Here is a 226,432-nt window from a genome sequence, read left to right as displayed (position 1 = left end):
GGGCCTCAGCCGAGACGCTCGCCGAGACCGTCGCCGCCCCCTGGAGCAGGAGATCAACGGCGTCGAAGGCATGCTCTACATGACCTCGTCGTCTTCCAACGGCACAGTCCAGCTGACGGTGACCTTTGAACCAGGGACGGATCTCGATTCGGCCCAGGTGCTCGTTCAGAATCGCGTGGCGCTCGCCGAGCCCCGTCTGCCCGCCCAGGTCCGCCAGATCGGCGTCACCGTGAACAAGCAGCAGACCGGCTTCCTGATGCTGATCGCACTGACCTCCAAGGATCCGGCCGTGGATGTCGATTTCGTCGGCAACTACGCCAACTCCACCTTGCGCGACCGGCTGCTGCGGGTGCCCGGCGTTGGCGGCGTGCAGCTGTTCGGCGGCGGCTTCTACTCCATGCGGATCTGGATCGACCCGCAGAAAGCCGCCGCCCGCAATTTGACCTCGCAGGAGATCGTCGCCGCGCTGCAGGCGCAGAACGTCCAGGCTTCGGGCGGAGCGCTCGGTCAGGCCCCGGCCGATCGCGGCGTGGCCACCCAGCTCCCGGTGGAGGTCCAGGGCCGCCTCGGCACGCCCGAGGAGTTCGCGAACGTGGTCATCCGCACCGACGCCGAGGGCCGCGTCATCCGCGTCCGCGACGTCGCCCGTGTTGAGCTGGGCTCGCAGGACTACAGCGTCCGCGGCTATTTCGGCGGCGAGCGCGGCATCGGCGTCGCGGTCATCCAGCAGCCCGGCTCCAACGCACTTTCCACCGCCGCCGGCGTGTTGAACGCGGTTGAAGCGGCCAAGGCCGACTTCCCGCCCGGCGTCGCCTATACGATCCCCTACAATCCCACGGAGTACGTCCAGGCGTCTGTCGAGGCGGTGCAGCATACCCTGCTCGAGGCGGTCATCCTCGTGGTTCTGGTGATCGTGGTCTTTTTGCAGACCTGGCGGGCGGCGATCATCCCCATCCTCGCGATCCCTGTCGCGTTGGTCGGCACCTTCGCCGTGCAGCTCGCGCTCGGCTACGCGATCAACTCGCTGTCTCTGTTTGCGCTCGTGCTCGCCGTCGGAATCGTCGTCGACGACGCCATCGTCGTCGTGGAGAATGTGGAGCGGAACATGCGCGAGGGCCTCTCCCCTCGCGAGGCCGCGTACCGCACCATGGACGAGGTGAGCGGCGCCGTTGTCGCCATTGGCCTCGTGCTGCTGGCGGTCTTCGTGCCCACTGCCTTCGTGCCCGGCATTCCGGGCGAGTTCTACCGCCAGTTCGCGGTGACGATCGCCGCGGCGGCGACCATTTCGCTGCTGATTTCGCTGACGCTGTCCCCGGCCCTCGCCGCACTGCTGCTGAAGCCGCACCGCGAAGGGCACCACGGTCCGCGCTGGCTGCGCCCCCTGCAGCGCGCCGGGGATTGGTTCAACCAGTCCTTCGACGCGCTCTCCGAACGGTACGGTCGCATGACCGCCCGCCTGCTTCGCGCCAGTGTGATCGTGCTGGTCGTCTACGGCGGCCTGCTGACCGTCACCGGCTGGCGTCTCATCGCCACGCCCACGGGGTTCATCCCGCAGCAGGACCAGGGCGTGCTGATCGGCGTCGTCCAGCTGCCGCCGGGCGCCTCCCTGGAGCGCACCGACGCTATTGTTCGGCAGGCTGCCGCCGAGGTCGCCCAGATGCCTGGCGTCGAGACGGTCGCCGCCATGGCCGGCCTGGACGGGGCGAGCTTCTCCAACGCGTCGAACGCCGCAACCATGTTCATCCGCCTGAAGGACTGGCAAGAGCGTGGCTCCGCGCTGGGAGCCGACGCCGTCGCGGGCGCGATCATGGGCAAGCTGGGCGCCGTCGAGGAGGCCAACATCTTCGTCCTGTCCCCCCCGCCCGTGCAGGGCCTGGGCAACGGCGGCGGCTTCAAGCTGATGGTCCAAGACCGCTCGGGGCTGGGTTACCGGGAGCTCGAACAGGCGGCCAATGGCTTGATGGGCGCCGCTTCCGGCACGCCGGAGGTCCAGGGGGTGTTCAACCAGTTCAACACTGGCGCGCCGCGCGTCTCCGCCGATGTGGACCGCGACCGGGCGCTGATGATGGGCGTCCAGCCGCAGGCCATATTCGACACCCTCGGAACCTACCTGGGCTCGACCTACGTCAACGACTTCACCCTCGGTGGCCGCACCTTCCGGGTGACCGCCCAGGCCGAGCCCTCCGGCCGGGACGAGAAGGCAGATATCGCCGACTTGCGGGTCCGCTCCGCCGGCGGCGAGATGGTCCCCGTCGGATCGGTGGCGCAGCTTCTGGACGACACTGGCCCCACTCGTGTGGTCCGCTTCAACCTCTTCCCTGCAGCGGAGGTGATCGGTTCGGCCGCCTCCGGCGTCTCCTCGGGGGAAGCCCTCGGAACCATGGAGCAGCTTGCCGACCGAACCCTGCCCCAGGGCATGGGCTACGAGTGGACCGAACTGGCCTTCCAGGAGAAGGCCGCCGGCAACTCCGGCGCCCTCGTGTTCGTCATGGCCGTGGTTCTGGTGTTCCTGGTGCTGGCCGCCCAGTACGAGGCCTTCACCCTGCCGCTGGCAGTGATCCTGATCGTGCCCATGTGCATCCTGGCGGCGCTCGTGGGCGTAAGCCTCCGGGGCATGGACAACAACATCCTGACCCAGGTCGGCATGGTGGTGCTCGTGGCGCTGGCCGCGAAGAACGCCATCCTCATCGTCGAGTTCGCCAAACAGGCCGAGGAGCGGGACAGACAGAACCGTTTCCAGGCGGCGGTCACCGCCGCCCGGACGCGCCTGCGGCCGATCCTGATGACCTCCTTCGCCTTCATCCTGGGCGTCGTGCCGCTGATGCTGGCCACCGGCCCAGGCCAGGAGATGCGCCAGGCGCTCGGCACGTCCGTGTTCTTCGGGATGCTGGGCGTGACATTCTTCGGGCTGGCCTTCACCCCCGTCTTCTACGTGGTCTGCCGCAAGCTCGCCGAAAGGCTTCCGAAGCGGGCGCCCAAGGCAGCTGCGCCGCAAGCCGCAATTAAAGGGAGCCGCCCGTGAGCGCCCGCAATCTCTCGACCGCGGCCGCTGCGGCCGTCCTCCTCACTGCCTGCGCCACCGGGCCTGACTACAAGGCGCCGGTCGCCCCGCCCGGAACCGGCGGCGGCTTCGTCAGCACCGCGGTCGCTCCGGTGAGCGCCGACCAGCCGCCCGCCGACTGGTGGCGCCTGTACCAGGATCCCGCGCTGGACGGCCTGATCGCCGAGGCCCTCGACAACAATCGCGATGTGGCCGTCGCCGCCGCCAACCTCGCCCAGGTCCGCGCCTCGCTCTCGGAGGCCCGGGCCGGCCGGCTCCCCGGCACGACGATGAGCGCCGCCGCCGCCCGCAGCCGCCAGCCCGACGCCACCGGCCGGATGGTCGAGGCGGACACCCTCTCCACCGGCCTGGACGTATCCTACGAGGTGGACTTCTTCGGCCGCGTCGGCCGCTCGATCGAGGCCGCCCGCGCCGAGCGCGACGCCGCCCGGGCCGCCCTCGACGTGGTCCGTGTCTCCGTCGCCGCTGAGACGGCCCGGGCGTACGCCGACGCCTGCGCTGCCGGCGCCCAGTTGGCCGTGGCCCAGCGCACCCTCGCGCTGTCCGATGAGACGGCCGGCCTGACCCGTCGTCAGATGGAAGCTGGCCGCGGCACTGGCCTTGACCTTTCCCGCGCCCAGGCCCAGGCCGAAACCGCGCGGGCCGCCATCCCGCCGCTGCAGGCCCAGCGCGACGCCGCCCTTTTCCGCCTGTCGGTGCTGGTGGGTCGTCCGCCGGCCCAGGTGTCGCCGGAGGCCGCCGCGTGCCAGGCGATCCCGCAGATCACCGCCGCGCTTCCGGTCGGCGACGGCGCCGCCCTCCTGGCTCGCCGCCCCGACGTGCGTCAGGCCGAACGCCGGCTCGCCGCGGCGACGGCGCGGATCGGCGTAGCTGCCGCGGCGCTCTATCCACAGGTCACCCTCGGCGGGTCCGTCGGCAGCGTCGGAGGCGGCGGGCGGGGCTTCGGCGACCAGGTGTCGTTCAGCGTGGGTCCGCTGATCAGTTGGAGCTTCCCCAACATCGCTGTGGCCCGCGCCCGCATAGCTCAGGCCGACGCCGCGACTCAGGCCGCGCTCGCCACGTTCGAGCAGACCACGCTCACCGCGCTCCAAGAGGCGGAGACGGCGCTCAGCGCCTACGGCCGCGAGCTCGATCGCCGAACTGCCCTGCGCAGGGCGCGGGACCAGAGCGCCGAGGCCGTCCGCCTGGCCCGCTTGCGACATGCGGCCGGTCTCGACAGCTTTCTCACCGTGCTCGATGCGGAACGCACATTGGCCGGCCTGGAAGCCCAGCTCGCCCTGTCGGAAGCGGCTGTGACGTCCAACCAGATCAGGCTCTTCAAGGCGCTCGGCGGGGGTTGGGAGCGTAGGGCTCTGTAGGCGTCGGGAGAGTCCGCCGCTCCCCCGCCTTGTGCGCGGCGGCTCGCAGGGGCCCGCGGCCCGAAGCCCGGGCGGAAGAGCGGCGAGGTGGCATCAGCCGCCGTTGAGTTCACCAGGCAGCGCGGCCTCTAAGTCATATCCATGGCGAACGTTTGGACGAAGCTCGGCCTCTCTCCGACCGCGCTGCATAACCTGCGTCGCGGCCACCCTTTGAACAGCGATGTTGGATCAAGGCCTCGAGGCGCAACCGGGACGCCCGGGAACTCGCCGCAACGCAGAAAGTGCCGGCGCAGGTCGGACGCGCATGTGGGCTGATGCCCTAACGCCATGGTGGCGGCTCGACATGCCGGCTCCTGAAGTTCCGGCGGCCAACGCCGCACTGGCGGCCGTCTACGCCGCCCTGGAAGAAGGCAGCTTGGATGCGCCACCCGGCGCGCGCCGTGATGACGGTGCGGAATCAGGTGGAAGGCGCCCTTCGCGCCGCATTGCTCGCGCGGGGGCGGTCCCACTTGCAGTTTGTCCGCGGCGCTCTTGACACCGCAAGCCCCCGGGGCGGCCCTGACGGCGGACCTGCGACCGCTCCATTTCATCACCGAGACAGGCTTCCATGAGCACAGCGCCGACGGCGATTGGGTGGTGTCCCCGGACGTGGTGTAGCTGGGCGGTAGCGAAGCCGCTCGCGGAGCGCGCCCCTACAAGGCGCCGTAGGGAGCGAGCGGCGTAGCGGGGTGGTCATCCGCGATCTTCGGTTAGGGTCGGGTTTGCAGACACAAACCCCAAACCAGGAGACCGAAGATGACCGACGACATGATCGCCTTTCGCGGGCTGATGGAGAAGAGCGCCGACGCCGATTTGCTGCGCGAGATGATCGGCTTCACCGCCCAGCGGCTGATGGAGCTGGAGGTGGGCCAGCTCACCGGCGCGGGCCATGGTGAGAAGAGCGCTGAGCGGCTGGTCCAGCGCAACGGCTATCGCGATCGGGATTGGGAGACCCGGGCGGGCACGGTGGAGCTGCGGATCCCGAAACTTCGGAAGGGCAGCTACTTCCCGTTCTTTCTCGAGCCGCGGCGGCTGGCCGAGAAGGCGCTGACCGCAGTGATCCAGGAGGCCTACATCCAGGGCGTCTCCACCCGCTCGGTGGACGACCTGGTCCGGGCCTTGGACATGAGCGGCATCTCCAAGAGCCAGGTCAGCCGGCTGTGCGAGGAGATCGACGAGCGGGTGCAGGCCTTCCTGGAGCGGCCGATCGAAGGCGAGTGGCCCTACCTGTGGATCGACGCCACCTACGTGAAGGTGCGCCAAGCCGGCCGTGTCGTCTCGATGGCGGTCACCGTCGCCGTCGGCGTCAACACCGACGGCCGGAGAGAGGTGCTCGGCATGGGCATCGGCCCGTCCGAGGCGGAGACCTTCTGGACGGAGTTCCTGCGCAAGCTGGCCCGCCGCGGCCTGCGCGGCGTCAAGCTGGTGATCTCCGACGCGCACGAGGGCCTGAAGGCGGCCGCCGCGCGGGTGCTGAGCGCCACTCATCAGCGCTGCCGCGTGCACTTCGCCCGGAATGCGCTGGCCCACGCCGGCAAGAACGGCCGGCGGGTGGTCTCGGCGCTGATGGCCACCGCCTTCGCGCAGGACGACGCCGAGGCCGCAAAGGCCCAGTGGCGCAGGGTCCCCGACCAATTGCGCCTCAAGCTGTCGAAGCTCGCCGAGCTGATGGAGCGGGCCGAGGACGACGTGCTGGCCTACATGAGCTTCCCCGCCGCCCACCGGGTGAAGATCCACTCGGTCAATCCCATCGAGCGGGTGAACCGGGAGATCAAGCGCCGCACCGAGGTGGTCGGCATCTTTCCGAACGAGGCCGCGCTCGCCCGCCTGGTCGGCGCCATCCTGCTCGAGCAGTCCGACGAATGGGCCGTCCAGCGCTCCCGCTACATGCCGCTGGAAAGCTTCGCACTGCTCAGCGATGATGCCCTCGTCAGCCTGCCCGCCGTGGCCGCCTGACAAGTCCGGCCCAGCTGGAGAGCGCGGTGATCACACCGCCGAAGCTACACCACGGCTTGGGACACGATCGGCGATTGGCAAGCGCGGTTGGAGTGGCTCAGGCCGCCGATGATGAACCGGATCATTTTTCCGATCTCTCGCACTCGCTCACCAGATCAATTCCTGAGCGGTGGATGGGGTCGGGCGCGGCGGCCAGCCTTGCGTTATGTGATCGATCCGATCATCCCCGTCCCATGGCGCCCTTGACCTTTTCTCCCAGCGACTATCGCCGTCTTGCGACCGTGCTCCGCACCCTCGCTCGGACCGGTGCTCGACCTGTCTTGGTGCGGTTAGGTCTGCTTCGCGGCGCAGCCCCAGACGAGGTCGCCGAGGGCGCGGCATACGAAGGCTTAGTCGCGGCCCTCGAGGAGCTCGGCCCCACGTTCGTGAAGCTTGGCCAAATCCTGGCGACGCGGTCGGATCTGCTTCCGCCGGCGCTGACGGACCGGCTGAGCCGGCTTCACGCAGACGTCTCGCCCGCGCCCTTCGAGTGGATTCGCGAACAGCTGGCGATCGATCTGGGCGGCTCACCGGACGAAATCTTCGCGGAATTCTCCTCGACGCCGATCGCTGCGGCCTCGATCGCGCAGGTCTATGCCGCGCGGCTTAGGTCCGGTGAAGAGGTCGTCGTGAAAGTCCGCAGGCCTGGGATCGAGGCGATCATGCGCGCCGATCTGCGGCTGCTCGTGGCGGCCGCGCGTGTGGTCGAGCGCCGCGCGCCCGCGCTGCGCCGCCACCAGCCCGTGCGCGTCGTGACGGAACTCAGCGAGGCGCTTCTGGAGGAGATCGATTTGCGGATCGAGGCCCGCAATCAGTCGGAGATCCGCGAGCGGCGAACCGCGTTCCACGTGCCTCCTGTTCATGAGCGATTCACTACGGAAAGGACCATGGTCAGCACGCGCGTCCGTGGTCGCAGCCCGAACGGCGCCTTCCGCAAGGACGAGCCCGCCTTGGCGCGCGCTCTGGCGCCCGAAGCAGCCCGGGGGCTGCTGAGCATGATCCTGCTGGAGGGCGTGTTCCACGCAGATCCGCATCCCGGGAATGTTCTGGTTACGCCAGATGGCAGACTTGCTCTGCTGGACTTCGGATCGGTCGGAAGGCTCTCGGCGAAGCGGCGAGAGCAGGTCCTCGTCGTTCTCGGCTCACTGGTCGACGCGGATGTCCGGGGGGTGTCCGATGTGCTGATGGACTGGTCTGGGCGCTCGGGCGCCCCGCCGCCTGGGCTCGAGCAAGCTGTCGACAGGTTCTTCCTGCGCTATGCCGCTGACTCAGGCCGGCCGATCCGGCTTGCGGAGGCGATCTCCGAATTCATCACGATCGCCCGCGAAAACGCGCTGACGCTGCCGTCGGACCTGCTGCTCTTGCTGCGCGCCCTGGGCATCGCCGAAGGCCTTGCGAGAACGCTCGATCCAGACCTAGATGTTATCGCCGCGATCGCGCCCGTGGTCGTCAGGGCGTTCGCCGCCCGGTTTGAACCGAAGGCGCTGGCCGCCCGCGCGTTCCGCACCTTCAAGGAACTGGACCAGGTCCTGGCGATGGCGCCCGAAGCGCTCCGGCGTGGAATCGGACGGGTCAGCCGCGACGGCCTTGTCGTGCAAGTGTCGAGCTCCGACTTGACCGACTTGCCGCGCGCCGTGAGACGCGCCGGCGACAGCATCGCGCTTGGGATCGTTGTCGCCGCCCTGCTTGTCGCGGTCGCGATAGTCACGGTCGCGCAAGACGACCAACTCGCAGCGGTCGGGCGCGTCGCAATTCTACTCCTTGGGGGCGCCGGCCTGATCGCCTTCTTGCGCCGTCTGTACCGGGACTGACGCTTGGCGCACGGGGGCGCGCTTGGCGTCGCCGCGCGTCCAAGCGGCCTTGGTCATTTCCACCACCACCACGCCATTCTCAAGTGTCGCCTTCACCTGATCAGCATCGACGGCTTCCGGCAGATTGACGGTGCAGTCAAAGGGAGCTCCGATGCCACCGGAGCGGCGTGGACGACCGACCGCCTGCAATCGCAAACGCTGCGGTCCCACGTCCAGGATCAGGCCCTCTCTGCCATGGCCCGGGACGTCGAATTCTACGGTGACGGCCTCCACGGTCTGGCTGACGTTGAAGGGCGGACGCAAGTTCGCAGGGGAACTCACTCCCGCCTTGAGCCGGCGCCGAACGCCTTCGAGGCCCCGGCCGATGAGGCTGACGTATTCCAGCCGGGCTGAAGACACCCGCCGGCCCAACGTAAGGGACACATCACCGATCATCGCCAGCTCCTGGAAACATTTCGCTAGCTCAAGACCATGGCTGCAATGGCGGCGGATTCAAGGCGGCTCACCGCCTGACCTCGGACCACAGCTCAATGAGTTCTGCGGCGCAGAAGCCAACCACCGCGGGCACAACGGAGAGGGCCGAGTTCAAAGTGGCCATAGTCTCGGCCGCGCGCCCATACGAGGACGCCTCAGCAGGTTCCATCCCGTCTTGTGATTGAGATGTGGCCGCTACCGCCTGGAGCGCGTCGCCCGGCTCAACTATCGGCGGCCGAAGGTGGACCTGGTGCGCGATGCGCAGTGTCCCGCCCGCATCGCCGTGGGCGCCCTGCGCAACGCCGCCGGCACCCCCGCCTGCCAGACCTCAGGTTACCGGATTATGGGCTGCGCCGCGTGTGGCTATGATGTAGGATCAGGCATCGTCAGTTCGAGGCCCGGCCGCGGGCGGCTGAGAAATCCTTCGCGCTCCCGCCCCGCTCCGTCTGGTTTGGCGCAATGTCTTCAGCCGTCGTCGAAACCCTTGAGGCCCTGGCGCGCGCCACGGCCACGGCGATGGAGCAGGTCCGCCTCGTGGCGGCGTTGTCGAAAGCTCTGGAGGAGGCGGAACTCGCCCGAGACGAACTGCGCCATCGGGTGAAGAACGCCTACACCGCCACTCAGGCGCTCGCGAGCCTGACCCTGCCGCCGGACCAGGCCCGCGCGCTCTCGGCGCGCATCGCCGCCCTCGCCCGGGCGCACGACCTGTTGGACCGCAAGCTAGCGCGCCAGGACCGCATCACCCTGCAGGAGCTGATCGACGCCGAACTCGAACCCTACGGCGTCGAGCTGCCTGGACGGATCAAGGTTTCGGGCCCGGCGGTCACCTTGCGAGGCGAGCGCGCTCTGGCGCTCGGCCTCGCGCTCAACGAGCTCGCCACGAACGCACTGAAGTACGGCGCACTGTCGGTGCCGACCGGCCGCCTGGACGTGAGTTGGCGAATCCAGCGGGGCCATGTCGTGCTGGAGTGGCGGGAGTCGGACGGACCCGCGGTGCAGGGGGCCGGGATAGAGAGTTTCGGCTCCAGGCTCCTGCGTCGCCTGATCGAAGGGCAACTTGCCGGCTCGCTGCGTCGCCACCTCCACAATTCGGGCGTGACCTGCACGATCGAACTCCCCGCCCAGGAGTTGATCGGCTCGACCGTTTCCAGCGAGCCCTAGCCGCAGCGACCGGCGCAGTCTCCGCAGAAGAAGTAGAGTTCGTGCGCTCGGGCGGGGCCGCCGCCCGCTCGCGTTAGCGCCGCAGGCTTGGCAGGCGCGTTCCAGCGCACGGGCGTCGAAGGCTGCCATAAGGTCGCGGGAACGCCGGCAAGACGACGGTCGGGCTGGTGCGAAGCACCCAGAGCACAAAGTCCGGAGCCCTCAGTAGGAGGGTTTCGGCCGTGCGTCCGTCGTTGCGGCCATCTGAAGGCGCATCCCGGACGGTGATCCCCGCGCCTTGCGCAGACAAGCCTCGCAAGGGAAGGCCGCCTCGAGTGCGGCGCTTCGTCGATGGCCTCGCCGCGCGCTCGGCTTGCCGGACGGACCGGTCCCTCGCGTCGCGGCGCCCGATACTCCGCCGATCAGCGGCGATTGAGACCATGGAGGCCGAAGAGAACCAGATCCGAACGATCCGCTCCCCGCCCCTTCAGCGGGCGGCGCCTCAGAGCTGATGGAGGCGAAGGTGCTCAGTCAGAACTGTGCGCCCCCTTTGCCAGACGCGCCGGCGCGAGTTCTGCGGATACCCGCCTGCTGTTCGAGGCCACTCACGATATGGTCTAGGTGCGAAATCGCCTTCTTAAGCGCTTCTAGCTCTCCGGTCGACAAGCTGCCGAAGGTCTGACCGACGACCTCGTCGTAGAGCGGCAGCCCCTGCTCCAGCATCTTCCTACCGGCGTCAGTTATCTGAACCATCTTCGCTCTACGGTCTCCTTCGACCGGAGAGCGGCTGGCCAGGCCGTTCTGCTCCAGCCAATCGATCGCCTGGGTCACCGTTCGAGGCGCCTGATCGAAAAAGCCCGCGATATCGGTCGAGCGGCGCGGCTCTTCTGCAAGGAACGCGAGCAGCTTCAGGCGCGCCATCGACGCGCCATGGGCGGAGAGGTGCGTGTCGATTAGCCGTCGCATCCTGTACCACGCCCATCCAAACCTCGTCGCGACCGTGCGCAGCTCCTCTTTATTCGGTTCCATATGTTATGCGATTGCCACTTCTGGCGATGTGTGGCAAGGGCCGCGCCTTTCAACCAATGGGTGGCCAGGGATGGCGGATCATTCAGCGGGCGCCGTGGAGAATGGTGAAAGGACGGAGGGGCGTCGGGGTTCCCCGCTCAAGTCCGGGCGGGTTCGGCTTGCGTTGCTCCTTGGCGCAATTGCCGTCCTGATTTCTGGAGCCCTCTGGTATTCGGATTACCAGAGACGAGGCAGATACTTGCAAAGCACCGACAACGCCTATGTGTCGGCAGACTCGGTTGTCGTGGCGCCAAAGATCGCTGGATATGTCGAGCGCGTGTTCGTTACGGAAAACCAGGCGGTCAGGAAGGGCCAGCCGCTCGCGGAGCTCGATCCGCGCGAATACCGCGCCCAGGCCGAGCAGATTACCAGCCAGATCGATGCGGCGGCCGCCGCGGCGGAAACTGCGCGGTCCCAGATTGCTGAGCAGCAGGCGGCGATTGCGCAGGCGCAGGCGCAGCTAGGCGCCGCGCGTGCTGAGGCCGCGTTCGCCGGGCAGCAGGTCGCGCGCTACCAGCCGCTCGCCGCGTCCGGCGCAGAGCCTCGCGAGCGGCTGGCGCAGTTCGAGACCCAGGCGCACCAGGCGCGGGAACGGGTCGATGCCGCGCAGGCGGCGCTTCTGGCGGCGCAACGCCGTGTCAATACCCTCCGCGCTCAGGTGCGCCAGGCCCAGTCGCAGGCCGCGGCCGCACGCGCGCAACTCGCGGCGGCCCGCGTCACCGTCGAGTCGACCTCACTTAGGGCGGCGATTGACGGGCGGGTCGGTGATCTTGCGGTCAGGGTCGGCGAATTCGTGCAGCCCGGCACGCGGCTGATGACCCTGGTTCCGGTGGACCGGTTGTTCATCGAGGCGAATTTCAAGGAGACGCAGCTCGGGCTCATGCGGGTCGGTCAGCCGGTGAGCATCGAAGTCGATGCGCTGCCGGGCGTCGAGCTGACGGGACGGGTCGCCAGCTTTGCTCCCGGGACAGGCGCGCAATTCTCCGTGCTGCCGCCGCAGAACGCGACCGGCAACTTCACCAAGATCGTCCAGCGCGTGCCTGTTCGGATCGCGATCGAGGCGCGGCCGGAGGTGCGGCGGCTCCTGGTCCCCGGGATGTCGGTCGAAGTCATCGTCGACACACGCTCGGCGAAGGGCGAACTGGAGCGGATTCGGCAGGCTGCGAGCCGGGAGCGCTAAACCATGGCGACGGCCGCCGCCCCTGCAGGTGCAGTTCGCCCAGAACGGGCCGACGCGACCGCTTGGATCGCCGTCGCCGCCGGTGCGCTGGGGGCGCTGCTCGCGACGCTCGACATCTCGATCGTCAACTCCGCGCTTCCCACCATCCAGGGCGAGATTGGCGCCACAGCCACGGAGGGGACCTGGATCGCCACGGCCTTTCTCGTCGCCGAGATCATCATCATCCCGTTGAGCGCATGGCTCGAGCGGCTGTTGGGGCTGAGGACGCTGCTTCTCATCGCCGTCGTCGGCTTTACCGGCTTCTCGATCCTGTGCGGGGTGGCCACCGACTTGACAACCATGATCATCGGTCGCACCGGCCAGGGGTTCCTGGGCGGGGCACTCATTCCGACCGCGATGACGATCGTCGCCAAGCGCCTTCCGCCCCAGCAGCAGCCTATAGGCATGGCGCTCTTCGGAATGACGGTGATCCTTGGACCGGTGCTGGGGCCGTTGCTCGGCGGCTGGCTCACCGAAAACCTGAGCTGGCACTACGCCTTCTTCGTCAATGTGCCGGTTTGCGCCCTCCTGCTCATCCTCCTGCTGCTGGGCCTGCCGCACGAACGGACGAACTGGGTCTACCTTCGCGAGGCGGACTGGTTCGGAATCCTCGGGATGATCCTCGGCCTGGGAGGGCTGACCGTCGTTCTCGAGGAAGGGCACCGCGAGGAATGGTTTGAATCGTCCCTCATCGTCCAGCTGACGATCATGACCGTCATCGGCTTCGTGATGTTGGGAATCGGCCAGATCCGGGCGGCGAAGCCTGTCTTGAAGCTGCGGATCGTTCTCAACCGGCAGTTCGGCAGCGTGGTGGTCATGGCGCTGGCGCTCGGGATGGTGATGTACGGCTCGATGTTCGTGATCCCCCAGTTCCTCGCACTGATCGCCGACTACAACGCGCTGCAGACCGGCCAGGTCATCTTTCTCATGGGCGTGCCCGCCTTCGTCTTGATGCCCATCGTGCCGTTCCTGATCCGGGTGGTCGACATCAGGGTCGCTGTCGGCGCAGGCCTGGCCATCATGGCGATCAGCTGTTTCGCAAGCACCAGTCTTACGGCGGAGTCCGCGGGCGAAGCCTTCACTGCCGGACAGCTGCTGCGCGGGGTGGGAATGATCCTGACCATGCTTTTTCTCAACCAGGCGACCATCGCCTCGGTCAGCAGCGAGGACGCCGGCGACGCCTCGGGCATCTTCAATGCGGCGCGGAACCTGGGCGGCTCATTCGCGCTCGCGGCGCTTGCCTCCTTCCAGGACCAGCGGATGTGGCTCCACAGCCGACGGATGGAGGAGACTCTTTGGGCCAGTGACTCCCGTCTGCAGGAATATCTCGCGGGGATGGCACACGTCCTCGGAAGCACGGACGCGGCGTTCCAGTCGCTCGCCGGAACCATTCAGCGGCAGGCGTTCGTCATGACCTACAATGACATATTCTGGGCGATGGCCGTTGCGACGCTGGCGACCCTGCCGCTCGTGCTCTTCCTCCGTCCCCTGCCCAAGGGGCTGTCGCTAGCGATGCACTGAGACTTCGATGAGCAGGTTCAGACATTTCATCCTTGCCCCGCTGCTGCTTGGCGGATGCGTCGTCGGCCCGGACTATTCTGGACCGCCGGAGCTCGGCCGCGCGACCCCACGCCCCACGTTCGTTCGCCAAACGGCAGGCGTGAGTTCACAAGAGCCCACCGTGGCCGCCTGGTGGACCGCGCTGCAGGACCCGGTGCTCAACGAGCTTGAGCGGCGCGCGCTTGCGTCGAACCCGTCGATCGAGGCGGCGCAGGCGAGAATCCGGCAGGCTCGCGCATCGGTCCGCCAGGAGCGCGCCGCCCTGTTCCCCACCGCAGGGGCTCAGGCGACGGCTGTGATCGCAGATCTGCCGGGCTTGGATCTACAGTCGGGCCGGGCAAACGGCGCCCCCCTCGCCTGCTACCGGGCCGTCGTCCGAGCAAGGTGGGGACACCTCGCTCGAGTTCTACAATTTCGGGCTGAACGCCAATTGGGAGATCGACCTTGCCGGCGGACAGGTCCGTCGGATCGAAGCGGCCAAAGCCCTCGTGGCGGCGGCGGCCTACAACGCTGCGGACGCGCAGGTCCAGCTGACCAGCCAGATCGCGGATGCCTATACGAATCTTCGCGACCGGCAGCAGCGCGCCGCCGCCCTGGGGCGGGCGCTCGACCTGCAGCGTCAGCAACTCGACCTTGCCCAGCAGCGCTTCCGGCAGGGCACGGCGCCGGCGTTCGCCGTGGGCCAGGCGAACCGAGCGATGCAGGCGACAACCAACGATCTTGCAGTGGCGGAAGCCGAGATCGAGATCTACCTCAATGCGCTGGCTGTGCTCGCGGGCGAGGCGCCGGGATCGCTCGACGCGCTTCTGGCTGAGCCGCGTGACGTCCCCTTACCCCCGCAAAGCGTGGCGATCGGCGATCCCGCCTCGCTGCTGCGCCGGCGGCCGGACATCCGCGCCGCCGAGCGTAACCTTGCGGCCGCGACGGCGCGCATCGGAGGCGCGGAGGCGGCCCGGTTCCCCAGGATCAGCTTCATGGGCATCCTCGGGATCGGTGGCACGTCGCTGGACGATCTCGTGGCCGGCGGCGACGTTTCCAAAATCGCCGTGCCTCAGCTTCAATGGGGCGTGCTGGACTTTGGACGAACCTCGGCGGCGGTCGCGCAGGCGCGCGCCGGTCGCGATGAAGCCGAGGCGCAGTATCGGCAGGTGGTGCTCAGCGCGTTGCGGGACGCCGAAACCGCGCTCGCGCGCTTTGCGCAGCAAAGGCGGACCGTCGCCGCATTGGCCGAGATCAAGCGGGCGGCCGACGAATCGGCGGTGCTGATGCGACAGCGCCACGAGCATGGCGTCGTCTCACTGGGCGACAGCCTGGAGGCCGAGCGCCAGCGGGTGCTGGCGGAGGCGAACCTGCGCAGCGCCGTCGCGGCGCTGACCGGTAGCTACGTGGCCATCCAAAAATCACTTGGCCTCGGGTGGACATATCCTGCGGAAACCACCAGCACCCGCCTGTCATCTTGAGCGGCCGCCTAGCACTGCCTTGGCAGATTCCGTGTGGGCCGTGCTCTGCAATGCGGACATCGTCGCGAGTCTGCCAGGAAGAGTTGATCGATGAGGGCCTGTCGGCTCGCCGGCAGGCTCGGCTGAGATGGCGGGCCGAAGGTTCGTTTTCCCCACCCGCCCGAGTCAGGCGGCGGCTTTGCAAGAAAGCGTAGGCGATCATTGTCATCAGCGCGTGCCGGTGCAGCCCTGTCCATGACCGCCCCTCGAATGGTCGAGGCCAGTTGTTCCTTGAGCTGCTGGTGGGCTTGCTCGCACGCCCAGCGCGCCTTGACCGCCGCGGCCAAGGTCTTCAGCGTGCTGTCTGTCAAACGGCGCGCAAAAATGGCTCTGACTCACTTTTGATAAAATCCGGCCGCCGGCTGGCGTTGGTTCGCAAAAGGAGTCAACGCCATGGGGCAGTCCCTCCGACCATCTTCCCTCGTCCCGCGCGGCTTTGTAGTCGACGCCGCTATCAACGAGGGCGAGGCGACGTTGATCACGGTTCGGCCCTCGTACACTTCGAGCTCCTGTCCAGGCTGCGGAACGAGATCGGAGCGGATTCACAGCCGATATCGGCGACGGCTGGCGGATTTGCCGATTGCGGGTAAGCCTGTCCACCTCGTCGTCGTGGCGCGACGCTTTCACTGCGCCGCCGTGCTGTGTGGCCGGCGGATATTCGCCGAGCGCTTCGACAAGGACGTTCTGGCGCCATGGGCACGTCGAACTGCCCGCCTGGATCATATTGTCCACCATCTCGGGCTTGCCCTGGGCGGGCGACCGGCCGCGAGTTTCGCCCGCAGGCTGATGTTGCCAGTGAGCAACGACACGTTGTTGCGCGTCGTGCGACGTCGCGGCAGCCCGCGTTTCATTCCGCCGACGGTGATCGGGATCGATGACTGGGCGTGGCGGCGCAACCAGCGCTATGGGACCATCATTTGCGACCTGGAGCGGCGCAAGACCATCGCCCTGCTGCCAGACCGGGAGCCGGCGACAGCCCAGGCCTGGCTATCAGACCAACCTCAGATCGATATCGTCGCCCGTGACCGCGGCGGCGGCTACGCCTTGGCGGCGGCAAAAGCGTTACCAAGGGCGACCCAGGTGGCGGACCGGTGGCATTTGATGGAAAACGCCAGCCACGCCTTCCTCGATGCCGTGCGTAAATCCATGCGCCAAATTCGAACCGCCATCGGAGCCGCCACGATCAATCCCGACCTGCTCACCGCTGCCGAGCGGATCCAGTACGAGGGATATCTTCGCCGGGAAGACACCAACGCCGCCATTCTCGGGCTGGCAAAGGGCGGGGCGACCATCAAAGAGATTGTTCGTCGGACCGGGTACAGCCGCGGCTTTGTTCGCCGTGTGCTGCGCGGTCAACGCTCGGATGTCTTCCGCGTCCGGGAGAGTTCGCTTGAACTGTACCTGCCCTGGCTTGACGCTCAGTGGGCAGCCGGACAACGGAATGGCGCCGAGCTATGGCGACAGCTCAAGAGCCAAGGGTTTCGCGGCTGTCGTAGGGTCGTCACCGAGTGGGCTACGCGACGGCGTAAGGCTGAGAAGATGGATGGCGACGCCTTGAGCCGAGCCCCCTCGGCCCGGACCATTGCGCGGCTCATGACCATCGGTCGCGACGATCTTTCCAAGTCCGAGAGCGTCGCAGTCGCGGCGATCGAGGGTGGCGTGCCTCTGTTGGTCGAGGCGCGGGAAACCATCGCCGCCTTCCAGGCCATGATCCGCAAGAAGTCTCTCGCCGATCTCGAGCCCTGGCTGGAGCGAGCCCGATCGAGCTTGGTCGCTTCCTTCGCCAACGGCGTCGTCAGAGACCGGGCGGCCGTCAGCGCGGCGATCGCCTCGCCATGGTCCAACGGCCAGACCGAGGGGCAGATCACCAAACTCAAGCTGGTGAAACGCCAGATGTACGGCCGTGGAAAGCTCGATCTGCTGCAGGCTCGCGTCATCGGCGCCGGATAAGCTCCCTCACCACCAAGATTGCGTCAGAGCCAATTTTCCACGCCGATTCACAATCCTTGTCCAGGCCGGCGAGGTCTTCAGCCAGCCGGTCGAGCTCACGGACATGCCGCTCTATCGCGACCCGCTCATCGTGGGGGACTGGCTGCCGCTCAAGCCAGGTCCGACCGACGCCGCTGAACAAATCGGCATGGGATCAGGTGCGCGTGCAGGATGGCGTGCACTTCGTTCTTGAGCCGGGTGCGGTGCCGAACGACCTGGTAGCGGCGAGCCGTCAGGCGTCGCCTCCGCTCGGTCTCGGCGTCCGGCGTCCAGATCTCGGGCAGGTAGCCGGCCGCGCGCAGGCTCGCCAGCGTGCCGGCGTCGATCTTGTCGGTCTTCACGCGGGCATGAGCGATCGCCTTCACCTGGAGGGGTTGGCGATAATCACCCTCCCGACGAACGGCGAAAGGACCCGCGACACGGCCATGGCGTTGCCGGTCGCCTCGATCACCACCTCGTCGGTCTTGAGTAGGCTGCGGCCGAAGCCCTCCAGCGCGGGTCGGGTCATGTCCACTCGCCCCGCGCGCGTGAGCTTGCCTTCTTCCCAGATCACCACCTCGCCGAAGGTCCGGTGGATGTCTATTCCAACAACACGTCGCATTGCCTCCTCCTGTCGGGTTGGATGACGGGAGCGGCGGGCGACACGATAACTACGGATCCGCGCTCACAGCGCAACCGGGCGAGTCGCAGAGGCGGCCAGCTACTAACTCGAGCTCACGGCTCATCATGTGCATCGGCCTGCCCGCACCTTCGTGCTCCCGGCGCCTCTGTCCCGGATGGTCGCACGATAAGCCGCAGCTGCGACAGCCACAGCGGGACTTCGGCGCCGCCATCCTCATACCGGTTACGAATACGCTGGAGCGGCTGAACAAGGAGGTGAAGCGCCGGGCCGACGTCGTCGGCATCTTCCCCAACGAGGCCTCGATCATCCGCCTCGTCGGCGCCGTGCTCATGGAGCAGAACGACGAATGGCAGCTGCAGCACCGCTACCTCAGCCTGGAGCCGCTCGCCGATCTCGGCCAGCCCCCCGACGAGGATCAGATCCTACTTGTTCCACCCGCCGCAGCGCCCATACTTACACCGCGCTCGGCCTGAGACGTCACACCGCTAGGCCAGCCCAATTTCCACCACTCAGGGACGTGACCTGGGCGGATTCTGAAGGGCATCGGCTACGCGCGATTGTCGGCCCGGGCCACATGCTCTTTGTCCCTCGCGCCGCTTCAGTCGACGGGTCTCGCCGGCTGAATCTCCTCGCTACGCCGCCTGCAGCTGAGGCTGCTTGTACACGCCGCCCGAGCGAAGAAGTGCCCAGACCGCCCGCGGGGCCGCGGCTGGCGCCTCATAGACCGCCGCCAGCACAAGCAGTCGTCGGACCTGCCAGGCGTCGTTGTTGGCCCGTGCAAGCGCGCGAAGCTGAGCGGCGTCATAATCCTGGCGAAGCGCGATAGCTGGCATGGCGAACCCCTCCGGCTCGACCATCGAACCCTCTTCTCCGCTCAAGGGAATCCCCACAGAGTCAGACGCAGCGCCGGTCGGTATATCATTGAACCTGGATCACCTCTCGGGGGCAGGCCACAGGCAGGCGCCCCACCAATCAGCGCCGTGGCGTGAGAATAGCGCTTGCATCTCAGAGGCACCTCGACGAGCTTCTCCCGTGGGCTTATACTCCCTTCTGCTGCGGCGTGATCGCCTCACCCGACTCGCATGGTCGCAGCGCCACCCTAGTAGATTCTCGCCAGCGGCACAGAGCAATCTGGACGTACGTTTCCGTTCCGGCCGGCAGATCAAGCGGTCGTCTCGCGGTTCAGCGTTGGCTCTGCGGCATGCGTGCGACGAGGCCGTTCAGGGCGTCGGTCACTTTGATCTGACAGGAGAGGCGGCTGTTCTCCTCAACCTCCTCGGCGAAGTCCAACATCGCGACCTCCGTGGCCGAGCGCCAACCGGCCACGTCGAGCCAGGCTTCGTCCACATAGACGTGGCAGGTCGCGCAGGCGCAGGCGCCGCCGCAGTCGGCGTCGATGCCCGGGATGTTGTTCTTCACCGCGCCTTCCATGACGGAGAGGCCGGACTTCACGTCGATCACGTGCTCGGTGCCGTCGTGTTCGATGTAGGTGATCTTGGCCATGGCGCTCCCCGTGAGCCGCGCGTTTAAGCGGCGACCTCTTTCATGGAAATCGTGGGATCGGCAAGCCGCGTCTTGTCGACGGGCTTGCGGTTGAGGATGAGCTGCTTGCCCATCATGAACTCGGGCGGGGCGTTGATCGCCTCCACCGCCTGCAGCTGGTCGCCCTTCAGATGGAAGACCGCGAACTTCGCCGTCGCGGGATCTCCGCGCAGCACGATCTGGTCGGCGTCGAACGGATAGCCGGCGATCTGGAGCTTCAGGTCGTACTGGTCGGACCACTGCCAGGGGCACTCGCCCGCCGGTCGCGGACGGCCGGTGATGGCGGCGGCGGCCTGCTTGGCCTGCTCCAGGGCGTTGGGCACGCTCTCCATCCGGAACATGCGCTCGTAGATCGGCATCGGCCGGTGGGCCACGTCGCCGATGGCGAAGATGGCCGCGTCCGAGGTGCGGGCGTCGAGGTCGACCACGATCCCGCGGGCGGTCTCGAGGCCAGCGTCGGCGGCGATCTCGTCGTTGGGCGCAGCGCCCACGCCGACCACGACGGCGTCGCAGGCGATGACTTGGCCGCTGGCGAGGCGGACGCCGGTCACACGCCCCTCGCCCTCGAAGGCCACCACGGAACAGCCCAGCTCGAAGCTGACCCCGTGGGCCTCGTGATAGCTGCGGAAGAAGTCCGACAGCGCGTTGCGGGCCACCCGGGCCAGGAGGCGCTCTTCGCGCTCCAGCACCACGACCTCTGCGCCCAGGGCGCGCCCGGAGGCGGCGACCTCCAGCCCGATATAGCCGCCGCCCACCACGGCCAGGGTCTTGCCCGGACCGACGGCGGCCTTCAGCTGCTCGGCGTCGGCGGCGGTGCGCAGGGCCATGACCCCGGGGAGGTCCGCGCCGGGGATCGGCAGGGCGATGGCGCGGGCGCCCGTGGCGATGATCAGGATGTCGTAGGAGAGCGCCCCGCCGTCCGAAAGGAGGACGACCTTGTCGCTGCGCTTCAGCTGGACGGCGCGGACGCCCGGCCGGAAGTCGATCCCGTGCTCGGCGTAGAATTCCAGCGGCTTCAGGGCCAGGGAGTCGGCGTCGGCCTCGCCCTTCAGCCAAGCCTTGCTGAGCGGCGGGCGCTGGTAGGGCGGGATCGGCTCCTCGCCGACCAGGGTGATCGGCCCCGCATGGCCGTACTGCCGCAGCAGGGCCGCGGCCGTGCCGCCGGCATGGCCGGCGCCCAGGATCAGCACCTTCATCATGTTGTTGGAACAGGCGGCGCGGGGTGAAGCACGGATCGGAACTCCTAAACTGTCGGTCTGAACGGCATCAGCTGATTATTGAGGCCTTCAGCTTTCCAGCTGCGCATAGACCAACCAGCTGGCGACAACGCCACAGAGCAGAGAGCGACCAGCGCCCAATGAGCCAGGCCCGCCGCGCCGAGCCCAAAAGGACCGGCGAGCAAGTCGCTCAGCTCGCCGGCGGAGACCGGACCGCCGGCCGGCGCGCTTTGGAGAAGGCCGCCGCCAGAGTCACCCAGCACATTGGGCAGCTGCACCCCGTCAGTCACGCAGACGAGGGCCACCTTCGCACTGTGGCCAACCTGGTCCACCGAGCCGGCGAGGCTGGCGCCGGCCCCGACAATGGATAGTGGGGCCTCCGGACACGCGCCGAAGTCGATCGGCGCATAGCCGGCTCCCTGCAGGTCCAGCGCCAATCGCGCGGCCAGCTCCACCAGGCTGACGGAGCCCCCACCAAGGTCGGCGGCCATGGTCAAGGCGCTGTTTCCCTAAGGACGTGACCGACGAGCGTCTTGACCTCCTGGGCCTTGTCCCATTGATCCCATTGGCGGGATTTGCCGAAGACATGCAAACGCACCTCCGGTAGGAACTTCAGGAGCAGGGAGGCGTGATCGAGGGTGACCGTCCGGTCATCACGCCCCCAGATCAGCAGTGTGTTTTGCGCGACCAACGGCGATAGCGCCTCGCCGGAAGGCAGAAGGCTGCGACTGAACGGCGGGTTAGCCGCATCGCCCGGATCATGGCTGGCATCAAAGCCTGGCATGAAAGCGGCATTCGACTAACTCGTCCGTGAGTTCGAGGGGGTCACGAACCCTGACATCCGCGAAACTGCCAGGCCTCTCGCGAGACGATACGGGGCGCTCGTAGGAGGCGAGAAGATGTTTGACACCGTCGCCTAGCATCGGCGCAGCGATTTCTCGTACTTTTATAGATCGCTTCGAAATCTCCCTATCTATAACCACCTTCATACACCACATTGTAGTTCACCACTTTAGACTCTAAGGAGATTCAGTTCCAGCCCCTGCCTGGGAGGCGAGATCGAGGGCGACATCGACGATCATGTCCTCCTGTCCGCCGACCATGCCTCGGCGTCCGAGTTCCAGGAGGATGCTGCGGACATCGACGCCGTAGGTGTCCGCCGCACGCTCTGAATGCCGCAGGAAGCTTGAGTAGACGCCGGCATATCCGAGGGTCAGGGTCTCACGATCCACGCGAACGGGGCGGTCCTGCAGAGGGCGAACAAGTTCGTCCGCCGCGTCCATGAGCGTGAAAAGGTCGGCGCCGTGTGGCCAGCCGTACAGATCCGCCACTGCGATGAAGACCTCCAGCGGGGCGTTCCCCGCCCCCGCGCCCATACCCGCCAAACTGGCGTCCACGCGGGTCGCGCCAGCCTGGACCGCCGCGACAGAATTAGCGACGCCGAGGGAAAGGTTGTGATGGGCGTGGATGCCACGTTCCGTCTCTGGCCTGAGGACCCGGTCGTAGGCCTCGAGCCGCGCCGTGACGCCGTCCATGGTAAGCGCGCCGCCCGAATCCGTGACGTACACGCAATTCGCGCCATAGCTCTCCATGAGGAGCGCCTGCTGCGCCAGCTCTTCCGGACAAGCTCTATGGCTCATCATCAGGAAGCCGGCGACGTCCATGCCGAGGTCGCGCGCGAACCCGATGTGTTGTCTGGAAATATCGGCTTCCGTGCAATGCGTCGCGATACGAACCGACCGCACCCCCGCGTGGAATGCGCGCTTCAAGTCATGAACCGTTCCGATGCCGGGCAGAAGGAGGGTCGTAAGTGTCGCGTGGGTCAACTGTTCAGCAGCGGCGGAAATCCACTCCCAATCCGAATGGCGACCAAACCCATAGTTCAGCGAAGATCCGGCAAGACCGTCACCGTGCGCGATCTCGATGGCGTCCACCTTGGCCGCGTCCAGCGCCTTAGCGATCTTGATGATGGCGTCTAGACCGTACTGGTGGCCTATCGCGTGCATGCCGTCACGCAGGGTGACGTCCTGGATATAGAGCTTCCTCGGCTGTGCAATTCGGGTCACGCGCGCACCGCCTTAGTCCGGGCCGCCGCCACGCGCTCTGCAGTGTTGAGGGCGGCTGACGTCATTATGTCCAGATTTCCGGCATAGGGCGGAAGATAGTCCCCGGCACCTTCGACCTCCAAAAACGTCGTAACCTTATACCCGGTAAAGTTTTCGCTCGTATCTGGAATGTAGATCGGCTGATTATCTCCAATCCGCTCGATCTGCACTTCTTGCTTGAGCCGATAACCCGGAACGTAGGCCTGAACGCTTTCGACCATCTTTTCTATAGCCGCCTTGATCGCCGCAGGCTCCCCCCTTCAGCCAGACAGTACACTGTGTCGCGCATAACCAGCGGGGGCTCGGCCGGGTTGAGAATGATGATTGCCTTGCCGTGATCAGAGCCTCCTACTGCAGCGATGGCCCGGGAGGTTGTTTCGGTGAATTCATCGATGTTCGCTCGGGTCCCTGGCCCAGCCGACTTCGAGGCGATGGACGCCACGATTTCCGCATAGCGGACGCGCGCCACTGAACTTACCGCGGCGACGATGGGGATGGTGGCCTGGCCGCCGCACGTGACCATGTTGAGGTTCTGTGCGTTGAGGTGAGCGTCTCCGTTCACCACGGGGACGACATATGGGCCGACCGCCGCAGGCGTCAGGTCGATCATGACCTTGCCGTCCGCGAGACAGATCTCCTGATGCCGCGCGTGGGCTGCGGCCGAGGTTGCGTCAAAAACGATTTGAACCTCGGGCCAGCAATCAAGTTCGCGCAGACCGTCAATGCCGCGGTCGGTTGTGGCGACTCCCAGGCGCTTGGCTCGCGCTAAACCCTCTGAGGCGGGGTCCACGCCCGCGAGGGCCCCCAGCGCGAGGTGGCGAGATCTGTAAAGGATCTTAAACATCAGATCCGTACCAATGTTGCCGGACCCGATGATCGCGACCTTCGTCTGTAAGCTCACGCTGCTACTCCGTACTTGAACCCGCGATCGCCGAGCCGGCCGATGGAAACCGTGACTGAAGCCCCCGGTGCGACCGACACCGCCGGCCCAAGCGCGCCCGTCAAAATCAGATCGCCCGCCCACAACGGCTCGCCCCTCGCCGCGAGCGTGCGCGCCAGCCATGCGGCGGCGGTGAGCGGACTGCCAAGGCGAGCGGCGCCAACCCCCATCGAGGCAGCGCGCCATTGACCTCGAGGATCATTCCGCACCCGTCGGCGATCTCCATGTCAGAAAATAACGCGCCGAAGTCAGGTTGATTGAACCCGAGTTGCTTTTGTACGGCTTCGGACATCAGGCCTATCTTCTTGCCGATGATCCTTCGGCCGCCCTCTACCCAGTAGCGGGTATTGATGCTCAGGACGGCACAAGCGCCCTCCATGCCCGACAGATCAAGGCCGTCTCGCAGGGGCGTAAGAGGCCCCCGATCGTGGGCCTGCCGCAGATGCGCGGCCAAGTTATCAAGTTTCTCAGACGCCACTTAGGGCGACTCCCGATTTTGTGTTGTTGTTGGCGTAAGCGTAGAGCTCCGACGTGTCGACCAGCAATGGGTGCGTAATGGAGAGTCCCACATCGTGAGAAGACCAGGCGACACTCCTAATCTCGTGACCTGCCCCCCCGCCGGTCCCTCGATCATTATGAGAGTCCTGGGGGGTTGGTAGCTGATCTCCAGCGTCGGCGGTAGCGGCCGGCCGGTGGAGCTGATCAAGTTGCGCAGCCGGCCGGCCGCGGGGTTCAGCCGCACGGCTTCGGGGGTAAGCCCGCCATGCGCCGAGTGCGGGCGCACGTGGTTGTAGTCGAGCCGCCAGCGCTCGATCACGGCGCGGGCCTCAGCCAGGTTGGCGAAGACCTCCTCGTTCAGACACTCGTCGCGCAGCTTGCCGTTGAAGCTCTCGACGAGAGCCGTTCTGCTGCGGCTCGCCCGGTGCGATGTAATGCCAGTCAACGCCGGTGCGGTTGGTCCATTCCAGCATGGCCCGGCTGGTCATCTCGGTCCCGTTGTCGCTGACGATGGTGGCTGGCTTGCCCCGCCGGGCGATCAGACCGTCCAGCTCGCGGGCCATGCGACGGCCGCCGATCGAGGTGTCCACGACCAGCGCCAGGGCTTCGCGGGTGAAGTCGTCGACGATGCACAGGATCCGGAACCGCCGGCCCCAGCTCAGCGCATCGGCCACGAAGTCCAGGCTCCAGCGCTGGTTGGGACCATCCGGCAGCGCCATGGGCGCGCGCGTGCCGGTCGCGCGCTTGCGGCCACGGCGCCTGCGCACCGCCAGGCCCTCCTCGCGGTAGAGCCGGAAGAGCTTCTTCTTGTTCATGCTGACGCCTTCACGCTCGAGCAAGATGCCCAGCCGCCGGTAGCCGAAGCGGCGACGCTCCGCCGCCAGGCTCCGCAGCCGCTCACGCACGTCCGCATCGCCCGCCTGAGCCACGCGACGCACCGTCTTGGGATCGATCTGGACCAGCCCGAAGGCGCGCCTCTGGGAGAGGCCGCGCTCCGTCACCAGACGATGCACGGCCGCCCTGCGCGCTGCAGGCCCGATCAGTTTTTTCCTAGAAGGTCCTTCAGGGCCGAGACGTCCAACATGGACTGGTGGTGTCCCCGGACGTGGTGTAGCTGGGCGGTAGCGAAGCCGCTCGCGGAGCGCGCCCCTACAAGGCGCCGTAGGGAGCGAGCGGCGTAGCGGGGTGGTCATCCGCGATCTTCGGTTAGGGTCGGGTTTGCAGACACAAACCCCAAACCAGGAGACCGAAGATGACCGACGACATGATCGCCTTTCGCGGGCTGATGGAGAAGAGCGCCGACGCCGATTTGCTGCGCGAGATGATCGGCTTCACCGCCCAGCGGCTGATGGAGCTGGAGGTGGGCCAGCTCACCGGCGCGGGCCATGGTGAGAAGAGCGCTGAGCGGCTGGTCCAGCGCAACGGCTATCGCGATCGGGATTGGGAGACCCGGGCGGGCACGGTGGAGCTGCGGATCCCGAAACTTCGGAAGGGCAGCTACTTCCCGTTCTTTCTCGAGCCGCGGCGGCTGGCCGAGAAGGCGCTGACCGCAGTGATCCAGGAGGCCTACATCCAGGGCGTCTCCACCCGCTCGGTGGACGACCTGGTCCGGGCCTTGGACATGAGCGGCATCTCCAAGAGCCAGGTCAGCCGGCTGTGCGAGGAGATCGACGAGCGGGTGCAGGCCTTCCTGGAGCGGCCGATCGAAGGCGAGTGGCCCTACCTGTGGATCGACGCCACCTACGTGAAGGTGCGCCAAGCCGGCCGTGTCGTCTCGATGGCGGTCACCGTCGCCGTCGGCGTCAACACCGACGGCCGGAGAGAGGTGCTCGGCATGGGCATCGGCCCGTCCGAGGCGGAGACCTTCTGGACGGAGTTCCTGCGCAAGCTGGCCCGCCGCGGCCTGCGCGGCGTCAAGCTGGTGATCTCCGACGCGCACGAGGGCCTGAAGGCGGCCGCCGCGCGGGTGCTGAGCGCCACTCATCAGCGCTGCCGCGTGCACTTCGCCCGGAATGCGCTGGCCCACGCCGGCAAGAACGGCCGGCGGGTGGTCTCGGCGCTGATGGCCACCGCCTTCGCGCAGGACGACGCCGAGGCCGCAAAGGCCCAGTGGCGCAGGGTCCCCGACCAATTGCGCCTCAAGCTGCCGAAGCTCGCCGAGCTGATGGAGCGGGCCGAGGACGACGTGCTGGCCTACATGAGCTTCCCCGCCGCCCACCGGGTGAAGATCCACTCGGTCAATCCCATCGAGCGGGTGAACCGGGAGATCAAGCGCCGCACCGAGGTGGTCGGCATCTTTCCGAACGAGGCCGCGCTCGCCCGCCTGGTCGGCGCCATCCTGCTCGAGCAGTCCGACGAATGGGCCGTCCAGCGCTCCCGCTACATGCCGCTGGAAAGCTTCGCACTGCTCAGCGATGATGCCCTCGTCAGCCTGCCCGCCGTGGCCGCCTGACAAGTCCGGCCCAGCTGGAGAGCGCGGTGATCACACCGCCGAAGCTACACCACGGCTTGGGACACGATCCATGGACTCCGCCAGCAGCTTCTTCAGCCGCCGGTTCTCGTCCTCCAGGGTCTTCAGATTCGTGGCGTCCGAAACGCTCATGCCGCTGTACTTGGCCTTCCAGCGGTAGAAGGTCTGCTCGCTGATCCCGTGCCGACGGCGAACCTCCGCCGTCGGGCTCCCGGCCTCCTGCTCCCGCAGCACGCCGATGATCCGTAAGCGGCGCTCCGAGGGCACCTTCCAGGTCTGAATTGAAGCGATGACAATAGCGATCTCGATCGGAGACGAGATCCGCAGATGTCTGGTTTTGACCCTACGCACGACCTTACGTGCGAGCCGAAGCCGATTGTGGTGCGTCGGCTGGAGGTGATCACCGGTGTCGGCGGGCGGCGGACGTGGTCGGCGGACGCCAAAGCCGAGATCATGCTGGAGGCGCTGGCGCCTGGCGCGACGGTGTCGGAGGTGGCGCGTCGCCACGACCTGCGGCCGCAGCAGGTGTTCGGCTGGCTGCGCGAGGCGCGCAAGGCGGCAGAGCCGGCGCCGGCGTTCGTGCCCGTGGTGGTCGAGCCGGCCGAACCGCCGAGGACCGTGGCGGCGAAGAGACGGCGCAAGCCGCGGGTCGGCGGCGACATCGAAATCGAGATCGACGGCGTGTTGGTGCGGATCGGCCGCGGCGCTGAGGCCAAGACGGTGGCGACGGTGATCCAGGCGCTGAAGGCTGGCCAGTGATCCCAGGATCGGGGCCGCCGGCGGGCGTGAGGGTGCTGGTGGCGACCAGGCCGGTGGACTTCCGCCGGGGCATGATGGCCTGGCCCGGGCGGTGAAGGAGGATCTGAAAGCCGATCCATACTCGGGCGTGATCTACGTCTTCCGAGCGAAGCGGGCCGACCGGATAAAGCTGCTGTACTGGGACGGATCCGGCCTGGTGCTCTACGCCAAGCGCCTGGAACAAGGCGGCTTCCGTTGGCCGCAGATCACCGACGGCGTCATGCGGCTGAGCGCGGTGCACCTGGTCGCCGGATTGGAGTGGACGCGGGTGATGACCCCGCGGCGGACGCGGGCCCCGCAGGAGGTGTCCTGAACCCTGCGGCGAGTTGACTCAGGAGGCGCGCGAGGGCGCCTCAAAGCGGCCGCGCCGTGATCTACTTCGCTCGTGGAACTGCCGCGTGACATCGACGCCGGGACGCTCTGGGAACTGCTCCAGGCCGAGCGCGCGCGCCATGCCGCAGAGCTCGATGAGCGCGATCGGAAGATCGCCGCTCACGAGGACGCCCGGGCCGCGGACCACGAGGAGATCGCGCGGCTGACGCGGATCATCCGCGATCTCCAGCGAACTACCTTTGGCGCCGCTCGGAGAAGCTGGAGCCCGATCAGCTCGCGCTGGCGCTGGAGGATCTCGAGCAGGAGCTGGCCAGCGCTGAGCTGCGCCTGTCGACGCCGGCCGAGAGGCCGCCACGGCGGCGAAGCGGCGGGCCAACCGCGGATCCCTGCCGGCCCATCTGCAGCGCGTCGAACGCGTGATCGACATCGACGACAAGACCTGCCCCTGCTGCGCGGGCGCCCTGCACCGGATCGGCGAAGACGTCGCCGAGCGGCTGGACGTCATCCCGGCGACCTTCCGGGCGCTGGTGATCCGCCGGCCCAAGTACGGCTGCCGCGCCTGCGAGGAAGTGGTGGTGCAGGCCCCGGCGCCGACGCGCCTGATCGAGGGCGGCCTGCCGACAGAGGCCACCGTCGCCCACGTCGTGGTCGCCAAGTACGCGGACCACACGCCGCTGTATCGTCAGGCGCAGATGTACGCTCGCCGCGGCGTCGTGCTCGACCGCTCGACCCTGACGCACTGGACCGGGACCGCGGCGGAGCTGCTGAAGCCGCTGCACGCCCGGCTGCTCGAGAAGCTAAAGGCCTCGGGAAAGCTCTTCGCCGACGAGACCCGGGCGCCGGTGCTGGACCCCGGGCGCGGCCGAACCAAGCTCGGACAGCTATGGGCTTAGGCGCGTGACGACCGAGCCTGGGGCGGCCCCGCGCCGCCGGGCGTGGCCTTCGTCTATGCGGGGGATCGAGCGACCTCGTCGCCGGCGCAGCATCTGGCCGGCTACCGCGGCGTGCTGCAGACCGACGGCTATGGCGCCTACAAGGCCTTGGCCAAGGGCGGCGCTGTCGAGCTCGCCTTCTGCTGGACCCATACGCGCCGCTACTTCCACAAGCTGCTGGACGAGAAGAACCCGGCGAAGACGCCCATCTCCGCCGAGGCGATCGCCCGCATCCAACAGCTCTACGCCGTCGAGGACGAGATCCGCGGCCGATCGGCGGACGACCGGCGGGCCGTGCGTCAGGCAAAGAGCGCGCCGCTGCTGGCCGATCTGAAGCCGTGGCTGAGCGCCCGCCTCGAGCTGATCAGCCAGAAGGGCGACCTGGCCAAGGCGATCCGCTACGTCCTGAACCACTGGGAAGGCCTCACCCGATTGCGCATTCCAGTGATCGTGGGCACGGATTCCACGCGATGGTGGGCGCCTGTTCCACGTGATCGTGGGCGGCTCGGTCGGCCGACGTGGGCATGGAGTCATGTGTGGATGGCCCCACCCCGGCATGTGTGGATGGCCCCACCCCGGCAACCGATTTCCGCGCAAGAGCCCTCGCGCCAGCGAGGGCTACCCTTCCCTGGAGGGCATGGCAGCCCCACAGACGGCTGGTGAAGAGCGGTCAAGGAGCGCGCGGGACGCGCGCCCGGCGAAGCCGGCTTGTCCTTGACGGCTCGAAGCCAGCCGGCTCCCCTCGCTGCCGGCCTCCACCGGAGCGATCAGACACATCAACGAAGGTGAGTGGCGGTGGCTCGGCGCGCGGTCATGTGTCCGGCCTGTCGGTGCAGTCATCTTCGGCTGCTGGCCCTGATGGAGTGCGCGGGGCTCGGGTCCCGATCAAGGGTACGCGCTCGAGGCGCTACGACTCGCATGGTTTGCCCGAGCCCAGGTGTCGACCCGTCGCCATCACCTCCGTCGTCGCCGACGCACACACCGCCCGCCGCGAGATGCAGCGGGCAAGCTCCTAAGCCGCCGCTTCGCGATAGACGCCGCCCTTCGCCAGCAATGCCCAGACGATCCGCGCATGCTTGTTCGCGAGCGCTACGGCTGCCAGCAACAGCGGCTTCCGCGCGAGCAGGCGGCCAAGCCAGCTGTCGCTAAAGCCGGGTCGCCGGCGCGCGGCCAACAGCACCGCCACGGCGCCCGAGACCAGCAGTCGTCTCAGGGTCCTGTCGCCCATCTTGCTGATCCGGCCCAGCCGCGCCTGGCCGCCTGTGGAGTGCTGTCGGGGTACGAGCCCCAGCCAGGCTGCGAAGTGTCGGCCACATTTGAAGCGGGCCGGATCCGGCACGGTCGCCAGGAGAGCGCTCGCGGTGAGCGGTCCTATGCCCGGGATTGTCATCAGGCGTCGGGCGTCTGGATCGGCGCGGCAGCGGCGCGCGATCACGACGTCGAGCTTGCCGATGCGGTCGCTGCAGTCCTCGATCTGGTCGATCAGCAGTTGCAGGCTCTCCCGTGCGTAGTCCGGGGCCTCCGTCGTCGCGTCTAATCGCTCCAGCAGCGTCGGCAGGTTGTGCAGCCCGACGCCGGCCGTGATGCCGAACTCCGCCAAGTGCCCACGCAAGGCGTTGACCGCCATGGTGCGCTGTCGGACCAAGAGTTCCCGGGTGCGGAGCGCCGCCTGGGCAGCCTGCTGGTCGGTCGTCTTCACCGGCACGAACCGCATCGACGGCCGGCTGATCGCTTCGTAGATCGCCGCAGCGTCCGCCGCATCGTTCTTCTGGCGCTGGACGAAAGGCTTCACGTAGATCGGCGGCACAAGCCGAACCTCGTGGCCCATGCCTGCGAGAAGCCGGCCCCAATAGTGAGCGCCGGAGCACGTCTCCATGCCCACGATGACCGGGCTCAGCTTCTCGAAGAAGGGCAACACCTCTGACCGACGGAGCTGGCGCCGCAGCACCACGTTGCCGGCCGCGTCGACGCCGTGAACCTGGAACACGCGCTTGGCCAAGTCGACGGCCACTGTGGTAATCTCACCCATGGATGGTCTCCTCCGCGCAATGGCAAGATGACGACCACCATGACGCTTCGGCGTCGGTCTGAGGGGGCCATCCACCCCATCAAGGGGTTGGCCTGAGCGTCAAGCTCGCGGTGGCCGGAGAGCCTGCGCAGGCTGTCGCCGGCGAGGGTCAGGCGGTGGGCGTTGTGGACCAGCCGGTCGAGGATGGCGTCGGCCAGGGTGGGGTCGCCGATGACGTCGTGCCATTGGTCGACGGGGATCTGGCTGGTGACGATGGTGGAGCCGCGGCCCTGCCGGTCTTCGACGATCTCCAGGAGGTCGATGCGCTGGTTGGGCGTGAGCCCGGCGAGGCCCCAGTCGTCGAGGATCAGGAGGTCGACGCGCCCCAGCGTCTTGAGCAGGCGGGCGTGGCGGCCGTCGCCGCGGGCGAGCGCCAGGGCCTCGAAGAGGCGCGGGACGCGCTGGTAGAAGACGGAGCGGCCGTCGCGGCGGCCTTGTGGCCGAGCGCGCAGGCGATCCAGCTCTTGCCGACGCCGCAGGGGCCGGTGATCAGGCAGTTCTGATGGCGGCCGATCCAGTCGCCGGCGACGAGGCGGGCGAGCAGCGCGCGGTCCAGCCCGCGCGGCGTACGCAGGTCGATGTCCTCGACGCAGGCGTCCTGGCGGAGCGCGGCAAACTTCAGCCGCGCGGTCAGCCGCTTGCTGTCGCGCTCGGCCGCCTCGCGGTCGGCCATGATGCCGATGCGCTCCTCGAAGCTGAGCGCGGCGAGATCGGGCGCGGCGCGCTGCTCCTCGAAGGCCTTGGCCATGCCGGGCAGGCCGAGCGCGATCAGGCGCTCATAGGTGGGGTGGGCGAGCATCGGGTCTCCTTGGGTTTGAGGGTCAGTGGAAGTAGTTGCGGCCGCGGATGTTGCCGTGGCGCAGGGGCTGGTCATCGGGCTCGGGCTCCAGGAAGGCGCGGTCGAGGCCGGTCTGCAGGATCGAGCGGGCCCTGATCTGGGCGGCGCGCTGGCAGGCCGCCTCCAGACGGGCGCGGCCGTAGCGCTTCTCCAGGGCCAGGATGCCCATGCAGCTGCGGAAGCCCTGCTCCGGATGCGGCCGCTCGGCCATGATGGCCGAGACCAGCGCCGCCGCCGGGCCGATCTTCTGCGCGCCGGCCATCAGCCGCGCCGGCGTCCACTCGGCGTGCCGGCGGTGCGAGCTGGGCATGTGCTCGGGGATCGTCGTGTGGTCGCGGCGGCCTAAGGACCGGGCGTGGCTGGCGAGGCGCTGGCCCTTGTGGAAGACCTCCACCGTGCGTTCGCTCATCCGCACATCGACCTGCTCGGGGATCAGCCGGTAGGAGACGGAGTACCAGGAGCCGTCGATCTCGACGTGGTAGTCGAGCCCCGCCCGGCAGACCTTCCACTCGGCGAAGGCGTAGGGCGCCGCCGGCAGCGGCTTCAGCGCCGGGGCGTCCACCTGGGCGAAGAGCTCGGCGCGGCTCATGCCGTAGGCGCGCATCACCCGCCCGTTGAGCTCCGCCGTCAGCTCGGCGATGGCGGCGTTGAGCTCCGCCAGCCCGAAGACGCGCCGGTTGCGCAGCCGCGCCAGGATCCAGCGCTCGGCCAGCAGCACCGCCTGCTCGACCTTGGCCTTGTCGCGCGGCTTGTAGGGCCGGGCCGGGATCACCGCGGTCCCGTAGTGCCGCGCCAGGTCCTGGTAGGTCCGGTTGATCTGCGGCTCGTAGCGGTCGCCGCGCGCCACCCCCGCCTTGAGGTTGTCGCAGACGATCGTCGCCGGGACCCCGCCGAGGGCGGCGAAGAGCCCGACATGGCAGCCGATCCAGTCCGCCAGGCCCTCGCTCGGCCGGGCCTCGGCGTAGACGTAGCTCGACGCCCCCATGGCGGCCACGAAGAGCTTCATCGGCCGGACCGCGCCGGTCTCGGGATCGATCACCTCGAGGGTGTCGCCGGCGTAGTCGACGAAGACCTTCTCGCCGCCCCGATGCCGCTGGCGCATGGTCGGCGCCTGCCGCGCCTTCCAGGCGTCGTAGTGCTGGCAGAACCAGGCGTAGCCGTAGCCGTCGGGATGCTCCGCCCGGTACTCCTGCCACAAGAGCGAGCGGGTCACGCCCTTGCGCCGCAGCTCCCGGTCCACCGCCGCCCAGTCCGGCTCGGCCCGCGGCGCCTTGCTCGGCGGCTGGCCGGGAAACAGCCGCCGCTCCAGCGCGGTGTCGTCCAGCGCCTCGGGCAACGGCCAGCCCAGCCCCGCCACCTGGGCGCGCTGCAGGTAGTCGCTCACCGCGCCCTTGCTGATCCCCAGCGAGCTCGCGATCAGCCGGGTGCTCAGGCCGACCTCGAACCTCAGGCGCAACAACTCTCGTATCCGGCGCATCGACAATCTCTCGCTCGGCATCGGGTCCCCCCCTGCTCACACAGAGGGGCTCCTTAGCCCTCAGATTGTCGGCCGAACCGTGCTCACCCCTTCAGATCAGGGGCGCCCACCATCCCGTGGAATGGCTGCCCACCTTCGCGCGGAATCCGCGCCCACCTTGCCGTGGAATCCGTGCCCACGATCGCGTGGAACACGCAACCCGATTCCTCGACGACGGCCGCGTCGAGCTCGACACCAACACCGTCGAGCGCGCCATCCGGCCGCTGGCTCTGACGCGGAAAAACAGCCTCTTCGCCGGCAGCGAAGGCGGGGCGGAACACTGGGCGGTGCTGGCCTCGCTCATCGCCACCTGCAAGCTCAATGGCGTCGAGCCCCAGGCCTACATCGAGGACGTCATCACAAAGCTGATCAACGGCCATCTCCAGAGCCGCCTCGACGAACTCCTGCCCTGGGCCTACGCCCCGACCTCCGCCGCAATCGCGGCCTGATCTACATCCCGACCGCCGACTGCAGCGTGCCCGCCCGCGGCCCCGCAGCGCCGCTTACGATGATCCGCACCTCGTTGAACCTGCTCTTCTTCACATCCGTCTCCTCTAGGTGACGGACTCTCACTCAAACCGAGGGATCAGGAAGGCGGCAGGTCACCGGCCGACGTTCTCTGATGCGACGAGCCATGCCCAGGATCTGCGCCGCCAACGCATCACGGACCCGGCGCCGTGGATGAGCAGTCGCCTGAGATAGCTGTCCCCGCGCTTGCTAATCCCGCCGAGCTTGTCGACGCCGCCGGTTGAATGCTGGCGTGGGACCAAACCTAGCCAGGCAGCAAAGTGCCGCCCGGACTTGAAGTCGGCCGGGTCCCTGACAGAGGAAATGAGGGCTGCGGCGGTGATCACACCCACCTCCCCCCTACCAGGGCAATCAGGTCGAAGTCTGCGGGAAGCCGAGGCCGAAAAAGCGCAGCGCATTCCCGCGAAGAATCTGCCGTTTTTCGCTTTCGGAAAGTCCCAGTCGATCGATGCGCTGATTGGCCTCGCGGTCCATGATGAGGAACGGATAATCCGTCCCAACCATGAGTTGAGATATACCGAATTTTTCGATCAAATAGCGTAGTGCTGCCTCATCGTAAACCAGCGTGTCGTAGAAGAACTTGCGGGCGACTTCGTTGGGCGAGAGTGTGAGCTTCTCTTGAAGCTCCGGGGCCATGCTCCAAGAAAATTGTAGCCGCGGCAACACTTGTCCGAATGCTCCACCGCCATGGCTGAAAGCGATGCGCAGGTCGGGGTGCGCCTGCATGATTCCGCCGGTAACGAAGGAGGCGGCGGCAAATGCCGTCTCACAGGGGAATGCAATCACTTGTTCGAGCATTGCCCCGCCCACGAGGCGTTCTACACCCACCGGCCTCAGGGCATGCACAAAAACGGGAAGCGAAAGTTCATTCACTACCGCAAAGAAGGCCGCAAAATCGGGATGCCCGATCGGCTTTCCGTTGATGTTTGTACCAAGCTCGATCCCGTGGAGACACTCGTTCTCCGCAATATAGTGCAGCTCCCTGATGGCGAGATCGATCGATTGCAAGGGCACCATGCCGAGGCCCAAGAAACGGGCCCTATCAGCCGATACCATCTGCGCGATTTCATCGTTCGTATGCCGGGCCAGAATTGCCGCGTCGTCGGGCTGCAGCCAATACGACAGAAGCTCCGGCATCGGCGAAAGTGCCTGCCGTGCGATGCCACTGGCTTCCATTTCTTCCGACCTAAGGCGCGGGTTCCAGGAATTTGCCGTGATCGCCCGAAATGGCTTCTCGCCGGTATAAACGCAGGCATGGCCGCAGTCCTGGTGCACGACAGAGGGCCAAGCCACATCCTTCCTAATTCCCCTGTACGCAGGGAAGCTGGACGGAACCACGTGGGTGTGAATGTCTATCGTGCCAGTCATTGCCGCCTCAAGCGAGTCATTGGGGATTGAGCGCTAGTCGCCAAGGTCAAGCGGCGGACACGATTCTCCACTCGAGCAGGTGGTCTCTCGGCGCGCTACTGCCACTACTTTTATGAGCCAGCGCGAGAGAACGGCAAAACCAACTTCCCCGCGTCCGTTTAGAGCATCGTGCTTCCGCCATTCACGCTAATGACTTGGCCGGTGACGAAAGCCGCCTCCTCAGATGCGAGATAACGAACCATGGAGGCGACCTCGGCAGTCTGGGCCGGGCGGCCCTTCGGAACTACACCAATGGCATCTTCAAGCAGTGGGATGGTGTGCTGCTTCCGCATTTCGACCACGATTGGCGTATCTACAATGCAAGGCGCAACGGTGTTGAACGTAATGTCGTCAGCGGCAAACTCCCGTGCGAGACCCGTCGTTAGTCCGTGTACGCCGCCTTTGGCGGCGTTGTAGCCTGCGTGCTGCCAAAGGCCATTTCGGACCGAGTCCGCGCCGATAAAGATTACGCGTCCAAACTTCTTCGTGAGCATGTGCGGCAAAACTGTGCGTGTGCACCAAAGGGCCGTCCACAAATTTCGGTCCAGGGTTTCGCGCAGGGTCTCCGGAGTGTGGTCAAGGAATGGCCGGATCACACCACCCCCGGCGTTGTTGACTAGGATATCGATAGTGCCGAATCGGGCCAACGCCGCGCCAACTAACCTATTTGCCCCCTCTTCCTTTGAAAGATCTGAGCAGACGGTTTCGATCTGCCCTGGCAGCCGCCCCGCCAAATCCTTCAACGTGTCCTCGGCTGTATCGCCAAGCACGAGATTGACACCGACTTCGGCCAATTTTTCGCAGATGGCCTGTCCGATACCGCTCGCTGCACCGGTGACGATTGCGACTTTGTTCTTGAAAGACATCGGCGTTAAGTCGCTTGGCTTTGAAGTGACTGAAACATTCCACTATTGCCGAAGCCCGGCTGCGGCAAGCCCCCCCAAAAATCCACCGATTCGAGTTTCGCTTCGAGAAGGCGTGGATTACGAGGCCCGATCTCCGGGAACTCCTCCATTCCGAAACTGTATTCAACCGTGATCCCATCCGGGTCCAGAAAATAGAGGAAAATCGACTCAGATGGCGGGTGGCGGCCGGGACCATAAACGATCTTCACGTCGTTGGCCTTCATCCGATTCATTGCCCTTCCGATGTCGTCGATCTCGGTCACCATGAAATTCACGTGGTTCAACCTCTGTGCTTGGCCAGCACTCAAGCCCAGGCTGTGGTGGAACGGATTGGGGAAGCACCGCATGAAGGTGACCATACCATCGACGCGATCCGACGCACGAAAGTTCATTTGGTTCAGCAGAAAATCTTCCACCTCCCTGTGATGCGGAGTATTTAGCACCACGTGGCCCAAACGGGCGATCTTCGTGTGCGTCGGAGTGAATGCCGGCGCCGCCTTGTTCATTGCGGAATAATACTCAAAGACCGCACCCAGCTTATCGTAGACTGTGCGGAAGCCAAAGTCGATGCCCAAGCGCGCGGCTTCATCGTCAGGCACTTCAACTATTGGCAAGCCCAAAGACTGAAAATGGAACCGCGCAATATCCACTGTTTCGGGAGACTCCAATTCCCACCCAACCCGCTTGAGGCCGTGATCGTTTCCGTCCTGGCACAACATAAGATCATGGTGCCGGTCGCTACACCGGAAAAAAACCACATCTTCTGTTGAGTCTGCCGACGCGGTCAGGCCTACTATTGCGCCGTAGAAGGCTTCGCTGGCCTTGATATCGCTAACATTAAGCGCCACATAGCCGAGTCTCGTATGTCGAATATCCTTGGCCGCCATAACTGTGTCGCCTCCGTAAAATTGATTAGACTGGGACAAGCGCATGATTTGAGTGCGCATCCAGCATCTTGTGAATGCCCTGAGAGCTTCGGACCGCATCACAAGATGATGCTGACCTTACCCTGCTCTCGTATATGGTCGAGATCCAATTGAGATCTCTTGTTTCGGATCCGCAACCCGGCCTTCGCCAGCCTGAGCTCATAGGTGTGATGACCGAGATAAGTTTCCAAGATTCCGTTCTTGGAGCGGTAGGTGACGAATTTCGATTCCACATCAAATGAGTCGTCGTCTCCACCCAGTAAACGCACATTCGAAATAAGACGACAGCATTTGGAGTGCGGGTATTCGACGTGAGCCGTGTTTTTTGAAGCCGCCGAACCCGCTGGACCAACCGCGGGTAGTCGTCGGCGATATAGAAGAGCGAGGACGCGGCACTCACATCGTCATCGGACCCGGCAGGGGGAACTAAGTAGCTCGCACCCTCTTCGAACAGAGCGAGCCAATCGTCGAGCAGCCATCTGTCCAACAGGGCGGCCTCATCATACAGAAACGTCTCGACGTCCCGAACCGTCACCGAAAGCCCCGCGGCGGGCTTTTTCGCTACAGATCCCGTCATTATCCAACCTCCCCTTCCATGCGCCGGCTCCACTCGCGCCAGAAACACCGCATCTGTTCTTCATCTTGACTGGTAGGACGATCCGAGAGCGCACCTTTCGAAATATCGTTCCAGCCGATGCCATCGATATCGGAGTTCTCGTACCCTCTTTGGCAAGCCTCCAACGCTTCCGCATCGTCGGGTGTAGCGAAGCCACCCGGGCCCAAGAACTCCAAGAAATTAAAGAGGCGGCGCTCACGCATCGCAGGGCTCTCTTCCATCGGAGCGAGCGCCCAGGCATTAACCTTCAGACGGCCTGGCGCAACCGGATAGAAGGTCCGGATCGTGATCGCCATGATGTCGTTGATGACCAGATTGGGAAAAATGAGCGTGTTGCGGTTGTTGTAGGCAATCCGTTCGGCAACGTCGCGGCCCACCCGCCTCTCCAGGCGCGCGAAGACTTCCTCGGTATCGCGCTTGCCGTCTTCGCCCCAGGATGGAACCGCCTGCGCGACGGGACGGCCCCATGGTGCGCCGTATTCGATGGTCGCGTGTCCGTTGCCGAGATCGATCGCGCGGCTTAGCTGGCTCTTTGCGTCGCCAAAACTACCATGGGTACTGAGCAAGTAATCGAAGTAGCTCGCATGCGTCGGTTGCCCGTGATATCCATCAATGCTGTTTTCGCAGAGAAGTTTCCAGTTGGCGCCAAAGCCGTATTCCTGGCAACCCCCAACGATCTCCATTCCGACATCTGTCTGATCCGAAATGAAGTCAAGGATGATCTTGGCGCCGGCAAGATACTCTTCGAGGCCAACCGCGTTTGGATCCAGATTCATGAAACAGAAGCCGCGATAGGATGCGAAGTGCGCCGGTTCCGGCAGGCTGTACATTTTCGGATCCCGGCAGGCGTCAGAATAATCCTCTTCGCCGGGTCGGGCGACGAGCTTGCCCGACGTATCGAAAGCCCAGGAGTGATAGAAGCATCGAAACAGCTTGGTTGAGCCCTGCGGCTCACGGCAGACCTGCGCTCCCCGGTGCGGGCAAGTATTGAAATAGGCCCGGGGGCGATTGTCTCGGTCGCGAGTGAAAATCATTCGCCTACCGACGACTTCTCGGGTTACGAAGTCACCGGGTTGGCGAATTTCAGATTCATGGCCAACATAAATCCAACATTTGTCGAACAGGCGCTCTTGTTCGAGCCGCATGATCTGCGGGTCACCGAATGCTCGACGCGAAACCCGGAACGTTCCGGAGCTTCTGTCCTCCAGAACCATTCGCCCGGAGGTGGGCAGCTTCGATACAGTCGCGCTAGAGGGCATCGACATGGCCGTAATCTCCCAGAATCTAGAGGAGCCCACTTTGGACGTAAAAAGGTTAGCTTCGCGGTAAGTTATCTTACGTTATTCTTGGATGAGCGGCAAGGCTTCTAAGAGGTCCACTCGAAGACCCATGTGGAATCTAGCATGCCAAGCACACGCCTTCGGTTCGAAAACAGTCGTTGCGCTCTGAGCAGCAGCTGTTGCTGTATTCGTAATATTGAAATGTGCTCCATGCTAGCGGCCGGAGTGGCCCGGAACGCGCAGCCGATAGTACAGCAAGCTGTCTAAGATTTACTGGCTGCGGAAAAGAACCCTGCCGTAGTCCGATTGAACTCGTCGGCGTGCTCCCATTGAGCCCAGTGCCCGCATTGTGGTAAGACGAAAAGGCGTGCCTTCGGGATGAGCCTTAGAAGCGGCAGGGCCATATCCAGGGGCAAAACCTTGTCCTCGCGTCCCCAAATGATCATCGTTTCGTGGGGAAGCATCGTCAGTCGCGGATCGGACCAGAGCGGCTCGATCGCGGCATTCGGATCTGGCCGCATCGGCGGCGTGTCCACGATGTGGGGACTCAGCGCAACACGCATACGCTGCTCCAATAGCTCATCAGTGAGCTGGGACGGGTCGTACACGAACTCTTTCACGAAGCTCATGAGCTTCTCTTTGGTGGGTCCTTCACCTTCGTAGAAGGCGAATAGCGTCATGAGCGCCGGGCTCGGAAACTGGCTGAACAGTGGCATGCTCCCACCGGGGCCCATCAGGACCATCCGGTCAATCTTTTCGGGCCTGTCCATGGCTAACCGGGTGGTCACCAGTCCGCCGAGCGAATTTCCGACGAAGTGCGCCTTGTCGATGTCGAGCGCATCCAAGAACTGTCCGATTTTCGTGGCGTACCAACCTGGCATGGGACTGCCTTTAGGTTTCACGTCCGACTTGCCAAACCCGGGCAGATCCGGTGTAAGAACCCGGAAATGTTTCGAAAGCGGACCGATATTCCGGCTGTAGTTCGACCACCCCGTTGCCCCCGGTCCTCCGCCGTGGATCATCACTAGCGGCGGCCCAGACCCCGCCTCGTTATAGTGGATACGTACCCCGTCCACGACAACCGACTTGCTGGTCGATTCTTCCGTCATCGACTCCAACCGCGACATGACTTTCCTCCTTAGAAACCAAAAATCGTATCAGTGCTCTAGCTGGCGTTCGGGAATCTGCGCGAACCGCTATCGCAGCGGAAAATGACCTTCTGCGCAATATTCGCCATAACGCACTCGCGCCACCTGCGCGACTTAACTTAGCGGGGCGATCCGCAGATCGATCTCCGGTCTTCTGCGTTGCATGCGTTAAACTGTCAGTGCTCAAGGAAATCAAGAACCAGCCTTGAACGGCTCTGCATGCTCCCATTGCGCCCACCGTTCTAATTCAGCAGCAGGTCCGGGCGCACAGTAAACCGAATCCAATATTCGCGCCCGCGGTTGGTGGAGCCGAATACGTCCGGCTTGCCTCCGGGGCGCGACGTGCCGGTAAGCTGGGGATTGCCCGTTAGAGGCACGCCTGCACCGGATGTCGGCTGATATTCCTCAGTGAGGTTGCGACCGAGGAAACCGATTTCCCAACTTCCGTTAGCCGGACCGAAGGACACGAATGCATCGATCTTCGTCACTCCGTCCTGAAAAGACTCGGGCTGAAGCTGCTGCATGTAGGAATAGCGGCCTGTGTAGGTCGCACTCGAACCGACGGTCAGTAGAAAATCGTTCATCAGCGGCTTCTCATAGGTGAAGCCGAGGCTTGACGCCCATTTCGGAGCACGTGGCAACGTGCGGCCCGTCAAATCTTGCTTGTCGAAGCGACCATTCGAATCTGTATCGGCCGCGCTACAGCCTTCCGCGATGGTCTGCCCAGTGTAACAGTCGCCCAAGAAATCTTTATAGAACGACTCGTTGAAAGCTACGGCGCCAGTGATCGCGAGGCCCCGAATCTGGTACGGCTTGTAGTTGAAATCAAGCTCCACCCCCCGCACGACCGATCCGGTCACATTTGCGATAGTCGTCGAAGCGGACTGCGCCTCAAAACTGCTCAACTGCAGATCTTCATAGGCATACCGATAGACCGCCATATTGATCATCAGGGATCGATCCAATAGGGCTGTCTTCAGGCCGAGCTCCCCGCCGGTTACCGTCTCTTCGTCGAACGAATTGTCGAATGGACCGCGGAGCGCCGGTCCTGCGTCGAGCATGCCCACCTGGAAACCGCCTGACTTATATCCGGTCTTGTAGGACCCGAAGATCGTCAATGCGGACGATGGGCGCCACGTGAGCGTGGCTTCCGGAGATAGATTGTGAAACTTACGTTGGTCGGGAAGGTTCGCGGTGAGCTGAGCCTGAATCGATGGGACGACTGAAGCAATGTCCTGCTTCCTTTTTTCGTAGGTGTACCGCGCACCGGCCGATAGTTCGAGAGTATCGGTCAAGTCGAACGTGGCCTGGGCGAATCCCGAAACTGTCGTCGAGTCGATGCTAAAGGATGTCGTCGGCAATACCAGAACTGGGGCCGCCGCGCGGCCGATGACTGTCGTCCCCACGGTGGAAAATTCGTCAAGCTGGAAAAATCCACCAAACATCCAGTTGAAACGTCCGGAGTTCTCGGAAAACACCCGAATCTCCTCGGACCAGGTGGACTTCTCGATCAGACTTGCGGATGACAGTAACGGAAGGCCGAAAGAAGCCGCATCCACGAGTTCGTAGCGCAGGTCGTAATACCCCGTGACAGAATTAATGCTGATCGCATCGGTGAGATTGTAATTGATGTCGAGCGTGCCAAGGATCTGCTCGATATCCTCGAACGGAACCCCGTCGCCAAAGCGCGGATCTAAGGCTGCCAAAGTCGGGTCGAGGTCGCTGCGCTCGACGCGATCGTCAGCCGAACAATCCTGAGCGCCCGGAATGGCGCCCGGAGGTGCTGGAATACCGTACGGGCAGGCAATTCTCTGCAACTGCATGTAGGCGGCGTTGTCCCGGCTCATTGTATAGCCAAGCTTGAATTCGGCGCTGAAGACGTCATTGGGCTCAAATCGCAAGGTTCCCCTGGCGGCGATCTCTTCCGTACCGGGTCCGAATTTATTGGCCGGGCCGAAGGTTCCTGGCGTGCCGACAGGGATGATATTTTCGATGTAGCCTTCCTGATCGGTATACCTAACAGCTAGCCGCGCGCCGAGGACCTCATTGATCGGACCAGCGACATAGGCTTCGCCGACAATTTCCTCGGCTCCGAACTCATAGGAGACCTTCGCGCGAGATTCGAATTCCTTCGTCGGGCCCGCCGACCTGAGCGAAATGATGCCGCCCGAAGCATTCTTGCCAAAGAACAGAGCCTGTGGGCCTTTGAGAACTTCAATCTGCTGGACGTCGAAGAAGCCCATCCGGACGACGCCGCCATAACTGACCGGAACGCCGTCGAGATTCAGCGACACCGCTTGATCGATCGCGACGCTCGAGGTTGGGCTGGAAACGCCGCGGAGCGTGATGCTGCCGCCGAAGCCGCTGCCATTGGTCTGAATTTGAAGCTGCGGCACCATTTGCGGCAACTCAGTGAGATTGTCGATGCCCTGCTTTTCCAGGTTTTCGCCGGTCACCGCAGTGACCACGACCGGCGTGGAAATCGCTGTTTCATCGCGTTTGCGCGCGAAAACCACAATTTCCTCCACATTCTGAACAGCGTCCTGCGCCTGGGCTGCAGTCGGCAGTCCCATTGGCGCCACAAGCAGGGCGGCAAAGGCGGTTGCCCTCACCAAAACAACCTTTGAGCAGTCTTCTCGATCGCGCGATGCGGGCTCGGCTCTCCCGCTGGCGACGCACAGCATTTCTTGTTGATGATCTCGTGGCATACATCCCTCCCTGTCTAGCAATGCATTATTTATTGTTTGGCTTGTTGGCTGGCGCCGGTCGCGCGTTCGGCATTTTTTTGTCCGAACGTTGAGACCGCCTCGGCGGCAGGGTGGCCAGATTGATTTCCTTAGGATCTTAAACATCAGATCCGTACCAATGTTGCCGGACCCGATGATCGCGACCTTCGTCTGTACGCTCACGCCGCTACTCCGTACTTGAACCCGCAATCGCCGAGGCCGCCGATGGAGACCCCGACTGAATCCCCCGGCGCGAGCGACACCATCGGCCCAAGCGCGCCCGTCAACACCAGGTCGCCCGCGCGCAACGGCTCGCCCCTGGTCGCGAGCGTGCGCGCCAGCCATGCGGCGGCGTTGAGCGGACTGCCAAGGCAAGCGGCGCCAACCCCCATCGAGGCCACCGCGCCATTGACCTCGAGGATCATTCCGCAAGTCCGAAGATCGAGATCTCGTAGGGGGATACGTTGCCGGCCCAAGACGAAGAATGCTGAAGACCCGTTGTCTGCCACGGTGTCGGCGAACGTTATCTTCCAATCCTCGATACGACTGTCGACTATTTCGATGGCAGGTGAAATGTGATCAACGGCCGCGACAATATCGCCAATGCTTATGTCTAACCCGTCCAGATCCCTGCCCAAAACAATGGCGATCTCCGCTTCCGCTTTCGGCTGAAGAACCTTCTTCGGGTCTAATTCTCCGCCATCGATGATTTCCATGTCAGAAAACAAAGCCCCGAAGTCAGGTTGGTTGACGCCGAGTTGCTTTTGCACAGCTTCGGATGTCAGACCTATCTTCTTGCCGATGATCCGGCGGCCGGCCTCTACCCAGTAGCGGGTATTGAGGCTCTGGACGGCATAGGCGCCTTCCATGTCCGACGGAGCAAGGCCGTCTCGCAGGGGCGGAACAGGCCCCCGATCGTAGGCCTGCCGCAGACGCGCGGCCAAGTTGCCAAATGTCTCAGACGCCATTTGGGCGTCCCTCCCGATTTTGTGTTTTGTTGGGGCAAGCGTAGAGCTCACAGGCATGGACCAGCAATGAGTGCGGAACAGGGAGTCCCACATCGTGAGAACGCCAAGCGAGGCCCCATGGTCTCAGGATCACACGAGCGGCGCCGCAGCTCTGGCGAAAGCGCTGGATCTGTGGCTGCGCCTTACGGCCGAGCCCGACCGATCTCTCCGCGAGGTCGCGGCGGATCTGCGGATTCCAGCTTCGACCGCCTATCGATTGATTTCCGTCTTCGAGAGCCGAGGCCTTCTTGCGAGGATTGGTTCGGGGAAATACGCGGCCGGCGGAGCGGTGGCACAGGTCGCGGGGCTGACGGATTTCAACAGCCTAGTAGCGGCGATGAGCCGACCGATCCTGCGCAAGTTGGCGTCTCAATTAGCTCGCACCATCCATCTTGGCGTACTTGAGGAGGATATGGTGACATACCTGGTCAAGGAGGGCGTGCATTCAGAACTCCTGTTCACACGGGAAGGTATGCAACTCGAAGCGTATTGCTCTGGTATTGGAAAGATCCTCCTGGCCGATCTACATGAGCAACGCTTATCCCAGTATCTGGGTAGTGGAGAATTTGTGGCTTTAACCAAGCATACGATAACATCGCCTGATCAGATACGTGAAGAACTTGAGACGGTTCGCGCATTGGGCTATGCCTTTGACAATGCCGAAGTGGACGAGGATTTGTACTGCGCCGCCGTGCCCGTGCGAGATGGCAATGGGCGTGTCGTAGCGGCAATCTCGGCTTCCGGTAAGAACACGCGCTGTGATGATCTTGGTTTGATCGAGGCGCTTAAGCAGAGCGCCGGAGAAGTGTCGGCGCGCCTGTTGGCGCTAGGCGCGGTTTTTTCACGACACATCGACGATCGAAATGGTTCTGTGGCCGCTGAGTGAACTGATAGATTCCCGCGAGGACCCCGACCGTTGGTCCCGTCTCTTGAGCCCTTGCATGGCTCGTTGAGGGTGAAGATGCGTCGCCGGTCCACCCAGTAGTCCGCGAGCGTCAACGAGGTGATCGCCCACCTACATTCCATGTGTGTCGCACTCATCGGCTACATGCTTCCAAGGCCCCTTGGCTGCCAATCGGCGCGGCGATCCGGCGAAGCCCGACCGTTGCCGCCCGACGGGTGGACGCAGCCAGCGCACATAGATCGTGGCCGTGGCTCAACGCGTCCGGCAGGTGAACCACCAGTTGAAGACTGCCAGCCGCAAGCTGCCACCCTCGTGAAACAGCTTGGCCGACCCGAAGCGATGCCGTCCCAGCAGCATCACGCGGGCGATGCCGTGCCTGGAGATGTGTGTCATGCCTGTTGGCGCCATGTGCCATCGACCGGCTATCCCTGGTCCCGCCTCGCCGTGCACCTCCACACGCACGCCAACTTCGCCTGGGGGCAGGCGATCGGCGTCCGGGCTCAGCGGCCCGGTGGGATAGACCTGAACTAGGGGCAGCTTCACAGTGAATCGCGCCGCCGCCTCGAAAAACGCCCGCTGAACGGAACACCGGAAGCAGGAGCGCCGCTCGCCAGGGAGCGACGCCCCTGCGGATCGAAGCCCTAGAATGTCTTTCTGATGCCGACCTCGACCACACGGCCAAGCGGGTTTCCCGAGGTGTAGTCGTAGTTGTACTGGCTCGGAACGTACGGCGGGTCCTTGTCGAAGACGTTCTGGATGCTCGCCGTCACCACCGAGTCCCACGGCGCTTCCCAGCGCACGATCAGGTCGTGCTGCCAGAAGGCCTTTGACTTGCCGACGGGCAGGAGGTCGCGCCCAGCGCACGACGTGGAAGCGCCCGCGCAGGCCGCCGCGCCCGTTGTCGCGGCCGAATTTGGGACGGTGACGAACAGCGGCGATCCGAAGGCAGGCGATGTGCCTTCCGAGAACCGCGTCTGCCAGCGCACCGAAAGCGGCCCCTTCACGAACGCCGCGAAGGCGTTGGCCTTGAGCTCGGGGTAGGAGAAGAAGTCGTTGATCAGGTCGGACAGACCTGCGCGGTCCTCCTCAGGCGAGATAGGGATGTCTGCGCCGAGCATGGTCACTTCGCCGCGCTTATATTCGATCAGGTAGGTGGCCTCGCCTCCAACTGCCCAATGGCCATCGAACCAGCCGTCCCAGTCGTACTGCGCGCGGAACTCCACCCCGGAAGTATCCGTCGTCGGGCCGTTGACCACAAAGCTGCGGAGGCGGGCCACGTTCGCCGCGCCGCAAGCGCCGGCGAACGTAAAGCGGGCTTGCAGCGCTGCGAAGGCCGGATTTCCGCAGTTCACGTTGGACGCGCCCGGGAACATTGCGGCGTACAGGCGAGCGCCACTTTCCTCGATGATCTCGTCCTTGAACTTGAAATTAAAGTAATCGACGGTGGCGGAGAAGCCGCCGAGATCCAGGATGGCGCCGACATTGAAGGTGTCGGCCTTCTCGGGCTTCAGGTCGGGATTGCCACAGCTCTGGAAGGCGCGGTAGGCGCTTCCGAGCACGCGCACGCCATTATTGCAGTTGTTGCCAACCAGGCCCGGCCCGGGCGCCCGGAAGGTGGTGCTAGCCGTGCCGCGCAGCGCAAGCCAGTCGACCACCTGCCATTTCAGGGCCACCTTGGGGTTGGTGGTGGAGCCGACGGCGCCTTGGTAGTCCTCGTGGCGGATCGCGAAGTTGACGTTGATGGCGGCCGTGACGGGGAACTGCAACTCAGCGAAGATCGCCTTCACATTCGCGTCGTCGTCGCGGTCGGAATCGGACCCGAAGAACTGTAGGGGCCCACTTTCATCGGCGCACGCCGGGCGGTCCGGGCATGGCGTCTCCGCCGAATTGAAGAGGGCGCCGTACTTCCGAATCTCCTGGGTGTAGCGGTATTGCGCGCCGGCCGCCCAGGCCACGGGGCCGCCGGGAAGCTCGATGCCGCTTTCGCCCGAGAAGACGACGTCGGCCACGAGCAGCCGGTTCGTCAAGACATTGGTGTAGTTTCCGTACAGCCAGGCGACCACCTGCGGGTCGTTCGCCACCGACGGGTTGAAGAACGGATTGGCCGCGCCATTCACCACGCTTGTGGCGACGCCGTTGGTGAACGGATTGAAGTAGTAGCACCCCAACGCGGCGTTGCCGGCGCCGGTCGTGAAGTTGGCGGTCTCGGCCGCGCTACAGCCGCCCGGATCGTCTGCCTTGGCCCCGAAGCCGCGCAGGGCCAGCTGGATATTGCGGACCAGGAGGTCGTTCGTGTTCGAGGTGTTCTTCTGCTCCATATAGGTGAGCGCCGTGTCGTAGTTGACGCTTCCGAACACCTTGCCCTGGAAGCCGCCCGAGACGCGGAAGCCGTCGTTCTGGATCGACTGGTGGTCGGCCTTGTCGGGGTTGAGCGGATGGCCGGCGAAGGCGATCGCGCGCCAGCCGAGCTGAACGATATCCACCCCCGGGCGCCCAGGGGCGCGCCAGGCTGGGCGCCGACGCTGCTGTTGGCGGTGGCGCGGATCGCCGCGCATTGCGCGGCGGTCAACGGCGCGGCGCAGCTGTTCAGCAAGGCCACGAGGCCCGGGTGGTTGGCTGGAATGTTGTACGGAACTGAGAAGTTAGGGCCGTTGGGAGCTGTCGGCGAGAATGACGTGCCGCCCGCCGAAACTGGCGACGGATATTGGGCAGTCAGGTTCGCAGGCGAAATCCGCTGGACCGGCGTGTCGTTCTTCGTCCAGGCGACTTCCCCGTGGAAGGACATCGTCTCCGAAAGATCGAAGTTCACCTCACCGTAGAGTTGGTAGTGGTCCTCCTCATTGACCAGGTCGTTGAAGTTGGAGAACTGGAACCGGCACGTGGAACTGAATGTCGCTGGATTCTGCGGCCCCGTCGGCACCGCGACCGTGGCTGTGGCGCCCTGTCCTAGCGTGCCGTTCAGCGGATTCTGGTAGGTCACGTTGTTGGTGAGGACGCCGCCCAACTCCTCGCAGCCGTTATCGCGGAAGAGGTTCGCTCCGGCGAGGAACAGGCCGGGGTTCGACGCCCCGGTCCAGCCCCCTGCGCCTGCATAGCCGCCGAAATCAAACGACCGGAGCGCCCAGTCGCGGTCATGGATGTCAAGCCGCGAACGGTGGCGGTACCCGCCAGTGAGCAAGACGTTGCCGTTGTCGAACTGCTTGCCCCACGCCGCGTCGAGCCGGTAGTCGCCGTCCGAGCCGTCGATGAAGGCGTATTCGGCGCTGACCTCGAGGTTGTCGAGATCCTTGCGGGTGATGAAATTCACCACGCCCCCGATGGCGTCGGAGCCATAGGTGGCCGCCGCCCCGTCCTTGAGGATCTCGATCCGCCCGACGGCGGCGGTCGGGATGAAGTTGAGGTTGGCGCCGCCGCCTTGGAAGGCGGCTACGGGGCTGTCAGCGAGCCGACGGCCATTCATCAGGGTCAGCGTCCGTGCCGCACCGAAGCCCCGCAGGTTGATCGTCGCCGTCCCCGCGCCGCCGTTGTAGCGGTTGCTCTCGCCCAGCGCCGATTGCGACGAGGTCACGTTCTTGACGAGCTGGACGACCGTCGGCGAGCCCTGCTCCTCCAGGTCCTCTGCGCTGAGCACGTCGACGGGCAGGGCCGCGTCCTCGGGCGTGCCGGCGATAAAGGAGCCGGTCACGACGACTTCCTCCACTTCGGCCGGTTGGCTGGTCTGGGCCTGGGCGTCCGCCAAGCCCGCGCCCCCCGAAGGAGATGGCGATGGAAAGTATCGAACCACCGAATAGGTGACTACGCCTGGTCAAGATAGACTCCTCCCTGTTTTTCTCACTTCTTTGATTGTGTCTTCTGAGACCGTGCGGCATGGAAGCCGCCGAAATACGAACTGAGTACGATGAAAGGCCGGAGGCTGCGCATTGCAGCGCCCCGAAGGTCCGTGTCCGAAGCCAAGGTACGCGCGAAACGCTCGACACCTTCGCGTCCTCCAGTCGCGACGATGCTGCATCTTCGGCGCAGCAGACGGGACATGTAATCTTCGTTGCTTTAGCTTCGCCGCACTTTCCGGGTCACGCAATGAGAAAAGCGGGGCTGTGAGCTGCGCCGTCGGTGCGGCGGCGAAAAGCGCCCGCGACCAAGGGAGACACGAAGGGGACCTGCGCCGCCAAGGCCGATCTTCCGCGGGCCGAGTTTGCGCTGTATGTTACAATCGTATTTGGCGGTCTGAGCTGCAGCGTTGGAAATGGGGGGATACAGGGTGAGGTTTCTGAAAGCATCTGTCGGAGGGCTCCTGGCGACGCTCGCAATCGTTGCAGCCGGCCAGGCCGCTGAGCCGGTCGTGGCGCAGCTTGAAACCGCGCTCAACGAGCCCTTAAAGATCGTCGCTGGCGGCGCTGTGTTCAATTGTCAGGACGCCCGCTGCGTGGCTCGGGCTCGGACCAACCAGACACTGAGCGTAAGCGCCTGCAAGCAACTCGCGAAGCGGGTCGGGGTGATCACTGCGTTCGGCGACTCTCGCGACAAGCTTCCCCCAGAGAAGCTGGCCGCCTGCAGACCCAACCGCTAGCCAAGGCGTCAGAACTCACTCGGGCGCTGACGGCTGCTATCCTCTGCCGGCGCTCAGCTCGGCTAAACGCTCATCGGTCGCCCACGAACTGCGGATGGTGCAGCCGGGCGACCGCCGGTCATCTGCCGGAGCCGCCCGGGCGGCGGCGGGTGCGCTGGCCTTTGGGTCACGCTATTCGCCCGTGAGATAGACGCCGCGGCCGCTGGCGTATAGGTCACCGCCAGCGCTTCGCACCATGCTTTCGGCCACTGACAGCCGCCGCCCAACCTTCACGATCCTTGAGGATGTGAGAATGGGCCCAGCGGTCGCCGGACGGTGATAGTCCACCGAGAGTGTAGCGGTCGCGGTGACCCGATGGCCGTGAACCAGCAGGACGTAGAACCCGGCGAGATCGATCAACGAGGCCAGAACGCCCCCATGGACGGAACCGATGCGGGGGTTGGAGACAATCTCGTCCCGCCAGGGCATCGCGAGTTCGAGGCCGTCGTCCGAGAGTGCCACGATGTCCAGGTCCAGCCAGTTGTGAAAGGGGGCGGCCCGCAATGCCGCCTGCCAGGCCTTGACAGGGGCAGCGCCAGGCAGCTCAGCGTCATCGGTCACCGCACGTCTCCCCAGCCCATCGCCCACTCAACAGAACTGACCGGCTCGCGTGAGGCTCTCCTCCGCGCTCCTGACGAGATCCTCCAGCACTTCACGCGCCGGACGTATCTGCCGGATCAAGCCGAGCCCCTGGCCAGCAAAGCCAGGCGCGATATCCTTGCGTTCCGCCTGGGTGGCGGCTGCGAGAACCGGTCCGGAGATCATCGACTGATAGGGCATCGGGAGGGGCTCCTTGCCGGCGTCGACCCAGGCCTGCGCCCACTTGTTCCGCACAAGCCTCGCGGGCTTGCCGGTCACGGACTTCGACACCACGGTGTCCGTGTCGCCGGATTCCACAAGGGCTTCCTTCTGGAACTGATGGATGCCGGCTTCCTCGGTCGCGAGAAAGGCCGTTCCAATCCAGGCGCCTTCGGCGCCAAGCATCAGCGCAGCGGCGACCCCCGCCCGTCGGCGATACCGCCCGCACCAAGGACCGGCACGCGGCCCGCGAGCGCATCCACGACCTGCGGGATGAGCGCCATGGTGCCGACCGGGGAGTTATGGCCGCCGCCGTCATGACCTTGTGCGACAACCACATCCACCGCGGAAGCCGCCACCTGCAGAGCGTGCTTCACTGAACCGATGACCGCCATGACCTTGGTGCCGTTCTCGCGCATCCGCTCCATCCACGGGCCCGGATTGCCAAGCCCGGCGGCATAGACGGGGACCCTCTCCTCGACGACCACCTCCATCTGCTCCTCGAAGAATTCCTTCGAGAAGAACATCGGCCCGCCTTGCCCGTCGGCGTTGGACCGCCGTGGCGGCCGCGCCACTTTCGTCAAGCCCTCCTGGCGCATGAACTCGTCCGCGAAGGATTGGTATTCGCTCGCGAGGTCCAGGGGCGACGGCTTCCCCGGCCCCGCGGTGTCCCTCCCATCGCGCCGCACCGACGCCGGCAGAAGGGTGTCGACACCGAATGGCTTATCGGTGAGGGATCGAACCTCGCGGATCCACTCGCGCAGTTCCTCGCGCGAGCAGGCCGCCGCGCCCAGCACGCCAAGCCCGCCTGCATTCGAAACCGCCGCCGCCAGCCGCGGGACGCTGGCGCCGCCCATCCCGGCGAGCACGATCGGATACTGAATGCCGAAGATATCGCAGATGCGGCTATGAAGGGGCATGGGTGACTCCTGTCTGCGAGGGGGCAGTCGACGAACCCTGCGTTCGCCGATCCAACCGGGTCATGTCCGCACCACCCGCCTTGAGGCGCGGTCCGCCGATCCCGAGAGACGGAACCCGCGGTATCCGTCCGCCGCCACGGTGTTGCAGATCTGTCGGTAGTGGCCGCCGACGTAGGGCATGAAGACCCGCGGCTTTCCGGGGATGTTCGCCCCGATGTACCAGCTGTTGGCCTTCGGGAAGAGGGTCTGGTCGGCGGCCTCGTTGACCTTGCGGACCCAGTCCTCTTGGGCCTGCGGGTCGGCCGCGATGGCATCGACTCCGTTGGCGTCCAGCCACGCCAAGCAATCGGTGATCCATTCGACGTGCTGCTCGCAGCTGCTGATCATGTTGGACAGCACCGAGGGGCTGCCCGGACCGGTGATGGTGAAGAAGTTGGGGGAAGCCGGCGACTTGCAGTCCCAGGTATGTCTTGGGCCCGTCCCGCCACGCCTCGGCCAGGCTGACACCGCCCTCCCCGACGATGTCGATGTTCAGCAGCGCCCCCGTCATGGCGTCGAAGCCGGTGGCGTAGACGATGGCGTCGACCGAATACTCCTGGGCCGTCGTCCGCACACCCTGCGGCGTAATCGACGCGATCGGGGCCTGGCGCAGGTTCACCAGGGTGACGTTCTCCTGGTTGAAGATCTCGTAATAGCCGGTGTCGACGCAGATCCGCTTGGCGCCGATCGGATGGTCGTCGGGCGAGAGAGCCTCTGCGACTGCGGGATCCTTCACGGTTTCGCGGATCTTCTCGCGCACGAAGTCGGCCGCCGCGGCGTTGGCCACCGGGTTGGTCAGCAGGTCCGCCAGGGCGCCGAGGTAGCCGGCGCCGCCGATGTTCCACAGCTCTTCGAACCTGGCGCGCTGCTGTTCGGCCGTGAGGCTGCGGAAGGGGCTGCCGCCGGCGATCCCCGCCGCGCCCTCCAGCACCATCTGCCGGTAGGCCGGGTACTGCTCCCAGAACGCGGCGTAGTCCTGCTCGGTTAGCGGCCTGTTCCGGGCCGGGACGCTGAAGTTCGGCGTGCGCTGCAAGACGTAGACGTGGGACGCCGTCCGCGCGATCTCGGTGATCGACTGGATGGCGGACGAGCCGGTGCCGATCACCGCCACCTTCTGCCCCTCGAAGCTGACCGGTTCGTGCGGCCACGTGCCGGTGTGGAGGGTCCGGCCCCCCGAAGCTGTCCTGGCCGGGGATGTCGGGCGCGCGAGGCGCCGACAGGCAACCCGTCGCCATGATGCAGAAGCGGGCGGAGACGCGATCACCGCGATCCGTGGTCACCGTCCAGCGGCGGACGGCCTCGTCCCAGACCGCCGACCTCACCTTGGACTCGAAGGCGAAGACCCGCTTCAGGTCGTACTTCTCCGCCACGAACTCGGCGTAGGCCAGGATTTCCGGCTGGGCGGCGTACATCTCGCTCCAGCGCCATTCCCGCTGGACCTCGGGCGACCAGGTGTAAGAGTAGAAGAGGCTCGGGATGTCGCAGCGCGCGCCGGGGTAGCGGTTCCAGTACCAGGTGCCGCCGACGCCGCCCGCCGCATCGAAGCCCTGGACCGTCATGCCGAGCTGCCGCAGCCGATGGACCATGTAGAGGCCGCCGAAGCCAGCTCCAACCACCACCGCGTCCACCGCGTCAGTGCTCACAGGCCTTCCTCCCCCGGCCCTGGCGCGCGCACGGGCAAGGTTTTGGCGCCCACGCCCGCGAGAACGACCTCGACCATGGAGTCGATGAAGGCCTCGATCTTCGCCAGCATCGCCTGACGAAGACGGCGTGGCGTCGTCCGGACGTGGTTGGTGACGGCCCCGACCACCAGATCCATGATCAGACCCGGGTTGACTGATGCGGCGAGCTCGCCTCTGGCGATCGCTCGCCGGATGATGTGCCGTCCCTGCGCGATGGTGGCCTCCGCGTAGGGACGCAGGAACGCCAGGAGCTCGGGATGTTCGGCCAAGTCCAGGCTGATCCGTGGATGCGCACCGCTGAACGGACCCGTGAGGGTTTGGGCCACCATGCGAGCGAGGGCCCGCAGATCTCCCTGCAGGTTTCCGGTGTCGATTTTCGTGACGGCGAGCCAGCGCGCCTCGAAGGTCTGCCTCAACAGTTCGCCACGGCCAGGCCACCGGCGGTAAAGGGACGCCTTGCCCACCCCCCGAGCGACGGGCCACCGCCTCGAACGAGAAGGCGGCCCAGCCGCCCTCGGCATAGACGGCCATCGCCGCGTCGAAGACCCGCGCCTCAATCGAGACGTCTCTTGGCCGTCCGCGGGCGGGCGACTCTGCACTCGACGCCAAAAGGCTCAAACGTCCGCTCCGGATCGCCCATTTTCTGTTTTAGACGAGAACCGTCCGATAATCTCGGCGCCCACGTCAATGCGCCCCTCCAATGGCGTCGCGAAGTCGCGGCGCAAAGGCGCAGCGGAGGACATCAAGCTTGCTGAGCAGCCCTCCATGCTATTTTGTGACGACCGTCGTCTATTAATCGGGCATGAGCTATGCCGGCTTTGACCATCGAGGAACGCTCGGCCCTGAGGGCGGCCATCGGCAGGCTCCTGGCTGACAGGAGCACGCTCTCGGACGTTGGGCGGGTCATGGACAGCCGCGAGGGCTATGATGCCGCTCTCTGGCGTGAGCTGGCCGCTATCGGCCTGCTCGGGCTGGTGATCGACGAGGAATTCGGCGGCGCGGGCGCGGGACCCGTGGAACTCGAGCTCGTCATGGAGGACGCCGGCGCGGCGCTTCTTTGCGCGCCTTTCTTGTCAAGCGCGGTCTTGTCCGCGGAGCTCGTCCGCCGACTGGACGACGCCGACGCGGCCGGAAGAATTCTCCCCGGCCTTGCGGCGGGCTCTCTCATCGCGGCCGCCGCCCTGACGGGCCCGCGCGGGTGCTGGACGCCTGACGGGGTGGCGGCGACCGCCAGCGGTGAGGGCGAAAGCTGGCGGCTAGATGGTGAGGCAGCGTTTGCCATCCACGGACACGTCGCAGACGTGCTGCTCGTGGCCGCCCGATCTGCGGACGGAATTGACGTCTTCGAAGTGGATTCCGGTGCGAAGGGGGGTCAGCCGGGCGTTGCTTGCCACCTTCGACAGGACGCTGCGGCTCGCGAACCTGCGGTTTGATGGCGCCGCGGCCAGGCGGATAGGCAAGGCCGGCCGCGGCTGGCAGGCCATCGAGGCGGCGCTCGATCTTGCCCGCGTGGCGCTTGCGGGCGAACAGGCCGGCGCCGGTCAGCACGTGCTTTCCTTCACCGTGGATTATGCGAGGACCCGCATCCAGTTCGGACGGCCGATCGGAAGCTTCCAGGCGATCAAACACATGGCTGCCGATCTTTTCCTGGAATCGGAAAGCGCCATCTCGGCGGCGCGCTACGCCGCTGCCCAGCTTGCGGCAGCGGCGCCGACGCCAAGGCGGCCGTGGAGCTGGCGGCCTTCGCCTGTTCGGATGCCTTCGTGAAGATCTGCGCCGACGCGATCCAGATGTACGGCGGCATCGCCTTCACCTGGGATCACCCGGCCCACCTCTACCTGCGCCGGGCCCGGGCCGACGCGCAACTATTCGGCGCGCCGGCCTTCCACCGCGACCGCTACCTGCGTGAACTGGAGACCGCCCATGGCTGACGACTCCGCCCGCTCGGCGGCCGAAGAGAGCCTGCGCGACGAAGTCCGCGCCTGGTTGGCGGCCACCTGGACAGGTCCGCTGCAAAGCGAGGCGGACCGCAAGACCTGGTTGGCCAAGGTCGTCGAGGCCCGCTGGGCCGTCCCCCCGCTGGCCGGCGGAATGGATGGGCCGAAACCTGAAGGACGCCGAGGCGCGAGTGGTCGAGCGGGAGTTCGCCGCGATCGGCGCGCCCGGCACGGGTCAGGACCGCACCAACCTATGGGCCAACACCCTGCTCGCCGGGGGGACGCAGGCGCTCAAGGAGGAAGCTGATCGTCCCGCTGCTGCGCGGCGAGGTCGGCATGTGCCTGCTCTATTCCGAGCCCGGCGCGGGCTCGGACCTGGCGGGGGTCCGCACCCGCGCCGACCGGCAGGGCGACCAATTCGTGATCAACGGCCAGAAGGTCTGGACCAGCTACGCCGCCAGCGCCGACTACGGCATGCTGATCGCTCGCACGAACTGGGAGGTGCCCAAGCACCGCGGGATCAGCTTCTTCTTCCTGCCCATGAAGCAGCCGGGCGTCGAGGTGCGACCGCTCCGGCAGATCACCGGGGAGAGCCAGTTCAACGAAGTCTTCTTCACCGACGCCCACTGTCCTGAGGAAAACCTGCTCGGCGAACTCGGCGAGGGCTGGGGCGTGCTGCAAACTGCCCTCGCCTACGAGCGTTCAGCGATGGGCGAAGCCGCGCGCGGCCCTCGCAGCGGCGTGCCCGAAGGCTCAGGCGAGCCGCTTATCGCGCTGGCGCGGGAGGCGGGCATGCTCGGTGATCCGCTGATCCGTCAGGAGATCGCCAGGGTGATCGGCCTCAAAAAACTCAACGCGCTCAACGCCGCCCGCGCCAAGGCGGACTTGAAGCAGGGCACATCCTCTCCGCTCATGAGTCTCGGGAAGCTGGCGATGAGCCGCATCCTCCACGAGGAGGCGCGTGTCCGGACGCTGATTCTCGGCGCCGGCAGCCTCCTGGAGGGGCCCGAGCACCCAAGGGCCGACGACGCCAACTTCCTGACGCTGAACGCCTACTTCACGTCCATCGGCGGCGGCACGGACCAGATCCAGCGCAACATCATCGGCGAGCGGGTCCTCGGCCTGCCGAAGGAGCCGGAGGTCGATCGGCATATTCCGTTCCGCGAGGTTCGCACGAGCTAGAGCCGCCAAGCCCCGGCGGTGACAAAGACACTGGGAGAAGAGAGCGTGGGTTGGAATTTCGGCGACATTCTCGAAGCCGTCGAGCCGGTTTTGCCGGTGGACGCACCAGCCTTCGTTCACGGCGAGCGAACCATCCCCTGGAGCGAGGCAAGCCGGCTCTCCAACAATCTGGCCCGCGCCCTGATCGCCCGCGGCGCGACTCCAGGCGACAAGATCGCCGTCTACATGCGCAACCGGCCGGAATACATGCTGACGGTCGCGGCGGGCTTCAAAGCGCGTCTGACCCACGTCAACGTCAACTACCGCTACACGCCCGACGAGGTCTGGTACATTTTCGACAACTCCGACGCCCAGACCGTGGTCTACGCGCCCGAGTTCCGCGAGGCGGTCGCCCAGATCCGCGAGCGCCTGCCCAAGGTGAAGACCTGGGTCGAGGTCGCGACGAGCGGGCAGACCGCACCCTTCGCCGAAAGCTTCGACGCACTTGCCGGCGAAGGCGAAGGCTCGCCCCTGAACATCGAGCGCTCCGGGGACGATCTGTTCTTCATCTACACCGGCGGCACCACCGGCATGCCCAAGGGCGTGATGTGGCCGCACCACGACCTGCGCGAAATCACCCTCGGCGCCGCTCGCAAGATGGGCCCCGTGCCCGAGACGCTGGAAGCGCTCGCCGAGCACACCCGCAAGGTAGGCCCCGGCGGGCGGGCGCTGATTGCTCCGCCTCTGATGCACGGCACGGGCCTGCTTACCGCCATGGGCGCGCACCTGTCCGGCGGCTGCGTAATCACCCTGACGGGCGAGAGCTTCGATGCGGTCGAGACGCTGGAGGCCATCGACCGCCAGCGCCCACAATCGCTGACCATCGTCGGCGACAGCTTCGCCCGCCCTCTCCTGAACGCCCTCAACGCCAACCCAGGCCGCTGGGACGTCTCCAGCCTGGCGACCGTGGTCTCGTCGGGAGTGATGTGGAGCCTCGAGGTCAAGCGCGGCCTATTAGAGCACATGCCACAGGCGACGCTCAGCGACGCCTTCTCCTCGTCCGAGGCGCTCGGCATGGGCAGCTCGATCATGACCAAAGCCGGCGAGGTGCAGACCGCCAAGTTCATGATCAGCGAGCGCTGCCGCGTGTTCGACGAGAATGACCAGCCGGTGACGCCAGGATCGGGCGTACGTGGACTCGTGGCGCTCGGGCCGCCCAACCCGGTCGGCTACTACAAGGACGAGGAGAAGACGGCGCGCACATTCCGGGTGATCGACGGCGTCCGCTATTCCATGCCCGGCGACTGGTGCATCGTCGAGCCCGATGGCGCGCTTACTCTGCTGGGCCGCGGCAACGCCTGCATCAACACGGCTGGCGAAAAGGTCTTCCCGGAGGAGGTCGAGGAGGTCCTGAAGACCCATCCCAGCATCGAGGACGCCCTGGTGGTGGGCTTGCCTGATGAAAAGTGGGGTCAGGCGGTCACCGCTGTCGTCGACCTCGCCCCTGGCCAGGCGCTGGACGAGGCCGCCCTGAAGGCGCACGTGCGAAGGTCGCTGGCAGGCTACAAGACGCCAAAGCGAATTTTCGTCGCCGACCGATCCCTCCGCGTCAGCAACGGCAAGGCCGACTACGGAGCGGCCAAGGTCTGCGCCGAAGCCGGAGCCCGCGAGGCGGTGAGCGCATGAGCGAAGCCGTCCTCGTCGAGCGTCGTGAAAAGGTGATGATCGTCACCCTCAACCGGCCCGAGGCCCGTAACGCCGTAAACCGCGCAGTCACCGTCGGGGTAGGTGAGGCGCTGGAGGAGGCCCGCCGCAACCCGGAGATCTGGGCGGTGATCATCACGGGCGCCGGGGGATCAGTCCTTCTGCGCCGGCGCCGACCTCAAGGCCCTGGCCAACCGAGAGCCGTTCGCCGTGGGCGAGCGCGAGCGGGCCTGGGGCTTCGCCGGCTATGTAGAGCACCACATCTCCAAGCCGACCATCGCGGCGGTGAACGGGACCGCGCTCGGCGGAGGCACCGAGCTGACCCTGGCTAGCGATCTGGCCGTCGCCTCGGAGACCGCCACCTTTGGTCTGCCAGAGGTCAAGCGCGGCATCCTCGCGGCCGCCGGCGGCGCCTTCCGCCTGGGCCAGCAGCTGCCGCGCAAGATCGCCATGGAGATGATGCTGACCGGCGAGCCGATCTCGGCCCCACGGGCGCTGGAGCTCGGCCTGGTCAACGCCGTCGTGCCGCAGGCGCAAGTGATGGACGCAGCCCTGAAGATGGCGGCGCGGATCACCGCCAACGCGCCGCTGGCGGTGCAGGCCTCGAAGCGGATCGCGCTCGGAATCCAGCACGGCGAGATCGCCTCCGAGGCGGCCGCCTGGGCGCAGACCCGCGCCGAGATCGGGACCGTGATGCGCTCCGAAGACGGTCGCGAGGGCCCGCGCGCTTTCGCCGAGAAGCGCGCGCCGGTTTGGCAGGGCCGCTGAGAATTCAGTTCGAGGTGAGGGACGCAAGATGAGGGACGACGCCGCGCGCATTCCGGTGATCGTGGGGGTGGGCCAGCTCAACGACCGGCCAACGGACCCGCGGCAGGGCCTGGACCCCATCGGCCTGATGGAGGCGGCTCTGCGCGAGGCCGACCGCGACGCCGGGACCGGGTGGATCGCCCGGCTGGACTCCCTGGCCGTTGTCGACCAGCTGTCTTTCCGCGAGCTTGGCGACGTCTCGAGCCCACTCGCGGCCAAGCTCGGGGCGAAGCCGAGGCTCTGCTACAAGAGCTCCTACCCCGGCGGCGACACGCCCATTCTAATGCTCAATGAGGCGGCACGCCGGATCGCCGAAGGCGAGATCCAGGTCGCCGCCGTGGCCGGCGGCGAGGCGCTGCGCACCGCCGCCCAGCTGGCCGCTCTCAGGACCGGAGATGATCCCTCTGCCCACAATCCGCTACGCCAGGCGACCAGCGGCGCCGGCCAGCCCTCCCTGCGCCAGCGTTACGGTCTGACGGCGCCGGTGGACGTCTATCCACTCTACGAGAACGCCGGCCGCGCCGCCTACGGCCAGACCTTCGCGGAAGCCCAGGCCGAGAGCGGCGCGATCTGGTCGCGGTTCTCCGAGGTCGCCGCGGAGAATCCCGGCGCCTGGATCCGCAAGCCGACAACGCCGGAGGCGATCGTGACCCCCTCCGCGGAGAACCGGCCCATCGCCTTCCCCTACAACAAGCTGATGGTCGCCAACTCCTCGGTGAACCAGGGCGCCGGCTTCATCGTCGCCAGCCTGGCCGCCGCCCGCCAAGCGGGCATTCCGGAGGACCGGCTAGTGTACGTCGGCGCAGGCGCAGCAGCCCACGAACCGGGGGATTACCTGAAGCGCGACCGCTACGATCGGTCGGTCAGCATGGCCGTCTCGCTCAGCCGGGCGCTGGACCTGAACGGCGTCACCCCCTCGGACCTGGACCTGGTCGAGCTCTACAGCTGCTTCCCGTGCGTGCCGAAGATGGCGAGGCGGGTGATCGGCTGGCCGGTGGAGAAGCCGGCCACCGTCGTCGGCGGCCTGACCTTCGGCGGCGGGCCGATCGGCAACTACATGAGCCACGCCGTCGTCAGCATGGTGCTGAAGCTGCGTGAGAGGGGCGGCAACGGCCTCCTCTTCGCCAACGGCGGGTACGCGACGAACAATCACACTATCGTCTTGGGGAGAGAGCCCTTCCCGCTCGACGTCGTCCGCCGGGACTTCGACTTTCAAGCGGAGGCCGACGCCGCCCGCGGATCGGTCCCCGAGCTCGACGAGACTTACGCCGGTCCCGGGATCATCGAGACCTACACCGTTCTCTATGAACGCGACGGCCGGCCCAAGTTCGGCGTCGTCGTCGGGCGGGGGCCGGAGGAACAGCGGTTCTTGGCGAAGGTCCCGCCCTCGGACGAGGCGGGCATCGCCTTCCTCACAGACGGCAAGTTCGAGCCGGTGGGATCCCAGGGCGATGCGGCTCTCGAGCCGGACGGCGACTGCATCTGGAGCATCAGAGGCGCGGCGACTGGGCTTGGCGCTCCGCCCGCGGCCGCGTCGGGAACCCAAGCATGAACGCTCGCCCCCCGGATCCCAGTCAACGACTGATCGACCTCCCCGGCCGGGGCGGGGCCATGGGCGCCCTCGATTTTGGCGACCCGAACCGTCCGGTCGACGTGGTCTTCTCCCACGCCAATGGATTCAACGCCCGCACGTATCGCACCATCCTTGCGCCACTGGCGCTCCGCCACCGGGTTTTGGCGCTGGATTTGCGTGGGCACGGCCGCAGCACGCTTGCGACGCATGCGGAGGGGCGCTCGACTTGGACCGACATCGCCGAGGATCTGCTCGCACTTACGGAGGCCATCGACGCCCGCAACATCGTGCTTTCGGGGCATTCGATGGGGGGGGACGGCCAGCCTCCTGGCCACCCACATGGCGTCTGAGCGAATCCGGGCTCTCGTGCTCTTCGAACCCGTCATCCTGTCCCGCGAAGCCGCCGAGCTGGCCCGCAAGGGCCCCGTCAACTCGCCGCTTGCGGACGGCGCGCGCCGACGACGAGCGACATTCGCCTCCCGGCAAGAGGCGCTCGAGGCCTACCGCGGACGGGGAGCGTTCAAGTCGCTCAACGAGGCACAGCTGGAGGATTACGTGGCCGACGCCTTCCGCGACCGGCCGGCTGGTGGTGTTGAGCTCGCCTGTTCGCCGGAATGGGAGGTGAGCAACTTCGTCTCCCACGGGCATGACGCCTGGTCGGCCCTGCTCGCTCCGGGGCCTCCGGTGCGCATCCTGCGGGCCGAGCACGGATCGACCTGCGCGTCACTCGCGGCGGCTGACACAGAGCTGAGCGCGGCCGGCAGAATTTCGATGGACCAGGTGAATGGCGCCACTCACCTGCTTCCCATGGAACATCCCGAGCTTGTTCGGTTCGAGCTCGAACGGGCTGTCGAGACCAGGTGAGCGGCGACAAGCCGCCGACCACTGAAGGGAGGCGCCGACCAGTATCGGCGCAGGGGAGATTCGATCTATGGAAACAACCACCGTCCTGAAGCCAAGACGCTTCGACTTCGAGCTCGGAGCGGGGGTCACCCTCGCAGCTGATGTGTTCGGCGCGGATCGGCTCGGCGTGGTCATTCTTGCGCACGGCGGAGGCCAGACCCGCCATTCGTGGGCCGGCGCTGCGCAGAAGCTCGCGGCAGAGGGCTGGGAAGTCATCGCGCTCGATCTCCGCGGTCACGGCGACAGCAGTTGGGCGCCAGGTGGCGACTACGGCATCGAACGGTTCGCCGCCGATCTTGTCGAGGTGGCGAGGCGTCAAAGGAGGGGAGCCCACCTGGTCGGAGCCTCGCTCGGAGGACTTGCCGGACTGGTGGCCGAGACGCAGGTCGCCCCCGGCGTCTTCCGCTCCCTGACGCTGGTCGACATCGTGCCCCGCATGGAGCCCACCGGCGTGGCCAGGATCATGGGGTTCATGGCCGCCAACTTGGAGCAGGGATTCGAGAGCCTCGAGGCCGCGGCTGAGGCCATCGCCGCCTATGTTCCACACAGGCCGCGCCCTACCGACCTTTCCGGTCTGCGCAAGAACCTGCGCCTCGGCGATGACGGCCGATATCGATGGCACTGGGACCCGAGCTTCGCCAGCGGGGTTCGGCGTGATCGGACAGAGGACGGAATGGCTGCGCTCGAGGAGCGTGCCGCTCGGATCCAGATTCCGGTGCATCTCATCCGGGGCAGGTTGAGCGAGCTGGTGTCCAGCGAGGCTGCCAGAGCGTTTATCGAGCGCATTCCCGGAGGCGTTCTCACCGACGTGGCCGGCGCTGCGCATATGATCGCGGGGGATCGTAACGACCGCTTCACCGACGCTGTGCTGAGCTTTCTCAGCAGCGTGGCGGAGCTCGCCGAGTGAGCCATAGCTCAATGGCGCCGAACGGACACGGGGCGCCGCCAGCGCGCCCCCGGACAATCGAGGAAGCGCTGCATCAGGCTTCCGCGGCGCTGCTGGAGGGGCGCTTCGAACCGGCCGAACGCCTGGCGGCCGCGGTCGTCCGATCGGCGCCGGGAAACGGGACCGCCGTCCGCCTGCTCGCCCACGCGCTTCTGCTGCAAGGGCGCTACGCTGACGCCATTCCCGCCCTGCAACGCGCGACCCGGCGCAATCCTGACCCGGAGCTCGAGGCGCTGCTGGCGCGGGCGTTCAACGGCGTCGGCCGGGAGGATGAAGCGCTGACCCAACTGCAGCGCGCCGTCACCCGACGCCCTCCGTTCCCGCTGGCGTTCCTGCAACTGGGTGAGATGCTTGGCGAACGAGGTCGCTTCACCGAGGCGATCGCGGCTTTCGAGGCCGGGCTTGCCGCGATGCCCGGCGAGCCGAGCCTCAGGGTGGGTCTAGCCTACCTCCACCTCAGACGTCAGGACCACGCTGGGGCACGTGCGATCCTCGAAGATCTGCTGGCCGAAACGCCAGACCGACACGACGTCCACCTCGCTCTTGCCCGAACCCTCGCGCTCGAAGGCGACCAAGCCGCCGCGAGCGATCTCTACGAGCGGGCCCTGACCATTGGGCCCGACGATCCCCTCACCCGCCTCGCCTTGGCCAAAAGCCTGCTCGAACAAGGCAGGCGCGCGGCAGGCGAGGCTCATCTCCGTGCGGTCGTTCGAGCCGCGCCCCAGCTGTTGGGCGCTGCGATCACGACTCTATCCAGCGCGCCGCACGGGCGACTCTTCCTGAACGCCAGCACGGCAGCGGCCTTCTTGACGAGCAGGGGCTGATCTCAGGCCCGGAAGCGGCGGCGATAGACCCCGCGCGCGCGCCGAATTGCATCGAGGGTGGCTTGAGCATCCTGGCTTTGCGCCTCGTCCAACGTCGCCATTTCCACATCCCAGCTCTCTCGTTTGACCGGAATGCAGTGCGCGATCGGCGTCCCCTTGGGCAGAACGCCCTTGAACTTCGGGTCACGCCAAAGGGCGGGAAAATGAGTCCCCAGGTTCGAAAAGCGATCGCAGTCCACCAACCCGGTGAGCGTCACGAACGGGAGATCGTGGCGGTTCAGCGGGTGGGTGAACAGCACGGAGTAGCCGGCCGGGACTTCGATGGCCCAGGGGTTGTGGAACTTCACGATGAACTGGTCTTGTTCCGCAAAGGGGGCCCCGGAGATCTGGACAGGGTCGTGGAACAACATCGGCGAGCGCGGGAACTCGACGCTCCGGCCCGCGGGAAGCTCCATATCCCAGGTGAACTCTCCGTCCTCCACCCGCACGTCACACATCAGTGGCATCAGGAACCCCGTGGTCATCGCATCGAGGAGCGGGGGACATCGCTTCGCCGTGTCTTCGTTCCTTCCGAGAAGGGCGCTGAACGCCTCGGCCGGCATCGACTTCAACCAACCGGGAAGACCCTCCGCGGCCGGCACGGGCAACGGGAGCAGATCCTTGAGCTCGCTTGGGCACCGGAAGATCAACCGCACGCACTCAAGTCCTTGCATCTGGGCGCGCCAAGCGCGCGGCGATATCAGCCCAACCCAGTCTGCCCCGCGACGGCGCCTCTCTCAAGGTTTGGATGATGAATGATCCGGGGCTGCGTCGTTGGGACGGACGCTACGGCCAGCAGGGCTACCTGTTCGTGGAGCAGTCCAACGCCTTTCTCGCGCGCCAAAGGCATCGGCTGGCGTCCCGCGTCCGCGCTCTGGCGGTGGCGGACGGAGAGGGTCGGAATGGCGTGTGGCTGGCGGAGCAAGGTCTTGAGGTGGTCTTTATCGACGGATGGCGCGCTGCGCAGGAGAAGGCGCGACGGCTCGCCGAGCGTCGCGGTGTCGAGATCACCTGCAAACTTGCCGACCTGACCAGGTGGACTTGGCCGGGCGCGGCGTGCGACGTCGTCGCCGGGATCTTCATCCAGTTCTCCGGCCGAGCTGCGCAGTCGGATGTTCAAGGGCATGGAGCGAGCGCTGCGGCCGGGTGGGCTGCTCCTGCTGAGGGTTACCGGGGCGGAGCAGCTCGCCTACGGCACGGGCGGCCCTTCTGCCGTCGAGAACCTATTCACAGAGGGGATGCTCCGTGAGACCTTCGCGGACATGCAGATCCTCGAGCTTGCATCCTACGACGCCCTCCTTTCAGAGGGATCAGGGCACGAGGGAATGTCGGCCCTCATCGACCTCGTGGCGCGCCGTCAGGGATGAATTGAGTGGCCAGCCGACCACCCTGGCCCGCGAAAGCGGCAGGCGGCTTCAGGGTCATTCGGCCCCGCCGGCGGCGGCTGCCGCTCTCCACCCCACCGAACCCAAGGCGACGAATACCTGCGCATCCTATGGCGACGTGGCGAGCTGCGCACGCTGCGCTTCCAGGGCGGCGGCATAGTGGCGCGCGATCTCAACAACCTGGACGCGGCGCCGGCATGATGCGTGAGGATTATGCGCTAGGTACATGAACCGACTAGCCAATTCCCCTCTACATCAAGGTGCGTAGGCCTGGGGTCACGCCTTCCCGCCTCTGCTCTGTCCTCTCAGCCGCCCGTGCTATCACCCGAACGCTTCGCGCGGGTGAAGGCGCGATCCGTATTCATGAACCTGGCCAGCATCGGCACGATCAGCTTCGCGGGTTCAAGGGGCCGACCGCCTTGCGCCGCCAGCGCCTCACTGTAGGCGACCAGGTCGCGGTGCACGGCTCCAGGCAATTCGACGGTGAGCTTCACAGGCGTGTCGTCCTGCAGCTCGGCGAGTTTCAACTTGGCCATTGCACACTTCTCAGCCTCTGTAGGGTTCAAGAACGAGGTCGCGGGTGACCATCACCCGCACTGGAGCGCCCGGTCGGATCGTCAGGGTCGGCGGAATGTTCAGGCTGCGCCCGACCGTCTGCTGTCCAACTTGGTTGAAGGAGCCGGCCGCCCCGTGGCGGAGCGCGCGAAGGATGTCGTTCTCGTCGTCGCCCTCCCCGAGCTCCGCGCCTATGCCGAGGATCGTCGAAAGCGCGGCGGCGCCGAATAGCGCGCCCCAGTGGCGGTCAACGCGATCCTGCAGGCCTGCGTAGCCTTGGGCGTCACCGGCCGGCAGCTTCTCCAACACGAGCGAGCGTCCGTTTGGAAGGATCAGTCGGGTCCAGGCCAGCAGCACGCGGCTCTGCCCGAAGGCGACCTGGGTGTCATAGGCGCCGATCAGCTTCGATCCCTGCGGGATCAACAGGAAGCGGCCGCTTACGCTGTCGTAGACGTTCTCCGTCACCTGGCCGACGATCTGCCCTGGCAAGTCCGATCGCACGCCCGTGAGGAGCGCGGCGGGGATCATCGCGCCGGCTTGGAGCACGAAGGGCGAAGGTGGCGACGCGAGCCGGTCTGGGCTCGTCGTCCGTCGTTCAACCGGCCCATCGAGGATCGTGCGCCGTCCCGCCGGAGCAGACGCGGCGGCTTCGATGAGGCTCGTGGCGCCTTCGGCGAACGAGCCAGCCTGGCCTTGCGCCTCGGTGGAGAAGAGGCGGCTGGTTCGCGCCGCATCGCGCTCTTGCATCAGCCGCTGCCGCCGCGCTTGCACCTCCTGCTGGGCCGCATCGGATGGCCCGATCGGCGCCATTGGGGGCGGCGCGACCTCGGCCTCCAGCATCGGACGCCCGAGATCTCCAGGCAGTGGCGGTCCCAGCCGAGGAGCGGCGCCGTAGTCCCGCGGTAGTGCATTGAGCCGCTCGGGAGGCTGGCCTCCGACGTTGTAGACCTCTGCGGGCGCCGAGCCGCCCGCGTGGGTGGTCATGGCGTAGGCGACGGCGCCCACAACCACGACCGACGAGGTCGCAGTCAGGGCGATCAGCACCCTGCGCGAGAGGCGGGCCACTCGCGGCCGCGCGGAGCGAAGCCGGAGTTCCTCCGCAGGCTCGCGGGCCGCAGGCTGAGAGGCCGTGGACATGGTCATCCTCCCGCACCGCGCTCGATGCGCACGCGCTTTTGGCCGCGACGGTCGCCGAGCCGCAGCTCGGCGCGAGCGAACAGGCGATCGACCACCATCCGCTGGCCGTTCACACGGTAGTTCACAAGGTCAGCCGCTTTCCCGTCGGCGCCGCCGACGAACAGCGGCGGCAGCTCGCCTTGCGTCACCGACGGGGCGAATTCGATGAAGGTCTGCCGGCCGTCATCGAAGACACGCACCGGACGCCAGGAGGGACGATCGCCGGAGATCTTGTAGTTGAAGTTGAGCTGCTCGATCGCCACCGTGGGCGCGGCGTACCGCTCGACGCTCGCGGCGGCCGCCAAGGCCTCATCGGCCGGGTAGCGCCAAGCCACCGAGGCCATGTAGGTCGCCGGCGTCGCGCGCAGTTCCAGGTGATAGGTCCTGCGATTGGTGTTGATCACCAGATTGGTCTGCAGATTAGCCTGGGTCGGCTTGATCAGGATGTGCACCCGCCGACTGGCTCCTGATCCGCTTTCCGTATCGCCGATGATCCAGCGCACGGTGTCGCCGGCAGCCACAGGCCCGGTTCCGGAAAGGGTCTCGCCCTCTTCGAGCGTGATGTCAGTGATCCGGCCAGGCGCCGTGTAGACCTGAAACAGAGCGCCCTCGGCGTAGGGGTAGATCTGCGCGGCGTTCGCATAGGCCGATCCGGTCGGCTGGACCCTGGCGGCGGCATTGGCCCTGGCCACACGCGCCGCGGGATCACCAGCCTCGGGCGCACGCCGGACAGGGCCTGCGGCAGGCTTTCGTGCGGGACGCTCTGGCGGATTCGGAACTGGGGTGGAAGCCACGACAATCGGGTGACGCGGGATGGGCGCTGATGTGAGCGCCGGGGCTGCGGCGGCGACGGCCGACGCGGACACCGCCTTGGATTGTTGGGCTTCCATCGTCGCGCAGCCGCTGAGGGTCGTCCCGGCCAGCATCAGGAAGATGATCGAGCCGCGCATCAGCCGAGCTCCCGAGACCAATTCAGAGCATGGACGAAGACTCCCAAGGGGTTCTTCCGGAGCTGTTCGGTTGTGCGTGGCGGCTGCAGGACCACGGTGAGAATGGCGGTCCAGCGCTCGGTTGACGCCAAAGCCCCGTCCACGTAGCGGCGCTCGACCCAGGCGACACGGAAGCTGTCCGGCGAGGCGCGGATCACGCTCGAGACGTCGACGGCGACCTGAGTGTGGCCCACCTTGCTGAAGGGGTCGTTGGCGCGGGCGTATTCGTTGAGGGCCAGGGCGCCGCGGTCCGTGGCGTAGTCATACGCCCGCAGCCAGTTCTGCCGGACGACGACGGGATCCGACGGGATCGAACGAACCTCCTCGATGAACCGCGCCAGATGCCAGGCGATCTGCGGGTCGCTCGGCTTGTACCCGGCCACCGCGGGCGCAACCGCCTGGGTTTGGCCCAGCCGATCCACCTCCACCACCCAAGGCGTCACGGAGCCGCGGGCGCCCTGCCAAACGAGGGCTCCGGAAAGTCCGGCTGACAGCAGCAAGCTGCCGAAGGCCATCAGCCGCCAGTTCCGGGCTTGCACGCGAGCTGAGCCGATCCGGTCGTCCCAAGCTTGCGCCGCGCGCTGGTAAGGCGTTTCGAGGGCGGGGGTCGCGCCATATCGCACCCCCGGTCGAGTGAAGACGTTCATGACCGATCCTCTGCGAGCGAGACGGAGGTTCCGCCGCCGGGATGGTCGCCGGAACGAAGAGCGTGCGCGGCGGTCGCGGCCCCATGGGCCGCTTCCTGACGGCGCTGGTATTGGCGTGCCCACGCCGGCGCGCCGCCGCCGCTAGGCCCGCCACCCCCAGGACCGCCCTGTCCTGAGGGGGGATTGGGCCGCAAGCCGCTGTCGCCGGAGCCTGAGGGGCCCGAGCGGAAGCCACGCGCGGCAGCTGTGGCGCCTCGCGCGCCGCCGACGCCGGCGCCGATCGCGGCGCGCGCGCCCATTGCGCCAGCAGCCGCGAGACCACCGGCTGCGAGGCCCGTCCCGACAGCGGCCCCTGCCCCGAGCTGCGGCGCGCCCGACACCAGGCCGTTGGCGATGGCAGGCCCGAAGATGCCGAGGCCGAGCAGGCAGAGCGACGCCAGCGCCAGGGAGAGCACCTCCTCGAGCGACGGTTGCTGTCCGCCGAAGTCCTGGATGAACTCGCCGAACAAGGTGGAGCCGATCCCGACGATCACCGCCAGGACCAGCACCTTCACGCCAGAGGCGACCACGTTTCCGAGCACACGCTCGGCCAGAAAGGCGGTCCGTCCGAACAGGCCGAAGGGCACCAGAATAAAGCCGGCCAGTGTCGTCAGCTTGAATTCGATCAGGGTGACGAAGAGCTGCACCGCGAGCACGAAGAAGGCGACCAGCACGATGAGCCAGGCCACCATGATGACGATGATCTGAGCAAAGTTGTCGAAGAAGCCCGGAAAGCCGGACATTTCGTGCGCTGCCTGTAGGAGAGGCTTCCCTGCATCGATGCCTGCCTGGGCAAGTTTCCCTGGCCGCAAGAAGTCGGCGGCGGACATGCCGCTGCCGGCGGCCTTGAGGCCCAGGCCGGAGAAGGACTGGAAGACGATCTTCGCCAGTCCGTTGAAGTTCGACAGCAGGAAGGCGAAGAAGCCGACGTACAGCGTCTTCTTGATAAGTCGGGCGATTACGTCGTCGCCGGCCGACCAGGACCAGAACAACGCCGCCAGAGTGACATCGATCACCACTAGGGTGCTGGCCAGGAAGGCAACTTCTCCGCCGAGCAGGCCGAAGCCGGAGTCGATGTAGCGGGAGAAGACGTCCAGGAAGCGGTCGGCCACGCCAGGGTTCATCTCTTGCCGTCCTCTCCTAGGAACCTGTCGAAGTTCTCGTCCCGGACAGCGCGGCAGGTCGGGTCTTTCGCCGCCTCCGCTCCACCGCGGGCGCATCGTTGCGTTTCGACCGATAGCTGAGCCCCCCGACATGCTCTTGGTCTCGGGAGCTGGCGGAGTCCGGTCACAGCCAGCCGCGAGCAGCACGGCGACGGTCGAAGCAGCGGACAGGATCAGGCGGGTCATCGGTACATCTCCACGGGAGGGGCCTGATAACCCTGGCGCCGATCGACGAACCGGCGAAACTGCTCTTGCGCCTGAGCCCGGCTCGCGGCCCGCTCCGCCTGCTCGAGCGCCGCCGCGCGGCCCTGGGCCGCCATCATCGCGGTGAGGTCCGTCAGCTGTTGGCTTTGCAGGGCCAGCAACTGGTTTCCCGCCTGCGTCGCCTGAAGGATGCCGGCCGCGCCCTGGCTGGCGCCGACAAGGTTGGAGAGTTCCGTGCGCGCGCCGGGCAGTCCGGCCACCACCCCGGCCTGTACCTGCAGCGAATGCTGAAACGCCGCGGCGGAATTCAGCCAGCGCGCATTGGCCGAAGCGATCAGGTCCGCGTCCCGGCTCCCAGCGCCGACCGTGTAGTTCTTCCCGAACTCCCGCTGGATCGCCTGAACGTCGTAGGCGACGCGCTGCGCCTGCTGCATCAGCCCGCTGATGCGGCCAAGATTGCCCTGCACGGTCTGGAGCGAGGAGTACGGCAGCTGGGCCAGATTCCGGGCCTGGTTCGTCAGGCTCAGAGCTTGGTTCTGAAGGCTGCGCACTTGATTGTTGATCTGCTCCAAGGCCCGCGCCGCCTGCATGACGTTCGAGGCGTAGTTCGTCGGGTCATAGACGGTGAGCTGCGCGCCGGCCGGGGTGGGCAAGGCCAGGACGAGACTGGTCGAGCACACGAGCGCCGCCAGCCACGGGGTGCGGGTCTTCATCGGACGGTCTCCAGTTGAGGTGGCCCTTTGGCCTGCAGGCGGATCAGGTCCGCCGCCCATGGGAGGCTGCGGTGTTCAAGCCACGCCGCCGCGAACCCGCTGGGGCCGTGACGTTCGAGCAGCTCCGCGATCACCAGCTGGTCGGGCTTGGCGGACGCGGCGCAGAAGGCGAGCGCCACCGGCCCTAGGCCGAGTTCGAAGAGCCGGTTCCCGCGCCGGGACTGGCAGTAGTAGTCGCGCTTCGGGATCGCCCGACCGAGGATCTCGATCTGCCGCTCGTTGAGCCCGAACCGGGCATAGGCGGCTGCGATCTGCGGCTCCTGCGCGCGGTCATTGGGCAGGAAGATGCGAGTGGGGCAGCTCTCGATGATCGAGGCTGCGATTGCGCTCGTCTCGATGTCGGCGAGCGATTGGGTGGCGAACACCACGGAGGCGTTCTTCTTGCGCAGCGTCTTCAGCCATTCCCGGAGCTGGGCTCCGAAGGTGGCGTCGTCGAGGGCGAGCCAGCCTTCGTCGACCACAACCAGGGTCGGGCGGCCGTCGAGGCGGGATTGGATGCGATGGAATAGGTAGGCGAGGACGGCCGGCGCGGCCGCCGAGCCCACTAGCCCCTCGGTCTCGAAGGCCTGCACGGAGGCCGCGCCCAGGCGCTCGCTCTCCGCGTCGAGGAGCCGACCCCACGGACCCGCCACGGTGTAGGGCTGAAGGGCGCGCTTCAGCGCGTTGGACTGCAGCAGGACCGACAGGCCGGTGAGGGTCCGCTCCGCCTCGGGGGCCGAGGCCAGCGATCCGAGCGCGGTCCAGAGATGCTCCTTCACCTCAGGCGTAACCGCGACACCTTCTCGGGCCAGCACGCCGGCCAGCCACTCCGCAGCCCACCCGCGTTCAGCCAGATCTTGGATGCGGCCCAGCGGCTGCAGGGCGACCGGCGGAGTCTCATCGTCCGCGAGCGCGCCGCCGAGATCGTGGAAGTCGCCGCCCATCGCCAGCGCCGCGGCTCGGATCGAGCCGCCGAAGTCGAAGGCGAAGACCTGGGCGGCGGGGTAGCGGCGGAACTGCAGGGCCATGAGCGCCAACAGCACGCTCTTCCCTGCCCCGGTCGGCCCCACCACCATGCTGTGGCCGACGTCGCCGACATGGGTCGAGAACCTGAAGGGTGTCGACCCTTCCGTCTGGGCGAAGAACAGCGGCGGCCCGTTCAGGTGCGCGTTCCGCTGAGGTCCCGCCCACACCGCCGAAACCGGGATCATGTGCGCCAGGTTCAGGGTCGAGATCGGCGGCTGGCGCACATTGGCGTAGGCGTGGCCCGGGAGGCTGCCGAGCCAGGCTTCCACCGCGTTGATGGTCTCAACCATGCAGGTGAAGTCGCGGGCCTGGATCGCCTTCTCGACCAGTCGCAGCTTGGCGTCCGCGCGGCCCGCGTCCTCGTCCCAGACGCACACGGTGGCGGTCACGAAGGCATGGCCCACCACGTCGGCGCCGAGGTCCTGCAAGGCCTCGTCGGCGTCGAGCGCCTTGTTCTGAGCATCGGTGTCGACCAGCGCCGCAGCCTCGTTGGTCAGCACCTCCTTGAGGATCGCCATGATCGACTTGCGCTTGGCGAACCATTGGTGGCGGATCCGGCCCAGCAGCTTGGCCGCGTCCACCTTGTCCAGGCAGATTGCGCGGGTGGACCAGCGGTAAGGAAACGCCAGCCGATTGAGGTCGTCGAGCAGCCCCGGCCAAGTGGCGGCCGGGAAGCCGCTGATGGTCAGCACCCGCAGGTGCGCCGTTCCCAGCCGAGGTTCGAGGCCGCCGGTGAGCGGCTGATCAGCCAGCAGCACATCCAGATGCATGGGTGTGTCCGGAACGCCGACGCGGTGGCGGTGGGTCGATACCGTCGAATGCAGGTAGGTCAGGGTCTCAGCGTCGGAGAGCCACGCCGCTTCGGGCACAAAGCCTTCAAGCAAGGCCAGCACGCGATCTGTCCGGTCGACGAAGCCGGCCAGCGCCTCGCGCCAATCGACGCCGCGGCGCTCCCGCCCCTCATAGAGCCAGGACTCGGCGCGGGCGGTGTTCTCGGCGGGCGGCAGGAAGACGAAGGTCAGATAATAGACGCTGTCGAAGTGTGCCCCGTGTTCCTCGAACTGAGCCCGGCGCTCCTCGTCCACCAGCGCCGACACAGGATCGGGAAAGTCGCTGAGCGGGTAGATGTCGGCTGCATTGCGTTGCGCCTCCACGAACACGGCCCAGCCGGACCCGAGGCGACGCAGCGCATTGTTCAGGCGTCCCGCGGCGGAGACGAGCTCGGACGCCGTCGCCGAGTCCAGGTCCGGCCCGCGGAAGCGCGCGGTGCGCTGAAACCCGCCGTCCTTGTTGAGGACCACGCCCTGCTCGACCAGAGCCGCCCACGGCAGGAAGTCGGGCAGTTGGGCCGCACGTCGGCGGTATTCGCGGAGGTCGAACATCGCCTCAGATCCCCAGGTAAGGCGGGATGCGGACGTGCCGCCGCACCACCTCGACGAAGTGCGGGTCGCGCTTAGCGGCCCAGACGGCGAAGGCGTGGCCGATCAGCCAAAGCGCCAGGCCGGCGATCCACAGCCGCAGGCCCAGCCCGATGGCGGCCGCCAGGGTGCCGTTGACGATGGCGAAGGCGCGCGGCGCGCCGGCCAACAGCACCGGCTCGGTGAGGGCGCGGTGAACCGGGGCTTCGAAGCCAGGAGGCGTGGGCGTCTGCTGCATCAGACCAGCGCCCCGCCGCCGAACGAGAAGAAGGACAGGAAGAAGCTGGAGGCGGCGAAGGCGATCGAGAGGCCGAAGACGATCTGGATCAGCCGGCGAAAGCCCCCGAGGTGTCGCCAAAGGCCAGGGTCAGGCCTGTGGTGATGATGATGATCACCGCGATGATCTTGGCCACGGGGCCCTCGATCGATTGCAGGATTTTCTGCAGCGGGGCTTCCCAGGGCATGGAGGAGCCGGCGGCGTAGGCCGGCCCGGCGAGCAGCCAGACGGTAGCGAGGGCGCTCGCACTCGCGAGCCGCTCGTGGATGCGGCGGATCATGGAAGCTCTCCTTGGGAAGCCGCGCTCACGTCGGCGATGCGGTACTCGCCGTCGGCGGCGAGGTCCGTCACGGCGCAGAGTTCGGTGAGGCGGCGATCCGCACCTCGCCCGTTCAGGACGCCGATCAGGTCGATGGTTTCGGCGATCAGGGCGCGGGGGACGACCGGCACCGCCTCCTGGACCAGCTGCTCGAGCCGCCGCAGCGCGCCCCGCGCCGTGCCGGCGTGGATGGTGCCGATGCCGCCCGGATGGCCGGTCCCCCACGCCTTGAGCAGGTCGAGCGCTTCCGCGCCACGCACCTCTCCGATTGGGATGCGGTCGGGGCGCAGCCGCAGGGACGACCGGACGAGGTCCGCCAGCGAGGCAACGCCATCCTTCGTCCGAAGCGCCACCAGGTTCGGCGCGGCGCACTGAAGCTCCCGAGTGTCTTCGATGAGCACCACGCGGTCGCTGGTCTTGGCGACCTCGGCCAACAGCGCGTTGGCCAGCGTGGTTTTCCCCGTGGAGGTCCCGCCGGCGACCAGGATGTTCCGCCGCTCGGCGACCGCGCGGCGGAGGACATCCGCCGCAGCCGCGCCCATGACGCCGGCGTCGACGTAGTCCTGCAGCGTGAACACCGCGACGGCCGGCTTGCGGATCGCGAACGTGGGGGCCGCCACGACCGGCGGGAGCAGTCCCTCGAACCGCTCGCCACTCTCCGGCAGCTCGGCGGAAACCCGCGGGGCGCCCGCATGCACTTCGGCGCCCACGTGATGGGCCACCAGGCGTACGATCCGCTCGCCGTCTTCGGGGGTCAGCTCGCAACCCGTGCGCTGGAGGCCGGCGCCCAGCCGGTCCAGCCAAAGCTGGCCGTCCGGATTGAGCATCACTTCGACGACTTCGGCGTCATCGAGCCAGCCAGCAATGCGCGGGCCGAGGGCTGTGCGCAGCATCCTGGCGCTGCGCACGAAGACCTCATTGCGGATCGGGGTGATCGACACCGGACGCTCCCGTTTTCGGCCGGCTGGCCGTAGAAAACGGGGTCACTAATGAGCGCCGGAGTGACCGGTCTTCAACAAGGGTTCTATCGTAGTAGGGCTACAGCGCGTGATTGCTGACGGGCGGCGATCACGCCGCCCGATCAGGACAACAGGCTGCGCTCGTCGACCTCCGGAGGGGCCTGCAAAGCCGCTTCGATGAGCGCGGCAAGTGACGGCAGTTCGTCGAGGTGCGCGCGCAGTTCGGCATTGGTCATCACCATGCCCTCGTCACGCCCGCGCTTCGGCACGCGGCCGACCATGGGCGTACCGAACAACGCGTCGTCGGACTGCCGCATCCAGATCCAATGAGCCACACGGTTCCGGAACGGCTTCAACGCTTCGAGGCGCTTGCGGATCAGCGCGACTTTGGCGACGGCCTCGGAAGGCAGGGCCCGCCCTCCGTACCGTTGCTCATGCATCTCAGCGAGCGCCTGGAGGGCTGCGTTGCGGGCGTCGGCGCCGAGCCGTTTGGTGATGGCGAGCATCGGAAAATCCGGCGCACGGACGAGCCGGGCGAGCAAGGACTCCACCAAGAGGTCGATGATGGACCAGTCGACCACCGCCTCGCCCAGGAGGGCGTATTGCGTCGGCGTTGGTCGAGCGTACTCGGTCTCGCGAAACAGCATCTCGAATCACCTCCGAGCACAGCATCGCTTGATCTTCAGTCGGGCGCAGTCCGCTCCTCGGAGATCTCGCGGGTGAAGCTGACGCCTCGCGCGAGCCGGCGGCCCAGCGCCTCGACAAATCCCTCGTAGCGCTCCTTGCCCTTGGCCTGGGCCGCGGCCTGCGCCGCCTCCGGTACGGCGGGCGTGGTGGTGAGCCAGAAACGCACGAACAGCGCCATCATCTCGATCGAGATGCCGAGATTGCGTTCGAGCCGCTCCGTGGCCCGGTTCTGCTGGTCGAGCCGCCGCGTGATCGCCGCTTCCTGGCGCTCCGACGCATCCGGAGAGACGAAGGAAGCGATGGCCGCCTCCGCGACCAGCGACTTGGACTTACCTCGTCGGTCGGCGAGCGCTTCCAAGGCCTTCAAGGTGTCAGGCTCCAGATAGACCGACAGTCTCGCCTTCTGCATCGTCAGAGCTCCAGTCCATCGTCCGGATCGAGGGCGGCCTGGCGCGCGACTCGGCGAAAGCGGGTCTGCAAGGCCGCCTGCTCCGCGCCCTCGCCGTCATCGTCCGGCTCGTCTTCGAAGAAGCCGAACTCGCGCACGGGCGGCGGCGGCTCTGCGGCATCCTCGAACATCGGCTCGGGCTCGCGGCGGAGACCGCCCTCCTCCGCATCCCCTTCGCTAAAGGCGGACGGGGACCGGACCGGCGCGGCAGGCGCCGCGATCGTCTTGAGAGACGACCAGTCGTCCGGCGGCGATGCCGCCGGGCTGGACGTTGCGGCCTGGCCAACCCGCCGTCGCAAGCGGGCGTCCTCGAAGTAGCGAACCTTGTTGGCGCGGACCGGCGGCGATCCCGAGACCAGGACCAGCTCGTCGTCCGGCGGCAGCTGCATCACCTCGCCGGGGGTGAGCAGCGGCCGGGCCGTCTCCTGGCGGGGAGACCATCAGGTGACCCAGCCAGGGCGAGAGCCGATGTCCGGCGTAGTTCTTCATCGCCCGCAGTTCGGTCGCGGTGCCCAGCGCATCCGACACCCGCTTGGCGGTCCGCTCGTCATTGGTCGCGAAGCAGACGCGGACGTGGCAGTTGTCGAGGATGGCGTTGTTCGGTCCGTAGGCCTTCTCGATCTGGTTCAGGGACTGGGCGATCAGGAAGGCCTTCAGGCCGTAGCCGGCCATGAAGGCGAGCGCGCTCTCGAAGAAGTCCAGCCGTCCAAGCGCCGGGAACTCGTCGAGCATCAGCAGCACGCGGTGCCGCGACGCCTTCGCGCTCAACTCCTCTGTGAGACGTCGGCCGATCTGGTTGAGGATCAGGCGCACCAAGGGCTTGGTTCGGCTGATGTCGGACGGCGGCACGACGAGGTAGAGGCTGACGGGCCGTGCGCCGTCGACCAAGTCAGCGATGCGCCAATCGCAGCGGCTGGTCACCTTGGCCACCACGGGATCCCGGTAGAGGCCGAGGAACGACATGGCGGTGGAGAGCACGCCGGAGCGCTCGTTCTCGCTCTTGTTCAGCAGCTCCCGGGCGGCGGACGCGACGACCGGATGCGGCCGGTCGCCCAGGTGCGGGGTCGCCATCATCGCCCGAAGCGTCGCCTCGATCGGCCGGCGCGGGTCGGACAGGAACTCGGCGACACCCGCCAGGGTCTTGTCGGGACCGGCGTAGAGCACGTGCAGGATCGCCCCGACCAGCAGGCTGTGGCTGGTCTTCTCCCAGTGGGAGCGCCGCTCCAGCGCCCCTTCCGGGTCCACCAGGATGTCGGCGACGTTCTGAACATCGCGAACCTCGGCGTCGCCGCGCCGGACCTCCAGCAGCGGATTGTAGGCGGCGCTCTCGGGGTTCGTGGGATCGAACAGCAGCACCCGCCCGACCCGCCCGCGGCAGGCCGAGGTCAGCTGCCAGTTCTCGCCCTTGATGTCGTGGACGATCACCGACCCTGGCCAAGTGAGCAGCGAAGGGACCACCAGGCCCACGCCCTTGCCGCTGCGGGTTGGCGCGAAGCAGAGCACGTGCTCTGGACCGTCGTGGCGCAGGTAGGCGCCGTCGAGCTGGCCCAGGACCACGCCGTCCTCGCCGAGCAAACCCGCGGCCGCCACCTCGCGAGGCTTGGCCCAGCGGGCGGAGCCGTAGGTGGTCACCGAACGTGACTCCCGCGCCCGCCAGATGGACAGGGCTAGGGCGACGACAATGGCGGCCCCGCCGCCGGTCACCGCAATCATCGCGCCTTCGAGGAAGATCTTCGGGGCGTAGGCGTCGAAGGCGAACCACCACCAGAAGAAGGCCGGCGGCGGATAGACCGGCCAACCGACAAGCTCGAACCAGGGCCGTCCGAGCTCCGGCTGAAACGCCAGCCGCCAGGCCGTCCATTGCGTCGCCGCCCAGACGCCGGCCAACGCAATGGCGAACACCGCCGCAAGCTGGCCCCACATCACCTTCGTGCCGTTCATGGCCGCGTCCTCCTCATCGGCCGAGCCCGCGCTTGGGGCTGAAGGACCAGGCGACGCCGGCGCCTGGCGTAAGCACGCCCTCGACGTGGCGCCCGAGGTGGCGTTCGAGATCGGGCCGCCAGGGCACGAGGGTGAAGCCCAGCCCGTTGTCGATCATCGCAAACCGGCCGGAGGCCAGGGTCAGGCGCTGCCGGTAGGTCCCCGCCACCGCGCCGTCGGCCCCGACCGCCTGCGCTTCCAGGCCGGTCTGGCCGGAGAGCCGCCGCGATGCCGCCGCAAGCTCCCGCTGGCGCAGCGTTTCGATGAGATCGCGGGCGAACACGGCGCGCCGTCCGCGCCGCTGCGCCAGCCCCTGCTGCGCCAAGTGGTCCGTGCGGGCATTCAGCGCCGCCCGCACCTCGTCCGCGAAGCCACCTTCGCCGAGCCCGGCCGCATTGCGCCCGACCAGTTGCCGGTCGAGCCAGGTGGCGCCCTCGGCGCGGATCTGCTCGGCCAAGCCCAGGTCGGAGCGGACCTGCAGGACCAACCGGCTGCGCCGGCCTTCCCACGCCCGGCGGCGCACTTCGACAAGGCTGCCCAAGGCGGCGTCGCTGGCGTCATCCAGGTCGGCCAGCCGGACGTGGTGGGTGCGGCCGTCGAGACCTTCCAGGATCGCGTAGCCGCTGCCGCGCAGTTCATCGTCCAGGCCGCGCCCGGCGAGCCGCCCGAGCAACCCCTCCGGCGGTCCGCCATCGACCACGAACCGCGCCGGGTCCCGCTCCACGGCCTGATCGGCGAGCGCCCGGTGCATGCGGGCGATCACATCTTGCCGCTGACCCAACGCGCGCAGGGCCGCTTCGGCATCCGGCGCCAGGCGCCAGCGCCCCGGCGACAGTTCATCGGCGACACCGAGTCCCTTGAGCTTGCGCAACCGCGCGACGCGGGCCTGATGGAGGTCGTCCGGACGCGCGCCGGCGCCCCGGCGCAGGTCCACGACGCCCTGTTCGTCGGCCAGCCGGGCGAAGCCCCGGTCCAGGCTCGTCCAGCGATCCGCGCCGATCTGAAGGTCCATGCGCCGGCGCAGCTCCGCGTCCGTGCGCGGCCCGAGCTCCAAGGTGACCAGATGACCGGCGCGGGCCCGCAACCCCTCGCGGATGTAGTCGGGTGAAATCACCAGGTCCGCGCCCTCGTCGGTGCGGCCGCGGACGATCACATGCAGATGTGGGTGTCCGGTGTTCCAGTGGTCCACCGCCACCCAGTCGAGGCGGGTTCCGAGATCGGCCTGCGCCTGCTCCATCAGATCGCGCGTGAAGGCCTTCAGGTCCGACAGCTGCTCGGCGTCGTCCGGCGAGACGATGAAGCGGAAGTGGTGGCGGTCGCCCTCGCAGCGCTGGGCGAAGCCGCGCGCGTCCGCCGCGTCTGTGTCGGCATCGAACAGCCGGCCGTGGGCGCCGTCCTGGGTGACGCCTTCCCGCTGCAGGTAGTTGAGGTGGGTGGCGAGCGGGCGCCCGGCCGCCGCCCTGCCGCACCACCCTCGCCTTGACGACGGCGCCGCGGCTCCGAGCCGCGGATCGGTGCGCCGCCAGGCTCGCCGCCCGGCCGCGCCCGAACGCGCCTGTCCGCGCGGTGGCGCGGTGCGCCAGCCCGCCCGCCCGTTCGGCCGCCGCGAGCGCCTGGCCCACGAAGGTCCGGGCGCCGCCAGATGGCCGCGAGCGGATGCGCCCGACGCGCAGTTGGAAGTCGTCCTCGGTCATGGACGCGTCCCGCCGCGCGAGGTGCGATTTCGTGAGAAGCGACAAGCACTTGGCGCAAACCGCAGCCTAGGCCCAACTTGCGCACCTCGCGCGAGGCCGTTGAAGTTGCTGTGCTTTACCCCCTCCGACCGCGCCCGCACCTCGCGGCTTTTATCCTGCCATCGATCCATCCATCGGGGGCCCGCCGCCGAACCTGCGACAACCTGCGAGAACTTGCGATGCGGGCGGGCGGCCATCAGCGACCCTCCCCACGCGGTGTCAGCGCCGCGAAGATCGGAGACTGCGCCGGGCTGAACAGCGCCGGAGGCTCAGGCGAAGCGGTCCCGACCGCTGTTGCCTGGCGTGTGCTGACGGCGACGAAGAGCGTCGGCCGCGGCGCCGCGGCGGGCGGAAGGACCGCCGCCTGCGCGGGGAAACCTCTGCGCCACCGACGGCCGGCGTGAGCTTGGCGACGTAGGCCCGCGTCTCCAGCGGGAGCGGCCGGCCCTCGATCAGGTGCTGCTGGTAGCGCGCGGGCCCCGCATTGTAGGCGGCCAGGAAGCCGCGCGCGCCGAAGCGGTCGTACATCTCCCGCAGGTAGGCCGCCCCGGCGAGGATGTTGTCGCGCGGGTGGAAGGGATCGGCGCCGAGGCCGTAGCGGCCGCGCAATTCCGCATAGGTCTGCGGCATCACCTGCATCAGCCCCATGGCGCCGGCATGGCTCACGGCGCGCGGCTGGAAGGCGCTTTCCACGCGCATCACCGCCCGGATCCAGGCCTCCGGAAGGCCGAAGCGCTGCGCCGCCTCGGCGATCGCGCCGCCGACCTCGATGCGCGGCGGGGGTGACTGGGCGGCGGCCTCCGCCGAGGGGAGCACCGCCAGCCAAAGCGCGCTCGTCCCTATCAGCCGCCAGCGTGCCACCGTGCTCCCGGCCGTCCAGGGCAAGGCGCTGGCGCGCCGGCCTGCCGGCCGCCCTGGACCGCCGCTCCGCCCGGCGGCCCTGCGGAAGCTGGTCGGGACGAAGGAGCGGCCGTCGTTTGTTCGATCGAACAAAGGAGCAGGGCTTGCTTGGCGTTCAGCGGCCATGTGGCGGATCCTGGATGAGCCAAAGAGGCTCGGCCCGGCCGACTACGGCGGCGTCCTCCAGGGCGCCGAAGTAGCGGCTGTCGAGCGAGCCAGCGGCGGGGTTGAGCAGGAAGAGGTCGTGCTCGGCGAGGACGAAGCAGCCGCGCCAAATCGGCAGCGCTCGCCCTGCCCGGTCGCGAGGTTCAGCGTGCCCCACGAGCCGTCCGTCCACCGTGATCGCGTCCCCCCTGGCGGCAGACCCGGCTCGGCGCGCGCGCCGCGACCTTCTTGATCAGCAGCACGCCGCCCGGCAGGTAGCCGCGACGGTCCAGCCACCCGGCGAGCGGCTGGGGCGCCCGCAGGGCCGCCCAGTCGCCGACCGCGGGCGGACGATCCGCGTGCAGGCGATAGAGCCCTTCCGGCGCGCTGGCCGTGGCGTTCCACACCAGCTGCGGCGCGAGCGGAGCCGCCACCGGGACGCCAAGGGCGAGCACCCCGAGCAGGGTCCACGCGAGGGCGGCGCGGCGGTGCATCAGGCGTCCACCGCGTTACGCAGCCGCCAGGCCCGATGCCGCGCGAGTGTGTAAGGCTCGGGCGCCGCCCGCGCCTTGAGGCGATTGTGCACCTGCCGCCAGTAGTCCGGCGCCGCGGCCGTCGGTGCGACGCCCACCTGTTCGACGGCGTCGATGGCGGCCAGCGCCTTTTGCACGGTCGGCCAGCCGGACAGGCGCAGCAGCAGCTCGCCACCCGGCGTCACGCCGGCGACCGTGGAGCAGGGCCCGCCAGGGTCAACGGCTTGCAGGATGTCGAGCCTCGAGCTGACCGTGCCGCGCTCGTTGGCCTGCCAGCGGACAAAGGCGAAGACGTCGCCGGGTGCGAAGCCGACGAGGCGCCGGCGGCGGTCGAGGATGCGCTCCTCGCGCACCTGGCCGAAGCGGATCCAGCGCTCGATCCGCTTCTCGTACCAGACCAGCTCCACCCAGGTCAGGGCGTGATCCAGCGCTGGCGGGGCGCTGGCGGAGGTCAGCGCAGAGAGCATGGCAAACGCCCTCAGCGCTCGGCGAAGCTACGGTCTTCGGTGACCCGGCGCGCCGGATGGACGACATCCACCCCCGGATCGGCGGTGGAGGATTTGACGCCGCGGGCGGCCCAGGTCTGCAGGTCGCCGACCGAATAGACGACGCGTCCGCCGATCTTCATGTAGGTGGGCCCGGTGCCGTAGGTGCGGTGCTTCTCAAGCGTTCGGCCGGACAGGCCGAGGAAGCGGGCGGCTTCGGGGGTGCGCAGCAGGCGCGGCGGCAGGGCGGCGGTGGCTTCGGCCATCATCGGACACTCAAGGGTTCTCCTGGATGCTGCGGCGGAGCGCAGCGGGGACCTGGACACCTTGTCGGAGTGCGAGCGCGCGGGGGGGATGGCGAACTTGCGAATGGCGATTCCGCCACCCCTAGTCGTCGTGTTTGCTGCGCAGGAGCCGCTTGTAATCGCCGCCGACCAGGGCGGCCCCGGAGCGCACCAAACGGATGACGGCGTCACGCAACGGCGAGGTCCGCCAGTTCTCCCCCGCCACCCGAGAGGCGCCGAAGATCTGCTCGGCGATCTCTCGATAGCTGCCGCCGGCCAGATGCCCGTCGTGCGCGCGCAGGCTCTGCTGGAAGCGCTGGAGCTTGCGGTCAGGGCGTGCGGCAGGCGCAGACTGGCCGCCGCTCAGGTGGCGCCAGAGGTGCAAGGCCGCCGCCGTTCCGCAGGCCGCGTCCGCGCCGAACGGGACGACGCAGGCGACCGGCTGGCCGAGCGGCAGGGCGGCGGGCATCCAAAGCCGGTGCTCATGGCCCCGCGTCTTCAGGATCGCATGTACGCCGTCGGGACCGGCGCGCGCGACGAACCGTCCGGGCCAACTTTCCGGCTCGAACCGGATGCTGCGCTGACCGCCTTCGACCGCCGGCGCCGGCGTCAGGACGACCGTCCGGGGATAGGCGTCAGGCCGCCAGAACACCGGCTGCGCTGGGGCCGCGAGCGCCGGATCCGCGGCGAAAGCTCAGCCCCCAGAAGGCCAGGCGCGCGTCGCCGGCGCGCCCTGTCCCTCCGGAGGCCACCTCGGCTTTGATGCGTTGAAAGTCGGCCTGGTAGTCGTCGTTACGACGCAAGAATTCCCAGGCGAGGGCCGGCGCGGAAAGCTCGCGCAATCCGGCGTAGCGTTCTTCTGAACGCCAGTCCTCGTCACTCAAGGCGCTCTCCCGATACAGAGGAAGCGCCCCCACAGCCCCACCATTTATCCACACGCGCAGGTTGGACGTAAAGCGGAGTTGTTGCTTAACGCGAGCTCAGCTTGAGGTTGACCCCAGAAACTCGCGGTAGCCGCCGTCGCGCAGCCACCGCGCACGCGCCAGATGGCTCGCATGCATGACCTCCGCCCGCTTGGGTTCGGTGGCGGCGTCGACACCCAGCACGATCTTTGAGACCTCACGCCAGTCGGCCCCGGCGGCGTCGGCGTCCAGCAGGCGCAGATAGATCGGCGCGATCTCGCGATCATACGCAGTCAGCGGCACACCTTCGGGCCCGCTCGCGGAGCTCCGCCTGGGTCATGAGTTGACCCTACGCGTCGTGCGCCGCGGCCGACATATCCTAAGAGTTGAAGCGTCAGTCGCGGGCGAAAAATGCCCCCGGCTCGACCTCCAGAACCTCCGACAGCTTCTCCAGCATGTCGACGGTGGCGGCGTGCTCCTCGCGTTCGAGCAGGCCGACGTAGTTGCGATTGATGTCCGCACGGTCGGCGAGTTCCTCCTGCGATAGACCCTTGGCCTGGCGCAGACGGCGCAGATTCCTCGCTACGACTCCCCTCAACCGCATGAGGAGGAGACGGCGGGCGCCGGCCGCACTTCAGCCACCCAGTATACTGGGGAATCGTTGTGCGAGTCGGCGGCGGAAACGTGGCGAGCCGTGTACGCGTCGGCCGCCGCACGGCGTGCAGTGCAAAGAGCGCCCCGCGCCCGGCCGGCGCGGGGCGTGACGTCTCAGGCGGCGAGGCTCGCCGGCTGCTGCGCGTGCAGGAAGTCGGCGGCGCGCTGGGCGTAGGCGGCTGCGGTGAAGATGAACCGCTTGTCGCCCTGCAGAACGCTCAGCCAGCTGTCGATGTAGGCGGCGTGATCCACCCGGGGCTGCAACTCAGGCCCAGGTCGGCGCAGAGAAAGGCGGCGTCTTCGCCCGCCGCTTCGCGCACCGCTTCGAGGATGCGCGGCTTGGTGATCCGCCCGAGATAGCTCGACACCGTGGGCGCCCAGGTGCGGGTCATGTCGAGCCCCGCCGCCTGCGCCAGCACCTCGGCGTGCGCCCAGGCGCCCGGCTTGCGGTCCATGGGGTTGCGCACGGCGTTGACGCCCAGGCTGACGCAGTGGGCCAGAAGGTCGAGCAGCTCGCCGCCGTCCAGGCCCGCCACAAAGCCCCAGGCCTCGGCGCTCTCGCGCGGAAAGCGCTGCGCCCATGCCTCATGTCGCTCTGCGATCCGTCGCCCGGCCGGGCTCTCGCTGACGCCCGGCGCATGGCCGTCGAGATAGGCCGACACCAGCTTCACCTCCACACAGGAGGATTGCTCGTACGGCGGGTAGAAGGTCTTGAGCGCCAGGGCATGGACCAGGGCGGTGAGCGCCAGCGTCGGATCGGACGCCAGAGCCTCGCGAAGGCCCACGGTCTTGTGCGCCGTGAGGTCCAGAACCAGCCGCTCGGAGAGCGGCGCCAAACCCTCGTCCTCGGGCTCGTCCTCCGAGGCTCCGGCATCCGGTCTTGGTTCGGCGGGGATCGCCCCCTCCCCGTCCGCCTCGGTTTCGGCGCTGGGCGCCGGCGCTTCGTCTTCGGGCCGGATCAGGCCGCGCTCGACGCGCACCTGACCGTCGTGGCCGAGAACCACAAAGACCCCGCCGCGCGCGACCTCGTCGGGATCGTAGGCGGTCCCGTCGCCGAAGGCGTCCAGCGCCGCATCGATCGCCTTGAAGCGCGCCTCCACCTCGGGCGGCAGGTCCTCCACCGCGTCCCATTGGCTGACCAGGGCGTCGTATTCCTCCGAGAGGGCCGCGATCTGCGCCGCCTCGTCCTCGGTCCGCTCCACCGGCCTCGGATAGACCCGCCGCCAGCCATGGCCGTGCGGGTAGTCCAGGCAGGCTGTGGCCCACTTCCAACCTTCCCGCTCGCGCACCTCGGTGGCGATGGCCTCCAGCTTCGCGCCCGCCAGCCGATCCAGCAGCGCGGCATCTTCCAGCCAGCCACCGCCGTCCTCGGTGAACAGATCGCGCAGGGTCTGGCCGCCCGCCTCGGCATAGGCGTCCACGCCGACGAACACCGCGCGCCGGTCGCTCGCCGGAACCTTGGCCTCGGTCATGGCCCGGCGGATCAGGGCCGCCGAGCGGTTCCAGGACAGCTGGTCGTAGACCTGCTCCTGGCGCTCGTGGTCCTCGCTGACCGCGAAGGCCATCAACTGGTCCAGCGTCAGGCCGTCCTCGCGGTAGATCGCCATCAGCTTGGGCGAGACCGCGCCCAGCCGCAGGCGCTGCCGCACCACCTGGGCCGACACCCCGAACCGGGCGCCGATGTCCTCGGCGCTCAAGCCGCGCTCGTCGCTGAGCCGTTTGAAGGCCTCGAACTGGTCGGCGGGGTGCATGTCGGTGCGGGTGACGTTCTCGTCGAGGCTGATCTCATGCGGGTCGTTGGCGGTGTCCACCACGCAGCGCACCGGCTCGGACTTGCGGATTTCCTTGCGCTTGGCGCGCAAGGCGAGCGCCAGCCGCCGCCCCTCCCCGATGGTCACCAGATAGAAGCCGGTGGGCTCCCCGTCCTCGCCGGTTTCCGGCTCCACCACAGGGGCCTGCAAGAGGCCCTTGGCGGCGATGGAGGCCGCCAGCGCTTCGATGGCCGCGTCGCCATGCGGGGTCTTCCGCGCGTTCTTCGGCGACTTCTTGAGCTTGTTGAGAGGAATGTCGAGCACCGTTCCGGACTCGATCAAGGTCTGGGCGTTCATGGGTTTGCTCCTTGGGGCAGGTTGCAGGCGCACGCCGCGCCTGCAGCCTTGCCCGTCGGCGAGACCGGGTGTGCAAGCGGCGGGGCGGCTTCGCGGGGAACCGGTTGCAGGGCCTGCCGGCCCTGCCCTCCTGCCGCCCGAGCGAGGGACCGAAGCTGGGCGGAAGCCGCTCCGAAGCGCGCCGAGGGCGGAGCCCTAAGCCGCGGCCGCCGTAGGCGGCCCAAGAGGAGTGAAGGCTGCAAGGAGCCTGCGCGCCGCCAGGCGCTGCACGGCGGGACGCGCCGTCGAGCGGCCGCCGGCGCGCAGAGCGCGCCCGAAGGGGCGGACCCGTAGGAGCCGCGGCAGCGGCGGGACCGCGCACGCCCGCCGGCCGCTCACCTTGAAGGGGGCGTTGCGGGGCAGGCTGTGCCAAAACTCGCCGGCCGCCCTGGCGTGGACGCCGCATCGAGCCGGCCGTTTAGGCCGACGGTGTCAGGCGCGCCGGACCGAAGACATTCACCGCGTGGATGATGTTGAAGGCCAGGATGGAGAGCGCTGCCTCTGCCTTTACTGCTCTGAGGCCGCGGGTAAGGAACCGACCACCTCCCGACATTCGCTTGATCGTGCCGAACGGGTGCTCAACCGTGCATCGGCGCGTCACCATCAGGCTTGGATTGGCGTAGATCCTCGCCTCCATGCGATCGAGCGCCGCCTGGTCGAACAGGCGATGGATCGTCCGTTGGGCGCCCGCTGTGCATCTCGGCTTCAGGCGGCAGTCCCTGCAGGCGGTCGTTCGATATCGGATGGCGCGATTGCGGGTGTGTTTGCCGGAGGGCTTCATCGTCTGACCCGCCGGGCAGCGGATGGTGTCTGACGCCTCATCAAATGCGAACTGGGTCGGCCGAAAGAAGTCGGTGTTCATCGCGCCGCGCTTGATCGGCGCCGCGACCTCGATTCGATCGTGCTCGCACGCCGCTATCGCCTGGGCGTTCGAGTAGCCGCCGTCCGCCAGAACAGTCAGGCGGTCGACCTGCAGCACTTCCATCGTCGCCAGCGACATTGGGTGCAGGAGTTGGCTGTCGTTCGCTTCGTTGGCGACGTCGTGGTGGACGATCAGACCGCTATCTACGTCCACAACGCTTTGCATGTTGTAGCAGGGCATCTTGGGTGAGTGGGCGTAGCCCATCGGCCTCGCGTCGGGCTCGCCGAAGACCAGCACCTTTTCGGCGCGTTCCACCAAGATTTCTTGCCGGCGCGCCAGCCGATCCTTCCGCCGGCTCAACGCGGCGATCGCGTCAGTGAAGGCCTGCCGGTGAACCGGTTGGTCGTCGAAGCCCTGGGTCACGGCTTCGTCCATGGCGTCGAGCCGGTCCAAGTAGTAGGCGATCTCCTTCTCGGTATGTGCGACGTCGCGAGCCAGCCGCTCGGCGCCGGCGATGTTCTTCGGGCTGGCGACGGCCCGCATCTTCGTCCCGTCCAGCGCCACCATCCGGCCGGTGATGAGCCCGCCGTCGAGGCAGAACTGGATGAATGCCGCGCTCGCCGCAACGATGGCCTCGGGGTTGTCGTGCCGGAAGGCGGCGATGGTGCGATAGTCCGGCGCGAGCTGCTTCATGAGCCACAGCGCTTCAAGGTCGCGGATGCAGGCCCGCTCGAGGTGCCTGGAAGAGCGAACCTGGTTGAGATAGCCCCAGACATACAGCCGAAGCATGTCCCCGGGATGGTAGCCGGGCCGGCCGGTCGCCGCCGCGACGGTGCGAGCAAAGCCGAGTTCTGCGAGGTCGAGACTACCAACGAACGCGTCGACAACTCGCACCAGGGATTCGGGAGCGACATAGTCATCGATGCAGGGAGGCAGCAGGCTTACCTGTGTCCGATCTGTTCCTTCCAAGAAGCTCACGAGAACCCTCACGGCAGTTTCGTAGCTCATTGATTCTACTGTGATTTGGTCGCCAATTCCACTTGGCAAGGCCGAGGTCCACTCGGCGGCAGGTTTCGACGCGGGGCGCCGACGGCGGGAGCGTAGCGGGTATTCAGCCGATTGGTCGCTATGGCCGCCCGAACTTGCCCCATAGACGCTCGCTGCCCCACCAGAGGACCACGAAGCCTATGAGGGTTGCGCCCCCGAGGAAGCTCCAACCGTGTGGGCCAAACGGTGCCGCGCCTGCGGCGTAGGCGACCACCAAGCCTGCCATCGCCAGGAGGTAGGGGCCCGTCACGCGGCAGTGGATGCGGCCGCACCGCCGGGCGTTCAGCAGACAGGCGAAGCCCATCCAGACCAGCATGCCCGCCCAGACGGCTGCGCGAAGCGTGGGCTCCAGCAGGAGGGCTGCGAGCATCGCTGCGCCGGGGAGCGCCCAGAGCGCGATGAAGGCGCGCGTGTCGCTGGCCCAATCTTTGGCACCGCCAACCGCGTCGCACTTACCCATCGCGGCCGCCGCTGCAGCAGGCGGCGGCCCCACCGCTGGCCCCTGCTTCTTGGATGGGCGGACAGGGCACGTCCGCGTAAGAGCAGAAGACGCAGCAGTCGCCCGGCTTGGGCTTGAGGACGACGCCGCAGCCCTGGCAGTCGTAGAAGTACTGGCAGGCGTCGGTCGGCATGGTCTCGGTCGCCTGGTGGCCGCAGTGCGGACAGGTGAGCGTAGAGCGGAGCTCAATCTGCACGTCGCTCATCCGCGGGCGCTCCGGATCAGCGCCAGGGCCCAGGGCTCGACGATAGGCTGCCAGATCAGAGCAAGCAGAACGAGGACGGTGGCCGCACCGAGCATGGCGATCCCCAGCCGTGATGGCGCAGCGCAGCTGCTATCGACCCGGCACGTCCGCGCCCGGCGCCAGGTGACGACCCAGCCCACGCTGATCAAGGCCAGCGCCCCGAGCGTAAACCAGGTGCGCTGACCGGCGACCCAGCCCAGACCGCCCAGCCCAAGGCCAGCCAGCGCCAACGACATCGGTAGGACGCAGCATGCGGCCCAGGCGAAGACCGCTCCGGCCGCAGCGGCGACCGCCGCCCAGTTCAAGGCGGTCTCGGCGGGCTTGCCGCCCTGTCCTTCCCGTCGGACTCGAAGCCCGCTGCTTGCCGTCACGCCGTCGTCTCCTGGTGCAATGACGACTAGGATGCCATCTGTAGCGACTACAGACTCAAGCCCTAATCGAAAGCCGCGCTCCCCATGGCCGACCAGGCGATCCAGATCGGCGAGCTCTCACGCCGCACGGGCTGCAACATCGAGACGATCCGCTACTACGAGCGGATCGGCCTGATGCCGGCCCCGCCCCGGCGCGGCCGCTATCGCAGCTACGGTGGCGACGACGTGGGCCGCCTGGGCTTCGTGCGTCGGGCGCGGGAGCTGGGCTTCACGCTGGACGAGGTTCGCGCGTTGCTGGCGCTCGCCGCCGGCGGCCAGGCGTCCTGCGCGGAGGTCAGGGATCTCGCGGCCTCGCACCTGCAGGACGTGCGTGCGCGCATCGCCGACCTCAAGCGAATGGAGCGGGTCCTCGCCGGCTCGGTACGGGCCTGCGAGGCCGGTCAGGACCCAGGCTGCCCGCTGATCCACGCGCTGTACGCCGCGTAAGCGACGGCGACGCGGCCGGCGCCCGCTCGCCATCGGTTTTTGCACAGCCTGGGGGGCGGAGCCCCCGCTCGAAGGGGTCGGCGGAGACGGCTTGCCGCTCAGCCGCAGGGGAAGGCTTTCCCCCTCAGACCACCGGCTGCGGTCACTGAGATCGTCTCCACTATCGCCGACGCCGAGACGAGGAGGTCAGGCGCCCGGCGGGACGCGACCGAGAACGGCTTTCGAGAGCGCCCAAGGTTGCTGCAACTACGGAGGAGTTCGCGCTCACGCAACGAATTGGGCAGTCGCGGGCCCGCGATGGATGGATAAGTCCACCGGGCCGTCGGGTAGAGAAAAGGCCGATGTCGCAGAAGATCGAAAGACGAAGAGGCGGCAACATCTCCGCATAACTTTCCCATCACGGGAGAGTCTGCCGCCGTACTTGGTTCCTGCTCTTGTAAATCCGGAACGCTGGCTGCGCTGTAGGCGTTGCCGCGACGGGAACAAAGGGAACGCCCATGCTGACGAACAATGGACTTGCACCACCCTGGCTCATGACGGGCGCAGCGATCGCCATCCTGGGTCTCGCCGGGTGCAACAAGAACAACGAGAGCACCGAGGCGCCGGCCGCGACCCCGCCAGAGTCGGCGGCCTCACCCGCGAGCGCCAATGCGGCGATCCCGGCCAGCGGGCCCGCGGCGGTCTTCATGCCGATCGAGTCGGACATGAAGCAGAAGATGGCTGCAGCGGTCGGGTCCACCGTCGAAAGCACCTGGGCGATGAAGATGATGGCTCACCACCAGGGCGGTATCGACATGTCGCGGGCGCTGCTCAACCAGTCCCCCCAACGGGGCGATGCACGACATGGCCCAGAAGACCATGGACATGCAGACCAAGGACCGCGCCGAGCTCGACAAATGGGTTCAGGCGCACGCCGGCGGGCAGGGCGGCCAAGCCAATCCGTTCGCCGAGATGGAAGCGACCATGAGCCAGAAGATGATGGCGGCGACCGGCGCCGACGCGGACCAGACCTGGGCGCGTAAGATGATCGAACACCACCAGGGCAGCATCGACATGTCGAAGCGGGTCCTGCAGGACGCGAAGGACCCTGAGATCCGGCGGATGGCGCAGAAGACCATCGACATGCAGACGAAAGAGATCGCCGAACTGCAGTCGAAGCTCGGCGGCTGATCCCACCTGCCGCCGGCAAGCCACCGCCGGCGGCAGGCCCGATCATGAGGGGTTCATGTGCCGGGTGCGTATATCCCTTTGAATACTTCAGTCGGGATATCCACCATGATCCGTCATCACCTCGGTGTCGCGGTCGCTGCGGCGACCCTTCTCGTGGCCTCGCAAGCCGCCGCCCATGCGAAACTCGTGTCGTCGAACCCGGCCGCCAACGCCACGGTCGCCGCGCCGAAGATCATCACCCTGACGTTCAGCGAGAAGCTGGTGCCGGCCTTCTCCAAGTTCGAGGTGGTCATGCCCGAGCACGGTGGAATGAAGGTCGCTGTGAAGACCACCGTCTCCAAGGACGGCAAGAGCCTCACGGGCGCGCCCACGGCGGCGCTGAGCGCCGGCGCCTACAAGGTTGTCTGGACGGCGGCGACGGCGGATGGCCACAAGATGTCCGGCGAAGTCGCCTTCAAGGTTGGCTGATCGTGCTTGAGCCTGCGGTCATCGTCCTCAGGCTGGCGCAATATCTGGGAGCGATGGTCCTGATGGGATCATCGCTCTTTTTCGTCTACGCACTGCCGGGGCGAGGAGATGGATCCGCGGCCGAGGCGCCATGGGCCAGCCGACTTCTCGCTTGCGCCGGAACGCTCCTGGCTGCGACGGCTCTGTTGTCGATCCTCGGGCAGGCCAGCATCCTCAGTGGCTCCTTTTCCGAAGGGTTGAAGACCGAGACCCTGAGCGCCGTCGCCACCGGCATGGATCTCGGCAAGGCGGCCATAATCCGCGCCGCGGCTGCGGGGCTGGCGGTGCTGCTGATCCTCGTCCTCAAGCCCTCTCGCACCACCTGGATCGTGGCGGCCACGCTTGGCGCGATCGCAACAGCAAGCTTGGCCTGGATGGGTCACGGCGCGGCCACAGAGGGGGTCGGCGCGTCCCTTCATCTCGTCTCTGACATCCTCCACGCCTGGGCTGCGGCGGTGTGGATCGGCGCGCTCGTCGCCTTTCTGCTGTTGCTTCGTACGCCCACCCCAACTCCAGCAGCGACGGGGGCCCTCCACCGCGCTCTACACGGCTTCTCCGGGGTCGGCACAGCTGTCGTGGCCGTGCTCCTCGCCACCGGTGCGATCAACGGCTGGTTCCTGGTCGGGCTCGATCATCTCAACGGCCTCTGGACCACGGCCTACGGCCGGCTCCTGTCGCTCAAGCTGGTCCTGTTTGTGGTCATGTTCGGGCTTGCGGCGGCAAACCGCTTCCAGCTGACGCCAGCGCTCGGACGCGGCCTCGGCGCTCAAGACAGCGAGGGTGCGGCCCTCGCCCACTTGCGTCGAAGCGTCATCCTCGAAACCGCGCTGGGCTTCGGTGTGCTGGCGCTGGTCGCATGGTTCGGCACGCTCGCGCCGCCAGGGGGCCATGTGAGGACGTGAACCGAGTTGCCCGGCGCCGAGCGGCTGACAGGCGGGCGCTATGTTGACACGAGATCCACCGCGCCGCGGCTGCCCGCTACGGCCTGAACATCGCCGATGTCCAGGAAATCGTCTCCGGCGCAATCGGCGGTGAGACCATCGGCGAAACGGTGGAGGGCGTGGCGCGCTATCCGATCAGCCTCCGCTACCCGCGTGAGCTGCGCGACAGCCTTGAGGGGCTGCGAGGGCTGCCGATCCTGACGCCCACGGGCCAACAGATCACGCTCGGCACGCTGGCGGCCATCACGATCGCAGACGGCCCACCGATGGTGAAGACGGAGAACGCCCGCCCCTCCACGTGGGTCTATGTGGACGTCCGGGGCCGCGACCTAAGTTCGGTGATCGGCGACCTTCGCCAGACGCTCAGCGAGGACGTACAGCTGCCATCGGGTGTCTCGATCGCCTACTCGGGGCAGTTTGAATACCTCGAACGGGCGGCCGAGCGGCTGAAGCTCGTCGTGCCCGCGACGCTCGCGATCATCTTCCTTCTGCTCTACGTCACCTTCCGTCGTTTGGACGAGGCGGCGCTCATAATGCTCACCTTGCCCTTCGCCCTCACCGGCGAGTTCTGGGCGCTCTACCTCCTTGGCTATGACCAGTCGGTGGCGACTGGGGTGGGCTTCATCGCCCTCGCCGGGGTCGCCGCGGAGTTCGGGGTCGTGATGCTCATCTACCTGAAGCACGCCCTTGCCGAGCGCGGGCCCGAACCGGGCCCCGGTGACGTCGAGGACGCCATTCGGGAAGGGGCGCTGCTGCGCGTACGTCCGAAAGCCATGGCGATGGCGGTGATCCTGGCGGGGCTCACGCCTGTGCTGATCGGCCATGGCGCCGGCTCGGAGGTGATGAGCCGGATCGCGGCGCCGATGATCGGGGGCATGCTGACGGCTCCCCTGCTCTCCATGCTTGTCATCCCAGCGGGGTACCTCCTGTTGCGCCGCCGGCGCCACCGCGCGCCCCGCGAGATTCCTGAGCGGCGCCGCTGTACTGCATCGCGGCGTCGGCGCGGAGCATCGTGGCCGCGCGGGATCAGGTCTCGGTAGATCCTCTCTTCGGGGCGAAGCGCGCGACGAGGTCGTAGGCCTCCCCGGGAAGATGAGCCGAACATGGGTGATGCGGTCCGCGCCTCGCCAGGTGCGGCGCTCCAGCAAGAGGCAGGCGGTCATCAGCTTGATGCCGAGCGCCGCCGCCACCGCCTTCGGCACGTTCGCCGCGCTGATCCGATGCTCGGCCTCCGTCCAGGGCACATGGCTCAGCAGCCAGCTGCCCGGCGCGGTGGCGGCGAAGTCGGCTTCGGCGGCCTGCGGCACTGTCTCGAGGTTGATCAGCCGCTCCTCCAGCGCGAAGGGCCGCCCGCCGGCCCGGTGAAGGCTTTTGAGGACGAGGACTTCGGCCGAACGCTCGAGGCCGAGCTCCTCCATCTCGCGAGCCGTGGCGGGTCGAACGCGTCGGGACAGGAGCTCATAGTCGTAAGCCTCGCCGCGCCCGCTCACCTCGGCCGGGATGTCCGGGATGTCGAGCACGGCGGAGTGAATCCTGGGCCGCGCCACGAACGTCCCGAACTTGCGACGTCGCTCAATGAGCCCGGCCTCGGCAAGCGGCGCGAGCGCCTTGTTCACCGTCATGCGTGAACAGCCGTACTCCACCATGAGTTCGTGCTCGTAAGGAATGCGGTGCCCCGGGGGCCATGCCCCCGACAAGATGCGCTCGGATATGTCCGAGCGGATCCGCTTGCGAAGCGTCAGGGCAGCGGCAGCACTCATGGACTCGCTTTCGGCCGCGCCTGCGTAACGCAGCCTTGCGCTTGCAATGCCACGTATCAAGCCCGGGGGCGGCTGTCCTTGGCGGCGGGCGGCAGCGGCGCCGTCCGCTTGGCCCGCCGGCGCTCCGCCAAGGCCTCAAGCGGGTCCAGGATCCAGGCCACGTCCGAGCGCCGGAAGCTGCGAAACAGCAGGATCAGGCCGCTGAGCGCCAGCCAGGTTGCCCCCGTCGCGAGCGTGACGATGAGCGGATGGTTGAAGCTCTGGCGGTCGTCGTAGTCCATGATGTGCAGCATCCAGGCCACGTCCCAGAGCCGCCAGGTGTCGTTCTTCGCGGCCAGCACCTCGCCGGTGCTGGCGGACACGAGCAGAGCGTGCCGCTCCTTGTCGGCGAACTCCACCCTCCAGACAGGCAGCGGAAGGTCGCGAGTCTCCAGCGTGGACTTGGCCACGTAGGTTACAGATTTGGGCGGCTCGTATCCGGTGAAGCCTGCCACGGCGAGCTCGCGCGCCTTGGCTGCGTCGATGACGACGGGCTGCCCCGTCGTTGCATTGATGACCCTGACGCCGCGGGGCGTGCTCACCTCGTACACCCAGCTGTCGTACAGCGGCTTCAGGCGCAGCTTGGTGATGGGTTCGCCGACCGCTCCGGCCACGCCGGTCAGCGGCAGCAGCGCAGCGGCAGCCGGCAGCTCAGCGGGCGGGGCGAGCGCATGTTCGCCTGAGACCTTGTGGTGATCGAGGAGCGCCATCACGGCGCCGCTCAGCGCCCACAGCAGGAACTGCAGGCCCAGGACCAGGCCGGACCACTTGTGCAGCCAGCGGATCAGGAACATGGGCGACCAGGTCATGCCGCGGCCTTTCGGACCCGCCGCTTGCGGCGGAAGCTGTAGAGGAGCAGCCACCCACCGGTGGCCGCCGTGGCGACGCCCATCCAGGTGAAGATGCGAATGAGGATGTTGTTCACGTCCTGACGGTCATCGTAGTCCATGATGTGGAACATCCAGACGAAGTCGAAGGTGCGCCACAGGTCGTGGCGGCGGGAGACGAGCTCGCCGGTCTGGGGCGAGATGTAGAATGTCGGCCGCCAGGCGCCTTCAAACTCGACGCGCCAGATCGGCACGGGTCGGGTCTGAATCTCCAGCGGAGCCTTGGTGAGTAGCTCGGCGCTCACGATGTCGCCGTCCTCGGCGAACAGCGCCTTGGCCCGGGCCCGCGCCGCCCCCTCGCCCAAGGGGGACAGCTTCTCGCCGCTGCGGGCGTCGAACAGCGCCTTCCCCTCATCCGCGTCGACGACATAGACGGGCTGCCCCAGCTGGTTCTCAAGCCGCGCCGCCTTCAGTCCGGGCGCGAGGTGGGCGAGATGCGTCGGTTCCACGAGGCCGGCGAGCGCGATCGGCTGTGGGGCCTGGGCGCGCACGAGCCGGTCGCCGTGGATGATGTCGATGTGGACGGCCGTCATGTAGAGGCCGCTGAGGGTCCAGAACACCGCCTGGATGGCGAGGATCAGGGCGAACCACTTGTGCGTGGTGCGGGCGAGAGCGGGTAGCCGCATCGGGGGTCTCTAGAAAAGGGCAGGCGCCGGAGAGCATTGGGGCCTCTCTCCGGCGCCCGGAACCTACGTCCGTCAGAACGTGTATTGCAGGCGAACGTAGCCCCTACGACCCAGCAGGTCGTAAGTCATGGTGTCCGTGTTCGCGTCGGTCCAGCTCTGGATGAACGGCGCGTCGCGGTCGAACAGGTTGTCGACGCCGACGGCGATGTTGGCCTTCTCCGACACGCGGTAGGCGAACTGGACGTTGTGGTAGAAGACGTTCGGCGTCTCGTCGCCGATGTCGCCGGGCGAGGCGTTGAAGTCCTTCGCCTTACCGATCCACTGCACCGACCAGGTGGCGTTCCAGTTGACGTCCGACACCGTCAGGCTCGCGTTCGAACGCCAGTGCGGATAGCCGCCGTTGCCGCCGCCGATATAGCCGTCGAAGATGATCGGGTCGGCGCCCACGAAGGGGATCACCTCGTACTTGGCGAGGTAGGTCGTGTTCCAGTCGAGGTCGGCGCGAAGATGCGCCACGTCGAAGGCGTAGCGCACGCCGAAGTCGACCCCCTTCATCGTCTCCTTGCCGGCGTTGGTCGGCTGCGAGGAGAGGAAGTTCACCTCACCGGTCCGCGTGCTGCGGGTGAAGTGTTCGGGTCCGCAGAACGGGTGCGAAAGGTTCGGGCTGGCGTAGCATACGGCGAGCTTCGTAGAGCCCGGGATGTTCCGGATCGCGTCCTTGATCTGGATGTCGAAGTAATCGACCGTCACCGACAGGCCCGGCACGAACTCCGGCTGGAAGACCGCTCCGAGGGTCAGGTTCTCCGACTCTTCCGGCTGCAGGTTCTGGTTGCCGCCCACCGTCGTCAGCACCGTGTTGCCGAGCTGGACGTAGCCGGCCGGCACGCCGGAGGCCTGGCAGTTGGCGATCAGCGTCGCATCGCCGCTCGTGGAGTAGCGGCTGCACGGATCGGTGGTCGTCAGGTTGCCTTCGGCGACGCCGCCGAACAGCTCGGGGACGCTGGGGATACGGAAGCCGGTGCCGTACGTGGCCCGCAGGCGCAGGCCGGAGATGACCGTCCAGTCCAGGCCCAGCTTGTAGGTGATGTTGTTGCCGAACAGGTTGTAGTCCGAGTACCGGACCGCGCCGTTCAGTTCGACGCGCTCGGCGAAGGGCATGTCCGCCAGCAGCGGCGCCGAGAGCTCGAGATAGGCTTCCTTGGTGTTGACCGAGCCCGAGATCGGATCCTGCTGGTTGGTGTTCGCCACCCCCAGCACCGTCAGCGCGTCGGGGTCGCGCCAGTGGCCACGGTCAGCAAAGATCTTCTCATCGGTTCGAACCTTTTCGAGCTTAGAAGCGGGCCGTGAGGCCGATGTAGTAGCGACGGCCGACCAGGTCGTAGCTGGAAGGGTCGGTGTTCGCCGCGATCGACGGCGAATAGACCCGGGGTTGCTTGTCCGTGAGGTTGTTCACCCCGCCGCGGGACCGTCACCGTCTCGTTCAGCTTCCACGAGCCGTTCAGGTCGAAGTAGTTGACCGCGTCGAGGACCTGTTCCCGGTTGTTGAAGTTCTCGACGGAGCCCTGGTAGCGCCAGCGCACGCCCAGGCTGAAGGGGTCGTAGTTCCAGCTCAGGGTCGACAAAAACTTCCACTCCGGCAGGGTCAGGCCGAAGGTGTTGGAGATCGTCCCCTTGCGGTCGGTGAACGCGCCGCCGGGCAGGTCCTGCCGCTTCCACTCCTGCAGCTTGGTGCCGATGACGTTGAGCGCCACCGTGCCCCAGTGCGGCCCGCCGACATCGGCCAGGGCCACGACCCAGTCGACCTGGAAGTCGGTGCCGCTGGTCTTCAGCGTGCCGAGGTTCGCGTTGGTCTCAAGGGTGCTCGTGATCTGACCCGAGTTCGGGTCGCGGCGGCCCGGACGAGGTCCATCGAGACCAGAAAGCCGCGCCGCGGCAGACGGTCGACGAAGGCGTTCACAACCGGGCCTACCCCGATATAGGCGATCATCTTGATCGCCAGGGCCCCGCCGAGCACGGCGTCGATTTCGCGCCCGCAAGATCGTAGGACAGGAGACCCAGCGCGACGGTCGCTAGGCCCGTGCCGATCAGGGCGATGACCTGGGCCAAAAAGAGATGCCGATAGGTGCGGTCTCCTAGAACGCTCAACATGACGTTCGCTTCCTCAGCGCGAACTTAAGCGTCGGACGCTCACAGGTATTTCGCGAGTCCGGATAGGCGCCCGAGTTGGTCGTGCGATGCGACTGAGCCGCGAAACGATGTCTTCGAGGTGATGTTCGATTTGGCCCTGCACGAGGGATGCCTTGGCCTTGCCGAGGGCGCTGATCAGGTCCGATAGGATCGATTGGGCGCGCAGCTCGGACGCACCTGTGAAGCCCCACCCTCAAACATTGTCGTGCTGTCGGATTCATCGGGGGTTCGACCGTAACGTGCGCCAGCTCATGCACTCTGCGCAGACGTTGGCGCACGTCGGCGGCTGAAGCGTCGCCCGTGAAGCTGACAATCGCCGCGTGGGCGCCAGGCCCGATCCGCCAAACATGCAGGTCCGTGATCTTGGCGTCCCCGAGCCCTTCAACCTCCTGACGCACTTCGCCCTCCAGGTGAGCATCAGCCGTATCGAGCAGCACGGCGGCTGTGTCGCGCATCAGGTTCCAGGCCCAGACGGAGATCACGACCGCGCCGACGATGCCCATCACAGGGTCGAGCCAAACCCAGCCCAGATATCGCCCGGCGACCAACGCCCCGATCGCCAGCACCGAGGTCAGCGCGTCGGCAAGGACGTGCACGAAGGCGGAGCGGAGATTGTTATCGTGATGCGCGTGCGCTCGATCGGAGGCGTGGCCGTGGTGATCACCGCCATCGGGATGCTCGTGAACATGAGCGTGGCCATGATGGTGATCGTGCCCCCCGACAGGAGAAGGGCGCTCACGACGTTTACGGCGAGCCCCACTACGGCCACGAGCGTGGCCTCGCCGAAGCTCACGGGCTGCGGGTTGAGAAGGCGGACGACGGATTCGACACCAATCGCGAGCGCGATCAGGGCGAGCACAAGCGCAGAGGCGAAGCCGGCCAAATCGCCGACCTTGCCCGTACCGAAGCTGAAGCGCCGGCTGCGCGCGTGACGGCGAGCGTAGGCGTAAGCCGCCGCCGCGACGGCCAGAGCGCCCGCGTGGGTCGCCATGTGGAATCCGTCGGCGAGCAGGGCCATCGAGTTGAAGACACTGCCGGCGATGATCTCGCCAACCATCATCACGGCGGTTAGGGCCACGACCCACAGCGTGCGTCGGGCATTTTCATCGTGCCGTTCGCCGAGGAAGACGTGGTCGTGGGACAAGGCCTCGTCTGAAGCTGACAGATTCAAGGCGGCTCTTCCTATTTTGCGTATCGGCGCACGACTGCGATCAGCTCTTCGGCGCCGGAAGCTCGGTCCGCATCCGTTAGGTCGGGCCGGGCCACGTGCTCGCGGACATGGTCCTCAATCAGCTCGTCCATCAGCCCGTTAACAGCCCCGCGCACGCCGGCAGCCTGATGCAGGATCGTCGAACAGCCCGCTTCGTCAGCGATGGCCCTCTCGATCGCGGCGACCTGGCCGGCAATACGCCGGACCCGGGCCAAGAGCTGCTCTTTGTTGTTCGTCGTATGCGCCATAGGCTACCCCCCTACCCTATATGACGCGGAGCCGCCAGCCCTCGACTACGTGCGCACGCTCTCTGCGCGCTTCACGGACCAACCGCTGGCGAGGACTGGGCGAGGCGCCTTTCGACCGGAGGAGGCGCCTTGCTTCTCAAGTCGGGAACTCATTCACGCCCGGTGCAGGCGCGGCGGCTAGTTTGAGGGGTTGCCGCGCTGAGATGCGTAGACGTTCACAGACACCCTGTCGGAGACCCCAATGAAGACCCGCCTTTTCGGACTTGCCGCCCTTGCGGGAGCAACGGCCCTCATCGCTTCCAGCCCGGCTTGGGCGCATGCGCACCTCGTGAGCTCCAATCCGGCGGCCAACGCCGCCGTCGCGGCCGCGCCGAAGGTCATCACCCTGACCTTCAACGAAAAGCTCGTACCGGCCTTCTCCAAATTCGAGCTCACCATGCCGGAGCATGGCGGCATGAAAGTACCGGTGAAGACGACCGTCTCCAAGGACGGCAAGTCCATCACCGGTACGCCACAAACGCGCTGACCAATGGAGCCTACAAGATCGTGTGGTCCGCGGCCTCGGCCGACGGCCACAAAATGACAGGCGAAGTGGCCTTCAAGGTCGGCTGACGTGCTTGAGCCTGCGGTCATCATCCTCAGGCTGCTGCAGTATGCGGGGGCGATGGTCCTCATGGGATCATCGCTCTTCTTCATCTATGCCCTCCCCGCCACGGGTCCCGGCTCGGCCGCGGAGGCGCCGTGGACCCGCAAGCTGCTGACGGGCGCAGGCGTGCTGCTCGCGCTCGCGACGCTGCTCTGGATCGCGGCCCAGGCCAGCGTGCTGGCCGGATCGATAGCGGAGGGACTCAAACCCGAGGCGCTCGGCGCCGTGGTGACAAGCATGGACCTCGGCAAGGCGGGTGTCCTGAGGGCCGGAGTCGCCCTCCTGGCCACGATCCTCGCCGTGATGCTGAGGCCAGCGCGAGCCAGCTGGATCGTCGCGGCCGCGCTGGGAATGGTCGCGACCGCAACCTTCGCCTGGATGGGTCATGGCGCGGCGACGGAGGGGCCAGGCGGTGTCATCCACCTTGTCTCCGACATCCTTCACAGCTGGGCAGGGGCCGTCTGGATCGGCGCGCTCGTAGCCTTCGCGCTGATCCTGCGCACCCGCAGCCCCGTGCCGGCAGAGGTCGTCGCCCTGCACCGGGCGCTGCACGGCTTTTCGAGCGTGGGTGCGCTGCTGGTGGCGGTCCTGGTGGCGACCGGACTCGCCAACAGCTGGTTCTTGGTCGGGGTGGACCGGATCGACGGCCTCTGGACCACCCCTTATGGGCGGCTTCTGAGCCTGAAGTTGGTCCTCTTCACGGCCATGCTCGGCTTGGCGGCGGCCAATCGGTTCGGGCTGACGCCGGGTCTTGGCAGGGCGCTCGCAGCTCCGGATGCGTACGCCGCAGCCCTGACGGCGCTACGAAGGAGCGTGGCGATCGAGACAGCCGTGGGGCTGATTATTCTGGCGCTGGTCGCTTGGTTCGGGACGTTGGCGCCGCCATCAGCCCTCTAGGCGTGATGGCAAAGACCCGGGTTTTGCCACCCTGGAGCAATAACGGCGTGTTGCAGGCTCCCTTGCTCCCTAGGGCGTCTCCATGCCCGCAACCGGTGGCCATGGAGCGCTTTCACACGGCATAGACCGGAGCGAACCCGCCACCGGGCGTCCGGAAGTTGGTCGTCTGCCCTTGGTAGATCCGCGCCGCTGAGAGGAGCGGTTCGCCACGGTAGGTGTAGAGGCGCATGTCCAACTTCAGCGACTGCTCTTGTCCATCCACCCGAATTCGCCGCTCACTGGGGGCGCAATCTCCCTGGGCGATGTAGCCGCCGCTCGCCACCAGTTCCCATACGCCGCGGGTGATCTTGTCGCCGCGGTACACCGCCTTGCCGCCATGTCCCGTGACTGGCTTAAAGAAAGTAGCGCTTGCGCGCCATCCAGAGCGCGTCGGCGTTCCCAGCTTCAACCAGCACCGTCCTTGGCGTGGCCCTGAGCAACGCCTGTCGCTGGTGGTTGGCAATCCGAAGATCGTCCAGCGCCTCCCCATCGCAGAGCAGCGTGAGGTTCCGCTTATCTGCGAGCAGGGCATGATTGCGGGGGTTGGGCGTCACGACCACCGCGCCATTGCGATTTGCGTCGCGGAGCGCACGATGGCCCTCCGTCTCGAGCGCAAAGTCAATCAGCCTGTTGTAGACCAGCGAGATCTCGCGACCATCATACAGCAGCTTTCCCCCGCTGTATTCGAGCTCGGCAGGATCGGCCACCACGGCATCTAGCCCCCTCCGCTCGAACAGGGCCTTGGCCAGCAGGAACTCAGGATAGAGGTATTGTTCGCCCGGTTGGTTGTCGACGATGGCGATCGAGATCGGCCGCCCCGCGCCCCGCTGCAGCGTCCACTCTTCGAGGAACATATCCCAAACCGCACCTTCAAAGACGCCGGCCCCTTCACCAACGGTGGAGAGCGCTTCCTGCGCCTCCGCGCAGCAGGCGCTCTGCGCGCGTGCGAGGAGCGCGTTCAGGAAAGCTCCGCCGGCGGTGGTGTTTATCTCGATCAGTCGCGGCCCCGCGGCGCCGGGATGGAAGTCATAGCCCATGAAGACACCCCGCAGCCCAAAATCGGCGTGGGCGATCTGCGGCGCCCAGGCCAGCACCGCCCGCTGGTAGGGCGGCGTCGCAGCCGCGGCCTCGATGGCCCCGACCACCTCCAGCATGGCTGTGAGGTCCCGATTCGCGAGGAACACCGGCGTATCGGAGAACAGATGCGGTCGGCGCGCCAGCAGGACGTCGGTCAGGTCCGCATCGCCGGCCTCGGCGCGGATGGCCGCGCGCAAAGCATCCCGCTCCAGGGTAATACAGAAGCACTGCCGATTGAGAACCTCGTCCGCGCGCCCCTCGGCGGGTTTCCGATCGTCCATGCGTCGCCTCCTGCGCCCCTCATCCCAGACGCACACTTGCGCCACACCCCTCGAAGCAGTGTTGATTTCCATCAAGGCGGCGGAGGCAAGCCGCCTGTAGCTTGCACGATGTCGACTCTTGAGAGTCCGCCCCAGTGGGCGCATCCTGCGTCCTAGGAGGAACCCGCTGCTCCGCAGGCTGCATCATCTGCTTGCCCTCATCGCGTCGATCATGCTCGTGATCGCCGGGTCCCCTGCCGTGGCCGCAGGCGCCGGCTGCGACCCGTGTCCTCCGAACTGTGAGATGATGTTGCAAGACGCCGCAGCGTCAGGGGCGAGCGGCGACAGCCACCCGTCTCCTGCGCACTCGGAGGACGGCTCCCAGACTCCGTGCAAACAGGTGGTAATGTGCCAGGCCGCCGCGGCGCCGGCCCCCGAGTTGGGCGCGGTTGTCTTCGCGCGCCTTTCACATGACGCGGCGCGACGCCCCTGGCGCAATGCCGTCGCCACGCCCTCGCGGCCGCCCGACCAGGTGCTGCGCCCTCCCATCCGCCTCTGACCTTCGACAGATTCCCGGCCCGCTATGCGCGCCGGCTCTGGCGCCATGGCGCTCTCATCGAGGAGTTCGGAGCATGTCTCCCAATCGCTGGCTGCCGGCCCTGCTGGTCGGCGCCGCAATCGCCACCCCCGCGTCAGCGGACCCGCAGACGTTCGACCAAACCCTGGCGCTGGCGAGCGCAAACGCGCCCAGCCTGCAAGCGGCAGCGCTGAAGGTCGAAGCCGCCCGGGCCGCGTTGCCCGCCGCCGGCGCCCTCCCCGACCCCCCAGCTGAAGGTCGGGCTCGAGAATGTGCCGATCTCTGGACCCATGGCCGGGCGCTTCGGGGCTGACGAAATGACCATGGCCACCTTCGGCCTTATGCAGGAGGTGCCGAACGGGGCGCGCCGGCGCGCCGAGGCCGGCATCGCTCGGGCGGACATCGGGTCGGCCCAGGCGGAGGTCGCGGTGGAAGCCCTCGATGTGCGGCTGGGCGCGGCGCTCGCGTGGATCGACCTTCACTACGCCGGTCGACGCCTGGCCGCGCTCGACAGCGTCCTGCAGACCCTGGAGCCGCTCTGGGACGCCGCGCCGGCCGGTGTGACTGCCGGCGCCACGCGCCCGGCCGGCGCCCTGACGCCGGTGGCACAGCGCGCGGCGCTCGATGACCGGCGTAGCGAACTTGTCGCTGCGCTCGGCCGGGCTCGTGCGGAGCTGGTGCGCTGGACCGGCGACCCCTCGCCAAACGTGACGGGCCCGCCGCCCGAGCCCGCACTCGACGCCGAGCGGCTTCGCGCCGGGCTGGACCGTCGACCCGCGCTGCTTGCCTATGCCTCCGCCGCCCGCCGGGCCGCTGCACAGGTTGACCTCGCCCGCGCGGCAAGGCGGCCGGACTGGGCCTTCGAGGTCGGCTATGGCCGCCGCGACCCGATGTTCGGCGACATGGTCTCGGCCGGTGTCACGGTTCGCCTGCCGCTGTTCGCCTCCCGTCGTCAGGACCCGCTGATCGCCGCCCGCGCCGCCGACGCCCGTCGGGTCGAGGCCGAGCGGGAGACCGCCCGCCGCGCCCTGGCGGCCTCGCTGGAAGCCGATCTGGCCGACCAGGTCATGCGTCGGGAACAGTGGCTGCGAACCCGCAACGTCGTACTCCCCGCGGCGAAGCAGCAAGCGGACCTGGAGACCGCCAGCTACGCCGCCGGCCGGGCGGGTCTCTCCGAGGTGCTCGACGCCTTCACCCGCCTCGCCGAGGCCCAACTCACCACCATCGACCGCGAGGCCGCACTGGCGCGCGAGGCTGTCCGCATCGACATCACCTACGGGAGCGACGCCCAATGAACCCGCAGCAATCCGGCCGCGTCCGCCTCGCCGCCGGCGCGGTCGCCCTGCTCCTGATCGGCGCGGCTGGCGGCATCGGCCTGGCCAGGCTCTCCGCCGGGGCTGACGACCACGCTCCGGCCGCAGGTGTCGAGGATCGCGAAATCCTCTACTGGTACGACCCAATGGTTCCGGGCCAGCGCTTCGACAAGCCCGGCAAGTCGCCCTACATGGACATGCCGCTGGTCCCCCGTTACGCGGACGAGGGCTCCGGCGGTGCGGGCGTGCGCATCGATCCGGCGCAGCTCCAGAGCCTCGGGGTGCGTTACGCCGTCGTCGAGCGGGGGGCGCTGGGAAGCGAGCTCACCGCGTCCGGGGTGATTGACTTCAATCAACGCGATGTGTCGGTCGTACAGGCCCGGGCGGACGGCTTCGTCCAGCGGGTCTATGCCCGCGCGCCGGGCGACGTGATCGCCGCCGGCGCCCCACTGGCCGACATCCTGGTTCCCGAATGGGGCGGCGCGCAGGCCGAGTACCTGGCGGTGCGGCGCACCGGTGACGCCGAGCTCATCGCCGCGGCCCGCCAGCGTCTGGTGTTGCTGGGCATGCCGCCAGGCGTGATCGCCGGCGTCGAGCGCACCGGCCGGCCGCAGACGACGGTGACGGTCACGACGCCTGGTGGCGGCGTCCTCCGCATCCTGAGCGTCCGAGGCGGCATGACCGTCGCCCGCGGCCAGACCTTGGCCGAGGTCAGCGGGCTGGGAACCGTCTGGCTCAACGCCGCGGTTCCAGAGGCCCTGGCGGCGCAAATCCGTCCCGGCCAGTCGGTCACGGCAACGCTCACGGCCTACCCGGGCGAGTCGTTCTCCGGCCGGGTCTCGGCGCTGCTGCCGGAAATGACCGGAGAGAGCCGCACGCTCACGGCCCGCGTCGAACTTGTCAACAGCGGGGGCCGCCTGCGCCCAGGCATGTTCGGCGAGATCCGATTCAGCGGCCCGCCTACTCCGGCGCTGATGATCCCGGCTGAAGCGGTCATTCGCACCGGTCGCCGGACCCTGGTCATGCTGGCGGAGGGCGATGGCCGATTCCGGCCGGCGGAGATCCAGGTCGGCCGGTCCGACGGCGAGCGCCTGGAGGTGCTCGGCGGCCTGAAGGCGGGCGAGCGCATCGTGGCGTCCGGGCAGTTCCTGATCGATTCGGAAGCCAGCCTCTCGGGAACGCCCGCGCGCAGCCTCGGCGAGGGGGCGAAGAGCGCACCGAGGGCGGCGCTGCACGAGGCGACCGGCCGCGTCGAGAAGATCGATCAGGCGGGCCTGACCCTGTCGCATGGGGCTGTCCCAGCGCTCGGGTGGCCGCCCATGACGATGACCTTCAAACTGGCCGACCCGGCCCTGGCCCGCGGGCTTCGAGCCGGCGACAGGGTGCGGTTCGCCTTCGACCAGCCGCCGGCCGGGCCCACCGTCCGGCAAATCGAAAAGGCGACCGCGCAATGATCGCCAGGCTCATTCGCTGGTCCGTCGCCAACCGCGTCTTCGTGCTGCTGGGCGCCCTGTTCCTGCTGTCCGCGGGAGTGTTGGCGGTCCGCGCCACACCGGTCGACGCCCTGCCGGACCTGTCCGACGTGCAGGTGGTGATCCGCACGCCCTATCCCGGCCAGGCGCCTCAGATCGTCGAGGACCAGGTCACCTACCCGCTGGCGACCACCATGCTGTCGGTTCCGGGCGCCAGGACCGTGCGCGCCTACTCCTTCTTCGGAGACAGCTTCGTCTATGTGCTGTTCGAGGACGGGACGGACCTCTACTGGGCCCGTTCGCGAGTGCTCGAGTACCTCAGTCAGGTGCAGGGGCAGCTGCCAGCGCAGGCGCGTCCTGCCCTGGGGCCCGACGCCACCGGGGTCGGCTGGGTGTTCGAGTACGCGCTCGTCGACAGGTCGGGAAAGCACGACCTCTCGCAGCTGCGCAGCCTCCAGGACTGGTTCCTCCGCTATGAGCTGAAGAGCCTGCCCGGGGTGGCGGAGGTCGCCAGCATCGGGGGCATGGTCAAGCAGTACCAGGTGGTGCTCGATCCGGTGCGGCTCGCCGCCTACGGCCTCACCTATCAGCAGGCCGCCGAGGCCATCCAGCGCGCCAACCAGGAGACCGGCGGTTCGGTGCTGGAGCTCGCCGAAGCCGAGTACATGGTCCGGGCCAGCGGCTACCTGGCCGATCTGGACGACTTCCGCGCCATCCCTCTGCGCACCGCGGGTGGCGGAGTCCCTGTGCGCCTCGGGGACGTCGCGACCGTACAGCTCGGTCCCGAGATGCGGCGCGGAGTCGCCGAACTGAACGGCGAAGGGGAGGTGGCCGGGGCCGTGGTCATCGTCCGCTCCGGCGAAAATGCCCGGGCGGTGATCGAGCACGTAAAGGCGCGGCTTGCGGAGTTGAAGACCAGCCTGCCGGCCGGGGTGGAGGTGGTCGTCACCTACGACCGCTCTCAGCTGATCGAACGGTCGATCGCCAATCTCACCGAGAAGCTGCTTGAGGAGTTCGTGGTCGTGGCGCTGGTCTGCGTGCTGTTCCTCTGGCACGCGCGCAGCGCCCTGGTGGCGATCCTCACCCTGCCGCTCGGCGTGCTTGCGGCGTTCATCCTGATGCGCCTGCAGGGCGTCGATGCGAACATCATGTCCCTGGGCGGCATCGCCATCGCCATCGGGGCCATGGTCGACGCCGCCGTCGTGATGATCGAGAACGCCCACAAGCACCTGGAGCGTTGGGCCCACGAGCACGACGGCGACCAACCCAAGGGCGCCGAACATTGGGCCGTGGTCACCGAAGCGGCGGCCGAGGTCGGCCCGGCGCTGTTCTTCAGCCTGTTGATCATCACTCTCTCGTTCGTGCCGGTGTTCACCCTGCAGGCGCAGGAGGGCCGGCTGTTCGCGCCGCTCGCCTTTACCAAGACCTACGCCATGGCCGCCGCGGCCATCCTGTCGGTGACCCTGGTCCCCGTGATGATGGGCTATCTGATCCGTGGCCGCATACCGGCCGAGGCGCGAAACCCGATCAACCGCTGGCTGACGGCCGCCTACCGGCCGGGTCTCGACTGGGTCATGCGACGGCCGAAGACGACGCTGGTCATCGCCGCCGTCATCTTCGCCACGACGGCTTGGCCGCTCAGCCGCCTCGGGGGGAGTTCCTGCCAATGATGGACGAGGGCGACCTGCTCTACATGCCCTCGGCGCTTCCGGGCCTGTCGCCAGCCAAGGCCGCCGAGCTGCTGCAGCAGACCGACCGCATGATCAAGTCGGTGCCCGAGGTGGAGAGCGTGTTCGGCAAGGCCGGAAGGGCCGAGACCGCCACCGACCCCGCGCCGCTGGAGATGTTCGAGACCACCATCCAGTTCAAGCCTCGCGACCAGTGGCGGCCGGGCATGACCCCAGAGAGGCTGGTCGAGGAACTTGACGCCGCCGTGCAGGTTCCCGGGCTCGCCAACGTCTGGGTGCCGCCGATCCGCAATCGCATCGACATGCTGGCCACGGGGGTGAAGAGCCCGATCGGCGTGAAGGTGTCGGGGGCTGATCTGGCCGAGCTCGACCGCGTCGCCCAGCAGGTGGAGACAGTCGCAAAAACGGTGCCGGGCGTCAGCTCCGCGCTGGCCGAGCGCCTCACCGGCGGGCGCTATGTAGACATCGACATCGACCGCGGCCAAGCCGCGAGATACGCCCTGAACATCGCCGATGTGCAGGCTATCGTCGCGGGCGCAATTGGCGGCGAGGTCATCGGCCAAGTGATCGAGGGCCGCGCGCGCTACCCCATCAACCTGCGCTATCCGCGCGAGCTGCGCGACAGTCTCGAAGGCTTGCGGGCGTTACCGATCGTCACGCCGGGAGGCCAGCAGGTCACTCTGGGAACGGTCGCCCGCGTCGAGATCGCTGATGGCCCGCCCATGCTGAAGACGGAGAACGGACGGCTGTCGACCTGGGTCTATGTGGACGTCCGAGGCCGGGACCTCGCCTCTGTGGTGGGTGACCTGGATGGCGCCGTGCGTCAGCAGGTGACGCTCCCGGCGGGGGTCAGTATCGCCTACGCTGGCCAGTTCGAATACCTGCAGCGCGCCACCGAACGGCTGAAGCTGGTGGTTCCCGTCACCCTGCTGACCATCTTCGTGTTGCTTTACCTGATCTTCCGGCGGTTCGATGAGGCGGCGCTGATCATGGCCACCCTGCCGTTTGCGCTCACCGGCGGCATCTGGCTGCTCTATCTGATGGGGTTCAATCAGTCGGTGGCTACGGGCGTGGGCTTTATCGCCCTGGCCGGCGTCTCCGCGGAGTTCGGCGTGGTGATGCTGATCTATCTCAAGCACGCCTTGGAGGCCGGTGGTCCCGACCCCTCGCCGGCGACCGTCGAAGCGGCTGTCCGGGAGGGCGCCCTGCTGCGGGTTCGGCCCAAGGCCATGACCGTGGCGGTGATCCTCGCCGGCCTGTTCCCGATCCTCATCGGCCACGGAGCGGGATCGGAGATCATGAGCCGCATCGCCGCGCCGATGATCGGCGGAATGCTCACCGCCCCGCTGCTGTCGATGCTGGTGATCCCGGCTGGCTTCCTGCTGCTCCGCCGACGCCCGCATAGGGCTACTTCAATTCGTCCGGACCTGAGGAGAAGATCATGAAACCCATCTGGACCGCGCTGGCCGCCCTGCAGCCGGCCTCGCCGCCTGCGCTGATAACCGATCGGCCGATACGCCGGCGGCCGGAGCCCAGGATTGGCGCCCGCGTGCCGATGGCGCGGCGGCGCGAGCGGCGCTTGCGCACGGTCAGGCCTTCCTCACGATAGAGCCGGTAGATTCGGTTCTTGCCCGACGGCTCGCCCGCCCGCCGCAGCAGCACGAACAGTCGTCGGTAGCCGAACCGTCGTCGCTCAGCGACCAGGCTGCGTAGGCGCTCGCGCAGTTCAGTCTCCGGAGGCCGGCGGGATCGGTAGCGCACCATCTTGCGGTCCGCTTGGACGATGGAGCAGGCCCGCCGCTCGCTGATCTCGAACACTGTCCGCACCCTGCACAGCGGCGGGCCCTACCATTTTTTTCCGAGCGACTCGTTCAGCGCGGCCTTGTCGAGCATGGCATCCGCAGCAACTTCAGCCGCCGGTTCTCGTCTTCCAGCGCCTTCAGCCGCTGGGCGTCCGACTACGCTCATCCCGCCGAACTTGGCCTTCCAAACGTAGATTGTGCCCTCCGACACCCGTGCTTGCGGGCCAGCTTCGCCGCCTTCGCCCCAGCTTCGTTCTCCCGCAGGATCCCGATGATCTGCTCTTCCGTAAATCTCGCTCGCTTCATGTCCGTCCTCTCAAGGGCCGGACTCTAGTTCCGCGTGGAGGAAATTTTCAGGGGCAGGCCAGCAGGAGCCGATCTTACTTTGCGGCATGTCGTGCGCCGCCAATTCGAGTTCCGCCCGCGGTTGCAGGATTGGCTGCTACGTGAACCTCAGATCATAGCGTCCTTCGATCAGCGCAAGCAGAACACCGTCCTCGGAGAAGCTCAGGCGGCGCGCGCCCGGCTCAACCGTGGCGCGCGAACACCCGCGTCTTGCCGCCCGGCAGCAGAAGCAGCGTCTGGTAAGGCTCCTTCCGTCCGTCAGGCATCTCCATGCCGGGCGAGCCCAGCGGCATGCCAGGTACGGTGATGCCCAGCGCCTTCGGCCGCTCTTTCAGCAGGCGGCCGACGTCAGCGGCCGGGACGTGGCCCACGACGACGTAGCCGCCGATCGTGGCGAGATGGCACGATGAGAGCTCGAACGGGACGCTATGACGCTTTCCGATCGGCGTGATGTCTTCGACGTTGACCACCTTCGGCCGATAGCCCGCCCGGGTCATGATGGTGATCCAGCCCCTGCAGCACCCACACGACGCGGTCTTGTAGACGGTCAAGGGCGGCGGCGCGGCCGCCCAGGCGTGCGGCGCCGCCAGGACGGCTGCTGCGGCGGCAAGCAGGTTACGGCGAAGTATCATCGACTATCAGCCTCCAAGGGTCAGCGCCGACCGCCGCAACAGGACGCCTTCGCGGTAGGCGCGGCCTTCCGAGCCTCCTGCGGGGTGTAGCCCGCCTCCCGAATGGCGTCGCGCACGGCCGAGTCGGCCGCGGTCGTCGCGACCTCCAGCGACTTGCTCGGCAGATCTATAGTGATCTGGGCGGCTGGATCGACGCCCTTCACCGCCGCGGTGATCGCCTGCACGCAATGGCCGCAGCTCATGTCGTCAACTTGATAGCGAAGCATGGAAACCTCCTGGTCAAAGCCTCGCCGCAACAGGTAGGGCTTCCAACGATGGGAAGGTCAAGACGCCGGTGCGCCTAAAGGCGCTCGAGGATTGCCTTCATCTGATTGATCTCTCGGGTCTGCGACTCGATGATGCCGCCGGGGCCGTAGCAGAGTGCGCGCAGCTCGGGATCCTTGAGCGAGGCTTCCTTGCACATCAGCAGGGCGCCGGAATGGTGCGGGATCATCGACTGCACGAACTGGCGATCGCCGACCAGGCCCTGCGCCCGGATGCCGATCAGCGAGAGCACGAAGATGGCGGCGAAGGCGACGTGCAAGGCCACGTTCAGCTTGGCGTTCATGTACATGGACTTCATCGTCAGCAACATGATGATGGCCATGGGAGCCCACATTACGAGCGCCATGTAGAAGAAGTTGATGTTCTGGATGAATTCGCCCCAGCCGAATATCATCGTGAACATGGCGAAATACATAACCGCCAGGCTCAGAGCCAGATTGATGGCGAGCATCACATAGTGATGCCGACCCTCCTTCGCGCTCATGCCGGACTCGCCGTGGTGTGCGTCTTTCACGTCAGCCTCCTGAGAGATGCTGTTCCCGAGAGCGCAAGCCTTGCTTGCAAACCTCCCTATCTTCCGAACGCGTCAGGCAACACCTGCCCTATTGGCCGGGCGTGAGACGTCTTGTTCCAGTCGCCTTCACCTCAGACCAACCTAAAACCACGCACGAAGTCCGACCACAAACGTCGTGCTCTCGACGTCCTCCCCGGCAGACTGCAGGAAATCCGCGGTCCCCCCCCGAAGGCGCGCTCATAAGCTACACCGATGTAAGGCGCGAATTCGCGGCGAATCTCATAGCGGAGGCGGAGCCCGAGTTCTGCGTGCGTGATTCCGGAGCCAGTGTTGAGTCTTGGGAGCTTCTGCGCCGAAAGCCTCAACTCTGCCTGCGGCTGAAGGATCACGCGCTGCGTTAGTCGCAGGTCGTAGGTTCCCTCGACCCGCCCAGTCAGGTCGCCGCGATCCGACAAAAACGCTGCGGCTTCGACTTCGAACCAGTAGGGGAAGAGGCTTTCAACCCCGACTGTCGCGTAGGTTCGCGAATTTCCGGACCCGAAGTCACGACGTACTCCGACTTGCACGTCGGTATAACGAGCCACTGCGCGGGAATAGAGTGCCTGAACTTCAGCGAGCTCGACCCCCTCGCCTCCAGAGCCCTCGCCTTCGGACTTGAAGACAAACCTGTTGATGTCGCCGCCGTACCAGCCTTCAACATCCCATCGATAGCCGCCGCCCGGTGGCTGGGATTGGTACTCTGCGAGGTTGAGCATCAGCTTCGCGATCCGTACGCCCCCGTGCTCGCGCGCGAGGATTCCCCGGGCGCGCTGCATCGGCCCCGTCCCGAAGACCTGATCGGCCACGTTGTCGGTGATCACGGCCGGCGCCGGCGCATTGCCGACAGGCAAGCCGGTCGCGGTCTGGCCGCCCTCCATCGGCGCCATCGTGTGTCCCGCATGAGGGTCCGCTGGGCCCGGCATGGTGTGTCCGGCATGCGGATCGGCGGGAGCCGCAGGTTGGCCGGGCATGGCGTGCCCGGCATGGGGGTCCACGGGTGCTGCTGAGGCGGCGCCTTGGGTCGGCTGCGATGGGCTCGAGGCCTTCGGCGGCTCCGGCATCGTGTGGCCCGCATGGGGGTCGGCCGACGGCTTCGGTGCGGCGCGCATGCCGTGACCTGCACGCGGATCCGCCGGCGCGGCGGGCTGCGCCGGCATCGCGTGACCGGCGTGGGGATCAGCGGCCTGGGCGGCGGCGGCTGTGGCCGAGCTGGCCAGCGCCAGAGCTAGGAGGGAGGTCCGGATCATGCCGCCGCTCCTTCGACCGGACGCACCTTGAAGACTTGGAACATGCCCGCGTGCATGTGGTAAAGCATGTGGCAGTGGAAAGCCCAGTCACCGCCCTCGGCGGTGAAATCGAACGACACCTTGCCGCCCGGCATCACGTTCACCGTATGCTTGCGAGGCAGATAGCCGACCGGCCCGTGCACAAGTTCGAAGAAGTGCCCGTGCAAGTGGATGGGGTGCGTCATCATCGAGTCGTTGACGAGGGTGACGCGCACCCGCTCACCGGCCCGGAAGGAATAGGCCGGCGGGTTCTCGCTGAACTTCCAGCCGTCGAAGCCCCAGATGAACCGCTCCATGTTGCCGGTGAGATGGATGTCCATCGCGCGATCCGGCGGCCTGGGGTCGGGGTTGGGATCCAGCGCGATGAGGTCCTTGTAGACCAGCACCCGATGACCGACGCTTTCCAGCCCAAGGCCGGGATCGCCGGTGCGATCCATCGGCATGGGCGCGATCATCTGCACGCCCGGCCCCTTCTTGATTTGAGGGGCCTTCGACCAGTCCAGCATGTTCATGTCCATGCCGCCCATGTCGCCCATCACATCCGAGCCACGCTGGCGCGGCGGCGCCATGCCGGGCGGCGGCCCGGCGGCCGCCATGCCCGGCATGGCCCCGTGATCCATCCCCGGCATGCTGGAATGGTCCATTCCAGCCATGCCCGTAGCGCCCATGCCGGCGTGCGCCGACATGTCCATGCCCATGTCCTTCATGGTCAGGATGGGCCGCTCACGTAGCGGCGGCACGGCCGCGCTCATGCCGGCACGGGGCGCCAGTGTCGCCCGTCCCATGCCAGAGCGGTCGATCGCCTCCGAAACGATCGTGTAGGCGCGATCCTCCGTCGGCTGGACGATCACGTCGTAGGTCTCCGCGTTGCCGATCTGGAACTCGTCCACCTCGACAGGGCGGACGTTCTGGCCGTCGGCGGCGACGACCGTGAGCTTCAGGCCGGGAATGCGGACGTTGAAGACCATCTGCGCGGCGCTGTTGATGAAGCGCAGGCGCACCCGCTCGCCGGGTTTGAAGAGCCCGGTCCAGTTGTCCTTGGGGCCGTGGCCGTTGACGAGGAAGGTCATCACCGCGCCGGTGACGTCCGAGATATCGGTCGGATCCATGAGCATCTTGGCCCATTCGATCCGTTCGCCGAGGGTTTGGTCCTTGCCGGCAAGCAGGCCGGCGATCGTCTGGCGCTGATAATTGAAGACCCCGCCCTGCTGCTTCAGCCGCTTGAAAATCAGGTGCGGGTGCATCTCGCTATGGTCGGCTAGCACCAAGACGTGCTCGCGGTCGTAAGCGACGGGATCGGGCTTCGCCGGCTCGATGACGATGGGGGCGTAGTGGCCCTCCGCCTCCTGCAGACCCGAGTGGCTATGGTACCAGTAGGTGCCTGACTGAATGATCGGGAACTCGTAGACGAAGGTCTCGCCGGGGCGGATGCCGGGAAAGCTGACCCCCGGAACGCCGTCCATCTCGAAAGGCACCAGCAGCCCATGCCAGTGGATCGAGGTGTCCTCATCGAGGGTGTTCGTCACCGCGATCCGGACCCGCTGACCTTCTTTCAGACGAATGAGCGGACCGGGCACGGTCCCATTGATCGTCACCGCGTGGCGGCGCTTGCCGTCGATCATGATCGGTGTGTGGCCGATCGTCAGCTTGATGTCCTCGCCCGAAAGGGTCGGCAGGGTCGAGACTAGGCCCGGGGGTCGCGCTCTGCGCCCAGGCGGGCAGCAGCGAACTGATCGCCGCCCCGCCCCCGAGGATGGCCGCACCTTTGATCAGGGCGCGGCGGTCAAGGTCAGGTCGTGGCCTGGACATTCGAAATCCTACGATCGGAACAACAGACGAGGTGATGGGGCTTCCCCCGCGGGAAGGTCAAGCGCCCCGCCCACACAAACTCTACGCAGCTCGGGGCGCTTGCCCCTGAACTTCTGAGGATTAAATCGCCGATCGGTCGATAAGCTCCGCAAGCTGCTGGCGGGCCCGGTAGACGCGCGTCTCTACGGTCTTGACGGTCACCCCCAGGAGCGCGGCGGCTTCCTGCTGAGTGAGCTCGTCGAAATAGGTCAGTAGCAGCGGCTCTTTGAGCTTGATCGGTAGGCGGTCGACGGCTTTCTGGACGATGGCCCGGCGCTGCGCCGCAACGACCGACTCCTCCCCGTCGGGCGCCGGATCCGCTTGCGCCTGCGCCTCGGTTGATTGGTCGTCCTTCTCTCCCAGGATGAACCGACGAACCGCGAGACGGCGGGCGCGATCGCGGCACTTGTTAAGGGCTATGGCGCGCAGCCAGACTGGGAACGCCCGCAGATCGTCGAAACGCGCGAGCGCCTTCCACGCCGCGACGAGGGTCTCCCTGCACGACATCGACAGCCGCGTCGGCGTCGCCGACGTAGCGGCGCACGAAGCCATACAGCGACGGCTTGTGCCGACGCATGAGCGTGGTGAACGCCCGATCCTCCCCGCCCCGCGCGCGCCGGACGAGATCGGCGTCCGTCTCTTCCTGAAGCGTCACGGCGCCTGTTCAGTGAGGGCCTCAGCGACACGCTTGTCGAACTGCGCGGCCTGGTCCGGCGTCAACACGGTGCGCATCGCCAGGACGTGCAGGATGGTTTCGTTCTGAAGGGCCCCCATGGCGTCGTGGAACCGTTCGACCGCGGCCTTCACCTCCGGCGAATACTCGTGACGCACCTGAATGGCCCGGGCGAGCTCGGCGTTGGCGGCGCGCAGTTCGGCCTCCCGCGCCCGGCGACGCACTGCGAAATCCTGCTCAAGCACGTCGAGCCGCTTCCGCTGCTCGGGGGCGAGCTTCAGCTCTTCGTGGACGAACTCATGCAGCGAAGGCTGGTGGCGCTGGTCATAGATGTAGCGCGCGCCAATCCAGGTTCCCCCGACGGCCGCGATGACCGTCAGGAGCAGCGTGAGGATCAGCCCACGGCTGAAGAAACTCATCCGTGGTGATCCAAGAGGGTGGAGGGGGCGAGCTCCGCCTTCGTGGAGAAAGCGGACACCTCCTGGGATTGCGCGGCCACGGCGACCGCAGTCGCGCCGCCGCTCGCCACGCCCAATCCCAGCGCGCCGACGACGGCCGCGGCCCGTACGGCCAGTAGCGTTGGGGCGGCCGCCCGGGCCTGGCGCACGCGCTCGATGCCCTGCCAGACCCTCGCCTCCAGGCTCTGGTAGCCGGCGGGTAGCGGCTCCGATCGAAGCGCTCTCAGTTCGTCATCAAGTCTGTCGTCCATCGCAACACCCCGATCATCCGTCATGACTCTATACGCAGGATCTGGTGGGCTCCCCTCAACTGAGGGCCGGCGGCGCCGTCCCGCGTATGTCCTATAGAGGTCGGGAGCTGGGGGGCTGCAATGGTTCGTAAGCGGCGTGCCGACCCCACCTTCCCGCGGCTGGTCTGATCATCGAGAGTCCGAGCCGGTTTGGCTTGGTGTGGTGATGATGCCTGGTGACGATGTGCTGACGATGCCGGTGGCGCGTCGGATCGAGGTGCTCACCGGGCCGGGCCAGCGGCGGCGCTGGAGCGCTGACGCCAAGGCCCAGATCGTTGCGGAGAGCTACGAGACCAGCGTCGGCGAGGTCGCTGATCGCTATAGCCTGGCGAAGACGCAGGTGTTCACCTGGCGGCGCGATGCGAGGCGCGCAGCCTTCGCCCAGGTGGTGGTCGATGACGCTGCGCCGGGATCTGACGAGGCGGCGACGGACGGCGCGATCGAGATCGAGCTTGTGGGTGCGCGGGTTCGGATCGGTCGTGAGGCCGACGCCCGGATGGCAGTGGCGGTGATCGGCGCCTTGCGGGCTGGCCGGTGATCGGACCGACGGGATCGGTCCGGGTGCTGGTGGCGGCGCGGCCGGTGGATTTCCGGAAGGGCGCGGAGGGCCTAGCCGGACTGGTGCGCGAGCAGATGGCCGCCGATCCGTTCTGCGGGACGGTCTACGTCTTCCGCGCCAAGCGCGCCGATCGGATCAAGCTGATCTATTGGGACGGCACGGGGCTGTGCCTGTTCGCCAAGCGGTTGGAGGACGGAGAGTTCCGCTGGCCCAAGATCCAGGACGGGGTGATGCGGCTCACCTCGGCTCAGCTCGGAGCCCTTCTGGAGGGGCTCGATTGGCGGCGGGTGCACCAGGCCCGGCGGACCCGCACGCCGGTCGCTGCAGGGTGATGCGCAGGCCTGCGGCGAGATGACTCAGCTTGTTCGTAGGGGCGCCTCAAGGCGCATTTGATGTGCTGTAATCCTGGTCATGACGGGCTTGGCCGATGCTCTGCCACAGGATGTCGAAGCGCTTCAGGCGCTGATCCTGGCCGAGCGCGCCGCCCATGCCGCCGAAGCCGAGCGGCTACGTCAGATCATCAAGGAGATGCAGCGTCACCGCTTCGGCCGGCGCGCCGAGACGCTGCCCATCGACCAGCTGGAACTGGCCCTGGAAGAGGTCCAGCAGGAGGCCGCCGCTGAGGCCGCCGGCGAGGAAGCCCGAGACCCAGAGCGTCGCATCGAGCGAGCCGCCAAGCGGCGTTCTAACCGCGGCGCGCTGCCTGAGCATCTGCCGCGGATCGAGACCGTGGTGGATGTGGAGGACAAGGCCTGTCCCTGCTGCGCGGGCGCGCTGCATCTGATCGGCGAGGACCGCGCCGAGCGGCTCGACATCGTGCCCGCCCAGCTCCGCGTGCTGGTGGTACGGCGGCCCAAGTATGCCTGCCGCACCTGCGAGGTGGTGGTCCAGGCGCCAGCCCCCGCCCGGCTGATCGAGGGCGGGATCCCCACCGAGGCCACGGTCGCACATGTGGTGGTCAGCAAGTACGCCGATCACCTGCCGCTCTACCGACAGGCCCAGATCTACGCCCGACAGGGGATCAAGCTCGATCGCTCCACCCTGGCGGACTGGACCGGTCGTGCGGCCTTCCTCCTTCGGCCGGTGCATGAGCACCTGCTGCAGACGCTCCGTCGATCCTCCAAGCTCTTCGCCGACGAGACCACGGCCCCCGTCCTCGATCCGGGGCGAGGCCGCACCAAGACCGGTCAGCTCTGGGCCTATGCCCGCGACGATCGTCCGTGGGGCGGGGCCGATCCGCCGGCTGTGGCCTACGTCTATGCACCAGATCGCAAGGCTGAGCGGCCGATGGCGCATCTCGCCGGCTTCAGCGGCGTGCTGCAGGTGGACGGCTACGGCGGCTACCGGCCGCTGGCTGAGCAGGGCCAGGTCCAGCTCGCCTTCTGCTGGGCCCACGTCCGCCGACGCTTCTACGAGCTGGCCGCCGCTGGCCCTGCACCGATCGCCAGCGAGGCCCTCGATCGCATCAAGGCGCTCTACGCCGTGGAGGCCGAGATCCGCGGCCTTGACCCCGACGCCCGTCGCTCCGCACGTCAGCACAAGTCCCTGCCGCTGATCGAGGCGCTGGAGCCCTGGCTCCGCGCCAAGCTTGAGACCATCAGCCAGAAGACCAAGCTCGCCGAGGCGATCCGCTACGCGCTCTCGCGCTGGGTGGGCCTGACCGTGTTCATCGACGACGGCCGCGTCGAGCTCGACAACAACATCGTCGAGCGCTCCATCCGGCCCCTGGCGCTCAGCCGCAAGAACAGCCTCTTCGCCGGCTCAGACGGCGGCGCCGAGCACTGGGCGGTCCTCGCCTCGCTCATCGAGACCGCGAAGCTCAACGACATCGACCCGCAGGCCTACATCACCAGCGTCATCACCCGCATCGTCGCCGGACACCCGCAGAGCGACATCGATCAGTTGCTGCCCTGGCGCTATCAGGCCAAGCCCGCTGCCGTAGTCTGAGAGGCCCTTTACGGATGCGGCCGTGATCCAATGTCTGCCCTCGCGCATCACCTCACAGACAGTTCGCGACCCAAGTCAGGCATTGCCCGCTGCGCCCCACTGCGTTCACCTTGCTCTCGAGAGGTGATGCAATGTCGTGGCGCTCAACCATTCACGCCGTATGCCTCGGTGTGGCGATCTCAGCAGTCGGGGGATGTGCCTTGGCGAAGGCCTTCGACCTCCAATGCGACGACACCCATTACCGGATCGACCTGGAACGAAAGGCCTGGTGCCAGGACGATTGCGCAACCGTTTCGCCCCTGAGCTATCGGGGCGGCCGCGAAGTCCTTCTCTCGTGGCTATCGCACTTCACGCTCTCATATGACCTGCGGACGAAGGTGATGACGTTTGGTGTCGGGGGGCACGAGTACAGAGTCCGAAACCTACCGCGACCGGTGCCGCGTGCTGCGTTTCTCCGGCTTTCCTCAGGCGCCGACAGCCCACTGAAGCGGCCTGGCGCGGGTGTGATCGACGGCCGCTTCGCCCCTGTGCGGGCATTCGAGCCGTCTTTTGTCGCCATCACTCGCTTCGCGCCGGTACCTTCTGCGAACGCTTATCTAGAATCTGCCTTCGCGCACGCGCTGCGTCGCGCAGGAATTGCTTGAATGGCTCAGATTGTGCCGACAACCCCCACGCCGCGACCAAGGGGCGCCCATCCGTGTCCGCGCCCACAGTCAGCAGGAACTCTCGACTGGGATCCAGTCCGAAGAGGGTTGGCGAAAGGTAGGTTTCGCCGTCGATCGTCTCCACACGATTGCGATACGTACAGACGGCTTGCGGATCGTCGGAGACGAATTCGCCGATGAAGGCGCCGTTCGCGCCGCCCTTCAGCCTGATCTCCAGCATCTCGGCCGGCTCGCCGATGATCGTCTCGATGACAGTGAGCTCTAGCGTCCCAGTCGTCACCGACGGCCCATCGTTTCGACAGCCGACAGGTCCGCGAACTCTCGGGTCGTAGAGGTTCCGGCACCACTGCACTGTCTCGCGGGTTGGAAGCAGGCGCGGCCCGCGCACAATACGAATCGTGTGCGCCGACGCCAATGCGCCGCGAATGACGAAGCTGGACGGTGGAACCGCCTCATCGCCTGGATTGCAGGAGAAGTCCGCGGTCTCGACCACTTCGCGCGCCGCCGCTGACGTCGTCTGCAACGCGACCGCCGCCGCGAGCGCGGCCAACCAGTTCCACAGCATCCTTCGCTCCAACCACGATCCCGCGATGGTTTGATAGCAGTGAACGTCGCCAGTGAAGATGCGTCGTGACCTGCCCCCCGCCAGTCCCTCGATCATTGTGAGAGCCCAGGGGGTTGGTAGCTGATCTCCAGCGCCAGCGGTAGCGGCCGGCCGGTGGAGCTGATCACGTTGCGCAGCCGGCCGGCCGCGGGGTTCAGCCGGACGGCGTCGGGGGTGAGACCGCCATGCGCCGAGTGCGGGCGCACGTGGTTGTAGTCGAGCCGCCAGCGCTCGATCACCGCGCGGGCCTCGGCGAGGTTGGCGAAGACCTCTTCGTTCAGGCACTCGTCGCGCAGCTTGCCGTTGAAGCTCTCGACGAAGCCGTTCTGCTGCGGCTTGCCTGGCGCGATGTAATGCCAGTCGACGCCGGCGCGGTTGGTCCATTCGAGCATGGCTCGGCTGGTCATCTCCGTGCCGTTGTCGCTGACGATGGTGAGCGGCCGACCTCGCCGGGCGATCAGGACGTCCAGCTCGCGGGCCATGCGATGGCCGCCGATCGAGGTGTCGACCACCAGCGCCAGGGCCTCGCGGGTGAAGTCGTCGACGATGCACAGGATCCGGAAGCGCCGGCCCCAGCTGAGGCTGTCCGCGACGAAGTCCAGGCTCCAGCGCTGGTTCGGGCCATCCGGCAGCGCCATCGGCGCCCGCGTGCCGGTGGCGCGCTTGCGGCCACGCCGGCGCCGTACGGCCAGGCCCTCCTCCCGGTAGAGCCGGAAGAGCTTCTTCTTGTTCATGCTGACGCCTTCACGCTCGAGCAGGATGCCAAGCCGCCGGTAGCCGAAGCGGCGCCGCTCCGCCGCCAGCCCCCCGCAGCCGTTCGCGCACCGCCGCATCGCCCGGCTCGGCCACGCGGCGCACCGTCTTCGGATCGACCTGGACCAGCCCGCAGGCGCGCCTCTGCGAGAAGCCGCGCTCCGCCATTAGGCGAAGCACAGCCTCCCGGCGCGCTGCGGGCGATCTCAGTTTTTTCCCAGCAGGTCCTTCAGCGCCGACACGTCCAGCATCGACTCCGCCAGCAGCTTCTTCAGCCGCCGGTTCTCATCCTCCAGGGCTTTAAGCTTCTGGGCGTCCGACACGCTCATGCCGCTGTACTTCGCCTTCCAGCGGTAGAAGGTCTGCTCGCTGATCCCGTGCCGACGGCACACCTCCGCCGTCGGGCTCCCGGCCTCCTGCTCCCGCAGCACGCCGATGATCTGCGCCTCGCTGAACCTGCTCTTCTTCACATCCGTCTCCTCTAAGTGACGGACTCTCACTCAAACCGAGGGATCAGGAAGGGGGCAGGTCAGGTGAACTCATCATGGGAGCGAAGTGACGCTCACGCGAAGCCTCACAGCTAGCTTGCCGGAGATGGGAAACGTACGGGAGTTTGTCAGTGCTCGGCTCCGGGCTAAGCGTCATCAACATCCCGTGCTCTTGCGCTACGGCAGAAATGCACAGGGCCGGACCCGACGGCGCCACCTACATGTGTCCGTCCATCTTCATCGGCGGATCCGCCTTCTTCATCGGGATGGAGCCGTCGTTCTTGGCGCCCATGCCGTCGGCATGCGCCTTGGCGCCCATCTCCATTCCGCGCTCATGCGCGTCGCGTTCCATCTCCATCCCTTCACGGTGCCCCTCGGCGCGAGCCTCTTCTAGGGTTTGAGACGAACTGGAATGATGCTCGCCGGCTTCGCCCGGGGCGCCGGGCGTCGTCGCCGGAGCCGTGACGACGGGCGACGGGGGCCGGGCGCCGGAGCCTCCGTCTTCTGCTCGCACCCGGCCAGGCCGATCGCCGCCAAGGCCACGGAGCCAGCCAAGGCCTTTAGCAGACGGGGCGGCAAGAGATGGGTCATGGGTCGCGTCCTGTCGGTGGGTCAACGAAGCGGCAGATAAAGTGAGGCCGACCGGCTGCAGCATGAAGGGCGCAGCCGGTCGGCCGCTTTCCTACTTCTTGGCTTCAGCCATCTTTGCGGCGCACTTTCCGTGCATCTTATCCATCTCGGCCTTGCTGAGCGGCTTCATCTTCATGACCCCGGGGGTGCCTTTCATGGAGGCGTGGTCATGCATGACCCGGCCGTCCATCTTCCGGCCCATGACGCTCTTGCACTCTTCGTGGGTTGGGTTGGCGGGATCCTTGACCGAAACGGTGGCGTCGGCCGCGGCCTTGTGATCTCCGTGTTCCGGCTGCGCGTAGCTCTGGCTGGCGGTGGCGAGGCCGAGGGCCGCGATGGCGACGAATAGGGTACGCATGGGTGTGTCCTTTGCTGGTCGGCGGACAGCGGCTCGCCGTGCCCTCGATTGAAATATGCCAAACCCTAGCGTTCCCTCCAAACCCAACCTTGATATCGATCAAGCGCCGCTGCGGCGGGACGCCAGCGCCATCAGTTCCGCAGCTTGCCGATCAGCTCGACCAGCTCGGCTGTCTTCTGTTCGCGCTCCGCCACGTCGCCGCTGGCCGCCATCGCACCAGCGACGCAGTGTTCGAGGTGGTCTTTCACGAGTTCGCCCTCAACCCGGCGCAGCGCCGCCCTCGCGGCGTGCAACTGCGTCAGGATGTCGAGGCAGTAGCGATCTTGCTCCACCATGCGGGAGATGCCTCGCACCTGCCCTTCAACCCGGTTCAGCCGGTTGATCAGACGTGGCTTGTTCGTGCGTTCCATCAAAGCCTCCGCCGCTCGGTGCGGCAATATACAGAAAGCCGCGATTTGATCCATGCCCCACTGGGGTATATATACGCCGAACAGGAGGCCCCATGAGCGGTCAAGGCCATACCCACCATCATCATGCTGACCCCAGGGACCGCCAGGCGGCTGACGTGGCGGTCACCGACCCGGTCTGCGGCATGGCGGTTGATCCGGCGACCACGCCGCACCACGCGGAGCATGCGGGGCAGACCTTCCACTTCTGTTCGGCCGGGTGCCGCACCAAGTTCGTCGCCGATCCGGCGAAATACCTGACCAAGGATGAAGGCCCGTCCGCTGCGGCGCCGGCAGGGACGATCTACACCTGTCCGATGCACCCCCAGATCCGAAAGGAGGGTCCGGGCAACTGCCCCATCTGCGGCATGGCGCTCGAGCCGGAAACCGCGACCGCCGACAGCGGTCCGAACCCCGAGCTGATCGACATGACCCGCCGGTTCTGGGTGGGTCTCGTCCTCACCCTGCCCGTTCTCGCGCTCGAGATGGGCGCGCATGTTCTCGATCTGCACCGCTGGATTTCGCCCACGACGTCGAACTGGGTGCAGCTCGCCCTGGCGACCCCCGTCGTGCTGTGGGCCGGCTGGCCCTTCTTCGAACGGGGCTGGGCGTCCCTGCGGACTCGCAACCTCAACATGTTCACCCTCATCGCCATGGGGATCGGGGTGGCCTGGGCTTACAGCGTCGTGGCCACGCTGGCGCCGCACATCTTCCCTTCGGCGTTCCGGCGCACCGATGGCAGCGTTGCAATCTACTTCGAAGCCGCGGCCGTGATCACGGTCCTCGTGCTGCTGGGTCAGGTGCTGGAACTGCGGGCCCGCGAGCAGACCTCGGGTGCGATCAAGGCCCTGCTGGACCTCGCGCCCAAGACCGCGCGACGGGTCCGGACGGATGGGACTGACGAAGAGGTCACGCTCGACCAGATCCTGGTGAGCGACCAGCTGCGGGTGCGGCCGGGCGAGAAAGTCCCCGTCGACGGCGAGGTCGTGGACGGCCGCGTCTCGATCGACGAGTCGATGGTCACCGGGGAATCGATGCCCGTGACCAAGGGAAGCGGGCGACAAGGTCGTCGGCGGCTCGATCAACAAGACCGGCTCCTTCGTGATGCGGGCCGAGAAGGTCGGGGCCGACACCCTGCTGTCGCAGATCGTCCACATGGTCGCCCAGGCCCAGCGCTCTCGGGCGCCGATCCAGCGCATGGCCGACCAAGTCTCGGGCTGGTTCGTCCCAGTGGTGATCGTGATCGCTGTCCTGGCATTCGCCGGCTGGGGGGTCTTTGGTCCCGAGCCGAGGTTTGCCTTCGGCCTCATCGCGGCGGTCTCGGTGCTGATCATCGCCTGCCCGTGCGCACTTGGACTGGCGACGCCGATCTCGATCATGGTGGGGGTCGGTCGCGGCGCCGGGGCCGGCGTGCTCATCAAAAACGCCGAAGCCCTAGAGCGGTTCGAAAAGATAGACACGTTGGTGATCGATAAGACCGGAACTCTCACCGAGGGGCGGCCAGCGGTCACCGCCATCGTGCCCGCCGCGGGTTGGGACGAAGCCGAAGTGCTTCGCCTGGCCGCCAGCCTCGAGCGTGGCAGTGAGCATCCCCTCGCGGACGCCATCCTCCGCGCCGCAAGCGATCGCAAGCTAAGCCTTTCAGAGCCGTCCGACTTTGACTCGCCCGTCGGTAAGGGCGTTCTGGGCTCGATCGACGGGCGGCGTCTGGTGCTCGGATCCGGCAAGTTTCTGAAGGAACAGGGGGTCATCACCGGCGAACTCGATAGTCAGGCAGAGTCGCTCCGCACTGACGGCGCTACGGCAATCTTCATGGCGGTCGACGGACAGGCTGCAGCGGTGTTCGCCATCGCAGACCCCATCAAGGCCACCACGCCTGAAGCCGTTCGCCTCCTGAAGGCCGAAGGCGTGCGGCTCGTCATGATGACCGGCGACAACCGCACCACGGCGCTCGCCGTGGCCCGCAAGCTCGGCATCGACGAAGTCGAGGCCGAGGTTCTACCGCAGGACAAGGCGGCCGTGGTCGAGAAGTTCCGCGCCGAGGGCCGCAAGGTGGCGATGGCGGGAGATGGCGTGAACGATGCGCCGGCGCTGGCGGCGGCCGAAGTTGGGATCGCCATGGGCGCGGGGTCCGACGTGGCCATTGAGAGCGCGGGCGTGACCCTCCTGAAGGGCGATCTGCAGGGGATCGTCAAGGCGCGGCGGCTGTCCCGCGCCGTGATGCGGAATATCCGCCAGAACCTCTTCTTCGCCTTCGTCTATAATGCGGCGGGCGTGCCGGTAGCGGCCGGCGTCCTCTACCCGGTGTTTGGCTGGCTGCTCTCGCCGGCGATCGCGGCGGCGGCCATGGCGCTGTCCAGCGTCAGCGTGGTGACCAACGCCTTGCGGCTACGAAGCGTGAAGCTCTAGCGCGGACGGGTCCCGTCCGCCGGCGGCGCCGGGTGCAAATCGGGTTCGTCCGGCGACATGATGTCGGTTTGCGACGGGTCCTTCCCGAAGGCGGACTGGTCGTGGGGTTCCCCCATTTCGTCCGCCGCGGCGGCAGGCGCGACCTCGCCAGACCGCGGGCCGCCGGGCTCTGCGGAGCAGCTCGTCAGGATGAGGAGCACGGCGGCGGCGAGCCCTTTCGTCGATGTGAGATGAGCCTGCGCGCTGGCCAGCCATCGCATACGTGAGCCCTCGCTACGCCGACTGTCGTTCGGTCGACGCGAAATGCTGGACGGCGTCGATCACCATCCGACGCACGCACCAGCGCGCGTAAAGCCCCGCAAGGGCTGGAAGCCACCTCGCCCACCCCCGGCTCGGCAGGGCGTAGTCGATCCAGACGGACAGGCGCGAACCGGCCCCCTCTTCGGTGATGGCGAAGCCCATCTCGTATCCGCCGATGACCAGGAGCCTCGGCTCCCCCGTTGTGCGCCAGACCTTACGGTGCGGCGGGTCGCGGACCGTGACCACCTCGTCGACAAAGAGCGACAAGCCAAACGCCGCGCCGCCCATGCGGATGTGCGAGCCCACCGCCTGGCCACGCCCCGCGTCGAACTCGTAGGTCATACGACCGCCGCCCATCATCACGGACGGTCGGCCCATGTGCTCGGCCAACCGGGTCTGGTCGTCCAGGCGGTCGAACACGGCCCGCGGCCTCGCGGGCGTCCGAGCGGTCGCCGCGCGGCGATGGCGGAACGCACCGACCTGGGGCCGGGCGCCGCCACCGGCCCCGGTCAGCGATGGTCCAACGGACTTGGCTCTCGGCATGGCGACCTCCAATCGATCGTAGCGTGACGCCGGCCGGAGAGGCGCAGGCGCGACCGCGCCAGTGCGCTAGCGGCGCGGGGCTTTGTCCTTCGTTTCCTCCGCCGCCGGGGTCTTGGCGGCGAACGGCTCCGGCGCCATCAAGAGAATAAAGGTCAGTCCAGCGCCCAGCGCCATGAGCAGCCACTCCCCGAGGCCGGCGGCGAAGCCCGCGAGCGCGGATACCCAGACCGCTGCGGCGGTCGTCACGCCGTGGATCGAGCGGCCGCAGGCCGGGTGCATGATCACGCCGGCGCCGACGAATCCGACCCCCCATCAGCACCCCTTGGAGCACGGTGCTGATGACCCGCGCGTCGTCGCTGTGGAGCCGCATGGCGATGATGCCGGCCATGGCGCCGGCTGTGGCGATCAACGCGAAAGTGCGCGCGCCGACGAAGCGGATCCGTCGGGACCGCTCGAGCCCGATCAGAAAGCCCACGGCCGCGGCGGCGACGACCCGAAGGACCAGGTCGAGATCAGACATCAGCGACTTCCTCGCGCAGGACGGTCGCGATGAGCGGGGCCACGGAGATGGCGTTCGTGGCGTGCGGCACTGCGTCGGTGGAGACGACGCGCGCCGAAGCGCCGGCGACCTCGGTCAGGGCGTCGCCCCCGAAGATCGCGTGCACGATGGCGCAGATCGGGGGCGGGAACCCCCCGCAAGCCGAGCTCGCGGGCCGCCGCCGTCAAGGTACGGCCGGACGACGCAATGTCGTCGATCAGCACCGGCTGACGGCCGGCGAATGCGGTGAGGTCGGGAAAGGTGATCCTGACGTCGCGATCGCCGAACCGCTCTTTGCGCAACACGACCACCGGGGCGTCAGCGGCCGCGGCCACGTCCGAAGCCCATTGCTCACTCTCGCTGTCCGGTCCGATCACCAGCGCATTTGGGGCTTCGGAACGGATCCAGGCGCCGAGCAGGTCGGCCGAATGCAGGGTCACACAGGGGATGGTGTAGAGGTCGCTGAGGGCCTTGAAGCGATGTAGATGGGGATCGACGGTGATCAGCCGGTCGAAGGCGCCCGAAAGCAGTCGCGCGAACGCGCGTGACGTCACCGCCTCCCCCGCCTTGAACGCCTTGTCCTGGCGCATATAGCCGAGGTACGGCGCGACCAGCGTCACCCGTTTGGCGCCCCTGCTCACGCGCGGCCGCAGCGACGAACAGGAGCGTCAGGATGACGCTGTCGATGCGCACCAGGCTGCAGACGATGTCGACCTGGCGGCCGGCCGGGTTGTCCAAGATGCGAACGTAGTGCTCGCCATCGGGGAACTGGCGCGTCTCGAGCCGCCCGAGCTCAGCGCCGGCGGCTTCAGCGAGCTTGGCGGCGAAGGCTTCATGGCCCGGCAGAGCCAGCATGAGACGCATGTCAGGCCTCCAATTGCACGATGTCGGGGTTCGCCGCGGCGAATTCGAGCGCGTAGGCCAATTCGCCTTCCGCTTCGGCGTGCACGGTCATGAGCGGTTGTCCCTGGGCGACGTCGTCGCCCAGTCGCGCGTGCAGCATGACCCCTGCCGACTTGGCGTCCGGGGCGCCCGCGAGCTTGGCCAGCCTGGCTAGGGTCCGGTTGTTGATGCTTGTCAGCCGCCCTGCGCGGGATGCCAAAACCGGGTGCGTCAGGGCGGCCTTCGGCGGCTGCCGCAGCCCGCCTTGAGCCTCGCAAATGGCCTGAAACTTCGCCCACGCCCGGCCGTCCGCGAGGGTCGTCTCGGCAAGCGCGAAGCCTGTCCCGGCGGCGGTTCGGCCGGCCAGTTCGAGCGCGGCGCCGGCCAGCACGCAGGCGCGCCGCCGCAGGTCCTGCGGAGCCTGGGCGTCGTTCTTCAGCACGGCCAGAACGTCGTGCGCTTCCAGCGCAGGACCGATCCCGCGCCCGACCGGCTGCACGCCGTCGGTCATGACACACCGCAGCTCCACGCCGAACACGCGCCCGACCTCGGTCAGCTCCGCGGCGAGTTCGGCCGCCGCGTCGTCGGTCCTGACCTTGGCCGTCGCGCCCACCGGTATATCGATCACGATGTGGGTCGATCCGGCGGCGATCTTCTTCGACAGCACCGAGGCGATCAGTTGGCCTCGCGTGTCGATGTCCAGCACCCGCTCCACCCGGATGAGGATGTCGTCGGCGGGGCTGAGGCTGACCGAGCCGCCCCACACCAGGCAGGCGCCCTCGCGGTCCACCACGCGCCGCATGGCCGCGACGTCCAGGTCGACGGGCGCGAGCGTCTCCATGGTGTCAGCCGTTCCGGCTGGACTGGTGATCGCGCGCGACGATGTCTTCGGCATCAGCAGACCGTGCGACGCGACGATGGCCACGACGATCGGGGTGGTGCGATTGCCCGGAAGCCCGCCGACCGAGTGCTTGTCGATGACGATCGGCGACGGCCAGGTCAGCCGCTCGCCGACCTCGATCATCGCGCGCGTGAGGCCGACCGTCTCCTCAAGGTCCAGGGGGAGCGCCGAGCAGGCAGTGAGAAAGGCGGAAAGGTGAACGTCCGTGTAGCGTGCGGCGGCGACGTCCCTGACGATCGACTGGAGCGCCGCCAGATCGAGCCGCTGTCCGTAGATCCGACGCCGGACCGCCGAGAGGGAGCCGAGGGGCGGCGGATGGCGCACGGTGAGCTCCGCCCCCTCGGCGATGCCCAGCCGCGCCCAGGCGGCTTCCGACAGGCCCGCTTCCCCATGGCCAAGAAGGCCGTCGGACACCTGGTAGAGAAGCGCGAGCACCTCGCGCCCATTCGCCATTAGCAACACCTGCGAGCGCGGGCCGAGACCCTCGGAGCGGCAGACGTGGCAGTCCGAACGCATGAGAACGACGGCGTCGTCCTGGGTGAACAGTCCCAGCCGCCGAGCCTTCAGGGTCGGTGTGGGAGAACGGGGTTGCGCCTCCACAGTCACGACAGGCCGTAGGCTTCGTCCTGAGCGGAGATCGTGCAATCCCACCCCAGGTCCGCCTCGATGCGCGCCTTCAGTCCGACTGGGCCGTCATCCTCCCCGTGGACGATGAACGTCCGGGCCGGCGGGCGCTTGAAGCCGGCCAGCCACCGCATGATCTCGTCCACGTCCGCGTGGGCCGAGAGCATCGGGAGGTTCGCCACCTCGGCTCGAATGGGGATCCACTGCCCGTGGACCTTCACTTCGCGGGCGCCCCCGAGTAGCGCCTGCCCGCGGGTTCCGGCCGCTTGATAGCCTGAGAAGAGCACGGTGTTGCGGGCGTCGGGGCCGTACGCCTTCAGATGGTGCAGCACGCGCCCGCCGGTCGCCATGCCGCTGGCCGATATGATCACCTTGGGCATGCTGTTGTGGCTTAGAGCCTTCGACTCCTCGACGTCGCGCGTATAGGTCGCGACCTCGCAAGATGCCCGGCAGACATCCTCGCTCAGCTTGTGATCGGCCCCATGGCGACACAGAAGATCGGTCGCATCAGTCGCCATGGGACTGTCGAGATAGATGGGCGTCAACGGCAGCGCCCCATCCTGCTTGAGTTTCGATAGCAGGTAGAGCAGCTCCTGGGCGCGCCCGACGGCGAACGCCGGAATCACGACAGTGCCGCCCCGCGCGGTCGTGCGCTCGATCACCTGCAGCAGCGCTTGCGCTGGCGCCACCGGATCGTGGCGACGGTCTCCATAGGTGGACTCCACGATCAGGTAGTCGGCGTGCGGCACGGGCTCGGGATCGGGCGTGATCGGATCGTCGTAGCGGCCGAGGTCCCCCGAGAAGACGACGGTCTTCCCGCCCCATCGAATCTCGACGGTTGCGGCGCCCAGGATGTGGCCCGCGTAGCGGAACGTGGCCGTGGCGCCATGTCCAAGGTCCACCGGTTTGCCGAAGGCGACGGGCCGGAGCTGGCCAATGGCGCGTTCGGCGTCATGCTTGCCGTACAGCGGGAGCGCGGGCTTGTGCTTGGAAAAGCCATGCCGGTTCGCGAACTCGGCGTCGCTTTCCTGGATCTTGGCGCTGTCCAGCAGCAGGAGTTCCGCCAGATCGGCCGTTGCCGCCGAGCAGTAGATTGGGCCTCGGAAGCCCTCTCGCACCAGCCGTGGCAGGTAGCCGGAGTGATCGAGGTGCGCATGGGTCAACACCACGGCGTCGATGGAGGCCGCCTCGCGGGACAGCGGCTCCCAGTTCTTGAGGCGCAGGGCCTTCAGACCCTGGAACAGCCCGCAGTCCACGAGCAGGCTTCGCCCCCCAAGCTCAAGCAGGTGCTTCGAGCCCGTCACCGTTCCCGCGCCGCCTAGCGACGTCAGCGTCAATTTGGCCATGCGCCCTCCGCTCCCTGCTACAGAATACGCGCCCCGCCGGCCGCGCCCTTGCCCCAGATCAAAGCTGCGCCCGCTCTCCGCCCGTTCAGGTGACGAAGACGGGCGCAAAGCCGCCGCCCGGCGTGCGGAAGTTCGTTGTTTGCCCCTGATAGACTCGCGCCGCGGCGAGGAGCGGCGAGCCGGCGTAGGTGTAGAGACGTACGTCAAGCTTGAGCGCCTGGACCTCGCCGTCGATTCTAATGCGCCGCTCGGTCGGTGCGGCCAGTTCCTGGGCGATATAGCCGCCGCGCTGCACCTCCTCCCAGACCCCGCGGGTCATCTTGTCGCCGCGATAGACCGCCTTGCCGCCGTGGCCGCCGGCCGGCTTGAAGAAGTAGCGTTTGCGAGCCGACCACAGGGCCTCCGCGGACTCCGGGGTCACCAGGATCGTTCGAGGCACTGCCGAAAGACTGCGCTGCTGGGTGGGCGACAGTCCCCAACCGGCGGGCGCGGCGGGATCGGACAGCACCGTCAGGTTCCGCTTGTCCGCCAGGAGGGCGTGGTTGCGCGGATTGGGCGTGAGAACGACAGCGCCCGCCACATAGGCGTCACGAAGCGCCCGGTGTCCCTCGCCATCCAGCGCGAAGTCGACAAGCCGGTTGTAGACCAGATCGATCGCTTCGTCGCCGTGCCGAAGCTGGCCCTGGGCGAAGGACAACTCTGCAGGATCGACGATCCTGACCTTCAGGCCGCGCCGCTCGAACGCGCGCTGGGCGAGCAGGAACTCAGGGAAGAGGTACTGCTCGGTCGGGCGATCGTCGATGATGGCGAGGGTGCGCGGCTGACTGGCGCGACCCTGAGACCGCCACTCTTGCTCGAACATCCGCCACACGGCCGCCTCGAAATTCGCGGCCGGCGTCGCTTCGATTGCGTCTCGCGCCTCGCGGCAGCACGCACCCTGGGCGCGGGCGAGGAAGGCGTTCAGAAAGGCGCCGCCGGCGTTGGTGTTGACTTCGATCAGCTTCGGCCCGCTCGCGCCGAGATGGAAGTCGTACCCCGTGAAGACGCCGCGGGGCCCGAAGTCATGCCGCGCGATTTCGGGCCCCAGGCCATCACCGCCGCCTGATAGGTGGGGTCGCTGGCCGCCGCCTCGATCGCATCGACGACCGCAAGCATGGCGTCCAGATCCGCGCGCGCGAGGAACACCGGCATTTCGGCGAAAAGGTGCGGCCGGCCGTCCAGCAGAGCCGCTGCGAGGTCGGCGTCCAGCGCTTCGGCCTGGATCGCCGCAACGAGGCTGGCACGATCCAGCGTGATGCAGAAGCACTCACGGTTGAGCACGGCGTCGCGGTTTTCAACACCTCGATCGTCGTGGGTCATGCCCCTCCCCTCTAAGCCAGTCGACATCAGCCGGACGAAACAGACGAGAACCCGGCATCTTCGCTACCCGCTCGGCGGGCGCGTCGCCCGCATTGATCGCGATCTTGATTGCGGCGATGGAATTGCCGGCGACCCAGGCGGGCTCGACAAGTCCCTCGGCCGGAGGCGCAGAGATGGCTGAAACGGTTCATGAGCAACGTCGGGAATCTAGGGCAGTCGCAACGTCGTGATACGTCCGGGTCAATGTACCTTTACCATGCCAACGCCCTTGATGTTGTTGAACGAGTCGGTCTGGTGACAGAGGTAACACTGTTCGACCCGAGCCCCCTTCTGGCCTGAGATGGGACGGTCCATCATTTCGAAGTGCATCATGTAGTGGCTGGGCGGCGCCTTGTGGCACTGCGCGCAGTCAGTGGACTTGGGACTCGGATGGAGGAAGGTCTTGATCTCCCAGCTCTCGGTCTGGTGACAGCTGGCGCACTGCTTGCCGAAGAAGCCGCCGTGAGGATCTTGAACCGCATGGCACGTGGCGCACTGCAGGCTCCCCGAGCCGCCATCGCGCCGCCGTGCGACCGCCTCGAGCACAGCGTGATCCATTTTGGTGGGCCGGACGGCGCGACCCTGGTGCTCGACGTGACAGCCTTTGCAGTCCCCGATGTTCTGGTGAAACGCGGTCGCGGGTTTCATCAGCAACTCCGGCGCCGGCGCATGGCAGGTGACGCACTTCTGCGCGGTCACGCCCTCGACTGGCGCATGGCAGCTTTCACACTTGTCGCCCAGGAAGGCGTGGGCCTCGGAAAGGGCCCCCGGCCGCACCGCGCCCGTCCATCCAGGCAAGGCGTGGCTGCCACCTTGCCAAAGCGTCCACACGACCCCAGCGACGAAGACCATGCCGAATACGCTCAGCGCCGCGTAGATCTGGCCCGGCAGCTTCATGGGAGCCACCTCAGTCCATAGTAGACGCCGGACCAGATGTGCAGCGCGAGCAGCGTGTACATGACGATGGCGGCGAGGATGTGGGTGACCACCCACCGGTTCAGCGCGCGCTTCAAAGTCTCGCGGGCGCCGATGGCGAACTCCAGGTCGGAAATGGCGCCTAGCAGGTGATTGACCTTGAGGCCGGAGGGATCGACCACAACCTCATCCTTCAGGCCGACGGCGGACAGCGCGAGGCTGTCATAGCGATCCCTCAGCACGGAGAGCTGGCGTTGTTGATCCCGCAAATCCTGGCCAAGCTCGACGAGGAAGTAGCGTCCGACAAAGCCGGTGGCGACGACCAGAAGCATCGAGACCATGAGCCCCACCCCCAGGGGACTCACTAGCTTATGACCTGAGTGCAGGACGCCCAGCACCGCGCCGATCGCCCCGGCATAGACGTGGAAGGTCAGAATCGCGCCAAGGGGAGACCCGCCGCGCGCTGAGCAGCGCCTTCACCCGCCCCTGCCGCTTCACGAGGGCGTACGCCAGTAGGGCGACAAAGAGCACAGCTGCGGCTATGCCCAGGGCCCCGCCGGCCAAGCTCCCGGGAAACCGCGGCGCTGAATGCAACAGGAAGGCGGGCGCGGTGAGCGCAAGTGCGCTCAGCAGGCCTTCCACAATGACTTTCTCACTTCGCGTCATGTCACGCGTCCACAACGAGGTCGCCGACGGACTTCGCCTGGCAGGCGAGAATGACCCCGTCGCGCTTTTCCCCCTCCGTCAGAGAATCCTGGACCTCCATGCTCACAGATCCCTGCCGCAGTGGCACCTTGCAGCGGCCGCAGATCCCGACCCGGCACTCGTAGTCGATGGCGACGCCGATGGCCTCGGCGGCCTCCAGCACCGACTGATCGGGCGCCAGGCGTCCGGACTTGTTGGACTTGGAAAAGGTCACCGTCGCCTGCGCCGACGGCGGGGCCGAGGGAGAGACGACTGCGACATCGACGACGGCCGTGACCGCGGCTGCGGGGGGCTGGGTTTCCAGAACTGGACCACCCTTCGGGGGCGCGAAGTTCTCCGTCTTCACCTGATCGTCGGGCACGCCCATTCCGCGAAGGACGCCCTTGACCGCTTCCATCATCGCGGGCGGGCCACAGAGATGGACCCGGCGGCGGACGATCTCCGGAACGGCCGCGATGATGAACTCGGGCGTCATGAACCCCACTGAACCAGCCCATTCGGTCCCTTCGGGCTGAGAGACGACAGTCGTGACGTGGACGTTCGGGTGCCGGCGCGCGAGATGCGCCAGTTCCTCGCGGAAGATGATGTCGGCGGGCGTGCGCACCCCGTAGAGAAGGTAGATGTCGTGGGGATAGGCGCGGTCCGTGAGATAGCGCAGCACGCTCATCATAGGCGTAATGCCAACCCCGCCAGCGATCAGGACGATGCCTTCCGCCTCCTGACCGGTGAAGAAGAAGCTCCCGGCGGGGGCGGCCACCTCGATGAGATCGCCGGCGTCGACGCGGTCGTGGAGGTGGCGAGACTCCAATCCGTATTGCTCACGTTTCACGGTCAGTTCGATGTAGTCCCGTTGCGTGGGCGAAGAGGAGATGGTGTAGGATCGGCGGACCTTCTTGCCATCGATCTCGGAGGTGACCGTCGCGTACTGTCCCGGAAGGAAAGTGAACGGGAACGGGCCGAGGTTTGGCTCCATCAGCCGGAACGTCTTCACGCCGGGCGTTTCGTCGAAAATCGCCTTGATCCGCAGGACGCCGATCCAGGGACGCCGCGCGGGCGCTCCGGCTTCTGCCGCCTTGGACATGACAGCAGGGGCTGAACCCGGCGAAGCTGCGGGTTCAGCGGTCGATGGCTCAGCTGGAGCGCCGGGTGTCAGCCGCTCGGCCAGCGCCCCCACACGGCGCGCGCGGATCCATTGCAGCCAGAGCGCCCCCCGTAAGAGCGGCGCCCAGAAGGATCATGAGCAGAACGTGCAGCCAGGAGAGACCGCGAAAGCCGCCAGCCATCTCTGAGCGGTCCGCCGGGGGCAGCGTCATCTCGTGTCGGAACCAGGCCAGAGCGGTCTGTTCAGGCGACTGGCCCGCCTCGAGCGCCCGAAGCGCGCCGGCCCCGCTTTGCGCCAACGAAAGACCGTCTCTGACGTCGCGCAGCGCGGTGAGCGCGGCAGCGGCGTCATTGGCCGCCTGGGCGCGATGCAGGGCCGCCTGCCCATCCGTGACCGCCTGCGACCCTGATCCCAGTCGCGTCAGCGCCTCAGGCCGGATCCGCGCGCGGGCTTCGTCGGTGAGCTTCGGAAAGTCCATCATAGACGCGTAGAACGGCTTGGGCCCCATGGGGCCACAGCAACCCGCTGCGCCTTCGCCTGCGCCCCCCGCCCATGCCAGAGGGCGCCATCATATCTCCCATCATGCCGCCCATACCGCCGGCCGCCGCAGGCGCTCGCTGGGGGACCGGCGCCCATTGTGGGGCTGGGGGCCTTCATTCCGCTCATCCCTGAGGCCGCATCGGGGTTCGCGCCAGCTGGCGGCGGATGATGAGCGGCGTGGTCCTCGGCGGGGGCCTGCGCCCAGGCGAAGGTGGATGGTGTTGCGGCGGTTAGAGCCACAGCCGCGATGGTGGCGGCTCTTAGGGCTGTGACGAGAGGCGCCGACTGGGTCCCGTGCATATGCAGGTCAGATCCCTTATCCATAGCAACGCTTCTAGCCGAAAGGCTCGGCCGCTTTGAAGGCAAGACGTAAGAGACGCTGCGATGGAGCGTCCCTTACAGCGCCACAGCAACAGAAGGCTCCGCCATAGCGCCCACCAGGCGCTGCTGGGGGGGCCAGCGAAAAGAGGAGGTGCCAGATGGCAGGGGAGATTCGGGTCGGCGTCAACGGCTACGGGGTGATCGGCAAACGTGTTGCCGATGCTGTGCGTGCTCAGGCTGATATGCGCCTGGTGGGCGTCTCCGACGTCGCAGCAGACTGGCGGACGCGGGCCCTGCACCGCAAGGATATCCCACTGTTCGCCGCCACGTCCGAAGCACATGAGCACCTCGCGGCAAATCGGATTGCCGTGGAAGGGCGTCTGCAGGATCTGCTTGGAACCGTCGATGTCGTCGTAGACTGCACGCCCAAGCGGGTCGCTGCGGAGAATGTGCCGGTCTATCGCCAACTCGGCCGGAAGTTCATCGTGCAGGGAGGCGAGAAGCACGGCGTTACCGGTCACTCCTTCGTCGCGGAATCCAACTACCAAAGCGCAGTCGGCCTCGACGCGACCCGCGTCGTCTCCTGCAATACAACGGCGACGGTGCGGACCTTGACCGCTCTGAAGCAGGCTGGGTTGCTCCGGCGCGCTCGCGGCACGCTCATGCGGCGCGCCACCGACCCGTGGGAGAGTCACCTTGGCGGTATCATCAACACCCTCGTCCCGGAACCGGAGATCCCGAGCCACCAAGGTCCTGATGCTCAGACGGTCGACCCGGACCTCGATGTGCTGACGATGGCCGTCAAGGTCCCCGAGACGATCGCCCACCTCCACTACTGGTCGGTTCAGCTTTCCCGAAGCGCCCCGAAGGAGGAGGTGCTGGACGCCTTCCGCGCGTCACCCCGCATTTTCCTCATGCCCGACAGCTATGGCCTAGCCGCGATCAATGCGGTCAAGGAGCTGATGGCGGACCTCGGCCGCTCCCGGGGCGATCTCTACGAGGTCGCGCTTTGGTCCGACATGCTGCGCGTGGAGGGCGATGAGTTGTTCTATACCTACATGGTCGACAACCAGGCCATTGTTGTGCCTGAGACGATCGACGCCATCCGGGCGCTCGCCGGCCGCGAGCCCTCTGGGGCCGCATCGATACGCGCGACCGACGAGGCCTTGCAGATCTCGCGCGATCCGTTCAACCCGGCTGGGGGCTAGCGTTCGCATCCCTAGCGGCGGCGCCGCCGCCGCTCACAATTAGATCAGCCATGGCGCGCGAAGACCCGCGTCTTGCCTCCCGGCATGAGCAGCAGCGTCTGGTAGGCCTCGACCTCACCCCTTGGGGACTCCATGCCGGGAGACCCGAAAGGCATGCCCGGAACGGCGATGCCTAGGGCTTTCGGCCTCTCGCGCAGCAAGCGTGCGACGTCGGCCGGCGGTATGTGGCCGACCACGACATAGCCACCGACCGTCGCGAGATGGCATGACGACAGCTCGAATGGCACGCCATGCTCGCGTCCGATCGGACTGACGTCCTCCACGACCACTTCCTTCATAAGGTAGCCCGACCGGCGCATGTGGGTGATCCAGCCCTTGCAACAGCCGCAGCTGGCGGTCTTGTAGACCGTCACAGGCGGCGGGCTCGCCGCGAGGGCGGGTGCTCCGGACACAAGCGCCGCGCTGGCGGCCAGCAGGTATCGGCGAGTCAGCATCTCTGTCACTTCCTTGGGATTTAGCGGCGCGGGCCGCAGCAGCAAGAGCCGCTGCTTCTCGCGGCCGCCGCGTCCTGTTCGTACAAGGCCGGTGTATAACCGGCCTTGCTGATCGCCCCCGCCACCACGGACGGCTCGCGATCCGACCGCACATCGACCCGCTTGCTGGGCAGGTCAATGGTGACCTCTGCGGCTGGATCCAGCGCGTTGATGGCGGCGGTTACAACTTGGACACAGTGTCCGCAGCTAAGGTCGTTGACGTGATAACGAAGCATTGAAATCTCCTGTTCTGATGGCCTCGCCTGACCAGATGGGGCTTCCCACGATGGTAAGGTCAAGGCCGCTCGTCACCGGCGCCCGCGCCGCGAACGTCGGCGTTCCGAAGATGAAAAAGCGCCGCCGTCGGCACGGTCGCGCCTTGCTCATTGCGGCATTTCGACGTGCCCACCGAACCCGAAGCGCATCGCTGACAGGACCTGATCGGCGAATGTGTGCTCCACGCGGCTGCGATAGCGCGCGAACAACGCCGCGGAGAGGACGTTGACCGGAACCGCCTCCTCCATCGCCGCGTCGATCGTCCACTGCCCTTCGCCTGAGTCGGAGACTCGGCCTGAGAACTGACTCAGCATCTGGTCCTTGGCCAAGGCCGCGGCGGTGAGGTCGAGCAGCCAGGAGGAGATGACGCTGCCGCGCCGCCAGACTTCGGCGATATCGGTCAGATTCAGATCGAACCGTTCCTCGGCCGGCAGCTTGGCCGAGTTCCGGCCCTTGAGGATGTCAAACCCCTCAGCGTAGGCCTGCATCAACCCGTATTCGATCCCGTTGTGGACCATCTTGACGAAGTGCCCGGCGCCGGCGGGACCGGCGTGAATGTAGCCCTGCTCGGCGCGCGGATCCTCACCCTCCTGCTCCAAACGGTTCGGTGTGCGCGGAATGGCGCCGAGCCCCGGCGCCAAGGCTGAGAAGATCGGGTCGAGCCGAGCGACGGTCGCCTTGTCCCCGCCAATCATCATGCAGTAGCCGCGTTCCAGGCCCCAGACTCCACCGGACGTGCCGACGTCCACATAGCAAAGGTTCTTCTCCCTCAGCGCGCGCGCGCGTCGAATGTCGTCCTTGTAGAAGCTGTTGCCGCCGTCGATGATGATGTCGCCCGGCTCGGCCAGTTCGGTGAGCGCTTGGATGGTGTCCTCAGTGGGCAGGCCCGCGGGCAGCATCACCCAGAAAATGCGCGGGGACTCCAGCTTGGCGGCGACGTCCTTCAGCGATGACGCCGCGATCGCGCCCTCTCCGGCGATCGCCTCGGTGAGCGGTGGGTTGCGGTCGAAGCCGACGACGCTGTGTCCCCCGCGCATCAGCCGGCGCGCGATATTGGCGCCCATCCGCCCCAGACCGATGACCGCTAGATGCATGGCGCTGATTTCCTCATTGGGTAGGTGTGGCAGGGGCCGTCTCCGGGCTGTTCGCTGGGGGCGCGTCCGTCGCCCGCTGGCGATCGCCGAGAAGCGTCGCGCGCTTGGCGTCGACCGCGCCGAGCAGGGCGTCCGTGGCCTCCGCGAACAGCGTTATGCCCTCCTGGACGAGCCCACGGGTGACCGCGTCCAGGTCGAGGCCCAGGCGGGCCGCCTCCGAGAGCACGCGTCGCGCGCCCTCGATGTCCTCGGTGAGGGCGGGGCCGACCGCGCCGTGATCGCGGAACGCGTCCAGGGTCTTGGGCGGCAGGGTGGTCACGGTGTTCGGCCCGACGAGGGCGTCAACATAGAGGGTGTCCGGATAGGCCGGGTCCTTGACGCCCGTGGACGCCCACAGCAGCCGCTGGGGCATCGCGCCCTTCGCGGCCAGCGCCTGCCAGCGCTCGCTTGCGAGCAACGTCCGGAACCAGGCATAGGCGAGCTTGGCGTTGGCGATGGCCACCTTGCCGCGGATCGCCGCGAGGTCGGCGCTCTGCGGATCGTTTGCCGCAAGCCGCGCATCGATGGCCTGGTCGATCTGCGCGTCGATCCGGCTGACGAAGAAGCTGGCCACGCTGGCGATCCGGTCGATCGGCTCGCCCCGCGCCGCGCGCGCCTCGAGCCCGGCCATGTAGGTGTCCGCGACCGCCTGGTAGGCGCCGAGCGAAAACAGCAAGGTGATGTTGACGTTGACCCCTGCCTCGACCAGCACCCGCAGGGCGGTTACGCCGGCCTTTGTCCCAGGGACCTTGACCATCAGGTTGGGCTCGTCGACGGCCGCCCACAGCCGCCGCGCCTCCTCGACGGTCGCCGCGGCGTCGTTGGCGAGGCGCGGCGAAACCTCAAGGCTGACATAGCCGTCCTCGCCGCAGAGCCTGTCGTAGACACGCCGCAGGTCCGCTGCCGCGGCCTTGACGTCGCCGATGGCCTGGCTCTCGTAGAGGTCCTGCGCGCTTGCGTCAGCCCTGCCGGCGGCCGCCTGGAAGCCCGCATCATAGGCATCGCCGTGACCCATCGCCTTCTCGAAGATGGAAGGATTGGAGGTGACGCCGGTGAGGCCGTCTTCCTCGACGAGCTTGCGCAGGCCGCCGTCGGACAGGAACCGGCGATCGATGAAGTCGAGCCAGACCGCTTGTCCGGCCTCGCCAAGTGTCTTCAGACGACTGGTCATGAGTGCTTCCCGATGATGCCACGCGCGACGGCGCAGACATTTTCGATGGTGAAGCCGTAATGCTCCTGAAGCATGGCCAACGGGGCCGAGGCTCCGAATGTCTTCATCGTGATCGTGCAGCCGTCGCTCCCGACATAGCGATCCCAGCCGATCGAGCCAGCCTGCTCAACGGCAAGCCGTGCGCGTACCTCGTCGGGAAAAACGTGCTTGCGATAGGCATCGTCCTGCAGCTCGAACAGATACCAACTTGGCAGGGATACCACGCGCGACCGCACGCCTTCCGCGCTCAGCTTCTCGTGGGCCGCCACGACCAGCGGCAGTTCGCTACCAGTGCCGATCAGGATGACCTCGGGATCACCGCCCTCGCAATCTGCAAGGATATAACCGCCCCGCTGCAATCCGTCGGCCGACGCATACCTGACACGGTCTAGCGTGGGGATCGCTTGGCGGGACAATACCAACGCAGTCGGCACGTTGCTGTGCTCCAGCGCGACCTTCCAGGCGACCGCCACCTCGTTGGCGTCGCCCGGGCGGATCGTGTTCAGCCCTGGAATGGCGCGCAGTGTAGCGAGATGTTCAACCGGTTGGTGGGTGGGGCCGTCTTCGCCGACACCGATGCTGTCGTGTGTAAACACGAAGATGACCGGCAATTCCATGATCGCCGCCAGCCGGATCGGTGCGCGCATATAGTCGGCGAAAACCAAGAAGGTGGAGCAGTAAGGGCGCAGATAAGACAGCGCCATGCCGTTGGCGATCGAGCCCATCGCATGCTCGCGCACGCCGAAATGCAGGTTGCGGCCCGTAGGATCACCTCGCTCGAACGAGCCCGCCCCCTCGAAGGTCATTGTTGTCTTGGTCGACGGTGATAGGTCCGCAGAACCGCCCATGAGCAGCGGGACGTGGGGCGCAACGGCGTTAAGCACCTTGCCGCCACTGTCGCGCGAGGCAAGGCCTATGGCGTCTGTCGGAAAGCTCGGAAGTGCGGCCTGCCAGCCACCGGGCAGCTTGCCTTCACGGAGCAGGTCGATCTGTGCGGCTTCCCTCGGAAAGGTATTGCGGTACCGGACGAGGGTCGCCTCCCAGGCCTCCCGCGCCGGCCTGCCGCGGGCCGCAATGGCCGCCTGGAACGCCTCTGCCACGCCGTCCGGCACGAGGAACTCGCTGTCCGCAGGCCATCCATAGACCGTCTTGGTCGCGCGGACGTTGTCCTCGCCAAGCGGCTCGCCGTGCGCTTTCTCGCTGCCGGCCCTTGGGCTCCCCCCATCCAATCACGGACTGCACCACGATCAGCGTGGGCCTATCGTCGGTCGCCGTGAAGACGTCAAACGCGCTTGCGAGCGCGGCGGTGTCGTTGGCGTCCCCAACATGGACGACGTTCCAGCCATAGCCCTCAAAGCGTTTGCCGACATCCTCGGTGAAGGCGAGTTCGGTCGATCCTTCGATCGAGATACGATTGCTGTCGTAGATCCAGCACACGTTCGAGAGCGCCAGGTGGCCGGCGAGCGACGCCGCCTCGCCTGAGACGCCCTCCATCATGTCGCCGTCGCCACACAGCGCATAGACGTTGTGGTCGAACAGGACGAAGCCGTCGCGGTTGAAACGCGAGGCCAGCGCACGCTCCGCAATCGCCATGCCAACGGAGTTTCCGCAGCCTTGGCCCAGGGGACCAGTGGTCGTCTCGACGCCCGTGGTGATCCGGTACTCGGGATGGCCGGGCGTCTTCGAGCCGAACTGCCGGAACTGCTTGATATCCTCCAAGCTGACCGCGGGCTCTCCAGTCCGCTTCGCGTCGGCGTTGACCTCCTTGACCCCGGCCAGGTGCAAGACCGCATAGAGGAGCATCGAGGCATGACCGACCGACAGAACGAAGCGATCGCGGTTCGGCCAATCGGGCGTGTCCGGATCGTAGCGCAGGAAGTCTCGCCACAGGGTGTAGGCCACCGGGGCCAGCGCCATCGGCGTGCCCGGATGGCCCGAATTCGCCTTCTGCACAGCATCCATCGCCAGCGTGCGGATCGTGTCGATCGCGAGCCTCTCGGGCGTTCCCGCCCTTGGCGAAGCGGCGGACCCAGGCGCCTGGTCGATCATCGGCCACCTTCTCCAGCCCTGCCCGACTGCGCGCCAGACGCCAGGAACCGGCCAGCCTTTCTGAGCATGACCGGTGAGGGGGCCGGGTGAGGCATGTTTCGACAGCTTGGCGCCGCAATCTGGGCTACCGAAGGTCGGCACAGACCATGGTGGTCGGGGTCAGCCGCAGCCACGCGCACCTCCTGCCTTCTGTCGTAGAGGGCGGTCACAGGGAACAGCCAAGGCCGAGCCCGCGACAAGCGTTGGAGCCGCGTGCTCATGACGCTAATCATCGCTTAGTCGCCAATGCCTCGGCTGGCCGGCGCCAGCGGACCCTACGCCGCCTGAGGGAACTAGTGTTCGTGAGCTTTCGGTGCGTCGCTCTTCGGCGCCGGCGGATGGGATCCGGACTTCGGCTGGGCCATTCCGCCGTGGCCCATCATCTTGCCGCACATCTTGTGCATCTTGTCCATGTCCGCCTTGGCCATAGGCTTGCCGTCCGCCCCCTTCATGGCGCCCATCTGACCTTTGCCGGCAGGCATCTGGCCGCCCTTCATCCTGCCGCACATTTCATGCTGCGCCGCTGTGGCGGTGGGAGGCGGGGTCTTCGCGGGCGGCCCGTCCGCCAGGGCGTAGCTGGCTGCGAACAGGGCCGAAGCGGCGGTGATCGTAATGATGAGAGACTTCATGGTTTGGCTCCAGATCAGGCTTGCTGGTAAGGACGCTCGCGACGCCCTATCATTACGCGCACCGGCGGCGGGAGGCGCTCTTGCAGTGTTTTCTGCTCCCTAGAACAGCCCGCGGGGTTGATCGTCGTAGCTGACGAGCAGGTTCTTGGTCTGCTGGTAGTGGGCCAGCATCATCTTGTGGTTCTCCCGCCCGAAGCCTGAGGCCTTGTAACCGCCAAAGGCGGCATGCGCCGGGTAGACATGGTAGCAGTTTGTCCACACCCGACCGGCTTCGATCGCCCGTCCCATCCGGTATGCGGTCCCGCCGTCGCGGGACCAGACGCCGGCGCCCAGGCCGTAAGGGGTGTCGTTGGCGAGCCGCGCCGCCTCTTCCGGCGAGCTGAAGCGGGCCACCGCCAGAACCGGGCCGAAGATTTCCTCCTGGAAGATCCGCATGTGGTTCTCGCCCACGAACACGGTCGGCTGCACAAAGTAACCCGCGTCGAGCTCGCCGCCCGGCAGCGCACGCTCACCTCCGGTGAGGCACTGCGCGCCCTCCTGCTTGCCGATCTCGATGTAGTCCAGAATCTTGGTGAGCTGAGCTTCCGAGGCCTGGGCGCCCATCTGGGTGGTCGGCTCCAGGGGGTCGCCGACCTTGATGCTGGCGACGCGGCTGATCGCGCGTTCCATGAAGGCGTCGAAGATAGATTCGTGCACCAGGGCGCGCGACGGGCAGGTGCAGACCTCACCCTTGTTGAAGGCGAAGAGGGCTAGGCCCTCCACGGCCTTGTCGAGGAAGCTGTCGTCGGCGGCCATGACGTCGGGCATGAAAATGTTCGGAGACTTGCCGCCAAGCTCCAGGGTTTGCGGGATCAGGTGTTCGGCGGCGGCCTGCATGATCTGCCGTCCCGTCGTGGTCTCGCCGGTGAAGGCGACCTTGGCGATCCGCGGGTTGGCGGCGATCGCCCGGCCGACGGTGCCGCCCGGCCCGGTCACCACATTCAGCACGCCGGGCGGCAGGATGTCGGCGGTCAGCTCCGCGAACAGCATCAGCGTGAGCGGCGTCTGGGAAGCGGGCTTGATCACAGTGCAGTTGCCCGCTGCCAGCGCCGGGGCGAGCTTCCAGGCGGCCATGAGTAGCGGGAAGTTCCAGGGGATGATCTGGCCGACGACGCCAAGGGGTTCCTTGAAGTGGTAGGCGATCGTTTGTTCGTCGATTGTCGAGATCGAGCCTTCTTCGCTGCGGATACAGCCTGCGAAGTAGCGGAAGTGATCGACCGCAAGGGGCACGTCGGCGCCGCGTGTCTCGCGGATCGGCTTGCCGTTATCGATCGTCTCGGCGAGCGCGAAGAGTTCGAGGTTCTCCTCCAGCCGGTCAGCGATCTTGTTGAGCATCCGCGACCGCTCGCTGGGCGACAGCCGCGCCCAACCCGCCTTGGCCGCGTGCGCCGCGTCCAGCGCCGCCTCGACGTCCTCAACCGTCGACTGCGCGAACTCCGCGATCCGCGCGCCGTTGATCGGGCTGTGGTCGGTGAAATACTGCCCCCTCAGAGGCGGCGACCAGTGCCCCCCGATGAAGTTGCCGTAGCGGGCGGGGACCTTGCCCAGGGTCCGCACGGACTGAATGGCGCTCTGGAACAAGGGGCTCTCCTTGTATTCGCACGCGAGCCGAAGTGCTCGCAACGGCCCTGCCCTGGCGGAATGTCGCCAGTTCAGAGATGAGCCCGTAGCGGACCCACTGGATACTCTTTCTGCACGGGAGGCGCGTCGCCTTGACAGGGATCAAAGGCAACCTTCGGCCAGATCATTACGAGGGATGCACGGCCAGGAGAGGAAAGCAGACCCATGGCGACGATGATGAAAGCCGCAGTCGTGCGGGAGTTCGGCAGGCCTCTAGCGATCGAGGAGGTCCCCATTCCGACGCCGGGACCCGATCAGGTTCTCGTGCGCCTGGCTGCCACCGGCGTCTGTCACACCGACCTGCACGCCGCCAAGGGCGACTGGCCGGTGAAGCCGAACCCACCGTTCATCCCCGGCCACGAGGGCGTGGGTGTGGTGGTCGGGGTCGGCGCCAACGTGCAGAGGGTGCGGGAGGGCGACCGCGTCGGCGTGCCCTGGCTGCATACCGCGTGCGGCTACTGCCCCCCACTGCCGCACCGGCTGGGAGACCCTCTGCGGCTCTCAGAAGAACACCGGCTATTCCGTGAACGGCAGCTTCGCCGAATACGCGGTGGCGGATCCCAATTATGTGGGCCGCTTGCCCGATGGCCTGGATTGGGGCGCCGCAGCGCCGCTGCTTTGCGCCGGCGTGACCGTTTACAAGGGCCTGAAGGAAACCGAGGTGAGGCCCGGGCAGTGGGTCGCGATCTCGGGGATCGGCGGGCTCGGACACTTGGCGGTTCAGTACGCGAAGGCCATGGGCATGCACGTCGCGGCGATCGACATCCATCCCGAAAAGCTGGCGTTGGCCAAGCAGCTGGGCGCAGACCTCACGCTGCACGGCCGGGACACCGACCCCGTGGCCGAGATCCAGAAGCAGATCGGCGGGGTTCACGGGGGTGCTTGTCACGGCCGTTTCGCCGGCGGCCTTCGAGCAGGCCTTCGGGGCGCTGCGGCCGCATGGGACCATGGCCATGATCGGCCTGCCGCCCGGCAAGTTCGCCATGCCGATCTTCGACACGGTGCTCAAGCGGATCACCGTCCGGGGCTCGATTGTCGGAACGCGGCAGGATCTGGAAGAGGCGCTCGAGTTCGGGGGCGAAGGCAAGGTCGCCGCGCACTTCTCCTGGGACCGGCTCGAGAACATCAACGAAGTCTTCGAACGCATGGAACGCGGCGCGATCGATGGGCGCGTAGTCTTGAGCCTGGAGTAGCCGCTAGACTCATCTAAAGCGCGGCGGGGCGGGTGAGGCGTCCGGGCCGGCTCCGCCGTTGCGGCACGACCAGAAGGGCCGATTCGCCCCTCCAGTCGCGACAATGTAATCCTGACGCGACGAGTTGCGTCAAAAAGGACATCAACCGCGTGCGTCGTGCGGACCGAGAGCGATCGCGCCGGGTTTAGGGAGCCCTCCAGGCCTCGGCCGGCTGCAGGTCTGGGCTCGTGGAGAGGACAAGGAGATTCGATGTGAACAGGACAATTGGACGGGCCATCGGCCTTTCGGCCCTTTTTGCGCTCCTGCCTGTGCTGGGCTCTTCCGCCACAGCAGAGGTCTGGCACCGGTACATAATGCGCGGTCAGGTCGTGGAGATGCAGGGTCAGGCGGTGATCCTTTGCGTTGGGCGCGCCGAAGGGGCCAAACCGGGACAGGTCCTTACGGTCGTCCGATTCATCGGAACGCCGGGGGTGTCGAAAGGTGCTCCGCCTGTCCCGCGCCGCGATGATGTCGGTGCGGTCCGCATCGACCGAGTTATAGACGAGCACTTTGCCGAGGCGACCGTGGTCAACGGCCAAGCCAGGAAGTTCGATCTGGTCGAACTGAAAGCTCCCTAGCGAACGCTACGCGGGACGGCGGAACTCGCTCTCCGGTCGCACGGGCCACCGCGGTGCCCAACGGCAAAGTGGCTCCCGGCGCGACTGTTGCGATCGGGGGCGTGGACGTCTCCGACACCTACCGCCGAGCGGTCGAAACCCCGCCCCTCAAGGTTATCATCGACACCAGAGAGACCCGTCCGACGGACAGCCCGGCATCAAGCCCTCAAACATAGCAGAACGGAGATGCAATTGCGCGACCGCAGAGAACTCTTGGCCGGCCTTACCCTCGCCGGGGCCGCAGCCGCCATGCCCGCCGCCGCGCAAGCCCCTCCTCCCAATGGTGATGGGATGTCGATGGATGATTGTGTCGCGCTCTGCATCGCCTCGCATCGGAGCTGTCTGACGAGCGCTCGCCATGTGATGGGACAGCCGCAACTGCGCGCGCCGGCGCAGCTCGTGGCGCTGCTGCAGGACTGCGCGGAGCTCTGCCAGACCACGGCCAATTCGATGCTCCGGGGTGCGCCGACGCACACCCTTCTCTGTCGCGCCTGCGCCGACCTCTGTGAAGCGTGCGCTCAGGCTTGCGACGCCTTCAAGAACGACGCGGTGCTCACCCGATGCGCGGCGACGTGCCGGGAGTGCGGCGCGGCATGCCGGCACATGGCCATGGAGATGTAGGTGGGCGCCCGCCTCCGTCGGCGGGTTCCTGTTGCGCTGATAGCGGTTGCGCAGCCGCAGAGCGGCGCTTCGTTGAAAGCCACACCGGACCGGAACGGTAACCCCCGCAACTGGGGCGGTTGCCCGTTGTTTCCGAGCCGCCACACGGACCTACCTATCCCCAGTCGGCCGGCACACTCCGCCATTCACGGCTGTGGCTTCAGCTCCAGCATGCCCTCTCACTCCGGGCTCGGGCGCATGGAGCCGGCGCGGCGTCTAATAATTGCTGAGGATGCCGAGTTGACGTGGATCACTACCCGAGCGTGCTCATGCTCATTCGCCACCCGGCTACATCGCCTTCAAGTCGGTGCTTCAGGCGCGCCAGGTCGGCGCATCTGAACGCCCGCACTGGACCCCGAGGAATGCGTCGGACGGTGAACGGGTCGCGCCGCCTTGGGTCGGCGCGACCCGTTATCCTCTGCGAACCGCAGCGCTTACATATGATCTTTCATCGGCGGGTCGGCCTTGGCCGGGGGCATCGGCATGCTGTCATCCTTCATCGGCGGCGAGCTGGCGCCAGACGACATGCCTGAGCCCTGGGCGTCTTTCTGCATACCCATGCCTTGGGCGTGCGCGTCTCGCTCCATTTGCATGCCTTCCTTGTGGCCCTGGGCGCGCGTTTCAGCCTCGGTCTCGCCATGCGCCGCCGCCGTAGCGGGCGTTGTGGTGTCGGTGGCCACAGCTGCCGCGTCCACAGCGGCTGCGGGGGCCTCGTCCGTCTTCTGGTTGCAGCCGGTGATCGCGAGAGCGGCGACCGACGAGGTCAAAAGAGCAGCGGAGCGGCAAAGTTTAGATATAGTAGTCATTTGTTTCTCCTTCGGGGTTTGAACAGTGGGGGACGAGCTGATGAGCATGGCGTTTGTCGAGCCATTGGCTGGCTGGCTGCAGCACGCTACGGTGACGATGGCGCTGTTCACGGATGCTATTGCCGTAGCTGTCATCGCCGTAGCGGTTCTCGGTGCGCTTTGGCGAACCTTGGAACGCACTTGGAAGCGGAACGCGGAGGCAGATTGCCCTGGCGAGGGGCCCCGTCTCCGGCTCGCCCGCTCTTTGGCCTTGGGCCTTGAGTTCCTGTTGGCGGCGGATGTGATGCGAACCGCGGTCGCGCCGACATGGACCGAGATCGGCCAACTCGCGGCAGTCGCAACGTTGCGAACGGCGTTGAACTTTTTCATCCAGCGCGAAATCGACGCCGCTGAACGCAGGAAGGGCTAAGACCCGCTTCCTGGCGCCCGACGAACGGCCGCGAGGGGACCGGGCGGCTGAGTGGCTCAAAACCACGCCCGGACCCCCACGACGACGGACAGGTTGCTCGCGGGCTCGCCCTCGGCGCGCGCCATTCTCTTTGTGCGGCCGTAGGTCTGTCGCCAGGAGACGCCGGCATACGGAGCCAGCTCACGGCGCAGCTCGTAGCGAAGGCGGGCGCCGATCTCTGTGTCGTTGAGGCCCTCGCCGACGCCGAAGCTCCGATCTGCCTGGAGCGCGGCGTTTGCCTCAATGCGGGGCTGAAGGATCAGGCGCTGGCTCAGCAATACGTCATAGGAGGCGGTCACTCGGGCCGAGACCTTGCCATCCTGGCTGACGAACAACGCCGGCTCCAGTTCGTAACGGTAGGGCGCCAATCCTTGCACGCCGATGACGCCGTAGACGCGGGACCGGTCTGGACCTGGCCCCGAGCGTCGCGCGTATCGCACACCGGCTTGGAAATCGAAGAACGGGGCGATGAGCTGACCGTAGAGCAACTGGGCCTCTTGCTCGCTGTCAGCCCGTTTGGACGTGCTCTGCGCGCCCTCGCTCTTGACCCACAGGCGCTTCACGTCGCCTCCATACCAGCCGAAGACGTCCCAGCGGATAACGCCCGGGTCGTCGCTCTCTCGGTACTCTACGAGGTCGGCGAGGAAGTATCCGTAGTTGGCGCTGTCGGCCGTGGGCTGTGGCCATCCTTCGCGCTCAGCGAGATTGGGCAGCGTCTCGGGACCTCGATCCGAAGCGGCGGGCGCCGCACGATTGGCGGCAGGCGACATAGCCATTCCGGAGGGCATGCCGGCGCCGGGCAAAGAGGGCCCTCCTGCGCGTGAACAACGGCAGGGGCTGCCAGGAAGGCGATGGCAAGAGCGGCCGAGCGCATCGGGATCTCCTACTGAGGGGGCGAAGAGACTTCGATGACGCGGAACATCCCCATCTCCATATGCAGCAGGAGGTGGCAATGCATGGCCCATTGGCCGGGCGCGTCGGCGGTGATGGCGACGGTTAGCCGCTCGGCTGGCTTGACGCTGACGGTGTGCTTGCGAGGTTGATGGGCGCCCGCACCGTTCTCGAGCTCCATCCACATGCCGTGCAGGTGGATGGGGTGCTCCATCATGGTGTCGTTGACCAGCACCAGGCGCAGGCGCTCGCCGTAGGCAAAGGGGATGGGCGCGCGGGCCTCCGAGTACTTCTTTCCATCAAAGGACCACATGTAGCGTTCCATGTTGCCTGTGATGTGCAGCTCGATCTCGCGTGTGGGCGTGCGCTGGTCCTCCTGCGGCGTCACGCTTCGCAGGTCGGCGTAGACCAGCACCCGCGCCGCGGGATCGTCGAAGCCGGAGCCCGGTTCGTGGAGGCGGCTGCGCGCCACCATCGCTACGGATGAGTTCCCGACGCCATGCGTGTCGGGCCCATGGATGAACGTGGGCGCCACGCCTGGCTTGGCGGCGAGCGGCGTTCCCATGTGCGCCATGGCGCTGGAGGCCCCGTTCGCCGCCACCGCGCCATGGGCGTGGGCGCTCGTGACCTGAGACTCGACCGCCGCACGATTACGTTCCACGGCGGCTATGTCGCCCGCCGCGTGCCCAGCTATGCCCATGACGGGAGCCTTGGGGGACGCCGTCGCATTGGACATGCCGGGCATGCCCGCCATGTCGCCGGACATCTCCATTCCCGACATGTCCATGCCCATGTCGGCCATGGTGCGCAGCGGCCTCTTGCGACGGGGTGGGATGGGCGCTGTCATTCCGGCGCGCGGCGCGAGCGTGCCGCGCGCAAAGCCACTGCGGTCCATCGCCTCTGCGAACAGGGTGTAGGCCTGGTCATCAGGCGTGACGATGACATCGAAAGTCTCGCCCGGCCCTATCCGGAACTCGTCCACGTCGACGGGCTGGACATTCTGCCCGTCCGCCTGGACCACAGTCATCTTCAGGCCCGGGATGCGGATGTCGAAATAAGTCATGGCGCCGGCAGCGATGAACCGAAGCCGCACGCGCTCGCCGCGGGTGAATAGGCCAGTCCAGTTCGCGTTCGCTGTCAGGCCATTGACGAGATAGGTGTAGGTGTAGCCGGTGACATCGGCGAAGTCTGTCGGGTCCATGCGCATCTTGGTCCAACTCAATCTCTCCCTAAGGGTCGCTGGCCAACCATCGCGCGCGGCATCCCGAAACAGGTCCGCGACCGTCCGCTTTTGGTAGTTGTAGTACCCCGCCTGCTTCTTGAGGTTCTTGATGATTTGCTCCGGCGGCTCGAAGCTCCAGTCCGACAGCATCACGACATAGTCGCGCTCGTAGGCGAACGGCTCAGGGGCGGCAGGGTCGATGATGAACGGGGCGTAGACGCCCAGCAATTCCTGTCCCCCGGAATGGCTGTGGCACCAGTAGGTGCCGCTTTGCAGCAGCGGGAAGCGATAGGTGAAGGTTTCGCCCGGCGCGATGCCACCGAAACTCACACCGGGGACGCCATCCATCGCGGGCGGCAGGATGATCCCATGCCAATGGATGGACGCAATTTCCTCGAGTCGGTTTGTGACCCGCAGGACGGCTTCCTCACCCTCCCGAAAACGCAGCAGCGGGCCTGGGATCGTCTGGTTGATGGCCATGGCGCGGCCGGGGCGATCTCCGACCATCAGCTGGAAGTGACCGATCTCAAGGTCTAGAGCGCGCTGGCCCCTCGTTCCCGCGACAGGAGCGAGCGCCGCCTGGACGACGCTGGTCCGAGCGTAGGCCGGCGCCGCACGTGCAAGTGCGGCGGAGAGCCCCAGACCCCCGCCGGCCGCCAGCACAGCGCGGCGACTGATGAGTTCACGCGAACCGAACATAGCCCCTCCTCGCCGCTCCCGGCGCTGATCAGACGCGGCGGCGCGCGTTACGTTACAAGCCTACGGGCTATCGGCGTCGCCGCTCCTCGAGGGCGCGACCGCGCGATCAGAACGACGGACAACGGACTGTTCGCCAACCTGTCCGCTACAACGGCCCGATGGAGATCGAGACGGCCACTGCCGTCACAGGGCCACCGCGCCGTCTACGGACTCAAATTGTGACCGGTGAAAGCCCTCTCTTACTTGAGTTCCAGCATCTATTCCTCGGTATCGCTCACGCGCATCTCCGCGCGCTCGCCATGCTGGCGGAGCACATCGACCATCCTTTGGGCCTGATCGACAGCGACCGCCTTGCACCAGCATGGCGTCATCATCTGGTGATCGCGCCGAACCGCCCAGCCGTAGGCTTCCTTGACCACTTCAAAGGTAATCGGTCCGCGATCCCGGCCGCTCGTCGTGTCAGGTTCCGCCATGGCTGGCCTCCCTCAATGGCTGCGTTCGCGACCAGTGATGACGCGGACGCATTCTTATGACGCGAGAGCCTGGCGCGCCTTACAGCGCGCGGCACGATTGCCCGTTATCTCGGCTCTGGCGGGATGTAACAATGAGGGCGATCAAGCGTCTTCGAGAGCGCGTCCTGGCTGCAGGAGTCGCTCACTGTCCGGAGCGTTAGCGTCCTTCAGCTAGTCGCTATTCGCGTCGCCAGGCCTGAGCCATGTCAAGGCGAGGCAAAACAGGAGCAATCAGGAACCTGCCATGAGCTCCCGTCCCGATCATTCTCCCGCCGCCGAATCCGACCCCCGATGAGAACCTGTCAGCGGTGACGGCTGCTGACGCGGCCGTCCGGCGCGAGCTCGTCGAGTGTCATCGCGATTTTCTGACCTTCCTGCGTCGCCGGCTGGGGAACCCACATGACGCGGAGGACGTGCTGCAGGAGTTCATCGCCCGCGCGTTGGATCGCTCCAAGCACCTCCGGGACGTGCAGTCCGTTCGTGGCTGGCTCAGCCGGGTTCTGGCGACGACGCTGGTCGATCACTACCGGCGCGCGGCCCGTCGAAAAGACTCTCCGCGCGACCCGGCTGACCTTGAGGCGCTCGCCGTCGCGCCGGACCCTGAAATCGAAGCGGCCGTCTGCTTCTGTCTCTATCGTCTGCTCCCGACCCTAAAGCCCGAATACAGCGAACTGATCTGGCGGGTCGATCTACTCGACGAGCCCCGCGACCGGGTCGCCGCGTCGCTTGGGCTGACGCTCAACAACGTCAACGTGCGTCTCCACCGCGGGCGTAGGGCGCTGCGGGCGAGGCTCGAGGAGATCTGCCTGACCTGTCCACAACACGGATTCCTCGATTGCCGGTGCGATGAGGGTGAGCGGATCCGTCTGATCCGCGCGCGGCAGGCGGCCGCGGGCTAAGCCGCAGGCACGGGCCACGACATAAGGGACGATGTTCTGTCAATGCGGCGCGCTCACCAAGCAGATGGCTTCCTAGCGGCTACGATCTTCTCCGCTCCAGTAGGAATCTAAGGGGGGTCGTTTCTTGGATTCAGCGCCCACCGCTCGAGCTAGCCAGGGCCTGCTGGGCGTCGCCCTGGATAACCGCTAGGTGATGCGGATCGACGAAACTCTCCGCATAAATCTTGTTGAGGGGCTCGGTCCCTGACGGGCGGGCGGCGAACCACCCGCTCTTGGCCTTAACCTTCACGCCGCCGAACGGCTCGCCGCGGGGGCTGGCGATCTCTACCGACAACACGGGCTCGCCGCCAAGCTCAGCAAGTTGCAGATCCTGCGGTCTGAGGCCCCGCAGCCAGGCTTTTTGCTGCGGTGTGGCTGGGGCATCTAGACGTTCATAGTAGGAGGGCCCGATTGCGTCGGCCACCGACGTGTAGACCATGCTGGGGTCCTGGCCGGTTCGCGCAAGGATTTCAGCGGCCAGAAGCCCGAGGCTGAAACCGTCCTTCTCCGTTGTCCAAAGCGACCCGTCGAGCCTTCGGAACACCGCGCCCGCACTCTCCTCGCCCGCGAAGCCCAGGGCGCCGTCGGAAAGTCCATCGACGAACCAGCGAAATCCCACCGGCGTCTCAACCAGCGGCCGCCGGAGTCTGGCGGCAAGCCTGTCGATGAGGGCGCTTGTGACCATGGTCTTGCCGATCGCTAGCCCCCCAGGCCAAGTGGGACGGTGTTCAAACAGGTAGGCGACCGCTGCGGCCAAGTAACGGTTCGGCTCCATCAGACCACCCGAAGGCGTCACCACACCGTGCCGGTCGGCGTCCGGGTCGTTGCCGAACGCAATGTCGAAGCGCGCCCGCAGGTCGACCAGCCGGGCCATCGCATAGGGCGAGGAGCAATCCATACGAGTCTCGCCGTCATGGTCAGCGGTCATGAAGGCGAACCGCGGATCCACGACTTCGCTGACGACGGAGCCCTGCAGCCCGTAAGTCTCCAGGACCAGAGGCCAGTACTCGGCGCTGGCCCCGCCCAAGGGATCGATCCCAATACGCACCCCAGCGGCGCGGATCGCTCCAAGGTCCACCACCTGAGGCAACTCGGCGATGAAGGCAGTCCGATAGTCGTAACGCGCCGCACGCGAAGACCGAGCCGCGCGGGCATAAGGAACGCGCGGAACGTCCCGCAACGCCGTAGGAAGGGCAGCGTTGGCGAGCCGCTCGATCGCCTCGGTGATCCGGGGTTCGGCTGGCCCGCCGTGCGGCGGATTGTACTTCAAGCCGCCATCCTGGGGCGGATTGTGAGACGGCGTGAGAATGATCCCGTCCGCCAGCCCTGAGGTGCGCCCCCTATTGTAGTGCAGGATGGCGTGCGACACCGCAGGCGTCGGCGTGTAGCCGTCCCGGGTGTCGAGCATCACCGTAACGCCGGCGGCGACGAAGACCTCAACGGCCGTCCTGAGCGCGGGCTTCGAGAGCGCGTGGGTGTCGCCGGCCAGGAACAGCGGTCCACGGACGCTCGCGGCTTTGCGGTGACGACAGACGGCGGCGCAGATCGCCACGACATGCGCCTCATTGAAGGTCCCAGCGAGCGCCGAGCCGCGATGGCCGGAGGTCCCGAAGGCGACGCCTTGGGACGGATCTGTCGGGTCGGGGCGGACCGCCGTGTAGGCGTCGATGAGCTTGGAGACATCGATCAGATCCGCCTTCGCGACGGGGCGTCCTGCCCGGGAATCCACGCTACGGGTCAAGCCGCACCAGCCTTCGGGTCAACGGCGCCCAGCCGGACGCGCAGACGCCGGACGCCGTCCGCTGAGCTGAGGGGTATGCGCAACGGTCGCTCGCGCAGCCGAACGCCGTCCAGCACGGCTTCGGCGACGCCCCGGCAGACGCCGTCGGGGTTCTCCACCTCTATCTCGTAACGGGCGGCGCCAAACCGGTAGACGAGCTTGAAGCCTGGCCAGTGTCGCGGGATGCACGGATCGAGCAGCAGGGCGTCGCCATGGCGCCGCAGGCCGAGAAGCGACTCTAGTCCCGCGCGGTACATCCAGCCGGCGGCGCCTGTGTACCAGGTCCAACCGCCCCGCCCGAGGTGCGCCGGGTGCGAATAGATGTCGGCAGCGACCACGTAGGGCTCAACCTTGTACCGCTGGGCCTCAGATGGCGTGCGGCTATGATTGATCGGGTTGAGCATGGCGAGCAGGCTTGCGGTCCTGTCACCGTCCCCCACCGCTGCGAAGGCCGTCGCCGTCCAGACCGCGGCGTGAGTGTATTGGCCGCCGTTCTCTCGCACGCCGACCGGGTAGCCCTTGATATAACCGGGGTCCTTCGGACCCTTGTCGAAGGGCGGCGTGAACAACAGAGCTAGGCCGGCGTCGGCGTCGATCAACTCACGTTCAACCGCGGCCAACGCCTGCCGCGCGCGCTTCGGCTCCGCCGCCCCGGAGAGCACGGCCCACGATTGCGCAATGGCGTCGATGCGGCACTCGTCGCTGTTGGGAGAGCCCAGCGGCGAGCCGTCATCGTACCAGCCGCGAAGGTACCAGTCGCCGCCCCACGCGCTCCGCTCGAGCGCGGCCTTTAGGCCCTCGGCGTGGGCAGCCCAGCGCTCTTCGTGCACCGCCTGCCCCCGAGCCGCCGCGAGCGGCGCGAAATCCGTCAAGGTGCGATGGAGAAACCAGCCCAACCACACGCTCTCGCCTCGGCCGTGCTGGCCGACGCGGTTCATGCCGTCGTTCCAGTCGCCGCCGCCGATCAACGGCGCGCCATGGCCCCCCCACCTGCAGGCTGGCGTCGAGCGCCCGCGCGCAATGTTCGAAGAGGCTGGCGCTCTCGCCGGTTCCGGGATGGTAGAACGCCTCGGCCGCCGTCGGCTCAAGGGGCTGGCCTTCCAGGAACGGGATCGGCTCGTCGAGCACCGTGCGGTCTCCGGTCGCCGCGACATAGTTCGCGACCGCGTAAGCCAGCCACACCCGGTCGTCGGAAAAGCGGGTGCGGACCCCCTGGCCAGAGTGGGGCAGCCACCAGTGCTGCACGTCGCCTTCGGGGAACTGGCGCGCCGCCGCCCTGAGCAAGTGCTCGCGGGCGGTTTCGGGTGACGCATGCACCAGCGCCATCACGTCCTGCAGCTGATCGCGGAAACCATAGGCGCCGCTCGCCTGATAGAACCCGGCCCTCGCCCATAAGCGGGACGCGACGGTCTGGTAGAGCAGCCAGCCATTGAGCATCAGGTCCAGGGCTGGGTCGGGGGTTTGCACCTGTACGGCCCCTAGGAGACGCTCCCAATAGGCGTCTACTTCCGCCAGAACTTCATCCAAATCAGCCTGACGGTAACGCGCGATCAGCTCGCGGGCGGAGCCGGCGTCATCGCCCTCCCCGATGAGGAAGACCAGCTCGCCCGTCTCCCCGGGCGCGAGCGCCAGGGGCGCATCCATGGCCCCACAGGGATCGAGCGCGGCCCCTGTTCGGCCGGAGAGCGCCTCGCCCGCCAGACCCGCTGGCCGACGCAGGCTGCCGTTGCGACCGATGAATTCCCGCCGATCGCCCGTCCAGCTCGTCTGGCGGCCACAGGCGTCCAGAAACGCCACCCGCTCCCCAAAGCTGGGATCCCAGCGGTTCTGGGCCATCAGGCCCCCGCTCGCTTCATCGACGTGCGTGACCGTGAAGGGCGCTATCGCGCCCCGGCTTTTGCCGAGGACCCACTCCACATAGGCGCAGGCCGACAGCCGGCGCGGCCGGTTGGACAGATTGCGGACTTTCAGCCGCAGGATTTTCACCGGGTCGAGCAGCGGCGTATAGGCGAGGAGCTCCGTCTCGAAGTCGCCGACCGTGGCTTCAAACCGGCTGTAGCCGCGGCCGTGGCGGCAGACATAGGTCGCCTCTGGATCCCGCACCGGGTACGCGGTCGGGCTCCAGAGCTCGCCGGTTTCCATTTCGCGCAGGTACAACGCCTCGCCACCGCGATCGGCGACCGGGTCGTTCGACCAGGGGGTGAGCTGGTGCTCGCGGCTATTGAGGGCCCAGGTGTATCCCGAACCTTCCGCGGAGATCTGGAACCCGAAGCTCGGGTTGGCGACGACGTTGATCCAGGGCGCTGGCGTGGTCTGGCCAGGGCTGAGGACAACGACATACTCCCGGCCCTCGCGCGCGAAGCCGCCGATCCCGTTGTAGGCCTCCAGGTCTGGGACGGGCGATGACCGCAACGGCGTAGCGGGAACCTGCGGCGTCGCCAAAGGCGGCCGCGGCCACTCGCGCCGATCCCGTAGCCGGTCAAGCTGGTCTTCCAGCCGGCCGTGCTGCGCTGACAACACCACCCTTGCTACCGACAACAGGCGGGCCTGGAGCGTTGGCGAAACGAGGTCCCCGCGCAGCACGTACACAGCGCCCGGCACAGGGTCCTCGTCTGGCGCGCGGCGGGATTGCGTCACGCGCACCAAGGCCTCTAACGCGCCTTGCAGGTCTTGGATGTAGGAGGCCGCGTGGTCATTCAGGATCACGACATCCACCGGGAGCCGCTGCAGCTTCCAGTATTCCGCAGCGTGGAGCAGGTCGCGGGCGGTGGCGAGATGTTCGAGGTCGTCTATCCGCAATAGGATTAGGGGCAGGTCGCCTGATATGCCCAGGGCCCAGAGGTCCGGCTGCCCCCCCGCGCCTGCCGCCACCACCTCCGACGAGGGTCTGAGCGCAGGCGCCGCGTAGATCAGGTGGCCGGCCAGGCGCTGGAAGTTGTCGGCGTCCCGGTGGGTGACGCCGAGATGGCGCAGCTGCACCTGCGCCCGGGTCCACGCCAAGGCTGCGGCCCGTTCGCAGGCTGCGGTGTGAAGATGCTGATCCAACACCTCCAAGATGGCTTCGCGCGAGCCCGCGGCGAAGGTCCAGAAGGAGACCTGGGCTGTAGAGCCGGGGGCGATCCGCACGCGTCGCCGAAGCGCGAAGATCGGATCGAGCACCGCGCCAGCCTGGCCGCTCAGCGGGCGGCCTTCGAAGACGGCGATCGGTGCGCGGACATCGCGGTTCCGGCCCAGGAAGCGCGCGCGATCGGTCTCGAATTCCGGTTTGCCGAGGGCCTCGCCTTCGACGATCGCCAGATGGGCGGCCCAGAGCTCAGGCTCCTCCGGCGCCCGGCGTCGACGGGTCGCAAGCAAAGCGCCCCCAAGCGCCGGATGGTGTTCCGTCTCCACGAACAGCTTGGAGAACGCCGGGTGGGCGGCGTCGGCGGCGTCGGGCGCAAGGACCAGCTCACCATATGAGGTGATTTCGACTTCGCGCTCGATGGCGCCTGCATTGGTCAAGGTCACGCGTCGGAGCTCCCCGTCATCCTCCGCGGAAACCAGCACCACGAGTTCAGTCACCAGGTCGCCATCGCGGCGCGAGTACTCCGCGCGGTCGGCGAAGAAGGTCACGCCATACTCCGACGGCTCGGCGGCGGTAGGCTGATAGCCAGTGGACCAAACGCGCCCGCTAGCCACATCGCGCAGATAGATGAAAGCGCCCCAGTCGTCGCGCACGCTGTCTTCGCGCCAGCGCGTTAGCGCCTGGCTTCGCCAGCGGCTGCAACCGCCTCCCGCAGCGGTGAGCAGCACGCTGTAGCGACCGTTCGACAAAATGTGGGTGGCGGGACTCGCGCCGTGCGGTGTGGAGTAGTGGCGCCCGAGCGCCAGTTCCGACGCCTCGGTCAAGTGCGGGCCCGCGCGCTCGGCGGCGGCCGTCGCCGGCCGGACGTCGCGCGGCATGCGTTCGTGCAGGAGGAGCTCGGCGGCCTGAACGAGCGGATCCGCGTGGAAGCGCTCGCGTAACAGTCCGCCCAGCAACGTATTTGCCAAGGCGGTGACCGTCATCCCCTGGTGATGGGCCATGAACGATCGCACGATCGCGACACGGGCGCCTTCCGGCACCCGCGCGGGCGTGTAGTCCAAAGCCTCATAGAAGCCGTGGCGTCCCTTTGCGCCCGCCGCGGTCAAGACGCCGAAGTTGGCGACGGCTTCGCGCGGATCGATCATCGCGGCGAGCGCTGTCGCATAGGGTGCGACGACGGCCTCCTCGTCGAGGCCTCGCTTGAGACCGAGCCCCGGAATCCCGAAGTTGGAGTATTGGTAGGTGAACTCGAGATCCCGCGCGTTGAACCCAGATTCCGAGACGCCCCAGGGGCGGCCATGGCTCCGCCCGTAGGCAATTTGGCGGCGGACGACCGCCCGCAGCGACCGCTCCAGCAGACTGCCGGCGGGCGAGCGCATCACCAGAGACGGCATCAGGTACTCGAACATGGACCCCGACCAGGAAATCAGGGCCGCGCCTTCAGGCGTGGGGGTCACAGCATGACCGAGTCTAAACCAGTGACGCGCCGGCACGTCGCCCTTAGCGATGGCGAGGAAGCTCGCCAACCGGGCCTCAGAGGCCAACAAATCGTAGCAGTTGGCGTCCAACGCCCCATCGGCGACGCGGTAGCCGATCGACAGCAGCTTGCGGTCTTGATCGAGCAGGAAGCCGTACTCCATCTCCAGCGCCAGCTGGCGCGCGGCGGCTTCCGCCGCTGCGAGACGGCGGTCCAGCTCAGAGAATTCCAAGTCGCGGAGATGGCTGCGGAGCCCCGCCTCCACTGCGGATAGCCAATGGGCCAGCTCCGCAGCGTCCTCGCGTTCCGCCAGCAGACCCCTCAGCGGTTCGGCGAGTCCCGCCCATTCGCGCAGGACATCGTCCAAAGTTCGGGCGTCCTTTCCCTCCTCGCCTCGGCGCAAGGTCCCCGAGAGGTCCCGCAGCGCCTCCTCCAGGCGCCCCCAGGTCTGATGTGCGGACACCGCAGGCGCGCAGAGCGGCGCCAATTCCTCCCTGGCGAGGTCGATGGCGTCGGACACGCCGGCCCATCGCGCCTGCGGCGGGAGCGGCTGGGCCCGCCACGCGCGGCAGCTCGCCGCGAGCGTCAGCAGGCATCCAGCCAAGTTGCCGCTGTCCACGGTGGACACATAAAGCGGCTCCAGCGCGCGGAGATCGCGCGTGTCATACCAGTTGAGCAAGTGGCCGCGGCGGCGGTCCATGCGCTGCAAGGTGGCCAGCGTGGCCTCTATACGCTCGAGGGCGTCGCCGACGCCGATCCAACCGAGATCACGCGCGCAGACGGTCGAGAGCAGGTAGAGACCAATGTTGGTGGGAGATGTGCGGTGGGCGACGGCCGGGGGATCTTCCTGGACGTTGTCCGGCGGCAGGTGGTTGTCGGCGGCGGTGACGTAGGTTTCGAAGTAGCGCCAGGTCCGGCGCGCCGTCAGACGCAGCGCGGCCGTGTCGGCCGCGGTCAGCTCGCCCGCTTCCGGCAGGGGTTGAATTCGGCTGATCCGCTGAGCGACCAACGGCGCGAACAGCCAGGCGAAAGAGATGCTCACCCCGAGCGGCCAAGCCTCGCCGGACCCGATCGCACTGATCGCAAGGCCTGCGCAGGCCAGGGGCAATACGCCCCACATCCGTCGATAGAAGTCTGAGACGCCCAACGGCAGGCCTGCCGCGAGCTGGGCTGCGGGCACCCATTCCAGCAGTCGACGGCGGGTGACAAACAGGCGCCATAGCGTCCGAACGATGGCGTCGGACATGAGCCAGGCCTGGTGGGGCAGAAGCGTGACCAGCAGCAGGGCGCGGGCGGTCGCGACGCGGAGGTCCGCGCCCATGCCTCTCAGTCGGTCTCGCGTGCGTATCCCTGCAGTGCGCGGCGCAAGGTCATCGATCAGCGGCATGAGCGCCGGCGCGACGACGGAGCCCAGCACGAACAGCGTCCAGACGATGGCATGGTTGCCGAGGGCGGCCCACCCCGCGAACAGCGCCGCTACGGCCGCTGGCGCGGTCAGGGTCCGTCGCAGGTTGTCGAGCATCTTCAGCCGCCCGATGACCGGGAGCGGCCCCGGCGCGAGGCATCTGCCGGCGGGTATGCGAAGAATCCAAGGCAACAACTGCCAGTCGCCGCGAGCCCAGCGATGGTGCCGAAGGCCCGCAACGTCGTAACGGGTGGGGGCGTCGTCCACCACCTCGACATCGGACACCAGACCGGTACGCGCATAGACCCCCTCGAACAGGTCATGGCTCAACATCGTTGATTCCGGTACGCGCCCGCAAAGCGCCGCCTCGAAGGCGTCTACGTCGTAGATCCCCTTGCCCCCGTAGGAGCCTTCGCCGAACAGGTCCTGATAGACGTCGCTGACCGCGGCGGCATAGGGGTCGATCCCGCTCGCTCCCGAAAACAGCCGGTGGAACAGCGAGCCGCTATGCCCCACCGGCAGCGCCGGCGAAACCCGCGGCTGCAGGATTCCGTAGCCTTCCACCACCCGCTGCTGTCCCGCATCGAGGCGTGGGCGGTTGAGAGGATGGGCCATCTTGCCGATCAGGCGGCGCACCGTGTCATGGGGCAGGCGCGTGTCGGCATCCAGTGTAATGACGTACCGCACACCCTCCGGGACGGTGATTGGCGCCTCGGGCGCGGTGACGAACGTCGTGTCCTGCGCCCCGCGCAGCAGGCGGTTCAACTCGTGGAGCTTGCCGCGTTTGCGCTCCCATCCGATCCAGCGGCCTTCACTGTCGTTCCATACCCGCCGGCGGTGCAGCAGCAGGAAACGGTCTCCCCCAGGCGCTGGGCCATACTTCTGGTTCAGGCTCGCGATCCCATCGGCCGCCAGGGCAAGGAGTTCGGCATCGACCGACTGGCTCTCGCGTTCCGCGTCTACCCAGTCCGACAGGAGTGCGTAGTGGACGTCGCCTTCGACACTGGCGAGATAGTGGATCTCCAAGCCCTCGACCTGCGCCCGGATCGCCTCCGGGCTGGTGAGCATCATCGGCACCGCCACGAGAGTGCGATGCTCGGCGGGGACTCCGCCCGCGAGCTCGAGCGCTGGGAGAGCGTCTGCTCGAACGCTATGGGTAACGACCGCGTTGACGAGGGCGACGGCGAGCTCCAAGGCCGGCACCGCTCCGAGCACCGCCAAAGCGCCCAGCCAGATGCCGCCCAGGCCCAGGTCTCGCACATGCAGGAGCGGCAATAGGAGGGCAAACGTCGCCACGAAGATGATCGCTGCGGCATAGCCGCCGGTTCCGAGGCGCTGGAAAGCCCGGGTCAGGAACTCGCGCGGCCGCGGTCTAAATCCCAGCGCCACTTCGAAGCGGGGTCGTTCCGACCCGATCAGGTGACAGCCGACGTGGCAGCTCGCCACCTCGCCAGCACAGGCCTCAGCGCGTGCGATAGCGGCCCAAGTGACCTCCATCTCGCTCTTACCGCTGCCTCGCGAAAGGGCCTCGATTGCGGTGCGGTAAAGATTGCGCGTCGCGAAATCCATCTCCCCGAAATCGCCTGCCCCTGTAAGCGCCGCATCGATGAGGCTCATCCGTTCGACCAGGTCCAGCCAGTCCACTTCCGAGATGCGCCGCAGGCTCGTGACGATGTTGCGGACGGTGCCGGCGGCGGCGACCTGCCGATCGTGCTCCCCACGAACGACGGCGTCAGCTGTAACGCCGTGCTCTGCGAGCTGCTCGTCCAGCCAGCCCAACACGGGTGCGATCCTCGCGTCCTGATCGCGCAGCCGATGCACCAGCTGCATCGTGAAGGCGTCCGGGCGCTGCCGACCTTCCCAGTCCTGCAGTATGGCGGCAGCGGGTTCGGGGTCGCGTCCGTAGGCGCCGAGCAGGCGGTCCGCCAGGTGGTCGGCGGTGATGCGGGCCTCGCGACTGTCCAAGATTTGGTCGGCGAGGCGCCGTAGATTCTCCACCAGAATGAGGCGCAGGGTGATGGCCACCGCCCAAAGCTCGCCGATGGTGAGCGGGTGGACGCTCTGGTACGCATGAACGTAGCGCTGCAGCATCTCCACGTCGAAGCGGCTGTCGGTGTGGGCGACGAACGCCCAGACAAGCCCAAACACCCGCGGGTAGCCCGCGAAGGGCCCAGAGATCAGCTTCGGAAGCTGCCGGTAGTAGCCGGGCGGCAAGTCCCGACGGATTTCGCGGATCTGCTCCTCGACCACATGGAAGTTATCGAGTAGCCATTGCGCCGCGGGCGTTGCGCCGTCGTCGCCCCCACCCGAACGTTGCAGCACCTTGAAGGCTTCGATGAGCCGGCGCTGGTTGGCCAGCAACCGGCCAGTGAGACTGCGACCAGCCTTGGGGCAGCGTTCGACGGGCTGAGCCAGGGCGAGGCTCTTGGCGTGCGCCTCAAGCCGCTCGATGCTGAACAGTTCGGCGCGGATCGGCGTCTGGTCCGACCACAGGCCGCCAGCCGGGAACAGGCCTAGCGACATGGCGGATGCGCCTCGGCTCGCAAGGCCAGAGAGGAATCCACCAGATCGACGCGGGTCGTCGCCGACACCTGTGTGTTGTCCGGAGCCGCTGTTCATCCGCCACCAGACGCATTCGCACCGCCGCCATTACAGCGACGCTGCCGTTGGAGCGGGTGATTACGCTGGGTGCTGAAGAGAAGATTGAGCGCGGGGTCAAATCCTTGCTGTAGCGCTGCAACCCTTTCACGCACCCTGCAGTGAACTCGGCGCCGGACTAGCGCTACAGGGGGGCTCCAAACTTCGCAGAACCCCCTTGTCTGTAAGCTTCAGCCGACCCTGGCGTCTTGTTTCAAGGACGGCCCGAGCGGGCCATTGGAGGAGACGCGATGAGCCGCAGGGAAGTGATGAATCAGCAGAGCATCAGGTCCGGCGTGCAGTTGATGGCCCTAGGTTGGAGCCTCTCGATCTTCTTTCTGCTGACGTTCGTGTTGTGCGCCGCGCTGGTCTATCTGCTGCCCGCGGATACCGAGCATCTGCTCGCCCGCGTCATGCCCTCGCTTGACTGGCGCGACCCGTCGAACACCGCGTTCGGGGCCGTCGCGGCTTTCGCCTCGGGCTGGTACGCGGCCTTTTTCGGCGGCGGTCTCTACAACTACTTTCGCGGCCGGCGCTGAGCCGCGGAAAGGGCGAGCGCCCCCCTCGCTCGCCCCTGGCCTGATCGTCCCCGGTCAGGTGATGCGCCGGGAGCGGGCCTAAGGGTCCGCTCCCAAGCGCGCTGGAACGGCAACTCGCTCAGAGTGCCTCGCCACTAAAGTCGCGGGCCCTCAGGGTCACGCCAAAAGCCACCGGGTTCACGGCCAGGAACAAAGCCAGCAGCGTCAGGCCCGAATGCGCCGGCTCCCAACGCCGCAGGTAAAGTCGATCATCATGGCCGGAAGTGGGCTGTGCAAGACGTTCCCCGGAGCGTGATCGCCCTGCCAGCACACGCGACGCCCAAGATAAGCGGCAATACGCACGAGGTGACAAAACCCCTCAAATAAATTTTTGCTTTGCCACTTAAATGTTGAACTTGATCGCGATCAAAGAAGGCGGTTTCATTCCCGTTGAAGCTCCACGCGAACAGATCGGGGGACATTCGAATGCTGCACGCGACAGCCGAAATATTTGAGAGTGCTGATAGTGGAGCGACATTCCATCCGTTGGAATCTTCGCGGGGCCTTGCTGATCCTCAAGGCGGCAGGGACGATCTGGCCTTGCAGCTGGCCGCCGAACGGCCCCGCCAGATACGCTTCCTGCGCAGCCGTCTGCCGTCGCAGCAAGACGCCGAGGACGCTTGGCAGGACGCCGCTATCAAGTTCCTGCAGCACGCTGAATCACTGGGCGCCGCCGAGCGCCCTCAGGCCTGGATGGGCGTCACCCTGCGCCGGCTGGTGGTCGACCGCTACCGCAGGGCCGCCGTCCGGCGCCGCACACTCGATGCTCTGGCCGTCCAGCCTGCGCCGGACGCGGCCGACACGGACGAGGACCTCGTCGCTCCGAGCGATTGCCTGAAGGCCGCCCTTCGCGAGCTCAAGTCGGAGTACCGCCAGATCCTCACCGAGACCTATCTCGATGAGCGCCCCCTGAAGGCTGTCGCCCACCATCTGGAGCTCACCGCCAACAACGCCGCCGTGCGCCTCCACCGCGCCCGCAACGCCCTGCGTCAGGTCATGGCCGAGAAGTGCCAGAGCTGCGCTCTTGCCGATTGCTGGGCCAGGACGAGGGCCGAAAAGCTGCTCAAGGCCTAGTGGCGGCCCCAGCGATGTTACGCGGGCCGTGTAATCTAGGAGAGTCCGATGACCAGCTACCCTCCAAGCGGTTGCGGCGGAGAGTCCTTCTCGTCGCGCTGTAATGACGTGTCCCGATCTGCGTCGTCCTACGCGTCGGTTGTGCGAGGGCGCGGTCGAGCGCCTGGGTGAGGAGCTTTTCAGATGGAACATCGACAATCACCGCCAAGTCGCCCTGCATCGCTCTCAGGGGGCCCTTTTGGGCCTGGGACCCCCGATAGGCGCGGGCGCCCCACCCAGGGGCTGCGAATGCTCCTCACAGGGCTGGTCATCGCCGTCTTAGGCGCTGGCCTGATCTTCCTCTTGGTAGGCGAGCACCGTCTGCACGTGCTGGGTTGGCTGCCTTTCCTGCTGCTGCTCCTTTGCCCGCTTCTTCATCTGGGCATGCATGGGGGACATGGCGGTCACGACGGCAGTCGCGACGGTGAAGATCAGGCGCCGAAAACCGGGGTCCAGACCCACCAGCACAGGTTATAGAAGAGGCCGCAATGTCCGATACGCCCGCATACGGCCTCTGGTCCTTGGTGATCCTGAATTCAGCGCTATTCATCTTCTTCGCATTGACCTTCTTTAAACCGCGGACGGCGCGCGATTGGCGCTCGTTTGGCGCGTTCAGCGCTTTCCTCGTGGCCTTGTTCACCGAGATGTACGGCTTTCCGCTGACCATCTACTTCCTGTCAGGTTGGCTGCAGAGCCGTTTCCCGAACGTCGACTGGTGGTCGCACGACGCCGGTCACCTCCTCGAGATGATGTTCGGCTGGAAGGCTAACCCCCATTTTGGTCCGTTCCACTTGCTGAGCTTCGCCTTTATTGGCGGGGGTTTCTGGGCGATCTCGGCGGCTTGGCCGGTGCTGTATCGCGCCCAGCGTGAAGGCAAGCTGGCGACGACCGGCTCGTACAGCCGGGTCCGACATCCGCAATACGTCGGCTTCGTCCTGGTGATGTTCGGCTTCCTGCTGCAATGGCCGACACTGCTCACGCTCGCGATGTTCCCGGTCCTGGTGGTGATGTACTGGCGCTTGGCCGTCAGCGAAGAGCGCGAGACCGCGGCCCGCTTCGGCGAAGCCTATGCCGCGTACAAGCGCGCCACGCCCGCTTTCATCCCGCGCCTGCGCCGGTCAGGCGACGCCCAGCGTTCTCCAGTTTGATCCGCACGTCCAGCGCCGCCACCGCAGGGGTATGCCATGCGCACAACGACCGTCGACGTATCTGGCTTCCGGACGCCTTTGGATCCGCTGGTGGTCGAGAAGCAGCTCGCGGGTCTGAAGGGCGTCAGACAGGTCACGGCCAACTTCGCCTCAGCCAGCGCCACCGTGACCTACGACGAGGCGCAGGTCAGCCCCGCCGAGCTTGAACAGGCGGTGCGGGACTGCGGCTTTCATTGCGCCGGGCAAGTCGTGCCGCGCCACGTCTGCGCCCCTGGACAAGACGCGTTAAGAGCCGAGGCGATCGACGAGCATGGCCCCCCCGGCGGCGGCCGCGGGCAGGGCCGCACCAAAGGCGGGACACGGCGAGCACGACGCTATGGCGGGCATGGGCCACGGGCCGAGCATGGATATGAAGTCCATGGCTCGCGATATGCGCAACCGCTTCGTGGTGGCGCTCGCCTTCACCATTCCCATCTTCTTTCTCGCCCCGATGGGCATGGACTTCCTGCGGGTAGAGCCGCCGTTTGGCTGGGATCTAGAACTGGTTCTGTTTGTACTCGCGAGCGGCGCAATTCTGTGGCCCGGTTGGCCCTTCTTCATCGCTGCGGCGCGAGCTCTGCGGCGCGGCGTGTTCAACATGGCCGTGCTCGTGCTGCTCAGCGTTGGGACGGGCTACCTCTTCAGCGTTGGCACGACCTTCTTCTTCGAGGCCGCGAACTTCTACGAGGCCTCGGCCCTGCTGCTCGTATTCATCCTGCTCGGACACTGGTTGGAGATGCGCGCGAGGGCTGGTGCGTCCGAGGCGATCCGGCGGCTGATGGATCTCGCCCCGCCGACCGCAAAGGTCATCCGCGACGGGGTCGAAGTAGAAATCTCAACCTCCGAGGTGGAGGTCGGCGACCTCGTGGCGGTCAGGCCCGGCGGCAAGATTCCGGTCGACGGCGTCATCGAAGAGGGCGCGTCGGAGATCGATGAGTCGATGCTCACCGGGGAATCTTTGCCGGTTTCCAAGAAGGTCCGCGATGCTGTCGTGGGCGGATCGATCAACAAGACCGGCGCCTTCCGCTACCGCGCCACCAAGGTGGGTTCCGACACCGCGCTCGCCCAGATCGTCAAGCTTGTCCAGGAGGCGCAAAATTCCAAGGCTCCAGCCCAGCTCTTGGCGGACAGGGCCTCGCAGTGGCTGGTGCTGGCGGCGATCGTCATTGGCCTGTTGACCTTCGCAATCTGGTTCTGGGTGATCGGCCAGACGCTGCTGTTCGCGCTGACGCTCACCATCACTGTCTTTGTCATCGCCTGCCCCGACGCGCTCGGCCTCGCCACCCCTATGGCCATCATGGTCGGCACCGGATTGGGCGCGGCCCATGGCATCCTGATCAAGGATGCCGCGGCGCTGGAGGACGCCGTGAAGCTCGATGTCATCATCTTCGACAAGACCGGCACGCTCACCATGGGCCAACCGAAGGTGGAGCAAGTGGTCCCTGGGCCAGGGTTCGACGAGGCGACGATCATCGCGATCGCCGCGGCCATCGAACAGGGTTCGAGCAGACCACATCGCCGTCGCGGTGCTTGAAAGAGCGCAGGGCCTCACATTGTCCCCGCTGACGGAGTTCGCTTCGTTCGAAGGCAAGGGTGTTCGCGCCCTCGTGGACGGACGGACTGTCTACTCGGGCAACCGCATGTTGATGGAGGAAAACAGTATCGATCTGGGTCCGCTCGCCGCGAAGTCCGCCGAATTGCAAGGCGCCGGCCGCACCGTGGCCCATATCGCCCGCGACGGTCGTGTGATCGGCCTCATCGCCATCGCCGATGCCCCGCGACCGACTGCACGCGAGACCATCGAGCGATTGCAGGCCCTGGGCGTCAAGGTGGCGATGATCACCGGCGACAACCTGGGTACGGCGCAGAGAATTGGTCGCGAGCTCGGGATCGATATCGTCCTGGCCGAAGTGCTGCCCGGCGACAAGGCCGCCAAAGTCAAAGAGCTGCAGGCGCAGGGCAACAAGGTCGGCATGGTGGGGGACGGGGTCAACGACGCCCCCGCCCTTACCCAGTCTGACGTCGGCTTCGCCATCGGCGCGGGCACGGACGTGGCGATCGAAAGCGCCAAGGTCGTCCTGATGCGCAGCGACACCCTCGATGTCGTCAAGGCTGTCGAGCTCTCCCGCGCGACCTTGCGCAAGATGCACCAGAACCTCTGGTGGGCCGTGGGCTACAATATTGTCGCCTTCCCCGCGGCCGCGGGCGTCTTCTACCCCATCACGCTCAGCCCCGAAGTCGCGGCCATCGCCATGTCTGGCAGCTCTGTGCTGGTCGCGGTCAACGCACTGCTGCTGAAGCGTCTACGCCTCGGCGAAGACGGGCCTCGGCATCAGCAAACACCCGCGGTCAACGTCACACAAAGGGCCGCTTAAAGTTGCGCTTGGCTGCGCCTCTCAGCTCGTCGCTTCCAGCCCTCCTGAAACGTCTGGCGTTGAATCGTAGCCTCTCGCCCCCAGGGGCACGATGCGACGGGCGCTTCTGCCTGCCCAAGATTGTTAGCGACAAAGGCGCCGAGCGACCTTCATGCCCTATCCGCTCGGCTACTGGTCTACCTCGCCTCGAGCTTCCCCGTCACCGCAGCGGCGTTCGGCGCTCCTAAGCTTTGTTTGGTGACTTCACCGAAACGGACCTCACCAGACAGCCTTGCGGACACGGCCATCAGCAACAAACGCTGACTTGACCCCTCCGTCCAGGCGTCCCTGCCTGGCGACGAACGCAGGGCAACTACGTCTCCGCTCATCTATATTCGTTCTGCGCAATCCTGAGGCATGCTTGAGCACTGTCTGCCCACTTCCTCATCACGCCAGCTCTCTAAACGTGTCAGAAACCACCATCACTATCATCTCAACCCGCACCGATGTTATCGGTGCAAGCGCCTAGTAGGAGAGACGGAAGAATGATGAAAAGGGTGTATATCTGGGGCTTGATCGCCGCAGCGGGTGCGCTTTCCGCGTGCGCGACAACGAATGAGCCATCGACCCCTGAGCAGCGAGCGGCTTGTGAAAAGATGCTAGAAATGGGCGAAGGGGCCACGCACAGCCATTCGTCGGATAAGACTGGGGCGGTGAACACCATGGGCATGAGCCATGCGCAGTGCCGCCAGCTGCTAGGCAAATAGTCTCTTGGCAACGGTCCACTGACCCTCGCTAGGGAGAGCGGCGCCGTCTCAATCCCTGGGCGGCGCCGCCGAGGGCGATAAACCTTTCGACGATCACCCGCGTATACGCGATAGCAGCGATGTCGCACGCCGGGGTCAGCGCCACGGTCTCGCCAGGGCGAGCTGTAGCGCTCACGCTGGCGGTTAGGACGCGGCCAGGTAGATGCCGCTGAGCGGCCTAAGGCCACGTTCGCGACGATGTCGGTGAGCGCTGGCGGATCCAGATGCTGTCTTTGGACCAAGCGGTGAACACGCAACAAGGACGCTCAGATCGGCCCGTGACGCTCGCTGTCGACCACGCACTCCACGCAAGCCGCGCTGCCACGCCGCTTCGAAGAGCCCTGCCCCGTTCTGCGCCAGGAGATCGCCGCTCGTAAAGGGTGGCCAGAACTGTAAGCCGAGCGTCCTGCGGGTGTTTGTGGCTGGTCAACCGAGCATCTCGGTGATCCGCAACTGTAACGCCGCCGACGCCTCGGTATGTCGTGAGCGTGAGGATCTGCTCGCGCCCCCTTTACCATTTGCCGTTCGCCGAGGGGCAGGCCCCTCTTGGCGCGTATCAGAAACAAGTTCCGACGGCGCGCGGTCGCAGCCGACGGCCTGAATTCTCGCGCTTGACCTTCCTATCATGGGAAGGTCCATCTGCGTTGGGCATCGTCCTTGAGGAGCTGCCAATGCCCGCACAAATCCTTCAGCCGCTGGAGATTCCCGTCCTGGGGATGACCTGTGCGAGCTGCGTCGGCCGCGTGGAGAAGGCGATCTCAGCCGTCCCTGGCGTCGTTCGCGCCTCGGTCAACCTCGCCGCCGAGCGCGCCCACGTGGAACTCACGCCCGACGGTCAAACCGAGGCCGTCGTCGAAGCGATCCGCAAGGCCGGCTACGAGCCGCTTGAACGAACCCTCGAGCTGAAGATCGAGGGCATGACCTGCGCTAGCTGCGTCGGGCGGGTGGAGCGGGCGCTTCGCGCCGCGCCGGGCGTGCTGCAAGCGCAGGTCAACCTGGCTACGGAGCGCGCCACAGTTGCCGTGCTCGAGGGCGCTGATATCGCCGCCCTCGTTTCCGCCGTCGAGAAGGCCGGCTACCACGCCGCCCCGATCGTCGAAGCCGGCCCGGACCTCTCCGATCGCGAACGCGAGACGCGCGCGGCGGAGATCCGGGGCTTGAAGCGCGCGGTGGGCCTCGCCGCCCTGGCGACGATCCCGCTGTTTCTGGTCGAGATGGGCCGCCACTTCGTGCCCGGCGCCCACCATCTTCTGGCGAGCACGATCGGCGAGCAGCCCTGGCGCTTGATCAGCTTCGCATTGGCCGCCTTCGTGCTGTTCGGTCCGGGCTTGCGCTTCTATCGCAAGGGCGTGCCGAACCTCGTTCGGCGCACGCCGGACATGAATTCCCTGGTGGTGCTCGGCGCGACGGCCGCGTTCGCTTATTCGACCGTCGCCACCTTCATGCCCGGGCTGCTGCCGGCCGGAGCCAACCACATCTATTTCGAAGCCGCCGCCGTGATCGTCACCCTGATCCTGGTCGGACGCCTGTTCGAGGCCCAGGCGAGGGGCCGCACGAGCGAGGCGATCAAGCGTCTGATGACGCTGCAGGCGAAGACCGCGCGCGTGGAGCGGGCGGGCGTCGTCCTCGAGGTTCCCGTCTCCGAGGTCCTGGTCGGCGACATCGTCGTGGTCCGGCCGGGCGAACGGGTGTCGGTGGACGGCGAGGTCCTGGACGGGGCCTCTTACGTCGATGAATCCATGATCACGGGCGAGCCGATCCCGGTCGAGAAAGGTCCGGGCGCCGCTGTGGTTGGCGGCACGGTCAACAAGACCGGGACTTTCCGCTTCCGCGCCACCAAGGTGGGCGCAGCCACCCTGCTCGCCCAGATCGTGCGGATGGTGGAGGCCGCCCAGGGCGCCAAGCTGCCGATCCAGGCTCTCGTCGACAAGGTCACCAGCTGGTTCGTGCCGGCTGTCATCGTCGGCGCTGTCCTGACCTTTGCCGCCTGGCTGGTCTTTGGCCCCAGCCCGGCGCTGAGCTTCGCGCTGGTCAACGCCGTGGCGGTGCTGATCATCGCCTGCCCGTGCGCCATGGGCCTGGCGACCCCCACTTCGATCATGGTCGGCACCGGCCGCGCCGCGGAGCTGGGCGTCCTTTTCCGCCGTGGCGAGGCCCTGCAGAGCCTGCGCGACGTCCAGGCGGTCGCCTTCGACAAGACAGGGACACTGACGCTCGGTCGGCCGGTCCTGACGGATGTCCGCGTCACGGATGGATTCGCGGAGTCCGATCTCCTGCGCCTGGTGGCGGCGGTCGAAAGCCGCTCGGAACATCCGATCGCCCAGGCGATCGTCGAGGCGGCCCAAGCCCGCGGCCTGCAGCTGCCCGAGACGTCCAGCTTCGAGGCCCTTCCCGGCTTCGGCGCTGAAGCGCTCGTCGATGGCCGGCGGATCCAGGTCGGCGCGGACCGCTTCATGGCGAAACTCGGCGTCTCGGTCGCCGCTTTCGCCGCCGACGCGGATCGCCTCTCGGGTGAGGCTAAGACGCCGATCTACGCGGCGGTCGACGGCGAGCTCGCCGCCATCCTCGCCGTGGCCGATCCGATCAAGGACACCACGGCCGAGGCCCTGGCGATGCTGCACGCAGCGGGTCTGAAGGTGGTGATGATCACCGGAGACAATCGGCGCACCGCGCAGGCAGTCGGCGCGGCGCTCGGCTTGGACGAGGTGGTTGCCGAGGTGCTGCCCGATGGCAAGGTCGCCGCCGTGAAGAACCTTCAGCAGCGCTATGGTCGCGTGGCCTTCGTCGGCGACGGGGTGAACGATGCCCCGGCCCTGGCGAGCGCCGACGTCGGGATCGCCATGGGGGCCGGAACAGACATCGCCATCGAGAGCGCCGACGTGGTGCTGATGCGCAGCGACCTGCGCGGCGTGACCACGGCGATCGCGCTCAGCCGTGCGGTGCTGCGGAACATCCGCCAGAACCTCGCCTGGGCGTTCGGGTACAACGTGGTGCTGATCCCCGTCGCCGCCGGCGCCCTTTACCCCGCCTTCGGCCTGCTGCTGTCCCCGATGGTGGCCGCTGGCGCCATGGCGCTGTCCAGCGTCAGCGTCCTGACGAACGCGCTTCGCCTGCGAGGCTTCCGCGACGCCGCCTTGCAAGGAGCACGGCCATGAACATCGGTCAGGCCTCGAAGGCCTCGGGCGTCACCACCAAGATGATCCGCTACTACGACGAGATCGGCCTGGTGCGCCCCGCGAGCCGGACCGACTCCAACTATCGCGAGTACGACGCCCGCCAGATCAACGAGCTTCGCTTCATCAAGCGCGCGCGTAGTCTCGGCTTCTCGATGGACGAGATCACGCAACTGCTGTCGCTGTGGCGGGATCGCGAGCGGCCGAGCCGCGAGGTCAAGGCGATCGCCGACCGACACGTCGCCGATCTCGACGCCCGGATCGCCGAAATGCAGGCCATGGCGGACACCCTGCGGCACCTGTCGCACTGCTGCGCCGGCGACGATCGTCCGGACTGCCCCATCCTTGCCGACCTGACGGCCGGGGCCGAGCCGACCACGCCGCTCGAGCGAGTGAAGGCAAGAGCGCGATAAGCTTAGCTGCGGCAGAGACAGGCGAACTGACAAAACTCGGAACTGCGAGCTTCAATACAGAGTTGACGGATCGCTCACCCGTTGTTGCGGGGAGAAACATTCCCATCGCTGTAATCTTGCGCAGGAACGGCCAATGTCACACAAACTATCCCATGGCTGGAGGGATGTTCCCATCCAGGAGCTGGCCAGTCAGTATCTCGCCCAAGACGGTCTAACATTCGATTTCGATGCCGGTCGCGAGCGCTACGACTATCAGGTCTCGATCGGGGATGAGGGGAACGACGCCCTCGTCGGACGCGGCGACCGCGATCACTTCTGGGGACTTGGCGGCAACGACCTGCTGAACGGGGACCGCGAAAACGACGTGCTCTATGGCGACTCCGGCGCCGACACCCTCAGCGGGGGCGACGGCGCTGACCGGCTCACGGGCGGCATGGACGGAGACCGGCTCTATGGCGGCAGGGACGCTGACGCCCTGATGGGCGGCATGGGCAACGACTACCTGGACGAGGGCGCGGGCCATGGCGACCTGGAGGGCGGGATGGGCGACGACACGCTGGTCGGCGGGCTCGGACCCGACGCCTTCGCGGTCGACCCCACCAGCGGCAACGATGTGATCCGCGACTTCACCGCGGGTCCCGGCATGTTCGACCACCTCGCGCTGCGGGACCTCCGGTGGGAAGACCTGAGTTTCGAAGACACCCCTGCGGGTGTGCGGGTCAGCTGGCAGGGCGGCTCCGTGCTGCTGGAGGGCGTGCGTCAGGCGGATCTCGCGCAGGACGACTTCATGTTCGCGGAGGAGCCGGACCTTCCGCCCGCCTCGCGGCCGGCGACGGCGCCCACTCCCGAGCGGCCCACACCCAGCGTTGAAGGCCCGGACCCCAGGCACGGCGACCTGCCAGGCGAGCGTTTCGACCAAGCCGCCGACGCCGCGATGCGGGATGGTGATGTCGCGCTCACCTTTACGGGCGACGAAACCTACCAGGTGCTCGTCGGCGAGCGGGAAGCCGATCAGCTGACCGGCGGGGAAAGCGTCGACAACATCTTCGGTCGGGATGGCGCCGACACTCTGCTCGGCGCTGGCGGTGACGATGTGCTGCAAGGTGATGCGGGCGACGACCGATTGGAAGGCGGCGACGGCATGGATCGCCTCGACGGCGGCATGGGCGCGGACACACTGACCGGCGGCGCCATGGTCGACGACATCATGGGCATGGAGGGCGCGGACTCGATCGACGCCGGCGCCGGCCACGACATGATCGAAGGCGGCATGGGCAACGATACCATCACCGGCGGCACGGGGGCCGACGCCTTTATCGTCGATCCTCACAGCGGTTTCGACGTCATCACCGATATGGAAGTCCGCGGTGAGGCGCAGGGCGCGTTCGACCACCTCGCGCTGCGCGATATCCGGCCGGATCAGGTGTCCGTCGTGGATCGCGCGGAAGGGGCGTTCGTGTCCTGGAACACAGACCGCGACGCCGATCCCGAGGGCGGGGTCCTGCTGCAGGGGGGTGTTCAAGGCGGACCTGCGGCAGAGCGACTTCATGTTCGTGGAGGAGCCCGGCTTCGTACCTGGGATCAGCACCGCAGGGTCGGATTGGATCTTCCCGGGCTGAGGCTGCGCCCGAGGAGGAGGGGTCGGCCGGCGCCGCGGATGCGGGTGCAGCGAAGGAGGCTGAATGACCACGCGCTCGCCGTTGCGGGTCCTGGGCCGGCCTGCTGGGCGCCGCGTTGATCTGGGCCGGCCCCAGCGCGGCCCACGAAGGCCACGCTCCAAAGCCTGGGCCGTCGCCGACAGCGGCGGCGGTCGGCCCGCACGGCGGCATGGAAGTGGCGACGCCGGAGGGGCAGATGTCGGCGGACGGCCGGCCGCCCGCCGACGACGCCGCGCCAACGACCTTCGGCGGCCGGCTGGTGAACTGGCTCGGCCGCTGGCACCCGAGCGTCGTCCATTTCCCGATCGCCCTGTTTATTGTCGTTGCCGTGCTCGAGGCGCGCGCCCTGCTGCTTCGCCGCGAACGGGTCGAAGAGGCCACACGACTCATGATCGCCCTGAGTGCGCTGTCGGCCCTGGCGGCTATCGTCCTCGGCTGGATGGCGATGGGTTGGACCTACGGTCGCTACGACCGCCTGCACACGGCCCACCAGACGCTGGGCACCTCCATTGCGCCGCTTGCGTTGGGCGTCTGGTGGGCGCACGAGCGATGGCTCAGCGCCCGACGGCCTGGCGCGGGCGTCGTCTACGCCGTCCTGCTCGCCGCAACGGTCGCCGCAATCGGGATCAACGGGTTCATCGGCGGAGCCCTGGTGCGGGGGCTCGACCATCTGAACTTCTGAGCTGGGGAAGCGGCAAGGCCGCCTTCTATCCACCCGTCGCGCTTGGCTTATCATCTGCATAACCTCGGCGCATAATGGCGGTCTATTGCGCATTTGAAGTCCTTCTCCCTGCGTGTTCGGCTCTGGCCAAGGCTTGCGGGTTTCCGCGGCCGCGACCGCAGCAGCGGCGCGAACACAAAGATGGGGGAAGGCATGGGATATCGGCGCTCGGCCGCTCGCGCGGCGCTTCTGGCTTCGGTCTCCGCTTTGGGAGGCGGCCTCACGCTCGGCCTGGCGACGGCCGCATCCGCGCAGGACGCTGCGGCCGGGCAGGTGGACGAGGTGGTCGTCACCGGCACCCGGCGCGCCGGTGTCACCCTGACCGAGTCCTCGACGCCTGTCGACGTGGTGTCGGGCGAGACGCTGCAGCGGCAGGGCGCCTCGGATCTCAACGACGCCCTGAAGACCACCGTCGTCTCGCTGAATGTTCAGAAGTTCGTGGCGCAGGACGCCTCGGCCTTCGTCCGTCCCTTCAGCCTCCGGGGGCTGCCGCCGGACCAGACCCTGGTGCTGGTGAACGGCAAGCGGCGACACCGCTCGGCCGTGGTGCAGATCACCAACCAGCCGCTCGCCGCCGGCGCGCAGGGACCCGACCTTTCGGCCATCCCGGCCATCGCCGTCGACCGCATCGAGGTGCTTCGCGACGGCGCGGCGGCCCAATACGGTTCCGACGCCATCGCCGGGGTGATCAACTTCCAACTGAAGCGGGCCCGCGAGGGCGTCACCGCCATCGCCCGGTATGGCCAGTTCTACGAGGGCGACGGCGAGGACTACAATCTGCAGCTCAACGTCGGACTGCGCCTCGGCGAAGAAGGCTTCTTCAACGTTAGCGGCGAGCTCTCGAGCTCGGCCAAGACGTCACGCGGGCTCCAGCGGCCCGACGCCCAAGCCCTGATCAACGCCGGCAACACGGCGGTGCCCGATCCTGCTCAGCGCTGGGGCGCGCCCAGCGTCGACGCCGCGCGGTTGTTCTTCAACGCTGAACTCCCCCGCGACGGCGACGGCGACAGCCTACGCCTTCGGCAACTTCGGACAGGCCTCCGCCGAGTCCGACTTCTTCTACCGCCCGCTGAATCGCGCCGACGTGTTCGCCAGCGTGCCGCTGACCAACCAGCCCGGCGGCCCCCGCTTCAGCTTCACGAGCCGCTTCCCAGGCGGCTTTGCGCCGGTCTTTCGCAGCAACATGCTCGACATGGGTCTGACGGGGGGTGTGAAAGGGGAGGCCTTCGGGGGACTGCGCTACGACTTCAGCGCCGGCCTCGCGCAGAACGAGATCGAGTTCAAACTCGACAATACGGTCAACCCGTCCCTGGGGCCGGACTCCCCGCCTCGTTCCGCGCCGGCGAACTGCAGCAGCGGGAGGCGCGGCTCAACGCCGACTTCGTCTATCCTGTGGACACCGGGATGTTCGCCGAGCCGCTGAACGTGGCGTTCGGAGCCGAGTACCGTCGCGAGACCTTCGAGATCAAAGCAGGCGAGCCCGCCTCTTACCAGGCCGGGCGGTTCGCCAGCCTCGCCGATCCGGACACCGGCCGGATCATCGGTCTTGCGGTGGGCTCCAGCGGCTTCCCAGGCTACACGCCGGCCTCTGCGGGCGCCTTCTCGCGCAGCAACTGGGCGGCCTACCTCGACTTGGAGACCGAAGTGGTCGACAGGCTCACCGTGGGGGCCGCCGCCCGCTACGAGGACTTTTCGGACTTCGGCTCCACCTTCAACTGGAAGCTGACCGCCCGCTACGAGCTCTTCGACGGCCTCGCCCTGCGGGGATCGGTCAACACCGGCTTCCGCGCGCCGACCCCCGGGCAGTCCAACATCTCCGATGTGGCCACCAACATCGACCCGCTCACCGGCGGGTTGCTGCTGATCGCCACGCGTCCACCCACCGATCCCATCGCCCAGTACTACGGGGCGAAGCCGCTCAAGGAGGAGGAGTCGAAGAACTTCGCCTTCGGCGCCGTGCTCGACGTAGCCGGCTGGGTGCTGACCGCCGACTACTTCAACATCGAGGTGAAGGACCGCATCGCGCTCACCTCACGCATCCCGATCACGGCGGCCGACCGGGCCGCGCTCGCCGCCCGCGGCACGCCGGCCGGGGACCTGCAGAGCGTTCGCTTTTTCGGCAACTTCTTCGACACCGAGACCGAGGGCGTCGATGTGGTGCTCTCCAGGTCCTGGCCCCTCGACATCGGGAAGATCGGTCTCACCGCGGCGGCCAACTACACCCGCAGCAAGGTGACGAACCTGCGCGACGCCCGGGCCGTGGACCGCGAACGCCGGATCGAGATCGGCCGGTTCAACCCCCGCTGGCGGGGCAATGTCACCGGCACCTGGGAGAGCGGCCGCTGGAACGTGCTGCTGCGGGCCAACTACTACGGCGAGTGGGTCGATGCGGTGCCCAACGCCACGCCGACCGCGTTGTCCTTCGACCAGGACTTCGGCGCGGAGTGGCTGGTGGACGCCGAAGTCAGCTACCAGGCGACGGAGACCTTCTCCATCGCCGTGGGGGCGGACAACCTGCTGGACGCCTATCCCGACAAGGACCGGCGCCAGGCGCAGATCAACAACGGCATCGTCTATCCGCAGTTCTCGCCCTTCGGCTTCAACGGCGGATTCTGGTACGTGCGCCTGACCGGCAAGTTCTGACCGGCGCCCGCCCCCCTCCGACTCACGAGAGGGGCCGCCCCCCGGCGCGCCCAAAGGCTCCGCATGACCTCCGCTTCCTTCGATGATCGCCTGAACGCCCTCGGGATCGCGCTGCCCCCAGCCGGCGCGCCGGTCGCCAACTATGTCCCCGTGGTGCTGCATGACGGGCTCGCCACGGTGTCGGGACAGTTGCCCCGCGACGGCCGAGGGCTCGTCACAGGCAAGGTCGGCGAGGACCTCAGCGCAGAGGCGGCGCGCGCCGCGGCGCGGCTGTGCGGACTTTCGGTGATCGCCCAGCTCCGGGCCGCCCTGGGCGGCCGCCTCGACCGGGTGGTCCGCTGCGTCCAGCTGACCGGCTTTGTGAACGCCGGACCAGCCTTCACCGATCATCCGCAGGTGGTGAACGGCGCCTCGGACCTGATGGTCGAGGTGTTCGGCGAGGCGGGCCGGCATGCCCGCGCCGCCGTGGGCGCCGGCAGCCTGCCGCTCGGAGCGGCGGTCGAGGTTGCGGCCGTCTTCGCCGTGCGGCCCTAGACGGGCGAGAACCGGTCGAAGCGGCTCTCGCACGCCTCGGCGAGCGCGTCGCGATCGGCCTCCAGGAACCCCACCAGTTCGTCCACCAATCGCGAGCGGGCCCGATGCGGCGGCAGAATCATCAGCGAGCGGAAGGCGATCGCCGGCTCGAACGGCCGCGCCGCCAGTCCGAGCGGTTCGAAGCGGTCGGACACATAGGTGAGCGAGTTCGTCAGGCCGACGCCCACGCCCTCCATAGCCAGTTGGCAGACCGTGGCGGCGAACTGGGTCTCCACCACGAACTTCGGGCTGGCGTCCGCCGACGCCAGCGCGGCGTTGAACTGGATGCGGGCAGTGTCGTCCGGCGCCAGGGAGATGACCCGCTCGCCGTGCAGCATTCCCGGGCGGATCACCGGCTCGCCGATCAGCCGGTGGCCCGGCGGCATGACGCAGATTCCGCGCGTCTCGATGAATGGCTTCACCATCAGGTTGGAGCGGTCGATCTCCTCGGCGCACAGACCGATGTCGTAGGAGCCGCTGGCCACCAGATTGCGGACCGTCACCGAGTTGCCGATCTCGAAGCGGATGGAGACATCCGGCCGATGCTCGGCGAACCGCTTCAGCACCTTCGGCACGAAGGACAGCCCAAGGGCCGCCGAGCTCGCGATCCGCACCGACCCGGTGCCCACCGCCCGAATGCGCGCCACGGACTGCCGCAGCCGGTCGAGGCCGACGAAGGTGTCGAGGACCTCCTGGTAGAGCAGGTGCGCTTCCGGGGTGGGCGTCAGCCGCGGGCCCGTGCGCTCGAACAGCTTCAGCTTCGTGGTGTCCTCCAGCCGCTTGAGCGAGCGGCTGATGGCCGGCTGCGACACCCGCAGCAACTCGGCGGCTGCGGTCGTGGAGCCGGTCTTCATCACGGCGCTGAAGGCTTCGATGAGCGTCAGGTTCATGCGGGCATCATAACCGCAACGCATGAATCGGCCGCAACTATGAATTTGAACGGGTTCCAAGGCCGGGCTACGCCTGGCCTCCAAGGGAGTAGAGCATGCGTGACCCCACACTCTGCGTGACGCCAGGCGATGGCCTGGGAGGTCCGTTCGAGAGCCTTGCGGTGCCCGTACACCGGGCCTCGACCGTGGTCTTCCCCACCGTGGCCGCCTACCAGGGCCGTCGGGACGAGATCTACGACGGCTTCTCCTACGGGCTCTACGGCACCCCCCACGTCGCGCGAACTTGAGACGCGGCTGGCGCGCCTGGAAGGCGCGGCCCGGACGCTCGCCCTCCCTTCCGGTTTCGCGGCCATCGCGATGACCACCCTGGCGGCCGTGAGCCCAGGAGAAGAGGTACTGTTTCCCGACACCACCTACGACACCGTGCGACCGTTCGCCGAACGATTCCTCGCCGGCCTGGGCATCGCCTCCCGCTACTATGATCCGATGATCGGCGCAGGCCTGGCGGAGGTGCTCGACGAGCGGACCCGCCTGGTCTGGGTGGAGTCGCCCGGCTCCATGACCATGGAGGTGCAGGACGTGCCCGCCATCGCCGCAGCCGCCCACGCGCGCGGGGCGATGGTGGCGGCCGACAACACGTGGGCGACGCCGCTGCGGTTCAAGGCCCTGGCGCACGGCGTCGACTTCTCGGTCTGCGCCCTGTCGAAGTACGTGGCCGGCCATTCCGACGTGATGATGGGCTCGGTTTCGGTGGCCGACGTCGCGCTTTACCGCAAGCTCAAGGACTACAGCCGCTTCCTTGGGCTGGGGGTCTCGGCCGACGAAAGCAGCCTGGTGCTCCGCGGCCTCGAGACGCTGGCGATCCGCATGGACCGCGCCGAACAGTCCGCGCGGCGGCTGGTCGATTGGGTCGTCGCCCAGCCGGGCGTTGCCGAGGTCCGCTTCCCGCAGCTCGCGACCTCTCCGGGACACGCCCTGTGGCGGCGCGACTTCACCGGCGGCGCCGGCCTGTTCTCCGTGTTCCTCGAGGAATGGACCCGCCCGGCAGTGGCCGAAGCCGTGGAGTCGCTGCAGCTGTTCGCCATCGGCGCCAGCTGGGGCGGCACCCGCAGCCTGGCGGCGGTGCTTGACCGGCCGCCGCTGCGCACCGTCGCGCCGCCGGCCCACACCGGCCCTGTGGTCCGTTTCAGCATCGGCCTCGAGGATCCCGAGGATCTCCTGCGGGACCTCACCCAGGCCTTCGCCCGCCTTACGGTTCCGGGCCAGGGCGGCGGCGCCCAGCGGCGCGCCTAGGCCATGCAACCCAGTTCGGTCCAAACGCCCGAGACCCGACGGAACACCCGCAGACTGGGGCGCGCCGTCCTAAGCCTCGCCGGCGTCATGGTCGCCGCGGCCTGCGCCCCCGGCGCCTCCCAGGAGGAACGGGGGGCGATCGCGCGCATGAAGGGCCGCGACTATGTCACCTGCGGTGCCAGCCAGGGGATCACCGGCCTCTCACGTCCCGACGAGCGGGGCGTCTGGCGCGGATTCGACGTGGACGTCTGCCGCGCCTTCGCCACGGCATTGCTGGGCGACGCGCAGAAGATCCGCTTCATTCCGCTCAACGCCGCCCAGCGGCTGCCCGCCCTGCAGACCGGCGAGATCGACGTGCTCTCCCGCACCACCACCATGACCTTCACGCGGGATATGGCGGTGCGTTTCGTCACGGTCACCCAGTTCGACACCGACGTGCTGATCTTCCGCAAGCGTCTGGGGGCCGCTTCGCCCACGGACCTGAACGGCCGCACCGTCTGCCTGCAGAGCGGCGGGAGCTCGGCGGACAACACGCTCACACGGGTGGAGGCGGAGGCGAAGATCCGCTTCGAGCGCGTCTACTTCGACTCCACGATCACGGCCCGGGACGCCTACTTCTCGGGACGCTGCGACGTCTATGTCACCGACGGCTTCCTGGGCGCCAGCCAGGTGGCCACCGTGGCGCGCAAGCCTGACGACCACGCCCTCCTCTACCTGGACCACCTGCTGCCCCAGGGCGTCGCCATCGCCCGCGGCGACGATCGCTGGTTCGACGTGGTCCGCTGGACGGTCAATCTGCTGATCTGGGCCGAGCAGAATGGCGTGACCCAGGCCAATGTCGACGAGCTGCGGCGCAGCGGACCCGCCGATGTCCGACGCGTGCTGGGGGCCGACCCGGCTTTCGGGCGCGCCATCGGCCTCGAGCCAGACTGGGCGTACAAGGTGATCAAGCAAGTGGGGAACTACGGGGAGATCTGGGAGCGCAACCTCGGCGCCGGCACCCGCATCAAGGCCGACCGCCGGCTCAACCGGCCCTACAAGGACGGCGGCCTGCTGTTCCCCTACCCCTGGGACGTGTGAGCGGATGGCGGGCCAGCCCTCCTTGTCGCCGCGTCCGCGCCGCGTCCCCGCCCCCCGGGGCCGTGCTGGCGCAGGCGGGCGCGGTCGCCCTGGTGGCGGCCGCGCTCCTGCTGGTCGCCGTCAGCACGGCGGCCAAAGCCCAGGGGGCTGCCGCTCGGCTTCGAGTTCTTGGGCGACCGCGCCGGCTTCAAGATCGCCGACACGGTTCTGCCCTTCGGTCCGGAGGACAGCTACCTGCAGGCGATCGGCGTCGCCGTGGCCAACACGGTGTTCCTGTCCGCCTTGGTCTGCGTCGCCGCCACATTCGTCGGAACCGCCCTGGGCATCGCCCGCCTGAGCGCCAACCCCCTCGTCGCGGGTCTGGCGGCGGTTTGGGTCGAGGCCATGCGCAACACCCCGCCCGTCCTGCTGCTCATCTTCCTTTACGCCTTGTGGGGCCACGTCATGCCGGTGGGCGGCGCGCGGGAACTGGCGCCCGGCGTGCTGGCCTCGATCCGGGGGTGGCCGCGCCCACCCTTTACGCCGAATGGTCCCCCTTGCCCTGACGGCCGCCCTCGCCGCCGCCGTCGCCATCTTTGGCGCAGCCGGTCTCGCCGGCCGCGCCGCCGCCCGCCGCGGCCGGGCCCGCCCCTACCGGGCCGCCGCGGCGGGCGTGATCGTCGTGGGGGCGCTCGCCGCCTTCGCCGTTCACCCGCCGCTGCGGCTGGAGCTGCCCGCGGCGAACGGGGACGACCTGATAGGCGGGGCGCGCCTGACGCCTGAGTTCGCCACGGTTTTCGTGGGCCTCACAGTCTATACGGCCGCCTTCATCGCCGAGATCGTGCGCTCGGGCGTCCAGTCGGTGCCGCGAGGCCAGTGGGAGGCCGCCCGCGCGCTCGGGCTCAAGGAGGCGCAGACCCTGCGGCTGGTGGCCTTCCCGCAGATGCTGCGGGTGATCGTGCCGCCGATGACCAGCCAGTACATCAATACGGTCAAGAACAGCACGCTGGCCATCGCCATCGGCTATTCGGAGTTCATGACGGTGATGGGAACGGTGATCAACCGGACGAACCATCCGATCGAAGGCACCCTGATCATCGTCCTCGTCTACCTGGCGCTGAACCTGGCCCTGGCGGCGCTGCTCGACGTCTACAACCGACGCGTCCAGCTGGAGGCCCGCTGAGATGACCTCGGCCGCAATCCCCGCCCCGCCCCGCCCCGCCCGCGGCCCCGCCGCCCTGGCGGCGAAGCTGTTCGGCTCGCCGCTCAACGTGGTCCTGACCCTCGCCGTCGCCTGGGCGGCCTGGTCCCTGGCGGCGCCGCTGGTGCGCTGGGCGGTGCTCGACGCCGCCGTCCTGCCGGCCGAGCCGGCGGCCTGCCGCGACATCTCGGGCGCCTGCTGGAGCTTCGTCGTGGCCAAGAGCGGCCAAATCCTGTTCGGCATCTATCCCATCGAGGAGCGGTGGCGGCCCACGCTGGTCTGCGCCGTCCTGTTGGCCCTGCTCGCCTACTCGCTGCGGCCGGCCGCCTGGCGACCTCGCCTGGCGGCCCTCTGGGCCGCGGCCCTCCCGGGGGTGCTGCTCCTGATGTTCGGCGGCTTCGCCGGCCTCAGCTACGTGGCCACCACGATGTGGGGCGGCCTGCCCGTCACGCTGATCCTCACGGTCACCGCCATCGGCGGCGCCTTCCCGCTGGCCATCCTGCTGGCCCTCGGCCGCCGCGCCGACCTGCCGGTGATCCGTACGCTGTGCGTGCTGTTCATCGAGATCACCCGGGCGATGCCGCTGCTCAGCCTGCTGTTCATCGCCTCCATCATGCTGCCGCTGCTGCTCCCCGAGCCGCTGCTGCCGGACAAGTTCTTCCGGGCGATGATCGCCCTGCTGCTCTTCGCCGCCGCCTACCTTGCGGAGGTGATCCGCGGCGGCCTGCAGGCCTTGCCCCGCGGTCAGGCGGAGGCGGCGCGCGCGCTCGGTCTCGGCTACTGGGGCGTCCAGCGTTTCGTGGTCCTGCCGCAGGCCCTGGCCCTCGTTATTCCGAGCCTGACCAACACAATCATCGTGATGATCAAGAACACCAGCCTCGTCCTGGTGGTGGGCCTGTTCGACCTGATCAGCTCCGGCCGGGCGGCCCTGGCCGACCCGGAATGGAGTTCCCCCGCGATGGAAACCTACATCTTCATCGCGTCCGTCTATTTCGCCCTCTGCTTCGGCTTCGGCCGGTTCGCCCGGGCGCTCGAACGCCGCGCCGAGACCACGCCATGACCCGAGAGACGCCTTCCCCTGCCGAGCTGGCCGTCGAGGTCCGCGACCTGCACAAGTGGTATGGCGAGTTCCACGCCCTGCGCGGGGTCGAGCTCGCCGTAGCGCCGGGCGAGCGCATCGTTGTGTGCGGCCCCTCCGGCTCCGGCAAGTCGACCCTGATCCGCTGCATCAACCAGCTCGAGCGGCACCACGGGGGCATCGTGCGGGTGAACGGTCTCGAAGCCACCGCCGAGCCCCGACGCCTGGAGGCGATCCGACGGGCCGCAGGCATGGTGTTCCAGAGCTTCAACCTCTTCCCGCACCTGTCGGTGCTGGAGAACTGCACCCTGGCCCCCGTCCGGACGGGGACGGCGACCCGGGCAGAGGCGGAGGCGCATGCGATGGCCCTGCTGGCCCGCGTGCGGGTCGCCGACCAGGCGCACAAGCGGCCGGGGCAACTGTCCGGCGGCCAGCAGCAGCGGGTGGCGATCGCCCGGGCGCTCTGCATGCGGCCCAAGATCATGCTGTTCGACGAACCCACCTCAGCCCTTGATCCGGAGATGGTCAAGGAGGTGCTCGACACGATGATCGAGCTCGCGGGCGAGGGCATGACCATGCTGGCGGTCACCCATGAGATGGGCTTTGCCCGCCAGGTGGCGGACCGGGTCGTGTTCATGGACCAGGGCCAGATCGTGGAATCCGGGGCGCCCGGGGACTTTTTCGCCCATCCGCAGCACGAACGCACCCGGGCGTTCCTGGGCCAGCTCCTGCACTGAGCCTGGCGCCGCCGCCCGATGGCCTTCGCCCGACAGCCCAATCCGGTGTTCAGCGCCGAGTATCAGCAGGTTCGCGAGGTGCTCGTCGAGGCCCGCCGGGCCGCCGGCCTGTCGCAGCGCGAGCTCGCCGCGGCTCTCGGCAAGGCCGGCTCGCACGTGTCGATGATCGAGCGCGGCCAGCGGCGGGTGGACCTACTCGAATTCCACCGCATCGCCCTGGCGCTCGGGCGCGATCCGGCGAGCCTCTGCGCGGCGGTCCAGGCCCGCCTGGACTGGCTGGCGACGCCGGCCGCGGCGGACGAGCCTGGGGTTTCTCCTGAAGCAGAATTCATGTGACCCGGCGCGGGCGTCTGGCGTAACGTCCCAGCACATGCGGCTCCTGCTCGCCCTTCTGGCCCTTGTCGGCCTGCTGTTGTCGCCCGCTGCCGCCTCGGCGGGGGCCGCGGCCTGCGCCCACCACATGGGCGAAGGTCAGGCTATGGTGATGGACGGCGCCATGCCCGGCGCCGCCATGGCGCAGGCCGACACAGGGGCGGCCGGCGACCACGGCTGCTGCGATCCCGTCGGGGACAAGCACGACAGCAAGGCCTGCGCCCAGGCCTGCGCGCAGATTTGCGTCACCACGGCGGCGATCGCCGAACCCGGGCCGGCGCCGGCGCGCCGCATCGGGCACCTGGTGCTGGAAGCCGCCACGCCCAAGACCTACCGGGCCCACGCGCCCCCGGGCTCGAACGCCCCCCTCGTCCCTTCGCCTGAGCCGGCCGCTTCGCGGCCGGGCGCCGTCGCCCGCAGGGACCTTCGGACCTGCGGACGCCGGGACGCGCCGCGCACCCCCGCGCGGATCTGCAACGCCCCTCTTCAGGTGAAACCGACATGGAAATTTCAACGCTCCTGGCCCCGGCCGCTGCGGCGACCCTCGCCCTCGCGCCGGCCGCCCACGCGGGGTCGCCGCCCCGGCCCTCATGGCAATTCTGGCCCGCAGGATGGAGCGCGAGCAGCAGGGTCGGCCGCAAGGGGCGAGCGTCGCGGTGCAGGGAGCGGCAAGCGCGGTGGGTCCCCTCCTCTTCGGGGCCGCCTACGCCCTGAACTCGCAGAACGGGGTTCCACACCGTGGCGCTGGAGCGATGCTCCTCGGCGCCGCGCTTCTCGCAGTGGCAGCCACGATCGCGCACGCCGCCGCGCGAGTTCCGCCGCGCATGCCGCGCGCGCGGACCGAGCCGCGAGCCGCAGATTGGCACGCCGGAGACTATCCTGTGCCCCCTCGCGATGCGCATGCCGCCGGCGGCGCGTGCGAGGAGGTCGGGCTCGCGCCCGGCCGGGCGAAGGCCACGCGGCCGACGGGGCCAGCGGCGTCGGCTGCGCTCACCGCAACATGCCATCCGCGCGGGGCTCGGAGCGGGGGCCTCCAGACGACCCCGCGCGGATGGACGGCGACGCCCTAGATCAGTGGGCCCCGCCGTGCCCTTGCCCGGCTTCGAACGTCACCGACGCATTGTTAGTGACGAAGCGTCCCCCCAGGCTCCTTCGGGGGATCCAGCGTGGCGGCCACCAGCATCACCGGGCCGGACAGGCCGGCGGGCATCCGCACCCAGCCATCGTCATCGGTGAGGACGTTCTGTCGCTCCCCGCGCGCCGGTCGCACCGCAACGGGGTAGCCCGCTAGCGGACGACCGTTGCGCACGAGTTGGAACCTCGACGGTGAGGCGCCGCCCGCGTCGAACGCCGGCACGAGCTCCACCTCCAGCCCGGCCGAGGCCGACGTCGTCGGTGTGCAGACGCGGACGCAGACCAGGGTCTTGGCCAGACGGCGGGAGCGGATCTGGAGCGGCGCGCCCTGCGGCAGGAGCCGGTGGACCGCGGCGACCTCCTCGGCCTTGAAGGGATGCTCTTCGAGGTAGATCTCCACCTGGTCAGGCCGCCAGTTGGACTCGCCCCAGATGGTCTGGACCGTCACCACCCCCATGCCGGACGCCTCGGTGGAGACGGACAAGGGCAGCGACTTGGCGGCCTGCGCCTGCACCTCGACGGCGGCCGGCTGACCGCCCACCACCGCGCGAGCCGCTTCGATCCGCGTCCGCGGCGAGCCGACGTTCAGCGCCGGGAAGTCGGAGGAGGACGTGGCGTGGACGATGAGCGGTCGCCCGCCCGCCCCCCACGAACCCCTCCGGAACCAGGAAGAAGTCGTGCGCGGCCGCGCTGCCGGCGAACAGCAGCCCGAGCGCCGTCGGGACGGTCAACAGAGATCTTTTCATCGGTTCGAACCTTTTCTCGAGCTTAGAAGCGGGCGGTGAGGCCGAGGTAATAGCGACGGCCGACCAGGTCGTAGGTGGAGGGGTCGGTGTTCGCCGCGATGGCCGGCGAGTAGATCGGAGGCTGCTTGTCCGTGAGGTTGTTCACCCCGCCGCGGAGCGTCACCGTCTTGTTCACTTTCCACGTAGTGTTCAGGTCGAAATAGTTGACCGCGCTCAGGACCTGCTCGCGGTTGTTGAAGTTCTCGACCTCGCCCTGGTAGCGCCAGCGCACGCCGACGCTGAAGGGCTCGTAGTTCCAGCTCAGGGTCGACAGGAACTTCCACTCCGGCAGGGTGAGGCCGAAGGTGTTGGAGACCGTCCCCTTGCGATCGGTGAAGGCGCCGCCCGGCAGGTCCTGGCGCTTCCATTCCTGCAGCTTGGTTCCCATCACGTTGAGCGCCAGGGCGCCCCACTCCGGCCCACCCACGTCGGCCAGCGTGACGGCCCAATCAATCTGGAAGTCGATGCCGCTCGTCTTCAGCGTGCCCAGGTTGGCGTTCGTCTCGAGGGTGTTGGTGATCTGCCCCGAGTTCGGGTCGCGGCTGAACAGCTGACAGAAGAAGTTGCTGGGATCGTAGGTCGGGTTGGACGTGCCGTTCTGATTGAAGCAGCGGCGCAGCTGTTCCGTGGTGGCCAGCGTCCCAACCACGTCCTTGATGGTGATGTCATAATAGTCGATCGAGCCGGACAGGCGGCTCAACCACGGATTGGAGAACGGCGACTGCCAGGTTGCGCCGACGGTGAACGAGTCGGCGGTCTCTTCCTCCAGAAGTGGGTTGCCGCCTGTCAGGCCCGGGGTCTGCGAGTTCGAGAACGTGTAGGCGTCGATGACCTGGCCCGGCACGTTCTGCGCGAGGCACAGGGCGCGCACCTGAGCGGCGTTCGCCGCCCCCGGCCCTGTAGGCGCCCCGGATGTCGCACGGGTCGCCGGAGAACTGCGGCACACCCGCCGACGAGACCGGCACGCCGATGTTCATGAAGGTAAGGTTCTGCGTGGCGAACAGCTCGTTGATGGACGGCGCGCGAACGGCGCGTTGCAGGCCGCCGCGGATCCGCAGCCCCTCGACGATCTCCCAGCTCAGGTCCGCCTTGTAGGAACTCACACGGCCGATCGTGTCGTAATTGGAGAGCCGGTAGCCGAGGTTCGTCTCCAGGCTGTGCACGAAGGGCATGTCCCGGAGGAGCGGGATCAGGACTTCGCCGTAGATTTCGCGGACCTTGTCCGATCCCGAAAGCGGCTGACCGGAGGCGCCGGCGAGTTCGGGGCCGGTGGTTCCGTTCAGCGTGAAGGTCGCCAGCATCAATTCGTCGGGGACGAAGTCGTAGTTCTGCTCGCGGTGGGTGGCGCCGAGGGCCACCCGGACTTCACCGGCCGGAAGGTTGAAGACCCCGCCTTGCATGTTGATTTCAGCCACGCGCTGATCGTTTGTCGTGGTGTTCTTGGGCACCCGGCTGACGTAGTCGATGCAGGCGGCGCTCAGCGACTTCTCGCCAAAGGGGTTGAATCCGCCGGCGCAGATCGAGGCGCCGCCGTCCGGGGCGTCCAGCAGACGCTGGACCGCTGAGCGGGACAGGTAGCCGGTGTACGTCGTCCCGTTGTCCACGCGGCCATAGGAGAGGTAGGCATCGTAGGTCCAGTCGCGCACCGGCAGGCGACCGCGGAGGCCCGTGGTGATCTGGTAGACGTCGTAGGTCTCATTCTGCCGGCGCGGACCGAGTTCGTTGAAGCGCTTGTCGAGGCGGAAGCTGCCGTTCGGATTGGGGCGGGAGTTCAGGACCGCCCGCAGCTCGGCCGGGATGAAGGGGTTGGTCCCCGGGATCCGGAAGCCCGTGGTGGGGCCGGTCGCAGGGTTGGAAGCCAACTGGTTGCCGGCCTCATACTGCGAGAACAGGAAGTCGGCGTAGGCCTCCGCGAACGCTGTGATCTCGTAGTTCGCCGCGCCGTAGATGTTGTAGCGCTGCTGCGGAATGATCATGTAGTTCCGATCACCGGTCGTATAGGTGAAGTCGGTCTGCTGCAGCGGCCCCGGCATCCGAAAGCCTTCGTAGTCCAGGCCGCCGGGGCTGATGTATTCGCGGGCTCCCTGGTAGGCGAACAGCGTGCCGTTGTTGTTGAAGCCGAACGTGTTCCCGCGGGCGGCGCCAGGCACCGCCGCGCTCACGGCGGCGGCCGACGGAAGGTTGTTAGCGTCGAAGACGGTGGAGCCGAGAGGCGAGGTGCCGGCGAAGCCGGAGATGCGCGAGAATTCGCGCGCGGCGTTCAGGACCGAGTCCCGGTCCGAGTAGCTCAGCGACAGCACGGCATTGCCGCGACCCTCGGCGATGTCGCCGCCCATCGTGACGCTGTAGACTTCGCTCTCCGCATCGCCGCGATCGGAGACGCCGTACTGCACGTCGAGCTGGACGCCTTCGAAGTTCTCGTTCAGCCGGAAGTTCAACACGCCGGCTACGGCGTCAGAGCCATACGTCGACGAGGCGCCGCCGGTGATGGTTTCGACGCTTGAGATCAAAGGCGTCGGGAGCAGGTTCAGGTCGACGACGGATGAGGCGCTCGAAGGGACGACCCGGCGGCCATTCAGCAGCACCAAGGTGCGGATGGCGCCGAGGCCACGCAGCTGAACCTGAGCCTGGCCTGCCAGGTTCGGGCTGTTCGAAGACGCGCTGCCCAGCGGCGTGAACTGCGGGAGTTCATTGATCAGGGTCTCGATATTGGCCGAGCCGGTCGCCCGCACGTCGTCCTGCGTGACCGTTACAATCGGGCTGTTGGCCAGGTAGTCCTTGCGAGCGATCCGCGAACCGGTGACGACGACTTCGTCCAATTCGCCGGCCGTCTGTGCGTTCGCTGCGGCAGCCGCAGTGGCGTCTTGCGCCGCGGCGGGCGTGACCGCGAGCGCCGTGGCGGAAAGGAAGGCAACGCCTCCGAGGATGGATGAGCCGAGAATGCGGCTGCGAAAAGTGATGTCGGCCAAGACCGCTGCTCCAGAGCAATGTTTTTCAGGCCGCCATGGGCCCCCTTCTGGAGCTACGCAGTGGGATGGTCGGCCCCTCAGACGCTCTGAATTTTTCTTTCCAAACCTCCGGCCGCAGGGGGTTTCTCCGGATCCGCAGCAGGGAAGTCGGGGGCGCCACGCCGACGGGAGAGCGTGCCGCGGACCGCGGTGGCCCAACGGGAGGTCAGCCCCGGACCTTGACGGAGGAGCCCCGGGGAGCCGGCTGCTGGGCCTACCGGCCCTGCCCTGCTGCCGCCCGAGCGAGAGACCGAAGCTGGGCGGCAGCCGCTCCGAAGTACGCCGAGGGCGGAGCCCTAAACCACGGCCGCCGCAGGCGGTCCAAGAAGAAGAAGGCTGCAAGGAGCCTGCGCGCCGCCAGGCGCTGCACGGCGGGACGCGCCGGCGAGCGGCCGCCGGCGCGCAAAGCGCGCCCGAAGGGCGACCCGTAGGAGCCGCGGCACGCGGCGGGACCGCGCACGCCCGCCGGCCGCTCGCCTTACCGGGGCGTTGCGGAGGCTTGCCCCGCTAGAAGGGGGCGGCGGAGAAGGCTTCCGCTCCGACGCAGGGGAAGCCGTTCCCCTACTCCGGCTGGATCAAACGCGAGCCACGCTCCTTGAGAAGGCCTCGACCGTCACGTGCTTTAACTCGTGAACGTGCGCCAGCCGGGTGCGGACCGCCTCAGGCGAAGCCTCACCCACATAACTGACGATCGCCCCGTGAGAGCCAGGACCGAGGCGCCAGACGTGGAGGTCGGTGATTCTCGCATCTCCTGGCCCTTAGACCTCGTCGCGCACCTCAGCTTCCAGGTGGTCGTCGGTGGCGTCGAGGAGCACGGCGGAGGTGTCCCGCATCAGGTTCCACGACCAGACGGCGATAACGGCGGCGCCCACCAGCCCCATCACCGGATCCAGCTACGTCCCGCCGAGGAAGCGGCCAGCCAGCAGGGCGGCGATGGCGAGCACGGAGGTCAGGGCGTCGGCCCGGACGTGCACGAATGCGGCGCGCAGGTTGTTGTCCTGGTGACGGCGCCCACCGTCGCCGTGGCCGTGGGCTGCATGATGATGCTCGTGGCCATGCTCGTGATGACTGTGGCGCTCATGACCGTGGTGATGATGGCTGTGGCCATGCGCATGGCCGCCGCCGAGCAGCAGAGCGCTGAGCAGGTTCACGGCCAAGCCGATCACCGCCACGACCGTGGCCTGGCCGAAGGCGACCGATTGCGGAGCCAGCAGTCGCAGGACGTACTCCCAAGCGATGCCGATGGCGACCACACCCAGCACAAGGGCCGAAGCGAAGAGCGTCGAGTGTCCGGACGCCAGGCACGGGGACCGGCCTGGCGAGCGTTTCGACCAAGCCGCCGACGCCGCGATGCGGGATGGTGATGTCGCGCTCACCTTTACGGGCGACGAAACCTACCAGGTGCTCGTCGGCGAGCGGGAAGCCGATCAGCTGACCGGCGGGGAAAGCGTCGACAACATCTTCGGTCGGGATGGCGCCGACACTCTGCTCGGCGCTGGCGGTGACGATGTGCTGCAAGGTGATGCGGGCGACGACCGATTGGAAGGCGGCGACGGCATGGATCGCCTCGACGGCGGCATGGGCGCGGACACACTGACCGGCGGCGCCATGGTCGACGACATCATGGGCATGGAGGGCGCGGACTCGATCGACGCCGGCGCCGGCCACGACATGATCGAAGGCGGCATGGGCAACGATACCATCACCGGCGGCACGGGGGCCGACGCCTTTATCGTCGATCCTCACAGCGGTTTCGACGTCATCACCGATATGGAAGTCCGCGGTGAGGCGCAGGGCGCGTTCGACCACCTCGCGCTGCGCGATATCCGGCCGGATCAGGTGGCCGTCGTGGATCGCGCGGAAGGGGCGTTCGTGTCCTGGAACACAGACCGCGACGCCGATCCGGAGGGCGTCCTGCTGCTGGGCGTGTTCAGGGCCGATCTCCGGCAGAGCGACTTCATGTTCAGCGACGAGCCCGGATTCGTACCGGGGCTCAGCACCGCCGGCTCGGATCCGATCTTCCCGGCGTAAGCTGCCAGGGGCTGCCTCTCTTATCGTCGCCTCGTCGTCCCAAGGGCGGCGAGGCGATGCATGGCGACGCGCGAACGCATTCTCAAGGCTTAAGATCCAGTGGCCGCGCGTCCTGGCCGCGCCCCGCCATCTCGATCTCGGCGGCCGTAGCTGAGGTCCAGCAGCCCGCTGTCGCCAGTCATTCCAGGCGCTTACCGCACCTGCTCGTGGGTGAGGCTGCCCTCCGGCAACGGGCGAAGAATCTCCGCTTCCGGCTTCCTGAGGTCGAGCCACTCGACACCTTCAGCTCGCGGCAGGACCACGATCTGCCGGTCGTGGTACGGCGCAATGTCCGGCCCCGGCGAAGTGGTCAGCATGGCGAAGGCGCCCGCCTTCACCAGACCCGCGATCCAGAACCAGGGCTCCCCGGCCAGGGTGAACAGGTGCTTGTCCTTCAGCCGCTGCTTGGGGTCGTCCGGCTTCGTGAACTCGTAGAACCCGTCCGATGGAATCAAGCAGCGGTCGCTCTTGGCGAAGCTGCGGCCCTCGGAGCGGAAGTTGAACACCGGCTTGCCATTCGAGGACTTCCAGGCCCAAGGCGTGACCGAGAGCTCCACCCCGTCCGAGCCGCCGCGGATGATCGGGGCAGTCTGGTTCGGCCGGATGTCCTCGTAAGGCGGGTAGTTGGGCGTAGCGTCGCCCGCGAAGCGCAGCGGGATCTTCAACTGACTGAACTCCTCCCGGAGGGTGTCAGGCGACTTCGTGTAGCGGTAGTCGTTGCACATCCTCGACTAACGCCCCGGGCGCAGCAGCGGTCCCCTGCCGGCGCTCTCCTCAGGTCGCCGCCTCATGCGCCATGGCCGCGGCGGCCAGCTGATCGCCCTCGGTGGCGCGACCGGCGGCTTTTCGCTCGCTGTAGCGATCGACCAGATAGTCCGCGCGATCGCGGGTCAGGAGGGTGAACTTGTAGAGTTCCTCCATCACGTCGACCACGCGGTCGTAATAGGCCGACGGCTTCATACGGCCCGCCTCATCAAACTCCTGGTAGGCCTTGGCCACCGACGACTGGTTGGGGATGGTGATCATGCGCATCCAGCGGCCGAGCAGGCGCAGGGTGTTCACGGCGTTGAAGGATTGCGAGCCGCCGGACACCTGCATCACAGCCAAGGTGCGCCCCTGGGTCGGCCGCACGCTGCCGATCTCCAGCGGGATCCAGTCGATCTGCGCCTTCATGATCCCGGAGATCGCCCCATGGCGTTCCGGGCTGCACCACACCTGGCCCTCGGACCATTGTGAGAGCGCCCGCAGCTCCTGCACCTTCGGGTGGTCCGGCGACACGGCGTCAGGCAGCGGCAGGTCCCGCGGATCGAAGATGCGCGTCTCGGCGCCAAACCGCTGCAGGATGCGGGCGGCCTCCTCCGTCAGCAGCCGGCTGTAGGACCGTTCCCGCAGCGACCCGTAGAGCAGCAGGATGCGCGGCGGGTGGGTCGCCGCCGTCGACGCGTTCAGCTTCTCCAGGCTTGGCGTCTCGAGGAACTGCGGCTGCAGGGCGGGGAACTCGGTCATGTGCACCTCGAAACACCGTGGAAGCGACTTCAAACTGTCGCAGATTTCCTATATTGTAGAAATATGGAAACCAAGCCTGCCGTTGCAAGCCTGTCCGCCCTCGCCCACGAGGTTCGCCTGTCCACCTTCCGCCTCCTGGTGCAGGCGGGACCTGATGGCCTGCCGGCCGGCGAAGTGGCCCGGCGTCTGGGCGTGCTGCCGAACACCCTATCGGCCAGCCTCAATGTGCTCAGCCACGCCGGCCTGATCGCCTCGCGCCGTGACGGACGCTCGATCATCTACACCGCCAACTACGACGCCATGCGCGAGTTGTTGGCCTTCCTGATGGAGGACTGCTGCGGCGGTTCGCCGGAGATCTGCGCGCCGCTCGCCGCCATCGCCAGCCAGTGCTGCGTGGCCGAAGGCGCGCGAGCCTGAGGAGCCCACCGTGAGCGACAAGACGTACAACATCCTCTTCCTGTGCACCGGCAACTCGGCCCGATCGGTCATCGCGGAGGCGCTAATGAACAAGGAGAGCCGCGGCCGCTTCGAGGCCTACTCGGCGGGCTCGATGCCGACCGGACGGGTCAATCCGCACGCGCTGTCGATCACCCGAGCCCTTGGCTTCGAGGACACAGCGTTCCGCTCCAAGTCCTGGGACGAGTTTGCGAAGCCCGGCGCCCCGCCGCTCGATTTCATCATCACCGTCTGTGACAACGCCGCCGGCGAGGTCTGCCCTGTGTGGCCGGGCCAGCCAATGACCGCCCATTGGGGCGTGCCGGATCCGGCCGCCGTTCAGGGCTCTGAGGCCGAGATCGCCGCAGCTTTCTCCGAGACGGCACGGATGCTGGGCAACCGCATCCGCATTTTCCTCAATCTTCCGCTGGCTTCCATCGACCGCATGTCGCTGCAGACGAAGCTGCGCGAGATCGGCCAAACCGTCGACGAACCCCAGTCCGCCCAATGACAACCATCGAGCCGCCCGCCCCCTCCGAGGGGCCCAACGCCATGTCCCGCTTCGAGCGCTTCCTGACCCTTTGGGTGGCGCTCTGCATCGTGGTCGGCGTCGGCCTCGGTCACCTGTTCCCGTCGGCATTCCAGGCCATCGGCTCGGCCGAAGTCGCCAAGGTCAACCTGCCGGTGGCGGTGCTGATCTGGCTGATGATCATTCCGATGCTGATGAAGGTTGACTTCGGCGCCATGCGCCAAGTCGGCCAGCACTGGCGCGGAATCGGCGTGACCCTGTTCGTCAACTGGGCGGTGAAGCCGTTCTCGATGGCGGCGCTGGGCGCCTTCTTCATCGGCTACCTGTTCCGCCCCTACCTGCCCGCCGGCGAGAACACCAGCTACATCGCCGGCCTGATCCTGCTGGCCGCCGCGCCCTGTACGGCGATGGTGTTCGTCTGGAGCAACCTGACCCGCGGCGAGCCGCACTTCACGCTCAGCCAGGTGGCAGTGAACGACGCCATTATGGTCGTCGCCTTCGCCCCCATCGTCGGGCTGCTGCTGGGCCTATCCGCCATCACCGTGCCCTGGGAGACCCTGCTGCTCTCCGTTGGGCTCTATATCATCGTGCCCGTCGTCCTGGCGCAGCTCCTCAGGCGCGCGCTCCTCAAGCGCGGCGGTGAAGCCGAGCTCCAGCGCGTCCTGGCGCGCATCGGCCCTCTCTCCCTGACAGCCCTGCTCGCCACCCTGGTCCTGCTCTTCGGGTTTCAGGGCGAACAGATCCTCACTCAGCCGGCGATCATCGCCATGCTGGCCGTGCCGATCCTGATCCAGGTCTACGCCAACTCGGCCATCGCCTATCTGCTGAACCGGGCGACGGGCGAAGCCCACTGCGTCGCCGGTCCCTCCGCGCTGATCGGCGCCAGCAACTTCTTCGAACTGGCCGTCGCCGCCGCCATCAGCCTGTTCGGCTTCAGCTCCGGCGCGGCGCTCGCGACCGTGGTCGGCGTGCTGATCGAAGTGCCGGTGATGCTGACCATCGTCGCCATCGTGAACCGGTCTAAGGGCTGGTACGAGCGCGGCGCGGCCGTTCAACGGGTGGCGGCGCGCTGCGCCCCGCCGATTACTAGGTGAGCTGTATGTCCGACTTCCCGATCACCATCTTCCACAACCCGGCCTGCGGCACCTCCCGCAATACCGTGGCCATGGTTCGCGCCGCCGGCTACGAACCCGGCGTCGTCGAGTACCTGCAGGCCGGATGGACCAAGCCGCAGCTGCAAGCGTTGCTCGCCGCCATGGGCGCCAAGCCGCGCGACATCCTGCGCGAGAAGGGCACGCCGGCCAGCGAGCTCGGCCTCCTGAACCCGAACGTTAGCGACGACGTGATCCTCGACGCCATGGTCGAGCACCCGATCCTGGTAAATCGTCCCATCGTCGTCACGCCAAAGGGGGCAAAGCTCAGCCGGCCTTCGGAAGCGGTCTTGGACTTGCTGGACCGCAAGCCCGACAGCTTCACCAAGGAAGACGGCGAGATCGTGCGGCTCGCCTGATCCGCGGGTGCTAGGTCAGCCGTGCTGGGCGAAGACCCGGGTCTTGCCGCCGGGAAGCAACAGGAGCGTGGCGTAGGCTTCTTTCCGCCCGTCCGGTGTTTCCATGCCGGGAGAGCCGAGGGGCATGCCAGGCACCGTCAGGCCCAGCGCCTTCGGGCGCATCCTGAAGAGGAGCATGACGTCGCGCGGGGGGCACATGGCCGACCAGAACATACGAGCCGGCGCTCGCCAGGTGGCAGGACGAGAGCTGAAACGGGACGCCATAGCGCTTGTTGAGCGGCGTGAGGTCCTCGACCACCTTCACCTGCGGATAGAAGCCCGAGCGGATCATGGCGTTGATCCAGCCCTGGCAGCATGTGCAGGAGGCGGTCTTGTAGACCGTGACCGGCGGCCGCAAGAACGCCAGCGCGGGTGCGGGGCGCCGACGCAGCGGCCGCCCCCGCGATCAAGGCTCTTCGGTTTAACATCGGTTCGGCCTTGGGTGAGACGAGGGGTGACGAGCCCGCCCGTCGGTCAATGCTGGTGTTAAGGCTGTTGCTGCGGTTGTGGCGCGTTGTGCGCCCCGTCGCCCTTGTTGTCGCAGCAGGTCATCTTGCCGTCCTCGTCCTTGCAGCAGCAGTCCTCGGCCGCGAAGGCCGCGCCGGCCGCGAAGACGGTCAGGACAACGGCGGCGAAGGCGGATTTCACGAGCGTGTTCATGGCGGCTCCTTCAGCACGAGCGGGACGGCAGCGGTCGGGACCGCCCTCGCCGTAACTTAGCCGGAGATCGCCCGGCGATCCATTCAAGACACCACGCGTGGGCTCCTGTTGGTTGGCGCCATGACAGAGCCCCGCGATTTCACGCCGGCGCTCGGCCGGCCCGAGCTGACGTCTCAATACGACCAAGTGATCGCCATCATGACGCGCGAGCGCCGCTGGCGCGCACGGCTCCTGGCAGCGTTGGCGCCGGCCGCGGGCGAGACGATCGTCGATCTCGGGGCGGGCACGGGCTCGATGGCCTTGCTAATCAAGCAAGCCGCCCCGGCCTGTCACGTCGTCGGGGTCGATCCAGACCCCGAGGTGCTCGCCATCGCGTGGGCGAAGATCGAGGCGGCGGGGCAGGAGGTGGAAGTTCTGCAGGCGGCCGGCGATGCTCATGTGCTGGCCGACGGTGTCGCCGACAAGGTCATCTCCTCGCTCGTGCTGCACCAGTGCTCCCACACGGCCAAGGAGGGTCTACTGGCCAACGCCTACCGGCTGCTTAAGCCGGACGGGCGTCTGCTGATCGCCGACTATGGACTTCAGCGCACGCCGCTGATGAGCATGCTGTTCCGCCAGGTGTGGGCGCTGGACGGGTACGAGAACACGCGCGCGAACAAGGACTGGGAGATTCCGAAGCTAATGGCTGCGGCAGGATTCCACGATGTGGCCGAGCTGAGCGTCACGCCGACGCCGACCGGCTCCATCTCCGTCTATGCGGGTACGAAGGCCGGCGCATGAGCTGGGACGGCGGATTCGTGTTCGGTCCGGCATGGGCCGCCTACTGCGGACCCTCCGCCGACAACACGCTGCACGCCCACGCGGCTTTGCAACTGGCTTTCGGGCTCGACGCGTCGATCCGGCTCAGGCTGGAGGGGGACGAGGTCTGCGAGGGACCGGGGTTCCTGATCCGGCCCGGCGCCGCGCACGCCATCGCCAGCCACGCCCCCGTCGGGCTCATCTACCTTGAGCCCCAGGCGCCGCTGGCCTTCAGCCTTCTCGACCTCATGGGGCCCGAAGCCGTCGAACCGGCGCCCGCTGCGGTGCTCCAGCCCCTCGATGCCGCGGGGGCGCCCGAAGCCTGGCTGGAAGCGCTGGAGGCGACATTCCCCGGTGCGGAGCGCACGCTCGATCCGCGCGTAGACGAGGTGCTGCACCGTCTCGCCCGTGATCCAGCCCTCTCCATCGCGGAGGCCGCCCGTGGCTGCGGGGTCTCCGAGTCGCGGCTGCGCGAACTGGCGCGCGAGCAGCTGGGCTTGCCGCTTTCCACCTGGCTCGTCTGGCGGAAGCTGGAGCGGGCCGGGCGGGGAGATCGCCGCCGGCGCCAGCCTGGCCGAAGCCGCCCTGGCGGGCGGCTTCGCCGACCAGGCGCATTGCGCGCGGACCATGCGCCGGATGTTCGGGGTCACGCCTGGGATGGCCCGCGCCGCCCTGGGCTGACCGTCGATCGCTTCAAGACCCGGGCATCCGCTTCGGCCACCCTGGCGAGCCTGGAGGTGTCCCATGTCGCTCGCTCGCACGCTCGTCCGCTATGGCTTCGCGCCCGCCTTCTTCCTCGGCTTCATCGCGGCGGCTGTCCTGCTCGTCGCGCACGGTCAATCGAAGTGGCTGCTGCTTCCGCTGCTCCTAGGCGCCATTGCGACCGTCTTCCTGGCTGAACGCCTCGTACTTACGAGCCGATCTGGAACCGGGACCGAGGAGACTTTGGCCGGGATGGCCTGCACGCCGTCGTCAACGAAGGCAGCGCCGCCTTGTCGGTGGCCGCGGTTCCGCTGTTGGCGGGTCTCTCCCCGGCGCCGGCATATGGCCCGAAGCCTGGCCTCTATGGGCGCAGCTCGCCATGGCGATCCTTGTCGCCGACGTGGGCATTACGCTGGCGCATTTCGCGAGCCACAAGGGGGCGCCGCTGTGGCGACTTCACGCCGTGCATCACAGCGTCACCCGCATGTACGGCTTCAATGGCCTCATGAAACACCCGCTTCATCAGGCCGTCGAGACAGTGGCCGGCACAGCTCCGCTGCTGCTGATCGGGCTGCCGATGGACGTAGCCGCCCTGCTCGGCTTTTCGGCGGCGATCCAGGTGATGCTCCAGCACGCGAACATCGACATGCGGATCGGGTCGCTCGTCCAGTTTTGGGCGGTCGCGCCGGGACATCGGCATCATCATCTGGCCTCGAAGTCGGACGGCGACGTCAACTTCGGGCTCTTCACGACCCTAACCGACCGCCTGCTCGGCACCTTTGTTACCGGCCGCCCAACGCCGCGCGACGGCGAGATCGGCGTCGCCGGCGCGCCGGACTATCCGCAGGCGTATCTGCGGCAGCTGACCGAGCCCTTCCGAAGCTAGCCGTCCGGCGCTGAGACTGCGTCAGATCCAGCGCCGAACACTCGAGCGATAGGCGCCGTACGCTTCCCCGAGCTCCCGCTCAAGGTGTTGCTCCTCCAAGCGCACCTGGACTTGCATCAGCACCTCCCCGAGCAGACAGGCTGACAGCGTCATCGCATTGGGAAAGGCTAGCAAGAGGCCCAGCAGATTGACCCGCATGCCCAGAAAGATGGGATTGCGCGAGATGGCGAAGACACCCGTCCTCACGAGCGGCGGCTGGCCCCGCGTGTCGATCCCGATGCGCCAGGAGCGGCCCATCTGCCGCTGCGCCAACACGATCCACGCGAGCGAGAGCAGCAGGATGGCCCAGCCAAGGCCTCGCACGGCGTCAGCCTGCAGCCATGCCAGGGGGCCCAGGACTTCGGCTGGGAGGCCGAGGGCGACCGCGGCCAAGCCGGCAAACAGCGCCAGGAGCACCACGCGGAACCAGTTTCCGACCAGGCCGTGCGGACTGTCGTCGCGCGGAAGGACGAGCGCGTTCACGCCGTCCCTGCGCCAGAGCCGCCAGGTGGGCCAGACGAACGCGGCGGCGAAGAACAGGACGTAGAACAGGAACAAGGCGATGTGCATGGCGAGATCTCCTCGCCTCACTGGCTAAGTCCTCCAGAGACTAGAGGATCAAGCGGTTAGCTTCACCTTAGCGCCTAGGTCTCGTCCGCTTTGGCGTCCTCGAGGATTTCCAGTCCGCCCTTCACCGCAATGATCGCCACGACCACGCCGACGACGAGGTCCGGCCAAGCCTGGTCCAGCCACATCACCAGCCCCCCGGCGACGAGAATGCCGCCGTTCGACGCGAAGTCGTTGAAGCTGAAGGTCTCGGCGGCGCGCATGTTCACGTCGTCGCTTTGCGCGCGGCGGATCAGCACCAGACAGAGGAGGTTGATCGCCGCGGCGACCAGCGCCATCGCCATCATCGTCACGCCGAAGGGCTCGGCCCCGAACAGCCAGCGTCGCCCGACGTCGAGGATCACGGCCCCGGCGAACACCAGCAGCAGAATGCCGGAGAGCCGCGCGGCCCGCTGCTTCCAGAGGAAACCCCGGCCGACAGCCAGGAAACTCAGCAGGTAGACGACCGAGTCCGAGGCGTTGTCCGCGGCGTTGGCGAGAAGCGCACTGGAGTCGGCGAGGAGACCGCCGACGCCCAGGCCCACGAACAGGAGCGCGTTGAGGATGAGCACCACCAGCAGCGTGCGTCGCTGCGCGTGGTCCTGAGCGGAGAACTCGGTCATGCGGGCGCCTCCACGAGTTTACGGCGACGCGCCAGCGCCCGCCCGGCGAAGGCCGGCAGAACCACGAGCGTCAGGAGGGTCGCCGTCAGCAACCCGCCGATCACCACAGTCGCCAGCGGCTTCTGCACCTCGGCGCCGGCGCCGTGGGCGATGGCCATGGGCATGAAGCCGAGGATCGCAACGAGCGCCGTGGTGAGCACCGCCCGCAGCCGCTGCATCGCGCCTTCCACGGCCGCCTCGTCTGGCGACAGTCCAGCGTCGAGCCGCTCTCGAATGGCCTGCATGAGCACAAGGCCGTTCAGCGTGGCCACGCCGGAAACGGCGATGAAGCCCACCGCGGCCGAGACGGAGAAGGGCATGCCGCGCAACAGGAGCGCCAGGGCGCCGCCGACCAGCGCCAAGGGCACGCAGGCGAACACCAGGGCGGCCTGGGCGGCCGATCCGAGGGCGAAGTACAGCAGCACCGCGATCAGGACGAAGACCACAGGGACGAGCAGGCCCAGCCGAGCCTCGGCCCGCTGCAGGTTCTCGAACTGACCGCCCCAATCCAGCCAGACTCCGGCCGGCAGCTGGACACCGGCGACGGCGGTCTGGGCGTCACCCACGAAGCCGCCGAGGTCACGGCCGCGCACGTTCGCCTGCACGACAATGCGCCGCTTGCCGTTCTCCCGGCTGATCTGGTTGGGCCCCTCGCCTTCCCGGAACCGCACGACGGAGCCGAGCGGCACGAAGCTCGCGCCTTCGTTCACGGCGAGCGGGGTCTGGGCGACAGCCGCAAGATCGTTGCGGGCGCTGTCAGGCAGGCGCACGACCACGTCGAACCGCCGGTCGCCTTCGAAGACGCGGCCTGCCTCGCGGCCGGCGAGCGCGATCTGCACGGCGTCCGCCGCGTCCGCCGCGTGCAGCCCGTAGAGGGCGGCGGCGGCCCGGTCGACCTCGGCGGTGATCATTGGCAGGCCGGAGACCTGCTCCACCCGAACGTCGGCCGCGCCGCGGGTCTTGCGCAGCGCGTCGGCGATCTGGTTGGCGGTGCGCTCCATCTCGGCGAAATCGTCGCCGTAAACCTTCACCGCGACGTCGGACCGGACACCTGAGACGAGTTCGTTGAACCGCATCTGGATCGGCTGGGTGATCTCGTAGGCGTTGCCGATCTGAGTGGCGGCCGCCTTCTCGATTTTCTCCACGACCTCGGCCTTGGAGAGGCTGCGGTCAGGCCAGTCCTTCTCGTCCTTCAGAACCACGAAGGTGTCGCTGATGCTGGGCGGCATCGGGTCGGTAGAGACCTCCGCCGTGCCGGTCTTGGAGAAGACCAGCGCGACCTCAGGGACGCGCATGAGCGTCTTTTCGAGCCGGGCCTGCATTTCGATGGATTGCTCCAGCGAGGCGCTAGGCACGCGCAACGCCTGCACCAACACGTCCTTCTCATCGAGCGTGGGGATGAACTCCCGCCCGAGGGCGAAGAAGGTCAGGAGGCCGATGACCACGGCGACGCCAGCCCCGGCGGCCACCGACATCGGCCGGGCCACGGCCCAGCGCGTCGCCGGCTCGAACCAGCGGCGGGCGTGCTTCTCAACCTTGGTTTCGTGGGCCGTGGCCGGCGCCTTCACCAGCAAGGCCGTCATCGCCGGCACGAAGGTGAAGGTCAGCACGAAGGCGCCGGCGAGCGCCAGCATGACTGTCGCGGCCATCGGCTGGAACATCTTGCCCTCGACCCCCTCCAGGGCCAGCAGCGGGGCGAACACCAGCAGGATGATCGCCTGGCCAAAGGCCGCGGGTCTGACCATCTGCTTGGCCGCAGCCGCCGCTTCCTCCAGCCTTTCGGGCAAGGTGAGGTCGCGGCCTTCGGTCTCGCGCCGCAGACCCATGCGGGTGAGCGTGTTCTCGACCACCACCACAGCGCCGTCGACCAGCAGGCCGAAGTCCAGGGCGCCGAGGCTCATCAGGTTTCCGCTTACGCCGAAGCGGTTCATCCCGATCACGCCGAACAGGAAGGCCAACGGGATCACTAGGGCGGTGATGATGGCGGCCCGCACATTCCCGAGCAGGAAGAAGAGCACAGCCACAACCAGAAGCGCGCCCTCGGCCAAGTTCGTCTGGACGGTGCGGATGGTGCGGTCCACGAGGTCGGTGCGGTTCAGCACCTCCTTGACCGCCACGCCCGGCGGCAGCGAGGGCGCGATCGCCTCGAGACGCTCGCTGACCGCCTGGGCCACCGTTCGACTGTTCTCGCCGGCGAGCATGAGGGCGGTGCCGATAACGACCTCGGCGCCATTCTCCTGCGCCGCGCCCAGCCGTACGGCTTGCCCAAGCTCGACCTGCGCCACGTCGGACACCCGCACGACCAGGCCGTTGCGGTTTGTCACCGGCGCTGAGGCGAGGTCCGCAAGGGAGGTGACGCGCGCGTCGGCGCGCACCACAAAGGCTTCGCCGCCGCGGGAGACATAGCCCGCGCCCGCCACGGTGTTGGCGTGTTCCACCGCCTCCACCAGCTCATTGAGGCCGACGCCGTAGGCCGACAGGCGTGCGGGGTCGGGACGGACGGCGTATTCCTTCACATAGCCGCCGATGGTGTCGATGCCGGCGACACCCGGCGTGGTGCGCAGCTGGGGCGTAACGATCCAGTCCTGCACAGTCCGCAGGTACGTCGCCTTCTGCCGCTCCGTGACCAGCCGCTCGCCCTCGGGCGTGAGGTACGACCCGTCTGGCTGCGGACCCGGGACACCGGCGCGGGCGCCCTTCGTCGGCCGAAACTCGACCGTCCACATGAGGACCTCGCCCAGCCCGGTGGTGATCGGCGCCATCTCCGGCCGGGCGTCGGACGGGAGATCCTCGCGCACGGCCTCGATGCGTTCGTTCACCTGCTGCCGGGCGAAGTAGATGTCGGTGCTGTCCTGGAAGACGGCGGTGATCTGGCTGAAGCCGTTCCGCGAGATGGACCGCGTCTCCAGCAGACCGGGGATGCCGCCGAGTGCGGTCTCCACTGGGAAGGTGACGCGCTGTTCGATTTCCTCCGGCGACAGCGCGGGCGCGATGGTGGTGACCTGCACCTGCTTGTTGGTGATGTCCGGCACCGCGTCGATCGGCAGCCGGAAGAGTTCGGAGACGCCGAAAGCGGCCACCAGCACGGTGACGAGCACGACGAGGATGCGATGGCGCACGGAGAGCGCCACGAGTTTGCTCAGCATGGCGATCAGTCCTCGTGCTCGGCTTCGCCCTTGGAGAGCTCGGCCTTGAGGACGAAGGCGCCGCGGCCGGCGATGCGTTCGCCGCCCTTCAGCCCTTGCACGATCTGGGTGAAGCCGGCTCCAGAGCGACCGGGCGTTACGGACTGGGCCCGGAACCCGCCGTCCTCAGCCACGAACACGACGGAGCGGCCCTGCACGGTCTGCACGGCTTCCGACGGCACCGTCGGATAGCCGCCGGTCTCCGTCGAGATGGCGGCGCTCACGGCCGCGCCGGGCGTCAGGCGCCCGCCGCTCGGGCGCGCGCGGACCACGGCGGCTCCGGTGGCGCCCTGCGCCAGCGGGGCGACACCGACAATGACCGCGTCGGCTTCCGCCCCGTCGGAGCCGATGACCTTGAGCGGCGCGCCCACGCGCAGCTTGGCGGCGGCTTCCGCCGGGGCGTTGAATACCACTTCAACCTGGGCGGGGTTGGCCACCTCGGCGACCGCCCCACCCTGGCTGACGAAGCCGCCGGGCGCGACCTGCAGACCCGTCACGATCCCCGCAATGGGGCTGCGGACGAAGGTCTCGCCCGAGACGCCGGGTCCTCCAGCCGCAGCCACCTTGGCTCTGGCGGAGACCGCCTCGGCGCTTGGCCGGGCCGACGCGGCTCGCGCCGCTTCGAAGTCCTGTCGAGCGGTGACGCCCGCCTTGAACAGACGCTCTTCCCGCGCGAGCGCCGCCCGAGCGGCTTCGGCCTCTGCGCCGGCTGCCACGGACTCGGCCCGGACCGCGGCGCCTTCGGCGCTCCGGATCACGGCGAGACCGGCGCCGGCGCCAACGTTGGAGCCGGGCGCGACCAGCACGCGGAGCACAGCTCCAGACACAGGAGCGGCAACGGCTGCGCGGGCGCTGGGGGAAGCTTCCACGCGCCCGGTGAGGCGCAGGTCGCCGGCTCCGCCGCGCGAGACGGTGACCACCGCGATGCCAGCGGCGCTCGCCTGTTGCGGGGTGAGCTTGACCTCGGAGCCGCCACCTTCGGCGTGCTCCCCCTCCTCCGCGTGCTCTTCTTCGACGGGAGCTTCAGGACGGTTGATCACGGTGGACAGCGCGAAGCCGCCGACACCGGCCAGCACGACGGCCGCCGCGACGGCGCCGTAGAGACGCTTATCGTCGGTCTTCATCATTGTTCTCCAGGGGTAGCGACGCCGCTCAGCCGCGCGACGGCGGCTTGGGCGCTGATCCGCTCGACGGCGGCTGCGATGGTCTGTTCGCGCGCTTCGGCGAGCGCGCGGCGTGCGGCGACAAGTTCGGTCAGTGGCAGGCGACCGGCTTCGTATCCGATGCGGGCGAGACGGTAGGCTTCCAGTGCGGTGCTCTCGCCCTGGCGCGCGGCGCTGAGACGGCTCTCCGCCGCCGCGGTGCGCGCCGCGCTCGTGCGCACCGCCGACTCGGCTTCCAGGCGAGCCGCGTCGAGCCGCGCCTCGGCGGCGGCGGCCTCGGCGCGCGCTGCGGCGATATTGCCGCGGTTCTGATCGAACAACGGCAGGGGGGACGGACACGCCTGCGACCAGCGCCGAGGCGTCGTCCTCCTCGAAGCGGCGAACCCCGATCGAGACGGTCACATCCGGCACGGCCCGCCGACGCTCGACGCGCAGGCGGCGGGCGGCCGCCTCACCGCTCCGCCTGGGCCGCCAAGTAGGAGGTGGTCGCCGCGGCCGCTGGGGTCGCGCCGGGGTAGATGGGGGCGCTGGACTCCAGCAGGCTCGCTGGAATGGAGGTGATGGGAGCCGGCGCGCCGGCCAGGGCCGTAAGCGCGCCCAAGGCTGTCTCGCGCGTCGCCTGGGCTGCCTGAACAGCCGCCTGGGCCGATTGGACGGCCGCCTGCGCCTGGAGACGGCGAAGCTCGGCCTCGCGACCCGCGTCGACAAGCGCCGAAGCGATGCGGGCGTCCTCCTCCGCGAGCGTCAGGCTCTCGCGAGCCAGCTGAAGGCGTCGTTCCGAGGCCTCGGCTTCCGCATAGGCCGTAGCGAGGTCGAACGCGTACTCCGCTGCCGCACGCCGGGCCTGGGCCCGCGCGGCCTCGACCTCGGCGCGACCGGCCGCGACCCGAGCGGAGCGCTTGCCGCCGAGCTCCAGGGTCTGGCCGACCCGCGCCGTCGTTTCCGACAGGCTGGTTCCGCGGAAGGGTCCCGAGCCGGAGAAGTTCTCGACCTCGAGTTCGAGAGTGGGGTTGGGCAGGACGCCCGCCTGACGGGCGAGCCCTTCGGCGCGGGCGATGTTGGCGCGCGCTTCGGCGAGCCTGGGGGCGGATGCCTGCGCCTGCGCCAGCAGTGCGGCGAACGGCGGTGCAGGCTCGGCCATGGCGGCGCCGGCTGCGCCGAGGCTGGCCAGCAAGAGCAGTCCCGCCAAAGGCGAGCTGCGGAAGTCGAGTTTCATGGTGTCCCTCTTGAACGTGACGGATGGGGCGCGCGAACGCGCGAACCGTCAGGCTCTGGGAGGTCGGATCAGCCCGAACTTGGGATCGGAGGTCGGCACCCGGTCACGCACGAACGGGTGGGCGACCGCCAGCAGCGGCGCCGAAAGCTCGCTCGCGGGCGGGGTCGCCGGCACATAGGGCGCGCTGTGATGGCAGTGTCCGTGGACGCAGATGCCCGGGCGCTCGTCGAGGGGCCGCGGATCAAGGTGGTCGGCGGCGGCATCGGCGATGGGCATCTCAGCCGCCACGGCGCTGAGGCTGCCCTCATCGCGACAGAGAAGGCCGTCGAGCCCTGGCCCGAGCGTGAGCACGGTCAGCACCAGCGCGGCGAGCGCCATGCCGACCTTGCGCCACCAGGGTGAGGTTCGTGCCATCGCGCCGGACCTATACCGAGGCCGATGACGGACGGGAATGCGTTATAAGATCCGCCTTGCCGGCCACCTTCAGTTCCTGGCGCGCCTGCACCGTGATCTGCCAGGCCGAGCGCAGGAAGACCGCCGCCAGCAGCACGCCGACGATCAGGTCCGGCCATCGGGAGCCTGTAATCATGACCGCGACGCCGGTTGCCGCGACGGCGAGGCACTGGATCAGGTCATTGCGGGTGCAGAGCCACACGGAGCGCACGTTGGCGTCGCCCTCCCGGAAGCGCACCAGCAGCAGCGCAGCCGCAAGATTGATCGCGGGCGCCGAAGAGCCCCAGGCCGGAGATCGTACCGCCCTCGGGCGCCGCGCCAGTCGCCGCGCGCCAGATCGCAAGTCCGACGATACCCACGGCCATCGTGGCAAGGCTGGCGCTCTTGAAGAACGCCGCCCCCGAGCGAACCTGGACGCTCTTCCCAATCACCCAGAGACTGAGGGCGTAGGTCGCGGCGTCGGCTGCGAAATCCAGGGTGTTGGCGGCCAGCGCTGCGGAGGCCGCAAGCCAGCTCCCCACCGCTACCACGGCGAAGCCCAGCACATTGAGTGCGATCACGGCCCGCAGCGCACGCTTGTACGCCGGCGATGCGCCATCGAAAGCGACCGGGCTACCGCAGCCGCACCCGGCAGCGGCCGGTTTCTCAGAGGTCGAGCAACTGGACATGTCGGCACCCTGCACCCTCTAGTGGCTAGAGGATCAAGCGCCTATTTCAGGGACCAGAGGAGGACGCATGAGCGCGCTCACAATAGGCAAGCTCGCCAAGGCCACTGACGTGAAGGTGCCGACAATCCGCTTCTACGAGCAGATCGGTCTCCTTCCGGAGCCCGACCGCACCGAAAGCGACCGTCGCGTCTACGACGATGCAGCGGTTCGCCGGCTGGCGTTCATCAAGCATGCCCGGCAGCTTGGCTTCTCGGTGGATGCCATCCGCACCCTGCTCGACCTGGCCGACCATCCGGATCGGGCATGCGACCAGGCGAACGCCCTGGCCGCGGAACAGCTGACGTCGGTCGAGGCCAAGATCTCCCAGTTGCAGGCGCTGCGGTCCGAGTTGAAGCGCATGGTCGACGCCGGCTGTCACGGCGTGGCGGGCGAGTGCCGGGTCATCGAAACCCTCGCTGATCACAGCCTCTGCACCCATGACCACACCGCCCCGAAGCGGCTGGAGACAGCCTGACATGCCGGCTTGCCCCCACGTCCACGGTTCCACGGCGGCTCGAAGGGATGTTGCGGCTGCCATGGAAGCGGCCGAGCGCCGCTGCGCGGTCGCTGGGGAGCGATGGACCCCGTCGCGACGTCGGACCTACGAGTTGCTCTTGCAGGCAGGCTCCCCGGTGAAGGCGTACGACCTGATCTCGTCGTATGCGCACGACGGGGAACCTGTGGCGAAGCCACCCACCATTTACCGAGCGTTGGAGTTCCTCACAGCGCAGGGACTAGTTCACCGGATCGAGAGCATGAACGCCTTTCTCGCTTGCGGGTCCAACCCCCACGGACGTTCGACAGAGTTCCTGATCTGTGACTGCTGCGGGCGCGTCGAGGAGCTTGGCGTGGGAATGGATGGGGCTGCATTCCCGGCAGCGTCAGCCCGCGGCTTCAGGCCCTCGCGGATGGTCATGGAGGTGCACGGCGCCTGTGTCGACTGCAGCTCAGGGCAGCCGAACTAGCAGACCGGTCGCACAGCAGGCTGCGAATGCGCGATCTTATGAAGCGGAAGCCACAAAGCTTCACGAAGGAAGACGGCGAGGTGGGCGGATCGCCTGATCAGCGACCCGGCTCGCTGCGCCTCCTGAGCGCTGCAACTACCGTACCTTCCTAGAGGCCAAGCGGTTGCCCAATGGAAGCGGTATGGTCCAGGTTGGAGCGGTGAGTCTGACCTAACGGTTCGGCCACGTCCGACTTTGACGGGCTTGCCCGCTATGCGTCTGACGGGCGCTCGACCGATGCTGCTGAGCCGCGCCCACTGAGGCGCGGATGCATGCGAAACGAGGAAACGTCCGTATCGATGAGCAACATCAATATCCGGCGTGTGATCGACAACATCCGGTCTGGCACTACCGTTTACACGCCGGTCATTGAGTTGATCGTCAACGCTATCCAAGCGATGCCCGAAGGCCAGGCGGAGACGGGTCGTATCGAGGTGACCGTGCTGCGCGCGCAAGAGCATGGGCTGTTCGACCAGGTTCCAGCTGTCGACGGCTTCGAAGTCCGCGACAACGGTGTCGGGTTCAATAAGACGAACCGCGATGCGTTCGACGAACTCTATACCGCAAACAAGCTTAAGCAGGGCGGCAAAGGGTTTGGGCGGTTCACGTGCCTCAAATACTTCGACCGCCTGCATGTCGAGAGCGACTACCGCGAGGGCGAGACCATGCAGCCATCGCACCTTCGACATGGGGCTGGAGAACGACATCATCGTTGGGGAGACCGTCAGGCCCTCCGATGCCGAACACAGCGGAACAAGCGTCACCATCTCCGGAATTCGCGCGATAAAGCTGCAGGATCGGAGCGTCGAGATCATTGCGCGCTCCCTGGTCGAGAAACTCCTGCCCTACCTCGTCGACACTGCGGTGCCCTGCCCCCGCATCATCGTGCAGGACGCGGACGGCGCAAACGCTGTGGTGCTCAACGACTATCTGAGCGGCGGTGAAGGCCATATCTCAGAGATGACGGTCCCTGCGCCGCTCTTCACGTTGCCGGCCACGGACGGCCCCCGCGAATTCCTGGTGCGGGTGTTCAAGTTCTACTCGCCGCGCAGCCAGAAGAGCAAAATCAGCCTGGTCGCCCATCGGCGCGAAGTGACGGATGTCACCATCCAGACCTATGTTCCGGAGTTCGCCGACGAGTTTCACGACGCCACCCTGCCCGCTGATGGGGGTCGCGACCGGAACTACATCGTCAAAGCCTACGTCTATGGCTCCTATCTCGACGAGAACGTGTCGCTCGAACGCGGGGCGTTCCACTTCGGCCGTGACACCGACCTGCTCTTGGGCGTCTCGCAGGCTCAGATCGAAAGCGCTGCCGCAGACATCACGCGGGAGGCGATGGGCAAAGACATCAGCACTCGGAGGGAACGGAAGCAGAAGCGGATCGACGCTTACGTCGCGAACGAAGCCCCCTGGCACGCCAGCGTAGCCGCGGAGGCAGACTTCTCGAGCCTGCCAATGAACCCCTCGGACACCGAGATCGAGATCCACCTTCAGCGCCATAAGCATGCTGTAGAGATCAAGACGCGGAGCGAGGTCGCGACCATCTTGGCTAAGGAAGATATGTCGGCCCTAAGCGAGCAGGTCACCAAGGTCCTCGCGCAGATCTCGCAGACCAGCAAGAACGACCTCGCGCACTATGTCTCCATGAGGAAGTGCGTCCTCGACCTCTTCCGGAAGTCGCTCGAGCGCGACAAGGACGGCAAGTACAAGTCAGAAGGTGAGGTTCACGACATCATCGTGCCTCGCCGCAAGGACAGCGACGAGCTCGACTACGAAGACCACAATCTCTGGATCCTGGACGAGCGCCTGAACTTCGCGGACTACCTGACATCTGATCTGCCGATGAACGGGCCCCAATCTGATCGGGGCGACGTGACCATCTTCAACCACAAGGTGGCGTTCCGCGGAGAAAACGAAGCCAGCAACCCGATCATCATCTTCGAGTTCAAGCGGCCGCTGCGGCACGACTTCGCCAACGCCTCGTCGGATGACGATCCCGTGGAGCAAGTCGTCCGCTACGTCAGGCGTTTCCGCTCGGGCGAGTTCCAGACGCCAGAGGGGCGCGAGATCATCGTGACCGAGACTACGCCCTTCTACGGTTACGTTGTGTGCGACCTCACAACGAAGGTTCGGGACTGGGTGCGCGACGTCAAAGGATTTCACGCCCATGCCGGATGGGCTCGGATGGTACCGGTGGTACAGCAACATGAACCTCTACATCGAGGTGCTGAGCTGGGACAAAATCCGCAAAGACGCTGAGATGCGGAACAAGATCTTCTTCCACAAACTCGGCATCTGATCGCACGCGAAGTCGATCTACTCGCGCAGGGCCGACATGCGCCATGTGTGGACGGCTCCCCATTGGCAAGGGTGTTCTGGACTTCCGCTGAGCTGGTCGGTGCGGCCATGTGTTCGACCTGTTGGTGCGGCTCACGTGGCCGCTGGCCATAATGCCTTCCGCGAGGACCGGTCCCGACCAAAAGCACGCGCTCGAGGCGCCCTGGCGCAACTGGGTTTTCCTGTCCTTCGGTATCGACCGGCTGGATGCGTTAGTCTGTCACCGCCCTTCCCAAGCTTGGTGCGCCGAGGCGCTGGTTTCTAGGCCGCTCGGAGTTCCGGCTCGCGGTAGCCCTGGCCGCTGGTCATGATCGCCCAGGCCATGCGGGCCATCTTGTTGGCGAGCGCCACGGTGGCCACCTTCGTCGGCCGCCTGGCGAGCAACTGAACCAGCCACGGCCGCCGTGTCCCATGCCGCTCGGCATAGCGGACGACGGCCAGCGCGCCGACCACCATCAGTTGGCGCAGGTACCGATCTCCCTGCTTGGTGATCCCGCCCAGCCGCTCCTTGCCGCCGCTGGAGTTCTGCTTCGGAACGAGTCCGATCCAGGCGGCCAGGTTGCGGCCAGACTTGAACGCCGAGGGTTCAGCAACCGTGGCGACGAGGGCGCTGGCGAGCAATGGCCCGACGCCCGGAATGCCCATCAGCCTGCGCCCGACCTCGCTCGCTCGGACGCTTGCCCGGATCTGGCGGTCAGTCTCAAGGAGTTGCTGGTTCACCAGGCTTAGCTGCGCGGCCAGCATCTCCAGACAAGCCCTCGCCTCCTCAGGGATCGACGGGTCACCCGCTTCGACCAACCTGATCAGGCTCTGCAGGCCCTCCCGCCCGATCGGCGCCACCAAGCCGAACTCGGCCATGTGGCCACGAATGGCGTTCGACAGCTGGATCCGCTGGCGCATCAGCATCGTGCGCACCCGGTGCAGGACCATGACGCTCTGCTGCTCTGGGCTCTTCACCTCGACGAAGCGCATCGTCGGCCGGGTGACGGCCTCGCAGATCGCTTCGGCGTCGGCCGCGTCGTTCTTCTGCCGCTTCACGTAGGGCTTCACGTAGCTGGGCGGCATGAGCCGCACGGTGTGGCCCAGCCGGCTCAGTTCTCGCGCCCAGTAATGGGCTGTTGCGCACGCCTCGATCCCCACCAGGCAGGCCGGTTGATCCACGAAGAACCGCAACAACTGCGCTCGCCTGATCTGCCGCCGGAAAACGACCTCGCCGCCTGCATCAACCCCGTGCACTTGGAAGACGGACTTGGCGATATCCAGACCGACCGTGACGACCGGGCCCATGGCTTGCTCCTCCTGCTCTGCAGAAGCTCACGCTCCCGCGGTGGCGGGGAGCCGTCCACAGCATCAGGAGCGGACTCTCATTGCAAGCCGAAGGCCTGCATCAAGCATCCGTCGCTCCGGCTAAGCCTGCTTCAGCTTGCGGATGGCAGCGACGCCGAACTCTCAGCAAGCGGTTATGTGAACCGTCTTTTCACGACCGGACCGCTGCGAGATTAAGAACACACAATGCTGGCCGAAATCGGCCGATGGGCGGATCGCCTCTAGGCGATGGGCGCTGGTCGGCGCTGGCTGGCCGCCCGGGCGAGGTTCGCCGCCACGCTGACGACGCGCAATTTCGCATGAGCTTGGTGGAACGCGCGGAACGCAGCCTCATCGGCGGGGCGAACAAAGGTCGTAGTGGTTTGAGCATCTGCGCCGCTCGTCAGCACGCCGGCCGGCACTGAGCCGACCCAGCCCTGAGCCTGACGAAAACTGAGGATGATCGAAGCGAAGCTCGGATCGTCATGATCGACATGGGCCTCGGCCTGCGCAATGCGCGCGCCCGTTAGAGCGCATGCAACGACACCGTTCGAAGAGCGCGCGAATTCGGCGCGCATGAAGGCGGCGAGCTCACCGGCGACCGCTCGGCGACAGGCGTCGGCGAATTCCAGATCCTGGGATTTCGCCCGCCCTTCGATCGCCGTGAGGTAACTGAAATCGGTCGCCTCACCGTTAGGCCGCACCAGCCAGAACCCCGGCGTCGCGAAGCCGGCCCCTGTGTTCAATCGCCGCTCGAACCGGACGATGCCTGCCGTCCCCTTACGCTCTTCGGCCGGCAGCACAGCATCGAGCCGCACGACCAGGGCTGCAAGGTCGTCATGATGACCCGGATCATCGACAGGGGCACCATTGGCATAGGTGTGGAGAATCTCTTTGAAATGGGCCTTGGCCGCCTTTTGCGACGCCCAGGCCTTGCCGTTCGTCAGGGTGATTGCCGCCACAGCACAGGCTCCGCAACGCTACTTCATGAGCCCGTACTTCTTCATCAAGCCTGCGACCCTGTCGATATGAGGCTGAATGGCGCTCTTCTGCGGAGGCGCGTAACCCACCTGGCTATGGTGGGCCGGATCGCAGAACCGCACCGTGTCCTTCATGCCGGCGTGGTCTTCCGGTGCGGTGCCGGGGATCACCCTGAAGAGTTCGAGCAACTGGCCTGAATTCGCAGTGTCGTAGTTGGCAGGCGGCTGTTGGCCGGTTTTCCCGAGGTGAAGCTCGCGCACAAACTCCTCAACGAGCACGCGCAGGCGATCGACGGCGTATTGGCGATTGGCCTCATTGCCGGCGGCCGCGCCCTTGATCTCCGCCAACTGCTGCTGGAGCCGCGCCTGCAGCACGATCACAGGGCCGGTCTGAAGGTAGTTCTCGTAGTGGAAGAGTTGTGTCGACCGGTGGAGGTTCAGGGCGCGCAACTTGTCCGTGACACTGCGCACGTGGGACAACACCACCACCTGTTTGCCGTGGTCGTCGATGAGATGGGGGACGACTTGGGCGATGAAGGCTTCGGCATGGTCGTCATCCATTGCCTGAACCGGATCGTCCAGAAGGATGAAACCAAACGGTGAGGTCTTGGTGGTGGCGCGCATCAGCCAGACGGCCAAGCCGAGGCAATTCAACTGACATTCACTGAGGTTGGCCGCGGCCGGCATCCGTACGCCGAAGCTGGTGGCGTGCAGCTTCAAGGCGTCGTTGGCCGGCTCCATCGTGTCGAACCCGACGAGCGCGCCTTGGTTCAGCAGCTTGTAGAGGTGCGCGACCTCTGTTCCCCGCGATTTCAGCAGGTCTTCTTGCTTGCGCTGAGCACTTGCTTCGACCGCACGGATCAGCACCTGAGTCTCTTCAAGAATAGCGGCGTATCGCGCCAAGGTCTCCACCGCGTCCCCGAGGGCAAGCGCCTTTCCGACCGCGTCGATCCGGGCGACCACATTGTTGCCGGCGATCACGGCCTCAACCGATCCGGCCACCAGCCCCCAACCCACCTCGTAGGCGTCGAGTGCTTGAGCGAATGCGCGCGCGGCGCTCTCTAGCGCCGCTCTCGCGGCCTTTCGATCCTCCACCAAACCGGGCAGGCCTGCCGCCGTTCCGGCGCGCTCACGTGTGGCCGTCCCAAGTTCTTTGTTGCGTCGCAGGGCGTCGCCCAACTCGCGCTGCCGCAGCGCGAAGGTGTCATGAGCCGCCAGGTAGTCATCGAGATGCTCATGCGCACCGAGGATCGTGACGAGGCCACTCCGGCCGATCTCGTCCAGCCCGCGCAGGCCTAGGGCCGTGACAGCGCTGACCGCGGGGTTAAAAGCTTCCTGCCAGGACTGCGAGACTTTCGTCAGGATGTCGGTCGCGGTAACCAGCTCCTCAGAGGCTGCGATCCGCTCACGCAGCGCGGCCTTATGGGCGTCGCCGAGCGTCGGCTCTTCGCACATGGGGCAGTCGGCCCGATCGCCGGCGATCGCCAAGCCCTCCGACCAGAACCTGAGCAGCGCGGCGCTGTAGCTGGCGGCGGTCGCGGCGGAAACCGCGGCCACCGCATCATCGACTGTCGCGGACGCGGATTGCAGCGCACTCAGTCGATCGACGGCGTCGCGCTTCAGATCCGCGTGGTTCTCCGCGAGCGCCACAGGCGCAGTGTCGAAAACGGCGCGGCCGACAGTCGCCCGCGCGGCGCGCAGCGCCTGGATCGCTTCTGCTCGGTTGGCGCAAGGCTGACCGGTCAACTCGGCTGCGCCGGCAAGTAGCGCGGCTTCGTCTCGCACCAGGTCAACAGACACCGGCGCCTCACCCCACCGTCGGGCCACGTCGGTGGTCGCCGGGGTTAGGGCGAGGCCCTGAACCAAGGCCGAGAGCTTCGCACGCGCCTCCGTCACGGCGGCGGGCGGCGTCCGCTGAAACGAGCCACGGGCGCTTTCCAAAGCAGATTTGAGGTTGGTCAGCTCCTCCAGACCGAACGCCGCACAGATGGCGTCGCGTCGGTCCTTAGGTTTGGAATGGACGAACGTCTGCAATCCATGCTGCGCGACCACGGGGTAGAAGGCCTCGAGCGCGTTTATGCCAAGACTGGAGAAGGCACCGGAGACGCCGTCGATGAACGTCTCCGACGACTCCTTCGGCCCCAGCCGCCGGCTCAGCTCGACGTCTTTGCCATTGAGATGGACCTTCAGAGAGACTTCGGTCGGCGTCCCGCCATGAACGTTGGCGAAGGTGTTGGCGTACTCAGCCTTGCTGAAATCCTCCCCCCGCTGGCGGCGCTTCGTGGTGCCGTAGAACAGCCACTCGATAGCCTCGGCGAAACTCGTCTTGCCATGGCCGTTCGGCCCGTAGAACAGGACGAGATCCTTATCGAGGTCGATGGGGTCGGCCGCGCTGCCGAAGCCCCGGAAATTACGGACGGTGAGAGCTTTCAGCCGCATCGGCCGGCTCCTGCAGGGCTTTCTCCATTACGTCCTTGAGGCGCGTGACCAAGTCGGCTGTTTTGACCGTCGGATTGCGGTGGCCGGCGATGAAGGTAGCTATCAGCTGCTTCGACAATTCGTCCTGTCGGCTAGCCCCGAACTCGTCCAGATGACTCCTGTCGGTCATGTCCACTCCGCCCCGCTCCAGCACCATCTAAAGCAAAGCTGTCACGCGGCGCGAGTCTCGAAACTGTCGCAAGCAATGGTCAGTGTTCGAGACAAGGATTTGCCACACGAGCCGGGCTCAGGATTCGGCGCCCTACCCTTACTTCCGACAAGCCAGATGCTCCCGATAGCAGCTAAGTCAGAAGTTGTTACTCGGCAGTCCCTGCGCCCACCCGAGAAGCGGACCTTGCGAGCGTCAGCTAAGGGTCAGAACTCGCCCATTCCCGCGCGAACGGCGTCGTTTGTACTACGCGCTTGAGAGGCCCCTTCCCTGCACGCAGCAAGTGCGATTCCATGCAAGCAGGTCAGGAGAATTGCAGATGCCTACTGACGTCTCCGGTGCGCTAGGCGGCTCGGGGCCGCGCTACCGGCGCACAGTCCGCCGGGCGGAACTTCGCCGCATTGTTCCGTTGGCCGACACGACCATCTACGAGCTTGAGCAACGTGGCGAATTTCCGCGCCGATTCAACCTGACACCGCGGTGCGTCGTCTGGGATCTGGCGGAGGTGGAAGCTTGGATCGATGAGCGTCGCCGCGCGTCAGACGCCTCCCTCATTGCCAGGTCGCCCTCTCCGGACGTCCGCCAGCGCCGTGCGCGACCGGTCAGACAGTAGCGTCTAACGGGCCCAGCTCCATGCTCGGCGGATAGAGCGTCGGCGCACGCTTCCGGCCATCAACCCACGCGTCGACCATGTCGGCCCATTCCTGGAGCATGTGCCGTCGCTGCGGCTCGTACTCGGCCTTGTTGTAGACGCCCCGAGACGAGCGGCTGTCCTCATGGGCCAGAGCCTTCTCGATCCAGTCTCGGTTGAAGCCGAGCTCGTTCAGCAAGGTTGAGCCGGTCCGCCGCAGGTCGTGAACCGTGAACGGTTCGAGTGGCAGCCCCTCCTTCTTCGCGCGTTCCGCGACCGCCGTCGTGATGCGGTTGAAGGTAGCGCGGGACATTGGTGCGTCGGCATCGTAGCGCGACGGCAGCAGGAACCGAGAGTTTCCTGCGCAGGTCTTCAGCGCGATCAAGATGTCGAGGGACTGCTCCGACAGGTAAACATTGTGGGCCTTCGAGCGCTTCATCCGCTCCTTCGGGATGGACCAGACCGCGTTCTCAAAGTCGACCTCATCCCAGGTTGCGTCCTGCAGCTCGCTCTTCCGGACCATCGTGAGCAGGATCAGCTTCAGACCGAGCCGGATAGTCGGCAGCGTCGGCACATGCTCCAGCTGCTTCAGCATGATCCGGATCTCGGTAGGCGATAGGGCGCGATCCTTCGCCACGAAGGTTGCGATCGACGCGGGTCCGACCTCGTCCGCGGGATTCCGGACCTTTTCACCATGGAGGATCGCGAAGCCGTAGATCTGTTTGAGGATGTCCCGGACATGGATTGCGGTAGCGGGAGCGCCGCGACCCTTGATCTTGGCGCACAGGGCTCGCAGGTCGTCCGGCGTGATCTCCGACAACAGGCGATTGCGAAAGGCCGGAAGCAGGTCGCGTTCGAAGATCGAGCGCCTCATCGCCCTGGTGCTGTCGGCCATAGGCGCCTCTTTGAACCAGCGCTCCCCGAACTCACCGAAGCTCTTTGCCTCTAGGACCCGCCGCTTCTCGCGTTGCTTCTCCTGGGCGGGCGAAAGCCCCTCGGCCACCGCCCGACGGGCATCGAGACACTTCTCACGCGCTCGCGCCAGGGACAGACCTGATGGCCCGTACTTGCCGATCGTCAGCGTCTCGCGGCGCCCATGCAAACGGTAATCGTAGCGGAAGGTGATCGACCCCGAGGTCGTCACGTGGACGTACATGCCGTCGCGGTCAGCGACCTTATACGCCTTCTCCTTGGGCTTCAGGTTCTTGAGCGCGGTGTCGGTAAGCACGGTAGACTCCAGAGAATACCGTCACCCCCTTCGGAGCGACTCCAAACACCAGCTTTCCTTTATATTTCCGAGGCTTCCGCTCTCAAAAATACCGTCACGCGGTGCTTTCCAGATGACGGTATCGCCGAGACTCATCGCGAGCAAGCGGGAGGGACGCCGTCATGATTACCGCCAGAACGAGCTGCTGCTCCCCGATAGGTACCGATAGATGACGGCAGCAATCACGTTTTTGTTCAATGACTTACGTGGGCTTGCCGGGCTTCTGCGATAGCCTCTGAAGGCTATCGGATCATTCCCACTCGATGGTGCCGGGCGGCTTGGAGGTGACGTCGTAGACGACCCGGTTCACGCCGCGAACCTCGTTGATGATCCGGGTCGCGCAGCGGCCGAGCACCTCCCAGGGGAACTCGAAGAAGTCGGCGGTCATCCCGTCCGTGGAGGTCACCGCGCGGAGCGCGAGGACGTCCTCGTAGGTGCGGGCGTCGCCCATGACGCCGACGGTCTTCACCGGCAGCAGGACGGCGAAGGCCTGCCAGATCGAATCGTAGAGGCCGGCCTTGCGGATCTCCTCAAGGTAGATGGCGTCGGCCGCCTGGAGCACGGCGACCTTCTCGCGGGTGATCTCTCCGGGGATGCGGATGGCGAGGCCCGGGCCGGGGAACGGGTGGCGGCCGACGAACTGCGGCGGCAGGCCGAGCTCGACGCCGAGCGCGCGGACCTCGTCCTTGAAGAGCTCGCGCAGCGGCTCCACCAGCTTCAGTTTCATGTAGTCCGGCAGGCCGCCGACGTTGTGGTGGCTCTTGATCACCACGGACGGGCCGCCGCTGGCGGACACGCTCTCGATCACGTCGGGATAGAGGGTGCCCTGGGCGAGAAACTCGGCGCCCTCGATTTTCGCGCTCTCCCTGTCGAACACCTCGATGAACAGGCGACCGATGGTCTTGCGCTTGGTCTCCGGGTCGCTGACGCCCGCCAGCTCGCCCAGGAAAAGATCCGACGCATCAACGTGGACGAGCGGAATGTTGTAGTGATCCCGGAACATGGTGACCACCTGCTGGCCCTCATCCTTGCGCAGCAGGCCGGTGTCGACGAAGACGCAGGTGAGCTGGTCGCCGATCGCCTCGTGGATCAGCACCGCGGCCACCGAGCTGTCGACGCCCCCGGAGAGGCCGCAGATCACCTTGGCCTTGCCGACCTGGGCGCGGATCTTCTCGATCTGCTCCTGGCGGTAGGAGGCCATAGTCCAGTCGCCCTTCAACCCGGCGATGCGGTGGGTGAAGTTGCGCAGGATCAGCGCGCCCCGCGGGGTGTGGGCCACCTCGGGGTGGAACTGGATGCCATAGAACCGCCGGCCCTCGTCGGCGATCACCGCATAGGGGCTGCCGTCGGAGGTGGCGACCACCTCGAAGCCCTGGGGGATGGCGGTGATCTTGTCGCCGTGGCTCATCCAGACGGTTTCGGAATGGCCGAGGTCGCCCAGGCCCTCCAGCAGCGGGCTTTCCTGGCGGATCTGGATCTCGGCGCGCCCGAACTCGCGGTCGCGACCGCCTTCCACCGCGCCGCCCAGCTGGGCGCACATGGTCATCTCGCCGTAGCAGATGCCGAGCACCGGCACGCCCATCTCGAAGACCCGCTGGGACGCGCGGGGGGCTGGCGTCCTCGTGCACGCTGGCGGGGCCGCCCGAGAGGATGATGGCCTTGGGGCCGTAGGCGTCGAGGAAGCCGGCGTCGACCTTGTCGTAGGGGTGGATCTCGCAGAAGACGCCGCTCTCGCGCAGCCGCCGCGCGATGAGCTGGGTCACCTGGCTGCCGAAGTCGACGATCAGGACCTTTTCGTGCGCAGTCTGAGTCATGGGGCTCCGTTAGCGGGGTTTCTCCAGCACGGCGACGAAAAAGCCGTCCGTCTGGGAGGCGCGCGGCGAGAGGCGCAGAAAGCCGTCAGGCGTGAGGTTGGCGGCGAGCTTCGGGTCGTCCGTGGCCGGGCGGACCTGGAACTCCGGATGGCGCTCCAGGAAGGCCGCCACGCGGTCCTCGTCCTCGTCCGGCAGGATCGAGCAGGTGACGTAGACGATGCGGCCGCCCGGCTTCACGAAGCGCGCGCCGTCGTCGAGCACCTGGTCCTGGTCGGCCTGGCGCTTCTTCAGCGTGTCCTCGGTCAGGCGCCACTTGGTGTCCGGGTGGCGCCGCCAGGAGCCCGTGCCGGTGCAGGGGGCGTCGATGAAGACGACGTCCATCTTGCCGTCGAGGCCCTTCAGGGCGTCCGGCTGGATCGGCGAGCGGACCTGGAGGTTGCGGACGCCGGCGCGGTCGCCGCGGCGGACGGTGTCGGAGAGCCGCCGGGCATCGCTGTCATAGGCGTAGATCTGACCGGTGTTGGCCATGGCGCCGGCCAGCGCCAGGGTCTTGCCGCCACCGCCGGCGCAGAGATCGAGGACCTGCTTGCCCTTCACGTCGCCGGCTGCGGCGGCCGCGATCTGGGAGCCGAGGTCCTGAACCTCGAACCAGCCCTTGGAGAACTGCGGCACCTGCTCCAGCGCGCCGGACCGCGCAGTCGGGTCGAGCGCCGGCATCCGCAAGGCCGTCGGGAGCGCCTCCACCGGCTCGGCATGCAGCGGCGCGAGCGCCTTGAGCGCCCGTTCGGGATCGGTCTTCAGCAGATTCACCCGCACGTCGACCGGCGCACGCTCCGCCAGCGCCGCCATCTCGGCCGCCCGGTCGTCGCCGAACGCCCGGGCCAGAGAGGCGTCCAGCCAGTCCGGATAGTCGCCCTGCACCGCGGCCGGAGCGCTCGACAGGTCCGCAGGATGCCTGAGCGCCGTCTGCTCGGCCTCGGTGAGCGGACCGGGTCCATGGGGCTCGTCGCCCGCCGCCTCGGCCACGCGCTCCAGCCGCCAGTCCCAAGCGAAACGGAGGGCGCCGAGCGCGGCGGCGCGGACGCCGTCGTCGCCCATCCGCCAGGCCAGAGATCGGCGGCGGCGGAGCACGTCCAGCACCAGACCCGACACGAACGCCCGGTCCTTGGCGCCGGCGTAGCGGGCGGCGTCGCCCCAGGCCTTCAGGGCGAGCCGCACCGGCCGATGCCGGGTCTCGATCTCGCCAAGGACCTCGATGGCCGCCGCAAGGCGTCCGCCGTCACGCATGGAAACCTATCCGAATGAGGCGGCCGGGACGTGATGGCCCCGGCCGTAGCTTGAGCCCGCTAGACCGAGCTCGGGTAGTTCGGCGCCTCGCGGGTGATCATCACGTCGTGCACGTGGCTCTCGCGGAGGCCCGCGCCGGTGATCCGGATGAACCGGGCCCGGTTGCGGAACTCGATCAGGTTCGGCGCCCCGACATAGCCCATGGCCGCGCGCAGGCCGCCGACCATCTGGTGCAGGATCGGCGAGATCGGGCCCTTGTAGGGGACCTGGCCCTCGATACCTTCCGGAACGAGCTTGAGCGCCGAGACGTCCTTCTGGAAGTAGCGGTCCGCGGACCCCCTGCCCCATCGCGCCCAGCGAACCCATGCCGCGGTACGACTTATAGGACCGGCCTTGGTAGAGGAACACCTCGCCCGGCGCCTCGTCGACCCCGGCGAACACCGAACCCATCATGGCCACCGAGGCGCCCATGGCGAGCGCCTTGGCGAGGTCGCCGGAATATTTGATCCCGCCATCGGCGATGACCGGAACGTCGCTGTCGTGGGCCGCGCGGACCGCATCCGCGATGGCGGTGAGCTGGGGCACCCCCCACGCCGGCCACGATGCGGGTAGTGCAGATCGAGCCCGGGCCGATGCCGACCTTCACGGCGTCCGCGCCGGCGTCGATCAGGGCGCGGGCGGCGTCGTGGGTGGCGACGTTGCCGGCGACGATCTGGACCCGGTTGGTCTCGCGCTTGATCCGGCCGACGGCCCTGGCCACGTCGGCGTTGTGGCCGTGGGCGGTGTCGATCACCACCACATCGACGCCGGCGTCCACCAGCGCCATGGAGCGCTCATAGCCGCTGTCGCCCACCGTGGAGGCCGCGCCGACCAGCAGACGGCCCTGACCGTCCTTGGCGGCGTTGGGATAGGCCTCGGACTTTTCCATGTCCTTGACCGTGATCAGGCCGACCGCGCGGTAGTCGTCGTCGACGACGATCAGCCGCTCGATCTTGTGCCGGCGCAGCAGGTCGCGGGCTTCGGCCTGGCCGACGCCCTCCTTCACCGTGACCAGGTTCTCGGTGGTCATCAGCGCCTTGGCGGGCACGTCGCCGCTGCCCTCGAAGCGCATGTCGCGGTTGGTGAGGATGCCCACCAGCTTGCCGCCCGCGTCGACCACCGGGAAGCCGGAGATCTTCCGACGCGCCTTGATCTCGCGGATCTCGGCGAGCGTCGTGTCCGGCTGGATGGTCAGCGGATTGATGACCATGCCGCTCTCGTACCGCTTCACCTCGCGGACGTGGTCAGCCTGCTCCTCGACGGTGAGGTTGCGGTGCAGGATGCCCATGCCGCCAGCCTGGGCCATGGCGATGGCCAGGCGGCTCTCGGTCACCGTGTCCATGGCGGCGGACACGAGCGGGATGTTCAGATTGATCTCTCGCGTGAACCGCGTGGACACGTCGACCTGGGCTGGGACCACGTCGGACGGACCGGGTTCGAGCAAAACATCGTCGAAGGTGAGCCCTTCGCGAATCTCCATTGAGTCTCCGTTTTGCGGCGCGGATATACGCGGGCGGCCTCGCCGGGGGAAGGGGGTGAAGGGCGCGTTCATGCGATTGCGGGTCTCCTCCTCTGGTCGGCCGCTGGAACGAGGCCGAAGGTCATGGCGAACATCACGAGGCAAAGGGCGCTGGTGAGCGCGAGCGCGCCGACCGGCGACCACTGCAGCGCGACGGCGAAGACGGTCGGGCCCGCGGCCTGCAGGAAGATCGCCGGCCGGCCGATCAGGGCCGAGCGGTAGGCGTAGCCCTTCGGTCCGTAGAGGCTGAGCGGCAGGACGCCCTTGGCGACCGTCAGCATGCCGTTGCCGGCCCCCTGCCCCAGCGCCAGGGCCGCGCCGGCGGTCCCGCCGGAGCCCACGAGGGCCACGGCGCCGAGCGGGTGCATCAGGGTCGCGACGCGGGTGGTGGCGAGCGCCGGAAGCTTCCGCAGGACCGTGAACTCCAGGAAGCGGACGGTCACCGCGGCCACCCCGACGAGGCCGGCTGCGGCGGTCGCGGCCGCCATAGGCATGCCGAAAGCCGCCAGCAGCCTCGGCAGGTGCGCGCTCATGCAGGTGGAGACGAACCAGGCGCAGGCGAAGAGGACGGTGAGCTGGATCATCGGCCGGTCCCAGCGGACGTCGGCATGGTCGGGTTCGTCCTTGGGTCCGCCGGCCGGGGCCTTCGGACAGAGGAAGGCGCTGAGCGGCAGACAGACCAGGACCTGGACGGCCGCCCAGGCGAAGCAGGCGCCGCGCCAGCCGATCGTCGCGGCCACCCAGCCGGTCAGCGGCCAGCCGACCGTGGACCCCAGCCCGCCGATCAGGGCGACGGCGGTGATCGGGCGTCGGGCCGCCTCGCCGTAGAGCGTAACCAGGATCGCGAACGGCGTCGGCGAGAGGCCGAGCGCCATGCCGAAACCGATGACCGCCATGCCGAGCGCCAGGATCGCGCCGTGCTGGGCGACGCCAAGGATCGCGAGGCCGAGGGCGAAAACGAGGTGCGACGCCACGAGGACCGGTTTGCCGCCGCCGGCGTCGATCTTCCGCGCCACCATCGGGCTGACGAAGGCCGGGACGAGCAGCGACAGCGACACCGTGCCGAACACGAAGGCGTCGGGGAGCCCCAGGTCGCGGGCGATCGGATCGCCCAGCACGCCCATCAGGTAGAAGCTGCAGGCGAAGGCGGCGATCTGGCCGAGGCCGAAGCCGGCGACGACCAGGCGCTGACGGTCGGGGCTCACGGCGCCGGCCGTTCGAAGACAATGAAGTCGCCGTAGGTCGGCCGCTCCACGACGGCGCCCCTGGCCTGGTCGGCGTTCAGGCGGGCGAAGCCCTCGTCAAGTTCGGCCTCGGTCATGTGCTCGAAGACCGAGACCGCCCTGAGGTTCAGGCGCGCCACGGCGGCGGCCATGTCTCCCTCGAACGGAAGCTCCATCTGGACGCTCTCGATGGTCCGGAAGCCTGCGGCCTCGAACAGCGCCTGCGCCTCGGCCTCGCTGGGGAACATCGCCCGCTCCACGTCCCAGCTCCGCGGGAAATAGTCGCGCCACCAGTGGTGCGGGATGCGGTCCCTGAAGGTGCTGCGCAGGATGAACCGGCCGCCGGGCCTCAGCACCCGGGCGATCTCGCGCGCCGCCGCCGGCTTGTCGGCCACGTGGTGGTACGAAAGGAACATCAGCAGGAAGTCGGCTGTGGCGTCGGGCAGCGGGATCGCCTCGGCCCGGCCGGCGAGGTAGCTCACCCGCGGGTGGACGCTTCCGTCCTCGGCCGCGGCGCGCATGCCGTCGGCGGGCTCCACGCCATAGACTGGCCCGCCGAAGGCCTCGGCCAGCGCCGGCGTGAACCGCCCCGTCCCCGACCCGAGGTCGACGCCGACCAGCGGCCGCCGCTCAGGAAGGTGGGTCCCGAAGGTCGTCATGTAGCGGGCGATGGCGTCGGCCGGGAGCGCTCGGCCCTGGGCGTAGGTCCGGTGCTGCACCGCGTTGTAGTCCACGGGCGCGAGCGGCTTGCAGATGGGCTCGTCTTCCATGCCAAGCCTATGCCTGGATTGCCGTCGGGAGAAAACCGACTTATTGGCTCCGCAATGTTTGAAAATCTCACATCCGGGCCGCTGCCCTCGCTGAACGCGCTGCGCGCCTTCGAAGCGGTGGCCCGGACCGGGCGGGTCACCCTGGCCGCGGGCGAACTGAACGTCACCCATTCGGCGGTCAGCCGGCAGGTGAAGGCGCTGGAGGCGACGCTTGGCGTCCGGCTGTTCAGCGGCCCCAAGTCCCGGCCGGAACTGACCACCGCCGGGCGCGACCTGGCCGGCTCGCTCACCGAGGCCTTCAACCAGATCGCCGCCGCTGTGCGCCATGTGAAGGCCGGCGGCGAGGACCTGCACATCGCCGTCAACGCCTCGATCTCCGTGAAGTGGCTGATCCCCCGCCTCGCGGATTTCCAGGCCGCCCATCCCGACATCCGACTGCACCTGTCCGAGCTGGCGCCCCACGCCACCTCGCAGCACGGCGCCCAGGCGGTGCTGCGCATGGTGCCGACGAGCCGGCTCAGCGACCCGGCTTGCACGCCCTTCATCGGCAATGCGTTGGGCGCGGTTATGTCGCCCGACGGGATCCGCCGCTACGGCGCCGATCCGCTGAAGGCGCCGAGGCTCGCCGCGGCCACCCACCCGGAGGGCTGGCCGGTCTGGGCTGAACTCGCCGGCGTGGAGCTGCCGCCGATGGCCGAGCGGCCTTTCGCCCACGTCCACTTCGCCATGGATGCGGCGTTGGCGGGCCTGGGGGCCGCCATCGTCTCGTGGCCGCTGTGTTCGGCCGAGGTGGAAGCCGGCCGCCTCGTCGCCCCCTGGGCTTCCGCAAGTCGGAGAGCGCCTTCGCCTTGCTGGCGGCGCCGGGCCCCGTCAGCCGCCCCCCTCGCCCGCTTCCGCGACTGGCTGGTGGCGGAAGGTGCGAAGACGCCTAGCGCCCCTTGAACCCGGTGGCCACGAGGTAGACCTCGGAGCTGTCCGCCCGGCTGGCCTTAGGCTTCAGGTTCTTCACGTCGGTGAAGTGGCGCTTGAGGTCGCCGATCAGCTGGGACGTCTCGCCCCCCTGGAAGGCCTTGGCCACGAACGCGCCGCCAGGCTTCAGGGTCTGGATCGCGAACTCGGCGGCGGCCTCGATCAGGCCCATGATCCGCAGGTGGTCGGTCTGCCGGTGGCCGACCGTGTTCGGAGCCATGTCCGAGAGCACCACGTCCGGAGGCCCGCCCAGCAGTTCGATCAGCTTCGGTCCGCAGGCCGGGTCGGTGAAGTCCATCTGCAGGATGTGGGCGGGCGGCAGCGGATCGACCGGCAGGAGGTCGACGCCGGCGATGTGGGTCACGCCCCGTTGCACGGCGAGCTGGGTCCACCCGCCGGGGGCGAGGCCGAGGTCGATGACCCGCGCGCCGGGCTTCAGCAGCTTCAGCCGGTCGTCGATCTCCTCCAGCTTGAAGGCGGCGCGGCTGCGGTAGCCGAGCGCGCGGGCCTTGGCGGCGAAGGGGTCGTTGATCTGGCGCTCCAGCCAGGCCTGCTGGCTGGGCGTGCGGCCCCAGGCGGTCTTCAGGCGGGCCGGCTTGGCGCGGCCCTCATCGGTGCCGCCGGTAGGCGGCTTCACCATGCGCTTGCGGGGCGGCTCGGTCATGCGGCGGCCTTCCTCGGGCGACGGCGGCGACGGCGGCGGCCGCCGCGCTCGGACATCAGGGATAGCAGAATCCCCTCGCGAAGGCCCCGGTCGGCGACGCGAACGCGCGTGCAGGGCCAGAGCTCCTGCACGGCCTGCAGGATCGCGGCGCCGGCCAGCACCAGGTCGGCGCGGTCAGGCCCGATGCACGGCTGGTCGGCCCGCTCGCGCGGATTGAGCCGCAGCAGGCGGCCGGCGGCGGCGTCGCACTCGTCCCGGCTCATCCAGATGCCGTCCACGCGGCTGCGGTCGTAGCGCGGCAGCTCGAGGTGCAGGCCGGCGAGGCTGGTGATCGCCCCGGACGTGCCCACAAGGTGGGCCCGGTCGGCGTCGAAGATCTCCCGCATGGGGTCCGCACGGCGGAAGGCGCCGATCTCGGTCTTCACCGCCTCCACCATGCGCCGGAACCAGGTCTCGGTGTCGTCGTGGCCTTCGGGATAGCGCTCGGCGAGGGTGACGACGCCGATCGGCACGGACAGCCAGGCGCGGATCGGCGGAATGCCGGTCGGCGGGGCGTCCCGCAGGTCGACCCAGGACAGCTCCGTCGAGCCGCCGCCCACGTCGACGACCAGGGCGGCATCGGCCGTGCGGTCCAGCAGGTTGAGGCAGCCCTGGACGGACAGCCTCGCCTCCTCCTGCGGGCTGATGATCTGCAGGCGCATCCCGGTCTCGGCGAACACCTGGTCGATGAAGGCCTGGCCGTTCTCGGCCATGCGGCAGGCCTGGGTGGCGATGGCGCGAAGGCGCAGCACCCGGCGGCGGCGCACCTTCTCCGCCGCGACCTTCAGGGCGCCCAGGGCGCGCTCCATGGCGGTGTCGGAGAGACGCCCGCTCTGATCGAGGCCCTCGCCCAGCCGGACGATCCGCGAATAGGCCTCGACGACCCGGAATCCGGACCCCGCGGGGGTGGCGATCAGCAGCCGGCAGTTGTTGGTGCCCAGGTCCAGGGCGGCATAGCAGGGCGGTTCCCCCGCAGACCTCTCCCGGACGCGCACCGCAGCGCCGGGCGCGCTCGGCGCCTCGTTCATGGACCGCTTTTGCCCTTCGCAGGCGCGGACCGATCACCGCGCCTCACTTCAGGAGCGACTGTAGCAAGCCGGTTCGCGCGCCGGAAGGCGCGGCCTATGATCAACGGCGGCCAGGCGTTACGTTCACCTTCCGGTCAGGAGAAAGGGGGTAGATTCGAGCCATGAACACGCGACTCGCCAAATTCGCGATCGGTCAGGTCGTCCGGCACCGCGTCTACCCGTTCCGCGGCGTCATCTTCGACGTGGATCCGATCTTCGCGAACACTGAGGAATACTGGCTCTCGATCCCGGAGCACATCCGGCCTCGCAAGGACCAGCCGTTCTACCATCTCCTCGCCGAGAACGAGGAAAGCTCCTACGTGGCCTACGTCTCGGAGCAGAATCTGGTCGCCGACGACACCGGCGAACCGGTCGGCCATCCGCAGACCCAGCTGATCTTCGACTCGTTCCGCGAGGGCCAGTACCACCTTCGCCCCCGGATCAGCCACTAGGCCTCGCGCCTCAGGTCCCGGCGACCTCGATGGCCGGTTCGCCCTCGCCGACCTTCGGATCCAGCTTCAGGGCCGCCGCCTTGTCGGTCTGCGCGCCGGCCGCGTCGCCGAGCGTCGCCTTGGACGCCGCCCGCCACCAGTACGCCTTGGCATAGGTCGGATCGAGCCTGATCCCGGCGTCCAGCGCCTGGATCGCCGATGCGTGGTCCCCCCAGATCGCGGTAGATCCAGCCCTTCTGGACATGGGCGACGGCGCTGTCCGGCTCCAGCCGCAGCACGGTGTTCAGGTCCCTTAGCGCCCGGTCGTGCCGGTCCTGATCCAGGTGGGCGCGGGAGCGGTCGTAGATCAGCGCGGCGTTCTGCGGCTCAACCTTCAGCGCTGCTTCGATATCCGCCTCGGCCAGATCGGCCCGCCCCGCCTCGAGGTACATCCGGGCACGTTGCTGCAGCACGAAAGCGGCCGCGGGATCGACCTTCAGCCCGGCCTGGAAGTCCGCAAAGGGCGCCTTTCGTGTCGCCGCGCGCGGCGCGGACCCTGCCCCGCTGGGCGTAGGCGTCGATATTCGCCTTGTCGAGCTTGAGCGTCTCGCTGAACTCGCGTTCCGCCGCCGGCAGATCGCCGGCCGCCTCGTAGCCGACCCCCATGGCATTGTGCAGGAAGGCGCTCGACGGATCCGCAGCCAGTGCGATCTTGAGGTCGGAGACCGCCTTCTCCGGCTCGCCGCGCGCGCGCCAGATCTGGGAGCGGACCAGCAAGGACGTCTGGTGGCCCGGCGCCGCCTCCAGGGCGGCTGCAAGGGCGGCCAGGGCCTCGTCCTCGCGATCCAGGGCCCGCAGGGCGATGCCCCGCGCCGCCAGCAGGTCGGGATCCTTGGGCACGAGCGCGAGCCCTGCGTCGAAATCGACGAGCGCGCCCTTGGCGTCATCCTTTGCGTAGAGGGTGTCTCCCCGCAGGTAGTGGAACCGAGGATCCTTCGGATCGAGCGCGATGGCGCGATCAAGGTCGGCAATGGCGCGGTCGTACTCCTCCTGCCCGGAAAGGACCGCAGCGCGCTGATACCAGACCACGGCGGGCGCGTTGGGACGCTTCAGGATCGCCTCGATCTGCGGCATCGCCTCCTCGCCACGACCGAGCTCCGAGAGGACCGTCGCCAGTCCCTCCTGACCCGCAGGATCGTCCGGCGCGACCTTCAGGAGGGCGCGGTAGCCGGCTTCGGCCGCTTCCAGCCGGCCGCTCGAATAGAAGACATGTCCCTGGATCAGCAGGGCGTTGGCGTTGGCGGGATCACGCCTCAGGGCCGCCGCGGCGTCCCGGAGCGCAGGCGCGTAGTTCTCCATGCGGTAGTGGACGGTGGCGCGCAGGGCGAGCAGATCCGGAGAGTCCGGCGACTCCTTGATGACCACTTCCAGCGCCTCAAGCGACTCCTTGTAGCGCTCGTCTGCGATGAGCCTGCCGATGCGATAGCCGCTCGCATAGGCGCGGTCGCCCTCCGACGCGTCCGTGCGGTCCGCCACCTTGGTGCAGGCGGCCAGGCGCTCGGCGGCAGGACGGGCCTCGTTCCGACAATCGGCGACATCGTCAGCGCGTGCGGCACCGGCCGCGGCGATCAGAGCGGCTGTGGCGAGGGTCAGGCGAAAAGCGTTCATGCCTTGGGGTCCTTGGGGGCGGTCGGCTCGGCGGTCACAACGACGGGCTCGGCGGCGAGCCAGCGCGTGGCCGCGGCCCGGACCTCGTCCAGGGTGATGGCGGAGATGAGGTCGCGGGCGCCGGTCAAGGCCGCCAGCTCCGCCGGTCGGTCGGAGGCGGAGAGCAGGTCAAGCCACCAACTGTTGTCATCCTCGAAGCTGCGCCAGGAGGCCAGCACTGGAGTCCGGGCCGCCTCGAGTTCGGCCTGGCTGATCTCGCCGCGGGCCAGGCGCGCCGCAAGCGCGCGCACCTCCGCTTCGACCCGTTCCACGTCGCGGGGAGAGGTCTCCACGGACGTCCAGAGATAGCCCTGGTCGCCGCCGTCCCACATCGCGGCGCCGGCCTCGGGCGCATAACTCATGCCCATGCGTTCGCGGACCCCGCGCCGCAATCCGTCCTCGAAAACGGCGCTCAGCAGGCGCAGCGCCACCTCTTCGCGCCGTCGCTCCGGCGCGCCCACGAACAGCGGCCAGAAGAGGCCGACGATCGCCTTATCGGCCGCGCCCTCGTGGGTAAGGCGGCTGGGCGGCGGCAGCCGATCCGGAAACTGGCGGAACCAGGTGTCCGACCGAGCCCGGTCGCCGCCACGCCGCGGCGGGATCGCGCCCAGGGTCCGGCTGACCGCCTCGATGACCGCGGCCTCGTCCACGTCGCCGACGACGCTGACCGTGATCGGGGCTCGCGTGAGGATCGGCCGCAGCACGCGGGCGAAATCCGTGTTGCGCGCGCCGCGGGCCGCGGCGGGGTCGAGCCGGGTCGGCGAATCCGGCGCGATGGCGTCGCCGAAGCCCTGCATCATCACATCGCTCGGCTCGGCCCGCGTGGCGCGCAGAGCCTGGTCGGTCAGGACGGGCGCCAGGCTGTTAAGTATCGGCTGGAAACCCGGGTCGGTGAGGTAGGCCGCGAACAGGTTCAGTTGGGCTTCAAGACCCGTGGAAAAGGTCGCTCCGTCAAGCTCGAACGCGCGCTCGCGGATGTTCAGGTCGAGGCTCCAGGCCATCGTACGGGTGAGCGCCTGGATGTCCGTATAGGAGATCCGCCCAAGACCGCCCTGCTCGAGGTAGATGGCGCCGAACAGGGCGGTCTGATAGTCCGCCGACCGCAGCTCGCGACGGCCGGCGCCGAACTTCACGCGCACCA

At 67.4% G+C, this 226,432-nt stretch carries 205 protein-coding genes and 40 pseudogenes (2 of these 245 cut by a window edge); 89 read left to right on the top strand and 156 right to left on the bottom strand.

Going from position 1 to position 226,432, the window contains the following annotated elements; translation table 11 throughout:
* From LRS04_RS19940 to LRS04_RS19925, 4 genes and pseudogenes are all read left to right on the top strand, one after another.
* A pseudogene (locus LRS04_RS19940) lies at positions 1-3,022 on the top strand (efflux RND transporter permease subunit); it begins 157 nt to the left of the window's first position.
* Positions 3,019-4,419: an efflux transporter outer membrane subunit gene (locus LRS04_RS19935; RefSeq protein WP_257817818.1), complete on the top strand. Its 1,401-nt coding sequence runs from the start codon at positions 3,019-3,021 to the stop codon at positions 4,417-4,419. Before LRS04_RS19940 ends, LRS04_RS19935 begins: the two are co-directional and overlap by 4 nt.
* 795 nt (positions 4,420-5,214) lie before the next feature.
* A complete protein-coding gene (locus LRS04_RS19930; protein WP_257817817.1) occupies positions 5,215-6,414 on the top strand; it encodes an IS256 family transposase in 1,200 nt (399 codons plus the stop codon).
* Between the two features lie 26 nt (positions 6,415-6,440).
* Positions 6,441-8,264, top strand: a complete 1,824-nt coding sequence (locus LRS04_RS19925; protein ID WP_257817816.1) for an AarF/ABC1/UbiB kinase family protein — start codon at positions 6,441-6,443, stop codon at positions 8,262-8,264.
* Here the strand turns inward: LRS04_RS19925 and LRS04_RS19920 are convergent.
* Complete coding sequence (locus tag LRS04_RS19920; protein ID WP_257817815.1) at positions 8,208-8,699, bottom strand: Hsp20/alpha crystallin family protein; 492 nt, start codon at positions 8,697-8,699, stop codon at positions 8,208-8,210. The genes LRS04_RS19925 and LRS04_RS19920 overlap by 57 nt on opposite strands.
* A gap of 555 nt (positions 8,700-9,254) precedes the next feature.
* Here LRS04_RS19920 and LRS04_RS19915 point away from each other — a divergent pair.
* Positions 9,255-9,899: a sensor histidine kinase gene (locus tag LRS04_RS19915; protein ID WP_257817814.1), complete on the top strand. Its 645-nt coding sequence runs from the start codon at positions 9,255-9,257 to the stop codon at positions 9,897-9,899.
* Positions 9,900-10,409: 510 nt separating this feature from the next.
* On the opposite strand, the gene LRS04_RS19910 is transcribed toward LRS04_RS19915, so the two are convergent.
* Positions 10,410-10,799, bottom strand: coding sequence for a MarR family winged helix-turn-helix transcriptional regulator (locus LRS04_RS19910; RefSeq protein WP_257817813.1), 390 nt, complete (start codon positions 10,797-10,799; stop codon positions 10,410-10,412).
* Between the two features lie 346 nt (positions 10,800-11,145).
* On the opposite strand from LRS04_RS19910, the gene LRS04_RS19905 reads away from it, so the two are divergent.
* From LRS04_RS19905 to LRS04_RS19895, 4 genes and pseudogenes are all read left to right on the top strand, one after another.
* Positions 11,146-12,126 (top strand): HlyD family secretion protein, encoded by a 981-nt coding sequence (locus LRS04_RS19905; RefSeq protein WP_257817812.1) that lies wholly within the window; start codon positions 11,146-11,148, stop codon positions 12,124-12,126.
* Between the two features lie 3 nt (positions 12,127-12,129).
* Positions 12,130-13,686: an MDR family MFS transporter gene (locus LRS04_RS19900; protein WP_257817811.1), complete on the top strand. Its 1,557-nt coding sequence runs from the start codon at positions 12,130-12,132 to the stop codon at positions 13,684-13,686.
* Positions 13,687-13,693: 7 nt separating this feature from the next.
* A pseudogene (locus LRS04_RS28335) lies at positions 13,694-13,957 on the top strand (hypothetical protein); the annotation flags it as partial.
* 73 nt (positions 13,958-14,030) lie between these two features.
* Positions 14,031-15,185, top strand: a complete 1,155-nt coding sequence (locus tag LRS04_RS19895) for a TolC family protein (protein WP_308238400.1) — start codon at positions 14,031-14,033, stop codon at positions 15,183-15,185.
* On the opposite strand, the pseudogene LRS04_RS19890 reads toward LRS04_RS19895, so the two are convergent.
* Positions 15,177-15,520, bottom strand: a pseudogene (locus tag LRS04_RS19890) (IS701 family transposase); the annotation flags it as partial. The gene LRS04_RS19895 and the pseudogene LRS04_RS19890 overlap by 9 nt on opposite strands.
* 97 nt (positions 15,521-15,617) lie before the next feature.
* Between LRS04_RS19890 and LRS04_RS19885 the strand changes: the two are divergent.
* Positions 15,618-17,174, top strand: a complete 1,557-nt coding sequence (locus LRS04_RS19885) for an ISL3 family transposase (protein ID WP_257817809.1) — start codon at positions 15,618-15,620, stop codon at positions 17,172-17,174.
* A gap of 149 nt (positions 17,175-17,323) precedes the next feature.
* Here the strand turns inward: LRS04_RS19885 and LRS04_RS19880 are convergent, their stop codons facing one another.
* Positions 17,324-17,578 carry a transposase gene (locus tag LRS04_RS19880; protein ID WP_257817808.1) on the bottom strand — a complete coding sequence of 85 codons (255 nt, stop codon included), beginning with the start codon at positions 17,576-17,578 and terminating at the stop codon, positions 17,324-17,326.
* Positions 17,575-17,814, bottom strand: coding sequence for a hypothetical protein (locus tag LRS04_RS19875; RefSeq protein WP_257817807.1), 240 nt, complete (start codon positions 17,812-17,814; stop codon positions 17,575-17,577). The genes LRS04_RS19880 and LRS04_RS19875 overlap by 4 nt, the downstream gene beginning before the upstream one ends.
* Positions 17,815-18,059: 245 nt before the next feature.
* On the opposite strand from LRS04_RS19875, the pseudogene LRS04_RS19870 reads away from it, so the two are divergent.
* A pseudogene (locus tag LRS04_RS19870) lies at positions 18,060-18,308 on the top strand (transposase); the annotation flags it as partial.
* 159 nt (positions 18,309-18,467) lie between these two features.
* On the opposite strand, the gene LRS04_RS19865 reads toward LRS04_RS19870, so the two are convergent.
* From LRS04_RS19865 to LRS04_RS19825, 9 genes and pseudogenes are all read right to left on the bottom strand, one after another.
* Positions 18,468-18,692 (bottom strand): hypothetical protein, encoded by a 225-nt coding sequence (locus LRS04_RS19865; protein WP_374570377.1) that lies wholly within the window; start codon positions 18,690-18,692, stop codon positions 18,468-18,470.
* A 325-nt stretch (positions 18,693-19,017) separates the two neighbouring features.
* A complete protein-coding gene (locus tag LRS04_RS19860; protein ID WP_257817806.1) occupies positions 19,018-19,338 on the bottom strand; it encodes a 2Fe-2S iron-sulfur cluster-binding protein in 321 nt (106 codons plus the stop codon).
* 23 nt (positions 19,339-19,361) lie between these two features.
* Entirely contained in the window at positions 19,362-20,573 is a 1,212-nt protein-coding gene (locus tag LRS04_RS19855; RefSeq protein WP_257817805.1) for an NAD(P)/FAD-dependent oxidoreductase, read from the bottom strand.
* A 47-nt stretch (positions 20,574-20,620) separates the two neighbouring features.
* Positions 20,621-21,091, bottom strand: coding sequence for a hypothetical protein (locus LRS04_RS19850; RefSeq protein WP_257817804.1), 471 nt, complete (start codon positions 21,089-21,091; stop codon positions 20,621-20,623).
* A complete protein-coding gene (locus LRS04_RS19845; protein WP_257817802.1) occupies positions 21,088-21,378 on the bottom strand; it encodes an alpha/beta fold hydrolase in 291 nt (96 codons plus the stop codon). The genes LRS04_RS19850 and LRS04_RS19845 overlap by 4 nt, the downstream gene beginning before the upstream one ends.
* 235 nt (positions 21,379-21,613) lie before the next feature.
* On the bottom strand, positions 21,614-22,660 hold the full coding sequence (gene dmpG, locus LRS04_RS19840) for a 4-hydroxy-2-oxovalerate aldolase (RefSeq protein ID WP_257817801.1): 1,047 nt from the start codon (positions 22,658-22,660) through the stop codon (positions 21,614-21,616).
* A pseudogene (locus LRS04_RS19835) lies at positions 22,657-23,600 on the bottom strand (acetaldehyde dehydrogenase (acetylating)). The gene dmpG and the pseudogene LRS04_RS19835 overlap by 4 nt, the downstream one beginning before the upstream one ends.
* Positions 23,601-23,706: 106 nt before the next feature.
* Entirely contained in the window at positions 23,707-24,093 is a 387-nt protein-coding gene (locus tag LRS04_RS19830) for a hypothetical protein (protein WP_257817800.1), read from the bottom strand.
* A gap of 288 nt (positions 24,094-24,381) precedes the next feature.
* Positions 24,382-25,227: pseudogene (locus LRS04_RS19825) on the bottom strand (IS3 family transposase); the annotation flags it as partial.
* Positions 25,228-25,389: 162 nt separating this feature from the next.
* Here LRS04_RS19825 and LRS04_RS19820 point away from each other — a divergent pair.
* Entirely contained in the window at positions 25,390-26,589 is a 1,200-nt protein-coding gene (locus LRS04_RS19820; protein ID WP_257817799.1) for an IS256 family transposase, read from the top strand.
* A 69-nt stretch (positions 26,590-26,658) separates the two neighbouring features.
* Here the strand turns inward: LRS04_RS19820 and LRS04_RS19815 are convergent.
* Positions 26,659-26,874 (bottom strand): annotated as a pseudogene (locus LRS04_RS19815) (transposase); the annotation flags it as partial.
* Positions 26,875-26,988: 114 nt separating this feature from the next.
* On the opposite strand from LRS04_RS19815, the gene LRS04_RS19810 reads away from it, so the two are divergent.
* Positions 26,989-27,366, top strand: a complete 378-nt coding sequence (locus LRS04_RS19810; protein WP_257817798.1) for a transposase — start codon at positions 26,989-26,991, stop codon at positions 27,364-27,366.
* On the top strand, positions 27,356-27,718 hold the full coding sequence (tnpB, locus tag LRS04_RS19805; protein ID WP_308238398.1) for an IS66 family insertion sequence element accessory protein TnpB: 363 nt from the start codon (positions 27,356-27,358) through the stop codon (positions 27,716-27,718). The genes LRS04_RS19810 and tnpB (LRS04_RS19805) overlap by 11 nt, the downstream gene beginning before the upstream one ends.
* Positions 27,719-27,736: 18 nt before the next feature.
* Here the strand turns inward: tnpB (LRS04_RS19805) and LRS04_RS19800 are convergent, their stop codons facing one another.
* Complete coding sequence (locus LRS04_RS19800; protein ID WP_257817797.1) at positions 27,737-27,901, bottom strand: hypothetical protein; 165 nt, start codon at positions 27,899-27,901, stop codon at positions 27,737-27,739.
* Between LRS04_RS19800 and LRS04_RS19795 the strand changes: the two are divergent.
* Positions 27,890-29,099 (top strand): annotated as a pseudogene (locus LRS04_RS19795) (IS66 family transposase); the annotation flags it as partial. The gene LRS04_RS19800 and the pseudogene LRS04_RS19795 overlap by 12 nt on opposite strands.
* 583 nt (positions 29,100-29,682) lie before the next feature.
* On the opposite strand, the gene LRS04_RS19790 reads toward LRS04_RS19795, so the two are convergent.
* The 3 genes and pseudogenes from LRS04_RS19790 to istA all read right to left on the bottom strand — a co-directional run bounded on the left by LRS04_RS19790 (position 29,683) and on the right by istA (position 33,074).
* Positions 29,683-30,699, bottom strand: coding sequence for an IS110 family transposase (locus LRS04_RS19790; protein WP_257817796.1), 1,017 nt, complete (start codon positions 30,697-30,699; stop codon positions 29,683-29,685).
* A gap of 122 nt (positions 30,700-30,821) precedes the next feature.
* Positions 30,822-31,537: pseudogene (istB, locus tag LRS04_RS19785) on the bottom strand (IS21-like element helper ATPase IstB); the annotation flags it as partial.
* Positions 31,538-31,559: 22 nt separating this feature from the next.
* On the bottom strand, positions 31,560-33,074 hold the full coding sequence (gene istA, locus LRS04_RS19780) for an IS21 family transposase (protein ID WP_257817795.1): 1,515 nt from the start codon (positions 33,072-33,074) through the stop codon (positions 31,560-31,562).
* A gap of 167 nt (positions 33,075-33,241) precedes the next feature.
* Here istA and LRS04_RS19775 point away from each other — a divergent pair.
* Positions 33,242-33,541: pseudogene (locus tag LRS04_RS19775) on the top strand (transposase domain-containing protein); the annotation flags it as partial.
* 204 nt (positions 33,542-33,745) lie between these two features.
* Here LRS04_RS19775 and LRS04_RS19770 read toward each other — a convergent pair.
* From LRS04_RS19770 to LRS04_RS19735, 9 genes and pseudogenes are all read right to left on the bottom strand, one after another.
* Positions 33,746-33,952 (bottom strand): annotated as a pseudogene (locus LRS04_RS19770) (transposase); the annotation flags it as partial.
* 19 nt (positions 33,953-33,971) lie between these two features.
* Positions 33,972-34,988, bottom strand: coding sequence for an amidohydrolase family protein (locus LRS04_RS19765; RefSeq protein ID WP_257817793.1), 1,017 nt, complete (start codon positions 34,986-34,988; stop codon positions 33,972-33,974).
* Positions 34,989-35,146: 158 nt separating this feature from the next.
* Positions 35,147-35,893, bottom strand: a complete 747-nt coding sequence (locus tag LRS04_RS19760) for an SDR family oxidoreductase (protein ID WP_257817792.1) — start codon at positions 35,891-35,893, stop codon at positions 35,147-35,149.
* A gap of 5 nt (positions 35,894-35,898) precedes the next feature.
* Positions 35,899-36,879: a VOC family protein gene (locus LRS04_RS19755; RefSeq protein ID WP_257817791.1), complete on the bottom strand. Its 981-nt coding sequence runs from the start codon at positions 36,877-36,879 to the stop codon at positions 35,899-35,901.
* A gap of 38 nt (positions 36,880-36,917) precedes the next feature.
* Positions 36,918-37,435 (bottom strand): annotated as a pseudogene (locus LRS04_RS28330) (aromatic-ring-hydroxylating dioxygenase subunit beta).
* A complete protein-coding gene (locus tag LRS04_RS19750; RefSeq protein ID WP_257817790.1) occupies positions 37,435-38,739 on the bottom strand; it encodes an aromatic ring-hydroxylating dioxygenase subunit alpha in 1,305 nt (434 codons plus the stop codon). Before LRS04_RS19750 ends, LRS04_RS28330 begins: the two are co-directional and overlap by 1 nt.
* Positions 38,740-39,017: 278 nt before the next feature.
* Positions 39,018-39,881, bottom strand: coding sequence for an alpha/beta fold hydrolase (locus LRS04_RS19745; RefSeq protein WP_257817789.1), 864 nt, complete (start codon positions 39,879-39,881; stop codon positions 39,018-39,020).
* A 263-nt stretch (positions 39,882-40,144) separates the two neighbouring features.
* Positions 40,145-42,610: a TonB-dependent receptor gene (locus LRS04_RS19740; protein WP_257817787.1), complete on the bottom strand. Its 2,466-nt coding sequence runs from the start codon at positions 42,608-42,610 to the stop codon at positions 40,145-40,147.
* Between the two features lie 197 nt (positions 42,611-42,807).
* The gene (locus LRS04_RS19735) at positions 42,808-43,497 is read right to left on the bottom strand and encodes a 2-keto-4-pentenoate hydratase (RefSeq protein ID WP_257817786.1); all 690 of its coding nucleotides are present in this window, start codon (positions 43,495-43,497) and stop codon (positions 42,808-42,810) included.
* Positions 43,498-43,690: 193 nt separating this feature from the next.
* Here LRS04_RS19735 and LRS04_RS19730 point away from each other — a divergent pair, with 193 nt between their 5' ends.
* Positions 43,691-44,521, top strand: a complete 831-nt coding sequence (locus LRS04_RS19730; RefSeq protein ID WP_257817785.1) for an IclR family transcriptional regulator — start codon at positions 43,691-43,693, stop codon at positions 44,519-44,521.
* A 659-nt stretch (positions 44,522-45,180) separates the two neighbouring features.
* On the opposite strand, the gene LRS04_RS19725 is transcribed toward LRS04_RS19730, so the two are convergent.
* From LRS04_RS19725 to LRS04_RS19695, 7 genes and pseudogenes are all read right to left on the bottom strand, one after another.
* Positions 45,181-46,857 carry a TonB-dependent receptor domain-containing protein gene (locus tag LRS04_RS19725; RefSeq protein ID WP_257817784.1) on the bottom strand — a complete coding sequence of 559 codons (1,677 nt, stop codon included), beginning with the start codon at positions 46,855-46,857 and terminating at the stop codon, positions 45,181-45,183.
* 1,001 nt (positions 46,858-47,858) lie between these two features.
* Positions 47,859-48,224 (bottom strand): annotated as a pseudogene (locus LRS04_RS19720) (TonB-dependent receptor plug domain-containing protein); the annotation flags it as partial.
* A gap of 1,053 nt (positions 48,225-49,277) precedes the next feature.
* Entirely contained in the window at positions 49,278-49,706 is a 429-nt protein-coding gene (locus LRS04_RS19715) for a PaaI family thioesterase (RefSeq protein WP_257817783.1), read from the bottom strand.
* Positions 49,707-49,733: 27 nt separating this feature from the next.
* A pseudogene (locus LRS04_RS19710) lies at positions 49,734-50,800 on the bottom strand (NAD(P)H-dependent flavin oxidoreductase).
* 49 nt (positions 50,801-50,849) lie between these two features.
* A complete protein-coding gene (locus tag LRS04_RS19705; protein WP_257819272.1) occupies positions 50,850-52,013 on the bottom strand; it encodes a hypothetical protein in 1,164 nt (387 codons plus the stop codon).
* A gap of 130 nt (positions 52,014-52,143) precedes the next feature.
* A pseudogene (locus LRS04_RS19700) lies at positions 52,144-52,488 on the bottom strand (cyclohexanone monooxygenase); the annotation flags it as partial.
* 53 nt (positions 52,489-52,541) lie between these two features.
* Entirely contained in the window at positions 52,542-53,000 is a 459-nt protein-coding gene (locus LRS04_RS19695) for a TetR-like C-terminal domain-containing protein (protein ID WP_257817782.1), read from the bottom strand.
* A gap of 402 nt (positions 53,001-53,402) precedes the next feature.
* Here LRS04_RS19695 and LRS04_RS19690 point away from each other — a divergent pair, with 402 nt between their 5' ends.
* The 12 genes and pseudogenes from LRS04_RS19690 to LRS04_RS19640 all read left to right on the top strand — a co-directional run bounded on the left by LRS04_RS19690 (position 53,403) and on the right by LRS04_RS19640 (position 62,439).
* Positions 53,403-54,017 (top strand): acyl-CoA dehydrogenase family protein, encoded by a 615-nt coding sequence (locus LRS04_RS19690; RefSeq protein WP_257817781.1) that lies wholly within the window; start codon positions 53,403-53,405, stop codon positions 54,015-54,017.
* Positions 53,968-54,351, top strand: a complete 384-nt coding sequence (locus LRS04_RS19685; RefSeq protein WP_257817780.1) for an acyl-CoA dehydrogenase family protein — start codon at positions 53,968-53,970, stop codon at positions 54,349-54,351. Before LRS04_RS19690 ends, LRS04_RS19685 begins: the two co-directional genes overlap by 50 nt.
* Positions 54,348-54,515 carry a hypothetical protein gene (locus LRS04_RS19680; RefSeq protein ID WP_257817779.1) on the top strand — a complete coding sequence of 56 codons (168 nt, stop codon included), beginning with the start codon at positions 54,348-54,350 and terminating at the stop codon, positions 54,513-54,515. The genes LRS04_RS19685 and LRS04_RS19680 overlap by 4 nt, the downstream gene beginning before the upstream one ends.
* Before the next feature lie 342 nt (positions 54,516-54,857).
* A complete protein-coding gene (locus LRS04_RS19675; protein WP_257817777.1) occupies positions 54,858-55,703 on the top strand; it encodes an acyl-CoA dehydrogenase family protein in 846 nt (281 codons plus the stop codon).
* Between the two features lie 45 nt (positions 55,704-55,748).
* Positions 55,749-57,368: an acyl-CoA synthetase gene (locus LRS04_RS19670; RefSeq protein ID WP_257817776.1), complete on the top strand. Its 1,620-nt coding sequence runs from the start codon at positions 55,749-55,751 to the stop codon at positions 57,366-57,368.
* Positions 57,365-57,475: pseudogene (locus LRS04_RS28325) on the top strand (crotonase/enoyl-CoA hydratase family protein); the annotation flags it as partial. The gene LRS04_RS19670 and the pseudogene LRS04_RS28325, both read left to right, overlap by 4 nt.
* Positions 57,476-57,572: 97 nt before the next feature.
* On the top strand, positions 57,573-58,154 hold the full coding sequence (locus LRS04_RS19665; RefSeq protein ID WP_257819195.1) for an enoyl-CoA hydratase-related protein: 582 nt from the start codon (positions 57,573-57,575) through the stop codon (positions 58,152-58,154).
* 28 nt (positions 58,155-58,182) lie between these two features.
* On the top strand, positions 58,183-59,745 hold the full coding sequence (locus LRS04_RS19660) for an acetyl-CoA acetyltransferase (RefSeq protein WP_257817775.1): 1,563 nt from the start codon (positions 58,183-58,185) through the stop codon (positions 59,743-59,745).
* Positions 59,746-59,804: 59 nt separating this feature from the next.
* Positions 59,805-60,116 (top strand): alpha/beta fold hydrolase, encoded by a 312-nt coding sequence (locus LRS04_RS19655; RefSeq protein ID WP_257817774.1) that lies wholly within the window; start codon positions 59,805-59,807, stop codon positions 60,114-60,116.
* 16 nt (positions 60,117-60,132) lie between these two features.
* On the top strand, positions 60,133-60,630 hold the full coding sequence (locus LRS04_RS19650) for a hypothetical protein (RefSeq protein WP_257817773.1): 498 nt from the start codon (positions 60,133-60,135) through the stop codon (positions 60,628-60,630).
* 67 nt (positions 60,631-60,697) lie between these two features.
* Positions 60,698-61,576, top strand: a complete 879-nt coding sequence (locus LRS04_RS19645; RefSeq protein WP_257817771.1) for an alpha/beta fold hydrolase — start codon at positions 60,698-60,700, stop codon at positions 61,574-61,576.
* Positions 61,577-61,587: 11 nt separating this feature from the next.
* Entirely contained in the window at positions 61,588-62,439 is an 852-nt protein-coding gene (locus LRS04_RS19640; RefSeq protein WP_257817770.1) for a lipopolysaccharide assembly protein LapB, read from the top strand.
* A 2-nt stretch (positions 62,440-62,441) separates the two neighbouring features.
* On the opposite strand, the gene LRS04_RS19635 is transcribed toward LRS04_RS19640, so the two are convergent.
* Positions 62,442-63,134: a hypothetical protein gene (locus LRS04_RS19635; RefSeq protein ID WP_257817769.1), complete on the bottom strand. Its 693-nt coding sequence runs from the start codon at positions 63,132-63,134 to the stop codon at positions 62,442-62,444.
* A 92-nt stretch (positions 63,135-63,226) separates the two neighbouring features.
* Here LRS04_RS19635 and LRS04_RS28320 point away from each other — a divergent pair.
* Both LRS04_RS28320 and LRS04_RS19625 read left to right on the top strand, forming a co-directional pair.
* Positions 63,227-63,496, top strand: a pseudogene (locus LRS04_RS28320) (hypothetical protein); the annotation flags it as partial.
* Between the two features lie 94 nt (positions 63,497-63,590).
* Complete coding sequence (locus LRS04_RS19625) at positions 63,591-63,845, top strand: hypothetical protein (RefSeq protein WP_257817767.1); 255 nt, start codon at positions 63,591-63,593, stop codon at positions 63,843-63,845.
* Positions 63,846-64,168: 323 nt separating this feature from the next.
* On the opposite strand, the gene LRS04_RS19620 is transcribed toward LRS04_RS19625, so the two are convergent.
* The 15 genes and pseudogenes from LRS04_RS19620 to LRS04_RS19555 form a co-directional block, all read right to left on the bottom strand.
* Positions 64,169-64,399 carry a DUF2274 domain-containing protein gene (locus LRS04_RS19620; protein ID WP_257817764.1) on the bottom strand — a complete coding sequence of 77 codons (231 nt, stop codon included), beginning with the start codon at positions 64,397-64,399 and terminating at the stop codon, positions 64,169-64,171.
* 10 nt (positions 64,400-64,409) lie between these two features.
* A complete protein-coding gene (locus tag LRS04_RS19615) occupies positions 64,410-65,555 on the bottom strand; it encodes a TrbI/VirB10 family protein (RefSeq protein ID WP_257817763.1) in 1,146 nt (381 codons plus the stop codon).
* 2 nt (positions 65,556-65,557) lie between these two features.
* Positions 65,558-66,544: a P-type conjugative transfer protein TrbG gene (trbG, locus tag LRS04_RS19610; RefSeq protein WP_257817762.1), complete on the bottom strand. Its 987-nt coding sequence runs from the start codon at positions 66,542-66,544 to the stop codon at positions 65,558-65,560.
* Complete coding sequence (trbF, locus tag LRS04_RS19605) at positions 66,544-67,230, bottom strand: conjugal transfer protein TrbF (protein ID WP_257817761.1); 687 nt, start codon at positions 67,228-67,230, stop codon at positions 66,544-66,546. Before trbF ends, trbG begins: the two co-directional genes overlap by 1 nt.
* Positions 67,227-68,393, bottom strand: a complete 1,167-nt coding sequence (gene trbL / locus LRS04_RS19600; RefSeq protein ID WP_257817760.1) for a P-type conjugative transfer protein TrbL — start codon at positions 68,391-68,393, stop codon at positions 67,227-67,229. Before trbL ends, trbF begins: the two co-directional genes overlap by 4 nt.
* Positions 68,390-68,560, bottom strand: coding sequence for a hypothetical protein (locus LRS04_RS28315; RefSeq protein ID WP_374576608.1), 171 nt, complete (start codon positions 68,558-68,560; stop codon positions 68,390-68,392). Before LRS04_RS28315 ends, trbL begins: the two co-directional genes overlap by 4 nt.
* Positions 68,561-68,614: 54 nt before the next feature.
* Positions 68,615-69,349, bottom strand: a complete 735-nt coding sequence (gene trbJ, locus LRS04_RS19595; RefSeq protein WP_257817758.1) for a P-type conjugative transfer protein TrbJ — start codon at positions 69,347-69,349, stop codon at positions 68,615-68,617.
* Positions 69,346-71,796, bottom strand: a complete 2,451-nt coding sequence (trbE, locus tag LRS04_RS19590) for a conjugal transfer protein TrbE (protein ID WP_257817757.1) — start codon at positions 71,794-71,796, stop codon at positions 69,346-69,348. Before trbE ends, trbJ begins: the two co-directional genes overlap by 4 nt.
* 4 nt (positions 71,797-71,800) lie before the next feature.
* The gene (locus LRS04_RS19585; protein ID WP_012522068.1) at positions 71,801-72,070 is read right to left on the bottom strand and encodes a VirB3 family type IV secretion system protein; all 270 of its coding nucleotides are present in this window, start codon (positions 72,068-72,070) and stop codon (positions 71,801-71,803) included.
* Positions 72,070-72,389 (bottom strand): annotated as a pseudogene (locus LRS04_RS19580) (TrbC/VirB2 family protein). The gene LRS04_RS19585 and the pseudogene LRS04_RS19580 overlap by 1 nt, the downstream one beginning before the upstream one ends.
* Positions 72,386-73,321 (bottom strand): P-type conjugative transfer ATPase TrbB, encoded by a 936-nt coding sequence (trbB, locus tag LRS04_RS19575; RefSeq protein WP_257819194.1) that lies wholly within the window; start codon positions 73,319-73,321, stop codon positions 72,386-72,388. Before trbB ends, LRS04_RS19580 begins: the two are co-directional and overlap by 4 nt.
* A 188-nt stretch (positions 73,322-73,509) precedes the next feature.
* A complete protein-coding gene (locus tag LRS04_RS19570) occupies positions 73,510-74,034 on the bottom strand; it encodes a hypothetical protein (protein WP_257817755.1) in 525 nt (174 codons plus the stop codon).
* 35 nt (positions 74,035-74,069) lie between these two features.
* The gene (locus LRS04_RS19565) at positions 74,070-74,483 is read right to left on the bottom strand and encodes a CopG family transcriptional regulator (protein ID WP_257817754.1); all 414 of its coding nucleotides are present in this window, start codon (positions 74,481-74,483) and stop codon (positions 74,070-74,072) included.
* A 2-nt stretch (positions 74,484-74,485) separates the two neighbouring features.
* A pseudogene (locus LRS04_RS19560) lies at positions 74,486-76,463 on the bottom strand (conjugal transfer protein TraG).
* Between the two features lie 13 nt (positions 76,464-76,476).
* On the bottom strand, positions 76,477-77,739 hold the full coding sequence (locus LRS04_RS19555) for a DUF3363 domain-containing protein (RefSeq protein WP_257817753.1): 1,263 nt from the start codon (positions 77,737-77,739) through the stop codon (positions 76,477-76,479).
* Positions 77,740-77,811: 72 nt separating this feature from the next.
* Between LRS04_RS19555 and LRS04_RS19550 the strand changes: the two genes are divergently transcribed.
* Complete coding sequence (locus LRS04_RS19550) at positions 77,812-77,985, top strand: hypothetical protein (protein ID WP_257817752.1); 174 nt, start codon at positions 77,812-77,814, stop codon at positions 77,983-77,985.
* A gap of 469 nt (positions 77,986-78,454) precedes the next feature.
* On the opposite strand, the gene LRS04_RS19545 is transcribed toward LRS04_RS19550, so the two are convergent.
* The 15 genes from LRS04_RS19545 to LRS04_RS19475 form a co-directional block, all read right to left on the bottom strand.
* On the bottom strand, positions 78,455-79,051 hold the full coding sequence (locus LRS04_RS19545; RefSeq protein ID WP_257817751.1) for a lytic transglycosylase domain-containing protein: 597 nt from the start codon (positions 79,049-79,051) through the stop codon (positions 78,455-78,457).
* Between the two features lie 199 nt (positions 79,052-79,250).
* A complete protein-coding gene (locus LRS04_RS19540; RefSeq protein ID WP_257817750.1) occupies positions 79,251-79,472 on the bottom strand; it encodes a S26 family signal peptidase in 222 nt (73 codons plus the stop codon).
* Entirely contained in the window at positions 79,444-79,773 is a 330-nt protein-coding gene (locus tag LRS04_RS19535; protein ID WP_257817749.1) for a hypothetical protein, read from the bottom strand. The genes LRS04_RS19540 and LRS04_RS19535 overlap by 29 nt, the downstream gene beginning before the upstream one ends.
* Entirely contained in the window at positions 79,773-80,279 is a 507-nt protein-coding gene (locus LRS04_RS19530) for a DUF2840 domain-containing protein (protein WP_257817748.1), read from the bottom strand. The genes LRS04_RS19535 and LRS04_RS19530 overlap by 1 nt, the downstream gene beginning before the upstream one ends.
* A gap of 11 nt (positions 80,280-80,290) precedes the next feature.
* Positions 80,291-80,563, bottom strand: a complete 273-nt coding sequence (locus LRS04_RS19525) for an AlpA family transcriptional regulator (protein ID WP_012522058.1) — start codon at positions 80,561-80,563, stop codon at positions 80,291-80,293.
* A gap of 121 nt (positions 80,564-80,684) precedes the next feature.
* Complete coding sequence (locus tag LRS04_RS19520) at positions 80,685-81,233, bottom strand: DUF2285 domain-containing protein (RefSeq protein WP_257817746.1); 549 nt, start codon at positions 81,231-81,233, stop codon at positions 80,685-80,687.
* Positions 81,217-81,465: a transcriptional regulator domain-containing protein gene (locus tag LRS04_RS19515; protein WP_257817744.1), complete on the bottom strand. Its 249-nt coding sequence runs from the start codon at positions 81,463-81,465 to the stop codon at positions 81,217-81,219. Before LRS04_RS19515 ends, LRS04_RS19520 begins: the two co-directional genes overlap by 17 nt.
* Positions 81,466-81,561: 96 nt before the next feature.
* Positions 81,562-81,786 (bottom strand): DUF2285 domain-containing protein, encoded by a 225-nt coding sequence (locus LRS04_RS19510; protein WP_257817743.1) that lies wholly within the window; start codon positions 81,784-81,786, stop codon positions 81,562-81,564.
* 91 nt (positions 81,787-81,877) lie between these two features.
* Positions 81,878-82,087 (bottom strand): helix-turn-helix domain-containing protein, encoded by a 210-nt coding sequence (locus LRS04_RS19505; RefSeq protein ID WP_257817742.1) that lies wholly within the window; start codon positions 82,085-82,087, stop codon positions 81,878-81,880.
* Between the two features lie 164 nt (positions 82,088-82,251).
* Positions 82,252-82,389 carry a zincin-like metallopeptidase domain-containing protein gene (locus LRS04_RS19500; protein WP_257817741.1) on the bottom strand — a complete coding sequence of 46 codons (138 nt, stop codon included), beginning with the start codon at positions 82,387-82,389 and terminating at the stop codon, positions 82,252-82,254.
* Positions 82,356-84,245 (bottom strand): ParB/RepB/Spo0J family partition protein, encoded by a 1,890-nt coding sequence (locus LRS04_RS19495; protein ID WP_257817740.1) that lies wholly within the window; start codon positions 84,243-84,245, stop codon positions 82,356-82,358. Before LRS04_RS19495 ends, LRS04_RS19500 begins: the two co-directional genes overlap by 34 nt.
* Positions 84,246-84,702: 457 nt before the next feature.
* On the bottom strand, positions 84,703-86,124 hold the full coding sequence (locus tag LRS04_RS19490; RefSeq protein ID WP_082765788.1) for an IS1182 family transposase: 1,422 nt from the start codon (positions 86,122-86,124) through the stop codon (positions 84,703-84,705).
* 148 nt (positions 86,125-86,272) lie between these two features.
* Positions 86,273-86,653, bottom strand: coding sequence for a hypothetical protein (locus tag LRS04_RS19485; RefSeq protein ID WP_257817739.1), 381 nt, complete (start codon positions 86,651-86,653; stop codon positions 86,273-86,275).
* Positions 86,646-86,897, bottom strand: a complete 252-nt coding sequence (locus LRS04_RS19480; protein ID WP_068878768.1) for a GDCCVxC domain-containing (seleno)protein — start codon at positions 86,895-86,897, stop codon at positions 86,646-86,648. Before LRS04_RS19480 ends, LRS04_RS19485 begins: the two co-directional genes overlap by 8 nt.
* A complete protein-coding gene (locus LRS04_RS19475) occupies positions 86,894-87,307 on the bottom strand; it encodes an MFS transporter permease (RefSeq protein WP_068878769.1) in 414 nt (137 codons plus the stop codon). The genes LRS04_RS19480 and LRS04_RS19475 overlap by 4 nt, the downstream gene beginning before the upstream one ends.
* Positions 87,308-87,391: 84 nt before the next feature.
* Between LRS04_RS19475 and LRS04_RS19470 the strand changes: the two genes are divergently transcribed.
* A complete protein-coding gene (locus tag LRS04_RS19470) occupies positions 87,392-87,793 on the top strand; it encodes a helix-turn-helix domain-containing protein (protein WP_257817738.1) in 402 nt (133 codons plus the stop codon).
* Between the two features lie 397 nt (positions 87,794-88,190).
* Here the strand turns inward: LRS04_RS19470 and LRS04_RS19465 are convergent, their stop codons facing one another.
* On the bottom strand, positions 88,191-88,532 hold the full coding sequence (locus tag LRS04_RS19465) for a hypothetical protein (RefSeq protein ID WP_257817737.1): 342 nt from the start codon (positions 88,530-88,532) through the stop codon (positions 88,191-88,193).
* A gap of 95 nt (positions 88,533-88,627) precedes the next feature.
* Here LRS04_RS19465 and LRS04_RS19460 point away from each other — a divergent pair, with 95 nt between their 5' ends.
* From LRS04_RS19460 to LRS04_RS19445, 4 genes and pseudogenes are all read left to right on the top strand, one after another.
* Positions 88,628-88,963 carry a DUF305 domain-containing protein gene (locus LRS04_RS19460; RefSeq protein ID WP_308238188.1) on the top strand — a complete coding sequence of 112 codons (336 nt, stop codon included), beginning with the start codon at positions 88,628-88,630 and terminating at the stop codon, positions 88,961-88,963.
* 105 nt (positions 88,964-89,068) lie between these two features.
* A complete protein-coding gene (copC, locus tag LRS04_RS19455; RefSeq protein ID WP_257817735.1) occupies positions 89,069-89,431 on the top strand; it encodes a copper homeostasis periplasmic binding protein CopC in 363 nt (120 codons plus the stop codon).
* Positions 89,432-89,433: 2 nt separating this feature from the next.
* Positions 89,434-90,372, top strand: coding sequence for a copper homeostasis membrane protein CopD (gene copD / locus LRS04_RS19450; protein WP_257817734.1), 939 nt, complete (start codon positions 89,434-89,436; stop codon positions 90,370-90,372).
* A 15-nt stretch (positions 90,373-90,387) separates the two neighbouring features.
* Positions 90,388-91,451: pseudogene (locus LRS04_RS19445) on the top strand (efflux RND transporter permease subunit); the annotation flags it as partial.
* Here LRS04_RS19445 and hutC read toward each other — a convergent pair.
* The 9 genes and pseudogenes from hutC to LRS04_RS19400 form a co-directional block, all read right to left on the bottom strand.
* Positions 91,438-92,171, bottom strand: a pseudogene (gene hutC / locus LRS04_RS19440) (histidine utilization repressor). The pseudogenes LRS04_RS19445 and hutC overlap by 14 nt on opposite strands.
* Positions 92,172-92,227: 56 nt before the next feature.
* A complete protein-coding gene (locus tag LRS04_RS19435) occupies positions 92,228-93,004 on the bottom strand; it encodes a PepSY domain-containing protein (protein WP_257817733.1) in 777 nt (258 codons plus the stop codon).
* Between the two features lie 11 nt (positions 93,005-93,015).
* Positions 93,016-93,723 (bottom strand): PepSY domain-containing protein, encoded by a 708-nt coding sequence (locus LRS04_RS19430; RefSeq protein WP_257817732.1) that lies wholly within the window; start codon positions 93,721-93,723, stop codon positions 93,016-93,018.
* A 72-nt stretch (positions 93,724-93,795) separates the two neighbouring features.
* Positions 93,796-94,980: a TonB-dependent receptor domain-containing protein gene (locus LRS04_RS19425; RefSeq protein ID WP_257817731.1), complete on the bottom strand. Its 1,185-nt coding sequence runs from the start codon at positions 94,978-94,980 to the stop codon at positions 93,796-93,798.
* Positions 94,981-94,982: 2 nt separating this feature from the next.
* Positions 94,983-95,513 (bottom strand): hypothetical protein, encoded by a 531-nt coding sequence (locus LRS04_RS19420; RefSeq protein WP_257817730.1) that lies wholly within the window; start codon positions 95,511-95,513, stop codon positions 94,983-94,985.
* 98 nt (positions 95,514-95,611) lie between these two features.
* A pseudogene (locus LRS04_RS28310) lies at positions 95,612-95,871 on the bottom strand (MFS transporter); the annotation flags it as partial.
* Entirely contained in the window at positions 95,865-96,506 is a 642-nt protein-coding gene (locus LRS04_RS19410) for a hypothetical protein (protein WP_257817729.1), read from the bottom strand. The pseudogene LRS04_RS28310 and the gene LRS04_RS19410, both read right to left, overlap by 7 nt.
* The gene (locus LRS04_RS19405) at positions 96,482-97,054 is read right to left on the bottom strand and encodes a cation diffusion facilitator family transporter (RefSeq protein ID WP_257817728.1); all 573 of its coding nucleotides are present in this window, start codon (positions 97,052-97,054) and stop codon (positions 96,482-96,484) included. Before LRS04_RS19405 ends, LRS04_RS19410 begins: the two co-directional genes overlap by 25 nt.
* Before the next feature lie 38 nt (positions 97,055-97,092).
* Entirely contained in the window at positions 97,093-97,368 is a 276-nt protein-coding gene (locus tag LRS04_RS19400) for a metal/formaldehyde-sensitive transcriptional repressor (protein ID WP_066680703.1), read from the bottom strand.
* Positions 97,369-97,609: 241 nt separating this feature from the next.
* Between LRS04_RS19400 and copC (LRS04_RS19395) the strand changes: the two are divergent.
* Together copC (LRS04_RS19395) and copD (LRS04_RS19390) are read left to right on the top strand one after the other, a co-directional pair.
* Positions 97,610-97,980: pseudogene (gene copC, locus LRS04_RS19395) on the top strand (copper homeostasis periplasmic binding protein CopC).
* 1 nt (position 97,981) lies between these two features.
* Positions 97,982-98,911, top strand: a complete 930-nt coding sequence (copD, locus tag LRS04_RS19390) for a copper homeostasis membrane protein CopD (protein ID WP_257817727.1) — start codon at positions 97,982-97,984, stop codon at positions 98,909-98,911.
* Between the two features lie 112 nt (positions 98,912-99,023).
* On the opposite strand, the gene LRS04_RS19385 is transcribed toward copD (LRS04_RS19390), so the two are convergent.
* Positions 99,024-99,275 (bottom strand): hypothetical protein, encoded by a 252-nt coding sequence (locus tag LRS04_RS19385; RefSeq protein WP_257817726.1) that lies wholly within the window; start codon positions 99,273-99,275, stop codon positions 99,024-99,026.
* Positions 99,276-99,303: 28 nt separating this feature from the next.
* A complete protein-coding gene (locus LRS04_RS19380) occupies positions 99,304-100,308 on the bottom strand; it encodes a hypothetical protein (RefSeq protein ID WP_257817725.1) in 1,005 nt (334 codons plus the stop codon).
* Between the two features lie 879 nt (positions 100,309-101,187).
* Between LRS04_RS19380 and LRS04_RS19375 the strand changes: the two genes are divergently transcribed.
* From LRS04_RS19375 to LRS04_RS19365, 3 genes and pseudogenes are all read left to right on the top strand, one after another.
* Entirely contained in the window at positions 101,188-102,159 is a 972-nt protein-coding gene (locus LRS04_RS19375) for a TolC family protein (RefSeq protein ID WP_257817724.1), read from the top strand.
* Positions 102,156-103,631: an efflux RND transporter periplasmic adaptor subunit gene (locus LRS04_RS19370; RefSeq protein ID WP_257817723.1), complete on the top strand. Its 1,476-nt coding sequence runs from the start codon at positions 102,156-102,158 to the stop codon at positions 103,629-103,631. The genes LRS04_RS19375 and LRS04_RS19370 overlap by 4 nt, the downstream gene beginning before the upstream one ends.
* Positions 103,628-106,782 (top strand): annotated as a pseudogene (locus LRS04_RS19365) (efflux RND transporter permease subunit). Before LRS04_RS19370 ends, LRS04_RS19365 begins: the two are co-directional and overlap by 4 nt.
* Before the next feature lie 88 nt (positions 106,783-106,870).
* On the opposite strand, the pseudogene LRS04_RS19360 reads toward LRS04_RS19365, so the two are convergent.
* From LRS04_RS19360 to LRS04_RS19315, 9 genes and pseudogenes are all read right to left on the bottom strand, one after another.
* Positions 106,871-107,445, bottom strand: a pseudogene (locus LRS04_RS19360) (transposase); the annotation flags it as partial.
* Between the two features lie 221 nt (positions 107,446-107,666).
* Complete coding sequence (locus LRS04_RS19355) at positions 107,667-108,116, bottom strand: DUF411 domain-containing protein (RefSeq protein WP_257817722.1); 450 nt, start codon at positions 108,114-108,116, stop codon at positions 107,667-107,669.
* A 20-nt stretch (positions 108,117-108,136) separates the two neighbouring features.
* Positions 108,137-108,382, bottom strand: a complete 246-nt coding sequence (locus tag LRS04_RS19350; protein ID WP_257817721.1) for a heavy-metal-associated domain-containing protein — start codon at positions 108,380-108,382, stop codon at positions 108,137-108,139.
* Between the two features lie 74 nt (positions 108,383-108,456).
* Entirely contained in the window at positions 108,457-108,924 is a 468-nt protein-coding gene (locus LRS04_RS19345; RefSeq protein WP_374570879.1) for a DUF305 domain-containing protein, read from the bottom strand.
* A 161-nt stretch (positions 108,925-109,085) separates the two neighbouring features.
* A complete protein-coding gene (locus LRS04_RS27120) occupies positions 109,086-110,240 on the bottom strand; it encodes a copper resistance protein B (protein WP_308238186.1) in 1,155 nt (384 codons plus the stop codon).
* Positions 110,237-112,088: pseudogene (locus LRS04_RS19330) on the bottom strand (copper resistance system multicopper oxidase). The gene LRS04_RS27120 and the pseudogene LRS04_RS19330 overlap by 4 nt, the downstream one beginning before the upstream one ends.
* 120 nt (positions 112,089-112,208) lie before the next feature.
* Positions 112,209-112,679, bottom strand: a complete 471-nt coding sequence (locus LRS04_RS19325) for an RNA polymerase sigma factor (RefSeq protein ID WP_257817719.1) — start codon at positions 112,677-112,679, stop codon at positions 112,209-112,211.
* 99 nt (positions 112,680-112,778) lie between these two features.
* Entirely contained in the window at positions 112,779-113,219 is a 441-nt protein-coding gene (locus LRS04_RS19320) for a periplasmic heavy metal sensor (RefSeq protein ID WP_257817718.1), read from the bottom strand.
* Positions 113,216-113,509, bottom strand: coding sequence for a hypothetical protein (locus tag LRS04_RS19315; protein WP_257817717.1), 294 nt, complete (start codon positions 113,507-113,509; stop codon positions 113,216-113,218). The genes LRS04_RS19320 and LRS04_RS19315 overlap by 4 nt, the downstream gene beginning before the upstream one ends.
* Positions 113,510-113,717: 208 nt before the next feature.
* Between LRS04_RS19315 and LRS04_RS19310 the strand changes: the two genes are divergently transcribed.
* The 3 genes from LRS04_RS19310 to LRS04_RS19300 all read left to right on the top strand — a co-directional run bounded on the left by LRS04_RS19310 (position 113,718) and on the right by LRS04_RS19300 (position 116,054).
* A complete protein-coding gene (locus LRS04_RS19310; RefSeq protein WP_257817716.1) occupies positions 113,718-114,086 on the top strand; it encodes a transposase in 369 nt (122 codons plus the stop codon).
* Positions 114,083-114,439: an IS66 family insertion sequence element accessory protein TnpB gene (gene tnpB, locus LRS04_RS19305; RefSeq protein ID WP_257817715.1), complete on the top strand. Its 357-nt coding sequence runs from the start codon at positions 114,083-114,085 to the stop codon at positions 114,437-114,439. The genes LRS04_RS19310 and tnpB (LRS04_RS19305) overlap by 4 nt, the downstream gene beginning before the upstream one ends.
* 79 nt (positions 114,440-114,518) lie before the next feature.
* Positions 114,519-116,054: an IS66 family transposase gene (locus LRS04_RS19300; RefSeq protein ID WP_257817714.1), complete on the top strand. Its 1,536-nt coding sequence runs from the start codon at positions 114,519-114,521 to the stop codon at positions 116,052-116,054.
* 558 nt (positions 116,055-116,612) lie between these two features.
* Here the strand turns inward: LRS04_RS19300 and LRS04_RS19295 are convergent.
* The 5 genes and pseudogenes from LRS04_RS19295 to LRS04_RS19275 all read right to left on the bottom strand — a co-directional run bounded on the left by LRS04_RS19295 (position 116,613) and on the right by LRS04_RS19275 (position 119,962).
* On the bottom strand, positions 116,613-117,284 hold the full coding sequence (locus LRS04_RS19295) for a hypothetical protein (protein WP_257817713.1): 672 nt from the start codon (positions 117,282-117,284) through the stop codon (positions 116,613-116,615).
* Between the two features lie 92 nt (positions 117,285-117,376).
* Positions 117,377-118,546 (bottom strand): annotated as a pseudogene (locus tag LRS04_RS19290) (IS3 family transposase).
* Between the two features lie 235 nt (positions 118,547-118,781).
* On the bottom strand, positions 118,782-118,916 hold the full coding sequence (locus LRS04_RS19285; RefSeq protein WP_257817712.1) for a hypothetical protein: 135 nt from the start codon (positions 118,914-118,916) through the stop codon (positions 118,782-118,784).
* Positions 118,917-119,246: 330 nt separating this feature from the next.
* Positions 119,247-119,552, bottom strand: a complete 306-nt coding sequence (locus tag LRS04_RS19280; protein ID WP_066680675.1) for a hypothetical protein — start codon at positions 119,550-119,552, stop codon at positions 119,247-119,249.
* Positions 119,553-119,683: 131 nt separating this feature from the next.
* Entirely contained in the window at positions 119,684-119,962 is a 279-nt protein-coding gene (locus tag LRS04_RS19275; RefSeq protein ID WP_066680674.1) for a metal-sensitive transcriptional regulator, read from the bottom strand.
* Positions 119,963-120,054: 92 nt separating this feature from the next.
* Here LRS04_RS19275 and LRS04_RS19270 point away from each other — a divergent pair.
* Positions 120,055-122,407 (top strand): annotated as a pseudogene (locus LRS04_RS19270) (heavy metal translocating P-type ATPase).
* Here the strand turns inward: LRS04_RS19270 and LRS04_RS19265 are convergent.
* The 14 genes and pseudogenes from LRS04_RS19265 to LRS04_RS19205 all read right to left on the bottom strand — a co-directional run bounded on the left by LRS04_RS19265 (position 122,404) and on the right by LRS04_RS19205 (position 132,139).
* Positions 122,404-122,667, bottom strand: a complete 264-nt coding sequence (locus LRS04_RS19265) for a hypothetical protein (RefSeq protein WP_066680672.1) — start codon at positions 122,665-122,667, stop codon at positions 122,404-122,406. The pseudogene LRS04_RS19270 and the gene LRS04_RS19265 overlap by 4 nt on opposite strands.
* Positions 122,668-122,680: 13 nt before the next feature.
* On the bottom strand, positions 122,681-123,127 hold the full coding sequence (locus LRS04_RS19260; RefSeq protein WP_066680771.1) for a polyketide cyclase: 447 nt from the start codon (positions 123,125-123,127) through the stop codon (positions 122,681-122,683).
* A gap of 189 nt (positions 123,128-123,316) precedes the next feature.
* Positions 123,317-123,547, bottom strand: a pseudogene (locus tag LRS04_RS19255) (MgtC/SapB family protein); the annotation flags it as partial.
* A 37-nt stretch (positions 123,548-123,584) separates the two neighbouring features.
* Positions 123,585-123,770 (bottom strand): annotated as a pseudogene (locus LRS04_RS28305) (MgtC/SapB family protein); the annotation flags it as partial.
* Entirely contained in the window at positions 123,770-124,408 is a 639-nt protein-coding gene (locus LRS04_RS19250) for a phosphoribosyltransferase family protein (protein WP_257817711.1), read from the bottom strand. The pseudogene LRS04_RS28305 and the gene LRS04_RS19250, both read right to left, overlap by 1 nt.
* A gap of 73 nt (positions 124,409-124,481) precedes the next feature.
* Positions 124,482-124,643: pseudogene (locus tag LRS04_RS19245) on the bottom strand (ribose-phosphate pyrophosphokinase-like domain-containing protein); the annotation flags it as partial.
* A gap of 10 nt (positions 124,644-124,653) precedes the next feature.
* Complete coding sequence (locus tag LRS04_RS19240) at positions 124,654-126,171, bottom strand: thymidine phosphorylase family protein (protein WP_257817710.1); 1,518 nt, start codon at positions 126,169-126,171, stop codon at positions 124,654-124,656.
* 2 nt (positions 126,172-126,173) lie between these two features.
* On the bottom strand, positions 126,174-127,541 hold the full coding sequence (locus LRS04_RS19235) for an MBL fold metallo-hydrolase RNA specificity domain-containing protein (RefSeq protein ID WP_257817709.1): 1,368 nt from the start codon (positions 127,539-127,541) through the stop codon (positions 126,174-126,176).
* Between the two features lie 85 nt (positions 127,542-127,626).
* Positions 127,627-128,403 (bottom strand): hypothetical protein, encoded by a 777-nt coding sequence (locus tag LRS04_RS19230; protein ID WP_257817708.1) that lies wholly within the window; start codon positions 128,401-128,403, stop codon positions 127,627-127,629.
* A gap of 134 nt (positions 128,404-128,537) precedes the next feature.
* The gene (locus LRS04_RS19225) at positions 128,538-128,900 is read right to left on the bottom strand and encodes a hypothetical protein (RefSeq protein WP_257817707.1); all 363 of its coding nucleotides are present in this window, start codon (positions 128,898-128,900) and stop codon (positions 128,538-128,540) included.
* A 240-nt stretch (positions 128,901-129,140) separates the two neighbouring features.
* Complete coding sequence (locus LRS04_RS19220; RefSeq protein WP_257817706.1) at positions 129,141-129,836, bottom strand: cytochrome c3 family protein; 696 nt, start codon at positions 129,834-129,836, stop codon at positions 129,141-129,143.
* Positions 129,833-130,186, bottom strand: coding sequence for a hypothetical protein (locus tag LRS04_RS19215; protein ID WP_257817705.1), 354 nt, complete (start codon positions 130,184-130,186; stop codon positions 129,833-129,835). The genes LRS04_RS19220 and LRS04_RS19215 overlap by 4 nt, the downstream gene beginning before the upstream one ends.
* A gap of 335 nt (positions 130,187-130,521) precedes the next feature.
* On the bottom strand, positions 130,522-131,640 hold the full coding sequence (locus tag LRS04_RS19210) for an FAD-binding oxidoreductase (protein WP_257817704.1): 1,119 nt from the start codon (positions 131,638-131,640) through the stop codon (positions 130,522-130,524).
* 49 nt (positions 131,641-131,689) lie between these two features.
* Entirely contained in the window at positions 131,690-132,139 is a 450-nt protein-coding gene (locus LRS04_RS19205; RefSeq protein WP_257817703.1) for a hypothetical protein, read from the bottom strand.
* A 541-nt stretch (positions 132,140-132,680) separates the two neighbouring features.
* On the opposite strand from LRS04_RS19205, the gene LRS04_RS19200 reads away from it, so the two are divergent.
* A complete protein-coding gene (locus LRS04_RS19200) occupies positions 132,681-133,730 on the top strand; it encodes a type II glyceraldehyde-3-phosphate dehydrogenase (RefSeq protein ID WP_257817702.1) in 1,050 nt (349 codons plus the stop codon).
* A gap of 44 nt (positions 133,731-133,774) precedes the next feature.
* Here the strand turns inward: LRS04_RS19200 and LRS04_RS19195 are convergent, their stop codons facing one another.
* The 8 genes and pseudogenes from LRS04_RS19195 to LRS04_RS19165 form a co-directional block, all read right to left on the bottom strand.
* The gene (locus LRS04_RS19195) at positions 133,775-134,269 is read right to left on the bottom strand and encodes a DUF411 domain-containing protein (protein ID WP_257817701.1); all 495 of its coding nucleotides are present in this window, start codon (positions 134,267-134,269) and stop codon (positions 133,775-133,777) included.
* A complete protein-coding gene (locus LRS04_RS28300) occupies positions 134,245-134,499 on the bottom strand; it encodes a heavy-metal-associated domain-containing protein (protein WP_374576607.1) in 255 nt (84 codons plus the stop codon). The genes LRS04_RS19195 and LRS04_RS28300 overlap by 25 nt, the downstream gene beginning before the upstream one ends.
* Positions 134,500-134,646: 147 nt before the next feature.
* On the bottom strand, positions 134,647-135,633 hold the full coding sequence (gnd, locus tag LRS04_RS19190) for a phosphogluconate dehydrogenase (NAD(+)-dependent, decarboxylating) (RefSeq protein WP_257817700.1): 987 nt from the start codon (positions 135,631-135,633) through the stop codon (positions 134,647-134,649).
* A gap of 13 nt (positions 135,634-135,646) precedes the next feature.
* Complete coding sequence (gene tal, locus LRS04_RS19185; RefSeq protein WP_257817699.1) at positions 135,647-136,843, bottom strand: transaldolase; 1,197 nt, start codon at positions 136,841-136,843, stop codon at positions 135,647-135,649.
* Positions 136,840-138,111 carry a transketolase C-terminal domain-containing protein gene (locus LRS04_RS19180; protein WP_257817698.1) on the bottom strand — a complete coding sequence of 424 codons (1,272 nt, stop codon included), beginning with the start codon at positions 138,109-138,111 and terminating at the stop codon, positions 136,840-136,842. The genes tal and LRS04_RS19180 overlap by 4 nt, the downstream gene beginning before the upstream one ends.
* A 52-nt stretch (positions 138,112-138,163) precedes the next feature.
* Positions 138,164-138,844 (bottom strand): annotated as a pseudogene (locus LRS04_RS19175) (transketolase); the annotation flags it as partial.
* Between the two features lie 419 nt (positions 138,845-139,263).
* Positions 139,264-139,599, bottom strand: coding sequence for a hypothetical protein (locus LRS04_RS19170; protein ID WP_257817697.1), 336 nt, complete (start codon positions 139,597-139,599; stop codon positions 139,264-139,266).
* Positions 139,600-139,698: 99 nt separating this feature from the next.
* A complete protein-coding gene (locus tag LRS04_RS19165; protein ID WP_257817696.1) occupies positions 139,699-141,219 on the bottom strand; it encodes an aldehyde dehydrogenase family protein in 1,521 nt (506 codons plus the stop codon).
* A 204-nt stretch (positions 141,220-141,423) separates the two neighbouring features.
* Between LRS04_RS19165 and LRS04_RS19160 the strand changes: the two are divergent.
* The 5 genes and pseudogenes from LRS04_RS19160 to LRS04_RS19140 form a co-directional block, all read left to right on the top strand.
* Positions 141,424-141,666: pseudogene (locus LRS04_RS19160) on the top strand (alcohol dehydrogenase catalytic domain-containing protein); the annotation flags it as partial.
* A 328-nt stretch (positions 141,667-141,994) separates the two neighbouring features.
* Positions 141,995-142,069, top strand: a pseudogene (locus LRS04_RS19155) (hypothetical protein); the annotation flags it as partial.
* Between the two features lie 67 nt (positions 142,070-142,136).
* The gene (locus tag LRS04_RS19150) at positions 142,137-142,451 is read left to right on the top strand and encodes a zinc-binding dehydrogenase (protein WP_257817695.1); all 315 of its coding nucleotides are present in this window, start codon (positions 142,137-142,139) and stop codon (positions 142,449-142,451) included.
* A 251-nt stretch (positions 142,452-142,702) separates the two neighbouring features.
* Entirely contained in the window at positions 142,703-143,068 is a 366-nt protein-coding gene (locus tag LRS04_RS19145) for a hypothetical protein (RefSeq protein ID WP_257817694.1), read from the top strand.
* Positions 143,069-143,293: 225 nt separating this feature from the next.
* The gene (locus LRS04_RS19140; RefSeq protein ID WP_257817693.1) at positions 143,294-143,728 is read left to right on the top strand and encodes a four-helix bundle copper-binding protein; all 435 of its coding nucleotides are present in this window, start codon (positions 143,294-143,296) and stop codon (positions 143,726-143,728) included.
* Positions 143,729-144,201: 473 nt separating this feature from the next.
* Here the strand turns inward: LRS04_RS19140 and LRS04_RS19135 are convergent, their stop codons facing one another.
* A complete protein-coding gene (locus LRS04_RS19135; protein WP_257817692.1) occupies positions 144,202-144,621 on the bottom strand; it encodes a hypothetical protein in 420 nt (139 codons plus the stop codon).
* On the opposite strand from LRS04_RS19135, the gene LRS04_RS19130 reads away from it, so the two are divergent.
* Positions 144,614-144,982 (top strand): DUF1622 domain-containing protein, encoded by a 369-nt coding sequence (locus tag LRS04_RS19130; RefSeq protein WP_257817691.1) that lies wholly within the window; start codon positions 144,614-144,616, stop codon positions 144,980-144,982. The two genes, LRS04_RS19135 and LRS04_RS19130, sit on opposite strands and share 8 nt — an antisense overlap.
* Before the next feature lie 56 nt (positions 144,983-145,038).
* Here the strand turns inward: LRS04_RS19130 and LRS04_RS19125 are convergent, their stop codons facing one another.
* The 3 genes from LRS04_RS19125 to LRS04_RS19115 all read right to left on the bottom strand — a co-directional run bounded on the left by LRS04_RS19125 (position 145,039) and on the right by LRS04_RS19115 (position 148,306).
* Entirely contained in the window at positions 145,039-145,824 is a 786-nt protein-coding gene (locus LRS04_RS19125; protein ID WP_257817690.1) for a copper resistance protein B, read from the bottom strand.
* Positions 145,825-145,904: 80 nt separating this feature from the next.
* On the bottom strand, positions 145,905-147,833 hold the full coding sequence (locus LRS04_RS19120) for a copper resistance system multicopper oxidase (RefSeq protein WP_257817689.1): 1,929 nt from the start codon (positions 147,831-147,833) through the stop codon (positions 145,905-145,907).
* 257 nt (positions 147,834-148,090) lie between these two features.
* Positions 148,091-148,306 carry a hypothetical protein gene (locus tag LRS04_RS19115; protein WP_257817688.1) on the bottom strand — a complete coding sequence of 72 codons (216 nt, stop codon included), beginning with the start codon at positions 148,304-148,306 and terminating at the stop codon, positions 148,091-148,093.
* Between the two features lie 347 nt (positions 148,307-148,653).
* On the opposite strand from LRS04_RS19115, the gene LRS04_RS19110 reads away from it, so the two are divergent.
* Positions 148,654-149,244 carry an RNA polymerase sigma factor gene (locus LRS04_RS19110; protein ID WP_257817687.1) on the top strand — a complete coding sequence of 197 codons (591 nt, stop codon included), beginning with the start codon at positions 148,654-148,656 and terminating at the stop codon, positions 149,242-149,244.
* Between the two features lie 130 nt (positions 149,245-149,374).
* On the opposite strand, the gene LRS04_RS19105 is transcribed toward LRS04_RS19110, so the two are convergent.
* Together LRS04_RS19105 and LRS04_RS19100 are read right to left on the bottom strand one after the other, a co-directional pair.
* Complete coding sequence (locus LRS04_RS19105) at positions 149,375-151,024, bottom strand: phosphoglucomutase (RefSeq protein WP_257817686.1); 1,650 nt, start codon at positions 151,022-151,024, stop codon at positions 149,375-149,377.
* Positions 151,021-155,767: pseudogene (locus tag LRS04_RS19100) on the bottom strand (GH36-type glycosyl hydrolase domain-containing protein). The gene LRS04_RS19105 and the pseudogene LRS04_RS19100 overlap by 4 nt, the downstream one beginning before the upstream one ends.
* Before the next feature lie 4,130 nt (positions 155,768-159,897).
* Between LRS04_RS19100 and LRS04_RS19095 the strand changes: the two are divergent.
* From LRS04_RS19095 to LRS04_RS19035, 13 genes and pseudogenes are all read left to right on the top strand, one after another.
* The gene (locus tag LRS04_RS19095) at positions 159,898-160,185 is read left to right on the top strand and encodes a hypothetical protein (RefSeq protein ID WP_257817685.1); all 288 of its coding nucleotides are present in this window, start codon (positions 159,898-159,900) and stop codon (positions 160,183-160,185) included.
* A 465-nt stretch (positions 160,186-160,650) separates the two neighbouring features.
* A complete protein-coding gene (locus LRS04_RS19090) occupies positions 160,651-161,298 on the top strand; it encodes an RNA polymerase sigma factor (RefSeq protein ID WP_257817684.1) in 648 nt (215 codons plus the stop codon).
* A 183-nt stretch (positions 161,299-161,481) separates the two neighbouring features.
* On the top strand, positions 161,482-161,814 hold the full coding sequence (locus tag LRS04_RS19085; RefSeq protein ID WP_374576606.1) for a DUF2933 domain-containing protein: 333 nt from the start codon (positions 161,482-161,484) through the stop codon (positions 161,812-161,814).
* 11 nt (positions 161,815-161,825) lie between these two features.
* Positions 161,826-162,485, top strand: coding sequence for an isoprenylcysteine carboxylmethyltransferase family protein (locus LRS04_RS19080; protein ID WP_257817682.1), 660 nt, complete (start codon positions 161,826-161,828; stop codon positions 162,483-162,485).
* Between the two features lie 36 nt (positions 162,486-162,521).
* Positions 162,522-162,659: pseudogene (locus tag LRS04_RS19075) on the top strand (hypothetical protein); the annotation flags it as partial.
* Positions 162,660-162,888: 229 nt separating this feature from the next.
* Positions 162,889-164,058, top strand: coding sequence for an HAD-IC family P-type ATPase (locus LRS04_RS19070; RefSeq protein ID WP_257817681.1), 1,170 nt, complete (start codon positions 162,889-162,891; stop codon positions 164,056-164,058).
* A 19-nt stretch (positions 164,059-164,077) separates the two neighbouring features.
* Complete coding sequence (locus tag LRS04_RS19065; protein WP_257817680.1) at positions 164,078-164,899, top strand: HAD-IC family P-type ATPase; 822 nt, start codon at positions 164,078-164,080, stop codon at positions 164,897-164,899.
* Positions 164,900-166,355: 1,456 nt separating this feature from the next.
* Positions 166,356-168,839 carry a heavy metal translocating P-type ATPase gene (locus LRS04_RS19060; RefSeq protein WP_257817679.1) on the top strand — a complete coding sequence of 828 codons (2,484 nt, stop codon included), beginning with the start codon at positions 166,356-166,358 and terminating at the stop codon, positions 168,837-168,839.
* Positions 168,836-169,270: a Cu(I)-responsive transcriptional regulator gene (cueR, locus tag LRS04_RS19055; RefSeq protein WP_257817678.1), complete on the top strand. Its 435-nt coding sequence runs from the start codon at positions 168,836-168,838 to the stop codon at positions 169,268-169,270. Before LRS04_RS19060 ends, cueR begins: the two co-directional genes overlap by 4 nt.
* 133 nt (positions 169,271-169,403) lie before the next feature.
* Positions 169,404-171,008 (top strand): calcium-binding protein, encoded by a 1,605-nt coding sequence (locus LRS04_RS19050; protein ID WP_257817677.1) that lies wholly within the window; start codon positions 169,404-169,406, stop codon positions 171,006-171,008.
* A gap of 89 nt (positions 171,009-171,097) precedes the next feature.
* On the top strand, positions 171,098-171,610 hold the full coding sequence (locus tag LRS04_RS19045) for a DUF2231 domain-containing protein (RefSeq protein ID WP_257817676.1): 513 nt from the start codon (positions 171,098-171,100) through the stop codon (positions 171,608-171,610).
* A gap of 312 nt (positions 171,611-171,922) precedes the next feature.
* Positions 171,923-174,292 carry a TonB-dependent siderophore receptor gene (locus LRS04_RS19040; RefSeq protein ID WP_257817675.1) on the top strand — a complete coding sequence of 790 codons (2,370 nt, stop codon included), beginning with the start codon at positions 171,923-171,925 and terminating at the stop codon, positions 174,290-174,292.
* 63 nt (positions 174,293-174,355) lie between these two features.
* Complete coding sequence (locus LRS04_RS19035; protein WP_257817674.1) at positions 174,356-174,826, top strand: RidA family protein; 471 nt, start codon at positions 174,356-174,358, stop codon at positions 174,824-174,826.
* On the opposite strand, the gene LRS04_RS19030 is transcribed toward LRS04_RS19035, so the two are convergent.
* Complete coding sequence (locus tag LRS04_RS19030) at positions 174,823-175,755, bottom strand: LysR substrate-binding domain-containing protein (RefSeq protein WP_257817673.1); 933 nt, start codon at positions 175,753-175,755, stop codon at positions 174,823-174,825. The genes LRS04_RS19035 and LRS04_RS19030 overlap by 4 nt on opposite strands.
* 95 nt (positions 175,756-175,850) lie before the next feature.
* Between LRS04_RS19030 and LRS04_RS19025 the strand changes: the two genes are divergently transcribed.
* The 7 genes from LRS04_RS19025 to LRS04_RS18995 all read left to right on the top strand — a co-directional run bounded on the left by LRS04_RS19025 (position 175,851) and on the right by LRS04_RS18995 (position 181,459).
* The gene (locus LRS04_RS19025) at positions 175,851-176,042 is read left to right on the top strand and encodes a hypothetical protein (RefSeq protein WP_257819271.1); all 192 of its coding nucleotides are present in this window, start codon (positions 175,851-175,853) and stop codon (positions 176,040-176,042) included.
* A 7-nt stretch (positions 176,043-176,049) separates the two neighbouring features.
* Positions 176,050-177,048: a PLP-dependent aspartate aminotransferase family protein gene (locus LRS04_RS19020; RefSeq protein ID WP_257819191.1), complete on the top strand. Its 999-nt coding sequence runs from the start codon at positions 176,050-176,052 to the stop codon at positions 177,046-177,048.
* A 147-nt stretch (positions 177,049-177,195) separates the two neighbouring features.
* Complete coding sequence (locus tag LRS04_RS19015; protein ID WP_257817672.1) at positions 177,196-178,128, top strand: transporter substrate-binding domain-containing protein; 933 nt, start codon at positions 177,196-177,198, stop codon at positions 178,126-178,128.
* Between the two features lie 526 nt (positions 178,129-178,654).
* Positions 178,655-179,290, top strand: coding sequence for an ABC transporter permease subunit (locus LRS04_RS19010; protein WP_257817671.1), 636 nt, complete (start codon positions 178,655-178,657; stop codon positions 179,288-179,290).
* 1 nt (position 179,291) lies between these two features.
* Entirely contained in the window at positions 179,292-180,368 is a 1,077-nt protein-coding gene (locus LRS04_RS19005) for an amino acid ABC transporter permease (protein WP_257817670.1), read from the top strand.
* Entirely contained in the window at positions 180,365-181,123 is a 759-nt protein-coding gene (locus LRS04_RS19000) for an amino acid ABC transporter ATP-binding protein (RefSeq protein ID WP_257817669.1), read from the top strand. The genes LRS04_RS19005 and LRS04_RS19000 overlap by 4 nt, the downstream gene beginning before the upstream one ends.
* Positions 181,124-181,141: 18 nt before the next feature.
* Positions 181,142-181,459 (top strand): helix-turn-helix domain-containing protein, encoded by a 318-nt coding sequence (locus LRS04_RS18995; protein ID WP_257817668.1) that lies wholly within the window; start codon positions 181,142-181,144, stop codon positions 181,457-181,459.
* Here LRS04_RS18995 and LRS04_RS18990 read toward each other — a convergent pair.
* From LRS04_RS18990 to LRS04_RS18965, 6 genes are all read right to left on the bottom strand, one after another.
* Positions 181,452-181,700, bottom strand: a complete 249-nt coding sequence (locus LRS04_RS18990; protein ID WP_257817667.1) for a hypothetical protein — start codon at positions 181,698-181,700, stop codon at positions 181,452-181,454. The genes LRS04_RS18995 and LRS04_RS18990 overlap by 8 nt on opposite strands.
* 918 nt (positions 181,701-182,618) lie before the next feature.
* A complete protein-coding gene (locus LRS04_RS18985; protein ID WP_374577261.1) occupies positions 182,619-183,218 on the bottom strand; it encodes a DUF4198 domain-containing protein in 600 nt (199 codons plus the stop codon).
* 179 nt (positions 183,219-183,397) lie between these two features.
* Positions 183,398-184,183, bottom strand: coding sequence for a TonB-dependent receptor domain-containing protein (locus tag LRS04_RS18980; RefSeq protein WP_257819190.1), 786 nt, complete (start codon positions 184,181-184,183; stop codon positions 183,398-183,400).
* Entirely contained in the window at positions 184,080-186,383 is a 2,304-nt protein-coding gene (locus LRS04_RS18975; RefSeq protein ID WP_257817665.1) for a TonB-dependent receptor domain-containing protein, read from the bottom strand. Before LRS04_RS18975 ends, LRS04_RS18980 begins: the two co-directional genes overlap by 104 nt.
* A 797-nt stretch (positions 186,384-187,180) precedes the next feature.
* The gene (locus LRS04_RS18970) at positions 187,181-187,303 is read right to left on the bottom strand and encodes a hypothetical protein (protein WP_257817664.1); all 123 of its coding nucleotides are present in this window, start codon (positions 187,301-187,303) and stop codon (positions 187,181-187,183) included.
* A gap of 12 nt (positions 187,304-187,315) precedes the next feature.
* On the bottom strand, positions 187,316-187,675 hold the full coding sequence (locus tag LRS04_RS18965; protein ID WP_257817663.1) for a cation transporter: 360 nt from the start codon (positions 187,673-187,675) through the stop codon (positions 187,316-187,318).
* On the opposite strand from LRS04_RS18965, the gene LRS04_RS27115 reads away from it, so the two are divergent.
* Positions 187,665-188,453: a calcium-binding protein gene (locus LRS04_RS27115; RefSeq protein WP_308238185.1), complete on the top strand. Its 789-nt coding sequence runs from the start codon at positions 187,665-187,667 to the stop codon at positions 188,451-188,453. The genes LRS04_RS18965 and LRS04_RS27115 overlap by 11 nt on opposite strands.
* Before the next feature lie 191 nt (positions 188,454-188,644).
* On the opposite strand, the gene LRS04_RS18945 is transcribed toward LRS04_RS27115, so the two are convergent.
* Both LRS04_RS18945 and arsH read right to left on the bottom strand, forming a co-directional pair.
* Positions 188,645-189,217: an SOS response-associated peptidase gene (locus LRS04_RS18945; protein ID WP_257817662.1), complete on the bottom strand. Its 573-nt coding sequence runs from the start codon at positions 189,215-189,217 to the stop codon at positions 188,645-188,647.
* Positions 189,218-189,266: 49 nt separating this feature from the next.
* Positions 189,267-189,998: an arsenical resistance protein ArsH gene (gene arsH / locus LRS04_RS18940; RefSeq protein WP_257817661.1), complete on the bottom strand. Its 732-nt coding sequence runs from the start codon at positions 189,996-189,998 to the stop codon at positions 189,267-189,269.
* A 63-nt stretch (positions 189,999-190,061) separates the two neighbouring features.
* Between arsH and LRS04_RS18935 the strand changes: the two genes are divergently transcribed.
* The 4 genes from LRS04_RS18935 to arsC are packed head-to-tail and all read left to right on the top strand — an operon-like array spanning position 190,062 to position 192,472.
* Positions 190,062-190,415: a helix-turn-helix transcriptional regulator gene (locus LRS04_RS18935; RefSeq protein WP_257817660.1), complete on the top strand. Its 354-nt coding sequence runs from the start codon at positions 190,062-190,064 to the stop codon at positions 190,413-190,415.
* A gap of 10 nt (positions 190,416-190,425) precedes the next feature.
* A complete protein-coding gene (locus LRS04_RS18930) occupies positions 190,426-190,944 on the top strand; it encodes an arsenate reductase ArsC (protein ID WP_257817659.1) in 519 nt (172 codons plus the stop codon).
* Positions 190,945-190,985: 41 nt separating this feature from the next.
* Complete coding sequence (gene arsB, locus LRS04_RS18925) at positions 190,986-192,056, top strand: ACR3 family arsenite efflux transporter (RefSeq protein ID WP_257817658.1); 1,071 nt, start codon at positions 190,986-190,988, stop codon at positions 192,054-192,056.
* A gap of 5 nt (positions 192,057-192,061) precedes the next feature.
* Positions 192,062-192,472, top strand: coding sequence for an arsenate reductase (glutaredoxin) (gene arsC, locus LRS04_RS18920; protein WP_257817657.1), 411 nt, complete (start codon positions 192,062-192,064; stop codon positions 192,470-192,472).
* A gap of 15 nt (positions 192,473-192,487) precedes the next feature.
* Here the strand turns inward: arsC and LRS04_RS18915 are convergent, their stop codons facing one another.
* Together LRS04_RS18915 and LRS04_RS18905 are read right to left on the bottom strand one after the other, a co-directional pair.
* On the bottom strand, positions 192,488-192,649 hold the full coding sequence (locus LRS04_RS18915; protein WP_257817656.1) for a DUF411 domain-containing protein: 162 nt from the start codon (positions 192,647-192,649) through the stop codon (positions 192,488-192,490).
* Positions 192,650-192,997: 348 nt separating this feature from the next.
* Positions 192,998-193,171 carry a hypothetical protein gene (locus LRS04_RS18905; protein WP_257817655.1) on the bottom strand — a complete coding sequence of 58 codons (174 nt, stop codon included), beginning with the start codon at positions 193,169-193,171 and terminating at the stop codon, positions 192,998-193,000.
* Positions 193,172-193,291: 120 nt separating this feature from the next.
* Between LRS04_RS18905 and LRS04_RS18900 the strand changes: the two genes are divergently transcribed.
* From LRS04_RS18900 to LRS04_RS18890, 3 genes are all read left to right on the top strand, one after another.
* Positions 193,292-193,951: a class I SAM-dependent methyltransferase gene (locus tag LRS04_RS18900; RefSeq protein ID WP_257817654.1), complete on the top strand. Its 660-nt coding sequence runs from the start codon at positions 193,292-193,294 to the stop codon at positions 193,949-193,951.
* On the top strand, positions 193,948-194,868 hold the full coding sequence (locus LRS04_RS18895; RefSeq protein WP_257817653.1) for a hypothetical protein: 921 nt from the start codon (positions 193,948-193,950) through the stop codon (positions 194,866-194,868). Before LRS04_RS18900 ends, LRS04_RS18895 begins: the two co-directional genes overlap by 4 nt.
* 182 nt (positions 194,869-195,050) lie before the next feature.
* Positions 195,051-195,557 (top strand): sterol desaturase family protein, encoded by a 507-nt coding sequence (locus LRS04_RS18890; RefSeq protein ID WP_257817652.1) that lies wholly within the window; start codon positions 195,051-195,053, stop codon positions 195,555-195,557.
* A 21-nt stretch (positions 195,558-195,578) separates the two neighbouring features.
* On the opposite strand, the gene LRS04_RS18885 is transcribed toward LRS04_RS18890, so the two are convergent.
* The 9 genes from LRS04_RS18885 to LRS04_RS18845 all read right to left on the bottom strand — a co-directional run bounded on the left by LRS04_RS18885 (position 195,579) and on the right by LRS04_RS18845 (position 203,549).
* Positions 195,579-196,166 (bottom strand): isoprenylcysteine carboxylmethyltransferase family protein, encoded by a 588-nt coding sequence (locus LRS04_RS18885; protein ID WP_257817651.1) that lies wholly within the window; start codon positions 196,164-196,166, stop codon positions 195,579-195,581.
* A 74-nt stretch (positions 196,167-196,240) separates the two neighbouring features.
* Complete coding sequence (locus tag LRS04_RS18880; RefSeq protein ID WP_257817650.1) at positions 196,241-196,825, bottom strand: cation transporter; 585 nt, start codon at positions 196,823-196,825, stop codon at positions 196,241-196,243.
* The gene (locus tag LRS04_RS18875) at positions 196,822-200,010 is read right to left on the bottom strand and encodes an efflux RND transporter permease subunit (RefSeq protein ID WP_257817649.1); all 3,189 of its coding nucleotides are present in this window, start codon (positions 200,008-200,010) and stop codon (positions 196,822-196,824) included. The genes LRS04_RS18880 and LRS04_RS18875 overlap by 4 nt, the downstream gene beginning before the upstream one ends.
* A gap of 5 nt (positions 200,011-200,015) precedes the next feature.
* Positions 200,016-201,173, bottom strand: coding sequence for an efflux RND transporter periplasmic adaptor subunit (locus tag LRS04_RS18870; RefSeq protein WP_308238184.1), 1,158 nt, complete (start codon positions 201,171-201,173; stop codon positions 200,016-200,018).
* The gene (locus LRS04_RS18865) at positions 201,173-201,532 is read right to left on the bottom strand and encodes a TolC family protein (protein WP_257817647.1); all 360 of its coding nucleotides are present in this window, start codon (positions 201,530-201,532) and stop codon (positions 201,173-201,175) included. The genes LRS04_RS18870 and LRS04_RS18865 overlap by 1 nt, the downstream gene beginning before the upstream one ends.
* A gap of 131 nt (positions 201,533-201,663) precedes the next feature.
* A complete protein-coding gene (locus LRS04_RS18860) occupies positions 201,664-202,428 on the bottom strand; it encodes a TolC family protein (RefSeq protein ID WP_257817646.1) in 765 nt (254 codons plus the stop codon).
* A 48-nt stretch (positions 202,429-202,476) separates the two neighbouring features.
* Positions 202,477-202,806 carry a hypothetical protein gene (locus LRS04_RS18855; protein ID WP_257817645.1) on the bottom strand — a complete coding sequence of 110 codons (330 nt, stop codon included), beginning with the start codon at positions 202,804-202,806 and terminating at the stop codon, positions 202,477-202,479.
* 46 nt (positions 202,807-202,852) lie between these two features.
* Positions 202,853-203,146, bottom strand: coding sequence for a hypothetical protein (locus LRS04_RS18850; RefSeq protein WP_374577259.1), 294 nt, complete (start codon positions 203,144-203,146; stop codon positions 202,853-202,855).
* On the bottom strand, positions 203,061-203,549 hold the full coding sequence (locus tag LRS04_RS18845) for a hypothetical protein (RefSeq protein WP_257817643.1): 489 nt from the start codon (positions 203,547-203,549) through the stop codon (positions 203,061-203,063). Before LRS04_RS18845 ends, LRS04_RS18850 begins: the two co-directional genes overlap by 86 nt.
* A 67-nt stretch (positions 203,550-203,616) precedes the next feature.
* Here LRS04_RS18845 and LRS04_RS18840 point away from each other — a divergent pair, with 67 nt between their 5' ends.
* From LRS04_RS18840 to LRS04_RS18830, 4 genes and pseudogenes are all read left to right on the top strand, one after another.
* Complete coding sequence (locus LRS04_RS18840) at positions 203,617-204,063, top strand: helix-turn-helix domain-containing protein (protein WP_257817642.1); 447 nt, start codon at positions 203,617-203,619, stop codon at positions 204,061-204,063.
* On the top strand, positions 204,026-204,553 hold the full coding sequence (locus tag LRS04_RS18835) for a transcriptional repressor (RefSeq protein ID WP_308238183.1): 528 nt from the start codon (positions 204,026-204,028) through the stop codon (positions 204,551-204,553). Before LRS04_RS18840 ends, LRS04_RS18835 begins: the two co-directional genes overlap by 38 nt.
* A gap of 311 nt (positions 204,554-204,864) precedes the next feature.
* Positions 204,865-205,239 (top strand): annotated as a pseudogene (locus tag LRS04_RS28295) (ATP-binding protein); the annotation flags it as partial.
* Between the two features lie 40 nt (positions 205,240-205,279).
* Positions 205,280-206,854, top strand: a complete 1,575-nt coding sequence (locus LRS04_RS18830) for a hypothetical protein (RefSeq protein WP_257817640.1) — start codon at positions 205,280-205,282, stop codon at positions 206,852-206,854.
* 339 nt (positions 206,855-207,193) lie between these two features.
* Here the strand turns inward: LRS04_RS18830 and LRS04_RS18825 are convergent, their stop codons facing one another.
* From LRS04_RS18825 to LRS04_RS18810, 4 genes are all read right to left on the bottom strand, one after another.
* A complete protein-coding gene (locus tag LRS04_RS18825) occupies positions 207,194-208,219 on the bottom strand; it encodes an IS110 family transposase (RefSeq protein WP_257814818.1) in 1,026 nt (341 codons plus the stop codon).
* Positions 208,220-208,479: 260 nt separating this feature from the next.
* On the bottom strand, positions 208,480-209,199 hold the full coding sequence (locus LRS04_RS18820; protein ID WP_257817639.1) for a DCL family protein: 720 nt from the start codon (positions 209,197-209,199) through the stop codon (positions 208,480-208,482).
* Between the two features lie 18 nt (positions 209,200-209,217).
* Positions 209,218-211,656, bottom strand: a complete 2,439-nt coding sequence (locus tag LRS04_RS18815; RefSeq protein ID WP_257817638.1) for an ATP-binding protein — start codon at positions 211,654-211,656, stop codon at positions 209,218-209,220.
* On the bottom strand, positions 211,628-211,831 hold the full coding sequence (locus tag LRS04_RS18810; protein ID WP_257817637.1) for a hypothetical protein: 204 nt from the start codon (positions 211,829-211,831) through the stop codon (positions 211,628-211,630). Before LRS04_RS18810 ends, LRS04_RS18815 begins: the two co-directional genes overlap by 29 nt.
* Positions 211,832-212,183: 352 nt before the next feature.
* Here LRS04_RS18810 and LRS04_RS18805 point away from each other — a divergent pair, with 352 nt between their 5' ends.
* Positions 212,184-212,477, top strand: a complete 294-nt coding sequence (locus LRS04_RS18805) for an AlpA family transcriptional regulator (RefSeq protein ID WP_257817636.1) — start codon at positions 212,184-212,186, stop codon at positions 212,475-212,477.
* On the opposite strand, the gene LRS04_RS18800 is transcribed toward LRS04_RS18805, so the two are convergent.
* The 6 genes and pseudogenes from LRS04_RS18800 to LRS04_RS18775 all read right to left on the bottom strand — a co-directional run bounded on the left by LRS04_RS18800 (position 212,467) and on the right by LRS04_RS18775 (position 220,414).
* Positions 212,467-213,723 (bottom strand): tyrosine-type recombinase/integrase, encoded by a 1,257-nt coding sequence (locus tag LRS04_RS18800; protein ID WP_257817635.1) that lies wholly within the window; start codon positions 213,721-213,723, stop codon positions 212,467-212,469. The two genes, LRS04_RS18805 and LRS04_RS18800, sit on opposite strands and share 11 nt — an antisense overlap.
* A gap of 289 nt (positions 213,724-214,012) precedes the next feature.
* Positions 214,013-215,576, bottom strand: a pseudogene (gene guaA / locus LRS04_RS18795) (glutamine-hydrolyzing GMP synthase).
* A 9-nt stretch (positions 215,577-215,585) separates the two neighbouring features.
* On the bottom strand, positions 215,586-216,863 hold the full coding sequence (locus LRS04_RS18790; RefSeq protein WP_257817634.1) for an RsmB/NOP family class I SAM-dependent RNA methyltransferase: 1,278 nt from the start codon (positions 216,861-216,863) through the stop codon (positions 215,586-215,588).
* A 59-nt stretch (positions 216,864-216,922) separates the two neighbouring features.
* Positions 216,923-218,382, bottom strand: a pseudogene (gene guaB / locus LRS04_RS18785) (IMP dehydrogenase).
* Positions 218,383-218,450: 68 nt separating this feature from the next.
* A complete protein-coding gene (locus tag LRS04_RS18780) occupies positions 218,451-219,626 on the bottom strand; it encodes an MFS transporter (RefSeq protein WP_257817633.1) in 1,176 nt (391 codons plus the stop codon).
* Positions 219,623-220,414: a class I SAM-dependent methyltransferase gene (locus LRS04_RS18775; RefSeq protein ID WP_257817632.1), complete on the bottom strand. Its 792-nt coding sequence runs from the start codon at positions 220,412-220,414 to the stop codon at positions 219,623-219,625. Before LRS04_RS18775 ends, LRS04_RS18780 begins: the two co-directional genes overlap by 4 nt.
* Before the next feature lie 54 nt (positions 220,415-220,468).
* Here LRS04_RS18775 and LRS04_RS18770 point away from each other — a divergent pair, with 54 nt between their 5' ends.
* On the top strand, positions 220,469-221,356 hold the full coding sequence (locus tag LRS04_RS18770) for a LysR family transcriptional regulator (protein ID WP_257817631.1): 888 nt from the start codon (positions 220,469-220,471) through the stop codon (positions 221,354-221,356).
* Here LRS04_RS18770 and LRS04_RS18765 read toward each other — a convergent pair.
* Positions 221,343-222,047: an RlmE family RNA methyltransferase gene (locus LRS04_RS18765; RefSeq protein WP_257817630.1), complete on the bottom strand. Its 705-nt coding sequence runs from the start codon at positions 222,045-222,047 to the stop codon at positions 221,343-221,345. The genes LRS04_RS18770 and LRS04_RS18765 overlap by 14 nt on opposite strands.
* Positions 222,044-223,114, bottom strand: coding sequence for a Ppx/GppA phosphatase family protein (locus tag LRS04_RS18760; protein ID WP_257817629.1), 1,071 nt, complete (start codon positions 223,112-223,114; stop codon positions 222,044-222,046). Before LRS04_RS18760 ends, LRS04_RS18765 begins: the two co-directional genes overlap by 4 nt.
* A 161-nt stretch (positions 223,115-223,275) precedes the next feature.
* On the opposite strand from LRS04_RS18760, the gene hspQ reads away from it, so the two are divergent.
* Complete coding sequence (gene hspQ / locus LRS04_RS18755; protein ID WP_257817628.1) at positions 223,276-223,605, top strand: heat shock protein HspQ; 330 nt, start codon at positions 223,276-223,278, stop codon at positions 223,603-223,605.
* A 10-nt stretch (positions 223,606-223,615) separates the two neighbouring features.
* Here hspQ and LRS04_RS18750 read toward each other — a convergent pair whose 3' ends face one another.
* The 4 genes and pseudogenes from LRS04_RS18750 to LRS04_RS18740 all read right to left on the bottom strand — a co-directional run.
* Entirely contained in the window at positions 223,616-223,849 is a 234-nt protein-coding gene (locus LRS04_RS18750) for a hypothetical protein (protein ID WP_257817627.1), read from the bottom strand.
* A 25-nt stretch (positions 223,850-223,874) separates the two neighbouring features.
* Positions 223,875-224,036: pseudogene (locus LRS04_RS28290) on the bottom strand (tetratricopeptide repeat protein); the annotation flags it as partial.
* A complete protein-coding gene (locus LRS04_RS18745; RefSeq protein WP_257817626.1) occupies positions 223,972-225,252 on the bottom strand; it encodes a tetratricopeptide repeat protein in 1,281 nt (426 codons plus the stop codon). The gene LRS04_RS18745 and the pseudogene LRS04_RS28290, both read right to left, overlap by 65 nt.
* Positions 225,249-226,432 carry the end of a pitrilysin family protein gene (locus LRS04_RS18740; RefSeq protein WP_257819188.1) on the bottom strand. Its footprint extends 1,603 nt past the window's final position, so the window shows 1,184 of its 2,787 coding nt (coding positions 1,604-2,787); its start codon lies off the right edge, out of view; its stop codon occupies positions 225,249-225,251. The genes LRS04_RS18745 and LRS04_RS18740 overlap by 4 nt, the downstream gene beginning before the upstream one ends.

The sequence above is a fragment of the Phenylobacterium sp. J367 genome, from assembly GCF_024699985.1.
GTDB lineage: Bacteria > Pseudomonadota > Alphaproteobacteria > Caulobacterales > Caulobacteraceae > Phenylobacterium.
This window is presented reverse-complemented; position numbering and strand designations above follow the sequence as displayed.

Bases quoted from the DNA above. Each gene is read 5' to 3' on its own strand.
- LRS04_RS19555 (WP_257817753.1), bottom strand. From the start codon at position 77,739: ATGGAGCAGGCGCAGGCCGATCTCGGAACCCGCCTCGACTGGGTGGCG.
- LRS04_RS19435 (WP_257817733.1), bottom strand. From the start codon at position 93,004: ATGTTCCTGATCCGCTGGCTGCACAAGTGGTCCGGCCTGGTCCTGGGC.
- LRS04_RS19735 (WP_257817786.1), bottom strand. From the start codon at position 43,497: ATGGAAGGCGCCTATGCCGTCCAGAGCCTCAATACCCGCTACTGGGTA.
- LRS04_RS19325 (WP_257817719.1), bottom strand. From the start codon at position 112,679: ATGGCTTCGTGCGCCGCTACGTCGGCGACGCCGACGCGGCTGTCGATG.
- LRS04_RS18745 (WP_257817626.1), bottom strand. From the start codon at position 225,252: ATGAACGCTTTTCGCCTGACCCTCGCCACAGCCGCTCTGATCGCCGCG.
- LRS04_RS19430 (WP_257817732.1), bottom strand. From the start codon at position 93,723: ATGCGGCTACCCGCTCTCGCCCGCACCACGCACAAGTGGTTCGCCCTG.
- LRS04_RS19090 (WP_257817684.1), top strand. From the start codon at position 160,651: ATGCTGCACGCGACAGCCGAAATATTTGAGAGTGCTGATAGTGGAGCG.
- LRS04_RS19505 (WP_257817742.1), bottom strand. From the start codon at position 82,087: ATGCGGTTGAGGGGAGTCGTAGCGAGGAATCTGCGCCGTCTGCGCCAG.
- tal (WP_257817699.1), bottom strand. From the start codon at position 136,843: ATGACCAGTCGTCTGAAGACACTTGGCGAGGCCGGACAAGCGGTCTGG.
- LRS04_RS19380 (WP_257817725.1), bottom strand. From the start codon at position 100,308: ATGGACGATCGGAAACCCGCCGAGGGGCGCGCGGACGAGGTTCTCAAT.
- LRS04_RS19865 (WP_374570377.1), bottom strand. From the start codon at position 18,692: ATGGTCGAGCCGGAGGGGTTCGCCATGCCAGCTATCGCGCTTCGCCAG.
- LRS04_RS19625 (WP_257817767.1), top strand. From the start codon at position 63,591: ATGTTCAAGGGCATGGAGCGAGCGCTGCGGCCGGGTGGGCTGCTCCTG.
- LRS04_RS19495 (WP_257817740.1), bottom strand. From the start codon at position 84,245: ATGAACGCCCAGACCTTGATCGAGTCCGGAACGGTGCTCGACATTCCT.
- LRS04_RS19035 (WP_257817674.1), top strand. From the start codon at position 174,356: ATGACCTCCGCTTCCTTCGATGATCGCCTGAACGCCCTCGGGATCGCG.
- LRS04_RS19525 (WP_012522058.1), bottom strand. From the start codon at position 80,563: ATGGCCGAAGCCACCGCCGCCCTGCCGCCGCGCCTGCTGCGCACCCCC.
- LRS04_RS18915 (WP_257817656.1), bottom strand. From the start codon at position 192,649: ATGCTCCTCTTCAGGATGCGCCCGAAGGCGCTGGGCCTGACGGTGCCT.
- LRS04_RS18935 (WP_257817660.1), top strand. From the start codon at position 190,062: ATGGAAACCAAGCCTGCCGTTGCAAGCCTGTCCGCCCTCGCCCACGAG.
- LRS04_RS18815 (WP_257817638.1), bottom strand. From the start codon at position 211,656: ATGCGGCTGAAAGCTCTCACCGTCCGTAATTTCCGGGGCTTCGGCAGC.
- LRS04_RS19645 (WP_257817771.1), top strand. From the start codon at position 60,698: ATGGAAACAACCACCGTCCTGAAGCCAAGACGCTTCGACTTCGAGCTC.
- trbE (WP_257817757.1), bottom strand. From the start codon at position 71,796: ATGTTCGACCTCCGCGAATACCGCCGACGTGCGGCCCAACTGCCCGAC.
- LRS04_RS19855 (WP_257817805.1), bottom strand. From the start codon at position 20,573: ATGAAGGTGCTGATCCTGGGCGCCGGCCATGCCGGCGGCACGGCCGCG.
- LRS04_RS19765 (WP_257817793.1), bottom strand. From the start codon at position 34,988: ATGACTGGCACGATAGACATTCACACCCACGTGGTTCCGTCCAGCTTC.
- LRS04_RS19570 (WP_257817755.1), bottom strand. From the start codon at position 74,034: ATGCTGTTTCGCGAGACCGAGTACGCTCGACCAACGCCGACGCAATAC.
- LRS04_RS19355 (WP_257817722.1), bottom strand. From the start codon at position 108,116: ATGATACTTCGCCGTAACCTGCTTGCCGCCGCAGCAGCCGTCCTGGCG.
- LRS04_RS19615 (WP_257817763.1), bottom strand. From the start codon at position 65,555: ATGTCCACGGCCTCTCAGCCTGCGGCCCGCGAGCCTGCGGAGGAACTC.
- LRS04_RS19480 (WP_068878768.1), bottom strand. From the start codon at position 86,897: ATGAGCGACGTGCAGATTGAGCTCCGCTCTACGCTCACCTGTCCGCAC.
- LRS04_RS18835 (WP_308238183.1), top strand. From the start codon at position 204,026: ATGACCACACCGCCCCGAAGCGGCTGGAGACAGCCTGACATGCCGGCT.
- LRS04_RS19345 (WP_374570879.1), bottom strand. From the start codon at position 108,924: ATGAGCGCGAAGGAGGGTCGGCATCACTATGTGATGCTCGCCATCAAT.
- LRS04_RS19460 (WP_308238188.1), top strand. From the start codon at position 88,628: ATGCACGACATGGCCCAGAAGACCATGGACATGCAGACCAAGGACCGC.
- LRS04_RS19585 (WP_012522068.1), bottom strand. From the start codon at position 72,070: ATGCAGCAGACGCCCACGCCTCCTGGCTTCGAAGCCCCGGTTCACCGC.
- LRS04_RS18775 (WP_257817632.1), bottom strand. From the start codon at position 220,414: ATGGAAGACGAGCCCATCTGCAAGCCGCTCGCGCCCGTGGACTACAAC.
- LRS04_RS18945 (WP_257817662.1), bottom strand. From the start codon at position 189,217: ATGTGCAACGACTACCGCTACACGAAGTCGCCTGACACCCTCCGGGAG.
- LRS04_RS19535 (WP_257817749.1), bottom strand. From the start codon at position 79,773: ATGCACCGCCGCGCCGCCCTCGCGTGGACCCTGCTCGGGGTGCTCGCC.
- LRS04_RS19620 (WP_257817764.1), bottom strand. From the start codon at position 64,399: ATGGCCAAGTTGAAACTCGCCGAGCTGCAGGACGACACGCCTGTGAAG.
- LRS04_RS18970 (WP_257817664.1), bottom strand. From the start codon at position 187,303: ATGGGGCTGGTGGGCGCCGCCGTTATCGCCGTCTGGTCGTGGAACCTG.
- LRS04_RS19275 (WP_066680674.1), bottom strand. From the start codon at position 119,962: ATGGAACGCACGAACAAGCCACGTCTGATCAACCGGCTGAACCGGGTT.
- LRS04_RS19875 (WP_257817807.1), bottom strand. From the start codon at position 17,814: ATGCGACGTGTTGTTGGAATAGACATCCACCGGACCTTCGGCGAGGTG.
- LRS04_RS19085 (WP_374576606.1), top strand. From the start codon at position 161,482: ATGGAACATCGACAATCACCGCCAAGTCGCCCTGCATCGCTCTCAGGG.
- LRS04_RS19080 (WP_257817682.1), top strand. From the start codon at position 161,826: ATGTCCGATACGCCCGCATACGGCCTCTGGTCCTTGGTGATCCTGAAT.
- arsB (WP_257817658.1), top strand. From the start codon at position 190,986: ATGTCCCGCTTCGAGCGCTTCCTGACCCTTTGGGTGGCGCTCTGCATC.
- LRS04_RS18830 (WP_257817640.1), top strand. From the start codon at position 205,280: ATGGGGCTGGAGAACGACATCATCGTTGGGGAGACCGTCAGGCCCTCC.
- LRS04_RS19485 (WP_257817739.1), bottom strand. From the start codon at position 86,653: ATGGGTAAGTGCGACGCGGTTGGCGGTGCCAAAGATTGGGCCAGCGAC.
- LRS04_RS19820 (WP_257817799.1), top strand. From the start codon at position 25,390: ATGACCGACGACATGATCGCCTTTCGCGGGCTGATGGAGAAGAGCGCC.
- LRS04_RS19025 (WP_257819271.1), top strand. From the start codon at position 175,851: ATGCGTGACCCCACACTCTGCGTGACGCCAGGCGATGGCCTGGGAGGT.
- LRS04_RS18750 (WP_257817627.1), bottom strand. From the start codon at position 223,849: ATGTCCAGAAGGGCTGGATCTACCGCGATCTGGGGGGACCACGCATCG.
- LRS04_RS19000 (WP_257817669.1), top strand. From the start codon at position 180,365: ATGACCCGAGAGACGCCTTCCCCTGCCGAGCTGGCCGTCGAGGTCCGC.
- trbG (WP_257817762.1), bottom strand. From the start codon at position 66,544: ATGCGCGGCTCGATCATCTTCCTGATGCTGGCCGGGACGACCCTCAGC.
- LRS04_RS18805 (WP_257817636.1), top strand. From the start codon at position 212,184: ATGCCTACTGACGTCTCCGGTGCGCTAGGCGGCTCGGGGCCGCGCTAC.
- LRS04_RS19375 (WP_257817724.1), top strand. From the start codon at position 101,188: ATGGCCACCTTCGGCCTTATGCAGGAGGTGCCGAACGGGGCGCGCCGG.
- LRS04_RS18905 (WP_257817655.1), bottom strand. From the start codon at position 193,171: ATGAACACGCTCGTGAAATCCGCCTTCGCCGCCGTTGTCCTGACCGTC.
- LRS04_RS18895 (WP_257817653.1), top strand. From the start codon at position 193,948: ATGAGCTGGGACGGCGGATTCGTGTTCGGTCCGGCATGGGCCGCCTAC.
- hspQ (WP_257817628.1), top strand. From the start codon at position 223,276: ATGAACACGCGACTCGCCAAATTCGCGATCGGTCAGGTCGTCCGGCAC.
- LRS04_RS19530 (WP_257817748.1), bottom strand. From the start codon at position 80,279: ATGCTCTCTGCGCTGACCTCCGCCAGCGCCCCGCCAGCGCTGGATCAC.
- trbB (WP_257819194.1), bottom strand. From the start codon at position 73,321: ATGCTGCGCACAGCCCTCGGCCCGCGCATTGCTGGCTGGCTCGATGAC.
- LRS04_RS19205 (WP_257817703.1), bottom strand. From the start codon at position 132,139: ATGGACTTTCCGAAGCTCACCGACGAAGCCCGCGCGCGGATCCGGCCT.
- LRS04_RS19295 (WP_257817713.1), bottom strand. From the start codon at position 117,284: ATGCTGTGGAACTGGTTGGCCGCGCTCGCGGCGGCGGTCGCGTTGCAG.
- LRS04_RS18995 (WP_257817668.1), top strand. From the start codon at position 181,142: ATGGCCTTCGCCCGACAGCCCAATCCGGTGTTCAGCGCCGAGTATCAG.
- LRS04_RS19005 (WP_257817670.1), top strand. From the start codon at position 179,292: ATGACCTCGGCCGCAATCCCCGCCCCGCCCCGCCCCGCCCGCGGCCCC.
- LRS04_RS19930 (WP_257817817.1), top strand. From the start codon at position 5,215: ATGACCGACGACATGATCGCCTTTCGCGGGCTGATGGAGAAGAGCGCC.
- LRS04_RS18855 (WP_257817645.1), bottom strand. From the start codon at position 202,806: ATGGCGCTCGCCGCGCTGGTGCTGACCGTGCTCACGCTCGGGCCAGGG.
- LRS04_RS19745 (WP_257817789.1), bottom strand. From the start codon at position 39,881: ATGTCGCGGTTGGAGTCGATGACGGAAGAATCGACCAGCAAGTCGGTT.
- LRS04_RS19660 (WP_257817775.1), top strand. From the start codon at position 58,183: ATGAGGGACGACGCCGCGCGCATTCCGGTGATCGTGGGGGTGGGCCAG.
- LRS04_RS19280 (WP_066680675.1), bottom strand. From the start codon at position 119,552: ATGCGTACCCTATTCGTCGCCATCGCGGCCCTCGGCCTCGCCACCGCC.
- LRS04_RS18825 (WP_257814818.1), bottom strand. From the start codon at position 208,219: ATGGGCCCGGTCGTCACGGTCGGTCTGGATATCGCCAAGTCCGTCTTC.
- LRS04_RS19565 (WP_257817754.1), bottom strand. From the start codon at position 74,483: ATGCAGAAGGCGAGACTGTCGGTCTATCTGGAGCCTGACACCTTGAAG.
- LRS04_RS18880 (WP_257817650.1), bottom strand. From the start codon at position 196,825: ATGACCGAGTTCTCCGCTCAGGACCACGCGCAGCGACGCACGCTGCTG.
- LRS04_RS19310 (WP_257817716.1), top strand. From the start codon at position 113,718: ATGCCTGGTGACGATGTGCTGACGATGCCGGTGGCGCGTCGGATCGAG.
- LRS04_RS19265 (WP_066680672.1), bottom strand. From the start codon at position 122,667: ATGCGATGGCTGGCCAGCGCGCAGGCTCATCTCACATCGACGAAAGGG.
- LRS04_RS18890 (WP_257817652.1), top strand. From the start codon at position 195,051: ATGGCGATCCTTGTCGCCGACGTGGGCATTACGCTGGCGCATTTCGCG.
- LRS04_RS19320 (WP_257817718.1), bottom strand. From the start codon at position 113,219: ATGAGTTTCTTCAGCCGTGGGCTGATCCTCACGCTGCTCCTGACGGTC.
- LRS04_RS19045 (WP_257817676.1), top strand. From the start codon at position 171,098: ATGGAAGTGGCGACGCCGGAGGGGCAGATGTCGGCGGACGGCCGGCCG.
- LRS04_RS18840 (WP_257817642.1), top strand. From the start codon at position 203,617: ATGAGCGCGCTCACAATAGGCAAGCTCGCCAAGGCCACTGACGTGAAG.
- LRS04_RS18900 (WP_257817654.1), top strand. From the start codon at position 193,292: ATGACAGAGCCCCGCGATTTCACGCCGGCGCTCGGCCGGCCCGAGCTG.
- LRS04_RS19790 (WP_257817796.1), bottom strand. From the start codon at position 30,699: ATGGGTGAGATTACCACAGTGGCCGTCGACTTGGCCAAGCGCGTGTTC.
- LRS04_RS19400 (WP_066680703.1), bottom strand. From the start codon at position 97,368: ATGGCGCATACGACGAACAACAAAGAGCAGCTCTTGGCCCGGGTCCGG.
- LRS04_RS27120 (WP_308238186.1), bottom strand. From the start codon at position 110,240: ATGATCCGGACCTCCCTCCTAGCTCTGGCGCTGGCCAGCTCGGCCACA.
- LRS04_RS19225 (WP_257817707.1), bottom strand. From the start codon at position 128,900: ATGACCCACGACGATCGAGGTGTTGAAAACCGCGACGCCGTGCTCAAC.
- LRS04_RS19235 (WP_257817709.1), bottom strand. From the start codon at position 127,541: ATGGCCAAATTGACGCTGACGTCGCTAGGCGGCGCGGGAACGGTGACG.
- LRS04_RS19300 (WP_257817714.1), top strand. From the start codon at position 114,519: ATGACGGGCTTGGCCGATGCTCTGCCACAGGATGTCGAAGCGCTTCAG.
- arsH (WP_257817661.1), bottom strand. From the start codon at position 189,998: ATGACCGAGTTCCCCGCCCTGCAGCCGCAGTTCCTCGAGACGCCAAGC.
- LRS04_RS28300 (WP_374576607.1), bottom strand. From the start codon at position 134,499: ATGCTTCGTTATCACGTCAACGACCTTAGCTGCGGACACTGTGTCCAA.
- LRS04_RS19215 (WP_257817705.1), bottom strand. From the start codon at position 130,186: ATGCTTCTGGTCGTCGCCACCGGCTTTGTCGGACGCTACTTCCTCGTC.
- trbL (WP_257817760.1), bottom strand. From the start codon at position 68,393: ATGAACCCTGGCGTGGCCGACCGCTTCCTGGACGTCTTCTCCCGCTAC.
- LRS04_RS19130 (WP_257817691.1), top strand. From the start codon at position 144,614: ATGAGCATGGCGTTTGTCGAGCCATTGGCTGGCTGGCTGCAGCACGCT.
- LRS04_RS19070 (WP_257817681.1), top strand. From the start codon at position 162,889: ATGGATATGAAGTCCATGGCTCGCGATATGCGCAACCGCTTCGTGGTG.
- LRS04_RS19095 (WP_257817685.1), top strand. From the start codon at position 159,898: ATGAGCCGCAGGGAAGTGATGAATCAGCAGAGCATCAGGTCCGGCGTG.
- LRS04_RS19900 (WP_257817811.1), top strand. From the start codon at position 12,130: ATGGCGACGGCCGCCGCCCCTGCAGGTGCAGTTCGCCCAGAACGGGCC.
- LRS04_RS19010 (WP_257817671.1), top strand. From the start codon at position 178,655: ATGGTCCCCCTTGCCCTGACGGCCGCCCTCGCCGCCGCCGTCGCCATC.
- LRS04_RS18875 (WP_257817649.1), bottom strand. From the start codon at position 200,010: ATGCTGAGCAAACTCGTGGCGCTCTCCGTGCGCCATCGCATCCTCGTC.
- LRS04_RS19350 (WP_257817721.1), bottom strand. From the start codon at position 108,382: ATGCTTCGCTATCAAGTTGACGACATGAGCTGCGGCCATTGCGTGCAG.
- cueR (WP_257817678.1), top strand. From the start codon at position 168,836: ATGAACATCGGTCAGGCCTCGAAGGCCTCGGGCGTCACCACCAAGATG.
- LRS04_RS18765 (WP_257817630.1), bottom strand. From the start codon at position 222,047: ATGACCGAGCCGCCCCGCAAGCGCATGGTGAAGCCGCCTACCGGCGGC.
- LRS04_RS19755 (WP_257817791.1), bottom strand. From the start codon at position 36,879: ATGCGCACTCAAATCATGCGCTTGTCCCAGTCTAATCAATTTTACGGA.
- LRS04_RS19230 (WP_257817708.1), bottom strand. From the start codon at position 128,403: ATGTTCGAGCAAGAGTGGCGGTCTCAGGGTCGCGCCAGTCAGCCGCGC.
- LRS04_RS19910 (WP_257817813.1), bottom strand. From the start codon at position 10,799: ATGGCGCGCCTGAAGCTGCTCGCGTTCCTTGCAGAAGAGCCGCGCCGC.
- LRS04_RS19370 (WP_257817723.1), top strand. From the start codon at position 102,156: ATGAACCCGCAGCAATCCGGCCGCGTCCGCCTCGCCGCCGGCGCGGTC.
- LRS04_RS19115 (WP_257817688.1), bottom strand. From the start codon at position 148,306: ATGGCGGAACCTGACACGACGAGCGGCCGGGATCGCGGACCGATTACC.
- LRS04_RS19220 (WP_257817706.1), bottom strand. From the start codon at position 129,836: ATGAAGCTGCCGGGCCAGATCTACGCGGCGCTGAGCGTATTCGGCATG.
- LRS04_RS18770 (WP_257817631.1), top strand. From the start codon at position 220,469: ATGTTTGAAAATCTCACATCCGGGCCGCTGCCCTCGCTGAACGCGCTG.
- LRS04_RS19675 (WP_257817777.1), top strand. From the start codon at position 54,858: ATGTGCCTGCTCTATTCCGAGCCCGGCGCGGGCTCGGACCTGGCGGGG.
- LRS04_RS19885 (WP_257817809.1), top strand. From the start codon at position 15,618: ATGGGGCAGTCCCTCCGACCATCTTCCCTCGTCCCGCGCGGCTTTGTA.
- trbJ (WP_257817758.1), bottom strand. From the start codon at position 69,349: ATGAAGACCCGCACCCCGTGGCTGGCGGCGCTCGTGTGCTCGACCAGT.
- LRS04_RS19920 (WP_257817815.1), bottom strand. From the start codon at position 8,699: ATGATCGGTGATGTGTCCCTTACGTTGGGCCGGCGGGTGTCTTCAGCC.
- istA (WP_257817795.1), bottom strand. From the start codon at position 33,074: ATGCCGAGCGAGAGATTGTCGATGCGCCGGATACGAGAGTTGTTGCGC.
- LRS04_RS19050 (WP_257817677.1), top strand. From the start codon at position 169,404: ATGTCACACAAACTATCCCATGGCTGGAGGGATGTTCCCATCCAGGAG.
- LRS04_RS19060 (WP_257817679.1), top strand. From the start codon at position 166,356: ATGCCCGCACAAATCCTTCAGCCGCTGGAGATTCCCGTCCTGGGGATG.
- LRS04_RS19200 (WP_257817702.1), top strand. From the start codon at position 132,681: ATGGCAGGGGAGATTCGGGTCGGCGTCAACGGCTACGGGGTGATCGGC.
- LRS04_RS19285 (WP_257817712.1), bottom strand. From the start codon at position 118,916: ATGGAACGCGACGCGCATGAGCGCGGAATGGAGATGGGCGCCAAGGCG.
- trbF (WP_257817761.1), bottom strand. From the start codon at position 67,230: ATGAACGTCTTCACTCGACCGGGGGTGCGATATGGCGCGACCCCCGCC.
- LRS04_RS19655 (WP_257817774.1), top strand. From the start codon at position 59,805: ATGGGCGCCCTCGATTTTGGCGACCCGAACCGTCCGGTCGACGTGGTC.
- LRS04_RS19860 (WP_257817806.1), bottom strand. From the start codon at position 19,338: ATGGCCAAGATCACCTACATCGAACACGACGGCACCGAGCACGTGATC.
- arsC (WP_257817657.1), top strand. From the start codon at position 192,062: ATGTCCGACTTCCCGATCACCATCTTCCACAACCCGGCCTGCGGCACC.
- LRS04_RS19210 (WP_257817704.1), bottom strand. From the start codon at position 131,640: ATGTCCAAGGCGGCAGAAGCCGGAGCGCCCGCGCGGCGTCCCTGGATC.
- LRS04_RS27115 (WP_308238185.1), top strand. From the start codon at position 187,665: ATGGCGACCACACCCAGCACAAGGGCCGAAGCGAAGAGCGTCGAGTGT.
- LRS04_RS19315 (WP_257817717.1), bottom strand. From the start codon at position 113,509: ATGGACGACAGACTTGATGACGAACTGAGAGCGCTTCGATCGGAGCCG.
- LRS04_RS19740 (WP_257817787.1), bottom strand. From the start codon at position 42,610: ATGCCACGAGATCATCAACAAGAAATGCTGTGCGTCGCCAGCGGGAGA.
- LRS04_RS19015 (WP_257817672.1), top strand. From the start codon at position 177,196: ATGAAGGGCCGCGACTATGTCACCTGCGGTGCCAGCCAGGGGATCACC.
- LRS04_RS19725 (WP_257817784.1), bottom strand. From the start codon at position 46,857: ATGGAGCAGAAGAACACCTCGAACACGAACGACCTCCTGGTCCGCAAT.
- LRS04_RS19845 (WP_257817802.1), bottom strand. From the start codon at position 21,378: ATGCCAGGCTTTGATGCCAGCCATGATCCGGGCGATGCGGCTAACCCG.
- LRS04_RS19750 (WP_257817790.1), bottom strand. From the start codon at position 38,739: ATGTCGATGCCCTCTAGCGCGACTGTATCGAAGCTGCCCACCTCCGGG.
- LRS04_RS19030 (WP_257817673.1), bottom strand. From the start codon at position 175,755: ATGAACCTGACGCTCATCGAAGCCTTCAGCGCCGTGATGAAGACCGGC.
- LRS04_RS19640 (WP_257817770.1), top strand. From the start codon at position 61,588: ATGGCGCCGAACGGACACGGGGCGCCGCCAGCGCGCCCCCGGACAATC.
- LRS04_RS18860 (WP_257817646.1), bottom strand. From the start codon at position 202,428: ATGAAACTCGACTTCCGCAGCTCGCCTTTGGCGGGACTGCTCTTGCTG.
- LRS04_RS19120 (WP_257817689.1), bottom strand. From the start codon at position 147,833: ATGTTCGGTTCGCGTGAACTCATCAGTCGCCGCGCTGTGCTGGCGGCC.
- LRS04_RS18790 (WP_257817634.1), bottom strand. From the start codon at position 216,863: ATGCGTGACGGCGGACGCCTTGCGGCGGCCATCGAGGTCCTTGGCGAG.
- LRS04_RS19915 (WP_257817814.1), top strand. From the start codon at position 9,255: ATGGAGCAGGTCCGCCTCGTGGCGGCGTTGTCGAAAGCTCTGGAGGAG.
- LRS04_RS19170 (WP_257817697.1), bottom strand. From the start codon at position 139,599: ATGAAGTCTCTCATCATTACGATCACCGCCGCTTCGGCCCTGTTCGCA.
- LRS04_RS19760 (WP_257817792.1), bottom strand. From the start codon at position 35,893: ATGTCTTTCAAGAACAAAGTCGCAATCGTCACCGGTGCAGCGAGCGGT.
- LRS04_RS18845 (WP_257817643.1), bottom strand. From the start codon at position 203,549: ATGTCCAGTTGCTCGACCTCTGAGAAACCGGCCGCTGCCGGGTGCGGC.
- LRS04_RS18870 (WP_308238184.1), bottom strand. From the start codon at position 201,173: ATGAAGACCGACGATAAGCGTCTCTACGGCGCCGTCGCGGCGGCCGTC.
- copC (WP_257817735.1), top strand. From the start codon at position 89,069: ATGATCCGTCATCACCTCGGTGTCGCGGTCGCTGCGGCGACCCTTCTC.
- LRS04_RS19135 (WP_257817692.1), bottom strand. From the start codon at position 144,621: ATGCTCATCAGCTCGTCCCCCACTGTTCAAACCCCGAAGGAGAAACAA.
- LRS04_RS18885 (WP_257817651.1), bottom strand. From the start codon at position 196,166: ATGCACATCGCCTTGTTCCTGTTCTACGTCCTGTTCTTCGCCGCCGCG.
- LRS04_RS18760 (WP_257817629.1), bottom strand. From the start codon at position 223,114: ATGAACGAGGCGCCGAGCGCGCCCGGCGCTGCGGTGCGCGTCCGGGAG.
- LRS04_RS19470 (WP_257817738.1), top strand. From the start codon at position 87,392: ATGGCCGACCAGGCGATCCAGATCGGCGAGCTCTCACGCCGCACGGGC.
- gnd (WP_257817700.1), bottom strand. From the start codon at position 135,633: ATGCATCTAGCGGTCATCGGTCTGGGGCGGATGGGCGCCAATATCGCG.
- LRS04_RS19140 (WP_257817693.1), top strand. From the start codon at position 143,294: ATGCAATTGCGCGACCGCAGAGAACTCTTGGCCGGCCTTACCCTCGCC.